Here is a 230,686-nt window from a genome sequence, read left to right as displayed (position 1 = left end):
GAGTATAACAATGAGAATCTTCGCTCAGATCTTAGACGGAGAATCGGTAATCACGCGATCGTTGCGGGAATGATGGCATTCATGGCTGCAACAGGCTGCAACTTAAGCGTGGCTAAAAACCTCGAATCAGACACCCTAAAAATTGTACCCAGCACTCAGGGCAACGTTATTCAGGCACCAAAGGTAGAGCGTTCGGAAAGCCAGTATTCCCGGAATTTGGAGCACAATTCTCCCCAATCTTCAGAAAGCACTTAGAGATAAGAGAATGGGTTCTCAATGGAAAAGAAAGTGACCTAGTGTTTCCAGTTGCTTCTTATGAATTAGAACCCACTATCGTTTGCAGCGGAAGTATACAAGTATTCAAAACCCTATTCACAAAGGCGTTACCAAAAACAACTTGGGTCCCCTCACCCTACTGGCGAAAGAACGTGGGCTACCAATATTTGAAGCTTAGCGGTGGCGACTTAGCGCTGACAGCGGAGAAGCTGAGCAACAACGAATCGACAGTAAAGAGCAACTATGGCCGACCGTCACTTGACGACTTTGCAGCAGAGATGACACTTTTTTGGAGTCCGTACACCAAGCAGCCATAGAACGAACACGATTCTCAGACAAGATCTCCGTAAAATTATTGAGGAAAAAGACCCGAGCAGTTATAGGAGTGGGGTCATGTGAGAAGGCCCCTGACTCGATACCAGAACGCGCCCCAGGTTTTACTCTTCTTTCTCCCGCCCCTACATGCCGCGATCCTGAAAACTGTCTTTTTTGTGCATACTACGCCCTGCACGCAGATGAAGAAGACATCCGTCGCTTGTTATCTCTGCACTATCTACTCAAATCATCGAAAGTCGATAACTCGCTCGAGCATTGGGAAAACAAATTTGGTCCTACACTTCACCGCATAGACGAAATTATTACTGCGATCGAAGACGCTGGAAAAGCCTCAGGCGAACTGATTGATACAATTCGACAAGAGATAAAACAAGGTGCACTTGATTCATTTTGGGCCATTCATTTTGATGCACTAGTTATAGCAGGAGTAATTTTATGAGTTTCATTTCCACTATAGACCTACGTCATCATCTGGATGAGCAAGCACGAAGCCTTCTGTCAAACAATGAGAACGAGGCCGCAGCACGCTCAGAATTCGTCATATCAAAGGCTGCAGACGGATCTGTAGTCTCTCGGTATAAAGACGACGTATGGAACATGAAAATGTACGACCCAGCAGCAGTAACCATTTTTTCGTTCTCAAATTGGCACCATGAAGACGAAAGCGAACTGAGCTTACTAATATCGGATGAAATGAAGCAAATACAACTTGCCCGCCTACATCTATTTCCTAAATTGCGCAAACCAAGATCACTCGTAATGACACCGCTTTATAGGATAGCGAAGCTCGCCTTTAAAAACGCCCTTTCGATTAAAGAGTTATTCAACGCAACCAACTGCAATCGACTATTAATACCTAGCTACTCCGCACTAAGCCAGCACCCCATGCGAGACCTCTTGTTTCTAATCAAAGAACTTTTCAGCATCAGCCTATTGCAACCAAGCTTTCAATTAACTTTAACCGAACATAACACAATCGAGCTAATGCAAAATATTTACGACAGATTCCCCAAAGCCCAAAGAGACAAACCTCAACAAACAAAATTGATTCCATCCCGACTCTACGCCGAGTTCATAATGGCATTAAGCACGGAACTAGATGAATTTAATAAATACGGCGCATTGATATGCTCATTTTTTGAAAAGAGAAATACAAATCACTTATTCGCAGTAGGCACCTATAGAGCAGCCTGCAACAAAGAAAGTATTTCTTGGCCTGACGCAGTCAAAAAGATCGGACTATCTTCATTGTTTTATAAGCATTCGATCACGGACTGGAATCGACTCATGCACTATGTAAACGAAGCACAAACTGCAGCTCAATATTGGATACACTTATTCTCAGGAATGCGCGCCAACGAGGTACGGCACCTGCCTGCTGACACATACAAAAAAATAATCAGTAGCGGTGTTGAGGTAAGCATATTAGATGGCTACACCTCCAAATACTCAGGAAATAATCATACTAGAACATTCTGGGTTACGGCACCAATTGTGGAGAAGGCCATCGCCGCAGCTCACCATGCTGGAACTGTTTGCGCCTTGCGCATAACTATTCAAATACGGATCTTAGCCAATACCCTCTTTTCCCTAATCTGATTCAGAAGAAGCCCGAGGCGGGTTATCAGGCCTTTTCGGCCGCCCCCGTCGTCTGCCCCTCTCATAAAAGTAGAATTAGCCGAATTATAGATCGATGGCCCGCTTTAAAGGTCCAGGAAGCCGATATCTGTGAGCTTGAGAGATTTGATGGTTTCAGGGACTGGCGTAACGATCCTGATGTTAAAATTAGCCAGTTCTGGCCCTTTGCAACCCATCAGTGCAGACGTTCTCTTGCAGTGTACTGTGCGCGCTCGCGCCTCGTTTCCCTTGGCACAATGGCTCTTCAATTTAAGCAGCTTACAGACGCAATGGCTTCATACTATCGGAGAGGCAGCGCTTTTGCAGTGAATTTTGTCAAAAGCGATGATGCTAACGGATGGATAGATGAGTTAGAGCATGAACGTCGAGTCGCACAATATTTTGATTACGAATCAGATGTCATTAACTCGACAAACATACTATGGGGCGGCGAAGGCAACAGAATTCAAAATGCTCGCGACAAAGGAAAACCTCTCATCATTACAACTGATCGAGCCGAGACAAGACGGAAATTTGAAAAAGGCGAGATGGTTTACAAAAACGGTCCAATCGGGGATGCACAAATTTAGAGCCCTGTGAAAAAATATCATTCACAAGCGTTACCGCTTGCGTATTCTGCGAAAAATCCATCTTAGACGACGACAAAAGCCTAAAAAAAATGGGTATACGGATTTAATGGTTGATGGGGCACCTTTACCCCACCAACCTGATACCATTATCAGATGGTTGATAGATCGACTCCGTAGTTGAGTTCCTCTGCGAAGTCCGGCAGTCCGTAACCGATGGTTTTCTTGTAGAAAGGAGAGACCTTCGCAGTCGGTGCCTTCTTCTTGTGCTTCGTGGTGTAGAGCATTCGTGCCCGCATCACCTCGAAGGAGTAACCGCGCCCTTCACGGTTCTTGTCCTTGGCCAGTCGGTTGATGGACTCCGTGTAAGCGTTGGTGACGGGCATGTCCGTCTCGAAGTAGGTCATGGTCTCTTCGCGCCAGTTTCCCACTGCCCTGACCAGATCGCTCCAGACTTCCTTTTGGCCCTTCGGGATGGTGGCTATCCACTCGTCCAGGGCGGCTTCTGCCTGGAGCCGTGTGGTGGCGTCCCAGATGCCGTAGAAGCGCTCCTTGTGCTCGTAGGCGGCCAGCAGTTGCGGGAACGCGCCTGTCCAGGTCTCCATGATGAGGCGCTCCCGGTCTGAGACTTCGTGAGCGCGTTTCAGCAGGATTTTCCGGTCTCCCTTGAGAGTCCGGCTCTGGGACGGTTTCAGCTCCTTTCTGAGGCCCTTGCGCACTCTCTCTAGGGCATCGTTGGCCATGCGCACCACATGGAACTTATCGACCACGATACGGGCCTGGGGCAGCACAGCCTTGACCGCTGCCCGGTAGGGGTTCCACATGTCCATGCTGACGATCTCGACCTTCTGCCGGTCTTTCAGCTTCATCAGGTAGTTGGTCACCACGTCCTGGCGGCGGGTGGCCAGCAGGTCGAGCAGGGTTCGCTCCTCAATGTTGGTCAGAATGCAGCGGTAGCGCTTGTTCAGGTATAGCTCGTCAATGCCCAGGATGCGGGGCGTCTCGAAGCGGTGCCAGCGCCCCAGGAACTCGGCGCGGGCGTTGAAGATGTCGCGCACCGTCTTCTCGTCCAGGCCGGTCTGTGCCGCCACAAAGGTGTAGGGGTGGTTGAAGGATTCCTTCTCCACGTACTCATGCAGCCGCAGTGTCATACGGAATCCGTCCACCATCTCCGGTAGCTGGGGCCTGAATGTTGTCTTGCAGGCCCGGCAGGTGTATCGGCGGCGGACCACCCAGAGAGTGACCCGCTTGCCGTGGATGGGCAGATCACGATAGGGAACGTCACGCTTGCCGAACCGCACGAACTCACCCTGCACGCCGCACCCCTCGCAGGCTACTGGTGTAGGTGCTTCAAGCCGAAAATGTATGTCTTCATTCTGCTCATCAGAATCCACCAACTGGTACCCAGGAAGGCTTAACGAATTAATCATCTCCCGCCTTGATCAGAAAAACAGGTAGGTGGCGTAACCGGCAATCATCGCCATAGCAAAAATGACTGCTAAAAACGCCGCTAAAAGCTTCAGCGTGAACAAAGAGCGCAACAGAATGAGCTCAGTCAGGCTGGCTCCGGCACTGCCGATGATCAACGCTAGCACCGTCCCGGCACCCACGCCTTTGGCCATCAGAGCCGCTGCCAGAGGTATGACGGCTTCAGCGCGAATATACAACGGCACGCCGATGACAGCGGCAACTGGAATGGCAAAGGGATTATCTGGGCCTGCATACTGCTCCAATAAGTCAGTGGGCATGAAACCATAGATCACGCTGCCAATCGCAATACCGATGAGCAGGTAAGGCAACACATCGATAAAGTCCGACCAAGCTTCCCGCCACACACCACTGTACTTCCCTTCTTTCTTAACCGTGACAGTGGGTTGACTGTCACAGCATTCGCTAGACGTAGAGACTGTTGTCTTCCTATCAGCCCCGCAAGAAGCCGTCTTCGGAGTGGTGTCGCAGCTGTTGGTGCCGCAACTCGATGCGGTCGATGTAGCACTGCACGGGCTTGCTGATGAACTACATCCACTGCTCTCTTGTGTCGCCGTCCGGCGCACATAACGCTCGAAGCCAAGCGTGTGAAGCAGCCATCCGGCACCTACCGCGACCACCAAAGCGGCGAGCACATAGATAGCAGTAAGTGTCCATCCAAACGTGGCAACCAGCAGGCCGACGACGATAGGATTCAGCAACGGAGATGAGAAAAGAAACACCATCATCGGCCCAAAACCGGCCCGTGCCCGAATCAACCCTTTCAACATGGGGATAGTCGAGCAACTACAGAAGGGCGTTATAGCTCCTAAACCAGCAGCAAGAAAATAGCCTCGCTTCCCACTGGAAGTCAGTAACGCTTCCACCTTGGATGGTGGGATGTGACGTTGAAGAACTCCGACCAGCAAGCTAATGCCAATGAATAAAACCGATAGCTCGATAGCGAGAAAGGCGAACATGCCTAGAGCGTCTTGGAGTTGAGATGACATTCAATATTACTCCTATATTTCTAGTATTGTCGAAATGATGTACGCAGCCTACTTGCGTTTATCCGACCTGTCAACTATAATTCTAGAAACATCGAATTATTGGGGCGTGCTATGGATCACGAAAAGGTTGCAGCCAGCTTAGCTGAGCTAGGGAATAGTCACCGACTGTCCGTGTTCCGCTTTCTGGTCAAAGCTGGCCATGATGGGGCTTCGGTCGGAGATATCCAGAAGGGGCTGGGTATTCCTGCTTCGACGCTATCACATCACCTTGCGCGCATGGCCAAGGTAGGGCTGATCCGGCAGGAGAAACATAGCCGCACGATTGTCTGTATACCCGAGTATGGGCACCTAGAGAATTTGATCGGTTTCTTACAAGAGGAATGTTGTGCAGGTGTCCGGATTGCGCATGAACCAGAACCGCTTTGACGCTTGCCCAGCTCTCGCTGTCCTCCCTAGTCAGCATCGCTATGAAGACTCAGGCGAAGGTGGAAACAGAAAATTGGCAGTAGAGTAGGCTGAAGAGGATCAATCAGATAATCCGCTGAGAAAGATTTTCTTCTTTACATCTTTGGCATTTTATCAACCAGAAATTCCGGATACCCAAAAAAATTAAACACTCCATAAACAAACTAAGGCGAGAGCAGGCACTTTTCACCTCAGACTCCCCACATAAACTTCAACTCGATATAGAGATTGATACGATCTGTAAAGAGCTTAAGAAAAGAGGATTACTTGAGAAAATGGAGAATAAGAATGAGCGCGACTGATAATTATCGATCAGCCTTACAGCGATTGATCACCAATACGCCAATCAACATACAACCCCCGTACACAATCAATAAAGACACAGTCGCTATTGAAGCGGGACGCAAGCGCGGATCCATAAAGAAAAGCCGCCAAGAATTCAAGGAACTCATAAACGACATACAGGCGGCGGCTAAAGCAAGAGCTACAGCTTTTGACTCGGTCGTTCAACCAACGCCCCACAGAGCGAACACTGCAAGACAGGTTCACCACAGAGAACTTCAAACAATAAAATCGGAACTTGAGTTGGCACTTCAGAAAGTCGTCTCACTGGTGGAGGAGAACCATAGGCTTAAACTAGAGGTTGAAAATCTTACAAAAGAGAAATCTATAGTGAATTCATTTCCACTTAATCTTACTTCGAGCACGAAGGGAAATGGTCTCAAGGACTGATGTAGACATAATCAACAGAAAGTCCGTATTTTACTTCGTCCATATGGACATGCAGGAAATCTATGAAACCCAGCACGCGCTTGGCTTCCGTCATGTCCACACGACGGTCACTCAAGATTATGATGGCCACGATGTCACCGATGACTGGAACCTCTCGGCCCAATGGGAGGAAACCGCCTACGGCCACCCCTTCTCCCGCCGGATCATCGGCAATGCCCTGCTCGCCTACCTGCTGTGCCAGGGCTGGGGCAACAACCCGGATGCCTTTGCCGACCTGCTGGACGAGTGCCGTGGGCTGTTCGCCAGCGCCGGAGCTGATGGTCACCTGGACAGCCCGGCGCAGGACGAACTGATCAACGATCTGCTGCGCTTCAGCGCATGGCATTTCGTGCTGCCGACCAGCCCGACCCTGCTGGTGCTGGACACCCGCACCCGGCGCTGGCGCAGCGAAAGCAACCTGCAGAAGCCCTCGGGCCTGCTCGACTGGGAAGCGCTGAGCGAACTGCAACAGGCCCTGCTCGACCATCCCTCGGCGATCATCGTCTCGCCGGCGCCGATCTTCGGAGTGAAGCTGATCGAGACGGTGCAGAAGGTATTCAGCTGGTGCGGCTACCCGCTGCTGGTGGACGCGGAAAACTGGATGGCACACCGCGGTGCGGCGCAGGTCATCCTGAATATCTTCCGTCACTCACGGACACCGGGACATTACGTGATCCTGTCAGGGGACGTGCATTACTCGTTCGTCTACGAGGTGCTGATTCGCCATCGCCAGCGCAGTCCGCACCTGTGGCAGATCACCAGCAGCGGCATCAAGAACCGCTTTCCGGCGCGCTTGCTGGAAGTGTTCGACCGCTTGAATCGCTGGCTGTATTCACCGCGCTCGCCGCTGAACTGGTTTACCCGGCGGCGCTCGATGGAGGTGGTGCCGCGGGTGCCGAGCCATAGCGAGGCCGGGGAGCGGCTGTGGAACAGCGCGGGGCTGGGGCAGGTGTTCTTCAATGAGGCGGGGCAGCCGGAGCGGATCTATCAGTTGAATGCGGATGGCGCGGAGGCTACCGAGTTTTTGCGGCGAGACTGAGGGCCTCATCGCTGGCAAGCCAGCTCCCACAGGTCCAGCGGTGTATGCGGTCACCGTGGGAGCTGGCTTGCCAGCGATGAGGCCCTGGAGAGCTAGCTGCGCTCCAGCGCACTCACCAGGTCATGGAAGGCCTCCCGGTTGGAGTCATTCAATCCCATGAGGATCTTGTGCGCCTCCAGCACCTTGGAGCGCACCACTTCTTCGTCCTGGTCTTGGGACGGCAGGTCGGTCAGGCATTCCGGGCAGGGAATCGGGCGATCGACGATGTTGAACACCTGATCGAAGCCCATCGATTGCAATAGGCGGGTGATGTCGGCATGGGTGGTGACCACGGTCGGCAGCAGGCCGACCTTCTGCCGCGACAGGATCGACAGCTTGGCCAGCAGGCCGAGCGTGGTGCTGTCGATGCTCTGGGTTTCCGTCAGATCGATGACGATCGCCGAGAAATTCAGCGCGGTGAAGATCTTCTCAATAGTTGCATCCAGCGCCGAACACAGGGTCAGGCGCACTTCACCGACAAATTTCAGAACAAAGGTGCCGTTCTGTTCGGCGAACTGGATTCTACCGGTACTCATTGAAGGTTCCTGCTCAACACCAATAGGGCGATATCATCCGGCATCTCCCCAAGCGTAGCCAATTCGAATCGTCGGCGCAGGCCATCCAGGCTGCCGCCCGCGTCCCTGATGATCTCAGGCAGGGCCGCTTCTTTATCTTTGAGTGTCTCGCCGGGCAAAAGGTCAAGAATGCCGTCGGAAAGCAAGGTCAGGCTGAACTTCTCCGGCAGCTCCAGCACATGGTCCTGGTAGCTCGCCTCGTCGAACAGACCGACCGGCAGGCCACGCCCTTCGAGATAGCGGCCCTGCCCCGGCGTGAACAGCACCGGCAGCGGCAGATGGCCACCGATGGCGTATGTCAACAGGCCGGAGTCTTCGTCGATGACACCGCCGACCATGGTCACGTGCTTGCCCAGCTTGCAGTTGATCAGGCCGCGGTTGATGTGGCTGAGCACTTCCGACGGCTTGAAGTCACGCAGCGAACCGGCACGCTTGAATTCGAACAGCAGCCGGGTGGTCATGAACTTCAGCAATACGGTAACGAACGCCGAAGACGCACCATGTCCGGAAACGTCCGCCAGGTAGAAGGCGATACGCCGCTCGTCGACGCGGAAGTAGTCAGTGAAATCGCCGGACAGGTACAACGACGGAATGATCTGGTGCTCGAAGGAGAACCCGCCACACTGCCACGGGTTTTCCGGGAGCATGTTCATCTGCACCTGGCGTCCGGCGGTCTGGTCCTCCTGCAGCAGGTGCAGGCTGGCTTCCAGTTCGCGATTGGCAGCTTCGAGCTTGTCCCGGTAGCGCTGGTTTTCCAGCACCAGGCGCGCGCGGTCGAGGGCACGGCGCACCGAGTGCTCCAGCACGGCGAGGTCTTCCAGGGGCTTGATCAGGTAGTCGGCAGCACCGAGACGCAGGGCTTCGACGGCATCGTTCATCACCCCGGCACCGGAAACCACGATCACCGGCAGGTCGGGCGCGCGCTCGGTGACCTGGCGGATCAGCTCGAGACCGCCCATTTGCGGCATGCGCAAATCGCAGATCACAAGGTCGGGCCGATCCTGTTCGAACACTTCGAGACCCTGCTGGCCATTGCTCGCCTGCAGGACACTGAAACCGCTGTCTTCCAGATAGGCGGCGAGACTCTCGCGCACCACGTCGTCGTCATCGATTATCAGCAGCGTTGCACTGGTTTTCTGCATGTGGGCAAACGGCGCCAGAAATAGGTTGGCGTAGGTGGCTCGACAGGCTGGAGCTCACGTACTGGATTCTCTTCTAGCCTCTCTGCCTTTACGGGTTGCGGTCGGAACGCCTGACCGGCAACAGGCAGAGGTGCCCTGTAAGGCGCAGACGGTACTCCCATCCGTCAGGCGTTTCAAGCGTACAGCAGTGCGCTTGCGACGGGGCATGGCGGGCAAATCACCGGTAGTTATAAAAAACCGTTTTGTGGCAACCCAATGGAAGGATGACGGCATGCAATTGGCTCATCCGAACGATTCGGGGCCGCTTGGCGGCCCCGAATTACTGGCTGGAACGCATCAACCCGCAGCCCGCGTTTTTTTGCATTTCGCAACAAATCAGAAATCGTCTTCGACCTGACCATCCTTGACCTTGAACTCGCGGTTCTGCAGGTAGGCGTTGCGAATGAAGATGTATTTGTCGCCCTGGATCATCTTCTCGGCCTGCAGCAGGCTGGCCCGGGTATCCACCACATCCACCGCGCGGATGGTGTTGCGGGTCGGGACGTGGTCGATGTACTGGTAGGGCTCGGTGTAGGTGTCCGGGTACTTGGCCAGGGCATCGCGCACCGTGCTCGGGCCGAGCAGCGGCAGCATCACGTAGGGTCCGCTACCGATGCCCCAGTAGCCGAGGGTCTGGCCGAAGTCTTCGTCGTTGCGCTGCAGGCCCATCTTGGTGCCGACATCGAAGAAGCCACCGAGACCGAAGGTGGTGTTGACGATCAGCCGCGCGGTATCCACGCCCGCCGCATGGGGCTTGAGCTGGAGGATGTTGTTGGCCAGGTTGGTCACGTCGCCCAGGTTCAGGAAGATGTTGTGGATGCCATCCTCGAGGAATTGCGGGGTGATGTAGCGGTAGCCCTGGGCAAGAGGTTTCAGCGCATAGGTATCGACCGTGTCGTTGAAGCGGAAGATGGGCCGGTTGACGCTTTCCCAAGGGTCCTCCTCGGTAGCCGCCTGGGCCGCCAGTGGCGCCAGCAGCGCGGTCGCGCAGACACTGGCCCGGAACAAACGATCGAGCACTCCCGTACCGATCCCACGCATAGCAATTCTCCTGGATGAAGGTCGAACGGAGCCCCCAGGACTCCGCGCCAAAGTAGACAAGTATAAAGCCTGGCGAAGGCCGCGTCGCAAATAGTTGACGCCACCGGCTTGACCGACCCGTCACCAAATCGTCATCCGCAGTCGGTAAGGTCCCGGCTATTTCAGGGATGTTGCCATGCCTCATGCTCCCGCCTTCACTGCGCTACTGTTCGGACTACGTGGCTGCCTGGTCGATTTCGGCGGGACCGGCCTGGACGCGGCCGGGACGGTTGCGGCCCGGCCCACGCCCGGCGCGCTCGACGTACTTGCCTGGCTGCATCGTCACCAGGTGCCCTGCGCCTGGCTCGATGATGTCGCCGCCGAGCACGGCAAGCACCTCAGCCATGCCCTGCCCGGCTGGTTGCACGCGGTCCACCATGGCGATGCCAGGCCATGGCCGGCGCCGGATGCGTGCTGGAAAGCGCTGATGCAGATCGACGTCGCCCGGCTCGACGGCTGCGTGCTGGTCAGTGGTGATCCGCGCCTGCTCCAGGCCGGCCTCAATGCCGGCCTGTGGACCATCGGCCTGGCCGCCTGCGGGCCGCTGTGCGGCCTGTCGCAGGAACAATGGCAGGCGCTGGACGACAAGCAGCGCGAGCGCAAGCGCGGCCAGGCCACCCTGCAATTGTTCGGGCTTGGCGTCCACTCGGTGATCGACCATCTGCAGGAACTGGCGGACTGCCTGGCGGATATCGGCCAGCGCCGGATCAAGGGCGAGAAGCCCTGATCCGGATCATGCAAAGCGGGGCGGCGTGGATTAATCTGTCAAACGTCGCATGGACCTTTCGCCAGCGCCGAAGGTCCATGGCTGTGCCTATTGATAGAAGGGAAATCGCCATGTCCAACAGCGATCTGCAACACCAGCTCGACACCCTGCGCCAGCAACTGGAGCAGGATCCGCCGCTCTCGGAAGAAGAGCGCCTCCACCTGCATGAACTGATGCAGCAGATCGATGCCCAGATCAAGCTCGAGGCCGCGACCCAGGACAACAACCTGGTGGACGGTGTGAACCTGGCGGTGGAGCGCTTCGAGGTGGATCACCCGGGGCTGACGGCGACCCTGCGCAATATCGTGCAAAGCTTGCAGAGCATGGGAATCTAATCCAAAGAGCCCCGCGGCCCCTGTGGGAGCTGGCTTGCCAGCGATTGCAATGGTGAGCCCACCACCGCTATCGCTGGCAAGCCAGCTCCCACAGGGGCCGCGGGGCTCTTCAGATAATGGTTACTGCCGCACCAACCGCCGGTTATCCACCTCGACCGGCCCCATGCTCCGGTACGGATTGATATCCAGCCCGCCGCGCCGCACATAGCGCGCATACACAGTCAGGTGCTCGGGATCGAGCAGGCGCTTGAGGTCCAGCCAGATCCGCTCCACGCATTGCTCATGGAAATCCGCATGCTGGCGGAAGCTGACCAGATAGCCCAGCAGACTCGCCGCATCCAGCTCCGGCCCACGATAGTCCACCACCACGCTGCCCCAGTCCGGCTGGCCGGTGACCGGGCAGTTGGATTTCAGCAGGTGGCTGTGCAGAACCTGTTCGACCGGCTTGTCCCGGTTGCAACGCAGCAGTTCCGGCTGCGGCTGCTCATAGTTGCTGATGCTGACATCGAGGTCGTCGATGCACTGCCCGGCAGGCTCGTTACACCCTCCCCAAAAACTTCACCCAGGCTGCGGATGCGCACGCCCACAGGCTTGCCGGCGGCGGCACTGAGGTCTTTCACCAGGCACGCCTGCAACGCCTCGGTGGAGTCGAATGGCGTCTGGTTCAACGAATTGAGATACAACTTGAACGACTTGGACTCGATGATGTTCGGCGAGTCGGCAGGAATGGCGAACTCGCCGATGGCCACCACCGGCTTGCCCGAAGGCAGCAGCCAGGACAGCTCGAAGCAGTTCCAGAAGTCGACGCCCTGCCACGGCAGGTTGTCGCCGCTGACGCCCAGCTCCGCCCACTTCGCCAGGCGCGGGATGGGAAACAGCAGGGACGGGGTGTAGGTGGAGACGTATTCGCTGGATTTACCCAGCGGGGAGTGTTCTGCAGCGGGGTGCATGGCTCAAACCTGAAGGACGAAATTGCCGTAGTTTATCGGGTTTGAGCCATGGATGGCTCACCGGGCGATATTCAGCGTGCCGACCATCCCCGCCTGATAGTGGCCAGGCACGTTGCAAGCGAACTCGATGGGCGCGGAATTGCTGAACGTCCAGGTCAGTTCCCCACGTTGTCCGGGCTGGACCAGAACCGTGTTGGGGTCGTCGTGCTGCACGCCGTGGTTCATATCGCCGTGGCCCATTTTCGAGTGATCCATCTGCGCCATGGCGAGCATTTCCTTCTGGTGCGCCGCATGCATCGCCGTATCGCCGAGGTTGAACTCATGAGCCACCTGCCCTTTGTTGATCACTATGAAACGCACGGTTTCGCCGGCCTTGACCTCCAGGGTACGCGGCTCGAAGTACATGTCTCCCAGGGTTACCTCGACGGTCCGGGTCGCCTTGGCCGCCGGGGCTGGCTGGCCGAAGGCGAACCCCTGGCCCGGTGCAGCCAGGGCCGGCAGGCTGAGCAAGGTAAACAGGACGGTGGTCAGTACGCGTTTCATCGGGGTACCTCGTTGCAATCGGTTCAGGGTGCCATGGTGCAAAAACCGCGCTGGCATCGACCTGACGAAAAGATTACAACTTTGTCAGCTTCACCCTGCTCCTTTGCCGGACAGGTATAACGTCACCGTCACCCCGAGCCGAGCCCCCCAATGAAACTGCTGATCGTCGAAGACCAGGCCAAGACCGGCCAGTACCTGCGCCAGGGCCTCAGCGAGGCCGGGTTCAGCACGGAACTGGCCAGCGACGGTGAAACCGGGCAGTTCATGGCGCTGACCGGCGACTACGATCTGCTGATTCTCGACGTAATGCTGCCTGGCCGCGACGGCTGGCAGATTCTCCAGGCGGTGCGCGACGCCGGCCACAGCGTGCCGGTGCTGTTCCTCACCGCCCGGGATGCCGTCGAGGACCGCGTCCACGGCCTGGAACTGGGTGCCGACGATTACCTGGTCAAGCCGTTTGCCTTTTCCGAGCTGCTGGCCCGGGTCCGCACCCTGCTGCGCCGCGGCAGCAATCCGGCGCAGGAAACCACCCTCGGCCTGGCCGACCTGCGCCTGGACCTGATCCGCCGCCGTGTTGAACGCGCCGGCCAGCGCCTGGACCTGACCGCCAAGGAATTCGCTTTGCTTGAACTGCTCCTGCGCCGCCAGGGCGAAGTGCTGCCCAAGTCGCTGATCGCCTCCCAGGTCTGGGACATGAATTTCGACAGCGACACCAACGTCATCGAAGTGGCGATCCGTCGTCTGCGCCTGAAAATCGACGACGCCCACGAGAACAAGCTGATCCATACGGTGCGCGGCATGGGTTATGTGCTGGAAGAGCGTCGAGCCTGATGCCCCGCCTGTCCCTCGGCGTACGCCTGGCCCTGCTGTTCGCTGCCTGCACGGCGGTGGTTTCGTTGTTGGCGGGCATACTGTTCAGCCGCGCCAGCGAGGCGCATTTCGTCGAGCTGGACCAGCAATTGCTGAACAGCCGCCTGCCAGTGCTGCAACGTATCCTTGAAGGTGTCGACAGCCCTGCCGCCCTCGAATCCCGGCTTGCCGGGCTGAAGGAAGAACTGGCTCACCAGGCGGATCTCGCCTTGCGCCTGCAAGGCCAGGACGGCAGCCTGTGGTTCGCCAGCCGCAGCAACCTGCCCGACAGCCCGGGCACGCCAGGCCTCGCTACCCTGCACGCCGACCACAGCGATTACCGCAGCCTCGACGTGCAATTGCCCCACGCCCGCCTGACCTTGTACCTCGATATCACCCACCACCAGCATTTCCTGCAGCGCATGCAGCACCTGATCTGGCTGACCGTCGGCCTCAGCGCCCTGGCCACTGCGCTGCTCGGCGCCTGGGCCGCGCGCAGCGGCCTGCGCCCCTTGCGCCGGATGGGCGAAGTGGCCGCCAGCGTGTCCGCACGCTCGCTGACCACGCGCCTGCCGGTCGAGCAAATGCCCGTGGAACTGGCGGAGCTGGCCAGCACCATGAACGCCATGCTCGAACGCCTGGACGACGCTTTCCAGCGCCTTTCAGCCTTCTCCGCGGATATCGCCCATGAGCTGCGCACGCCGCTGTCCAACCTGCTGACCCACACCCAGGTCACCCTGACCCGCCCGCGCAGCCTGGACGAATACCGGGAAGCCCTGCACGGCAACCTGGAAGAGCTGCAACGGATGGCGCAGATGGTCAACGACATGCTGTACCTGGCCAAGGCCGACCACGGCCTGCTGATGCCCAATCGCGAGCCGCTGGCGCTGCACGGGGAAGCGGATGCGTTGCTGGAGTATTACGGCGCGCTGGCCGAGGACACCGGGGTTGGCTTGAGCCGCACGGGAGAAGCGATCCTGGCCGGCGACCGGCATATGCTGCGGCGCGCCCTGTCCAACCTGCTGGACAACGCCCTGCGCTTCACCCCCGGCGATGGGGAAATCAGGGTCAGTATCGAAGAACGCGACGGCGGGATTCACCTGGAAGTCGCCAATCGCGGCGAGCCGATCGACGCGGCGCTGTTGCCGCGCCTGTTCGACCGATTCTACCGCGCCGATCCGGCACGCCGGGCCGGCAGCAGCGAGCATGCCGGACTGGGCCTGGCCATCACCCAATCCATCGTCCGCGCCCATGGCGGCAGCATTCGCGCCGAATCGGCGCAGGGCTGGACCCGATTCATCATCGAGCTGCCCGCCGCCTGATCCGGCTTATTCGTAGCGCAGCGCCATCGCCGGCTCGACCTGCGAGGCACGCCAGGCCGGATAAATGGTGGCGAGGAAGCTCATCACCAGGCCGGCACTGCAGATCAGCACCACATCGCCCCATTGCAGTTCCGACGGCAGCGAACTGATGAAGTACACGTCGGAGGTGAAGATGTGCTGGCCGCTGACGCGCTCGATCCAGCCCACCACGTCGCTGACGTTCAGTGCCAGGGCCACGCCCAGCACGCCGCCGATCAGGGTGCCGACCACACCGATCAGGCTGCCCTGGACCATGAAGGTGCCCATGATCTGCCCCGGTGTGGCACCGATGGTGCGCAGGATCGCAATGTCGGCCCCCTTGTCGTTCACCACCATGATCAGGGTGGCGATGATGTTGAAGGCCGCCACCGCGATGATCATCAGCAGCAACAGGCCGATCATGGTCTTTTCCATCTTCATCGCGCTGAACAGGCTGCCCTGGGTGTGGGTCCAGTCGTCGGCACGATAGCCGTCGCCGAGGCTGCCGGCGATGGCGCCGGAGACCGCCGGCGCGGCATACAGGTCCTTGATCTTCAGGCGCACGCTTTGCACCTGGTTCGGCTCCCAGCGCTGCATCTGCGCGGCATCGGCCATATGGATCATGGCCATGGACCCGTCCAGTTCGGCACCGACCTTGAAGATGCCGACCACGTTCAAGCGCTGCATGCGCGGCGTGATACCACCCGGCTCGCTGCTCGCTTCCGGAACGATCAGGGTCAGCTTGTCACCGACATTGAGACGGAAGCGCCGCGCAGTGATTTCGCCGACGACCACGCCAAATTCGCCTGGTTTCAGGTCTTCAAGGCTGCCCTGGACGATGTGTTGGGTGACGATCGAGACCTTGCCTTCCTGGGCCGGGTCGATGCCACTGACCTGGATCGGCTGCATCGAACCCTTGTAGGAGAGCATGCCTTCCATTTCGGTGAAGGGTACCGCGGCGACTACCTCGGGATTCTTCAGGGCGGCCGCAGCCACCGGCTGCCAGTCATCCAGCGGCTTGGCGCCGATGATCATGGCGTGGGGCACCATGCCGAGAATGCGCGCGCTCATTTCGCGCTGGAAGCCGTTCATCACCGAGAGCACGGTGATCATCGCCAGCACGCCCAGGGACAGGCCGATCATCGAGGTCATGGAAATGAACGAGATGAAGTGGTTGCGGCGCTTGGCGCGGGTGTAGCGAGCGCCGATGAATATGGACAAGGGTCTGAACATGAAGTGATGCACCCAAGCAAGGAAAACGACCAGGGCGCCCGGCTATGCCACGGGCGCCCGCCACGAGTCAGATCGACGCTTCAGATCGGAACCAGGTGGCCCTCTTCCAGGCGCAGCACGCGGTCCATCTGCCGGGCCAGGTTCAGGTCATGGGTCACCACCAGGAAGGCGGTCTGCGACGAGGTGCTCAATTCGCGCATCAGGTCCTGGATACCCTGGGCGGTGTGCTGGTCGAGGTTGCCGGTCGGCTCGTCGAGCATCACCAGGCCGGGACGGTTGACCAGCGCCCGGGCGATCGCCACGCGCTGGCGCTCGCCACCGGACAGCTCGGCCGGCTTGTGCCCCAGGCGATGACCGAGGCCGACGCGCTTGAGCAACGCCTCGGCACGCTCGCGGGCTTCGGGAATCGCGGTACGACCGATCAACAGCGGCATGCACACGTTCTCCAGCGCGGTGAACTCGGGCAGCAAGTGGTGGAACTGGTAGACGAAGCCCAGCGCGCGGTTGCGCAGCAGGCCGCGGGCACGTTCGCCAAGGGCGGACAGTTCCTCGCCGGCCAGCCACACGCTGCCCTGGCTCGGGGTATCGAGGCCACCCAGCAGGTTGAGCAAGGTGCTCTTGCCCGATCCGGAACTGCCGACGATGGCCACGCGCTCGCCGGGGAACAGTTCCAATTGCAGGTTCGACAGCACCTGCACCGACTCCGGGCCCTCGTCATAGGACTTGCCCAGGTTGCGGCAACTCAGTACGGCTTTATCACTCATGCCCAACTCACTCATAACGAAGCGCCTCCGCAGGCTGGGTGCGTGCCGCACGCCAGGCCGGATACAAGGTGGCGAGGAAACTCAGGACCAGCGCCGCGCCGCAGACCATCCATACGTCCTCGGCCATGATCCGGGACGGCAGGTAGTCGATGAAGTAGACGTCGGCGTTGAGGAATTTATGGCCGATCAGGGTTTCCAGACCGGCGATGGCGGCGCTGACATTCAGCGCCGCGAGGATGCCGACGACGGCACCGATGGCGGTACCGAGCACGCCGATGATGGTGCCCTGGACCATGAAGATCGCCATGATCTGCCGCGGCGTGGAGCCCAGGGTACGCAGGATGGCGATATCGCCGCGCTTGTCGTTCACCACCATGACCAGGGTGGAAATGATGTTGAACGCCGCCACCGCGACGATCAGCAACAGGAGCAGGCCGATCATCGCCTTCTCCATGCGGATCGCCTGGTACAGGTTGCCGTAGCTGCGGGTCCAGTCGCGGGCGTAGAACTCCTGGTCGCCCAGTTGATGGGCAATGTTGTAGGCAATGCGCGGGGCCTGGAACAGGTCGTCGAACTTCAGGCGCAGGCCCTGGACCTGGTCCGGTTTCCAGCGATGCAGGCGCGACAGGTCGGCGATGTTGGTCAGCCCCAGGAAGCCATCGATCTCGCCTGCGCCGACATGGAAGGTGCCGACCACGGTGAAGCGCTTCATGCGCGGGAACATGCCGGCCGGGGTCACGGTGACCTCGGGGGCGACGAAGGTCACCTTGTCGCCGATGCCGACACCCAGCCTGCTCGCGGCCTTGTCGCCGATCATGATGCCGAAGTCGCCGGGCGCCAGGTCTTCCAGCCGCCCCTGCCGGATAAAGTCGCCGATAATCGAAACCTTGCGCTCCTGCGCCGGGTCAACCCCATTGAGCAGGACCTTCTGTACCTTGCCGGCGTGGGTCAGCAACCCCTGCATCTGGGTGAAGGGCGCGACATCGAGCACCGATGGATTCTGCTTTACTTGATCGGCAAGGGCTGGCCAGTCGGTCAGCGGTTGCCCGGTCTCGAGGGTCGCATGAGGGACCATGCCCAGGACCCGGGTACGCATCTCATGGTCGAAACCGTTCATGACCGAGAGCACCACGATCATCACCACCACGCCAAGGGCGAGGCCGATCATCGAGGTCAGGGAAATGAACGAGACGAAGTGGTTGCGACGCTTGGCACGGGTGTAGCGCGTGCCGATGTAGACGAAAAGAGGTCTGAACATGTCGGGGCTTGTTCGGATGAAAGAGGAACGTCCTTGTGGCGGGGGCAGGACAGCGGATTTACACTCAGACCACCGCCGTAACCATGGGTTCGCCATGTCGACATTAGATGAAGAAGATCGCCGCGAATACTACCGTATCGACGACAGGATCGCACTGGAAATTAGCCCGCTGAGCGCAGCGGAGGCCCTTGGCACGGACTTATTGCAAGATGATTCCCCGCTGTTCAATCTGCTGAGCGAACTGCACCTGAGCGAGTTCGAATCCCAGCACCTGCTGCGCCAGCTGAGCGAGAAGGACCGCACCCTCGCCGCCTTCCTCAAGGCCCAGAACAAACGCATCGACCTGCTCAGCGCGGTACTCGCGCAGACCTTGATCGGCGAGATCGGCGCACCGCAACCGGTAAAACTCTCCGAAGGCGGGATCGAGTTCAACAGCCCCGAGCCCTTCGAGCCCGGCAGCCGCGTCGCCCTCAAGATGGTGCTGATGCCCGGGCTTCCGGCCTGCTCCTGCGCGGCAAGGTCACCCATTGCGCCAGGCGGACCGACGGCAGCTACGAGCTGGGCTGCGAATTCATCGACATGAGCGATGCCCAGCGCCAGTTGCTCGCCCGCTATATCCTGCAACGCCAGCAACAGCAACGCCGCCAGGCACTGGAACAGAACGCCCCACCGACTTCCTGATTTTCAGCTTTCGGTCTTTTTCATTGAAGGAACAAACGTGACGCAGATCTACGGCCATCGCGGCGCCAAGGGCGAAGCCCCGGAAAACACCCTGACCAGCTTCCAGCAGTGCCTCGGGCACGGCGTGCGGAGCTGCGAACTCGACCTGCACCTTTCGGCCGACAACGAGCTGATGGTGATCCATGACCTGACCCTGAAACGCACCACCGGCCGCCGCGGCAAGGTGGTCGAGCATCCCGCCGCCGACCTGGTGACCTACGACGCGCGCAAGGGTGGTCCGGGCTGGGTGCAGCCCTGCCCTATCCCGCGCCTTGAGGAGCTGTTCGAGAAATGCCCGTTCGAGCACTGGCAACTGGAGGTCAAGAGCGCCTCGCGCACCCGTGCGGCAACCACCGTCCTGGCCATTCGCGAAATGGCCCAGCGCTTCGACCTGCTGGACAAGGTGACCATCACCTCCAGCTCCCGCGAAGTACTGGGTGCCGCCCAGGAACTGGTCCCGGACATTTCCCGCGGGCTGGTGGCGGAATATGCCTGGCTCGACCCGCTGAAGGTCGCGCAGAACTACGGTTGCGAGCTGCTGGCATTGAACTGGACGCTGTGCAGCCCGAGCGGCTGGTCAAGGCCCAGCGCCAGGGATTGCACGTGTCGGTGTGGACAGTCAACGAGCCGGCGCTGATGCGCCGACTCGCCGACTTCGGCGTGGACAGCCTGATTACAGACTTTCCCGGTTTGGCCACTGCCACCCTCGGGAATCGCTGAAATCGATCTCCCCGGCCGGCTCAGGCCACCGGCCGGAGCCGCTCAAAAAAGCCGGTTGAGGCCATCGTAGGCCGCTACCCGATAGGCTTCGGCCATGGTCGGGTAGTTGAAGGTGGTGTTGACGAAGTACTTCAGGGTATTGCGCTCACCCGGCTGATCCATGATGGCCTGGCCGATATGGACGATCTCCGACGCCTGGTAGCCGAAGCAGTGCACACCGAGGATCTGCAGGGTTTCACGGTGGAACAGGATCTTCAGCATCCCTTGCGGCTCGCCGGCGATCTGCGCCCGGGCCATGCTCTTGAAGAAGGCCTTGCCCACTTCGTAAGGCACCTTGGCCTGGGTCAGTTCCTGCTCGTTCTTGCCGATCGAGCTGATCTCGGGAATGGTGTAGATCCCGGTCGGCACGTCGTTGACGAAGCGCCAGCTGCCATTGTCGACGATGCTGCCTGCAGCGGAACGGCCCTGGTCGTGGGCGGCACTGGCCAGGCTCGGCCAGCCGATCACGTCACCGGCGCCGTAGATATTCGGCACCTGGGTACGGTAGGCCTCGTCCACTTCGATCTGGCCACGGCTGTTGACCTTGATGCCGATGTTTTCCAGCCCGAGCTTGTCGGTGTTGCCGGTGCGGCCGTTGCACCACAGCAAAGCGTCGGCCTTGATCTTCTTGCCCGACTTCAGGTGCAGGATCACCCCGTTGTCCAGACCTTCGACGCGCTCGTACTCTTCGTTGTGGCGTACGGTGATGTTGTTGTTGCTGAAGTGATAGCTCAGGGCCTGGGAGATTTCCGAATCGAGGAAGCTCAGCAACTGGCCACGGTTGTCCACCAGCTCCACCAGGACACCCAGGCCGCTGAAGATCGACGCATATTCGCAACCGATCACACCGGCGCCGTAGACGATCAGCTTGCGCGGGGTGTGGCCGAGGCTGAGGATGGTGTCGCTATCGTAGATGCGCGGGTGGTGGAAATCGATATCGGCAGGGCGATAAGGGCGCGAGCCGGTGGCGATGATGATGTGCTTGGCCACCAGTTTCTCGACCACACCATTGGCGCAGACCACTTCCACGGTCTGCTCGTCGGCGAAGCTGCCGGTGCCGACGAAGACGTCGACGCGGTTGCGCGCGTAGTAGCCGGTGCGCGAGGCAACCTGCTTGGAAATCACCTTCTCGGCGCTCTTGAGCACGTCGGGGAAGGAGAACCAGCGCGGTTCGCCAATGGCCCGGAACATCGGGTTGGTGTTGAACTGCATGATCTGGCGCACCGAGTGACGCAGGGCCTTGGACGGGATGGTGCCCAGATGGGTGCAGTTGCCGCCGACCTGGCGACGGCTATCGACCATCGCCACCTTGCGTCCTGCCTTGGCGGCATTCATTGCCGCCCCTTCTCCTGCGGGGCCGGAACCCAGCACCACTACGTCGTAGTTGTAGACAGCCATGCGTACTCCTTCAGAACAGGCCCGGCCGCCACACCGGCGACCGGGGCATCATGGCGCACGGTTGGACGCCATGAAAAAATTCGGGTGCAGTCTAATCAAGCTTGAACGGCGCGCACATTAACCCTTGGTCGCGTCGTAGGCTATTTTTCTCTGCACTACATGCAAGACATTCATTCTTCGTTTTTCGGGTATCCGGAATTTCTGGTTGATAAAATGCCAAAGATGTAAAGAAGAAAATCTTTCTCAGCGGATTATCTGATTGATCCTCTTCAGCCTACTCTACTGCCAATTTTCTGTTTCCACCTTCGCCTGAGTCTTCATAGCGATGCTGACTAGGGAGGACAGCGAGAGCTGGGCAAGCGTCAAAGCGGTTCTGGTTCATGCGCAATCCGGACACCTGCACAACATTCCTCTTGTAAGAAACCGATCAAATTCTCTAGGTGCCCATACTCGGGTATACAGACAATCGTGCGGCTATGTTTCTCCTGCCGGATCAGCCCTACCTTGGCCATGCGCGCAAGGTGATGTGATAGCGTCGAAGCAGGAATACCCAGCCCCTTCTGGATATCTCCGACCGAAGCCCCATCATGGCCAGCTTTGACCAGAAAGCGGAACACGGACAGTCGGTGACTATTCCCTAGCTCAGCTAAGCTGGCTGCAACCTTTTCGTGATCCATAGCACGCCCCAATAATTCGATGTTTCTAGAATTATAGTTGACAGGTCGGATAAACGCAAGTAGGCTGCGTACATCATTTCGACAATACTAGAAATATAGGAGTAATATTGAATGTCATCTCAACTCCAAGACGCTCTAGGCATGTTCGCCTTTCTCGCTATCGAGCTATCGGTTTTATTCATTGGCATTAGCTTGCTGGTCGGAGTTCTTCAACGTCACATCCCACCATCCAAGGTGGAAGCGTTACTGACTTCCAGTGGGAAGCGAGGCTATTTTCTTGCTGCTGGTTTAGGAGCTATAACGCCCTTCTGTAGTTGCTCGACTATCCCCATGTTGAAAGGGTTGATTCGGGCACGGGCCGGTTTTGGGCCGATGATGGTGTTTCTTTTCTCATCTCCGTTGCTGAATCCTATCGTCGTCGGCCTGCTGGTTGCCACGTTTGGATGGACACTTACTGCTATCTATGTGCTCGCCGCTTTGGTGGTCGCGGTAGGTGCCGGATGGCTGCTTCACACGCTTGGCTTCGAGCGTTATGTGCGCCGGACGGCGACACAAGAGAGCAGTGGATGTAGTTCATCAGCAAGCCCGTGCAGTGCTACATCGACCGCATCGAGTTGCGGCACCAACAGCTGCGACACCACTCCGAAGACGGCTTCTTGCGGGGCTGATAGGAAGACAACAGTCTCTACGTCTAGCGAATGCTGTGACAGTCAACCCACTGTCACGGTTAAGAAAGAAGGGAAGTACAGTGGTGTGTGGCGGGAAGCTTGGTCGGACTTTATCGATGTGTTGCCTTACCTGCTCATCGGTATTGCGATTGGCAGCGTGATCTATGGTTTCATGCCCACTGACTTATTGGAGCAGTATGCAGGCCCAGATAATCCCTTTGCCATTCCAGTTGCCGCTGTCATCGGCGTGCCGTTGTATATTCGCGCTGAAGCCGTCATACCTCTGGCAGCGGCTCTGATGGCCAAAGGCGTGGGTGCCGGGACGGTGCTAGCGTTGATCATCGGCAGTGCCGGAGCCAGCCTGACTGAGCTCATTCTGTTGCGCTCTTTGTTCACGCTGAAGCTTTTAGCGGCGTTTTTAGCAGTCATTTTTGCTATGGCGATGATTGCCGGTTACGCCACCTACCTGTTTTTCTGATCAAGGCGGGAGATGATTAATTCGTTAAGCCTTCCTGGGTACCAGTTGGTGGATTCTGATGAGCAGAATGAAGACATACATTTTCGGCTTGAAGCACCTACACCAGTAGCCTGCGAGGGGTGCGGCGTGCAGGGTGAGTTCGTGCGGTTCGGCAAGCGTGACGTTCCCTATCGTGATCTGCCCATCCACGGCAAGCGGGTCACTCTCTGGGTGGTCCGCCGCCGATACACCTGCCGGGCCTGCAAGACAACATTCAGGCCCCAGCTACCGGAGATGGTGGACGGATTCCGTATGACACTGCGGCTGCATGAGTACGTGGAGAAGGAATCCTTCAACCACCCCTACACCTTTGTGGCGGCACAGACCGGCCTGGACGAGAAGACGGTGCGCGACATCTTCAACGCCCGCGCCGAGTTCCTGGGGCGCTGGCACCGCTTCGAGACGCCCCGCATCCTGGGCATTGACGAGCTATACCTGAACAAGCGCTACCGCTGCATTCTGACCAACATTGAGGAGCGAACCCTGCTCGACCTGCTGGCCACCCGCCGCCAGGACGTGGTGACCAACTACCTGATGAAGCTGAAAGACCGGCAGAAGGTCGAGATCGTCAGCATGGACATGTGGAACCCCTACCGGGCAGCGGTCAAGGCTGTGCTGCCCCAGGCCCGTATCGTGGTCGATAAGTTCCATGTGGTGCGCATGGCCAACGATGCCCTAGAGAGAGTGCGCAAGGGCCTCAGAAAGGAGCTGAAACCGTCCCAGAGCCGGACTCTCAAGGGAGACCGGAAAATCCTGCTGAAACGCGCTCACGAAGTCTCAGACCGGGAGCGCCTCATCATGGAGACCTGGACAGGCGCGTTCCCGCAACTGCTGGCCGCCTACGAGCACAAGGAGCGCTTCTACGGCATCTGGGACGCCACCACACGGCTCCAGGCAGAAGCCGCCCTGGACGAGTGGATAGCCACCATCCCGAAGGGCCAAAAGGAAGTCTGGAGCGATCTGGTCAGGGCAGTGGGAAACTGGCGCGAAGAGACCATGACCTACTTCGAGACGGACATGCCCGTCACCAACGCTTACACGGAGTCCATCAACCGACTGGCCAAGGACAAGAACCGTGAAGGGCGCGGTTACTCCTTCGAGGTGATGCGGGCACGAATGCTCTACACCACGAAGCACAAGAAGAAGGCACCGACTGCGAAGGTCTCTCCTTTCTACAAGAAAACCATCGGTTACGGACTGCCGGACTTCGCAGAGGAACTCAACTACGGAGTCGATCTATCAACCATCTGATAATGGTATCAGGTTGGTGGGGTAAAGGTGCCCCATCAACCATTAAATCCGTATACCCCGTTTTTCCCTGCGTTCCTACCGACGATCCGCTCGAAGGCCGGGGTCACACGGGCGATAAAACCGCTATCGGCACGCATGACGAAAACCGCAGGCAGATTCTGTGCCACGGCGAATTCCCAACCCTGCTCCGGCCCGAGGATCAGCAACAGGGTCGAATAACCGTCGGCTACCAGCGCCGACGCCTCGAACACCGTGACCGCCGCCAGTGCATGGGCGATCGGCCTGCCGAGCCGGGCATCGAAGGTATGGGAAAAGCGCTGGCCATTTTCCTCGAAATAGTTGCGGTAGTCACCCGAGGTGGACACTCCAAGCCCATCGATGCCGAGGATCTGCTCGGCGATCTGGCGGTCTTCCCGCGGCCACTCCAGGGCCACGCGCCAGGCGCTGCCATCGGGCTTGCGGCCGACCGCCTTGAGTTCGCCGGTGACTTCCACCAGCAGGTCGTCGATGCCCAGCGCGTGCAGGCGTTCGACGATGCGATCGACACTGTAGCCGGCGGCGATACTGTTGAAGTCCAGCTCCAGGGCGATGTCCTTGCATAACTGCTGGCCGTCGATGCGCAGATGGCCCTGCCCCACGCGCTGGCGGACTTCGGCCAGGCGCTCGGCAGCGGGGACTTTTTCTTCACGCGACTGCGGACCGAAGCCCCAGAGGTCCATCAGGGGTTCGACGCTGAGGTCGTAGGCGCCACCGCTTTCGCGCCAGAGGGTTTCGCCCAGGCGCACCAGCTTGAGCACATCGGCGGGCATCGGCTGGCAACTGTTGGCGGGCAGGCGGTTGAAGCGGGCGACTTCGGAATCGCTGCGGTAGGTGGAGAAATGCTGGTCGATCTCGGCGAGGATGCTTTCGATCTCCTTCTTGACCTGGCCGGCGTCCGGGCCCGAGGCTGGCGGGACGTATTGCACGGTCCAGGTGCTGCCCATGGTAGGGCCGGTGAGGCGCTCGACCGGGTCAGGTTTGCTGCAAGCTGTAAGGGCAAGGGCACAGAGGATGCTCAGGGCTGTTTTCAAATGCTCCTCCTGTAGCGGTCTTCAGGGCCTCATCGCTGGCAAGCCAGCTCCCACAGGTATCGTGTGCACCGCTAAATTTGTAGGAGTCATCAACCACAACACAGGCCTGCATGCCTGCCTCCACTGGAGCTGTACACACCGAACCCTGTGGGAGCTGGCTTGCCAGCGATGAGGCCCTGAAGCATAAAACAAAACGCCAAAAAAAACGGGAACCCGCAGGCTCCCGTTCCTTTTCAACGCACCAGCAAGCTTAGCGCGGGAACGCAGGCGGGTTCACACCGGCCATGTCTTCCATCACGCGCACGACCTGGCAGCTGTAACCGAATTCGTTGTCGTACCAGACGTACAGGACAACACGGTTTTCGTTGCAGATGGTGGCTTCGGCGTCGACCACACCGGCGTGACGCGAACCGACGAAGTCGGTCGATACCACTTCCTGGCTGCTCACGTAGTCGATCTGCTTGTGCAGCTCGGAGTGCATGGCGGTCTGGCGCAGGTACTCGTTCAGTTCTTCGCGAGTCGTGGCCTTTTCCAGGTTCAGGTTGAGGATCGCCATGGAGACGTTCGGCGTCGGAACGCGGATGGCGTTGCCGGTCAGCTTGCCCTTGAGCACTGGCAGTGCCTTGGCGGCAGCAGTGGCGGCGCCGGTCTCGGTGATGACCATGTTCAGCGGCGCGGCACGACCGCGACGGCTGCCCTTGTGGAAGTTGTCGATCAGGTTCTGGTCGTTGGTGAACGAGTGAACGGTTTCGACGTGGCCGTTGACGATGCCGTACTGGTCATTCAGCGCCTTCAGCACCGGCACGATGGCGTTGGTGGTGCAGGAAGCGGCGGAGATGATCTTGTCGTCGGCAGTGATGTCGCCGTGGTTGATGCCGTGCACGATGTTCTTCAGCGCGCCCTTGCCAGGTGCGGTGAGGATCACGCGGGCAGCGCCCGGGCAGGCCAGGTGCTGGCCCAGGCCCTCGGCGTCGCGCCATACACCGGTGTTGTCGACGATCAGGGCGTTGTCGATACCGTACTGGGTGTAGTCGACTTCGCTCGGCGCCTTGGCATAGATCACCTGGATCAGGTTGCCGTTGGCGGTGATGGTGTTGTTCTCTTCGTCGACCGTGATGGTGCCGTCGAACGGGCCGTGAACCGAGTCACGACGCAGCAGGCTGGCACGCTTGATCAGGTCGTTGGTCGCGCCCTTGCGCACGACGATGGCGCGCAGGCGCAGGCCGTCGCCACCACCGGTCTTCTCGATCAGGATGCGCGCCAGCAGGCGGCCGATGCGGCCGAAACCATACAGGACGACGTCGGTGCCCTTGCGTGCGGAAGCGTTCTGCTGACCGACCACTTCGGCCAGTTCTTCACGAACGAACTGCTCGACGCTGCGGCCGTTGCCTTCAAGCTTGAACTTGTTGGCCAGCTTGCCCAGGTCGACCGAGGCGGCGCCCAGTTTCAGCTCGCTCATGGCCTTGAGCAGGGGGAATGTCTCGTGGACGGACAGTTCGGTTTCGTCGCTCTGGCGATGGCGGGCAAAGCGATGCGCTTTGAGGATCGAGATCACCGAGCGGTTGATCAGGCTGCGGCCATAGATCGAGCTCACCACGTTGTTATTGCGGTAGAGCTGACCGATAAGCGGGATCATCGCTTCTGCAAGTGCTTCACGATCGATCCACTCACCAAGACACTGGTCGGGCTTCTGAGTCACGGGAACCTTCCACATGTAGGGACAGAAAAAAGGGGCTACATTATGACGCCGAGCTCTCGTTCGAGCAATGAGCGCCTGTCGCCCCCGTCACGTTGCGCCAATTTGACCACTGCAAGCCTTACCCCATGGGCTTCGGACCGGTACAATCGATCTCTTTGTCGCAACGCTTGGAGTTCGACCTCCCGTGCCAGTTCTGCGTCTACCGCACCTTCCGGCCACCGCCGGCAAACAAACCTGGGGCAACCTGCCCGGCGCCGCCCTGAGCCTGGCCATCGCCGAGGCTGCCAGCGCCGCCAAGCGCTTCACCCTGCTACTGACCGCCGATAGCCAGAGCGCCGACCGGCTGGAACAGGAACTGCGCTTCTTCGCGCCGGAGCTGGCGGTGTTGCCCTTCCCCGATTGGGAAACCCTGCCCTACGATCTGTTCTCACCGCACCAGGACATCATCTCGCAGCGGATCGCCAGCCTGTACCGCCTGCCGGAGCTGGACCACGGCATCCTGGTGGTGCCGATCACCACTGCCCTGCACCGCCTGGCGCCAACCCGCTTCCTGCTCGGCAGCAGCCTGGTCCTGGATATCGGCCAGAAGCTCGATGTGGAACAGATGCGCAGCCGCCTGGAGGCCAGCGGCTACCGCTGCGTCGATACCGTCTACGAACATGGCGAGTTCGCCGTGCGCGGCGCCCTGATCGACCTGTTCCCCATGGGCAGCAAGCTGCCCTACCGCATCGATCTGTTCGACGACGAGATCGAGACCCTGCGCACCTTCGACCCGGAGACCCAGCGCTCCATCGACAAGGTCGGCTCGGTACGCCTGCTGCCGGCGCGGGAATTCCCCCTGCAGAAGGACGCGGTGACCCGCTTCAAGGCGCGCTTCCGCGAGCGCTTCGACGTGGACTTCCGCCGCAGCCCGATCTTCCAGGACCTCACCAGCGGGATCATCCCCGCCGGCATCGAGTACTACCTGCCGCTGTTCTTCGATGAAACCTCGACCCTGTTCGACTACCTGCCCCAGGATACCCAGGTGTTCTCCCTGCCGGGCGTGGAACAGGCCGCCGAGCATTTCTGGAACGACGTGCGCGGCCGCTACGAAGAGCGCCGCATCGATCCGAACCGGCCACTGCTGCCGCCCGCCGAGCTGTTCCTGCCGGTGGAAGACTGCTTTGCCAGGCTCAAGGGCTGGCCGCGCATCGTGGTCAGCGCCGATGACGTGGATGCCGGCGTCGGCCGCGAGCGTTTCCCGGCGCAGAAACTGCCGAACCTGGCCATCGAGGCCAAGGCCAACCAGCCGCTGGCCGCGCTTTCGGAGTTCCTCGACCAGTTCCCCGGCCGCGTACTGTTCACCGCCGAATCCGCAGGCCGGCGCGAAGTGCTCCTGGAACTGCTCGAACGCCTGAAACTGCGCCCGCAGACCGTGGACAGCTGGCTCGACTTCGTCACCGGCAAGGAGCGCCTGGCAATCACCATCGCCCCGCTGGACGACGGCCTGGTGCTGGAAGACCCGGCCCTGGCGCTGGTCGCCGAAAGCCCGTTGTTCGGCCAGCGCGTGATGCAGCGCCGGCGTCGCGAAAAACGCAGCGACGCCAGCAACGACGCGGTGATCAAGAACCTTACCGAACTGCGCGAAGGCGCCCCGGTGGTGCATATCGACCACGGTGTCGGCCGCTACCTGGGCCTGGCGACTTTGGAGATCGACAACCAGGCCGCCGAATTCCTCACCCTGGAATACGCCGAAGGCGCCAAGCTCTACGTGCCGGTAGCCAACCTGCACCTGATCGCCCGCTACACCGGCAGCGACGACGCTCTGGCCCCGCTGCACCGGCTCGGCTCCGAGACGTGGCAGAAGGCCAAGCGCAAGGCGGCCGAGCAGGTTCGCGATGTCGCCGCCGAGCTGCTCGACATCTATGCCCGCCGCGCCGCGCGCAAGGGTTACGCCTTCGCCGACCCGGCCGCCGATTACGCCGCATTCAGCGCCGGCTTCCCCTTCGAGGAAACCCCGGACCAGCAGAACGCCATCGAAGCGGTGCGCGAGGACATGCTTGCCGCCAAGCCGATGGACCGCCTGGTCTGCGGCGACGTTGGCTTCGGCAAGACCGAGGTGGCCATGCGCGCCGCCTTCATCGCTGTGCACAGCGGTCGCCAGGTGGCCATTCTGGTGCCCACCACCCTGCTCGCCCAGCAGCACTACAACAGCTTCCGCGACCGCTTCGCCGACTGGCCGGTAAGCGTTGAAGTGATGAGCCGCTTCAAGTCGGCCAAGGAAGTCAGCACCGCCATGGGCGAGCTGGCCGAGGGCAAGATCGATATCGTCATCGGCACCCACAAGCTGTTGCAGGACGACGTCAAGTTCAAGGACCTGGGCCTGGTCATCATCGACGAGGAGCACCGTTTCGGCGTGCGCCAGAAGGAACAGCTCAAGGCCCTGCGCAGCGAAGTCGACATCCTCACCCTGACTGCCACGCCGATCCCGCGCACGCTGAACATGGCGGTGTCGGGCATGCGCGATCTGTCGATCATCGCCACCCCGCCGGCCCGCCGCCTGTCGGTGCGCACCTTCGTCATGGAGCAGAACAAGAGCACGATCAAGGAAGCATTGCTGCGCGAGCTGCTGCGCGGCGGCCAGGTCTACTACCTGCACAACGATGTGAAGAGCATCGAGAAATGCGCCGCCGACCTCGCCGAGCTGGTGCCCGAGGCGCGCATCGGCATCGGCCACGGGCAGATGCGCGAGCGCGAACTCGAACAAGTGATGAGCGACTTCTATCACAAGCGCTTCAACGTGCTGATCGCCTCGACCATCATCGAGACCGGCATCGACGTGCCGAGTGCCAACACCATCATCATCGAGCGCGCCGACAAGTTCGGCCTGGCCCAGCTGCACCAGTTGCGCGGCCGGGTCGGACGCAGCCACCACCAGGCCTACGCCTACCTGCTGACGCCGCCGCGCCAGCAGATCACCGCCGATGCGGAGAAGCGCCTGGAAGCCATCGCCAACACCCAGGATCTCGGTGCCGGCTTCGTGCTGGCGACCAACGACCTGGAAATCCGCGGTGCTGGCGAACTGCTCGGCGAAGGCCAGAGCGGGCAGATCCAGGCGGTGGGTTTCACCCTCTACATGGAAATGCTCGAACGTGCGGTCAAGGCGATCCGCAAGGGCACCCAGCCGAACCTCGACCAGCCGCTGGGCGGCGGCCCCGAGATCAACCTGCGCCTGCCGGCGCTGATTCCCGAGGACTACCTGCCCGACGTGCATGCGCGGCTGATCCTGTACAAGCGCATCGCGTCGGCGGTTGACGAGGATGGCCTCAACGACCTGCAAGTGGAGATGATCGACCGCTTCGGCCTGCTTCCCGAACCGACCAAGAACCTGATCCGCCTGACCCTGCTCAAGCTGCAGGCGGAGAAGCTCGGAATCAAGAAGGTCGATGCCGGCCCGCAAGGCGGCAAGATCGAATTCGAAAGCGAGACCCCGGTCGATCCGCTGGTACTGATCAAGCTGATCCAGGGCCAGCCCAAGCGCTACAAATTCGAAGGCGCCACCCAGTTCAGGTTCATGGTGCCCATGGAGCGCGCCGATGAACGATTCTCGACACTCGAAGCGCTGTTCGAGCGCCTCACCCCGCAAACCGCGTAAGGAAGATCCATGCGTGCCATTCGCAACCTCACCCTGCTGCTGGCGCTGGTCGCGCCGGCGGCTTTCGCCGACACCCAGTACCTGGTGGAAATGATCCTGGTGCGACAGAACGCGGTGCCGGCCATCACCAGCCAGTTCGCTCCGGAAAACTGGAGCGACGGCGCAGCTCCGATCGCGCAATACGATGTGCGCCAACCGATTCTCGACAAGGAAGTGGCCGCGCTCGCCGCCAACAACCAGTACACCGTGCTGGCGCACAAGGCCTGGCAGCAGAGCGTTGGCAGTGGCGTGTCGAAGGTCGCCATCAGTGACGGCCAGGAGCAGTTCGGCCACTTCCCCATCGAAGGCAACCTCAGCCTGGGCGAAGCGCGTTTCATCAGTGTCGAGGCAAACTTCTGGGTCAACCAGTTCGACACCAACGGCGCAGTGATACAGAGCGAGGCGTTCAAGCAGGGCAACAAGAACGTGAAGAGCGCGGAGCTGACGTTCCTCGATGGCGGACACCTGGCGCTGCTGGTGAAGATTCGCAAAGTGGGCGCGCCGGCGAGCCCGGCGCCTGATCCCGAGATGATGGAGCAGTAACGCATGCCTCATATGCTCGACCGGCTGCTCGGAAGTAGCGCCTGGCAGGACGAATTCAGTGCCAGGGTGCTGGAACGCGGGCTCGGTTACGCGAGACAGCAACGAGTCCGCATCGTAAAGGTCGAGAACGACACGATCCACGCCACCTGCGAAGGCTCGGGCGATCACCGCTACAGGCAGGTGATCGGCATAAAACCGCGTGGAGACAATGGATACTGGGTTGATTGCGATTGCACCTGCCCGGTGGGCGTCGACTGCAAGCACTGCGCTGCCGTGCTCTACTACGCCCAGGATCATCTCGAACCCTCGGGCGAGAGGCTGACCGCGGATCTGGAGTCCTGGCTGGACAAACTGGAAAAGCCCGCGCCGGGCAGCGTCGAGCAGCGGCCAGACAGCCAGGGCCGTGCCCTCTACTACTTTATCCATTTCGATGAAGACATCTTCTGCCTGAAGATCAGGAAAGGCACACGGCAACCCAATGGGAGCATCCAGTTCGCCAACCTGCGCTCGATCCCCGAACTGCTGTTCCAGCCACCCAGGTACGTCACCCCGCAAGACCGGCAGATTCTCCTGCACCTTAATCGCAAGGAGCGATTCTGGGGCATGACCTTCCCCCTCGATGAAAAACATGACAGCGAGGTGTTCCAGCAAGCGCTGGACAGCGGCCGCCTGATGTTCGACGAGGGCATGCGCCCGGTGACCCAGGGCCCGGTCCTGGACGCCGAGTTCCGTTGGGTACGCCAGAAGAACGGTCACTACTGGGGAATGTGGCATCACGGCGATGAGCCCGTGCGCCGGGTCCTGCCGCTGCAACCGTTGTATTGGTTCGATATCACCATCATGCAGGCCGGCCTGCTCCGGCATAACCTGGATCCTTACGTTGCCCAGCAACTGACCCTGGCACCGGACGTACCGGAACCCCTGGTAGCCCAGCTCAGCCATCGCCTCGCGGCCCTGGACAAGCAACTGCCGACACCCACCAGGCTGCGCGAAGAAACCATCGACGGCATCCAGCCCGTCGCCCACCTGATACTCGGAAGCCACGAATTCAGCGCCTACGCCCCGAAGAGCGGGCGCATGCAGCGCCAGTTGCAACACCGCGCCGCACTGTCGTTCAACTACGACGGCCTGCGTGCCAGCGGCAACAAGCCACTGACCCGCTTCGTCGACAATGCCACCCAGCATATCCAGCGCGACGCCCAGGCCGAACAAGCCTTGCGCAAGGTCCTGCATGGCTGGGGCTTCAAGGTCGCCACCCGACAAAGCAAGGCCCTGCCGGAAAGCGCCGGCGAACTGCTGCTGCTCGACACCGACCAGCAATGGCTGGACTTCGCCCGTGAAGGCCTGCCCGCGCTGCGTGAAGCTGGCTGGGAAATCGAGATACATGCCGACTTCGCCTTCAACCTGCAGGAAGTGGACGAGTGGTACGCCGATATCGAGGAAGGCGGCGGGCACCAGTGGTTCGACCTGGAGCTAGGCATCGTGGTCAACGGCGAACGCCACAGCCTGCTGCCGATCCTCCTGCACCTGCTGCGCAGCAATCCGGAACTGCTGCGCAGCAGCGAACTGGCCAGGCGCGGCGACGACGAACACCTGCTGATCGACCTCAATCGCCATCGCCACGGCGCAACGGCCGCACGGGTCGCCCTGCCCTATGGGCGGATCAAGCCGCTGATGGCGACCCTCGGCGAGCTGTACCTGACGGAAAACGATGGCCGCAGCCTGCGCCTGTCCGCCCCGGATGCGGCGCGTCTGAGCAACCTCGACGACATCTCCCTGACCTGGCAAGGCGGCGAACGCCTGCGTGACTTCGCCTCGCGCCTGAAGAATGCGCAGTACACCGAGGTGCAGGCTCCGCAAGGCCTGAATGCAACACTGCGGCCTTACCAGCTGGAAGGCCTGAGTTGGCTGCAAACCCTGCGCGACCTGGAGGTAGGCGGCCTGCTCGGCGACGACATGGGCCTGGGCAAGACCCTGCAGACCCTCAGCCATGTGCTCGCGGAAAAGAACGCCGGTCGCCTTAAAAGCCCGGCACTGGCGATCATGCCTACGAGCCTGATCCCCAACTGGCTTGACGAGGCCGAGCGCTTCACTCCGCAGCTCAAGGTCGTCGCCCTGCATGGCGCCGGGCGTAACCGGCATTTCGCCGACCTGCGCGACTACGACCTGGTCCTCAGCACCTACGCCCTGCTCCCTCGCGATCTCGAGCACTTCACCCCGATCGACTGGCACCTGCTGATACTCGACGAAGCGCAGAACATCAAGAATGCCACCAGCAAGGCCGCCCAGGCCGCCCGCGAGCTGAAAGCCGACCAGCGCCTGTGCCTGACCGGCACGCCCATGGAAAACAACCTGGGCGAACTCTGGTCGATCTTCCACTTCCTCATGCCGGGCTGGCTGGGCGACAGCAAGACCTTCGCCCGCGACTACCGCACGCCCATCGAGAAGTACGGCGATAGCGAGCGCATGAGCCACCTGGCCGCGCGGATCCGCCCGTTCCTGCTGCGCCGGACCAAGGAGCAGGTGGCGACCGAGTTGCCGGCCAAAAGCGAGATCATCCACTGGGTCGATCTCAGCGACGCCCAGCGCGACACCTACGAAACCGTGCGGGTAGCGATGGACAGCAAGGTCCGCGCCGAAATCACCCGCAATGGCGCGGCGCGCAGCCAGATCGTGATTCTCGAAGCCTTGCTCAAGCTGCGCCAGGTCTGCTGCGACCTGCGCCTGGTGGCCAATGCCACAGTGAAAGGGTCGCAGTCCGACAAGGGCAAGCTGGGCAGCCTGATGGACATGCTCGACGACCTGCTCAGCGAAGGGCGCAAGATCCTCCTGTTCTCCCAGTTCACGTCGATGCTGGCGCTCATCGAGCAAGAACTGGAGAAACGCAAGATCCGCTACAGCCTGCTGACCGGCGACACCAAGGACCGGCGCACACCGGTGCGGGAGTTCCAGAATGGCGATACACCGCTGTTCCTGATCAGCCTCAAGGCCGGCGGCACCGGGCTCAACCTCACCGCCGCCGACACCGTGATCCACTACGACCCCTGGTGGAACCCGGCCACGGAAAACCAGGCCACCGACCGCGCATATCGCATCGGCCAGGACAAGCCGGTATTCGTCTACAAACTGATCACCCGCGGCACCGTGGAAGAGAAGATCCAGCAACTGCAGAAGGAAAAGGCGGCGCTGGCAGCGGGGTTGCTGGAGGGGAACGCTGCGGGTCAGTGGAAGCTGGCGGCGGATGATATCGAGGCGTTGTTCTCGCCGCTGCCGGAGCAGCAGAAGGGGCGTTGATTTCGAAGGCCTCATCGCTGGCAAGCCAGCTCCCACAAGGTTCGGCGGCGCCGCGGACACTGTGGGAGCTGGCTTGCCAGCGATGAGGCCCTGGAATTCGCTACATCAATCGACCAATTGCGCCTGCTTCAAAGCCCCCAGCGCCTCCAGCCAGCGCGGTTGCTCACGATAATCGGTGCGAGCGAAGCCCTGCCCGCGCATCCGCGCAATCCGCGGCGACGGCGTTACGTTCATCCGCTGCGCCGCACTCAACGCCAGCTCGGCCGCAGCACGATCGTTGCACACCAGCCCCATATCACAGCCGGCACTCAGCGCCGCTTCGATCCGGCCCGCCGCATCGCCTACCACGTGGGCGCCGGCCATGGACAGGTCATCGCTGAAGATCACGCCATCGAAGCCCAGCTCGCCGCGCAGGATTTCCTGCAGCCAACGGCGGGAGAAACCAGCGGGCTGGTTGTCGATCTGCGGGTAGATGACATGGGCCGGCATCACAGCTGCCAACTGGCCGCTGAGCCGGGTGAACGGCACCAGGTCGGCAGCTCGGATCTGCTCCAGGCTGCGCTCGTCGGTAGGGATCGCGACATGGGAGTCGGCCTCGGCCCAGCCGTGACCGGGGAAGTGCTTGCCACAAGCCGCCATGCCGGCGGCGTTCATGCCACGGATAAAGGCGCCGGCCAGGGCCGTCGCACGTAGTGGATCCCCCTCGAACGCGCGGCTGCCGACTACGGCACTGCGCTGGTGATCGAGGTCCAGCACCGGCGCGAAGCTCAGGTCCAGCCCCACTGCCAGCACTTCGGTCGCCATCAGCCAGCCGCACTGCTCGGCGAGGTACTCGGCATTGTCGTTATCGGCGATGGCGCGCATTGCCGGCAGGCGCACGAAGCCCTGGCGCAGGCGCTGGACACGGCCGCCTTCCTGGTCCACGGCGAGGATCAGGTCCGGGCGAATGGCGCGGATCGACGCGGTCAGCTCGCGCACCTGGCGCGGGCTGTCGATGTTGCGGGCGAAGATGATCAGGCCGGCCACTTCGGGCTGGCGCAGGAGATGGCGGTCTTCGGCGGTCAGCCAGGTACCGGCGATATCCACCATCAGGGAGCCTTGCAGGCTGGCAGTCATGAATGATCCTTCAGTTAAGGGGCGCGCCTGCCCACTGCGGGCAGGCGACTTCTTCGATTCGTACCGGGCAGTGCGCCGGAACCTGGTCGAACAGCTTCAACAGGTCGACATTGCGCAGGCGGATGCAGCCATGGGACAACGGCACGCCCATGGGCTCGGAGTCCGGCGTGCCGTGCAGATAGATGTAGCGGCGGAAGGTATCGACCGCCCCAGGCGATTGCGGCCGGGCTCGCAGCCGCTCAGCCAGAGAATGCGGGTCAGGATCCAGTCGCGGCCGGGAAACTGCTCGTGCAGCTCGGGGCTCCAGGTTTCACCGGTCCAGCGTCGGCCGCGCAGCACCGCACCTTGTGGCAGGCCGGCACCGATCTTCGCCCGCACTTGGTGCAGGCCACGCGGCGTACAGCCAGAACCGTTGCGTTCACCCGGGCCGTTGAGCGCCGTGGACACCGGCAGGCGCACGACCAGGCGCCCTTGGGCGAAGCCATACAGGGCCTGGTCGGCGAGGGAAATATGCAGCAGATCGAGAGTAGACATGGGGCGCTAGCTTAGCCGAAGCCAGGCGTCGCGCCCAGTCGCAATCAGGCCTTGGCCGGAGCCGGCGTACCGGTCGACTTGCTGCGCGGGCGCAGTTGCGCTGCGGCCATGGCATCGTCGGTGACGCCGCTGTCGGCACGCATGCCGGCGGCGAGGAACGGCACCATCAGGCGCATCACCTGTTCGATGGAGGTGTTGACGCCGAAATCGGTCTCGGCGATCGCCCGCAACGCCTTGATCCCGGACATGCTGAACGCCGCGGCGCCGAGCATGAAGTGCACGCGCCAGAACAGTTCGATCGGGGGAATACGCGGGGCTGCCTCGTTGACCAGCAGCATGTAGCGGCGGAAGACCTTGCCGTACATGTCCTCCAGATAACGCCGAAGGTGCCCCTGGCTCTCGCTGAAGGCCAGGCCCAGCAAGCGCATGAAGATGGACAGGTCGTTGCCGCTGCGCGGCTGTACCACCAGTGCCTGCTCCACCAGCATTTCAAGGAGCTCTTCGAGGCTTGGCTTGTGCTCGGGGCGCGCCTGGCGCCGGTCCAGTTCGCGTTCGAGGCTTTGGCAGAACGGCCCCAGGAAACGCGAGAAAACCGCCTGGATCAAGGCTTTCTTCGAGCCGAAGTGATAATTGACCGCCGCCAGGTTGACCCCGGCCTTGCTGGTGATCAGGCGCAGCGAGGTTTCGGCGAAGCCTTTTTCCGCGAACAGCTGCTCTGCAGCATCAAGAATGCGTTCGACGGTTTCCGATTGGGCCATGAAATGATCTACCTGACAAACAGTTGTTTGAAACATACGTTTCATCCACGTGACTGTCAAGTCAGAGGGCGCTATTAGAGCACAGCCGCCCCGCTTTTTCTTACCGCCTGTAGCCTGAGGCTTGCAGCAGCCAATCTACTGTATATAATCCCAGTCACTGTATAAAAAGACAGAGCCATCGACATGCTAAAACTGACGCCACGCCAAGCTGAGATTCTGGCTTTTATCAAGCGCTGCCTGGAAGACAACGGCTTCCCTCCCACCCGCGCCGAGATTGCCCAGGAGCTAGGCTTCAAGTCTCCCAATGCTGCCGAAGAGCATCTCAAGGCACTAGCACGCAAGGGTGCGATCGAGATGACGCCGGGCGCATCCCGTGGCATCCGCATCCCCGGTTTCGAAGCCCGTCCGCAGCAGGACGACAGCTCGCTGCCGATCATCGGCCGGGTCGCCGCCGGCGCTCCCATCCTCGCGGAGCAGCACATTGAGGAGTCCTGCGCCATCAACCCTTCCTTCTTCCATCCTCGCGCCGACTACCTGTTGCGGGTACACGGCATGAGCATGAAGGACGTCGGCATCTTCGATGGCGACCTTCTCGCCGTGCACACCGCCCGCGAAGCGCGCAATGGGCAGATCGTCGTAGCCCGCCTGGGTGACGAAGTCACGGTCAAGCGCTTCAAACGTGAAGGCAGCAAGGTTTGGCTGATCGCGGAAAATCCCGAATTCGCCCCCATCGAGGTCAACCTGAAGGAACAGGACCTGGTGATCGAGGGGTTGAGCGTCGGCGTCATTCGCCGGTAACCAGGAGGCGTCATGCAGTTTACCCACACACCACAGCAAGCACAGTTACCCCTGTTCGAGGCATTCCTGGCCCAGCCTGCGCTGCCTGGACTCAAAGCGGAAAAGCCTGCGCGTTCCAGCAATGAACCGCAGGTCTTCAGCGAGTTGTCTTTCCGTGGTGCGCTGGAGCACTGCCAGAACCTGCTGGCACCGGTCCTGCGAGAGTTGAGCGAGGAAGAAGATGCGCGCTGGCTGACGCTGATCGCACCACCTGCCAGCCTCACCCAGGCCTGGCTGCGTGATGCCGGGCTGAACCGCGAACGCATCCTGATCCTGCAACCCCGTGGCAACCAGAGCGCCCTGCAACTGGCCTGCGACGCCCTGCGCCTGGGCCGCAGCCACACCGTGGTGAGCTGGCTGACCCCACTTGGCAGCGCAGCACGGCAACAACTGACCCGTGCCGCCAACGTCGGAAGCGCGCAGAGCCTGAACATTCGCCTAGGTTAACCGCTACGACGCCGAACATCCGGCTTCCTCATTGCGAGGAAGCCCGGCCAGTCTCAGTGAAGGACGCGCGGTCCTTCGTCTTCCCGCTCGATCTCACCTTCCACCAAACGCCCCGCCATCTGCACGCCAACGCTGAGCATGGCCTTCGCCACCTCGACATGCTGGCCCTGCAGGAACGCCTTGGCGTCTTCGGAAAAACTCAGGGTAACCAGGGAACCCTCGTCCTCGGCACGGCGCAGTTCGATGCGACCGTCTGGCAATTCGACAATTTCTAGAAAGGACGTGGGCATATCAGCAGAGGTCTCCAGGAAAGGGCGATATTGTAACAGTGCCGGTCACAATCAGCACTCACTCAAACCCTCGCGGAAACGCACGGTCAGCTTCTTCAGGTTTTGCCGCCATTCCTCCAGTTCCTCACGGGAAAGCGGCGCGACAGCAGGCTCGTCAAGGTTGACGGCCTGAATCAGCGGCTGGGTGACGTCGCCTTTGGGCGCTTTATTGGCGACCGGCGGTTTGAACAAATCGGAATAAGCTTTCAACAAACGCGCCAACCAGGTTTCCGGCTGTTGGGCCAGTTCTACCAGCTCGGCCATTTCCGGGATTGCGATGCTTTCCAGAACCTGCGGGGTCAACAGTTGCTCGGCGCGGGACGCATTGGCCTCTGGCAGGCGATAAAACCCGGCGATCTCATGGCACAGCCCCAGCAATGCACCGTACAGGTGGAACAGCGCCGACTCCCTCTCGGCCTGGACCAGCGCCTGGGCATTCATGGCCCGGCTTTCCTGCGCCTTGCCCAGGCCTTCCAGGGCCAGGCCGGCGAAGAAGATTTTCTGATTGGTGCGGGTGTAGAGTTCCTGGGCCATTGAGGCGCTCTCCGGTAGGGCTGCGAGGCGGGGTCTGTCAGTTTCGGGGAAGCTTCGGCCCTGTGCAAGGATCTGTAAGCTATTTCGTACTTTCGGGCCCTATCGCTGGCAAGCCAGCTCCCACAGGGTTCGCGGCGCACACAAAACCTGTGGGAGCTGGCTTGCCAGCGATGAGGCCCGGAAGAACAAACAAAAAGGCCGCGCCTGACATCGTCAGCCGCGGCCTCCACATTACCCGTCGAAGCGCTTAGCGCTTGTCCTCGACCTTCCACGCCTTGCCGTCATAGAACGCGCGCCAGCCGGTCGGCTTGCCGTCCACTTCGGTCTGCACGTACTGCTCCTTGGTCTTGCGGCTGTAGCGAATCACCGCCGGGCGACCCTCAGGGTCCTTCTGCGGTGCGTCGCAGAGGAAGTGGTACTTCGGATCGATCTCATGCTTGTGCGGGATGATCTCCAGCACCAGTGGCGCCCGGGTCTCGCGGTTCTTCGGGAACTGGCTGGCCGCCAGGAACAGGCCCGAGGCGCCGTCGCGCAACACATAGGTGTCGTTGACCTTCTCGCACTTGAGCTCCGGCATATCCACCTTGTCCATCTTCGGTGGTGCCGCCTCGCCGTTCTTGAGCAACTTGCGGGTGTTCTTGCACTCGGGATTGGTGCAACCGAAGAACTTGCCGAATCGGCCGGTCTTGAGCTGCATCTCGCTACCGCATTTGTCGCATTCCAGGCTCGGGCCTTCGTAGCCCTTGATCCGGTAGTTGCCCTCCTCGATCTCGTAGCCAGGGCAGTCCGGATTGTTGCCGCAGATATGCAGCTTGTGTTTTTCGTCCAGCAGGTAAGCGTCCATCGCCGTCGAACAGATCGGGCAACGATGCTTGCCGCGCAACACACGAGACTCCGATTCACCCTCGTCATCCGCAGCGATCTCGTCGCCCGGCACCAGGTTGACCGTGGCCTTGCAGCGCTCCTTCGGTGGCAGGCTATAGCCCGAGCAGCCGAGGAACACGCCGGTGGAGGCGGTACGGATCATCATGTGGCGGCCGCATTCCTTGCATGGAATGTCGGTGGGGGTCGGCTGGTTGGCACGCATGCCGTTTTCGCTGGATTCGGCAGCCTGCAACTTCTTGCTGAAGTCCCCGTAGAACTCGTCCAGCACGTTCTTCCAGTCGCGTTCGCCCTGGGCAACGTCGTCGAGGTTCTCCTCCATGTCGGCGGTGAAGCCGTAGTCCATCAGATTGGAGAAGCTCTCGGACAGGCGCTCGGTAACGATGTCGCCCATCTTTTCGGAATAGAAGCGGCGGTTGTGCAGCGTCACGTAGCCGCGGTCCTGGATGGTGGAAATGATCGCGGCATAGGTCGATGGACGGCCGATGCCGCGTTTTTCCATTTCCTTGACCAGGCTGGCCTCGGAGTAGCGCGCCGGCGGCTTGGTGAAATGCTGGCTCGGATCCAGCTGGATCAGCTTGAGCACTTCACCCTGGTTCATTTCCGGCAGGACATCGTCTTCGCCCGGCTTGCTCTGTTGCGGCAGCACGCGGGTATAACCATCGAACTTGAGGATGCGCCCTTTGGCTCGCAGCTCGAAATCACCAGCAGCGACGCTGACGGTGGTCGACAGGTATTGCGCAGGCGGCATCTGGCAGGCGAGGAACTGGCGCCAGATCAGCTCGTACAGGCGCTCGGCATCACGCTCCATACCGCTGAGCTTGCTCGGATGGATGTTGACGTCGGAAGGACGAATCGCTTCGTGCGCCTCCTGGGCGCCTTCCTTGCTGCCATAGACGATCGGCGCATCGGGCAGGTATTTCTTGCCGAACTCGCTCTCGATGTAGCTGCGCGCCATTTCCACGGCGTCGGTCGACAGGTTCGTCGAGTCGGTACGCATATAGGTGATGTAGCCGGCTTCATACAGCCGCTGCGCCATCATCATGGTCTTCTTCACCCCGAAGCCGAGACGGTTGCTCGCCGCCTGCTGCAAGGTCGAGGTAATGAACGGTGCCGAAGGCTTGGAGCTGGTCGGCCGGTCTTCACGCTTGGCCACGCTGTAGGAAGAGGCCTTGAGCTTGTCCAGCGCCGCCATGGCCTGGGCTTCGTTCAGCGGCTTGAACGCCTCACCCTTCTCGCGGGCGACTTCGAAGCGCACCTTGGCGTTCTTCGCGGTACCGAGGTCGGCGTGGACCTCCCAGTACTCCTCGGGAATGAAGGCGCGGATCTCGCGCTCACGCTCGACCACCAGCTTCACCGCCACCGATTGCACCCGGCCAGCGGACAGGCCACGGGCGATCTTGGCCCAGAGCAGTGGCGAGACCATGTAGCCAACTACGCGGTCGAGGAAGCGCCGCGCCTGCTGGGCATTGACCCGGTCGATATCGAGGTCGCCCGGTTGCGAGAAGGCTTCCTGGATGGCCTTCTTGGTGATTTCGTTGAACACCACGCGCTTGTAGCGGCTGTCGTCACCACCGATGGCTTCGCGCAGGTGCCAGGCGATGGCCTCCCCTTCGCGGTCCAAGTCGGTTGCGAGATAGATGGTGTCGGCATCCTTGGCCAACCGACGCAGTTCGTCGATGACCTTCTCCTTGCCCGGGAGAATCTCGTACTTGGCCTTCCAGCCGTGATCCGGATCCACGCCCATGCGCGCAACCAGCTGCTTGCGCGCCTTTTCCTTGGGCGACAGCGCCGGCGCTTCACCGGCAGCCTTGCCGCGCTTGGCGGCCGGTTCCTTGGTGGCACTGGCCGAACCGCTGGTGGGCAGGTCGCGGATATGGCCGATACTCGACTTCACCACGTACTGGTTGCCCAGGTACTTGTTGATGGTCTTGGCCTTAGCCGGGGATTCCACAATGACCAGCGATTTGCCCATGGATCGGAAAATTCCTGAATATCGAAATAAAAAACACGCCAGGCACCTGACGCGGCACCGCTATATATAGTGGCTATAGAATGAGGTCAAGCACGGGAGTTCAGCCGCCTGCGCCATCCGGTCGCGAAAACAGCGTCGCTTCGGCCTCGACCAAAGCAAAGCGTGGGACTTGCTCCCCGTCAACTTCCACCGACTCGAGAAACATCGACAACGGCCGTACCCACAGGCCGAATTCGCCGTACAACGCCTGGTAGAAGACTACCCATTCCTCGCTTTCGGAATGCCGCGCAGTGCCGAAGACACGGTACTCAGGCCCTTTGTAATGCCGGTATACGCCTGGTTGTATCTGCATGCCGCTGGCCCTCCTGAAAAAATCCGAAAAAACAAAAACCGGGGCACCAGGCCCGGTTTGGTCAACCACGCGATCAGACGCGCTCGAAGACCGTGGTGATGCCTTGGCCGAGGCCGACGCACATGGTCGAAACGCCAAGGGTACCGCCGTTCTGCTTCATGACGTTGAGCAGCGTACCGGAAATACGCGCGCCCGAGCAGCCGAACGGGTGACCCAGGGCGATCGCGCCGCCGTGCAGGTTAACCTTCTCATCCATCTTGTCGAGCACTTTCAGATCCTTCAGCACTGGCAGGGCCTGGGCGGCGAAGGCTTCGTTGAGCTCGATGAAGTCGATGTCGGCAATGCTCAGACCTGCGCGCTTGAGCGCTTTCTGGGTCGCCGGGACCGGGCCGTAGCCCATGATCGCCGGGTCCACGCCAGCCACCGCCATGGAGCGGATCACCGCCAGCGGCTGGATGCCCAGGTCCTTGGCGCGCTGGGCCGACATGACGATCATGCACGAAGCGCCGTCGGTGATCTGCGACGAGGTACCGGCAGTCACGGTGCCGCCTTTCGGGTTGAAGGCAGGCTTCAGCGCCGCGAGGCTTTCCAGGGTGGTGTCCGGGCGAATGGTTTCATCGTAGTCGAAGACCTTGAGGAAACCGTTCTCGTCGTAGCCCTGCATCGGGATGATCTCGTCCTTGAACTTGCCTTCCACGGTCGCCTTGTGGGCGAGCTGGTGCGAGCGCAGGCCGAACAGGTCCTGTTGCTCACGGCTGATGCCGTGCATCTTGCCGAGCATCTCGGCAGTCAGGCCCATCATGCCCGAGGCCTTGGCGGCGTACAGGGACATGTGCGGGTTCGGGTCGACCCCGTGCATCATGCTGACGTGGCCCATGTGCTCGACACCACCGACGACGAAGACATCACCGTTGCCGGTCATGATCGCCTGGGCGGCGGTATGCAGGGCGCTCATCGACGAGCCGCACAGGCGGCTGACGGTCTGGCCGGCGGCGGTGTGCGGGATCTGGGTCATCAGCGACGCCATGCGCGCGATGTTCCAGCCCTGTTCCAGGGTCTGGTTGACGCAGCCCCAGATCACGTCCTCGACTTCGGCCGGGTCGATCTTGGCGTTGCGTTCCAGCACCTTGCTGATCAGGTGCGCGGACATGTCTTCGGCGCGGGTATTGCGGTGCATGCCACCCTTGGAGCGGCCCATCGGCGTGCGACCGAAGTCGACAATCACCACGTCTCTTGGATTCAGGCTCATATATTTACTCTCGCTCTATACCGTTGGGCGCTTAACCGAAGAAGCGCTGGCCGTTCTTGGCCATCTCACGCAGCTTCGCGGTGGGGTGGTACAGCGGGCCCAGATCGGCGTACTTGTCTGCCAGGGCCACGAACTCGGCTACACCGATGGAATCGATGTAGCGCAGCGCGCCGCCACGGAAGGGAGGGAAACCGATGCCGTAGACCAGGCCCATGTCGGCCTCGGCTGCGGTTTCGACGATGCCGTCTTCGAGGCAGCGCACGGTTTCCAGGCAAAGCGGGACCATCATCCAGTTGATGATGTCTTCGTCGCTGACCTCGCGCTGCTCGTAGACCACCGGCTTGAGCACTTCCAGCACCGAGGCATCGGCGACTTTCTTCGGCTTGCCGCGCTTGTCGGTTTCGTAGGCGTAGAAGCCCTTGCCGTTCTTCTGGCCGAGGCGATTGGCCTCGTACAGGGCGTCGACGGCGGAGCGACGATCGTCCTTCATGCGGTCCGGGAAGCCTTCAGCCATCACGTCGCGACCATGGTGACCGGTGTCGATGCCGACCACGTCCATCAGGTACGCCGGGCCCATCGGCCAGCCGAACTTTTCCATGACCTTGTCGATGCGTACGAAGTCAACGCCGGCGCTGACCAGCTTGGCAAAGCCGCCGAAGTACGGGAACAGCACGCGGTTGACCAGGAAGCCCGGGCAGTCGTTGACCACGATCGGGTTCTTGCCCATCTTCTTGGCGTAGGCAACGGTGGTAGCCACCGCCACTTCGCTGGACTTCTCGCCACGGATCACTTCCACCAGCGGCATCATGTGCACCGGGTTGAAGAAGTGCATGCCAACGAAGTTTTCCGGGCGCTTGAGTGCCTTGGCCAGCAGGTTGATGGAGATGGTCGAGGTGTTCGAGGCAAGGATCGCATCGTCCTTGACCTGGGCTTCCACCTCGGCCAGCACCGCTTGCTTGACCTTCGGGTTCTCGACCACGGCTTCGACGACGATGTCGACATTGGCGAAGTCGCCGTAGGACAGGGTCGGACGAATCGCGTTCAGGGCCTCGGCCATTTTTGCAGGCGTCAGGCGGCCTTTCTCGACACGCTTGCCGAGCAGCTTGGACGCTTCGTTCAGGCCGAGCTGGATGGCTTCCTCGCGGATGTCCTTCATCAGGATCGGCGTGCCCTTGACCGCGGACTGGTAGGCGATGCCGCCGCCCATGATGCCGGCGCCGAGCACGGCTGCCTGCTTCACGTCGTGGGCGATCTCGTCATGGGCCTTGGCCTTGCGCTTGAGTTCCTGGTCATTGAGGAACAGACCGATCAGGCTTTCGGCTACCGAGGTCTTGGCCAGCTTGGCAAAGCCGGCGGCTTCCACTTCGATGGCCTTGTCGCGACCGAAGTTGGCGGCCTTCTGGATGGTCTTGATCGCTTCGACCGGCGCCGGGTAGTTCGGGCCGGCCTGGCCAGCGACGAAGCCCTTGGCGGTTTCGAAGGCCATCATCTGTTCGATGGCGTTGAGCTTGAGCTTTTCCAGCTTCGGCTGGCGCTTGGCCTTGTGATCGAACTCGCCGCTGATGGCACGTTTGATCAGGTCCAGGGCCGCTTCGCCGAGTTTCTCAGGAGCAACCACGGCATCGACCGCGCCCACTTTCAGGGCGTCTTCGGCGCGGTTTTCCTTGCCGGAGGCGATCCACTCGACCGCGTTGTCGGCACCGATCAGGCGCGGCAGGCGCACGGTACCGCCGAAGCCCGGGTAGATACCCAGCTTGACTTCAGGCAGGCCGATCTTGGCAGTGGTGGACATCACGCGGAAGTCGGCCGCCAGGCACATCTCCAGGCCGCCACCCAGGGCGATGCCGTTGATGGCGACGACGGTCGGCACCTCGAGGTCTTCGAAGTCGCTGAAGATGCGGTTGGCTTCCAGGTTGCCGGCGATCAGCTCGGCCTCGGGCAGCTTGAAGTTGTCGACGAATTCGGTGATGTCGGCACCGACGATGAACACGTCCTTGCCACTGCTGACAATCACGCCCTTGATCGAAGCGTCGGCCTTGATGGTATCCACCGCCTGACGCAGTTCGTTCAGGGTAAGACGGTTGAATTTGTTGACGGACTCACCCTTGAGGTCGAACTTCAGTTCGACGATGCCGCTTTCAAGAGCCTTAACCGTGATGGCTTTACCTTCGTAAATCATCAACTGATCTCCACGATATGGAAGCTGAACTGTACACGCTGACCGCTTTTGTTCTGTTTCAGACCTGACCGGCAGCGTGATAGTCGGGATTCTGTACGAGCTTTCTTACAATACAAACGCTCAATTCATACGCCCGTTTGATTGGGGTGTGCACACATTCAACGAAAAGATGATCTTTGTCAAACCCCCAAAAGCACTGGCGAAAAGCGACCTTGCAGTCAGTTCTGTACGGCTTTTGAGCAACAGCGCATGACGGTGATCGGCGATCATTCACGTAAGCGATAGACGCCCCTGGCGGGAAATCGATCCAGCGGGGTAAACAGGGTGGGAGGAGAAAAAAGAAGGGAATTTGCCGCGCGCGAAGATGAATTGCCCACTACACTGCGAACTACTGAACTACCTCCCGGCCTGCCTGGCCTTTTTTTCAGCAGCGTAACGCAGCCCGCCCGGATGCCCGGGCGGGCTTTTTTCATGCCAGGTTTTGCAGCACCTGAGCAACATCCTGCAATACAGCAGCGTCCTCGCGTTCGCCCCAGCACAGGGCGATCATCTGCGTGCCGGCTTCGGCTTTGTAGACGCTGGCCGGCAAGCGCTTGAGCTGCTCCAGCACGCGCTCGTCAACGCAGGGCTCACGCCACTGGTCGAGCCAGACACCCGGCTCGGTCTGCCAGTAGCTCCAGGTATCCGCACTGCCCTTGCGCCGCGCCCGGTGGTACTGCGCGCAGGTCGCCGGCGGCTCGTGCGGCAGCCAGTGCGGCCAGGTCTGTGGCGCCAGTTGCATGTTCATGCCCATGCGCCGCGCCTCCAAGCGCAACGCCATGCGCCCGCTCATGCGCCGGGACGGCAGCAGCCAGGCCAGGGGGCTGAGAATCAGCGCAAGGATTGACACAACTACCCAGACCGTCATATCTGTTATTCCTATCAACACGTTACCGATGAGCGGGTTAGCCGCAGCTGGATGCGATCAGCCTGAAACGGGCCATACTTTCTTTATTACGATTGTCAGGAGAACCTCTCATGCCCTACGAACACATTCTGGTTGCCGTCGACCTGACCGAAGAATGCGATCCGGTCATCAAGCGCGCCCGCGAGCTGGCCGGCCCGAGCAATGCCAAGGTGTCGCTGGTGCATATCGTCGAGCCGATGGCCATGGCCTTTGGCGGCGACGTGCCGATGGACCTGTCGCAACTGCAACAGCAGCAGTTCGACCAGGCCAAGGAGCGCATGGATCGCCTGTTCAACAAGTATCCGGAGATCAATCGCGGCGACTCGCACCTGACCTATGGCCAACCTCGCCAGGAAATCCACCAACTGGCCAAGGACCAGCGTTGCGACCTGATCGTGGTCGGCAGCCATGGCCGCCACGGCCTGGCCCTGCTGCTCGGCTCGACTGCCAACGATGTGCTGCATGGTGCGCCGTGCGATGTACTGGCGGTTCGCTTGCAGAAGAAAGCCGACTGACAGGTTTGGGGCCGCTTTGCGGCCCCATTCCTTTATTAGCTATCCAGCTCTGCCCAACGCTCCACCAACACATCCAGCTCCGCCTGCATGCTCTCCAGGCTGGCCAGCACCTTGACGGTGTGGTCGATGGGCTTCTGGTAGAAGCCCGGGTCGGAGATTTCCTGCTGCACCGCAGCGATCTTCTCTTCCAGTTCGTCGATCTGCCCGGGCAGGGCCTCCAGCTCGCGTTGCAGCTTGTAGCTGAGTTTCTTCTTCGCTTCCGGCGCCGCAGCGGCAGCGACCGGCGCAGCCTCGGCCACCGGCGCCGCAACCACTGCGCTGTTCAGCTCGGATTTGCCCGACTTGCTTTCGCTCACCCCCAGCAGACGTGGCGAGCCGCCCTGACGGATCCAGTCCTGGTAACCACCGACGTACTCGCGCACCCGCCCCTCGCCTTCGAAGACCAGCGTGCTGGTCACCACGTTGTCGAGGAAGGCCCGGTCGTGGCTGACCATCAGCACGGTGCCCTTGTAGCCGGACAGCACTTCTTCCAGCAGTTCGAGGGTTTCCACGTCGAGGTCGTTGGTCGGTTCGTCGAGGACCAGCAGGTTGGCCGGCTTGCTGAACAGCTTGGCCAGCAGCAACCGCGCGCGCTCGCCCCCGGACAGTGCCTTGACCGGGGTGCGCGCACGCTGCGGGCTGAACAGGAAGTCGCCCAGGTAGCTGAGCACATGGCGGCTCTGGCCATCGATCTCGATGAAGTCCCGGCCTTCGGCCAGGTTGTCGATCACGGTCTTTTCCAGTTCCAGCTGGTTGCGCAACTGGTCGAAGTACGCGACCTCGATACGGGTGCCCGCCTCGACCTTGCCGCTGGTCGGCTGCAGATCGCCCAGCATCAGCTTGAGCAGGGTGGTCTTGCCGGTACCGTTGGCACCGAGCAGGCCGATACGGTCCTCGCGCTGCAGGACCATGGAGAAATCCTTGACCAGGGTCGGGCCGCCCGGATGGGCGAAGCTGACGTTCTCCAGCACCATCACCTGCTTGCCGGACTTTTCCGCGGATTCGATCTGGATGTTCGCCTTGCCCTGGCGCTCGCGACGCTCGCTGCGCTCCACGCGCAGGGCCTTCAGTGCGCGCACGCGGCCTTCGTTACGGGTACGCCGGGCCTTGATGCCCTGGCGAATCCACACCTCTTCCTGGGCCAGGCGCTTGTCGAACAGCGCGTTGGCGGTTTCCTCGGCGGCCAGCGCCGCTTCCTTGTGCACCAGGAAGCTGGCGTAGTCGCCGTTCCAGTCGATCAGGCCGCCGCGGTCCAGTTCGAGGATACGGGTGGCCAGGTTCTGCAGGAAGGAACGGTCGTGGGTAATGAACAGCACAGCGCCGGGGAAGCTGCTCAAGGCGTCTTCCAGCCAGGCGATGGCGCCGATATCCAGGTGGTTGGTCGGTTCGTCGAGCAGCAGCAGGTCCGGCTCCGATACCAGGGCCTGCGCCAGCAGCACACGACGGCGCCAGCCACCGGAGAGCTCGGCGAGGGTCTTGTCGGCCGGCAGTTGCAGGCGGCTCAGGGTGCTGTCCACCAGCTGTTGCAGGCGCCAGCCATCACGGGCCTCGAGGTCCTGCTGGACATGCATGAGCTTTTCCAGGTCGGCATCGCTGTGGATGTTCTGGCTCAGATGATGGTATTCGGCAAGCAGTGCGCCGACACCTTGCAGGCCCTCGGCGACCACGTCGAAGACGGTGCGGTCGTCGGCCACTGGCAATTCCTGGGGCAACTCGCCGATCTTCAGGCCGGGGGCGCGCCAGATTTCACCGTCGTCGGGCTTCTGCTCGTCCTTGACCAGGCGCAGCATGCTCGACTTGCCGGTGCCGTTGCGGCCGATGATGCAGACCCGCTCACCACGGGCGATCTGCCAGGACACCTTGTCCAGCAAGGGCATGGTGCCAAAAGCGAGGGACACATCGCTGAATTTGAGCAGGGTCATGTTCTTCTCCATAAAGCGGGCGCGCATTCTACCCGACTTGACCGTCCGACACAGCCTGCACCGGTATCCGCCGGGCGGCGCGCCATTACGTCCGGATGCAAGCACAATGCTTTCATCGACTGCTGGCAAACGGCTAAGCTAAGGCCTGTGAACCCACAGTGCTGGCGACGCCGCCACTCGTTTTGGTCAACTGCCTGGAAGTCTCATGCGCCGCCTGCTCAACCTCGTTTCCTGCCTGCTTCTTTCCGCCTCGGTGGCCGGCATCGCGCAAGCCGCCGATCTTGCCCAACAACGCCAGATGTACGACGAGGCCAAGCGCGCCCTGGCCAAGGGCGACAAGGGTCCGTACCAGCGCTACGCCGCTGCGTTGCAGGACTACCCGCTGGAACCCTACCTCGCCTATGACGAGCTGACCGCCCGCCTGAAAACCGCAAGCAACGCCGAGATCGAAGCGTTCCTGGCGAAAAACGGCGACCTGCCCCAGGCCAACTGGATGAAATTGCGCTGGTTGCGCTGGCTGGCCGAGCGCGGCGACTGGCAGACATTCGTCAAGTACTACGACCCAAAACTGAATTTCACCGAACTGGACTGCCTCAATGGCCAGTACCAACTGGCCCACGGCCTGCGTGCCGAAGGCTATGCCACCGCCGACAAACTCTGGGCCGTGGGCAAGTCGCAGCCGGCCGCCTGCGACGCCTTGTTCGAACGCTGGGCCGCGGAAGGCCAGCTCACCGAGCAGAAACGCTGGCTGCGCACCAAGCTGGCCGCCCAGGCTCGCAACTACGCGCTGGCCAACAACCTGGTGAAAACCCTGCCGACCCTTGGCAACGAAGGGCGGCTGCTGATCGATGTCGCACAAAAGCCGGAACTGCTCAACCAGCCGTCGCGCTTCACCCCGGCCAACGAAGCCATGTCCGACGTGGTCAGCCTCGGCCTGCGTCGCCTGGCCCGCCAGGATCCGGACCGGGCCATGGCGCTGCTCGACGACTACGCCAACCGCATGCACTTCTCGGCAGAAGAGAAAGTTGCCATCGCCCGCGAGATCGGCCTGACTCTGGCCCGTCGTTACGACCCGCGGGCGCTGGACCTGATGACCCGCTACGACCCGCAACTGCGCGACAACACCGTCAGCGAATGGCGCATGCGCCTGCTGCTGCGCCTGGGTCGCTGGGAAGAGGCCTACGAACTGAGCAAGCGCCTGCCCCAGGACCTCGCCAGCAGCAACCGCTGGCGCTACTGGCAGGCGCGCAGCCTGGAACTGGCGCAGCCGCAGAACCCGCAGATTCCGCTGCTGTACAAGACCGTCGCGCGTGAACGTGATTTCTACGGGTTCCTCGCTGCCGACCGTGCGCAAACGCCCTATCAACTGAACAACAAACCGCTGGTGATCAGCCAGCAATTGATGAACAAGGTGCGCAGCACCCCGGGCATCCGGCGTGCCCTTGAATTCCATGCCCGCGGCGAGATCGTCAACGGCCGCCGCGAGTGGTACCACGTCAGCCGGCACTTCAATCGCGACGAAATGGTCGCCCAGGCACGTATCGCCTACGACCTGCGCTGGTACTTCCCGGCCATCCGCACCATCAGCCAGGCGCAATACTGGGATGACCTGGATATCCGCTTCCCCATGGCCCACCGCGATACCCTGGTGCGCGAGGCCAAGGTTCGCGGCCTGCATTCGAGCTGGGTATTCGCGATCACCCGCCAGGAAAGTGCCTTCATGGATGACGCCCGCTCCAGCGTCGGCGCCAGCGGGCTGATGCAATTGATGCCGGCGACGGCCAAGGAGACTGCGCGCAAGTTCAGCATTCCGCTGGCCTCGCCCAGCCAGGTGCAGGATCCGGACAAGAATATCCAGCTGGGCGCGGCCTACCTGAGCCAGGTCCATGGGCAGTTCAACGGCAACCGGGTGCTGGCTTCGGCGGCGTACAACGCCGGGCCTGGCAGGGTACGGCAATGGCTGCGCGGCGCGGATCACCTGAGTTTCGACGTATGGGTCGAATCGATTCCATTCGATGAAACCCGCCAGTACGTACAGAACGTGCTGTCTTATGCGGTGATCTACGGACAGAAGCTCAACTCACCCCAGCCGCTGGTGGATTGGCATGAGCGGTATTTCGATGATCAGTGATGTGTGATTCTTGAAGGCCTCATCGCTGGCAAGCCAGCTCCCACAGGTACTGCATACACTGGACCTGTGGGAGCTGGCATGCCAGCGATGAGGCCTTCAAGAACACAGCCTACTCCAGAACCTCCACTTCCATCCCCACCTCCAGCACACTATCCCCGTCGGCCACCAGGTTCTGCCCGAACATGGCCTCCCCTTCCTTCTGCCGATAGTTCATCAAGGTTGCGAAAGGCTCGCGGTCGGCGCTGCGCTCGCCGGTGGCGGGGTCGATGGTGGTCAGAATGCAGCGCCCGCAGGGCTTGACCACGCGCAATGTCTGCTGGCCGATACGAATCCGTTTCCAGCCGTCCTCGGCGAAAGGCTCGGCGCCTGCGATCACCAGGTTCGGCCGGAACCGCAGCATTTCCATGGGCCGCCCGATCTTGCGGTTGAGATCGTCGAGCGACGCCTGGCCAATCAGCAACAGCGGAAAACCATCGGCGAACGCCACCCGGTCAGTGTTCTCGCCATAGCCCGAGGGCAGATAACGGGTGCGCTGCTCCGGCACATGCACCAGGCGCACCGCACGCCCCATGAACGCGCTCAGCCACTCGGCGGCGGCCTCCCCGGCATCCGGCACCATCAGGGTGTCACGCCAGATGGTCACGCCGCGCAGGGCTTCATCCGGCGGGGGCACGGCAACATGCAGGGAGGCAAAACCGGGCGCATCCAGCAGCAGGCTGCCGTCGGCGGCATAAAGCGCCGACAGCTGGCTCATCTGCGGGAAGGCCCGCTGGGTCAGGAAGCGGTTGTTGCCGGCGTCCACCAGCATCCAGCGACGATCGCCCGCCAGGCCAAGCAGGCCCGAGGGCGAGCGCTGCAAGGCTTCGGGCCGCCCCGACTTGAGCGGATAACGATAAAGCGCACTCAGATGCATCGGCCATGCTCCCCTGGAAAAAAGAACAGCTTACACCGGGTGCGACATCAGGCGGTGGCTTCATCCAGTTCCAGGCGCTGGCGCACCACTTCCACCAGGCGATCAGGCTGGAATTTGGAGAGGAAATTGTCGCAACCCACTTTCTTCACCATCGATTCGTTGAAACTGCCCGACAGCGAAGTGTGCAGCACCACGTACAACCCGCGCAGGCGCGCATCGCTGCGGATCTCGGTGGTCAGGCGGTAGCCGTCCATTTCCGGCATTTCCGCGTCGGTGAAGACCATCAGCAACTTCTCGCAGACGTCTTCGCCGGCATCCGCCCAGCCCTTGAGCATCTTCAATGCCTTCAGGCCATCGCTGGCCACATGCAGCCTGGCCCCTAGCTGCGACAGGGTTTCCCGTAGTTGCGCCAGGGCCACGGTAGAGTCGTCCACCAGGAGGATTTCCCGTCCCCGGGCGCGCTGCAGCAGTGGATCCTCCAGCTTGTCCCGGGACACCTTTGCGTTGTACGGAACGATTTCCGCCAGGACCTTCTCTACATCGATGATCTCGACCAGTTGCTCATCGACCTTGCTGATGGCGGTCAGGTAATGCTGGCGACCGGCGCTGGTCGGCGGCGGCATGATGGCTTCCCAGTTCATGTTGACGATGCGGTCGACGCCACCGACCAGGAACGCCTGCACGGAGCGGTTGTACTCGGTGACGATGATGGTACTGTTCGGCCCCGGCTCGAGCGGGCGCATGCCGATCGCCTGGGACAGGTCGATCACCGGCAGGGTCTGGCCGCGCAGGTTGACCACACCGCACACGTAGCTATGGCGCTGTGGCATCAGGGTAAGCTTCGGCAGTTGCAGGACTTCCTGCACCTTGAAGACATTGATCGCGAACAATTGCCGGCCCGCGAGGCGGAACATCAGGATTTCCAGGCGGTTCTCGCCTACCAGCTGTGTGCGTTGGTCTACCGTGTCGAGAATGCCAGCCATTGAATCCCCCCAGGCTTGTCGCAAAAGTAAAAAGCATCGGCTTTGTATCGGCCGTATGCGGCTTGGCTTGACCCCTTGCAGAAAAAGCACTCGGGGCATTGATGTCACTTTAGCATCATGCTTTACTTTGCCCACAGCCTTTCATGCGCTGTCCCGCAACCGGGCCAACCCCGGAAAACCTCATCAGGGAAACCCTTATCAACAATCGGGTTGGACCTGATATTCGTGATATCCGTTAGCCATTAATGTGACGCCATTCTCAATGCATGAATGGAGTCAGGCCTGTGTTCGCTAACAAACTGCTGTGGCCAGCCTCCCTTCCTGACCGTTCGTCCGTCTGCCTTGGGGCCTTGCGTTCGTATTCGGGGGGAGCGGACCGATGCTGAACGACACGCCGGATATGAGCGCCGTCCAGGATTTCCTGGGTGAGGCCCATCTGCTGCTAAGCCGTGGCCAGGAATGCCTGCAGCATTTTCACCAGATCGGCGAGGATGCCGATGCCAGCCATTGCCTGATCCATACCCTGGCTTCCCTTAGGGACAGGGCGCGCAGCGTCGGGCTGTTGGAGATTGCCGACTTTTGCGCGGCACTGGTTGCATTGCTCGAACCCGCCGAATACCGCAACCGTCTGCATGGGCCAGCATTGGGCATCCTTGAAGCCTGCCTGTGCCTGCTGGCCTGGCAAGTCGAACTGATCGACCCGTACAGCGGCACGCTTAACCTGGATGCCGAGGAACAACGGGAACTGCTGGACAGCCTGGAAAACATCCTGCGCGCACCCGTGCAGACCGCCTGAACAGCCCCGCACCGTGCCAACCCCTCTGGCACGGCCCCGGTAGAATCAGCCCCTACAATCAAAGTTCAACTAAGCCGTGTCGAAAACATATCCGACATGCATATCGCTGTGATTCGGCATTGCACTAAGCAGCAACTAAGCCGCCTCTTTCCATTAAATTCCATCACTACGGAAACAGCAGACGCACGCTTTCGGGGAAGTTTGGGTTCGCCAACAGTAGTGGCAAAGTGCTAGAATCGCGACCTCGACGGAACGACCGTACCAGCCCGTAAAACCTGACTCATCGGCCCATTAACAGACCCGACGACCAATTGCGTCCAAGGTGTTAACATGCGCCGCCCGAGCCGGTAGCCGACTGTTGGCCATGCTGGAACATGGCGCTTTCAACGCACTGGAAAAGTGCCAGGCCGCCTTGTTGCAACATGATGATAAAAGTTGTTGAAGGTCTTGCTTAAAAGCCTTTCAATCACCCCGGACTGGCTTTGAAAAGTGATCTTTCAATGGCTTCATTTCCCGTGTACTCAAGCCTCAAGACGTTCACCCGCTGTCCGCGCGGCGCGGTCCTGCTGCACCGGGCCGCAGTGCTGGCGAGCCTGGCCTCGCTGGCGGCCGGACTGGCCTGCCACCTGAACGCCGCACCCCTGCCGGTGTTCGTGGTCCTGCTGCAGGCCCTTTGCCTTGTGGCGGTCCTGTGGGCAGGCCATTGGCGCAAGCACAGCCTGATGATGTCTCCCCAGGAACTGGCCGACCGCCTGCTCAAGGTCCAGGAAAGCGAGCGCCAGCGCCTGAGCCGCGAACTGCACGACGACATCGGCCAATCGCTCACCGCGGCCAAGCTCCAGGCCGAGTGGCTGCAACGACGCATTCCACAACCGCTCGAGCAGCACTGCAGCACGCTGCGCAGCACCCTGGACGACACACTGGCAAATGTGCGCAACCTTGCCACCAGCCTTGCGCCACGCCAGCTCAACAGCCTGGGGCTGGAAGCCAGCCTGCGCGCACACTTGACGCGCACCCTGGAAAATACCGACCTGCGCTGGAGCCTGGAATGCAGGAGCCGCCTGGATGGCATTCCGGAGGACATGGCCATGGCCGCCTTCCGTATCACCCAGGAAGCGGTGACCAACGTGTTGCGCCACGCCCGGGCGGATAACCTGATCGTACGGTTCCAGCGCCAGCCCGAAGGCCTGTCGCTGTCGATCAGTGATGATGGCCAGGGTTTCCGGCCCTCGTCCGACCCCGGGAGCGAGGGCCAGTGCGGCATGGCCGGCATGGCCGAACGTGCGCAACTGCTCAACGGCAGCCTCACGGTACATAGCGATCCAGGCAAGGGCACGCGCATAGACGCGCTGTTCCCCTGGCCTCCCCGCACGCGCGAGCGCGCCAACTCAAGTAAGACTTCATGACCTGTAAATTGCTGTTGGTTGACGACCACTCCCTGATCCGCGCCGGCGTGCGCGCCCTGGTCTCCGACATCCCCGGCTATACCGTAGTGGGCGAAGCCTGCGACGGCAGCCAGTTGGTGGAACTGGTGCGCGAGCTCGCGCCGGACATCGTCCTGCTCGACCTGTCGATGCGGGCCATGGGCGGACTGGATGCCTTGAGCCAATTGCATGCCGAAGGCATGCATTGCAAGGTGCTGATCCTGTCCATGCACACCGATCCGCACCTGATCATGCAGGCCCTGGAAAGCGGTGCCCACGGCTACCTGCTCAAGGACACCACGGCCACCGAGCTGGAGCAGGCCCTGGCGGCGCTGCGCAATGACGAGCGCTACCTGAGCCCGGCCATCGCCCACACCGTGATCAACCAGGCCCTGCTGCGCGGGCAGAAACCAGAGCCCATGGACAACCACAACCTCACGGCCCGCCAGCTGGAAATCCTGCGCCTGATCGTGCGCGGCAAGTCCACCCGGGAAATCGCCAATGGCCTCGGCCTGAGCGTGAAGACCGTCGAAACCCACCGCTCGCAGATCATGAAACGCCTGCATATCTACGACGTTGCGGGCCTGGTGCTGTTTGCAGTGCGTGAGCAGATCATCAGCCTCGACGACTGAGCAAGGGCGAGTTCGCCGGCAAATGCAGGCGCAGCGCCTTGGGCAAGACGCGAAAGCGCAAGTTGTCGCCTTGCAAGGGCTCGCCGTCGAGGTTGATATCCAGCCCCTGCGAGCCCTTGACCTCCACCCACGGCAGGCGCGCACGGACGAACATGCTGTCCAGCCCCAGGCCGCCGGCGAGCAGGTCGCGCAGGGTGCCGACCACTTCCTGGGGCGCCGGCAGGATGCTGATATCGAGCAAGCCATCGTCCACCACTGCCTCCGGACACAGCACATGCCCGCCACCGGCCTGGCGACCATTGCCGATGCCCAGTGCCAGCAGGTCGCCCTGCCAATGGAAATCCGGCCCTTGCAGGCTGACCGACGCCGCTCCCAGTTCGGTGAAGCGGGACAGCCCGGTAAACAGATAGGCTGCCGCGCCGAGTACCTTTTTCAAGTCTTCCGAGGTCTGCGCGGTGACCTGGCTGCCGAAGCCGCCAGTGCCCATATTGAGGAACACCTCACCATCGACTTCGCCCAGGTCAACCGGGCGCGCCTCGCTCTCCAGAAGCTCCAGCGCCGTCGCAGGCTCCAGCGGAATACCGGCGGCATGGGCAAAGTCATTGGCAGTGCCCAGCGGTAGCAAGGCCAGGCTCGCCGAGGCCCCGGCCTTGACCATGGCGTGGCTGACATCGCGCAGGGTGCCATCGCCACCGCCGGCGATCAGTTGTGGGTAGCCGGCCTCCAGCGCTTCTTTCACCAGCCGTCCGGCATCACCGCCTTCCCAGGTCAGTCGCACGTCCAGTTGCCAGCCGCGCTCGCGCATGCCCGCAACCGCCGCACGTACGTCTTCGTTCATTGCCTGCTTGCCATGCAGGACCAGCAGTGCCTTGCGCTCGCTCATGGATCGCCCTCCCCGGCGAATTCTCATCTGCTATCTGGACCATCGCGCTACAAGAAAAGTTGAGCTGTCTTACGAGCGGCATGGAAAAATCCTGCGACCGCGACCATGCTTCGACAAATAATTGGCAAAAAATCCACAACCTGAAAAAAAGCCATTTTATTGACATTCACCAGCATAGGTCGCGAGGAAGTGCCATGCGCGTACTCTGGACACTGCCCTACCTGCCTTGGCCAATCACCAGCGGCAGCAAGTCCCGGCAATTTCATCTGCTGCGCGGCATGGCGCTGCGGGGCCATCGCATCACCCTGCTGACGCAATCCCGGGTCCCGCTGTGCGACAGAACGCGAGAGGCGCTGGAGCCCTTGCTCGAGCGCCTGATCGTGCTGCCGCGGCGCCCCCTGCGAAGCCCGCTGAACGTGCTGGCAGCCCTGTCCGCCGGCTATCCGATGCGCGCCTGCATCAACGGCCTGGCCCCGCACCTGCGTCATCGGTTCGAGCAACTGCTGCAGGAGCACTGGGACGTGATCCAGATCGAACACAGCTACAGCTTCCAGCCATTCGAACGGGCGCTGCAGGCCAGCGGGTTGCCCTTCGTGGTCAGCGAACATCAGGTGGAATGGCGCAGGGGCGCCGCCTGCCAGGACCTTTTGCCCCTGTGGCTGCGCCCCTTCAACAGCTTCGACGGCTGGCGCTATCGGCGCTGGGAAACACGAGTGCTGGCACAGGCCAGCAAGGTGATCGCAGTAAGCCCGTGCGACGCCGACGCACTCAGCCGCCTGGGCGGCAAGCCGGTGGAGGTCGTGGTCAATGGCGTGGATTGCGCGCATTACCAGCACATCGATTTCGCGCCGCATAGCCAGCGCCTGTTGTTCGTCGGCAATTTCGAACACTGTGCCAACCGCCAGGCCATCGAATGGGCACTGGAAGAAATCATGCCGCAGGTCTGGCAAGGCAATCCGGCGGTGCGCCTGGCGATAGTCGGCCATGCGCTGCCGGAACAGTGGCGGCTGCACTGGAATGATCCGCGCATCGAATGGGTCGGGTACCTGCCCGATCTACGCGAACTGCAGCGCCTTTCGGCGGTGTTCTTCGCGCCATTGCGCCAGGGTGGCGGATGCAAGGTGAAGCTGCTGGAAGCCATGGCGGCGGGATTGCCGGTGGTGACGACACCGTCGGGCGTTTCGGGGCTTGAGGTCACATGCGGCGAGCATTACCTCGGCGCCGAAGACGCGGGCGACCTGGCGCTGACCCTGACCCGGCTGTTGAACCAGCCACAGCGAATGCGCCAGCTCTCGCAGGCCGGGCGAGCCTTCGTGCGCGAGCGGCATGACTGGAGCGTGGCGGTGATGCAGCTGGAGGGCGTGCATCAGCGCCTGCTGAGTCGGCCGGTCAGGGCCGGCGATCTTCCTGATGCCCTGCCAAGCGCGAGCGCTGGGCCTGCCTAGGACCGGCAGATGCCCTTCAACCGAGTAATTCACTCAAGGGAATGAACTGGACGATATCGCCCTGCCGGGGGGTGCTGCCCTCCAGCACCTCCACCAGCCCTTCGGCCCAGGCCGCGCTGCGTAGCACCCCGGAACTCTGGTTGCGGTAGATCCTTGCCTGGCCCTGCTCCAGCCGGGCACGCAGGTACTCGCGGCGATTGCCCGCCTTCGGCCAGTCGAACCCGGCCGGCACGGCGAAGTGCAAGGGCTCGACATCCTGCACCCCCTGCCGGCGCAGCAGATAGGGACGGGTCAGCAGGCCGAAGGTGACCAGGGTCGAGGCGGGGTTTCCGGGCAGGCCGATCACCGGCACGCCGTTGTACTGACCCACGGTCAGCGGCTTGCCCGGCTTGATCGCCAGTTTCCACAACGCCAGTTCGCCGGCCTCGCGCAGGGCGATGCCGAGATAATCCGCCTCGCCCACCGATACACCGCCGGTGGAAAGAATCAGGTCCACGGCCCTCAGCTCGCCGAGACGCAGGCGGGTCTGCTCGAGGTTATCGGGCAGGATCCCGGCATCCACCACCTCACAACCCAGGCGTTGCAGCCAGCTGCACAGCAGGCGTCGGTTGCTGTTGTAGATCTGCCCCGGCCCCAGCGGCAGCCCCGGCTCGACCAGCTCGTCACCGGTGGACAGCACCGCCACCCTGACCCGGCGCACCACGCTGAGCGAGGCATGACCGAGGGTCGCCGCCAGGCCCAGTTCGATCGGCCCCAGGCGCGTGCCTGTTGCCAGCACCAGCTCCCCGGCACGGGTTTCCTGGCCTTGCGGGCGGATATTCTGACCGAGGCTCAACTCCTCGGTGAAACGTACGCGCTGGTCAGCCAGGACTTCGGCGTTTTCCTGCATTTCAACGCAGTCGGCACCTTCCGGCACCGGCGCGCCGGTGAAGATCCGCGCGCAGGTGCCGGGCTGCAACGGCTGCGGTGCATGCCCGGCGAAAATCCGCTGGCTGACCGGCAGCGGCTCGCCGGCCCAGTCGGCGATACGCAGGGCGTACCCGTCCATTGCACTGTTCGGCCATGGCGGCAGGTCGATGGACGCGTGCAGGTCCGCTGCCAGCACCCGACCTTCGGCATCGGCCAGGGTGACCTCTTCGACATCACGGATCGGCGCCGCCGCGGCCAGGTCCAGCAAGCGCTGGAGAGCCGCTTCCACCGGCATCAGCGGCCGTGCCGCCGGCGCCTCAGCCACGGCTTTCGCAGGGCGCGGCCTGCTTCAGGTGCGGTACGAAATTGCACGGCCGGTGGCGATTGTCCAGTTGCTCGGCGAGGATACCGTCCCAGCCGGTGCGCACCGCATTGGTCGAGCCCGGCAAGCAGCAGACCAGGGTGCCGTTGGCCAGGCCGGCCAAGGCGCGGGACTGAATGGTAGAGGTGCCGATATCGGCCACGGAAATCTGCCGGAACAGTTCGCCGAAACCGTCGACCTGCTTGTCCAGCAGGCAGCTCACGGCTTCCGGGGTACTGTCGCGCCCGGTGAAGCCGGTGCCGCCGGTGATCAGCACCACCTGCACGCTGTCGTCGGCAATCCAGGCTGCGACCCGGGCGCGAATCTTGTACAGGTCGTCCTTGAGCAGCACCCGTTCGGCAAGGTGGTGCCCGGCCTCGGTGAGGCGGTCGACGAAGACCTGGCCGGAGGTATCGGTTTCGAAGGTGCGGGTGTCGCTGACGGTCAGCACGGCGATGTTGAGCGGCACGAAGGGCGCGTCGGCCTTGGCTTTCATGGCATAAGTCCGTAGATCCAGGGAATGGCCGGTGTTATATCACAGGGCAGGGTTGCCCCGCGCGAGCAACCCGGCATGGCATTGCTGCCGGTCAATACGGCGATCAGGCACTGGCCGCAACTTCGTACTGAACTTGCTGTAACTGTTTGCGTCTTAACGAACTATACGGCCCCACTTAACTGGAGATTTACCCATGATCAAACGGACCCTTCCCGCCTTCCTGCTCGCTCTTGGCATTGGCGCCCTGGCCGGTTGCTCGAGCCCTACCGTGATCACCCTCAACGACGGTCGTGAGATCCAGGCCGTCGATACCCCGAAATACGATGACGATTCGGGCTTCTACGAAATCGAGCAACTTGATGGCAAGCGTACCCGGGTCAACAAGGACCAGATTCGCACCGTGAAAGAGCTGTAAGCGCCTTCGTAAAAAAGCCCCCGTTCCATACGAAACGGGGGCTTGTCGAAGCGAAATTTTTGAGTAGAATTTTCTTCATCGGAGTGTAGCGCAGCCAGGTAGCGCGTCTCGTTCGGGACGAGAAGGCCGCAGGTTCGAATCCTGTCTCTCCGACCAATCGCTCACGAAAAAGCCCGCCTAGTGCGGGCTTTTTCGTGCTTGTCCCTTCCACTTTGCCTGGAGTGGGTCAGTCAGTCTTGGGTTGACTGGTCCGGCCTCATCGCTGGCAAGCCAGCTCCCACAGGTACTGCTCAGGTCTTGAGATTTGTGCTGACCCTGTGGGAGCTGGCTTGCCAGCGATGAGGCCATAAGGGGCAAAGAAGATCCTTGCCCCTTGAACAGTCTTATTGAACAGCCACCGGCTGCTCTTCCGGCAATACCGGAACGAAGGTCAGGCCCAGGCGCGAGCTGGTCCACTCGCGGGTCTTGTTGGTCAGCTCGAGATTGTTGTTCAGCTTCTGACCATAGGTCGGCACGATTTCCTTCAGCTTGGCCTGCCACTCGGGGCTCTTGATGCGGTCCTTGAAGGTTTTTTCCAGCACGGTCAGCATGATCGGCGCAGCGGTCGAGGCACCTGGCGAGGCGCCCAGCAGCGCAGCGATCGAGCCATCCTCGGAGGCTACCACCTCGGTACCGAACTGCAGGATGCCGCCATGCACCGCATCCTTCTTGATGATCTGCACGCGCTGGCCGGCCTGCAGCAGTTTCCAGTCTTCGTTCTTCGCGTTCGGGAAGTATTCACGCAGCGCAGCCATGCGGTCGTCGAAGCTGAGCATCAACTGACCCATCAGGTAGGTGCTCAGGTCGATGTTGTCGATGCCGGCGTGGGTCATCGGCATGATGTTATGGGTGTTCAGCGCAGCGAACATGTCCAGCAGCGAACCGTTTTTCAGGAACTTGGTGGAGAAGGTCGCGAACGGGCCGAACAGCAGCACTTCCTTGCCATCGATGATGCGCGTGTCGAGGTGCGGCACCGACATCGGCGGCGCGCCGACCGACGCCTTGCCGTACAGCTTGGCCTTGTGCCGGGAAACGATGTCCTGGTTGTCGGTCATCAGGAACTGGCCGCCCACCGGGAACCCGGCGTAGCCGTCAGCTTCCGGAATGCCGGACTTCTGCAGCAATTTCAGGGCGCCACCACCGGCACCGATGAACACGAACTTCGCCTTGACGCTGGTTTCCACGCCCTTGTTGCCGAGGTCGGCGACCACGACGGTCCAGGTGTTGTCGGCGTTGCGCTTGATATCGCGGACTTCGTGACGCAGGTTCAGGCTGACCTTGTCGCTCTTGGTCAGCGAACCCACCAGTTGGCGGGTGATCTCGCCGAAGTTGACGTCGGTACCGATGCTCATGCGGGTCGCGGCGACTTTCTGGTCGGCAGCACGGCCTTCCATGACGATCGGCACCCACTTGGCGATCTGTGCATGGTCCTCGGAGTACTCCATGCCGCGGAACAGCGAGCTGTGCTGCAGGGCGGCGTGGCGCTTGCGCAGGAACTCGACGTTCTTGTCGCCCCAGACGAAGCTCATGTGCGGCACGTTGTTGATGAACGAGCCCGGGTTGTTCAGGACCTTCTGCTCGACCTGGTAGGACCAGAACTGCTTGGAGATCTCGAACTGTTCGTTGATGCCCACGGCCTTGCTGATATCCATGGTGCCGTCGGCGGCTTCGCTGGTGTAGTTCAGCTCGCAGAAGGCGGAGTGGCCGGTACCGGCGTTGTTCCAGGCGTTGGAGCTTTCTTCGGCAACCTGGTCCATGCGCTCGTAGATATTGATCGACCAGTCAGGTTGCAGCTCGTGCAGGTAGGTGCCGAGGCTGGCACTCATGATGCCGCCACCGATCAGCAGCACGTCGACGGTCTTTTCCGGTTCACTGGGCTTGGAGCAACCAATGACGCCCAGGCACAGGAGCGCCAAAAGGACTTTTTTCATAATTCATCCAATTGAAGTGAAGGTGTTGGCTGGACCGCCGCGCCCGGGTGCACGCCCTGGTTTTATCGTTGTGCTCACTCGGTGGTGGCTGGGGTATCTGGAAGCGGGGTGCGGTCTGATGCCGTGGCTGCACTGGCAGCCCATGGTCTTGTAAAGCGGGGACTTGGCCCGCGCCGGCGCCTCACAAAGCACGAAGCGGGCCAACTTTCCCGCGACCAACGGCCAATAGGCGAGGCGCATGGTCGCACCCCATATTGGGCGGTTTGTCTGGCGGTTTTCCGCCATGATTCGTCGCTGTATAACCCCAGAGTGGCGGATTTCCCCCTGCATCTGGCGTAAGCCCCTTCTACTGCGGACCGAACTGCAACGCTGCCAGCCGGGCATAGAGCGGGTTTTCCGCGATCAATTGCCGATGGCTGCCAATCGCTACCAATTTTCCCCCATCGATCACCGCGATGCGATCGGCGTGCTGCACCGTCGCCAGGCGGTGAGTGATGACCAGCGTGGTACGCCCTGCCATCAGGTTTGGCAGCGCTTGCTGGACCAGGTGTTCGCTCTGAGCATCGAGGGCGCTGGTGGCTTCGTCGAGCAGCAGGATGGGCGCGTCCACCAGCAAGGCCCGGGCAATTGCCAGGCGCTGGCGCTGACCGCCGGAGAGGCCGAGGCCGGCGTCGCCCAGGTGCGTCTGGTAGCCGTCGGGCAATTGCAGGATGAACTCATGGGCATGGGCACTGCGGGCGGCGGCCTCGACCTGGGCGAAGCTGGCATCGGCACGGCCGTAGCGGATGTTGTCCTCGACCGTGCCGAAGAACAGCGCAGGGTTCTGCGCCACCAGGGCGAAGTGCCGGCGCAGATCCAAGGGATCAAGCGTGGTCAGGGGCTGGCCGTCGAGGAGAATGCGGCCCTCCTGCGGGTCGTGGAAGCGCAGCAGCAGGTCGAACAGGGTCGACTTGCCCGCACCCGATGGCCCGACCAGGGCGAGTGTCTGTCCGGGCTCGATGCGCAGATCCAGTCCGTCGATGGCCGGACGATCGGGGCGCGTCGGATAGGCGAAGCGCACGCCTTGCAACTGCAGTTCGCCGCGAACCCGCTCGGGCAGCCTCACCCCACCGTCGACCGGCGCAAGGATCTCGCTGCGAGCCGCGAGCAGTTCGGCAATCCTCTCGGCCGCACCGGCAGCACGTTGCAGCTCGCCGATCACTTCGCTGACGGTGCCGAAGGCACTGCCAACGATCAGGCTATAGAAAACGAAGGCCGCCAGGTCGCCACCGGAGATGCGCCCGGCGATCACGTCCATGCCACCGACCCACAGCATCACGCCCACCGCCCCGAGCACCAGTACGATCACCAGGGTAATCAACCAGGCGCGCTGGACAATGCGCTTGCGCGCCGTGGCGAAGGCCGCCTCGACGGTTTCGCCGAAGCGCTGGCGGTCCTGTGCCTGGTGGTTATAGGCCTGTACCGTCTTGATCTGGCCGAGGGTCTCGGCGACGTAGCTGCCGACATCGGCAATGCGGTCCTGGCTTTGCCGCGACAGGCTGCGTACGCGCCGGCCGAACACCAGGATCGGCGCCAGCACCAGCGGCAGGGCCAGGACCACGATACTGGTTAGCTTCGGATTGGTGACGAACAGCAGGATGATGCCGCCCACCACCATCAGCACATTGCGCAGGAACAGCGACAGCGACGAACCGATCACCGATTGCAGCAGCGTGGTGTCGGCAGTCAGCCGCGACTGGATCTCCGAGCTACGGTTGTGCTCGAAAAAGCCGGGATGCAGGCCAAGCAGATGATCGAACACCTGCCGACGGATATCGGCCACCACCCGCTCACCGATCCAGGAGACCAGGTAGAAACGGCTAAAGGTGCCCACCGCCAGGGCCAGCACCAGGGCCATGAACAAGGCGATGGACTGGCCCAGCAAGTCGGGCGAGCGGGTCACGAAGCCCTGGTTTACCAACAGGCGGATGCCCTGCCCCATCGACAAGGTAATGCCGGCGGTGACCACCAGGGCCAGCAGGGCCAGCAGCGCCTGCCTGCGGTACGGACGCACGAAACGCCAGGCCAGGTGCAGGGCCCGGCGCTGGCGGGAAGAAAGCGGATCGAACATGTGGACGGCTGCCGTAGGTAATTACAACGAGTCGGGAAGGACCTTAGACCGCATCGGTCTAAAGTAGCGCTGGTTCTTGAAGGAACTTTCTGTTGGACTGTCGGTTCGCATGATGAGACAGCGAAAAGGAGTTGTCACAGCCTGGTCATCACGCGTGATTAATCTGGGCTTAGCCACCCTGAGGAGGAGACAGGAAATGAGCTTGCAGCAAAGCAGCAACACCCAACAACGCCCGGCCCAGCCTGTGCCGGCATTCGGTTCGGTCATCGACGCGCAAGGCCGCGAGATCCCGATCACCGAACAGATGATCCAGCAGGCCTGCCGCGAGCTGGATAACAGCCGGGTCAACCCGGTGAAGAAGGGCTGAGACCCTCGCCTATTCGAAACCCGGCCCTGGTGCCGGGTTTTTTATTGCCCGCAGGTCCCCGCGAACCCTGTAGGAGCGGGTTTACCCGCGATGAGGCCCTGAGGGCCGGCAAAGCGATCAGCCCTCGACCACACACCCCAGCGCCGCCGCCACCTTCCGAACCTCCTGCCCTTCAGCCCGAACCTTCAATCCCTCGATCTCGCGCCGCACCGGATAGCCCTTGCGCAACAGATCGAACGCCAGCTTCTGCGCCACCGGGTCATTGCCCAGGCTGCGGCGAAAGTCCGCGTCGTCCCGGCGCGGGTCATACACCGCACGGCACAGCGTCGCCAGGGCCCAGGCCGGGTCGGTATCGGCCTGCAGCTCGACCCGGGCCAGCCAGGGAGCGGGCAGCAGGTCGGCGAGCTGCACCTGCTCCGGCTCGCCGCGCCAGGCGCAATACGCCTGGTAGATCTGCGCGGTACCACGCTGCTTGCCGTCGAGACTGTAGCCGGCGATATGCGGGGTGGCGATCACGCACAGGTCGGCCAGCTCCACATCCACCAGCGGTTCCTCCTCCCAGACATCCAGTACCGCCAGCACGTCTTCGCGCTCCAGCAGCAGCTCGCGCAGGGCGGTGTTGTCGATCACCGGGCCACGGGCGGCGTTGATCAGCCAGGCGCCCGGGCGCAGCCGGGCCAGGCGCTGGCGATCGAACAGATGCCAGGTCGGCTGCTCGCCGGCGCGGGTCAGAGGGGTGTGCAGGCTGATCACATCGCACTCGGCCAGGATCCGCTCCAGCGCCACATAATCCCCGCCCTCCGCCGCCTGCCGTGGCGGATCGCAGACCAGCACCTTCCAGCCCAGGCCGCGCAGCACCTGGACCAGGCGACCACCGACCTCGCCCGCGCCGACCACGCCATAGGTCCGCTGCGAAAGGTCGGCGCCGTCCAGCTCGGCCAGGGTCAGCAGGCTGCTTAGCACGTAGTCCACCACCCCGCGGGCGTTGCAGCCCGGCGCACTGGACCAGTGGATGCCGGCCTCGGCGAAATAGCCGAGGTCCAGGTGATCGGTGCCAATGGTGCAGGTGCCGACGAAGCGCACCTGGCTGCCTTCCAGCAAGGCGCGGTCGACCCGGGTTACCGAACGGACCAGCAGCACATCGGCATCGCGCACGCAGTCACGGTCGATGGCCCGCCCCGGATAACGCCGGATCTCGCCGAAACCGGCAAAGAAGGCATCGAGCAGGGGGATGTTTTCGTCGGCAACGATCAGCATGGGCGGGACTCCTGTGAGGGGCTGCAGTGTAGGGGCTGCACAGGACAATGACCAAGCGCTGTCTGCACCGTCCCCTCAAAGGAGCATGCTTATCCCAGGTTGAAGCGCGCCGTGTTGTCGTTGAGCGCGCGGCTGCCCTGGCTGAGGGTGTCCGCGGCCTGGTTCACCGCCCGCGCACCGTCCAGCAAACGTCCGGCGGCCTGGTCGACCTGCTGGATGCTGCCACTGACTTCATCGGCGGTGCCGGTCTGCTCCTCGACCGCCGTGAGGATCTGCGCCAGGGTATCGGTGACGCCCTGCACCGCCCCGGCGATCTGCCCCAGGCGCTCGCCCAGCCCGGTCACCGACTGCGCGTCCTGTACGGCCTGGCCACAGGCCAGCTCCATCAGGCTGACCGCCTGGGTCACGGTGGCGCGCAAACTGTCCACCGTGCCGGCGATCTGCGCCGTGGAGGCCTGGGTGCGCTGGGACAGGCTGCGCACTTCATCGGCCACCACTGCGAACCCGCGCCCCTGCTCCCCGGCCCGCGCTGCCTCTATGGCAGCGTTGAGCGCCAGCAGGTTGGTCTGCTCGGCAATGCCGCGAATGGCATCCACCACCGACTGGATCTGCTGCCCCTGCTCGCTGACCCGCCCCAACGCCTCGGCGGTATCGGTCAGGCGGCGATTGAGCTGCTGGATGCTGTCGGTGGTGCGCTGGCTGTCCCGGCTGCTGTCTTCGGCGATGCGCCGGGTCTGCCGGGCGCTGTCGGAGGCATGCTCGCAGCTTCTGGCGACTTCCTGGGAAGTGGCCGCCAGTTGCGTGGCAGCCGCAGCGATCTGGCTGATCTGCTGTTGCTGGCGCTCGACATCCTGCAAGGTGCCGTTGGCCTGGACGTTCAGGGTCTGTACCGCCGAGCCCAGTTGCCGGGTTTCGTGGTTGACCCCGAGCAGGCTGGCACGCAATTGCACCACGGCGACGTTCAGCGCCTGGCTGATCGCCGCCAGCTCGTCGCGCCCCTGCACCGAGACTTCGACGCACAGGTTGCCGTCGCGCAAGGACTCGGCCAGGGTGGTGATACCGCTGGCGCTACGGCGGATCGAAGCCTGCAGGCAGGCGAACAGGTACAACGCCAGCAGCAGCAACAGGCCGATGGTCGCGCCCACCGGAATGAACTCGCGATTGGACTTGGCGTGGTAGTAGTCCAGCCGCTCATGCAGCGACTGCAATGACTGCCCGCGCAGGCCGGACATGTCGTCCAGCAAGCGGCCGATGCTGGCTTCGAAGTCGGCCGGCTTGAGTTTGATAGCGCCACCGAACACGCCGTCATCCAGCACCGCCAGTTCGGCATCGAGCGCCTTGATGCCCTCCCCGTAGCGCGTGCTCCAGCCCTGCAGCTCGGGCGGCAGCCGGGTTTGCAGGGCAGCGGCGGTCTTGACCATCTGCTCGCGGGCATCGCCGATACGGCTGCGCAAATCGCGCATCTGCAGGCGGCTTTGCAGGCTGAACTGGCCGGAAACCACCGAGGTCTGGCCGATGCTCGCCATGCGTCCGATGCGCTCGATCAGTTCGGGCGCCTGCTGGGTCGAGAGCTGCATCAACAGGTAGGTTTCCAGCCAGGGGTCGAGAATCAGCCCGCTGTCCATGGCGATCTGTTCGCGCAAGGCTTGCAGATGGCCGATGCTCGCGGTGAAGCGCTCGTAGCCGTCCGGCCACCAGCCGATCCCGCGCAGGGACTGGCTGTCCAGGCCGGACACCGAGCCTTGCAGGGTGTCGTAGCGGGCCAGGGCGTCGGCGCCGGCCTTCTCATCGACCAGAGCGACCTTGAGGTTCTTCAGCGATTGATCGATACGCGGCAGCGCCGCGTCGATCTCGCCCATCAACTGGCGCGCCTCGGCAGTCGGCTCGCGCAGGATATCCACGGCTTTCCAGCGCGCGGCCCGATAGCGCTGGGCCGACAGCTCGCGTTCCAGCTCGTCGAGCACCCGCAACTGGCGCACCCCGGACTGCTCGCCGGCGATCACCGCCAGCCGGGCCCGGTAATCCATGCCGATCAGCCCCAGGCTGAACAGCAGCGGCAACATGAACAGCAGAAACAGCAACTGGAACTTGCGCGCGAAGCCGAAACGCCCCAACAGACGCGCACCCGGTGACAACAGACGATTCATGACTCACTCCTGCGCATAGGGGTACCCTTGAGCGCAAACGTTTCTGCAGGCGCCCAGGGTGATAGCGTTTCGCTAGCAACCTGTATGCCGGATACAGAGAACCCAGGAGAGAGACCGCCCGGTAAAGGATGCAGCCAAAAGGCTTGCACCCAATCCATGCACGCTGGCGGTGCGGGCGTCACCGGAGGAAACAGAGGTGTAACAGCTGTAGCTCAGTCGAGCTTCTTGCGAATCCAGTAAAGGTAGGTGCCGCCCTCTTCTTCCTGCTGCACCAGCTCGTGCCCGAGGAACACGCAGAACTTGGGAATGTCGCGGCGGGTGGAGGGATCGGTGGCGATGACCTTGAGCAGGCCGCCGGCGCCCAGGTCGCGCACGTATTGATGCAGCATCATCACCGGCTCGGGACAGTTCAGGCCGGTGGCGTCGAGCACGGCGTCAGGGGTGAAATCGGTCATGTGGAGCACTCCGTAAGCGAAAAGTCAGCGAGGCTTGATGTCGAGGCGGCGCAGGTGGCAGGTCACTTCCTCGCGGTCGTGATAAAGCTGCTTGCAACCGATGGAGACCTTGACCTTGCGTGCCTTGAAGCCCTCCTCGATGCGCTCCAGCAGGCGCCGCACCTCGGCATAACGTTGCTTCATCGGCAGCTTGAGGTTGACCACCGCCTCGCGGCAATGCCCGTCGCCCAGCCATTCTTCGATCATCGACGCGGTACGTGCCGGCTTCTCGACGATATCGCACACCATCCAGTCGACCATCTGCTTCGGCTTCCAGGTAAAGCCATCGACCATCAGGTGCTGCACCAGGCCGGTATCCATCAGGCTTTCAGCCATGGGGCCGTTATCGATGGCGGTCACCAGCATGCCGCGCCTGACCAGCTGGTAGGTCCAGCCGCCCGGAGCGGCGCCCAGGTCAACGCCGGTCATGTCATCGCCAAGGCGCTGCTCCCACTGCTCGCGAGGAATGAAATGGTGCCACGCCTCTTCCAGCTTCAGGGTCGAACGGCTCGGCGCCTCGCGGGGGAACTTAAGGCGCGGGATACCCATGGGCCACATGGCCGAGTTGTCCGCATCGGCCAGGCCAAGGAACACCCGCCGGCCACTGATGAAGGTCAGCAGCAGGCGCGGACCCGGGCCGTTTTCCACCAGGCGCCCGGCCTTGACCAGGGCCTTGCGCAGCGGCACCTCGAACTTGCGGCAGAAGGTGGACAGTTCCTTGCCGTCATTGCTGTCCATGACCTCCAGCCACAGGCTGCCGGCCACCGGATAGTCGGCCAGGTACTCCAGCAGCACGCTGATGCGATCGCTTTCCGGCAATTCGACGAAGCTGCCCCGGGCCCACTGGCGCGGGAAGATCAACTGCTTGAAACGCAGCGCGCCCATGATCTGCGCAGCGCCTTCGGCGTCGTTGCAGATGAACTCGGCGCAGGCGGTCTGCGGCTTGGCCTTGGCATAACCGGCAACGCCGAGCAACGCGGCGTGCTCGCTGATTTCGGAACAGACCTCGCTCTCGAAACCGGGCCGGCAATGCAGGAACAGGGTATTCATCACTCACTCCGGACGGGGACGGCTGCGCCCCGGTGGAAAATCGGCGAATGATAAAGGACTTTCGGAACTGGCGACACGCCCCGCCGGTCCAGTACTTGGTCAGGCGCGCCAAACAGGGCTACCCTGACCGCTTAGCCAGGTCCGTGCCGTGCGGACCCAGAAAGAGGCGGTGCAGCGGCAACAGCAAGGAAGGCAGCCGCTCACCGGCACAGAAGGAGTTGGTCAATGTCCTCGCTCGACAGCCTGAAAACCCTCAAGACCCTGGCCGTAAGCGGCCGCGAATACCACTACTACAGCCTGCCCGAGGCGGCGAAGGCCCTCGGCGACCTGGGCCGGCTGCCGATGTCGCTCAAGGTGCTGCTGGAAAACCTGCTGCGCTGGGAAGACGGCGAAACCGTCACCGGCGCCGACCTCAAGGCCCTGGCCGACTGGCTCAAGGAGCGCAGCTCCGACCGCGAGATCCAGTACCGTCCGGCCCGGGTCCTGATGCAGGACTTCACCGGCGTACCGGCGGTGGTCGACCTGGCCGCCATGCGCGCCGCCATGGCCCGGGCCGGCGGCGATCCACAGCGGATCAACCCGCTGTCGCCGGTGGACCTGGTGATCGACCATTCGGTGATGGTCGACCGCTACGCCAGCCCCGCCGCCTTCGGCGAAAACGTCGATATCGAAATGCAGCGCAACGGCGAACGCTATGCCTTCCTGCGCTGGGGGCAGAATGCCTTCGACAACTTCCGCGTGGTGCCGCCGGGCACCGGCATCTGCCACCAGGTCAACCTGGAATACCTCGGTCGTACCGTCTGGACCCGCGAGGAAGACGGGCGCACCTACGCCTTCCCTGACACCCTGGTCGGTACCGACTCGCATACCACCATGATCAACGGCCTCGGCGTACTCGGCTGGGGCGTCGGCGGCATCGAGGCCGAGGCCGCCATGCTCGGCCAGCCGGTATCGATGCTGATCCCCGAGGTGATCGGCTTCAAGCTCACCGGCAAGCTGCGCGAAGGCATCACCGCCACCGACCTGGTGCTGACGGTGACGCAGATGCTGCGCAAGAAGGGCGTGGTCGGCAAGTTCGTCGAATTCTACGGCGATGGCCTGGCCACCCTGCCCCTGGCCGACCGCGCCACCCTGGCCAACATGGCCCCGGAATACGGCGCCACCTGCGGCTTCTTCCCGGTGGACGACGTCACCCTTGATTACCTGCGCCTCTCGGGCCGACCGACGGAAACCGTCGAACTGGTCGAAGCCTATTGCAAGGCCCAGGGCCTGTGGCGCGAGCCGGGCCAGGAGCCGCTGTTCAGCGACAGCCTGGCGCTGGACATGGGTGAGGTCCAGGCCAGCCTCGCCGGGCCGAAACGCCCGCAGGACCGCGTCGCCCTGCCCGGCGTGGGCAAGGCCTTCGATGACTTCCTCGGGCTCAACGTGCGCAAGGCCAACGCCGAGGGCAGCGGCGAGATCCGCCTCGGCCTGGACGGCGAGGAACACACATTGAAGGACGGCGCCGTGGTGATCGCCGCCATTACCTCCTGCACCAACACCTCCAACCCTAGCGTGATGATGGCCGCCGGCCTGCTGGCGAAGAAGGCCGTGGAAAAAGGCCTGCAGCGCAAACCCTGGGTGAAAAGCTCCCTCGCACCGGGCTCGAAGGTGGTTACCGACTATTACCAGGCAGCGGGCCTGACGCCCTATCTGGACCAATTGGGTTTCGACCTGGTCGGCTACGGCTGCACCACCTGCATCGGCAACTCCGGTCCGCTGGCCGATCCGATCGAGGCCGCCATCGCCAGGGCCGACCTGGTGGTGGCCTCGGTGCTGTCCGGCAATCGCAACTTCGAGGGACGGGTGCACCCGCTGGTCAAGACCAACTGGCTGGCGTCGCCGCCGCTGGTGGTGGCCTACGCCCTGGCCGGCACGGTGCGCATTGACCTGAGCAACGACCCGTTGGGCCGGGACGCCAATGGCCAGCCGGTGTACCTGCGGGATATCTGGCCGAGCCAGCAGGAAATCGCGGCGGCGGTGGCCCAGGTGGACACGCGGATGTTCCACAAGGAATACGCCGAGGTATTCGCCGGGGATGAACAGTGGCAAGCCATCGAGGTGCCGCAAGCGGCGACCTACGTCTGGCAGGACGACTCCACCTACATCCAGCATCCGCCGTTCTTCGACGGCATTTCCGGCCCGCCGCCGAAGATCGCGGACGTGCACGGCGCGCGGATCCTCGCCCTGCTCGGTGATTCGGTGACCACCGACCATATCTCCCCCGCCGGCAACATCAAGGCCGACAGTCCGGCCGGGCGCTACCTGCGCGACAAGGGCGTGGAACCGAAGGACTTCAACTCCTACGGTTCGCGGCGTGGCAACCACGAAGTGATGATGCGCGGCACCTTCGCCAACATCCGCATCCGCAACGAAATGCTCGGTGGCGAAGAAGGTGGCAATACCCTGCACGTGCCCACTGGCGAGAAGCTGGCGATCTACGATGCGGCCATGCGTTATCGCGACGAAGGCACGCCGCTGGTGGTGATCGCCGGGCAGGAATACGGCACCGGATCGAGTCGCGACTGGGCGGCCAAGGGCACCAACCTGCTGGGCATCAAGGCGGTGCTGGCGGAAAGCTTCGAGCGCATCCACCGCTCGAACCTGGTGGGCATGGGCGTGCTGCCCCTGCAGTTCAGCGCCGGGCAGGATCGCAAGCAACTAGGGCTGACCGGGCGGGAGAAGATCGACATCCTCGGGCTGGATGGGGTGAAGATCGAGCCGCACATGAGCCTGAACCTGCGGATCACCCGGGAGGACGGCAGCGTCGAGGAAATCGCCGTGCTGTGCCGGATCGATACCTTGAATGAGGTGGAGTACTTCAAGGCCGGCGGGATTCTGCATTATGTGTTGCGGCAGATGATCGGGCGGTGATCGCACAAAAGCCATCGCTGGCAAGCCAGCTCCCACAGATCCCTGTGGGAGCTGGCTTGCCAGCGATGAGGCCATCAGCCACAACACAAAACCAGATGACCAGAACGCCATCACCGCAGCCGAAGCTGAATGCTCTGACTTATGTTGCGAAAATGTGAAAGAATGCGCGCAAATTTCATGAACGTGAAGACTTCGCTTAACCCAGGCGCACCTGGTTTTCATTGAGCGAGATCAACGTAAGTCAAATATTCATTCAATAATTTCGTAGGGCCGCCGATAACCCACGAAAGCCTTGCGGATTGAACAGCTTATGCGCAACAACCAACCGATTACCCAGAGAGAACGGACTTTCCCTGCCCAACAGCGGTTGATTTCGACTACCGATGCCAAGGGTGTCATTACCTATTGCAACGATGCGTTCATCGAGATCAGCGGTTTTTCCCGCGAGGAACTGATGCGCGCACCGCATAACCTGGTGCGCCACCCGGATGTGCCGTCGGCGGTGTTCGCCCACATGTGGGCAACCCTGAAGCAGGGCCTGCCGTGGATGGGTATCGTCAAGAACCGCTGCAAGTCCGGTGATCACTACTGGGTCAACGCCTACGTCACGCCGATCTTCGAGAACAACCAGGTGGTGGGCTACGAGTCGGTGCGGGTCAAGCCGACCGCCGAGCAGGTTCGCCGCGCCGAAGCCCTGTACAAACGCATCAATGACGGCAAGTCGGCCATCCCGCGGCGCGACAAGTGGCTGCCGGTGCTGCAGGACTGGCTGCCGTTCATCATGATCAGCCAGATTGGCTTCCTGATCGGTATCTGGCTCGGCCACTCCTGGGGCTTCGCCCTCGCCGCCGCGCTCTCCGTACCCCTGGGCCTGCTCGGCCTGGGCTGGCAGCAGCGCGGCCTCAAGCGCCTGCTGCGCCTGGCCGAACAGACCACCTCCGACCCGCTGATCGCGCAGATGTACACCGACAGCCGCGGCGTCCAGGCGCGCCTGGAAATGGCCATGCTCAGCCAGGATGCACGCCTGAAGACCTGCCTGACCCGCCTGCAGGACACCGCCGAGCACCTCAACGAGCAGGCTCGTCAGTCCGACGCACTGGCCCACAACAGTTCCTCGGGCCTGGAACGCCAGCGCGTGGAAACCGAGCAGGTCGCCGCTGCCGTCAACCAGATGGCCGCCACCACCCAGGAAGTGGCCAACCATGTGCAACGTGCCGCCGATGCGACCCAGGCCGCCAACCGCCTGACCGATCGCGGGCGCAACATCGCCGGGGAAACCCGCGACGCGATCCAGCGCCTGTCCACTGCCGTCGGCGAAACCGGGCAGACCGTCACCCAGCTCGCTCGCGACAGCGATGAGATCGGTGGCGTGGTCGATGTGATCAAGGGCATTGCCGACCAGACCAACCTGCTGGCCCTCAACGCCGCCATCGAAGCGGCCCGGGCCGGAGAAATGGGCCGTGGCTTCGCCGTGGTGGCTGACGAGGTCCGTCAGTTGGCCCAGCGCACCAGCGAATCCACCGGGCAGATCCATAGCCTGATCGCCAAGCTGCAGCAAACCGCCTCGAATGCGGTGCAGACCATGGAAGCCGGGCATCGCCAGGCCGAAGAAGGCGTGCAACGGGTGATGGAAGCCGACGAGGCACTGGTGGGCATCAGCGAAGCGGTGGCCAACATCACCGACATGGCAACCCAGATTGCCGCAGCGACCGAGCAGCAGACCTCGGTGGCCGAGGAAATCAGCCGCAACATCAGTACCATCGCGGCGCTGGCCGACCAGACCTCGGAGCAGGCTCAGCACTCGGCGCAGCTCAGTGAGGAACTGACCCATACGGCGACCACGCAGTACTCGCTGGTGGAGCGGTTCAACCGCTGATCGTTGCTGGAAATGCGAAAGGCCCGGAAGTGCTTAGCTTCCGGGCCGTTTTGTTGGGCTTTCGGGCCTCATCGCTGGCAAGCCAGCTCCCACAGGTCCTGCGGTGCATGCAATCCCTGTGGGAGCTGGCTTGCCAGCGATGAGGCCCTCAAGGCCACCTCACCAATCAAGCCTCAAGCGACTCTCGAAATAGCGTTCCTGTCCCGTCAACGGATCCTCGAACCTCAGGCTTCGCGCCAGCAGCTTCAACGGTTTCGAATAATCATCCTCGCCCTGCACTACCTCGGGATAGAACGGATCGTTGCAGATCGGCGCCCCCAGCGCCGCCATATGCACGCGCAGCTGGTGGGTCTTGCCGGTCACCGGCGACAGACCGTAGCGCCACAGGCCACCCTGCTTCTCCAGTACCTCGGCATGGGTCTCGCTGTTGCTCGCCCCCGGCACTTCCTGCATGCGGAAAAATGGTTCGCCGTTGGCCATGCGACTCTTGTGCACCAATGGAAAATCCAAGCCGGGCAAGGCCGGTGCAATGGCCTGGTACTGTTTGTCGATGCGTCGGGTCGGGAACAGCTGCTGATACGCCGAGCGGCTTTGCGGATTGGCGGAAAACAGCACCAGCCCGGCGGTATGCCGGTCGATACGGTGCAGCGGCACCAGGTGAGGGTTGTCGAGACGGCGGATCAGGCGGCGCAGCAAGGTCTGCTCGACATACTCGCCGGTCGGGGTTACTGGCAGGAAGTGCGGCTTGTCGGCGACCACCAGATGCTCATCCACGTGCAGGATAGCCTCCAGCACCGGAATGGGTTTTTCGTTGGGCACTTCGCGAAAGTAATGGATACGCAGCCCCACGCGATAAGGATGATCGACCGCGATCGGCTGGCCTTGGGCATCCAGCACCCGGCCGCGTGCGAAACGATCAAGCCAGACCTCGCGCCCGATCGCCTTGAAGTGCTCGCAAAGACAGTCCAGCACAGTGGACCAATTGCCCGGCGGCAGGCAGACCGTACTGGCCTGCTGGCTGGCCGGATCGAAAACAACGCTCATGGGAAGCCTCGCAAGCTGGGGGCCGGGCATTATCCGGCATGCCTGCAGCTTCAGCCAGCCTAGACCGACGCCGTGTCGCAGGCCGCCTTCAACCAGCGCAACACATCGACTGCCTCCCAGCGGCCGGCGTCGTACAAGGCATAGGCCTGGCCGTCGAAGCCCACCACATCCAGCGGCCGGTGAAAACCGGCGCGCTGGAACAGGGCTTCGATCTCGGCGAAGCAGGTGTTGAAGTGAACCTTGCCGAATGGCGTACGGTCGTCGGTGACCAGGCCTTCCAGACGCAGTTCCGCCACGGCCCCGCGCACCTGGTCGACGGACATGGCATTGACGCTGGCTTTGAGTTGTTCGACGTTGACCATCATGTTTCTCCGGGCATGAAGCTGCCCGCCCCGCATACTGTATTTATGTACAGCATAGGAGGCGAGCGGGTTGAACGTCAATTGACGTAACGAATCATTGCAAGCCCGGCAGGTAGCCGGTGCCCTTGCGAATGGTCAGCACCTGGCGGCGGAGCTTGTGTTCGGCCAGGCCCAGATGGACCCAGCCGTCGAATTCCAGGATCAACTGGTCGAAGTCCAGGTTGCTGTCCATGATCCGCAGGGCCAGCTCGCGGGGCGAAAGGCTGACGGCCATGATGTCGGCTGCCAGCCCACGAATATGGGCGCTGGCCCCCGAACCGCCGATCTGCCGGTTCAAGGCTTCGCTGCGATAGCCGCTGGTGATCAGGACCGGCTGGCCGATCAGGCTGCGTACCGACTCGAGGGTCTGGCACAACCGGACCAGGTTGGCGATCACCTGGCTGTCGGGATTGTTGTCGAGCCCCGCCCGGTTGGCGACCTGCGAGGCCGTCATTTCGGCGAGGGTGAAATGGGGGGTGAGGAACATGCATGCCACTCCTTGGCTGAAAAATCCGCAGCGGCCACCACGGCCGGTGCCAGCGGATTCTCCAACCGCCACGATGACGATTGCATGCGTCCTTGTGCATCAAAATGTGAAACGTTGACCTACCCGAGGAAAGCCACCACCTGGTCGACGTCGAACGGCCAGTCCAGTTCCGCACCGGTGTCGCAGCGCCGCAACACCGGGATGCGCAAACCGTAACGTTCGAACAGCAGCTGATCGTCGGCGATATCCACCAGCTCCACCAGCAGGCCATGCTCCACCAGCGGCATGAGCAGCGCTTCGGCCACTTCGCACAGGTGGCAACCCAGGGTGCCGAACAATTGGCATTCAGGAAGCATTGAAAATTACCGATACAAAATGAACGGGAGGTTCATTCTAGGGGCACCCCCGGGTCCGTCGAGGCAGGCATGCGCGCAACGCGACGACCTGACCAGGATCAAGGGGCCTGGCTCGGGTTTGCCGTACGCTAGACGTTTTTTGCCGTTTTTACAGGGAGTATGTGGTGTGTTCGCAAATCTGCTGATCATCCTGGCGTCGTCGCTGGTCGTCATCGCGGTGTTCAGGCGCCTGCAGTTGCCACCGGTTCTCGGCTATCTGTGCGTCGGACTGTTCGTCGGCCCTACGGCGCTGGACTGGGTCAACGAAAGCGAGGAACTGCCTGACCTGGCGGAAATGGGCGTGGTCTTCCTGCTGTTTTCCCTCGGCCTGGAATTTTCCCTCTCGAAGATGCTGGCCTTGCGCAAGGTGGTGTTCGGCCTGGGCAGCCTGCAGGTGGTGTTCTGCGGCCTGGCACTGGCCGGCGCCCTGTCGTTGCTGGGCATGCCGAGCACGGCAGCGTTGCTGCTCGGTGGCGGCCTGGCCTTGTCGTCCACGGCCATCGTGTCCAAGGAGTTGACCAGCCTGGGCGAGATCTTCAGCAGTCACGGGCAGAACGCCATTGGCGTGCTGCTGTTCCAGGATGTGGTGGCGGTATTGCTGCTGACCCTGGTCCCGGTGTTCGCCGGTGAATCCAGCCAGGCCTGGTACTGGGCCCTGCCGCTGACCCTGGGCAAGACCGTGATCCTGTTCGTCGGCCTGCTGCTGGCCAGCCGCTGGCTGCTGCCGAGGCTGTTCCATGAAGTCGCCAGTTCCCATTCGGCCGAACTGTTCGTCCTGCTGGCCCTGGTGATCGTATTGCTCACCGCCTGGCTGACCCACCTGCTCGGCCTGTCGCCGGCCCTGGGCGCCTTCCTCGCCGGCATGCTGCTGGGCGAAAGCAATTACCGCCATCAGATCGAGGCGGACATCCGCCCGTTCCGCGACATCCTGCTGGGCCTGTTCTTCGTCAGCATCGGCATGCTTATCGACCTGCACCTGTTCGCCAGCAATGGCCTGGAAATCCTTGCCCTGACCCTCGGCCTGCTTTTGCTCAAGGGCCTGGTGGTCGCTGCGCTGGTGCGAGTGCGCGGCAGCGATGCGGAAACCGCCTGGCGCAGCGGCCTGGCATTGGCCCAGGGCGGCGAGTTCTGCTTTGCCCTGATGGCGCAGATGCAGCAAAGCAACCTGCTCCCCGCCGAACTGGGCCAATTGCTGCTGGCGGCGACCTTCTGCTCGATGCTGGTCACGCCCCTGCTCCTGCGCGCTGCACCGGCCGTGGCCCTGCGCCTGCACCGCAAGCCCAACGAAGAAGTCCACCTGGAAGAAATCGAAGCGCAGAGTGCCGATATCAAGGGGCACGTGATCATCTGTGGCTATGGTCGGGTCGGCCAGTCGATCGGCCGCTTCCTGCGCCGCGAACAGTTGCCCTTCATCGCCCTGGACGATGATCCGGTGCGGGTGCAGGAGGCGGCGGCCGGCGAGAGCTGCGTGCACTACGGCGATTCGCGACGCGGCGAGTTGCTCGAAGCCATCGGCCTGGAGCGTTCACGGCTGCTGGTGGTGGCCGTGGACAATACCGACGTGGCCATGCAGGTACTCAAGGCCGCACGCCAGCGCAACGCGCAGATTCCTATCCTGGTGCGTACCCGCGACGACAGCCTGCGCGATGAACTGCGCGCCGCCGGGGCCAGCGCCGTGGTACCCGAGGTGCTGGAGTCCAGCGTGATGCTGGCGTCCCATGCCCTGGTGATGCTCGGCGTTCCCGAGGACCGGGTGCGCAAGACCGTCGAGGAAGTGCGCCAGAGCCGCTACCGCCTGTTGCAAGGTTTCTACCAGGGCGCGCAGACCGACTTGGTGGACAGCGAAGGCCAGCCCAAGGTGCTGATGCATGCGGTGCAATTGCCATCCAGTGCCTATGCCTGCGGGCGGCGCCTGGATGACCTGGCGCTGGAGCAACTGGGCGTGGAGGTGCAGGCGGTGCAGCGTAACGGCACCGAACTGGCCCTGAACACCGGGACGTTCCTGCATGCCGGGGATTCGATACTGGTCTGTGGGCCGCTGAGTGCGATCAAGACCAGCGAGGCGCGCCTGCTGGCCGGCCGCTAAAAGAAAGAGCAACACTGACCCCTGTGGGAGCTGGCTTGCCAGCGATGGCGGTAGTGAGCTCACCGACGTCATCGCTGGCAAGCCAGCTCCCACAGGTTCAGTGTTGCCCCCTCAGAAAGCTTCTCAGTCCTGGCTGGTAGCGCCGATCTTGTGGATCGACAGGTCGGCGCCGTAGTACTCCTGCTCCTGGCTCAGGCGCAGGCCATGCACGCATTTGATCAGGCCATACACTGCGAACCCGCCAGCCAGGGCCACTACCACGCCAGCGGCACTACCAATCAACTGGCTGACGAAGCTCACCCCACCCAGCCCGCCGAACACCTGCTGCCCGAAGATCCCGCAGGCAATCCCGCCCCATACCCCGCACAGGCCATGCAATGGCCAGACACCCAGCACGTCGTCGATCTTCCAGCGGTTCTGGGTCGCGGTGAAGCACCAGACGAACAAGGCACCCGCCACCGCCCCGGTGACCAGCGCGCCCACCGGATGCATCAGGTCGGAACCGGCGCAGATCGCCACCAGGCCGGCCAGCGGTCCGTTATGCAGGAAGCCAGGGTCATTGCGCCCCACCAGCAGCGCGGCGACGGTGCCACCGACCATGGCCATCAACGAGTTGACCGCCACCAGGCCGCTGACCGCCGTCAGGGTCTGGGCGCTCATCACGTTGAAGCCGAACCAGCCGACGATCAGGATCCACGAACCCAACGCGAGGAACGGAATGTTCGACGGCGCGAAGGCGACCAGGCGCCCTTCGCGGTAGCGGCCGTTGCGCGGGCCCAGCAGCAGCACCGCCGCCAGTGCCAGCCAGCCACCCATGGCGTGCACCACCACGGAGCCGGCGAAGTCATGGAACGGCGCGCCAAAGGCCGCAGTCAACCAGGCCTGCACCCCAAGGTTGCCATTCCAGACGATGCCTTCGAAGAACGGATAGACGAACGCTACGATCAGCAAGGTTGCGCACAATTGCGGGGCAAAGCGTGCCCGCTCGGCGATACCTCCGGAGATGATCGCCGGGATGGCCGCCGCGAAGGTGAGCAGGAAGAAGAACTTCACCAGGCCATAGCCATGCTCGGCACCGAGGGTCGCTGCCGGATGCAGGAAATGCGTGCCATAGGACAGCCAGTAGCCGATGAAGAAGTACGCCAGGGTCGAGACGGCGAAGTCGCTGAGAATCTTCGACAGTGCGTTGACCTGGTTCTTGTGGCGTACGGTGCCGACTTCAAGAAAGGCGAAACCGGCATGCATGGCCAGCACCATGACTGCGCCGAGAAGGATGAACAGGGTATTGGAGCCCTGGACCAGGGAGTCCACTGCGCTTTGCAAATTTTCCATGAAGACGGCAGGCCTGCAAAAAGAAAAAAGCACCAAAGCAGTTCGAGAGACATCCATGACGCACCAGACTGGATCAGTCGGACGCCCATCCGTGGGTGAAAAAACCCGAGCGAGGTGATTTTTCCGGGGTTGGCTTGAATTGGGTTATGGTTGAACAGCAGGCCAGACGGCTCGACGCCCGGAAAAGGCGCAAGCCGCAGGCCAAACGCACCACTGCGTAGCAATTGCTGTACCAGCGACGTCTGACTGAACCTTCAGCAACGCCCTGCACTCGAAATTCCGATTGCCAACCTTTCATGGAGAACCGTATGGCCAGCAAACAGGCACAAACCGCCCAGGAAATCCTCATGTCGGATTTCCAGACCCTGGTGCGCGACACCGAGAAACTCCTTGAACATACCGCCACCCTCGCCGGTGACCAGGCCGACGAGCTGCGCGCGCAGATCCACGACAGCCTGCTGCGTGCCCGGGAAACCCTGCAGCAGACCAACCAGGATCTGCGCGAGCGCGGCCAGGCGGCGCTGACCAGCACCGAGGACTACGTGCAGAACAATCCATGGCAATCCATCGGCATCGCTGCCGGAGTGGGCTTCCTGATCGGTCTGCTGGCCAGTCGGCGCTGAGGGCCTGGCCATGGAAAACCAATCCCCCGGCTCGTCGTCGCGGCGCCTCGGCGCGGCGATCCTCGGGCTGCTGCACGGTCATGTCGAGCTGTTCGGCATCGAACTGCAGGAACAGAAGGCCCGCACCCTCAATCTTCTGCTCTTCGCAGGCCTGGCCCTGGTGTTCGCCCTGCTCCTGCTGACCGCGCTGTCGGCGCTGCTGCTGGTGCTGCTGTGGGACAGCTATCGCCTGGCCGGGATCATCGGCCTGTGCGTGTTCTACGGCATCGCTGCGCTGTTCTGCGCCGTACGCCTGAAAACCGCGGTGCATGACGAGCTGTCGCCGTTCCGCGGCACCCTCGAAGAACTTGCCAAGGACCGGGAGCGCCTGTTGCCATGAGCCTGCCTGAACTGCCCAAGACCTCCGATCGCCGGGAGCTGCGCAAGGCCATGGTGCGCCTGCGCATGGAGATGCATCGCCAGGAAATCCGCAACGAAGCCGGTAATGCCCTGCAACCCCTGACCCGTCTGCGCAGCATGGGTGACAGCCTGCACAGCGGCCTGCAGGGCGGCCTGGGCATCAAGCATGCGCCGCTCTGGGGCATTGGTGCCGTGGTGTTGCTGGGGTTCATCACCGGCAAGGGCGCACGTAGCGGCAACCTGTCGCGCATGACTAGGCTGGCCAGTGGCCTGCTGCCCTTGATTCGCCTGTTCATGCAGCAGCCGCCGAATCGTCGTTAACGGAACTGGCGGCATTCTTGCAGAACGTTGACCGGGCGGTCCGCCGCCCTTTCGCGTCCAAGAACAACAAGGAGTCGCCGTGTCCGACGAGCAACCGCTCGCCTGTTTCCAGCCGTTCATCGACACCGCCACAGGGCGTATCGCTGGCGTCGAAGCCCTGGGGCGCCTGCGCCGCAGCGACGGCCAGTTGCGCTCGGTGGGGCCGCTGTTCAACGATCCGCACATGCCCTCCGCCGACTTGTTGAAACTCGACCGGACCCTGCGGGAACAGGCGTTCAGACAATTCCACCAGGCCCCGGGAGACTGGTTTCTCAGCCTCAATATCTCGCCGCGCTGGGTCAGCGAACTGCAACCCGGCGAGCCGCTGCCAAGCCTCGTCCAGTTGCAGCAGCAAGGCATCGATCCGCGCCGGGTCGTGTTCGAGATCACCGAGACCGGCGGTGACCGCGAACGTCTGGCGATGGTCGTGCAGCGCTACCGGGAGGCCGGTGCGCGGGTCGCCATCGACGATTTCGGAGCCGGCTACTCGCAACTGGACCGCGTGCTCTCGCTGCAACCGGATATCCTCAAGCTCGACATGCGCCTGTTCCAGGCGGCGGCCCGGGGCGGCCCCAGCAGCGAAGTGGTCAAGGCCCTGGCGCAGATGGCCGAGAAAACCGGTTGCGTGATCATCGCCGAAGGGGTCGAGACCGAGGCCGAGCTGAACTTCGCCCTGGAATGCGGTGCGCGCTACCTGCAAGGCTTTCTCTTCGCTGGCGCCGAACCTGGCTTCTTCCCCGCGCAAACCTTCGCCGGGCGCTTCGCCCAACTACGCGAGCAGTACGTGCATGGCAAGCTGGCAGAGCGGGCGAGGCTGATGCAGCGGCGCCAGCAACTGGTGGAACTGATGCCGCAATTGCAGCAGTGGGTCCTGGCCAATGCCGCCCTGGAAAAGCTGCCCGACCTCAAGGCCTACCCCTGGCTGCTGCGCTTCTTCCTTTGCGATCGCCACGGCACCCAGTTGACGCCGAACCTGGAATGGCGCCAGGACAGCTGGCACATCGACTCCAGCTACCTGGGGCACAACTGGTCGTGGCGGCCGTATTTCTACCACCTGCTGGCAGAGGGCTGGGACGAGCGCCGGCTGATCCTGTCCAATACTTATCGCGATGCCACGACCAACCAGTACTGCCTGACCGCCGGGCAGTTCTTCGACAGCGGACGCCGCCTGTTACTGATCGACGTGGACGCCGCCGGACTTTGAGCTTGCGGCGCGGCCCTGGAACACGGGAAGCTAGGCCCCTGCCCCCTGTTATGGAGACCCGGCCTTGGACTGGCACACCCTGCTTACCCGCGAACGCCTCGGCAAAACCCTGCACAGCTCCGAGGAACTGGGCCGCAGCCCGTTCCACAAGGATCACGACCGCATCATCTTCTCGGGTGCCTTCCGCCGCCTGGGGCGCAAGACCCAGGTTCACCCGGTCACCAGCAACGACCATATCCACACCCGCCTGACCCACTCGCTGGAAGTCAGTTGCGTGGGCCGCTCGCTGGGCATGCGCGTTGGCGAAACCTTGCGCGAGGTCCTGCCCGACTGGTGCGAGCCCAGCGACCTGGGCATGGTGGTGCAATCGGCCTGCCTGGCGCATGACATCGGCAACCCGCCCTTCGGCCACTCGGGTGAGGACGCCATCCGCCACTGGTTCCAGCAGGCTGCCGGGCGCGGCTGGCTCGATGCGATGAGCCCTACCGAACGCGCCGACTTCCTTAACTTCGAAGGCAATGCCCAGGGTTTCCGGGTGCTGACCCAACTGGAATATCACCAGTTCGACGGCGGCACCCGGCTGACCTACGCCACCCTTGGCACCTACCTGAAATATCCCTGGACCGCACGTCACGCCGACGCCCTTGGCTACAAGAAGCACAAGTTCGGCTGCTACCAAAGCGAGCTGCCGCTGCTCGAACAAATCGCCCGCAAGCTCGGCCTGCCACAACTGGAAGACCAGCGCTGGGCCCGCCATCCACTTGTGTACCTGATGGAAGCGGCGGATGACATCTGCTACGCCCTGATCGATCTGGAAGACGGCCTGGAGATGGAGCTGCTGGATTACCAGGAAGTGGAAGCACTGCTGCTTGGCCTGGTCGGCGACGACCTTCCGCAAACCTACCGTCAGCTCGGCCCGCAGGACTCACGGCGGCGCAAGCTGGCGATCCTTCGCGGCAAGGCCATCGAACACCTGACCAATGCCGCCGCGCGGGCCTTCGTCGAACAGCAGGACGCCTTGCTGGCCGGCACCCTGCAAGGCGACCTGGTGGAACACATGGATGGCCCGGCCAAGCGCTGCGTGCTTCAGGCCAAGGACATCGCGCGCAAGAAAATCTTCCAGGACAAACGCAAGACGCTCCATGAAATCGGCGCCTACACCACCCTGGAAATTCTCCTCAACGCCTTCTGTGGCGCGGCCCTGGAGCAGCACGGCGGGCGTACTCCGTCGTTCAAGCACCGGCGTATCCTTGATTTGCTCGGTAACAACGCGCCGGACCCGAACGGCTCCTTGCATGCAGCGTTCCTGCGCATGATCGACTTCATCGCCGGAATGACCGACAGCTACGCCACCGAGATGGCACGGGAAATGACCGGGCGTTCAAGTCCGATCTGACAGGCAGCGGGGTCCCCTGGGGACCCCGCTAGACAATAGCAACATGGCTCTTTGCCTCTATCTTCCGACATAAAAGTGGAAACTTCCCAAACAACTTTGTAGCCATTAAGAAAATACAAAGTAGGAAAATTCCTATATTAAAGCCAACCCCCACTCATTTTATGTGCGGGCTTCTCATCTGGGCTATGGTGCCGCTTCTACAAGCATTCCTTTGGAAGATTGAGCATGCACTCTGTTTTTATTGTCGATGACCATCCTGTCATTCGCCTGGCCCTGCGAATGCTGCTGGAGAACGAAGGCTACCGGATCGCCGGTGAGTCCGATAACGGGGTCGACGCCATGCAGATGGTCCGGGAAAGCCCGCCCGACCTGGTCATCCTCGATATCGGCATTCCCCGCCTGGACGGCCTGGAAGTGCTGTCACGCTTCAATACCATGTCGCTATCGCTGAAGATCCTGGTGCTCACCGCACAATCGCCGGCGCTGTTCGCCATCCGCTGCATGCTCTCCGGCGCCTGCGGCTATGTATGCAAACAGGAAGACCTGAGCGAACTGCTAAGTGCCATCCGCGCGGTACTTTCCGGATATAACTATTTTCCCAGCCAAGCCATCAGCCCATTGCGCCAGCAGATTGAAACCCCCGAGGAAATAGAACGCTTCAAATCGGTCAATGACCGCGAATTGATGGTCCTGCAACTTTTCGCCCAGGGCCGGAGCAACAAGGAAATCGCCGAAGGCATGTTCCTGAGCAACAAGACGGTAAGTACCTACAAGAAACGCCTGATGCAAAAACTCAAGGCGCGCTCGCTGGTGGAGCTAATCGAAATGGCCAAACGCAACGAACTGGTATGAATGCACGCATGCTTGGCAAGGCGCTCCTGCTCGGCCTGCTGCTCGGGCTCTGTCTCGAACGCGCGCAGGCGAATACGTCGCTGGACGACACGCTCAAACTCTTCAGCCGCAGCGCCCAGGTGCCCTTGCGGATCGCCCTGACGCCTGCCCAGCAGGCCTGGCTGCATAACCGGCACGAACTGGTTCTGGGCATCTCGGCGCCGGACTACCCGCCGTTCGACATGACCGCCAGCGGCCGCGACTACGAAGGGGTCACCGCCGACTACGCCGGCCTGCTCGGCGCAACCCTCGGGCTGCCCGTGAGGATCAAGCGCTTCGCCAGCCGCGACCTGGCACTACAGGCACTGGTCGCAGGTCGGATCGATCTGCTCGGCAGCGCCAACAGCTACGATCTCGCCGTGCCAGGCGTCGCCCTTTCCCAGCCCTACGCCGAAGACCAGCCGGTCCTGGTGACACGGGAAAACGAGAACCGGCCCTTGGATACCGGCCTGAAGGACCTGCGCCTGAGCATGATCGAGCATTATCTGCCGCTGGCCGATGTGCGCGCCACCTACCCATACGCCAGCATCCGCACCTACAGCTCCTACCATAACGCGCTCAACGCAGTCGCCTTCGACCAGGCCGACGTCTTCCTCGGCGACACCCTGTCGACCCACTACCTGTTGAACCAGAGTCACCTGCGCAACCTCAAGATGGCCAATTTCGCCAAGCACGAAGCCACCGGCTTCGGCTTTGCCGTGCAACAGGGCAACCAGGTGCTGCTGACCCTGATCAACAAGACCCTCGAAGCCGTGACCAGCACCACCCGCGCCAGTATTTTCCAGCGCTGGAGCGCGGGCAGCAGCATCCTGCTCACCGATCGCAAGCTGCAATTGTCACCCAGCGAAGAACAGTGGCTGGCGAAGAATCCGGTGGTGCGGGTCACGGTGGACGAGCATGCCGCCCCCCTGACCTTCTTCGACCGCGCGGGCAATCTGCGGGGTATCGCCGCCGACCTGCTGGAACTCATCCGCCTGCGCACCGGCCTGCATTTCGAAATCAAGCGCAGCAACGGCATCAGCGACATGATCGAGCAGGTGCAACATGGCCACGCCGAACTGATCGCGGCCATTTCCAGCAGCCCCGAACGGGAAGCGGCGCTGCATATCAGCCGCCCATACCTGGAAAACTCCTATGTCCTGGTCACCCGCGACGGCAAGGATGCGCCCCAGTCCCTGGAAGCGTTGCAAGGCCGGCGCCTGGCCGTCAGCCGCGGCAACCTGCTGAACGAAGGCATCCGCCAACGTTACCCGGACATCCAGCTGGTCTCCACCGAAGACACCGCCGCCGCCGCCAGCATGCTGCACTCTCGACAGGTGGACGGCATGGTCATGGCCCTGATCAATGCCAACTTCAACCTCACTACCCAGCGCCACCTGATGATACGTGCCACTGTCAGCGATATACCGGCGACCTTCTCCCTGGCTACCTCACGCAACGACCCGGAACTGGCATCGATCCTCGACAAGGCCCTGACCAGCATCGTCCCCGAGGAAATGGGCATCATCAACAGCCGTTGGCGAGGCTATAACGGCGGCTCGTATTCGTACTGGCAAAGCCATCAGCAGAGCATTCTGAAGATCATTCTCGGGACCATGGTCCTATTGCTCCTGTCCCTGGCCTGGAATGCCTGGATGCGCCGCCAGATCAAGCAGCGCGAGGCCGTCGAGCGGGCGCTCAACGACCAGCTCGAATTCATGCGGGCCATGGTCAACGGCACCCCCATCCCATCTATGTACGCGATCGCCACGGCCTGCTGCAGACCTGTAACGACAGCTATCTGCAGGCCCTCGGCGTGGAACTGGAGGCCGTGCTTGGCAAGTCGATCCACGACGCGCCCCTGGGCGTTACCGAGGATGCGCGCAAGATCCAGGCCGACTACCTGCGGGTGATGAACGAGGGCCGGCCGCTGATCGTCGATCGCCCGCTGATGCTCAAGGACACCGAGCAGACCATCTACCACTGGGTCCTGCCCTACCGTGACTCGCTGGGCGAGGTGAAGGGCATCATCGGTGGCTGGCTGGACATCAGCGAACGCCGCCAACTGATCCACGACCTGCGCCTGGCCAAGGAGCAGGCCGATGCGGCCAACCGCGCGAAAAGCGTGTTCCTGGCAACCATGAGCCATGAAATCCGCACGCCCATGAACGCACTCATCGGCATGCTGGAGCTGGCCCTCAAGCGCACCGGCGACCCGCAAAGGGAGCATGCCGCTATCGAGGTGGCCTACCGCTCCGCCCGCGACCTGCTGGCGCTCATAGGCGATATCCTCGATATCGCGCGCATCGAGTCGGGTCATCTTAACCTCAGCCCGGAGCGGGCCAACCCGGCGCACCTGGTGCAGTCGGTGGGCGAAGTATTCGACGGCATGGCCCGGGAAAAGGGCCTGGAACTGAAGCTGACCATCTCGCGCAGCGCCAACCGCGACGTACTGCTCGACCCGCTGCGGGTCAGGCAGATCCTCTCCAACCTGGTCAGCAACGCCATCAAGTTCACCACCTGGGGCCAGGTCAGGATCGACCTCGCCCTGTCCAGCCTGCCCGAGGGCGGCGACAACGGGCGGCACGACCTGCAACTGGAACTGTCGGTGTGCGATACCGGCGTCGGTATCTCGGCGGAAGACCAGCAGCGCCTGTTCCAGCCGTTCGTCCAGGTCGAACCGGACAGCGCCCAGGCGCGCAGCGGTACCGGCCTGGGCCTGGTGATCAGCCGCAGCCTGTGCGAAATGATGGGCGGCAGGCTGAGCCTGTTCAGCAAGCCCGGCGAGGGCACGGAAATCCGCGTCACCCTGCCCCTGCGCAGCCTGCCGGAAAGCAGCGAAGCGCAACCCGGCGAAGCAGCACCGCCCATGCCCAGCACCAACCTCAGGGTCATGGTAGTGGACGACCATCCCGCCAACCTGCAACTGGTGGCCCAGCAACTGGAATTCCTCGGCGTGCATTACCACTGCCTGGACAACGGCGAAGAGGCCCTGGCGCTCTGGCGCGAAGCTCGCTTCGATGTGTTGATCGTCGATTGCAACATGCCCGGCATGAACGGCTATGAGTTCACCCGGGCCGTACGCGAGGAAGAAAAACGTCGGCAACGCCCCGCCTGCATCATCCTCGGCTACACCGCCAACGCCCAGCCGGAAGTCCGCGAACAATGCCAGCAGGCCGGCATGGACGATTGCCTGCTCAAGCCCATCGGCTTGCACACCCTGGGTCAGCGCCTGGCCGGTGTAACCTTGCACAAGGCGCCGGCCTTGATCGACCTGAGCGGCCTGCAACCGATCATCGGCGATTGTCCGCAGGAACTGCGGCGCCTGCTGGAAACCCTGCTGCGCAGCAGCCCCGATGACCAGCAACGGCTCATCGCCACCGACACCCACGGCGACCCGCAACAACTGAAAAGCGTCGCGCACCAGATTCTCGGGGTGGCACGCATCGTCCAGGCCGAGGAATTGATCCTGGCCTGTGAAAAACTAGAGGAAGTCTGTGCGCGCTATGCGCCCGAGCCGGTGCTCAGGCGCCGCAAGCGGCAGGTGCTGCGGCAGATGCGCAGGGTCGACCAGACCCTGCGCCAGACCCTTGGGAATCTGCCGGGGCCAGCGAACGCTGGCGGGGAAGACAAGAGCTGAAAAGCAGCGCGGCAGCCCATGGGCTGCCGCGCTACGTTCATCAGGCCTTGTTGATCGGCTTTTCCGGGTACCAGGCGTCGACCAGCGGACCGACCTCGATGCTGGTCAGTTCGCTGCGGCCCTTCAGCCAGGCTTCGACGGCAGCGCGCTGCTCTTCGCTGACCGAACCACGCTTGGCCAGGCAAACCAGGCCGAAGTCGTCGCCGCCAACATAGTCCAGGCCGTTGGCATCCATGGCTTCGGCCAGGAATGCGTCGAGGAAGGCGTCGATGGCTTCATCGCTCAGGTCTTCCTTGAAGCCCAGGTTCAGCTCGAAACCCAGTTCCTGGAATTCGTCTACACAGAGCTTTTTGCGCAGACGGCGGGAACGGTTGGTAGCCATGAAACAATCCTCTTGAGTAATAACGCCGCGCACTTTACCAGTTTCGCCCTCCTTATGCCCGGGAAAACCCGACAAAACCGCAGCACGCATGCGTATGGCAACGCACACCGGCGCAGGCTTGGGGCATAATGCGCGCTATCATTTTTGCCAGTCGGGGCCATCATCTTGTAAAGCCCCGTTTCAATTCACCCTTCTGCGTGCAGGGTTCCAGTGCTTATGACCCCATCCCTTCGTTCGCTGTTGTTCGCCGGCCTGCTTCTGCCCTTCGCCTTGCCGGCATCCGCCGCACCCGCCAATTCCAGCCTGCCGCCCAAGGTGCAGCAGGCGCTCAAGGCCAACAAGCTCGACGATTCCGCCCTGTCCCTGGTGATGATCCCGCTCAACGGCCCGGGCACCCCGACCATTTTCAATGCCGACGTCTCGGTCAACCCGGCCTCGACCATGAAGCTGGTCACTACCTACGCCGCCCTGGAAATGCTCGGCCCTACCTACCAATGGAAAACCGAGTTCTATGCCGACGGGCCGCTGAGCAACGGCGTGCTCAACGGCAACCTGTACCTCAAGGGCGGCGGCGACCCCAAGCTGAACATGGAAAAACTCTGGTTGCTGATGCGCGACCTGCGGGCCAACGGCGTGCAGACCATCACCGGCGACCTGGTCCTCGACCGCAGCCATTTCATTCAGCCGCAACTGCCGCAGTTCAACGATGATGGTGGCGACGAGAACAAGCCGTTCCTGGTCAAGCCCGATTCGTTGCTGGTCAACCTCAAGGCACTGCGCTTCGTTGCCCGTAATGACGGTGGCCGGGTCCTGGTTTCGGTGGAGCCGCCGATCGCCAGCATCCGCATCGACAACCAGGTCAAGGCCGTGGCCGGCAAGCAATGCACGGGTGATGTGCGCTACAACCCTGTGCAACAGGCCGACGGCGTCAGCGTGACCGTAACCGGCCAGCTCGCCGAAGGTTGCAACTCGCAGACCTACCTGTCGCTGCTCGACCACCCGACCTACGCCGCCGGCGCGGTGCGGGCGATCTGGAGCGAGCTGGGCGGAACCATCCAGGGCCGCAACCGGGTCGAGGAAGTGCCGAAGAACGCGCGCCTGCTGGCCCGCGCCTTCTCGCCGGACCTGGTGGAGATCATCCGCGATATCAACAAGTACAGTAACAACACCATGGCCCAGCAACTGTTCCTCAGCCTTGGCGCGCGCTACCGCACCGATGCCGACGGTGACGACGCCCGCGCTGCGCAGCGGGTGGTGCGGCAATGGATGGCGAAGAAAGGCATCATCGCCTCGCACCTGGTGATGGAAAACGGCTCCGGGCTGTCCCGTGCCGAGCGGGTCAGCGCACGGGAAATGGCGACCATGCTGCAGGCCGCCTGGAAGAGCCCGTACGCCGCCGAGTTCATCAGCTCGCTGCCGTTGACCGGCATGGACGGCACCATGCGCAAGCGTCTGAAGCGCACGGCGATGGCCGGGGAAGCGCATATCAAGACCGGTACCCTGAACACCGTGCGGGCGATCGCCGGGTTCAGCCGTGACAGCAACGGCACCACCTGGGCGGTCACGGCGATCCTCAACGACCCGCGCCCCTGGGGGGCTTCGGCGGTGCTGGACCAGGTATTGCTGGAGCTGTACAAGCAGCCGAAGGCGGCACTGGCCAGCCAGCCCTGAGATTCGCGCCGTTGCTGATGGCCTCATCGCTGGCAAGCCAGCTCCCACAGGGATCGCATAACCTGTGGGAGCTGGCTTGCCAGCGATGAGGCCCGCATGAGCGACAAAGATCAGGCTGTTCCGCCTCGACCCGGTCCCGCCCCAGCAGCAAGACATCAGTGTCCGCGTCGCCGCCGAACCTGTGGGAGCTGGCTTGCCAGCGATGAGGCCCGTATGAGCGACAAAGATCAGAGCTGCTCGGCCTCGACCCGATCCCGCCCACCTTGCTTGGCGGCATAGACACCGGAGTCTGCCCTTAACAGCAAGGCATCAGCCCCTTCCCCCGGTCGCCAGCCGGCCACACCGAAGCTCGCCGTCACCCGCCCTACTCCCTCCACCGGCACGCTGCGCACGCCCTGCCATAGCTCCAGCGCCAGCGAGTGCGCCTGGCTGGCATTGCTGCCCGGGCAGAGCACCATGAACTCCTCCCCGCCCAACCGACAGAACACATCGGTACGCCGCAGCCGGTTGCTGATGCGCTGGCACAGGCTCTGCAATACCAGGTCGCCCACCGCATGGCCGAAGTGGTCGTTGATCTGCTTGAAGTGGTCGATATCCAGCATGATCACCGCCAGATCCTGGCCACCGCGCTGTGCACGCTCCAGTTCGGCCTTGAGCCGTTCCTGGAAATAGCGGCGGTTATGGATGCCGGTCAGCGAATCGGTGACCGACAGCGCGCGCAGTTCCTCTTCGACCCGTTTCAGATCGGAGATATCAGTGAGATAGCCGTGCCACAGGGTGCCGCCATTGGCCAGCCGCTCCGGCGTCGCTTCGCCGCGCACCCAGCGCACGCCGGCCTTGGGCAGGTTGACCCGGTATTCCTCGCGCCAGGGTGTGAGTTGCGCGGCGGAGTCGCGGATCGAGCTGCGCACCCGCACCAGGTCATCGGGATGGATCCGCTCGAACACCGTGGTCGCGTCCTGCCTGAGCAACTCCGGCTCGACCTCGTAGATGTCCCGCAGTCCCTCGCTGGAATAGCTGAAGCAGGAACGGCCATCGGGATCGAGACGGAACTGATAAATACCCCCTGGCACCTGGGCCGTGAGTTTCTCCAGCAGGCGATCACGCGCTTCCAGCGCCTCGTGCACGCGCTTGCGCTCGGTGATGTCGATGCAGATGGCCAGGTGCCCGACCCATAGGCCATATTCATCCAGCACCGCGGTCACCAGCATGTTCGCTGGCAGCAGGCTGCCGTCCTTGCGCCGCAGAGTCCATTCGCCGGGTTCCTGGTCCGCCGCGGACAGGTCGTCGCCCAGCAGGGCCTGGCTGCCGCTGATCTCCCGGCCGAACCGCAGGCTGATGGAGCGCGCACGTTGCTGGACTTCCTCGGGCAGCAGCAGGCTTTCCAGGGTCAGCTTGCCCACCGCCTCGGCAGCGCTGTAGCCCAGCATGCGCTCGGCACCGGCATTGAAGGTGCTGATCACCCCGTGCAGGTCGGTGGCGATGATCGCGACCTGGGTCGCAGCGTCGAGGACGCTGCGCAGCTGGTTGTGGGTATCGCGCAGGCTTTGTTCGCTGATGCGCAGCTCGGCGGTGCGCTGTTCCACCAGGGTCAGCGCGCGCTGCCGCTGGCTGAACAGGCTGAACAGCAAGGCGCTGAGCAACAGGCTCAGCAGGCCGCCGACGAAGGCCACGCCCATGGCCGAGGAGCGATTGTCCTGGAGAAATTCCTGGCTGGGAGACATATCCAGTTGATAGGTACGGTCGGCCAGATGCAGGACCTTGCGCACCTGCAACGAGGATTCGGCAGCCTGGTTGCCCGATTCGAACAGCGATTCCGGCCCGGACGGCAACGACAGGTCAAGAATCCGTACCACCAGGTTGTCCTCGGCGGCACTGGGCAGGCCGTCGGCCATCAACTGGCGCATGCTCAGCACCGCCATTACATAGCCCTTGGGTTCCCCGCCGCTGGCACCGGCGGCAAACACCGGCGCAACCATCAGCATGCCGCGGGTATAGGCCGGCGCCACGCCGATCAGGTCGAGTGGCGCGGAGGCGGCCATGGAACCGGGGGTGCTGGCGCGTTGCACGGTGTCGCGACGCAGCGGCTGGGACAGCAGGTCGAAGCCCAGCGGCGGAGGCAACTGGCTGAGGGTCTGGCTGAACAGCACCGGATAGTACAGGGGCCGCGCCGGCGACGGTTGCAGCACCCCGCCCTCACCGACTTCACGGATGCTGAAGTCCTGGCCGAACAGCCTGCGCCCCTGGCGCTCGAAACCCGCGCGTTGCTCCGCGCTGACCCGTGGCGCCCAGGAGTACGCCTGGGAGCGGTGCAGCAAAGGGCCGACATAGCCATCGAATTCGTCGCGGGTGATTTCCTGGGCGTAGACGAAGAACCGGCGCAGGCTGTCCAGGCGTTGCACCTGGTCCTCCATGCGCTCTTCGATGCGGCTATAGCGCTCGTTGGCGAGCAGCTCGAAACGCTGCGCCAGTTGCTGCTGGGATAGCTTGCTGGCGGCGAGCGCGAGCAAGGCGGTCAGCAGGCCGCCAACCACCAGGGCGACGAAGGCCACCAGCCAGGCGGACACTTCTTCGCTGATAAAACCGAGCATTTTCGGCTTCGACATGGGCAAGCACTCAGGACGCCAGCCGGTAACGGCTCTCAGGGCTCTCTTCAATAATAGCCAGTCGCCACACTCGCGAGAGCCCCTCGGTCGTCATTCGGATCACCGGGCCTGGATGCGCCAGGCCCGATGGATCATGCTGTTGCGTGCAAAATCCGGGTCCAGGGTGGTGGCGCTGATTTCCTCGACGGCGTAACGCGCCTGCAGGTGCTCGTCGAGCTGGAACTTGCGGAAGTTGTTGGAGAAGTACAGCACGCCGCCCGGCGCCAGGCGGGCCATGGCCAGGTCGAGCAGTTGCACGTGGTCGCGCTGCACGTCGAACACCCCTTCCATGCGCTTGGAGTTGGAGAAGGTCGGCGGGTCGATGAAGATCAGGTCGTACTGCTCGCGGTTGCCCTGCAGCCAGGCCATCACGTCGCCCTGCTCCAGGCGGTTCTTGTCGGAGTAGCCATTGAGCGACAGGTTGCGCCGCGCCCAGTCCAGGTAGGTTTTCGACAGGTCGACGCTGGTGGTGCTGCGCGCGCCGCCCTTGGCTGCGTGCACGCTGGCCGTGGCGGTGTAGCAGAACAGGTTGAGGAAGCGCTTGCCGGCAGCCTCGCGCTGGATGCGCATGCGCATCGGGCGGTGGTCGAGGAACAGGCCGGTGTCCAGGTAATCGGTCAGGTTGACCAGCAGCTTGACCCCGCCTTCGCTGACTTCGAGGAATTGTCCCTGGCTGTTCTGCCGCTCGTACTGGCGGGTGCCGCTTTGCCGCTCGCGGCGCTTGACCACCACCTTGCTCTGATCGACGCCCAGCGCCTGCGGGATGGCCGCCAGCGCATCGAACAACCGGGCCTGGGCCTTTTCCGGATCGACCGAACGCGGTGCGGCGTATTCCTGTACATGCACCCAACCCTGGTAGAGATCGACAGCCAGGGCGTACTCGGGCATGTCGGCGTCATACAGGCGGTAGCAGGTGATGTGCTCGCGCTTGGCCCACTTGCCCAGTTGCTTGAGGTTCTTTTGCAGGCGGTTGGCGAACATCTGCCCGCCTTCGCTCAGGCGCGCCGGCTCGGCGGCAGCGGCCTGGGCCGGGCGCTCCTGGTCCTGGTTGCGCTCGGTGCTGCGGCGTTCGCCGGTGACGAACTGGTCCGGCTGCACCTTGATCAGCAGCAGCTTGCACGGCAAGGCGCCGTTCCAGAACGCATATTGCTTATGGCTGCGAATGCCCATGCGCTTGCCCAGGTCCGGGGCACCGGTGAACACCGCCGCTTCCCAGCCGAGACAGGCCTGGCGCAGGCGCTCGCCAAGGTTCTGGTAGAGGTAGAGCAGGCTGGCTTCGTCGCCAAGGCGCTCGCCGTAGGGCGGGTTGCTGATCACCAGGCCTTTCTGGTTCTGGTCCGGGCGCGGTTCGAAGGTGCCGACTTCGCCCTGGTAGATCTTGACCCAATCGCTCAGCCCGGCGCGCTCGACGTTATTACGCCCGGGTTGGATCAAGCGCGGATCGGCTTCGTAACCGCGGATCCACAGCGGCGGACGGGCCAGGCCGGCTTCGGCACGGGCGCGGGCTTCGTCATGGACCTTGCGCCACAGCGCCGGCACGTGGCCGAGCCAGGAGGTGAAGCCCCAGCGCTCGCGCTTGAGGTTGGGCGCGATATCGGCGGCGATCATCGCCGCTTCGACGAGGAAGGTCCCGACACCGCACATCGGGTCGGCCAGGGCTCCGCCTTCGGCGGCGATGCGTGGCCAGCCGGCGCGGATCAGCACGGCGGCGGCGAGGTTTTCCTTGAGCGGCGCGGCGCCCTGCTGCAGGCGGTAGCCGCGCTGGTGCAGGCTGTGGCCGGACAGGTCGAGGGACAGGATGGCCTCGCCACGCTCCAGGCGCAGGTGCACGCGCAGATCCGGGTTGAGCTTGTCGATCGACGGCCGCTCGCCCTGGGCGTTGCGCAGCTTGTCGACGATGGCGTCCTTGACCTTCAGGGCACCGAAGTGGGTGTTGTCGATACCCGAGCCGTGGCCGCTGAACTCCACGGCCAGGGTGCCGGCGGCGTCCAGGTGCTCCTGCCAGTCAACGTCATGGACGCCGTCGTACAGGTCGTCGGCGTTCTTCATGTTGAAGCGCTTGAGCACCAGCAGCACGCGGTTGGCCAGGCGCGACCAGAGGCACAGCCGGTAGGCGGTTTCCATATCGGCCGAGCCGCGCAGGGCAGAAGTGTGCTCGCGCACATCCTCCAGGCCGAGGCCGCGGGCCTCATCGGCGAGCAGGCCTTCCAGGCCTTTGGGACAGGTGAGGTAAAGTTCGAAACGGTCCGACATGGGTCAAGTCCAGCCTTGTAGTGAAGAAGCGAACGCATCGCTCTCCAGAGTTTGATCGGGTGCCTTCCGCAAGCACCCGAGTGGCACTGGCTTTGTACGATAAGTACAAACCCGATATGCCGGGCCACCCGCGATGCCTTTTCGCGGACAGCAAAAAGGCTTTGATCGCCAGGCAGAACGAAAAATTCTGTTGCTGAAGGATGCGAATGCGACCCTTCGTCGTTTAGTCGGTCAGCGCCGGAAAACCTTCGCGGCGATGGCCTTTTGCTTCAAAGGCCGGGTAACTCCTGATGATAGTTGGCTTTACCCGGGATCTGCCTCTGACGCAATTTTTTACTTATCCCCTCACCCATGGAAAGGTTACGTGCTTATGACAATTCGTTCGTTCACACGCTTCGCCCCATTGGTTAGAACTCAACTCAGGTCGTGACCGCAACGGTACGACACTTCTGCTCGCCACGCCGGCAGCGAGCGCACACCGGCAGAAAGAATCTGCCCGACCTCAACGAGGTCGACGGGACATTACAGTCAACAAATGAGGGCAGTACCCTATGAGAAGACTTAAGCGTGATCCGTTGGAAAGAGCATTTTCACGTGGCTACCAATACGGAGTCACCGGCAAATCCCGGGAGCTTTGCCCCTTCACCCTACCGTCGGTGCGCCAGGCATGGATCAATGGCTGGCGCGAGGGACGGGGCGACAATTGGGATGGAATGACCGGCACCGCAGGTATCCATAGACTCAACGAAGTTCACGCCGTTGGCTGATCGAGGAGCGTAACCGTTTCAACCGTTTTACATGCGCGCCCTATCCGGGCGGCGGGCTAAGGCCCAGGGGCCCCTTTCGGGGCCCTTTTTATTGGTTCCGAAGTGCCTGCGCGAGGATCATGCTGCGCAGACCCTTCTCTTACGAATTATCTTCCGGGCATCGCAGCGATAGCATCAACCGACTCACGGATCAACGCCGGGCCTTTATAGATGAAGCCGGAGTAGATCTGCACCAGGCTCGCACCGGCTGCGATCTTCTCGGCCGCATGGCGACCTTCGGTGATACCGCCCGCCGCAATGATCGGCATGCGCCCGGCCAGCTCGCCCGCCAGGACCTTCACCGTGTGGGTGCTCTTCTCACGCACCGGGGCACCGGACAGGCCGCCCGCTTCGTTGCCATGCTCCAGCCCTTCGACACCTTCGCGGCCGAGGGTGGTGTTGGTGGCAATCACCGCATCCATTCCCGACTCCAGCAGGGCCGAGGCGACCAGCGCGGTTTCCTCGTCGGTCATGTCCGGCGCGATCTTGATCGCCACCGGGACCCGCTTGCCGTGGCTCAGGGCCAGTTCTTCACGGCGCACGGCCAGGGCGTCCAGCAGTTGCTTGAGCGAGTCGCCGAACTGCAGGCTGCGCAGGCCCGGGGTGTTGGGCGAGCTGACGTTGACGGTGATGTAGCTGGCATGGTTGTAGACCTTGTCCAGGCAGATCAGGTAGTCGTCCACGGCGCGCTCGACCGGGGTGTCGAAATTCTTGCCGATATTGATGCCCAGCACGCCCTGGTAGCGAGCGGCGCGCACGCGCTCGATCAGGTTGTCCACGCCGAGGTTGTTGAAGCCCATGCGGTTGATGATCGCCTCGGCCTGCGGCAGGCGGAAGATCCGCGGTTTCGGGTTGCCCGGCTGCGCACGCGGGGTCACGGTGCCGATCTCGACGAAGCCGAAACCGAGCTGGGCGAAACCGTCGATGGCCGCGCCGTTCTTGTCCAGGCCAGCGGCCAGGCCCACCGGATTGGGAAGTCCAGGCCCATGACCTTCACCGGCAGGCGCGCCGGCGCCTTGGTCAACAGTCCGTTGAGGCCCAGGCGGCCGCCGGCACCGATCAGGTCAAGCGACAGGTCGTGGGAAGTTTCCGGGGACAGTTTGAACAACAGCTGGCGGGCCAGGGTATACATGGGCGGGCTTGGCTCAGGATTTGGAGAGGTGGCGATTATAGCCATGGCGGCGGTTGCATGACAGCGCCTTGGCATATGGGTTGCTTGAGCGCCTGCATGGGGCCGGCGCCGTGCGCGCACCGGCCAAGCGCTTTACCTGCCGGGCGACTGCACTGCGATGACCGATTTTTCTCCCTCCCCCCTGGCATGGCTGCATGGCAGCGATGCACCGGAAAAAACCAGCCTGAACATCGGCTTCATGGCCCTGAGCGACTGCGCGCCGCTGGTGGTGGCCGCCACCCAGGGCTTTGCCCAGCCCCACGGCCTGACGCTCAACCTCAAGCGCCAGACCTCCTGGGCCGGGCTGCGCGATGGGCTGCTCAGCGGCGAACTGGATGCCGCCCATTGCCTGTATGGCCTGACCTACGCGGTACACCTGGGCATCGGCGGCGTTGCGCCGACGCCCATGGCGGTGCTGATGGGCCTGAACCACAACGGACAGGCGATCAACCTGTCGCCGGACTTGCAGGCGATTGGCGTGACCAGCCCTGAGGCACTGGAACGTCACGTGCACCAAAGTCGGACAAAACTGACGTTCGCGCAGACTTTTCCCACAGGCACTCACGCCATGTGGCTGTACTACTGGCTCGCCAGCCAGGGCATTCACCCCTTGCAAGACGTCAATAGCGTGGTGGTGCCACCGGCGCAGATGGTTGCGCACCTGCGTGCCGGACGCATCGACGGCTTCTGCGTAGGCGAGCCCTGGTCGGCCAATGCGGTGAACCAGCGCATGGGCTTTACCCTGGCCACCAGCCAGTCGATCTGGCCGGACCACCCGGAAAAGGTCCTGGCGAGCACCGCCGGCTTCGCCCGGCAATACCCCAACAGCGCCCGGGCGCTGGTCGCCTCGGTACTCGCCGCCAGCCGCTTTATCGAACAGAGCCCGGAAAACCTGCGGGCCACCGCACGCCTGCTCAGCGCCGAAAACTATCTTGATGCGCCGCTGGCGGACATCGAACCGCGCATGCTGGGCGACTACAGCGACGGCCTCGGCAATCACTGGCACGATGCCCACGGCCTGCGCCTGCACGACGATGGCCGGGCCAACCTGCCGTGGCTTTCGGACGGCATGTGGTTCATGACCCAGTTCCGTCGCTGGGGCCTGCTGCGCGACGACCCCGACTACCTCGCGGTCGCCCGCGAGGTGCAGCAACTGGGCCTGTACCGCGATGCGGCGACCAGCCTGGGCATCGACTGTCCCGTAGCGTCCATGCGCAGCAGCCAGTTGATCGATGGCAGCGTCTGGGATGGCAGCGACCCGCACGGCTACGCCCATGGCTTCCGCCTGCATGCCCTGTCCGGCCAGTAACGGGAGTTGCCCTGATGCTGCGAATCCTGTTGATCGACGACACCGAAAAAAAGGTCGGCCGCCTGCGCACGGCGCTGGTCGAGGCCGGCTTCGAAGTGATCGAGGCGTCCGGCCTGACCATCGACCTGCCGGCGCGCGTCGAAGCGGTGCGTCCGGACGTGATCCTGATCGATACCGAGTCACCGGGCCGCGACGTGATGGACCAGGTGGTGCTGGTCAGCCGCGACCTGCCGCGGCCGATCGTGATGTTCACCGACGAGCACGATCCGGCGGTGATGCGCCAGGCGATCCAGGCCGGGGTCAGCGCTTATATCGTCGAAGGCATCCATGCCCGGCGCCTGCAACCGATCCTCGACGTGGCCATGGCCCGCTTCGAAAGCGACCAGGCGCTCAAGGCCCAGCTCCAGGCGCGCGACCAGCAACTGGCGGAGCGCAAGCGCATCGAACTGGCCAAGGGCCTGCTGATGAAGATGAAGGACTGCGACGAAGAACAGGCCTACACCCTGATGCGCCGGCAGGCCATGAGCAAGCAGCAGAAGCTGGTGCAGGTGGCGGAGCAGATCATCGCGATGCATGACTTGTTGGGTTGAGGTGTTCTTCAGGGCCTCATCGCTGGCAAGCCAGCTCCCACAGGGGCTATATGTCGAACACACACCCCATAGCTGGCTCAGAACCTTGTGGGAGCTGGCTTGCCAGCGATTGGGCACGACCTGACACCATCATTGCTCAAGCCGGCCCCATTGCTGGCAAGCCAGCTCCCACAGGGGCTATGTGTCGAACACACATCCCATAGCTGGCCCAAAACCTTGTGGGAGCTGGCTTGCCAGCGATTGCGCCTGGCCTGACACCATCATTGCTCAAGCCGGCCCCATTGCTGGCAAGCCAGCTCCCACAGGGCTATGTGTCGGACACAAATCCCATGACAGGCATCTGGCCCAGCTCTTGCTAGGAATATTCCGGTAGCCAACGGCGGTTGCCCCAACCCCCAATACCGACAAAGACGTCGCTCTCCCCCTCGCCACCCATGCGAGCCGGGAAGCGGCGTTTTTTTGTTTCAGCCCCGTGAGGTGTCCCATGAATACGAGCTTCTGGAAATCCGGGCATGTCCCGACCCTGTTTGCCGCTTTCCTGTATTTCGACCTGAGCTTCATGGTCTGGTACCTGCTCGGCCCGCTCGCCGTGCAGATCGCCACCGATCTGCAACTCACCGCGCAACAACGCGGGCTGATGGTGGCGACGCCGATTCTTGCCGGCGCGGTGCTGCGCTTCGTCATGGGCATCCTCGTAGACCGCCTCTCCCCCAAGACCGCCGGCCTGATCGGCCAGGTGATCGTTATCGTCGCCCTGTTCAGCGCCTGGAAGCTGGGGGTCAACAGCTACGAGCAGGCCCTTCTGCTCGGGGTGTTCCTCGGTGTGGCCGGGGCTTCGTTCGCGGTGTCCCTGCCGCTGGCCTCGCAGTGGTATCCACCGCAGCATCAGGGCAAGGCCATGGGTATCGCCGGCGCGGGGAACTCCGGCACCGTGTTCGCCGCCCTGCTGGCGCCGGTGCTGGCCGCCGCCTACGGCTGGAACAACGTGTTCGGCTTTGCTGTACTGCCGCTGGCGCTGACGGTCGTGCTCTTCGCCCTGCTGGCGCGCAACGCCCCGCAGCGGCCGAAACCCAAGGCCGTGGCCGATTACCTCAAGGCCCTGGGCGACCGTGACAGCTGGTGGTTCATGTTCTTCTACAGCGTGACCTTCGGCGGCTTCATCGGCCTGGCCAGCGCCCTGCCCGGCTACTTCAACGACCAGTACGGCCTCGACCCGGTCAAGGCCGGCTACTACACCGCCGCCTGCGTCTTCGCCGGTAGCCTAATGCGTCCGCTGGGCGGCGCCTTGGCCGACCGCTTCGGCGGTATTCGCACCCTGCTGGCGATGTACAGCGTGGCGGCGGTGTGCATTGCCGCAGTCGGCTTCAACCTGCCCAGTTCGATAGCGGCGCTGGCCCTGTTCGTCAGCGCCATGCTCGGCCTTGGTGCGGGCAACGGTGCGGTGTTCCAGTTGGTGCCACAGCGCTTCCGCCAGGAAATCGGGGTCATGACCGGGCTGATCGGCATGGCCGGCGGTATCGGTGGCTTCCTCCTGGCCGCCGGCCTGGGCGCGATCAAGCAGCACAGCGGTGATTACCAGCTGGGCTTGTGGCTGTTCGCCAGCCTCGGCGTGCTGGCCTGGTTCGGCCTGCATGGGGTCAAGCGCCGCTGGCGCACCACCTGGGGCTCCGCCGCCGTTACGGCAGCGCGGGTCTGACGCCGGTGAGCCTGCGACTGAGCATCGCCCAAGCCAGCGCCAGCGGCCCGCGGGAAGAAAACCAGGACGCCACGCGCCTGGTTACCCCAGGGCCCGAGCTGGCGGCGAGCAAGGGCTACCTGGTCGCCCTCGCCGACGGTGTCAGCCAGTGCGCCGACGGCGGCCTGGCGGCGCGGGCCAGCCTGCAGGCGTTGGCCATGGACTACTACGCCACGCCGCCCACCTGGGGCGTGGCCCAGGCCCTGGACCGTCTGCTGTCGGCGCAGAATCGCTGGCTGCGGGCGAACGGCGGCGGCCAGCCGCTGCTGACCACCCTGACCGCACTGGTGCTGCGTGGCCGGCGCTTTACCCTGGCCCATGTCGGCGATTGCCGGGCCTATCGCTGGCATACCGGGCAGTTGCGGCGCATCAGCCAGGACCATGTCTGGGACCAGCCCGGCATGCAGCATGTGCTCAAGCGCGCCCTCGGCCTGGATGAGCATCTGCTGGTGGATTACCAGGAAGGCGAGCTGCAGCAGGGCGAACGCTTCGTCCTGCTCAGCGATGGTGTCTGGTGCATGCTCAACGACAGGCAGATCGCCAGCGTCCTGCGCGATACCCCGGACCTTCAGCAAGCAGCAGACACCCTGGTGCGCATGGCCCACCTGGCCGGCAGCCAGGACAATGCCAGTGCGGTGCTGGCCGGGGTCGAGGAACTCGGTGCCAGCAGCCTTGGCGACACCCTGGCGCAATTGCATCACTGGCCACTGCCGCCGAACCTGCGTCCGGGGCAATCCTTCGAGGGCTGGCAGGTCGAAAGTATCGTCGGCAAGAGCCGTCAATCCCTGCTCTACCGCGTGCTCGATCGCCAGGGGCAAGCCTGGCTGCTGAAAACCCTGCCGGCCAGCCGCGAGCAGGACGCAGGCGCCCAGCAAGCGCTGTTGATGGAAGAATGGTTCCTGCGCCGGGTAGCCGGGCGCTGCTTTCCCGAAGTACACCCGGGCAACCAGCGCCAGCACCTGTACTACCTGATGCGCGAGTACCCGGGCCAGACCCTGGCCGGGCACTTCCAGCAACATGGCCCGCTGCCCCTGGCGCAATGGCTGGATATCGCCCGCCAGACCCTGCGCGCAGCAGGCATGCTGCACCGGCGCAACATCCTGCACCGCGATATCAAGCCGGAAAACCTGCACCTGGGCGATGACGGCCAGGTACGCCTGCTGGACTTCGGCCTGGCCTTCTGCCCGGGCCTGTCGGAGGAACCTTCGCAGGATCTGCCCGGCACGCCCTCGTTCATCGCGCCGGAAGCCTACGACGGGCAACCGCCGTCGGTGCAACAAGACCTTTACGCCGTGGGCGTCAGCCTTTTCTGGCTGCTCACCGGGCATTATCCCTACGGCGAGATCGAAGCCTTCCAGCATCCGCGGTTCACCACGTCCACCAGCGCTGCACGCCTGCGCCCGGACCTACCGGAATGGCTGGAGCACAACCTGGCCCAGGCGCTGGCCAGCGACCCGCGTCAGCGCTTCGAAACCGCCGAGCAATGGCTGTTGCTGCTCGACCAGGGCGAACACCAGCCCCTCGCCCTGCGCGCGAAACCCTTGTTGGAGCGCGAACCTCTGAAAGTCTGGCGTGGCCTGGCGCTGTTGTCGCTGCTGTTGAACCTGGTGCTGCTGATCGGCCTGCTGAAAGGCTGACGAACCGCAGAAAAAGAAAAACCCGGCCGAGGCCGGGTTTTTCTAGTAGCGCTTAGACCAATTACTTGGCTTGGGCTTCTACTTGAGCTTCTACGCGACGGTTAACGGCGCGGCCAGCTTCAGTGGCGTTGTCGGCAACCGGACGGGTCTCACCGTAGCCAACCGACTGAACGCGGCTCGACTCAACACCGTACTGCTGGGTCAGAACCTGCTTAACGGCGTTTGCACGACGCTCGGACAGTTTCTGGTTGTAAGCGTCAGGACCGACGGAGTCAGTGTGACCTTCAACGGTGGTGGTGGTTTGTGGGTACTGCTTCATGAAGTCAGCCAGGTTCTTGATGTCGCCGTAGCTGTTTGGCTTCACGACCGACTTGTCGAAGTCGAACTTGACGTCCAGCTCAACGCGAACGACTTCGGCAACAGCCGGGCAGCCATCGGCGTCAACGGTAACGTTGGCCGGGGTGTCAGGGCACTTGTCGACGTTGTCGCAAACGCCGTCGTTGTCGCTGTCGGAGCAGACTTCAGCAACCGGAGCCGGTGCTGGAGCTGGTTGCTTGCCGCCGCTGCCGCCGAAGTTCAGACCAACACCAACGCTCGGGCCCCACTCGGTGTAGCCGCCGTCGATGTTGTAGTTGGCTTCAACGCCGGCACGGGCGAAGAAGTTGTCGGTGATGTACCACTTGGCACCAGCGCCCAGGTTGGCGAAGGTGGAGTGATCACGGCCGTTGCGGGTAGCTTGACCCAGGCTTTCGTGGGCGAAACCGGCCGAAACGTACGGGCGCAGCGCGTCACCAACGGTACCGAAGTGGTAGGTAGCGTCCAGCTTGGCTTTGGAACCCTTGATGTCCTTGTTGAAGACTTCGCCACGAGCGTTGTGAGTCTCGTTGTAGCCCAGGTCCAGGGACAGGTCGTCGGTCAGGAAGTAGCCCAGACGCACGCCAGGGTTGGTGCCGTCATTCTTGAAGTTACGCTCACTGTCGTAGTACTGCTTGGTGACGTTGCCTTCAATTTCGACTGCGCCTTGGCCTTGAGCCAGTACGCCGAAGGAAGTGGCGGCGACCAGCGAACCAATGGCCAAGCCCAAGGTGTTTTTCAATTTCATCCGTTAAATCCCCATTTGGTGATTGTTAAGTCGTCCCCACCAATAACCGGGGGACAACTCGTCGGCAAGTTTAGCAGAACTCACCGAACCGTTAGAGAATTTTCCGACAGACTAAGTTTCCATCTGCCCGGAAAATTTCTCGCGAAGCTTGTCCAGCGCGCGCTTGTAACGCATTTTCGTTGCGCTCAAGCCCATGTGCATGATGTCGGCTATTTCCTGGAACTCCAGCTCTGCGACAAATCGCAGCACCAGGATTTCTCGGTCGATGGGGTTCACATGAACCAGCCACCTGTCCAGCCCGCCCTTCTCTTCCGGCTTCGGCGACTTCTCTTCAGAGGCCTCCTCGACCGGGTCCAGGCTCAGGGCATCCATCAACCGGCGCTTGCGTCGCTCCTTGCGGTACTGGGTAATGCACTCGTTGTAAGTGATGCTGTAGAGCCAGGTCTTGAACTTGGACTTGCCCTCGAAGTTCTTCAACCCATAGAGCACCTTCAGCATCACCTCCTGACAGACATCGTCCGCATCGCGATCGTTCCCGAGATAACGTGCGCATACGTTAAAAAGGGTGCGCTGATAGCGCCGCATGAGTTCTTCATAGGCGCGGGTGACATGAAAAAGCTCCTCATGCGAACGCGCCACCAACTCCTCATCGGTGAGTTCGCGGGGGTCGTAACGCATGGGCAGCGGTGAGGTTCTATTCAAAACAAATCAGGCCGACAGTCAGGTATTCATCGCCGCCTGCCCGGAGGGGGCAGTTTTGCGGCGGCATACATTAGCAGAGATTTGCCCGGTCAGCGGCTACTGACACGCTGTTCCAGCAGGGTCCGGTTGGACAGCGAGACCAGGTCGCCTTCGTCGGTCAGCACTACCGTCTTCACCGTGCCGATCTCTTCGATCTGGCCTTCGACGTCGCCAATTCGCACTTCCTGCCCTACCTGGTACAGCTCGCGCACATAGATGCCGGCGATGATCTGCCCGGCGATCTCGCGGCTGCCCAGGCCCATGGCCAGCGCAACGGCCAGACCAACGGTAATCAGGCCGATGACGATCACGTGGTTGAGCAGGTCGGTCTTGACTTCGAGCTGGCTGATGGCGACCGAGATACTGATGATGATCACCAGGCCCTGGGCGATGCGCCCCAGGCCGGCGGCGTATTCCAGGCCGATGCCTTCGGCGGCGCCCCGCACCAGGCCGTTGGCCACCTGGGCCAGCAGCAGGCCGGCGAGCAGCACCAGGGCACCGCCGAACACTTTCGGCAGGTACAGGGCGAGCATGTCGAGGGTCGCCGACACCCGTTCCAGGCCCAGGGACTCGGCGGCGGAAACCAGGAATACCAGGAGCACGAACCAGTAGACGATCTTGCCGATCAGGGTCGAGATCGGCACCTGGATGCCGACCCGGCCGAGCATCTTGGTCAGGCCGGTACCGCTCATCAGGCGGTCCAGGCCCAGCTTGGCCAGAAGTTTGGACAGCAGGGTATCGAGCAGCTTGGCGACCACGAAGCCAAGCAGCACGACGACCAGGGCGCCAAACAGGTTGGGGATGAAGTTCGCGACTTTGGTCCACAACGCGGTCATTGCGGTGACCAGGCTCTGGGTCCAGAGATCAAGTTCCATATTCAATCGGCCTTATCAGCTTTTTTGGAAGCGGTGCGGCGAACCGGCGCGACATGCGCCGAGCCATTGTTGATGGCGATCATCAGCGCCTGGCCCCAACGGCCAAGCAGGCTGAACATATCGCCGGCGCCGACCTGGCGGTTGGCGGTTTTCAGCACACGCCCAAGGCAAGCGTCGTCATCGCGCTCCAGGGCGGAGGGCGAAGCCTTGAGCATGTCGCGCAGGGATTGTTCAAACGGATCGTGCATGGGCACCTCGCGTAATGTCTGTCAGAGACGAGGTCGCCTTGTTGTGGGTCACATGAACAATTTGGCCTGAAACAGGTTTTGCCGTCGCCTCGGACCCTGTGGGAGCGGGTTTACCCGCGATTGCGGTGGTGAGGCCACTGTTGCTATCGCTGGCAAGCCAGCTCCCACAGGTTTCTCGGCCAACCGCGGGTTTTGTGTGCGCCACGGTCATTGTGGGAGCTGGCTTGCCAGCGATTGCGGTGGTGCGGCCACTATCGTAATCGCGGGTGAACCCGCTCCCACAGGTTTCTCGGCCAACCGCGGGTTTTGTGTGCGACACGGTCATTGTGGGAGCTGGCTTGCCAGCGATTGCGGTGGTGAGGCCACTATCGTAATCGCGGGTGAACCCGCTCCCACAGGTTTCTCGGCCAACCGCGGGTTTTGTGTTCGACACGGTCACTGTGGGAGCGGGTTTACCCGCGATTACGGTGGTGGGGCCACTGTTGCTATCGCTGGCAAGCCAGCTCCCACAGGGTTCGCGGTGTGCTTTGATCAGCATGGCGTCAAACCCACCGCAACCGGCGGAACAGCCACCATTGCCCCAGGGCCAGGCCCACCACCAGCAGGCTGGCATAGAGGAAGCCATAGGGACTTGCCGACCCGGGAATCCCGCCAACATTGATGCCCAGCAGCCCGGTGACAAAACTCATCGGCAGGAAAATGCAGGTAATGATGCCGAACCGGTACATGGTCCGGTTCATCCGCTCATTCAGCCGCCGGTCCTCGCTTTCCAGCACCAGCGCCACCCGTTCGCGGGTCAGTTCCAGCTCTTCGAGGTAGCGGATCAGGCTGTTGTTCAGCTCGTTCCAGTAGTCGGCATCATCCTCGACGAACCACGGGCATTTGTTGCGCGCCAGTTGCGCGTAGATTTCCCGCTGCGGCGCGAGAAAACGGCGCAGGCCCGCGGCGCGGCGGCGCATCTGCTGCAGGGCGCCGTGCTCCGGGGTGTAGCGTTCGTCGGCTTCGAGCTTTTCTTCCTGGTCATCGACCAGTTCCGACAGGTCGGAAACCACCGCCTGGATCTTGTCGGTGAGCAACTGGGCCAGGCTCAGCAGCAATTCCGACGCGGTACGCGGCCCGCGTCCTTCATCCAGTTGCTGCAGCAACTCGTCGGTAGCCCGTAACGGCCGCAGGCGCAGCGAGATCACCCGCTGCGCTTCGGCGAAGATACGCACCGAGACCATGTCTTCAGGCTCGGCACCGGGATTGAGGTTGATCCCGCGCAGGAACAGGAGCATCTGCGCATCTGGCAGCGGCAGCATGCGCGGGCGGGTGTTTTCTTCCAGCAACAGGTCGCAGGAGAATTCGTTCAGGCCGCTGTCCTGGCGCAGCCAGGTCTGGGTTTGCGGGTGGCCGCGGTCCCAGTGCAGCCAGAGGCTTTCCTCCGGCTGCAGCACCAGGCCGTCGAGCTGCGTCCGAGCGATGGAACGCGCACCGCCCCTGCCATCGAGCACCAGGGCATGAACCAGCCCCCATTGCGCGTTTTCTTCCTCGAACATCCTTACCCCATCGTCCTGTTTGCGTGATTACTCGGGCATCTTCAGCGGGCTGGGCGAGATGATCACGCCGTTGTTGTCCGCATAGACGTATTGCCCCGGGTGGAAGGTGACACCGGCGAAGGTCACCGCGACATTCAGGTCGCCGATACCACGCTTGTCGGTCTTCATCGGGTGGCTGGCCAGGGCCTGCACGCCGACGTCGGTCTGCGCCAGGACGTCCACATCGCGCACGCACCCGTAGATCACCAGGCCTTCCCAGCCATTCTTCGCCGCCTTCTCGGCGAGCATGTCGCCCAGCAGCGCACGGCGCAGCGAACCGCCGCCATCGACCACCAGGACCTTGCCCTTGCCATCCAGCTCGACCTGCTCCTTGACCAGCGAGTTGTCTTCGAAGCACTTGATGGTGACGATTTCGCCGCCGAACGAATCGCGACCGCCGAAGTTGCTGAACATCGGCTCCAGCACCTGCACCAGTTCAGGGTAGGCGTCGCACAAATCGGGCGTTACGTAATGCATGGGAAAACTCCTGTCAGTACCAAGATGAATGGATGTCGGAATTCACGATCACTGAAACGGACGAAACCTGGCAATACGGCTTTAGACCAGATCCAGCCTACAGGTCAATGCCGATACGGTCACCTTCATAGGCCAGGCTGATCAGGTTCAGCGCTGCGCAGCCCGGCTGCAAGGCGCGCCCCGAGGCCAGGCTGAAGCTCAGCCCATGCCGCGGACACCTCAGCACATCGCCCTCCAGGGTCGCCGCGGCCAGCGGCGCGCCCTGGTGCGGGCAACGGTCTTCGAGCAGCACCGGGCGGTTATCCACCACCAGCAGCAACAAGGCCTGGCCGTTGACGCGGAAGGTCTTGCGATATCCGTCGTGCAGATTGATCAGACGCTCGAGGGCAACGAACATGAAAAGAACCCAGAAAATGACCATTTATCCGAAAAGCGTCACATCTTAGCCGCTAACCACTTCCTGCGAAACTTCCGCCGGCGCCGGACGCTCGACCATCGACAACGGATCACGCACCCAGCGCTCCACCAACGGCCAGACCTGCGCCTGCGCCGCCTTGCTCACCAGCATATCCACATGTCCGAAGTTGTCGAATCCGTGGGCCACGCCGAGGGTGACGAAGCGCTTGTCCTCGCTGCCGATCTGCTCGAACAGCTTGCGGCAGGCCCAGACCGGATCCTGGAAGTCCCCTGCCCCGCCCACGGCCAATACCGGCACACGAACCTCGGCCAGGCCGGCCCACCAGTCGCGGTCTTTCTCACCGAAACGCCCGAACAGCCCGAACCAGCGCATGCTCTCGATGGCCAGGCCGATCGGCTCGTCTTCCGGCCCGCGCTTGAGCCGCGAGCCGGAAATATGCGGGAAGCGCTTGAGCAGCAGGCGACTGCCCCACTCCACCGGCGGGATCTTCAGCGGCCAATAGGTACGGCTGACCTGGGTGCCGAAGAAGGCGGCGCTGGCGATCAGCGACTCGTCCAGATAACGCCCGCCCAAGGCCGCCGCCAGGGTGGTGCCGCCGAGGGAATGGCCGAGCCAGTGCGCCGGCTGCCCGGTTTGCTCGTGGACGAAGGCGGCGATGGCCGGCAGATCGTAGCCCGCGTAGTCGGCCACGCGATTGCGCGCATAGTCGCGATTGCGCGGCGACAGGCCGTGGCCGCGCATTTCCGGAATCCACACATCGAAACCGGCCCGCGCCAGCATCGCGCCCAGGCCGATGCCCTTCGGCGAAAACCAGAAGCGCCGGTTGGAAAAACTGCCGTGCAGAAGGATCACCGGCACGCCCCGGGCCCGCTCCTGGTCGGCCAGGCCAAGGCGGGTCAGCGCCAGCTCGACACTCGGGTCAGGGCTGTTGCCGGCCTTCAGGCGGTACACGTCCTCGCTCAGGTCGCCGCAACGTTCGGCCCTGAGCAGGGCCACGGGAAATAGGGAGCTGCTGCTTTGCATAGGGTTCTTGTACGAAAAAGGGCGCGGCTGTGCTTGTCTTGGGATTTTCAGCGCTCTCAAGATCGAGCGCCGCCCGCGCGGCGCATCGCTGGCAAGCCAGCTCCCACATTTGTTGCATCGTGCCATGGCCTGCCAGATGTCCGTTGTCAGCCTTTGGATGTTCGGCGATATATCGCGCCGTAAAAACAAAGCGGCCAACTATGGCCTGACAGGCATAGGTACGTTGCAGCAAGTGTGGGAGCTGGCTTGCCAGCGATGCGCCGCGCGGGCGGCGCTCGATCCTGAGAACGCCGAAAAACCCTCGGCATGCGCCAGCCTTCACTGAACACACCCTGAATAAAAAGCAAAGCGCCGGCATCCCCAAGAGAATGCCGGCGCCGATCCAACTAGCGCATCAAGCCTGAGCCTGACCCTCGGCCAGGAAGAACCAGGTTTCCAGCACGGAGTCAGGGTTCAGGGACACGCTTTCGATGCCCTGTTCCATCAGCCACTTGGCCAGGTCTGGGTGGTCCGAAGGGCCCTGGCCGCAGATGCCGATGTACTTGCCGGCCTTGTTGCACGCCTGGATGGCGTTGGCCAGCAGCTTCTTGACCGCCGGGTTACGTTCATCGAACAGGTGGGCGATGATCCCGGAGTCGCGGTCCAGGCCCAAGGTCAGCTGGGTCAGGTCGTTGGAACCGATGGAGAAGCCGTCGAAGTATTCGAGGAACTCGTCCGCCAGGATGGCGTTGGACGGCAGTTCGCACATCATGATCACGCGCAGGCCGTTGACGCCGCGGCCCAGGCCGTTCTCGGCGAGCAGGTCGACCACCTGGCTGGCTTCGCCCAGGGTACGCACGAACGGCACCATGATCTCGACGTTGGTCAGGCCCATCTCGTTGCGCACACGCTTCAGCGCACGGCATTCCAGCTCGAAGCAGTCACGGAACGACTCGCTGATGTAGCGCGACGCACCGCGGAAGCCCAGCATCGGGTTTTCTTCTTCCGGCTCGTACAGCTTGCCGCCGATCAGGTTGGCGTATTCGTTGGACTTGAAGTCCGACAGACGCACAATCACCTTCTTCGGCCAGAACGCCGCGGCCAGGGTGCTGATGCCCTCGACCAGCTTCTCGACGTAGAAACCCACCGGATCGTTGTAGCCGGCGATGCGCTTGTCGACGCTATCCTTCAGCTCTTGCGGCAGGCCCGCGTAGTTCAGCAGTGCTTTCGGGTGCACGCCGATCATGCGGTTGATGATGAATTCCAGACGGGCCAGGCCCACACCTGCGTTCGGCAGCTGGGCGAAGTCGAAGGCGCGGTCCGGGTTGCCGACGTTCATCATGATCTTGAACGGCAGCTCGGGCATGGCGTCCACCGAGTTCTGACGCACATCGAAGCCCAGCTCGCCTTCGAAGATGAAACCGGTATCGCCTTCGGCGCAGGAAACGGTCACGCCCTGGCCGTCTTTCAGCACCTGGGTGGCGTTGCCGCAACCGACCACCGCCGGAATACCCAGCTCACGGGCAATGATCGCCGCGTGGCAGGTACGGCCGCCGCGGTTGGTCACGATGGCGCTGGCGCGCTTCATCACCGGTTCCCAGTCCGGGTCGGTCATGTCGGAAACCAGCACGTCGCCCGGCTGGACCTTGTCCATTTCCGATACGTCGTGGATCACACGGACTTTACCAGCGCCGATACGCTGACCGATGGCACGGCCTTCGACCAGCACGGTGCCCTTCTCTTTCAGCAGGTAGCGCTCCATCACATTGGCGCTGGCGCGGCTCTTCACGGTTTCAGGACGGGCCTGCACGATGTACAGCTTGCCGTCGTCGCCGTCCTTCGCCCATTCGATGTCCATCGGACGCTGGTAGTGCTTCTCGATGATCATCGCCTGCTTGGCCAGCTCGGCCACTTCGGCGTCGGTCAGGCAGAAACGCGCGCGGTCGGCGCGGTCCACATCCACCACCTTGACCGAACGACCAGCCTTGGCTTCGTCGCCGTAGACCATCTTGATCGCCTTGCTGCCCAGGTTGCGGCGCAGGATGGCCGGGCGGCCGGCTTCGAGGGTGTTCTTGTGGACGTAGAACTCGTCCGGGTTGACCGCGCCTTGCACCACGGTCTCACCCAGGCCGTAGGCACCGGTAATGAAGACCACGTCGCGGAAGCCCGATTCGGTATCCAGGGTGAACATCACCCCGGCCGTTCCGGTTTCCGAACGCACCATGCGCTGCACACCGGCAGACAGGGCCACCAGCTTATGGTCGAAGCCCTGGTGCACGCGGTAGGAAATGGCGCGGTCGTTGAAGAGGGAGGCGAACACTTCCTTGGCCGCGCGGATCACGTTGTCCACGCCACGGATATTAAGGAAGGTTTCCTGCTGGCCGGCGAAGGACGCGTCGGGCAGGTCTTCGGCGGTGGCGGAAGAGCGCACGGCCACGGCCATGTTCTCGTTGCCGTTGGCCATGGCGGCGAAGGCGGTACGGATTTCCGCGTCCAGGCGCGCCGGGAACTCGGCTTCCATCACCCACTGGCGGATCTGCGCGCCGGTCTTGGCCAGGGCGTTCACGTCGTCCACATCCAGCGCATCGAGTGCGGCATGGATCTTGTCGTTCAGGCCGCTCTGCTCGAGGAAGTCACGGTACGCCTGAGCCGTAGTGGCAAAGCCGCCCGGTACCGAAACACCGGCACCTGCGAGGTTACTGATCATCTCGCCCAGGGATGCGTTCTTGCCCCCCACATGCTCCACATCATGGACGCCGAGCTTATCGAGGGAAACTACGTACTCTACCAAGGTGATCTCTCCACTAACTGTATTGGAAAAGCTCAGGACGCCGGCGAATCCCCGCTGGGGCTGGCCGGGCGCTTGTGGCCTGGACCTGGAAAATAAGTGAGAATGCCGACGATGTCGTTACGATGGCGTTCGGCAAACCGAACCTATCATATCCAAGAATCGTCACCAGCTTAAGGCCCATGGCGCAAATGAAACGATCCGCCTTCTTCATTTCCGACGGCACCGGCATCACCGCGGAGACCCTCGGGCAAAGTCTTCTAGCCCAATTCGAGAACATTCCGTTCAACAAGTTCACCCGCCCGTACATCGACAGCGTCGACAAGGCCCGGGTGATGGTGCAGCAGATCAACGCCGCGGCCGAGCGTGACGGCGTACGCCCGATCATCTTCGACACCATCGTCAACCAGGACATCCGCGAGGTGCTCGCCACCTCCAACGGCTTCATGATCGACATCTTCTCCACCTTCCTCGCCCCGCTGGAGCAGGAGCTCACGGCCCACTCGTCGTATTCCGTGGGGAAATCGCACTCGATCGGCGGCAACTCCAACTACATGGAGCGGATCGAGGCGGTGAACTTTGCGCTGGATAACGATGACGGGGCGCGGACGCATTACTACGACAAGGCGGATCTGATCCTGGTGGGGGTTTCGCGGTGTGGGAAGACGCCGACTTGTCTGTACATGGCTATGCAGTTTGGGATTCGGGCGGCGAACTATCCGCTGACCGAGGATGATATGGAGCGGCTGCAACTGCCGGCGGCGTTGAAGAATCATCAGCACAAGCTGTTTGGTCTGACTATCGATCCGGACCGGTTGACGGCTATTCGGCATGAGCGGAAGCCGAATAGTCGGTATGCGAGCTTTGCGCAGTGCGAGTTTGAGGTAAGGGAAGTGGAGAATCTGTTCCGGCGGGAGAATATTCCGCATATCAATTCCACGCATTTTTCGGTGGAGGAGATTTCGGCAAAGATTTTGGTGGAGAAGGGGGTGGAGCGGCGGTTCAAATAGTGAGCCCAGCAGCTCAGCCCGGCTGGGCTGCCCCAAAGACAACCCCGGTCCAGCACGTATCATGGCCCGCAGTGATAGTTAGCTGATCTAGATTCCATGAGAAATCACCCCAGAGTTATTTGGCAAAAACGGATTAGAGGCCCGGGAGAAAAGCGTTAGGTGGAACAGGCGATCATGTAACTCCAAAGAAAAGGTTTTAAAGCGTAGCTCAAAGCTATAGGACGCCCATCCTAGAGCGATCGATGCAATCTAACAGACAGCATACAAGTTCCGCGTCACTACCGGCACCACCAAATTGTTCTACATCTCTTATGCAGTTTTGAACCAGTGGAGACCACCGCCCTTTAGCTTCCTTGCTGAGCAAGGACAGAATGCTCTCCCCTGGCGATTCAATATTCTTGAAAGCATCAAGCTCCTCACGAAGCACTGAATACTCCTCTTCTTTTACAGGCATATCGCCAGTCAGCGCGTGCTCATCACTCTCACCAGCCACAGATTGCTTTGAAGTCACAAACTGTACCGCGCCAAGAAACTCTGAAATAGCTTGAATCGCGCCGAGACTCAGGTACCGCACCGTTCCCAAGTGGGTGTTACGGCGAGGCGAGTGAGGTAAGTAAAAATCTACCTGCTCTCCATCTCCTAAAACAAGGTCGCTCCACTCTCGCAACGTGTAGCCGTCGGAGACTCGCGGATAGTTTTTTCGCAACTGCAACCGCCATATTGCTTGATTACTGAGTGAGGTTGGATCCACAAGCACCCCGTACTTACGCAGCAAATCATGGGTAACCTTTATTCGTGGGTCGAGGAGAGTAGAATTCATTTCAAACTTGAATGGTCCATCTGCCGATGTATCAATCGCTTTCAGAAGACCCAGTAGCCGAGCAAGCAAATTTTGCTCGCCAGAGGCATCTGGGATAATCCATTCATTAGCCAAGGCTTGAGCACAACTCAACGCTTCAGCATCTGGTTTTGAGGTTGATCCCATGAGCCACTCCCTTAGTAATCGATACAGCGCTACTCGAAATACATACAAGCATCACGCTGGTATGCGTGGCTAGACCTGCGTCAACCGGATGATCCGGCTACCCGCCTAGACCAGATTTGGGTGTCCTCCGTCGGAGCTTGAAAACGGACCCTGTACTCTGAAAAAAAACGTTGGCATTATTGGCGAAATGCCATCATCGCGCAAATTCAGCAACGTCTTACACGAGAACTCAAAAGTGATAGTGCGGGTCATGATCGCCGGACGCGAGATTGATCGAATCGAGTCTACGCAGCGAGGGGTTAGCGGCGAGAATCTGGTTCGATATAGAAGAAGGATCTGGCCAGTTGATAATGGCTGCATTCACGTGGATTCCTTGCCAGCCATGCCCATGCTCTCACATGGCAGATCGCACAACCCCGCTGGTTTGAGCCTAGCCGAATCGCCACTGCCGACACGCCTCATCGACTGCACTGTCTTGCTAAGGTCTGAGTTTCCTGCCTTAGGTGACGCCGCGATACTCTCGATTGCGACTCTTGCCCAGGTGGGGTTGGAGCTGCTTGCTAGAGAAACCCTCCTAGACTTTCTCGACATTCTCGATCCCAGCAATCAGTTCGCTAATGATGACTCATCCCAAGGGCCTATCCGAGCCAAGGGGCTCGAAATAGACCTTTCAGCTTTCAGCTCCGATGCGAAGGAGTCTGATGAGTGGGATGTGGATTGGCTACCACAAAAAGCTTGGGAAGCGCCTGAGCAGGATGATAGCGAACTTAGGGATCTTGCAAATGATGCCCAAACCCAGATTGGCGCACATGCGGTCCATACATCAGACGTCGGCGCCATCGATTTTGGTGGCTTGACAGGCGACGACGACTGGCTAATTGAGACCCCAAACTCAACGTCACCAATCAGCACAACTCGCGAAGGAACGACCTCAGGCCTATCGGCAGCTTCTGCTATCAGCGCATCGGGCGCTGTACTCCCAAGCCCCAGAACCGCTTCACTCCCAGCTCAGCATCTGTCGTTCATCGTGGAACAGACCTTACTCCTAAACGAAACCTCTCTGGAGGTGCTCAGGTATTTCATGGACAATCCAGGAGACAACAGCTCTCACGCCGAATCCGTCACAGGATGTTCTCGTGGCATGATCAACGGCTTGCTCAACGGAACGCTAAGCCGTTACGTAGAAAAAACAAGGTCCGGAGGATGGTCCTGTTACGCATGGGTACCAGATGTGATGGCTGCTATTGATGATCGCCAGTAAATGAAGTCTCGAGATCACCGGACGATGTCGCGGCTTCGGAGGTCGAACAACATCCTTTCGAGCGTAGCTAAGGAGTGCTTGATTTCGCATTCCCAAATGATCAGGACTGACCACCCTGCTTCCTCCAAAGCAGCCTTGTTACGCATGTCTCGCTCGACGTTAGACCCGAATTTCTTTTCCCAAAAATCGGCGTTTGTCTTAGGCACAGTTGCATACCTGCACCCTGGATGTCGATGCCAGAAACAACCATGTATAAATATACAGGTCATAAATTTGGGCAGTACAATATCTGGGCTTCCCGGGAGATCCCTACGATGAAGCCGAAACCGATAACCGTTGGCATGCAGGAACCTCCGGACAAATACCTCAGGCTTGGTGTTCCGCCCCTTGATGCCCGCCATCATCCGAGAGCGGGTTGCCGTGTCAACGATGTCCATTCCTCACCTTTTTCAGCAGTGTGATTTTATGAGCCGTACCTATCCCATCCAGGTAGTCGATCTTTTTGCAGGACCTGGCGGCCTTGGAGAGGGTTTTTCCTCACATTGTAGTGGCGGCAGTGAATCCTTCGAAATCAAGGTGTCCGCCGAGATGGAGTCATCCGCGCACTCGACTCTCCGTCTTCGTGCGTTCTATCGACTGCTTAAACGTGAGCGCCCCGAGAACCTAGAAGACTACTACCACTTCTGTGAGACCGCGGATGTTGAAAAACCTTACACCGAACGCAGCTACTCAGCATGGCGCCATGCCGAGAGCGAAGCTCAACAGATCGAGCTAGGCACACCGGAGGGCAATACCAAGCTAGACCAACTCCTAAAGGATAGATTGGACGAATCCAAACCTTGGGTTTTGATTGGCGGCCCACCTTGCCAAGCATACTCTGTAGTAGGTAGAGCAAGAAACAAAGGTAATCTCGACTACAAACCCGAAAACGACCATCGACATTTTCTTTATCGAGAATATCTGAGAATCATTCAACAAAAGCGGCCTGCTATATTTGTGATGGAGAATGTAAAAGGCATTCTTTCATCCACGGTTGGCGGCCAAAGCATGTTCCCCCAGATACTTCGCGACTTGGCTGACCCGGATGCCGCATTCGGAAAAGCACGACCGGCCCAAAGTACCGAATCTGTTCCTTGGTAGCGGACGATATTTACGAAAGTGGCGCCTCTCCCGATAGTGTATCGCCTGCGAACTATATTATTCACGCTGAAAAATTTGGCATACCTCAAGCAAGACATCGGGTCATTTTGCTGGGTGTTTCCGAAGAGTACGCAGGCGCCGTAACCGAGCATAAACTATCTCCATCCACTGCTCCGAATGTAGATCAAGTTATCGGAAACCTACCTCCTTTACGCAGCACTCTTTCTCGTCAAATAGACTCATCGGAGTTGTGGGCCGAAACTGTAAGGCAACACTTGCGCGAGCTCGGAGAAGCCAGTGGAAAATACAGTGGCTCGAATATTGATAGCCTCAAACTGGCCAGCCGCTTGGCAATCATGAGCAAATCTTTTTCAAGTCACGGTTTGAGCAATGGCGGCCTGAGGATGATGAAGCGGCCAGAGTGGGATGGAAGAACTGAGACTCATCTAGACAGTTGGCTTTCTGATGACCGTTTGCGCTTTTGGCTTAATCATGAAGCTAGAGGACATATGACCTCTGACCTTCGCCGGTATGTTTATGCTGCCATTTTTGCCGATATCAAAAAACGCTCACCGAAAGGTCATGAAGATTTCAACCTTCCGGGACTAGAACCCGATCACAAAAACTGGAAAACCGGTAAATTTAGCGATCGCTTTAGAGTACAGCGTGCGGGCGTACCTGCGACGACTATTACCAGCCATATCGCGAAAGATGGCCATTACTTCATTCATTATGATGCAAAGCAGTGCAGAAGCCTCACTGTACGGGAAGCTGCAAGACTACAGACCTTTCCAGACAATTATTTCTTCTTAGGAAATAGAACTCAGCAATTCCACCAAGTAGGAATGCGGTACCTCCGCTACTCGCATCACAAATCGCAGAAATAGTTGTTCGCATCCTAAAAAGCGGAAAAGCTACCGAGACTTCCTCAAACACCCCGACCAAGCAATTCAGCATGTTCGAAACGGAGAGCTGAGATGGTTCCTCATCACTTCAAAAGCCGTAATGCTCCGCCCAAAGCGAGTGCGATGGTCGAAGCTTTGCGTGGCCTAGGGTACAACGTGCAGACCGCGCTTGCCGACATTATCGACAACAGTATTGCTGCTGGTGCGAGCGAGATTCGCTTGGAGTTTCACTGGGCTGAGGATAGGAGCCGAATATCCTGTCTTGATAATGGTAGTGGAATGAACGCCGCCGAGATCGATCGAGCTATGCGTCTCGGCGAACGTAGTCCTTTGGAAGAACGATCCCCCACAGATCTAGGCCGCTTCGGCATGGGCTTGAAAACTGCTTCGTTCTCACAATGCAGAAGACTGACTGTCGCCAGTCTCGGCACTGACGGGCTACAAGTATTACGCTGGGACCTAGACTATTTAGCATCCAGCCCGGACAATGGATGGCATCTTTTGGAGGGTCCTGCCCCTGGTTCAGAGGAACATCTAAACTCTTTATCCAACGTTAAGCATGGCACCTTGGTTCTGTGGGAGGTTCTCGACAGGTAATAACAGAAGGAAGTACTTCCAGAGACTTTCTTAATGTAGCGGACAACGTTGAACAGCATCTTGGAATGGTCTTTCACCGCTATTTAGATGGAAATCGCCCTCGACTTCGAATCTACCTTAACAACCAACCTGTCAAACCATGGGATCCCTTTATGAGTGGCCATCCCGCCAAGCCCTATAACCCACCTCCCTTCAGGCATCCAAACATTGCAGGTGTAACAGCCGAGTGTCACGTTTTGCCTCATAAAGACCGGCTCACAACAAATGAATTCGACGCACTTGCTGGCCCCGAAGGTTGGACTGCTCAACAAGGCTTCTATGTCTACAGGAATGAGCGGTTATTAGTGGCCGGCAGTTGGCTAGGGCTCGGTTCAGGAAGATCTTGGACCAAAGATGAGGCACATAGACTCGCTAGAATCCGTATCGACATTCCAAACTCGGCAGACGCAGATTGGAAGATTGATATAAGAAAGTCTACCGCCAGACCTCCTGTGTACCTCCGCGCATGGTTGACTACCTTGGCCGAAGAAACCAGAAGCCGAGCCAGACGAGCCTTCGCCCACCGTGGCAAACCGATGCTTCTAGGAAAAAACCAACTAATCGAGGCATGGAAAGCCGAAAGATTAGCGAATGGGGTACGATATCGCGTGGATCCAGATCACCCAGCAATTAGAGCAGTTCTAGATGATGCTGGAGCGTTGCTTCCACAGATAAAAGCAATGCTGCGTGTCATCGAGGAAACTGTCCCAGTTCAACGTATATGGATTGATACAGCCGAGAACAAAGACACTCCGGCCACTGGATTTGAGCTGACGCCTCCCGAGGAAGTTTTAGGCCATTTGAATACGCTATATCGAATATATGTTCAAAGGAAAGGGTACTCACCCTCTGCAGCTAAAGCCCAGCTACGCATCACGGAACCATTCCACTCTTTTCCAACACTCATAGACTCACTTCCCGATACTTTCTAATGGAGCTAGACCTCAATGTCTGAGGAAAAAAATGGAAAATTGTAAAAATCATCCAAGATCTTCTTTCTGAAATTGACGACAAGACGCTGATAACCCCTCAGCGGATAGTTCAAGAAATGGAAGGACTCCTTAGTTATCGACCTGCTCTAGGCGACGGCATTGATCGCAAAGCGGTAGTAGAAGAATTAATACGCAGAAATAGTATATGGATAGGTGACGACTCATCACTGGTGAATATGGAGGGACATATCCCCTGGCTGACTAGCGAGCGCAAACAGCATTGGCGGTATTGGAGACGCTACCGTGAGTGGCAGGAGCTCAAGCTTCCGTGGAAAGCGATCGAAGGTCTCGACAAAGCCACTGATAAAACTCTTTCGATGCTAGAAGATCCTACGCGGGAAGGAAACTGGGACCGGCGCGGCATGGTTGTGGGCCATGTGCAATCAGGAAAAACAGCAAATTATACTGGTTTGATATGCAAAGCGGCTGACGCAGGATACAAGATAATTATTGTACTGGCCGGCCTACATAATAATTTGCGCTCCCAGACTCAAATGCGGCTAGATGAAGGATTTCTCGGGTACGAAACTACTGCTGAGAAAAAAGATGGCCCTAAACGCTTAATAGGTGTAGGAACCATTGATAGCTCTCACGAACTACGACCTCAATATGTTACTAACAGATCGGAGACCGGCGATTTCAATCTAAACTTCGTTAGAAACCTCGGCGTCTCGCCAGAAAATAAGCCATGGTTGTTTGTAGTCAAGAAGAATAAGTCTATCCTGACCAGGCTTCGCACTTGGCTGCATAATCACGTTGCACGCTCTACCGACCCTGACACCAAGCTCCCGTTAGTAACACACCTCCCACTCCTTATAATCGACGACGAAGCAGATCACGCCTCGGTGGACACCGGAGAAAAGGTTATAGGAGACGATGGCAAACCTGATCTTGAGCACGAACCCACCGCAATTAATCGCCTGATAAGGCAAATACTACATTCGTTTTCGCGCAAAGCATATGTCGGCTATACTGCAACACCATTTGCAAATATCTATATTCATGAGCACGGAGAAACGAGAAAGGAAGGACCAGATCTGTTCCCCGCAGCATTCATTACCAACCTTTCGGCCCCATCCAATTATATAGGGCCTTCTAGAGTATTTGGTTTAGCCAGCGAGAATGGCCGCGAGGGCGCACTAGATTTGGTCCGACCGGTAACAGATCATTGCTCAAGAGATGGAAAGGAAGGATGGATGCCCGTCAAGCACAAGGGAGACTATCAACCTTCACTTCCTATGCCGGCATCCTTGTAGAAGCAATTCACAGTTTCATTTTAGCCTGTGCGATTCGAAATTTGCGAGGTCAAGGTAACCAACATTGCTCGATGCTTGTTCACGTAACACGCTTCAATGCTGTTCAGCAATGTGTGTACAATCAAATTGAGGATTATATATCACATCTGAACCAGCGACTGAAACGTCAAATTGATCATCGAGGATTTCTTAATGAGCTCCAGCACCTGTGGAATAGCGATTTCTTGCCAACCAGTCAACGTACCGCAGAGCAAATTCCAGAAGAGGAAACTTATCGTTTAACCCAAACTTTTGAGGATATCAAATCCCAGTTACCAATCATACTGGAGCAAATCGATGTCCGCATGATTAATGGGACCGCAAAGGATGCCCTAGATTATGCAGATAACACCTCAGGCTTAAAGGTCATTGCTATTGGCGGGATAAGCTGGCACGTGGACTAACGCTCGAAGGTCTTTGTGTTAGTTATTTTTTACGCGCATCCAAAATGTACGACACACTAATGCAAATGGGCCGCTGGTTTGGATATCGACCAGCTTATCTAGACCTCTGCCGCCTTTATACTACAGAAGACTTGGTGGACTGGTTCGAGCACATTGCCGATGCGGCTGAGGAGCTAAGATCCGAATTTGACTATATGACTGACAGCGGTTTGACACCACGTGATTATGGATTAAAAGTTAAATCCCACCCAGTTCTCATGGTGACGTCTCCACTTAAAATGCGAACGGGACGCACTCTATACCTCTCATTCAGCGGCGAACTTGTCGAAACTGTAGCATTCTTCAAAAACAAGGAAAAACTTCAGTCAAACCTGATCGCTTTCGAGACCTTCTTGTCTACTTTGAGTACGCCGCAGCCTATACCCGATCAAGCTCGGCCTGGGCACACAGACAAATGGAATGGGGTAATCTGGAAAAACGTTTCTGCTCAACCAGTTATTGAATTTCTCAGGGCATATAAGACCCATCCTGACTCTAGAAAAGTTCGCAGCGACCTCCTCTCTGACTTCATTGAAAAAATGAGCCTTTCAGGTGAGCTCAACAGTTGGACAGTAGCCGTTATTGGTGGGAGTGTCAAAACAACACAGAAAGTTTCTGGGTATTCAATTAAACGCATGAAGCGATCGAATAACGCGTTGGACAGCGAAGACAAGTACTCGATTGGTCGCTTACTGTCTCCGCCCGACGAGGCTATAGACCTTGATGAAGACGCTTGGACAGCTGCGCTCCTCAACACGCAAAATGCTTGGAAGCCAGATCCGGCTAGAAAGAGAGAAAGAAAATACCCAGAAGTACCGAGCGGGCCTTATATAAGAAGAATTCGTGGACAGGGTGCCGAAGGTATAGCGGCTCATCCTGAACGAGGAGTACTTCTCCTCTACATCCTGGATCTAGAAGCCTCAGGTATTAACGGCATTTCAACACCAGCAATCGGTTTTGGGATTAGTTTTCCAGCGAGCAATTCGCAAAATCTATCCCCTATGTCGTGACCAACATTCTCTGGGAACAGGAGTATGGCGGTAGTGAATAGCAGCGAAATCCAAGGAATTTGGAGAGCCTTGTCCGAAGCGACTACTACGCCCGGTTGGCGAACAATCGATCTTCTCAAAGCAGGCACCTGCCAGTTAAAAGTTGCTCGACATTCGCCAAGTAACGAAGAGGCGGTTTTGATTGGGTTCGCCACAACTAAGATACCTATCGCTTCCCGCCTACCCAAAGGGCAAGGCTTCCGAATGGCGCGCGCGAACCTCAGAGGAGCGCTGGATTCTCATCAATGGCTTGCGATAATTAGACAGCCATCCGGATCTCAAGATTTATTTGCAGCAGTTGCCTGCGATCTTGCAAGACTAATATCTCACTCTGACAATATCCCGGAAAGTCAGATATATCAACACCTGCTAGCCCGAGTACGAGGCTGGCAAGAGTTTATGCGAAGGGGCCAAGACGGGCTGTCTGGCGAAGCAGAACAGGGACTGGTAGGCGAGCTCGTTCTAATCCTCAAGTCAATTGAGCAAGGTGTTATGCCATTCTCGATAATAGATGCATGGAGGGGTCCACAAAAGGGGTTGCATGACTTTCTCTTTGCAACCGGCTCGATTGAAGTTAAATCGACGATAGCTACTGAAGGTTTTCCGGTAAGTATCACGTCACTTGATCAACTTGACGATTCTCAAAGCTCACCTCTTTATCTGTTCGGAGTTCGTCTAGAAGTAACCAATGCAGGAATGAATCTACCAAGCTTTGTAAACACCTTAAGAGCTATAATAAACACAGACGCTTCAACATCAAAAAAATTCGAGTCAAGTCTTGTCGACGCTGGCTACTTTGACATACACGAAGACTTCTATGTTCGCCATTTCTCAGTATCAGAAATCAAGATAATGCTCGTAGACTCTGATTTTCCGAGACTCACATCTGCAAATGTCCCAGCGGAAGTTAAATGGGCAAAATATCAACTTGATATTTCCGCAGCGACAATTAAGACAGAGCCATTAGCATATATACTGAGAACACTTGGAGTTTATTAATGGAGCTTTTAGATTTTTTACGCGATACGCAAAACGAAATCCGCGAAGAGCTAAAAAAGGATCAAGAACCTGGTAGGATTCCGGTTTCAGCTGAGGAGCTGTTTACAGAACAGGTGATGACGCACCTCGCAGATCAAGGTATTACATTCGATACAAACGTATGCCACTATGAGGCCAAGCTTGGTGCGTACAAAGTCAAGCTCAGCGGATATTCTGTATCTGACACCACCGACGAAGAAGGCAATCCAGATCGTCTCGACCTCTTTGTAAGTTTGTATAAGGGTTCAGATGAAATTGATTTCTTATCCGACTCGGAGGTAACTCGAGCGGCGACTCAAGGTCTGAATTTCCTTAGGTTTTGTGCCAAAAGCCAACTATCTAGAAAGCTTGACGAAACCAATAACGTGTACGCTCTCGCTATAGAAGTTGAGAGAATATTCGAAAGCTTGGACAGCATCAGAATTTTTATAATCACTGACGCGAAAGTCAAAACTCGGGATTACGCCCCACAAGACGTTGAAGGCAAGCAAGTCCGAGTGGAACTTATGGATATACAGCGACTATTCAATCACTGGCAACAGGGTCGCCCGCGAGATGAGCTAGTAGTTAACTTCAATGATCTCTGCGGAGGTGCTCTTCCGAGCGTGTGGGTCCCCGGCTCGGCCAATGAAGAATACGATTATGCTCTTACCGCGATACCTGGAAACGCCCTGCGCGCACTGTACGAAAAATACGGGCCCAGAATACTCGAGGCAAACGTACGCTCGTTTCTTGGAGTTGGTGCCAAAGGAGTAAATAAGGGTATTCGAGATACATTACGAGATACGCCCGAGCGATTTATGGCCTACAACAACGGCATTGTAATAGTGGCGGACTCTGGAAAACTCGATCGTTCTATCGATGGATCGCTGGGAATCTCATGGCTACAAGGAATGCAAATAGTTAACGGCGGTCAAACTACGGCATCCATCTATTTCGCGAAAAGAAAACAGCCCGACCTTGATCTTGAGAGGGTTAGAGTTCCTGCAAAAATAATCATACTTAAATCTGACCAAAGTGATCCGGAGGAGCTAATTTCAAAATTTCTCGCTTCGCGAATAGCCAGAACGTCGTCAAGCAGTCAGACTTATCTGCTAACAAACCCTTCCATCGCGAACTGGAAAAGCTATCTACACGCGTATATTGCCCAGATGGTGTCGGCCGGTGGTTCTACGAGCGGTCTGCCGGGAGCTACAAGGTCATGCTGGAGAAAGATACAACCACCATGGCCCAGAAGAAAAAACTTCAAGCAGAAATTCCAACTTCGCGGAAGCTCACAAAACCTGATGTAGCAAAATTCCTTTTCGCCTGGGACCAAAAACCACATGTGGTAAGTCTAGGCGCACAGAAAAACTTTCAAGCTTTTATGTCCGAAATATCAGAACTAGAAGAACAAGGTAAAGACACCATCCCCACCGCAGACACCTATAAACAGATAGTAGCCAAGGCGATTATTTTCAAATCAGCACATCGTATTATTAGGCCTTTATTCCCCGCATTCCAAGCCAATATAACCGCATATACGGTATCGATTCTAGCTGCAAAACTTGGAAAAAACTTCCAACTTGATCAAGTGTGGCAAGCACAACGTATTTCACCGCAGCTCGAGCGGCAAATTGCAGTCTGGGCTCACGAGGTCAATGAAGCGCTTCACTTCGGCGCTGGCGGAAAAATGATTTCCGAGTGGGCAAAAAAGCCAGAGTGCTGGATCAAGGTTTCAGCAAAAGAATACTCCAAAAGCAATGGCGACATACCCGAAGTACTCTAGCTCTATGTAAATCGGGCCGTTTGCGCGGCCCGCGCTCAAGAATCTTAAGCACCAATTTACATCAATGAATCCATTGAATAACAAGACGCCAAGAAAAACACTATCAAACCAACTTCAAGCCATGTCAAAACGAGTGAGCCCAACGCATCATCCGCAAAGGAGCTAAATCATGCAAGACCTTATAGAAACCTCTCTCGAGGTGTATTTTGCGCTTGTCGAGGAAGTCCGCGAAGCCATGGAGAAAGCCGATAATATTGATGCCAAGTATGCCGCACATTCACGAGTAACATTGCAGTACTATTCCGAAAGATGTCACGCACTAAATACTTTACTTCAAAATTGGCATCTATGGGACTGTGACATCTTGATGCGTGCAGCCCTCGAATGCGCCACCCGTTTTTTATATGTGAGTATTGCACCTCCCGAGGAGCGCGGGCGGCGCATTGACGAATTCACCATATTATTAAATGAAATCGAAAATCTGCAGCGTTCCGAGAGAGCTAAACCCTTTGCGGAGGGTTCGTCGGATCAAGACACACGAATGCTCGTCGGAGGCGCTATTCTTAGCAAAGAACAAGAAACTAAACTTCGTGCAAAATGGCCTAAATCCAAAAGAAACATGCTCAAACAAAAATGGTCATTCAGCGAGATGACTCGAATAATTTGCGAATTCCACGACGAGAAACTAGACCTGCGACCCTATAAATCTTTTCTACACGGCTACGGCATTAGTAGTCATTTAATACATTCAGATCAAACAGCGGTGGACCTTACTTGGGATCGCTATTCGAGACCCTCTGAAGAAAGGCTTCTCTTGGAAAACGCGCACGCTGCTCGACTTGCAACAGAACCAGTATCGATATTATTCATTTGCTGGCGCGCGATAGTCTATGTAACTGGAATTGAGTCATCCAACACCGAAATTACTCAAAGAGTCTTACAATTGCATGATCAAGCAGATCTATTCCATCGAGAGTTTGCTGATTCACAGCGACATCATTACCAAACGAAACCGCTTACGGACCGCCCAAAAGATCCGTAAGCAGCATAACAGCTCAATTATCTCGCCGCCCTTCCACGACACCACCAATGCCACCCGAACATCCAATGACTGCCCCGGCCCCCAAGCCAAGCCACCCATCGCCCGATCAACCCGCTCACAAACCTGCAAATTGGTCTCAGCAGCTGACTTCAATGTCATGGACAGATGCACAAGCGCGTCTTCAATATCGACACCATCAGCAGCCTCGACCTCTGCGGACCTATTCGCTCGGTGGATCTCACTTGTAATAGACACGCTCCCTGCGTATCGAGTAGTGTCGCAAGCGAATTTGCTCCGTACCTGGTCGAGCAAACGAGGCTGTCCATCCGCGGTGTGTACACTCATTGGCACGCGGAAAGCCTCAGCCGAGAGACGGACAGCAAAAGGACCAAGGAATATTACACGCCACGCTCACTCGGGGAGTTACATACCAGCTGGGCTTTATTTACAGTTAGCAAACAACGACATGGAGCATGAATTTGAAACTAAAAGAAAAATGGAAAAACCTAAATAAGGGCTATATAGATATCTCACGCGAGGTTTATAACAAAGGATTCTCGGCCATTGGCAATTTGATTTTTTTCCCTTTTTTTGTATTCGGATTTATTCTCTTTAAAAATATTGGCAATGACAGCATTGACATAAAAACCCCATTCGAAGTTGTTTTCAACTGGACATTGCTAGGTTATTCGACTCTTGTATCTATTGCATCAATTCTCCTATACCTACTCATTGGACAGGCGTTCTTTAAGGGCTTTCTTGCTAGATCCATAGAAATGACAATGTCACTACTATTTATATGCCTGACCGGATATAGCATGAAGGTTGTAAAATGTCCATTTTTAGGCGAGCCAAATAAATATAGCTTTATTATTTTTTCTGAAATTCTCGTTTTTTGTTATTTATGGCTGCTTATAAGATTTTTTGTAGATAACAAAATTGAGAATAAAAGCAAGACATTGAAGACCCTACAATGGGTGGTGATTGTGCTTTTCATTATGCTCCTTTTAATTCCGATATTTATTTCTTAACAATGCTCGACAATTGACAAAGCACACAAGAAAGTCAGTCCCCCGAAGTTTTGCGCTCCGTTGCGCGCCCCCAACAAAAAGGCCCGGCATCACTGCCGGGGCCTTCCTGTTTCACCTCATACCATCAAGACGGCAAAACCGCCGCCTGCCCACTCAACGCCAGATCCACCAGCTCCCGGTTAGCCACCGCATACATGGCATAGTCAGTCCCGGTCGCCGCACGGAGGTCGTCAAGCATAGCCCGCCACCGCTCCACCATCACCCGATGCTGCTCCATCCACAGCGCCACCCGTGCATCCATATCCTCCGGCGCATCCGCCATCTGCAATACAGAAATCGTAATGGCCCGCTGCTGCAGATCAATATCATCCCGGAACGCTTCCCGGGCCAGGGCCTGCCAGTTGTTTTCCACGGGCAGGTTGCTGATTTCCTGCAGGTACCAGGTGAGATCCAGCGCGCTGCCCACCGCGAAGAACGCCTTGGCCACCTGAGCCGGGTTCTGCCCGGTCACGTCGGACGCTTCGATGATCGGCAGCAGGGTGTAGAGGTGCGTGGTGCCGGCGACCATCCGGGCCAGCAGTTCCGGTACGCCGGCCTCTACGAAGCCTTGATAGCGGGTTTGCCAGCGTTCGCGGGTCGGGCCTTCGAGGAGTTCGTCGAGTTTGAGGCCCAGGGCGGCGATCTGTGGTCCGAAGTGCGCGACATCGCGCCCGGCATCCTGCTCGTTGCGACGGCTGCGCAGGAACCACCGCGTAGCCCGACGGCCCAGGCGCATGAGTTCGTCCATCAGGGTGAGCTGCACTTCCGCCGGTACCTGGTAGTCCAGCGCTTCGATCTGCCGGAACCAGTGCGGGAGGTGGAAGATGTCGCGCACGATGACGTAGGCGCCTGCGACGTTGGCCGGGCTCATGCCCGTGGACTCCTTGAGCCGCTGGACGAAGGTGATACCCATGTTGTTGACCAGGTCGTTGGCGATCTGGGTGCTGACGATTTCGCGTTTCAGCCGGTGGCGGCGCATGGCGTCGGCGAATTTGTGCACCAGCGACGGCGGGAAGGCGGTTTCCATGTCGCGGGTGAGGTAGTCGTCATCCGGTACCAGGGATTTGAGCAGCGCTTCCTTGAGGTCGATCTTGCTGTAGGAGATGAGCACCGACAGCTCGGCGCGGCTGAGGCCCTGGTTGGCGGCGATGCGTTCGGCCAGTTGCTCTTCCGAGGGCAGGAATTCGATGGCGCGATCGAGTTTGCCGCGGCTTTCGAGGTCGGCCATGAGGCGTTTGTATTCGGCAATGCGCTCCTTGGCACGCCGCGCGGCCAGGGACAGGGCCTGGGTTTGCTTGTAGTTGTTGCCGAGGACGAGGGTGGAAACCTCTTCGGTCATGCTGCCGAGCAGCTGGTTGCGCTGCTTCTCGGTCATGTCGCCGGCCTGCACCACTTCGTTGAGCAGGATCTTGATGTTGACCTCGTGGTCGGAGCAGTCCACGCCACCGGCGTTGTCGATGAAGTCGGTGTTGGTGGCGCCGCCGTTGAGGCCGAATTCGACGCGGCCGAGCTGGGTCATGCCGAGGTTGCCGCCCTCGCCCACCACCTTGCAGCGCAGTTCGTTGCCGTTGACGCGCAGGGCGTCGTTGGCCTTGTCGCCGACGTCGGCGTGGCTTTCCTCGCTGGATTTGACGTAGGTGCCGATACCGCCGTTCCAGAGCAGGTCGACCGGGGCCTTGAGCAAGGCGTTGAGCAGTTCGGTCGGGGTGAGTTTGTCGGCTTCGATGGCGAAGCGTTCTTTCATCTGCGGGGTGATGGCGATGCTTTTCGCGCTGCGCGGGAAGATGCCGCCGCCCTCGGACATGATGCTGGTGTCGTAGTCGCTCCAGGCCGAACGCGGCAGGTCGAACAGGCGCTTGCGCTCGGCGAAGCTGGTCGCCGGGTCCGGGTTGGGGTCGATGAAGATGTGCAGGTGGTTGAAGGCCGCGACCAGTTGCAGGGTCTCGGACATGAGCAGGCCGTTGCCGAAGACGTCGCCGGCCATGTCGCCGATGCCGACCACGGTGATGACGTCCTTCTGCACATTGATGCCGCGCTCGCGGAAGTGGCGCTGCACGCCGACCCAGGCGCCACGGGCGGTGATGCCCATTTTCTTGTGGTCGTAGCCGGCCGAGCCGCCGGAGGCGAAGGCGTCGCCGAGCCAGAAGCCGTAGTCTATGGCGATGCCGTTGGCGATGTCGGAGAAGGTAGCGGTGCCTTTGTCTGCGGCGACCACCAGGTACGGGTCGTCGTCGTCATGCCGGACCACGTTGGCCGGTGGCACGACGCCGCCGTCCTTGAGGTTGTCGGTGATGTCGAGCAGGCCGGAGATGAAGATGCGGTAGCAGGCGATGCCCTCGGCGGCGATATCGTCGCGGCTGCCGCCCAGTGGCAGGCGCCGCGGCAGGAAGCCGCCCTTGGCGCCGACCGGAACGATGACCGAGTTCTTCACTTGCTGGGCTTTGACCAGGCCGAGGACTTCGGTGCGGAAGTCTTCCTCGCGGTCCGACCAGCGCAGGCCGCCGCGGGCGACGTTGCCGAAGCGCAGGTGCACGCCTTCGACGCGCGGCGAGTAGACGAAGATTTCGAACTTCGGCACCGGTTTCGGCAGTTCCGGGATCAGCCTGGGGTTGAACTTGAAACTGAAGTACGACTTGTTCTGGCCGTTGGCGTCCGGCTGGTAGAAGTTGGTGCGCAGGGTGGCCTTGATCAGGTCCAGGTAGCGCCGCAGGATGCGGTCTTCGTTGAGCACCTGGACGTCGTCGAGGGCGCTGAGGATCGCCTGTTCCAGGCGCTGCTGCTTGTCTTCGAGGTCTTCGCTGGTGAGCTTGCGCGCCAGGTAGAAGCGGGTCTTGAACAGCCGGGTCAGCTCGCGGGCGATGTCGGTGTGGTTGTTCAGGGTGCTGGCGATGTAGCCGAGGTCGAAGCCCAGGCGGATCTGCTTGAGGTAGCGGGCGTAGGCGCGCAGCAGGGCGACGTCGCGCCATGGCAGGCCGGCGGTCAGCACCAGGCGGTTGAAGGCGTCGTTTTCCGCATCGCCGTTGACGATGTGGACGAAGGCGTCCTGCAGCGTGTCGTTGAGCTGCTGGATGTCGAGGTTGAGGCCTTCGCTGTAGGTGAAGGCGAAGTCGTGGATCCAGAACTCGCGGCCATTGGTGTGGCGCAGGCGGTACGGGAACTCGCCGAGCACGCGCAGGCCGAGGTTTTCCAGGATCGGCAGCACGTCGGACAGCGCCAGCGGGGTGTCGGCGTGGTACAGCTTGCAGTGCAGGATGTGCTTACCGGTCTGGGTCAGCGGCTGGTAGAAGCTCATCACCAGCGGCTTTTTCTCCGACAGGTTGAGCAGGTGCTGCATGTCGACCACCGCCGAGTGCGCGGCGAAGCGCTCGCGGTAGCCGGCCGGGAAGCCTTTCGGGAAGTCGGCGAGCACGTTGGTGCCCTGGGCTTCGCCGAAGGCTTCGACGGTGAGCGCGGCGTAGTCGTCCTGCCACGAGCGGCAGGCCTGGATCACTTCGTTTTCCAGCTGTTTCGCGTCGATATCGATGCGGTTCTTCGGATCTACCCGCAGGATCAACTGCACGCGGGCCAGTACCGATTCGGAGAAGAAGGTCCAGAACTCGCAGTCGCTGGCCTTGAGGCGCTCCATCAGCACCTGCTGGATCTTCTGCCGCACTTCGGTGGAATAGATGTCACGCGGGACATAGGCCAGGCAGTAGCAGAAGCGGCCGTAGGGGTCCTTGCGCAGGAACACGCGGATCTTGTTGCGTTCCTGGATCTGCACGATGGACATCACGGTGTTGAACAGCTCGTCCACCGGGGTCTGGAACAGGTCGTCGCGGGGCAGCACTTCAAGCACCTGGGCCAGTTCCTTGCCCAGGTGGGCCTTGGCGTCGAAGCCGGAACGGCGCTCGACTTCGGCGACCTTGTCGCGAATGTACGGGATCTGGTGGACACTTTCGCCATACACCGAGGAGGTGTAGAGGCCCATGAAGCGGCACTCCTTGATCACCTTGCCGTCGGCGTCGAGCTGGCGGATCGACACGTAGTCCGGGTAGGCCGGGCGGTGCACGCGGCTCGGGTGGGCGGCCTTGGCGAAGGACAGCAGCAGCGGCTCGTTCAGGTAGGCGACGGCGTAGTCTTCGATGCGCAGGTCTTCGGCGGTGAGGCCGGCGCGCAGCAGGCGGGTCAGGCCGAGGAAGGACTGCTCGTCATACACCAACTGGCCGCCCTGGGCGTCGGCCTTGACCACGAACTCCTCGTAGCCGAGGAAGGTGAAGTGGTTGCCCACCAGCCATTCGAGGAAGCTCTTGACCTCGGACTTCTCGCCGGCCACCGCTGGATACGGGGTCTGCTCGACCAGTTCCAGCAGTTGCCGGACCTTGGCCTTCATCGGCTCGAAGTCGGCCACGGCGACGCGCACTTCGGCCAGCACCTGGGTCAGTTCGTGGGCCAGTACGGAGAGCTCGGCGTTGTTGGCGCAGCGGTCGATTTCCAGGTACATCAGCGATTCCTGCAGCACACCCTCGCCCTGGGTGCCCTTGGGCAGGATTTCCAGCAGTTCGCCGTCCTTGCCGCGGCGCACGCTGAGGACGGTGGTCTGCAGGGTGTGGATGCTGTAGCCACGACGGTTCAGTTCGGTGCGCACGGAGTCCACGAGGAACGGCAGGTCGTGGTGCAGGACTTCCACGGCGGTGTGGGTCGACTGCCAGCCATGACGCTCGTAATCGGGGTTGTAGACGTTGACCTTGGGCTGGGCATGGTCGAAGCGCTCGATGATGCGCCAGGCAGAGAGGGTGCAGCCGACCAGGTCGGACAGGCGCCGCTGGGTGAGTTCGTCCAGAGAGATGATGCCGAAGAATTGCTCGGCGAACAGCGCCACTTGTGGCAGTGCCTGCTCGCTGATGTGCTGCGCCAGGGCGGCTTTCAGTTGGTGCTGGAAGTCGGCTTTGCTGGCTGCGGTGAAAAACGCCATCTGTGGTACTCCGCTTGGGCTTTGTTTTTGAATGAAGCGTCGCGCGTGTCCGCCATATCCCGCATCAACCATAGCCAATGGCGGGCGCGGCGGAGGGAGAAATGAGAAAGAGCGGTGCTGCTGGAACCTGGGTCGTCCGGGACCGTACGGTCATCCTTTGACAACGCAGCTTAACGACAGCCCGCCCGCCGCCGCTTCCGATGCTGCGACATATTCGGACAGGCAGGTGCAGCCGGAGATTCATCCCGGGGGCAAACGCTGGCACACTTGCGTTTCATTTCCTTGATCGAGCTGCACCATGCAACTGACTTCCGCGCTGATCTTCGGCAACGCCTGCGATGACGAAGAAGACAACCTCGCTACCCTCGGCAGCAACAACACCGATGGGCGCCTGCTCATCCTTAGCCGCTACCCCGATGAAGACGAGGTCGGCCTGATGATCGAGGATGAAAGCGAAGCATTGCGGGATATCAAGGTGACCCTCAGCGCCACCCGCCTGCTGATCGAGACGGCGCCGGGGGCGACCGAGCTGTTCGGTGGGGATGATGTGCTGGAGATCGATATCGCGAGCGCGCTGGGGGATGACCTGGAGGAGATCGAGGCGGTGTTGAAGGTGCTTCTCAAGGGGGTCGGGACCCTGGTCGTCGAGCACTCAGCCTCATAGCCAGGTCTCACTGCGTTTCCTGTAGTGGACCCGCACGCCTGCGGCGATAGGGAAGTCGCGCCATTCATCTGCCCCTTGCCGGGAGTCGCTAGGCGCCTGCTGAGCAGCTTGAGTCGAGTGACCATCGCCATTGCCTGAGCGAACGAGTCGACCGGCATCCGGCATGGCGTTGGCGACATGGACAGTAATGTACATCCGCGGCTTGAAGATGCCTGGCTGGAAATCCACCGTGACTGCGGCAGGCTCCAGCTTCATGGCCTGCATCAAGTGCCGGGTAGTCTTGCCATTGAGGGTTTCGTCGAAAAACACCCGTTTCAGTTTTCCGGACCCGCTTTCCAGGCCGGCAAGCGCATCCCTTGCCTCGAGGTTGACGACGTTGCTACGCACGATGGTCGAGGGCCGGGGCACCCTGTCCAGGCTGCCGTACACGAGTTCGAGTTGATGAAGCGCCACATCGCTGGCATAGAACGAGCGGGTGTCGGTTTTCTTGTAGTTGTGCTCCATCAGCCATTGGTCGGGCTCGTAGGTGTTGGTGAACCGGCTCTCGACATAATTTTGATCGACGTAGGTGGAACGCACCGTGTGGCCCTCGACTTCGTGGGTGAAATGCTGACTCACGAATTGCCGGCGCGCCGGCTCTGCAACCACGGCCTGCTTGTCGGCCCCGACCAGTCCATGCCGGTCTTCCCGCGTCACCGGGTTGTTCCGCACCATCGCATAGCGGTTCAGCCCATCCATATCCCCTGCCGGATCCGGATTGATCCAGCGCGCCAGCCATGGCGCGTAGTAGCGCAGCCCATAGTAGTAAAGCCCGCTGCTGTCCCGTTCCCGCCCTGAATAGCGGCGTGTCTTGTAGCCCGCCTCCAGCGCCGAACGCCCCGCCCACCAGGCCGTGCCGCCGAAGGGGTAATAGCCTTCGTGGGTGATGATGCGGGCTTCGCCGTCCAGCTCCAGTGCGCTGCTGTCGTACAGGTCGTTAACGCCGTAGCGCCATTGCGGGCCGGCAATGCCCTCGGGCTGGCCTTCGCTCCAGACCAGGCAACGGCAGGATTCGACCTGCAGCACCGCGAAGGCTTCCCCTTGCCGGGTATGCAGTTCCAGGCCGGGCAGATAACGGGTTTCGCCGTGCTGCATGCGCCCGGCCACAAGCCGCGCCGCAACCTTGCGTACGCGCAGGCCGTTGCCGCCGTAGCGATACTGTTCCTCATCGTCCTGGGCGTTCGCACGCGTCACCTGGCGCAGAGCAAGCAGTCGGTCGCGCGCGCTCCATTGCAGCGGCTGGCCCGGCGCCAGTTCGAGCAGGTTGCCGTTCGGATCGAACCCGGTCGCAGGGTCTGCGGGCGCGGGTAACGCACGGTTGCTGTGCGCCGCCACCTCGAAGGTGCGGGTCCATTGCTGCTGGCCGACATGCCTCAGGGAAACCAGGTTGCCACTCGCGTCGTAGTCGTAGAACTCGCGGTAATTCAGCAACTGGCTGGTATCCGGCGCCAGTTCCGGCAAGTCCGGCCCGGAAACGACGCCCGCCGCCTCGCGTCCGCTGGCCTCGACCAGTTGGCAAAGCGAGTCGTAGAGAAAGGCACAGACCGGGTCGACCCGCTGGTTAGCAAAATGCCGTACGGGCTGGCTGTGATCCTCGATCCGCAGCACATTGCCCCGCGGATCATACTCGTAGACCAGGTCCTGGAGCATCGAGCGCCCCGGGCGGCTGGCACTGAAGCGCACAAGACGCCCATTGGCCGGATCGTAGTGCGACTGGCTGACCACGCCATTCCCGGCCGTGCGGGATTCGATCTGCAATTGGGCGTTGTAACGAATATCGGCTTGCACCCGATGCTCCGCGCCGCTGGCAAGAGTCACCGTCAGAGCTGACAGCTGGCCATTCAACCCGTAGCGGAACACTTGGCGATTGCCGCGGGCATCGATCTGCTCGAGCTTCTCCGAGGCGAGCGGGCCATGTACATGGCGGGTGGTTTCACCCTCGCCCGGCTCCAGGGACGGCGCCTGCGACCAGTCCGGCAGTTCGAGCGATTCAAGAAAACAGCGGGTTTCCCCGGATTCTTCAGCGCCCAGGCTGTAACCGATGACCATCCGGCTGCCCGCCTCATCGTCATGCCGGAGCAGCCGGCCCCGGCGATTCACATCCTCTTCCGCTCCGTAGATAAAGCGCTCGGCCAGCCGGCCAGCCTCGCGAATCGACAGCGGCCGCAGGCGCTCGTCATAGCCGGTCTGCCAGTGTCCGCCCCGGGTATCCCAGCGCTCCAGCACCTGCCCGGCGTCGCCCGGCAACAGCAATTGCCAGCCGGCATCGCCGCTTTGGTCCAGCAATGCCCTGCCGGACAGGCTGGTAAACTGCAGCTGGCTCGCCGCGCCCTGCCCCTCGAACAGCCGCGCATCCCACTGCTCGCGCTGCCGGGCAGCGGCATCGAAGCGGCTCGCCTGCACCCGCCGCTCAGCCGCTTGCCCCGCCTGCGCCCGGTGATAATCCACCCGGCGCACCTCCAGCCCGCGACCGTCGATCACGTTCAGTACCGGGGTGTGGGCATGCACCGAAGGATTCACCGGACGGCTCCAGCAATTCGTTGTAGCGGTTGTACTCCTGCTATCCGCTGGGGCCAACTGGCAGAAATAACAGGTCTGGCCAGTCTATGGCCCTATCGCTGCGGTGCGGCGGTCCGACAAGCCAGCTCCCACAGGGTGGTGAGCTGCGCCCCGGATGTTGGACACTTTTGTCTAAAGCTATGCGGCTTGTGCTCTGTACGCTACAGGGCTCAGGCCGCCGAGCTTCATCTTGATACGTTCGTGGTTGTAGTAGCGGATGTAATCATCAATCCCAGCGCGTAATTGCTCGATGCTCTCAAATTTCTCGCGGTAGAAATACTCCGACTTCAGCGTGCCGAAAAAGCTTTCCATCGCCGCATTGTCCAGGCAGTTGCCCTTGCGCGACATGCTCTGTTCCAAGCCCGCTTCTTTCAAGCGCTGGCGGTAATCCGGATAGCGATAATGCCATCCCTGATCTGAGTGCAGCATCGGCTTACTGTCAGCCGGCAGCTTCTCCAGCGCTCGTTCAAGCATCGTTCCCACCAGGGTGTAACGCGGCCGAGTATCCGTTTGATAGGCCACGATCTCCCCGTTGTACAAGTCCAGAACTGGCGACAGATAAAGCTTTTCTCCAGCCACCTTGAACTCGGTAACGTCTGTCACCCATTTCTGATTCGGCTGATCAGCAGCGAACTCCCGGTTCATGGTGTTCGGCGATGCTTCGTCCATCAGCCCTCTGTACGACTTGTATTTCTTCGGTCGTACCGTGCACTTGAGGTCCAACTCGCCCATGAGGCGGCGCACTTTCTTGCCGTTGATCACGTGCCCTTTCTGGCGCAGCGCAGCGGTCATGCGACGATAACCATACCGGCCCCTGTGGTGCTCCTGAATGCCCCGCATCGCCTGTTTCAGTGGAGCGTACTTATCCTCGGCGCCCTCGTCCCCGAAGTAGGTGTAGTAAGTGCTACGAGGCAAACCAGCAGCGATCAGCAGGTATTTCAGCCTGAACTGTCGGCGCAGCGCGGTAATCAGCTGGGCTTTTTCCTTGCTGCCCGGATCTGCCTGAGCTTCGCCTCCTCTAACTCCTCGAGCTTTTTTAGGTAGGCGTTCTCCGCTTCAAGCATGCGAACTTTCTCTAGTAACTCTTTGGGCGAGAGGTCCTCGTTACGCACGGCTGCAGGCTTGGAGGACTTGGCGGAAGGCTTAGGCATGGTGCGGGTTGAACTCTTTTCTACAGAAAGCTGGTTTGCGAGCCCGTCACTGTAATACTGGCGCAGCCATCTGCCCAGCTGACTAGAGTTACCTAGGTTGAACAACGCTGCGGCGGCGCGCTGAGAAAGACGGTCATTTAGCATGCGGTGAAGCACCGTAATCTTGAATTCGGCGCTGTGGCGCTGATGGCGACGCTCAAGGCTGGACCTGCCGTGTTGCTGATAGGCCACGACCCAACGGCGAAGCAAGGTGGGATCTATCTGGAACTGGTTCGCCACATGACGGAAACCTCGGCCTCGCTTGAGGAAGGCTTCGATGGCGGACAACTTGAACTGCTTTGAATACTTGGTCATGCAAAACACCCCGGTGTTGGATTTTTTGTCCAACATCCGGGGCGCAGCTCATGGACTGCATGCACCGAACCTGTGGGAGCTGGCTTGCCAGCGATGAGGCCGTTAGCAGCAACACACCCCTATCGCCCTGCACAGAAGGTAGAAATTTCAGGGCCCGATGAAGAAATCCCCCGCCACCGTTAGTCGCCACCCCCCTGGATGGATTAAAGTATCAGCCCCTGTCCGGGCGCTGCATGCCGCCCCGGCGTCACTCCAGGAACCGTCACGATGGAACACCGTGAAGCGCTGATCGCGCTGCGCACCTTTCTTTGGGTATACGGATTTAATGGTTGATGGGGCACCTTTACCCCACCAACCTGATACCATTATCAGATGGTTGATAGATCGACTCCGTAGTTGAGTTCCTCTGCGAAGTCCGGCAGTCCGTAACCGATGGTTTTCTTGTAGAAAGGAGAGACCTTCGCAGTCGGTGCCTTCTTCTTGTGCTTCGTGGTGTAGAGCATTCGTGCCCGCATCACCTCGAAGGAGTAACCGCGCCCTTCACGGTTCTTGTCCTTGGCCAGTCGGTTGATGGACTCCGTGTAAGCGTTGGTGACGGGCATGTCCGTCTCGAAGTAGGTCATGGTCTCTTCGCGCCAGTTTCCCACTGCCCTGACCAGATCGCTCCAGACTTCCTTTTGGCCCTTCGGGATGGTGGCTATCCACTCGTCCAGGGCGGCTTCTGCCTGGAGCCGTGTGGTGGCGTCCCAGATGCCGTAGAAGCGCTCCTTGTGCTCGTAGGCGGCCAGCAGTTGCGGGAACGCGCCTGTCCAGGTCTCCATGATGAGGCGCTCCCGGTCTGAGACTTCGTGAGCGCGTTTCAGCAGGATTTTCCGGTCTCCCTTGAGAGTCCGGCTCTGGGACGGTTTCAGCTCCTTTCTGAGGCCCTTGCGCACTCTCTCTAGGGCATCGTTGGCCATGCGCACCACATGGAACTTATCGACCACGATACGGGCCTGGGGCAGCACAGCCTTGACCGCTGCCCGGTAGGGGTTCCACATGTCCATGCTGACGATCTCGACCTTCTGCCGGTCTTTCAGCTTCATCAGGTAGTTGGTCACCACGTCCTGGCGGCGGGTGGCCAGCAGGTCGAGCAGGGTTCGCTCCTCAATGTTGGTCAGAATGCAGCGGTAGCGCTTGTTCAGGTATAGCTCGTCAATGCCCAGGATGCGGGGCGTCTCGAAGCGGTGCCAGCGCCCCAGGAACTCGGCGCGGGCGTTGAAGATGTCGCGCACCGTCTTCTCGTCCAGGCCGGTCTGTGCCGCCACAAAGGTGTAGGGGTGGTTGAAGGATTCCTTCTCCACGTACTCATGCAGCCGCAGTGTCATACGGAATCCGTCCACCATCTCCGGTAGCTGGGGCCTGAATGTTGTCTTGCAGGCCCGGCAGGTGTATCGGCGGCGGACCACCCAGAGAGTGACCCGCTTGCCGTGGATGGGCAGATCACGATAGGGAACGTCACGCTTGCCGAACCGCACGAACTCACCCTGCACGCCGCACCCCTCGCAGGCTACTGGTGTAGGTGCTTCAAGCCGAAAATGTATGTCTTCATTCTGCTCATCAGAATCCACCAACTGGTACCCAGGAAGGCTTAACGAATTAATCATCTCCCGCCTTGATCAGAAAAACAGGTAGGTGGCGTAACCGGCAATCATCGCCATAGCAAAAATGACTGCTAAAAACGCCGCTAAAAGCTTCAGCGTGAACAAAGAGCGCAACAGAATGAGCTCAGTCAGGCTGGCTCCGGCACTGCCGATGATCAACGCTAGCACCGTCCCGGCACCCACGCCTTTGGCCATCAGAGCCGCTGCCAGAGGTATGACGGCTTCAGCGCGAATATACAACGGCACGCCGATGACAGCGGCAACTGGAATGGCAAAGGGATTATCTGGGCCTGCATACTGCTCCAATAAGTCAGTGGGCATGAAACCATAGATCACGCTGCCAATCGCAATACCGATGAGCAGGTAAGGCAACACATCGATAAAGTCCGACCAAGCTTCCCGCCACACACCACTGTACTTCCCTTCTTTCTTAACCGTGACAGTGGGTTGACTGTCACAGCATTCGCTAGACGTAGAGACTGTTGTCTTCCTATCAGCCCCGCAAGAAGCCGTCTTCGGAGTGGTGTCGCAGCTGTTGGTGCCGCAACTCGATGCGGTCGATGTAGCACTGCACGGGCTTGCTGATGAACTACATCCACTGCTCTCTTGTGTCGCCGTCCGGCGCACATAACGCTCGAAGCCAAGCGTGTGAAGCAGCCATCCGGCACCTACCGCGACCACCAAAGCGGCGAGCACATAGATAGCAGTAAGTGTCCATCCAAACGTGGCAACCAGCAGGCCGACGACGATAGGATTCAGCAACGGAGATGAGAAAAGAAACACCATCATCGGCCCAAAACCGGCCCGTGCCCGAATCAACCCTTTCAACATGGGGATAGTCGAGCAACTACAGAAGGGCGTTATAGCTCCTAAACCAGCAGCAAGAAAATAGCCTCGCTTCCCACTGGAAGTCAGTAACGCTTCCACCTTGGATGGTGGGATGTGACGTTGAAGAACTCCGACCAGCAAGCTAATGCCAATGAATAAAACCGATAGCTCGATAGCGAGAAAGGCGAACATGCCTAGAGCGTCTTGGAGTTGAGATGACATTCAATATTACTCCTATATTTCTAGTATTGTCGAAATGATGTACGCAGCCTACTTGCGTTTATCCGACCTGTCAACTATAATTCTAGAAACATCGAATTATTGGGGCGTGCTATGGATCACGAAAAGGTTGCAGCCAGCTTAGCTGAGCTAGGGAATAGTCACCGACTGTCCGTGTTCCGCTTTCTGGTCAAAGCTGGCCATGATGGGGCTTCGGTCGGAGATATCCAGAAGGGGCTGGGTATTCCTGCTTCGACGCTATCACATCACCTTGCGCGCATGGCCAAGGTAGGGCTGATCCGGCAGGAGAAACATAGCCGCACGATTGTCTGTATACCCGAGTATGGGCACCTAGAGAATTTGATCGGTTTCTTACAAGAGGAATGTTGTGCAGGTGTCCGGATTGCGCATGAACCAGAACCGCTTTGACGCTTGCCCAGCTCTCGCTGTCCTCCCTAGTCAGCATCGCTATGAAGACTCAGGCGAAGGTGGAAACAGAAAATTGGCAGTAGAGTAGGCTGAAGAGGATCAATCAGATAATCCGCTGAGAAAGATTTTCTTCTTTACATCTTTGGCATTTTATCAACCAGAAATTCCGGATACCCCTTTCTTTCCACCCAGATCCTCGGCCAGGAAAAACTCGTCGAGCGTCTGCTGATCGTGCTCCTGGCCGACGGCCATATGCTGGTCGAAGGCGCCCCCGGGCTGGCCAAGACCAAGGCCATCAAGGAACTGGCCGACGGTATCGAGGCGCAGTTCCATCGCATCCAGTTCACCCCCGACCTGCTGCCGGCCGATATCACCGGCACCGAGATCTATCGCCCGGAAACCGGCAGCTTCGTGTTCCAGCAAGGGCCGATCTTCCATAACCTGGTGCTGGCCGACGAGATCAACCGCGCCCCGGCCAAGGTCCAGTCGGCCCTGCTCGAAGCCATGGCCGAGCGCCAGGTCAGCGTGGGCCGCAGCACCTACGAGCTGTCGCCGCTGTTCCTGGTGATGGCCACGCAGAACCCGATCGAGCAGGAAGGCACCTATCCCCTGCCGGAAGCCCAGCTCGACCGTTTCCTGATGCACGTGAAGATCGGCTTCCCCGATGCAGCGGTGGAGCGACGCATCCTGTCGCAGGCCCGCGGCGAAGCGCTGAACGGCGAGACCAAGCCCGAGCGCCGGGTCAGCCAGCAGGCGATCTTCGCCGCGCGCAAGGAGATCCTTGGCCTGTACATGGCCGATGCAGTGGAGGAATACCTGGTGCAACTGGTCATGGCCACGCGCAACGGCGCCAAGTACGACGCCGAGCTGGGCGACTGGATCGCCTACGGCGCCAGCCCGCGCGGGTCCATCGCCCTGGACCGCTGCGCGCGCGCCCATGCCTGGCTGGCCGGGCGCGATTTCGTCAGCCCCGAGGATATCCAGGCGGTGCTGTTCGACGTGCTGCGCCACCGCATCATCCTGTCGTTCGAGGCCGAGGCCGCCGGGATCGACCAGGACCGGGTGATCCAGCGCATCCTCGACGTCGTCGCCGTTGCCTGAGCCCATGCCCAGTCAACTGTTGGCCGCCCCCGGCATCCGCATCGGCCTCAGCGAGCTGATCGAGATGCGCCATCGGGTGCGCGAGGTCCGCCTGTTTTCCGCCCCCGGCCAGCGCAGCCCGCTGGTCGGCCTGCACCATTCGCGGCTGCGCGGGCGTGGCGTGGATTTCGACCAGGTGCGGGTGTACCAGGCCGGCGACGACGTGCGCAATATCGACTGGCGGGTGACCGCGCGCACCCAGGAGCCGCACACCAAGCTGTTCCACGAGGAGCGCGAGCGGCCGATCTTCATCATGGTCGAGCAGAGCCGGCGGCTGTTCTTCGGCTCCGGGCTGATGTTCAAGTCGGTGCTCGCCGCACAGGCCGCAGCCCTGTTCGGCTGGGCTGCCCTGGGCCATAACGACCGTATCGGCGGGCTGGTGTTCGGCGACAACGAGCACCACGAAATCAAGCCCCGGCGCAGCAAGCAGAGCCTGCTGCAACTGCTCAACCGCCTGGCCCGGGTCAACCAGTCGCTGCACACCGAGGCGGTGCCCCAGGGCGACAACCTCGGTACCGCACTGCGTCGCGCCCGCGAGGTGCTGCGCCCGGGCAGCCTGGCGATCATCCTGTGCGACGAGCGCGCCCTGAATCCGGGCGTCGAACAGCAACTCAGCCTGCTGTCGCGGCATTGCGACCTGCTCCTGCTGCCGTTGTCCGACCCTCTCGACCACGCCCTGCCCGCCGCCGGCCTGCTGCGCTTCGCCCAGCGCGGCGCGCAACTGGAACTCGATACCCTCGACAGCAACCTGCGCCAGAGCTATCGCCAGCAGAGCGAGGCGCGTATCGAGCGCTGGGAAATGCTCGCGCAAAAGCTGCGGGTGGTATTGATGCCCTTGAGCACCCAGAGCGAAATGATCGAGCAACTGCGCGAATACCTGGACCCACAACGGGCAGGCAAACCGCGATGAACCCACTGGCGCAACTGCAACCGCTGATCGCCCCGCCCCCTGTCAGCGCCTGGCCGCCAGCGCCGGGCTGGTGGGCCTTGCTGCTGCTCGTGCCGTTGCTCGGCTGGGGCCTGTGGCGCCTGCGTCACTGGCGGCCGCGCAAGGCCAGGGTACCGCGTGCCGAACAGCCGCTGGACCCGATCCGCATCGCCGCCCTGGCCGAACTGGCGCAATTGCCCAAGCCCTACGACGGCGCCCATGCCGGCGCCTGGCTGCAGCAGATCAACGCCCTGCTCAAGCGCCTGTGCCGCAACCACTACCCGGATAGCCACAGCCATACCCTCAACGGTCGCCAATGGCTGGCCTTCCTCGACAACCGCTGCCCGGCTGCCGGGCTGACCCGCTGGATGGTGCTGGTGGAAGGCACCTACAAGCCCGAATGCCGCCTCGACGACAAGGCCATCGCCGGCCTCAACCAGGCGGTCGAAACCTGGATCCGCAAGCATGTTTGAACTGGCCTGGCCGTGGGTCTTCGCCCTGTTGCCGCTGCCCTGGCTGGCGCGCCTGCTGCTGCCGGCGGCCGACAGCGGCGAGCCGGTGCTCAAGGTCAGCTTCCTCGATGAACTGGAAGGCCTGGCCGGCCGCCGCGCGCGCCTGAACCTGCCGACCCTGCGCCAGCAGGCGCCCTTCGTGCTGGTCTGGCTTCTGCTGCTGTGCGCCGCGGCCCGCCCGCAGTGGCTGGGCGAACCCTTGCCGGTGGCCGCCAGCGGCCGCGACCTGCTGGTGGCGGTGGACGTCTCCGGCTCCATGGATTACCCGGACATGAGCTGGGACGGCGAAGAGGTCAGCCGCCTATCGTTGGTCAAGGACCTGCTCGGTGATTTCCTCCAGCAGCGCGAAGGCGACCGCGTCGGCCTGATCCTGTTCGGCAGCCAGGCCTACCTGCAGGCGCCGCTGACCTTCGACCGGCGCACCGTGCGCAATTTCCTCGACGACGCCCAGGTCGGCATTGCCGGCAAGAACACCGCCATCGGCGACGCCATCGGCCTGGCGGTCAAGCGCCTGCGCGCGCGCCCGACCGACAGCCGGGTGCTGATCCTGGTGACCGACGGCGCCAACAACGGCGGGCAGATCCACCCGCTCACCGCTGCGCGCCTGGCCGCCCAGGAAAGCATCCGCATCTACACCATCGGCATCGGCGCCAGTGCCGAGGAAAGCGGCACGGCCGGGCAGATCGGCCTGAACCCGAGCCTGGACCTCGACGAAGCCTCGCTGCGCGAGATCGCCCAGATCACCCATGGCGAGTATTTCCGCGCCCGCGACGGTGCCGAGCTGAAAAGCATCGGCGACACCCTCGACCTGCTCGAACCGGTCGAGCAGCAACCCACCCAGGCGCGTACCGCCGAAGCCCTGTATGCCTGGCCGCTGGCCGGGGCGATGCTGTTGAGCCTGGCCCTGGTGATCCGCGAACGCTGGCCCGACCACCTGCTGCAACGGCTGCTCCAGCGCCTGCTGCGCCGCCCGGACTTCCTCCAGCCGCACCCGGAATGGCGCCAGCGGCTCAAGCGCCTGCGTCTGCGGAGGCGTCGATGAGCGAACTCTGGCCGCACTTCATGCGCCCGTTGTGGCTGCTGGCCCTGCCGCTGCTCGGCTGGCTGCTGTGGAAACTCTGGCACCGGCAGAAGCGCGCCGGGCGCTGGCAGATGATCCTGCCGCCGGCGTTCCATGGCGTGCTGCTCGGTGGTGGCAGCGGCCACGACAGCAAGCTGCCGTGGATCGCCCTCGGCCTGGCCTGGATGCTCGGCGTGCTGGCCTTGCTCGGGCCAAGCTGGGAGCGCCTGGAAGAAACCCGCCAGCGCCCCGCCGACCCGCTGGTGATCCTGCTCGAACTGACCCCGGAAATGCTCGCCGAGGACACCCCGCCCACCCGCCTGGAACAGGCCCGGCGCAAGATCCTCGACCTGCTCGAACACCGCCGCGACAGCCAGACCGCGATCGTCGTCTACGCCGGCAGTGCGCATACCCTGGTGCCGCTGTCGGACGACCTCGGCACCAGCCGCAACCTGCTCGAAGCCCTGGAGCCGGGGATCATGCCGCTGGCCGGGCAGCGCGCCGACCTGGCCATGGGCAAGGCCCTGGCGCTGCTCTCCCAGGCGGGCCTGGGCCAGGGCCGTCTGTTACTGATTGCCTCGTCGCTGACCGACGCGGAACGCCAGGGCATCGTCCAGGCCCTGGGGCGCAACGGGCCGCCGCTGCTGATGCTCGGCATCGGCAGCGCCGAAGGGGCGCCGGTGCGGCAGGCCAGCGGCGAATTCCTCAAGGATGCCGACGGCGCGATCCTGGTGCCGCGGCTGGACAGCGGCAGCCTCAAGCCCTTCGTCAGCCAGCTCGGCGGCCGCTACCGGCATGCCCGCATCGACGACCTCGACCTGCGCGGCCTGGGCCTGTTCGACCAGCCCCGGGCGCTGAGCAGCGATGGCCAGACCGTGCAACTGGATACCTGGGCCGACCAGGGCTACTGGCTGCTCCTGCCGCTGTTGCTGCTGGCCGCCTGTGCCGGGCGACGCGGCTGGTTGTTCTGCCTGCCGCTGCTGCTGTGCCTGCCGCAACCCTCCTATGCCTTCGAATTCAACGAGCTGTGGCGCCGCCCCGACCAACAGGGCCAGCATCTGCTGGAACGGCAGCGCCCGGCGGAAGCGGCCAGGCACTTCCAGGACCCGCAATGGAAAGGCTGGGCCCTGTACCAGGCCGGCGACTACGCCGCGGCCGCACGCCAGTTCGCCCTCGACGACAGCGCCGCCGGCCATTACAACCGCGGCAATGCCCTGGCCCTCGGCGGCGAGCTGGAAGCGGCGGTGGATGCCTACGAGCAGGCACTGGAGCGCCAGCCCGACCTGCAACCGGCGTTGACCAACAAGGCCCTGGTCGAGCAACTGCTGGAACAGCGCGAGCAGGAACAGACCCCGCCCGCCGAAGAGCCGCAAGCACCGCAGGAGCAGCCGAACGCCCAGCCGCTGCCCGGCGAAAGCAGCGACAACCCACAGCAGAGCAGCAGCGAGCAGGAAACCGCACAACCCGGCGAAGAACCCCAGGAGCAGCAGGATCCGGGGCCGTACAGGCGCCGCAGAACCCCGCCGGCGATGACGACGAGTCCACCACCCGGCCGCCCCAGCGCCCTACCGGCAATACGCTTGACGCCGAGCAGCGCCAGGCCCTGGAGCAATGGCTGCGGCAGATTCCGGACAATCCATCGCAACTGCTGCGACGCAAATTCTGGTACGAACAGCAACAACTTCAGGAAACCCATCGATGAGCCGCGTCTGCGCCTTCGTCTTCTGTCTTTTCTTCGCCCTGCAGGCCCAGGCCCAGGAGCTGGCCGCCAGTGTCGACCGCAGCCAGTTGAGCACCGCCGAAACCCTGGAGCTGACCCTGGAAATCCGCGATGTCACCCAGTTCGGCAAGCCGGACCTGACGCCGCTGCAAGCGGATTTCGAGGTGCGCGGCACCCGCCAGCTCAACAGCCTCAATACCCTCGACGGGCAGAACGAAGCCACCACGCGCTGGGTGGTGACCCTGATGCCGCGCCGTGCCGGCACCCTGGAAATCCCCGCGCTGAGCCTGGGCGAACTGCACAGCGCGCCGATCCAGTTGCAGGTGCAGGCGGCCGAAGACACCCCGGCGACCCTCCTCGCCCCGGTCTTCATCGAAGCCAGCCTCGACCAGGCCAGCGTCTACGTGCAGGCCCAGGCCGTGCTGACCCTGCGCATTTACCACTCGGTATCGCTGTACGACGACAGCAGCCTCAGCCCGTTGCAAATGGAAGGGGTGAAGATCGAGCCGCTGGGCGAATCGCGCACCTATGAAAAGCTGATCAACGGCATCCGCCACGGCGTGATCGAGATGCGCTACGCCCTGTACCCACAGCAGAGCGGTGCCGTGACCGTCCCCTCGCTGACCTTCAGCGCCACCAGCGCCGGGGCTGACAGCGACAGCCCGAATGCCGCCGGCAATACCCAGGTGCGGGTGGCCTCGCGGGAGCTGCCGTTGCAGGTCCGGCCGATTCCGCCCAGCTACCCGGCCGGCACGCCCTGGCTGCCGGCACGCAGCCTGACCCTGGAAGAACACTGGAGCCCGGACCCGGCGCAGAGTCCGATCCAGATCGGTGACTCCCTGACCCGCAGCGTTTTGCTCAAGGCCGAGGGGCTGTCCAGTACCCAGCTCACGCCCTTGCCGGTCAGCGAAATCGCCGGCCTGCGCCGTTACCCGGACCAGCCGCAACTGCGCAACCAGATCGACGAGCGCGGCCTGATCGGCAGCCGCGAAGAGCGCGAGGCGCTGGTTCCGACCCACAGCGGCAACCTGGAGCTGCCGGCCCTGGAAGTGACGTGGTGGAACACCCGCGAAGACCATCTGGAACACAGCAGCCTGCCGGCGCGCAGCCTCAAGGTGCAGGACAACCCGGCGCTGACCGAAACCCCGGGCCTGACGGCGGACCAGGGCAGCCGCCTGCTCTGGCCATGGCAACTGAGCACACTGATCCTCGCCCTGACCACCCTGGCCGGCTTCGCCCTGTGGTGGCGGGCGCGCTCGCAGCCGGCAGTGGCCCGGGTGATCCAGGCCGGTCCCAGCCCGCGGACCCTGCTCGACGACCTCAAGCGCGCCTGCCTGGCCAACGACCCCCAGGCCACCCGCCAGGCCCTCGATGCCTGGGCACGCCAGCAACCGCAGACCCTGGCCGACATGGCCGCGCGCTTCGTGCCCTTGTCCGATGCCCTGGACGGGCTGAACAGCGCGCTGTACAGCGAGGCCGGGCAGTATTGGCAAGGCGAGGACCTGTGGAAGGCGATCAGTACCATTCCTGCCGCCGAACAGCCCCAGCCGCCCCAGGGCGAGAACGGCAGCTTGCCGCCGCTTTATCCCAAATAGTTTTCTGTTGTTCTTCAGGGCCTCATCGCTGGCAAGCCAGCTCCCACAGGGTCGGCGCCGGCGGTCCCGGAATGAGGGCCTGCAGATGATTTATTCCAATAGTTTTATGTTGTTCTTGAGGGCCTCATCGCTGGCAAGCCAGCTCCCACAGGGATCGCATGCACCGCGGACCCTGTGGGAGCTGGCTTGCCAGCGATGAGGCCCGCAAGCACACCACATATTTCAGGTACCATTACCGGTTTTCCATCCTGCCCCCGTCACAGGACTATCCATGCGTCTGTTTCACACCTCCGACTGGCATCTGGGGCAAACCCTGCACGGCCAGGAGCGCGATTTCGAACATGCCTGCTTCCTCGACTGGCTGCTCGGCCAGCTGAAGCTGCGCAGCCCCGATGCCCTGCTGATCGCAGGCGACATCTTCGATACCGTGAACCCGCCGGTGAAGGCCCAGGAACAGTTGTACAACTTCATCGTCAAGGCCCACGAGCAACAACCAGCCCTGACCATCGTGATGATCGCCGGCAACCACGATTCCGGTTCGCGCATCGAACTGCCCGGCCCGCTGATGCGCAGCCTGCGCACCCATGCCCTGGGCCGCGTGCAGTGGCTCGACGAAGGCCAGCTCGACAGCGAGCGCCTGCTGGTGCCGCTGACCAACGCCAAGGGCAAGGTCGAGGCCTGGTGCCTGGCCCTGCCCTTCCTGCGCCCGGCCGAAGTCACCGGCCCGCACCTGGGCGAGGATTACTTGCGTGGCATTGGCCAGGTCCACGAGAAACTGATCGCCGCGGCCTTGGAGCGGCGCCAGCCGAAGCAGGCGCTGATCGCTATCAGCCACGCCCATATGGCCGGCGGCTCGGTGTCCGAGGACTCCGAGCGCAGCCTGATCATCGGCAACGCCGAGGCCCTGCCCGCCAGCCTGTTCGGGGCGGACATCGCCTATGTCGCCCTCGGCCACCTGCACAAGCCGCAGAAGGTCAATGGCGAGGAGCGCATACGCTACAGCGGCTCGCCGTTGCCGCTGTCGTTCTCGGAAATCAAATACCCGCACCAGATCCTCGAAGTGGAGCTCAAGGGCAACAAGCTGGTCAGCGTCGAAAGCCGCAGCGTGCCGCGCGCCGTGGCGCTGCAGCGGATCGGGCCGGCGCCGCTGGCGGAGATTCTCGAACAGCTCGCCGAGTTGCCGGTGGTCGATCTGCTCGACGACCCGCACCGCCAGCCCTGGCTGGAAGTTCGGGTGCAACTGGATGAACCGCAACCCGACCTGCGCCAGCAGCTGGAAACCGCCCTGCAAGGCAAGGCCGTGCGCCTGGTGCGGATCAGCGCCGAATACGCCGGGCGCATCGGCGCCGATGGCAAGGAAGAAGAGCGCCTGGTGGAACTGGGCCAGTTGCGCCCCCAGGACCTGTTCGCCCGCGCCTGGGAACAGGCCTACGGCAGCGCCGCCGATGACAGCACCCTGGCCGATTTCGCCCTGCTGTTGCAGGAAGTCCAGCAGCAGGAGGAACAGCCATGAAGATCCTCGCCATCCGCCTGAAGAACCTGGCCTCCCTGGCCGGGCCTTTCGAAATCAATTTCACCGCCGAACCCCTGGCCAGTGCCGGCCTGTTCGCCATCACCGGGCCGACCGGCGCCGGCAAGAGTACCCTGCTCGATGCGCTGTGCCTGGCCCTGTTCGGCTCGGTGCCGCGCCTGGAAAACATCGGCCGCGAAACCAAGGTGCCCGATGCCGACGGCGAAATCCTCACCAACGACCCGCGCACCCTGCTGCGTCGCGGTACCGGCAGTTGCTTCGCCGAGGTGGATTTCGTCGGCATCGACGGCCGCCGCTACCGCGCCCGCTGGGAAGCCAACCGCGCCCGCGACAAGGCCACCGGCAAACTGCAGGGCAGCCGCCAGAGCCTGCATGACCTGGACAGCCAGCAACTGCTGAGCAACCAGAGCAAGCGCGAATACGAACAACTGATCGAGTCGCGCCTGGGCCTCAACTTCGCCCAGTTCACCCGTGCGGTGATGCTGGCGCAGAGCGAGTTCAGCGCCTTCCTCAAGGCCGACGACAAGGAACGCAGCGAGCTGCTGGAAAAGCTCACCAACACGGCGATCTATACCCAGCTCGGCCAGCGTGCCTTCATCAAGGCCCGGGACGCTGCCGAGGTCTACAGGTCGCTGGAGCATGAAGCCAGCGGCGTGCTGCCAATGAGCGAAGAAGAACGCGCGGCGCTCGACCAGCGCCTGGCCGAGGCCCAGCAAGCCCTCAAGGCCGGACAGGGCCAGTTGCGCCAGCTCGAACAGCAACGTGCCTGGCTCAACGAGCTGCTGGCCCTGCAGGACCAGCAGCAAGCCGCCGCCCAGGCCCTTGCCAGCGCCCGCCAGGAGTGGGACGCCCTGGCCGCCGAACGCCTGGACCTGAAGCGCCTGGAACAACTGGCGCCGCAGCGTCACCAGTTCGCCCGTCGCCAGGAGGTACTCAACCAGCTCGCCCCGTTGGCCGCCGCGCTGGATCAGCAACGCCGGCAACAGGCGGAACTGGGCGAGCGCCAACTGCGCCTGGAGCAGGAACTCGGCGGCGCCAAGGAGGCGCTGGCGCAGGCCCTTGCCGTGCAGAGCGAGAGCGCCCCGAACCTGCGCCAGGCCTTCGAGATCCAGCACAACCTGACCCGCCTGGAGCAGGACCTGGCCCGTGAACGCGAGCAGGGCCAACAGGCGCAACACGCCTTCAGTGAAGGCCGCAACCAGCTCGACACCCTGGTCGAGCACCAGCAGCGCCACGAGCAGAGTCTCGCCAGCATCGCCGCCCGGCTTGAGCAGACTGCCGGCCTTGCCGACCTTGGCAGCGCCTGGAATGCCTATCGCGGGCAATTGCAGCAGGTAATGCTCACCGCCAACCGCCTGGGCAAGGGTCGCGACGAGCTGCCGGCCCTGCGCCAGGCCGCCGAGGCCCGGGCACAGGAATGCGCGCAGCTGCGCCAGTCGCTGGATCTGTTGTTCCAGGAAAGTGCCGCCGAGCCGCAAGCCCTCGCCGAACAGATCGCCCTGCTCGGCACCCTGTTGCAGGACAACCGCAAGCTGCAACGCGGCTTCGAAGAACTCGCCCGGCTGTGGAGCCGCCAGCAGGAAATCGAACAGCGCCTGAATGCCCTGCGTGAGCGCCAGACCACGGCCCAGCAGCAGCGCCAGCAACTGATCGCCACCGGCCTGCAGGGCAAGCAGGAACTGGAGCAAGCGCAAAAGGCCCTGACCCTGACCCGCCAGTTGCTGGAACGCCAGCGCCTGGCGCGCAATGCCAGCGTCGAGGAACTGCGCACGCAGTTGCAGGACGACCAGCCCTGCCCGGTCTGCGGCAGCCTGGAGCACCCCTATCACCAGCCGGAAGCCCTGTTGGAAAACCTCGCCCGCCATGACGAAAGCGAGGAAGCCGCCGCGCAGAAGGTGGTCGACGACCTGTCCCGCAAGCTCGAAGACCTGCGCGTCGAAGTGGGCGGCATCAACCTCCAGCTCAAGGACTCCGTGGTTCAGCAGGAAGAGCTGAACAACCAGCTCCAGGCCCTGGACGCGGACCTGCAGGCCCAGGCCCTGTGGCCGCAACTGTCCGAGCACGACAGCACCGCCCGCAGCCCCTGGCTGGACCTGCAACTGCGACGCCTCAACGACGATATCGAGCGCGACCAGCAGCGCCAGCAGACCCTGCTGACCCTGCAACAGGACGCCGCCCGTCTTCAGCAGCAGCTGCAAGACGCCAACGAAGCCCACCGCCAGGCCACCCTGCAACTGAACCAGCAGCAGGACGGCCTGAATGCCGACCAGCAGCGCCTGGATCAGGACCTGGCGCAGTTCGAGACCCTGCTGCCCGCAGACGTCTTCGCGGCCCTGCGGGAAACCCCGTCGGAAACCTTCCTCCGCCTCGACCAGCAACTCAGCGACCGCCTGCAACTGCTTGACCAGCAAAAGGACGAGCAGCAGGAACTGGCCGAACGCCTCAAGCAGCGGGAAAGCCTCGAGGCCAAGCAGCACGAACGCCAGCAGGCGCTGGAGCAGCGCAGCCAGCAACTGTCCGCGCTGGAAACCCAGCAGCAACAGGCACGCCAGGCCCTGACCGCGCTGATCGGCGAGCATGCCGACGCCGATCACTGGCAGCGCGCCTTGGAACAGGCGGTGGAACAGGCCCGCGCCAGCGAGGCGGGCCTGGCCCAGCAGATGCAGGATGCCCGCACCCAGGCCGCCGCCCTGGCCAGCGAACTCAAGGCCCGCGAAGAGCAGCACCAGGCGCTGGACCAGGAACGCCAGCAACTGGACGCCGCCATCGACCAGTGGCGCCAGGCCCATCCCGAACTGGACGAACAGGGCCTCGACGCCCTGCTCGGCATGGACGACGAACAGGTCGCGCTTTTGCGCCAGCGCCTGCAGTCGGACGAGAAAGCCGTCGAGCAATGCAGCGTGCGTCTCCAGGAACGTGACGAGCGCCTGCAACAGCACCAGAAGCAGCAGCTCACCGAACAAAGCGTCGAAGAGCTGGACCAGACCCTGCTTGCCAGCCAGCAGCAACTCGACCAGCAAGAGCACCAGTGCGCCGAGCTACGCGCACAGCAAGCCGAGGACCAACGCCGCCAGCAGGCCAGCCAGAGCCTGGCCGAGCGCATCGCCCGGGCCCGCGAGGAATGGCAGCGCTGGGCGCGACTGAGCGACCTGATCGGTTCGTCCAGCGGCGACACCTTCCGCAAGATCGCCCAGAGCTACAACCTCGACCTGCTGGTGCACCATGCCAACCAGCAACTGCGCCAGCTGGTGAAGCGCTACCGCCTCAAGCGCGGCGGCAGCCAGCTCGGCCTGCTGGTACTGGACACCGAGATGGGCGACGAACTGCGCTCGGTGCATTCGCTGTCCGGTGGCGAAACCTTCCTGGTTTCCTTGGCGTTGGCGCTGGGCCTGGCGTCGATGGCGTCCAGCACCCTGCGTATCGAATCGCTGTTCATCGACGAAGGCTTCGGCAGCCTCGATCCCGAATCCCTGCAACTGGCCATGGACGCCCTCGACGGCCTGCAGGCCCAGGGGCGCAAGGTCGGTGTGATTTCCCACGTGCAGGAGATGCATGAACGGATCGGCGTGCAGATCCAGGTACGCCGCCAGGGCAATGGCCTGAGCCATCTTGAGGTGGCGGGATGATCCTCTATTCGTTCCGCCGCTGCCCCTACGCCATGCGCGCACGCCTGGCGCTGCGCTACGCCGGGGTGCCGGTGCAGATCGAGGAAGTCAGCCTGAAGGCCAAGCCGGCGCAGATGCTGGCGCTGTCGCCCAAGGGCACGGTGCCGGTGCTCAGCGTCGAGGGACGGGTGCTGGAGGAAAGCCTGGATATCATGCGCTGGGCGCTGGCGCAGCATGATCCGCAGGATTGGCGACTCGATGGCGATCCGCGGATCGATGCGCTGATCGCGCGCAATGACAACGCGTTCAAGCTTCACCTGAACCACTACAAATATGCCGAGCGCTACCCGGAGCACTCCCGGGAGCATTATCGGCAGCAGGCGGAAGTGATCCTGGCGGACCTGGAAGGGCTGCTCGGCGAGCAGCCTTACCTGCTCGCCGACCACCCGAGCCTGGCCGATGCCGCCTTGCTGCCGTTTATCCGCCAGTTCGCCGGGGTCGAACCACAATGGTTCGCCGAGGCGCCCTACCCGAGGCTCAGGGCCTGGTTGCAGGGCTGGCTGGAATCGGAGCTGTTCAAGGCGATCATGGCCAGGTGATCCTCAGGGCCTCATCGCTGGCAAGCCAGCTCCCACAGGGTCGGCGGTACCCACAATACCAGGTGATCTTGAGGGCCTCATCGCTGGCAAGCCAGCTCCCACAGGGTCCGGCGGTGCCCACAATACCAGGTGATCTTGAGGGCCTCATCGCTGGCAAGCCAGCTCCCACAGGTATTGTGGGCACAGCCGGACCTTGTGGGAGCTGGCTTGCCAGCGATGAGGCCCTGAAGAGCAACACAAAATTCAGTGCGAAGCCTTGTGATCCAGCGCCGCATAGAAGTTGGCACTCTGGCGCAGGTACTCGCTGGTATAGCTGGGCGTCGCGGCCTTGCGCTGGCTGATCTCGACATGGGCATTGGCAGCCTGCACAACGGACGCGGAAATGGCGGATGCGGCGATTACGGGAAAGAGATTGAAGTTCATCGGTCTGGCCTCGGAGTCGTTGAGTTGAGAAGCCGTCTGGCTTGGTTCAAAACTACGCCCCGGGGCCTTCCGGGAAAAATTCATTGCGGCACTAACGATTATCGAGGCCGTCGATAGTCAGTCGAGGAACTTCACGTCCGACGGCGCCGGCTGGGCAAACCTCTGCACCACGTCGCCCAGCAGCCCGGTTGCCGGATCGCGGCGGATCACCACGATTTCATTGCTCTTCTGGTTGGTGACCAAAACGAAACCCTGCTGCGGATCGAGGGCGAATTCCCGCGGGTGATCCCCTTCCACCGAACGCCGCTGCACCAGGCTCAGCCCACCATCGAGCGGATCGATGGCGAACACCACCAGTTCGTTGGCCGTGCCGCGATTGCTGACGTAGAGAAAGCGCCCGTCCGCCGAAGCATGCAGGGCGCCGCCGGCCCTGACCGCGGGATCAGTATTGTCGGTAAGGGGGTGGGTGCCGCGCAGGGTCAGGTGCCCGTCCTGGTGATCGAATAACGCTACCGCCGCGCCCATCTCCAGGGTCAGCCAGGCATGCCGGCCATCGGCGCTGAACAGCAGGTGCCGCGGGCCGCTGCCGGGCGGCAAGGCTACCGCGCCCAGGGCCTGGAGCGGTTCTGCCTGCTCTGGTTCGTAGCGGTAGGCGAAGACCTTGTCCGCGCCCAGATCACTGGCGAAGACGAAACGCCCGTCCGGCGACGACACCACCGAATGCACATGGGGCGTGGCCTGGCGCTCGGGATCGACCTTGCTGGCGGCATGCCGCAGGTGCTGCAACGGCTGGTCGAGCCTGCCGTCGGCGTGTACCGGCAGCACGCTGAGGCTGCCGCCTTCGGCATTGGAACCGCCATAGTTGGCGACGAACAGGAAACGCCCGTCCCGGCTCAGGCTGCTATGGGTCGGCTCGGCACCGTCGCTGCCGACCTGGTTCAGGGCTGTCAGCACATGCCCGGCATCCAGGCTGAACGCCGACACCTGCCCCGCCGCCGCCTCGTTGACCGCGAACAGTCGGCGCCCGTCGGCAGAGAGGGTCAGCCACGACGGATTGCCTGTTGCCATGACCTGCAGCGGCGCGGCCTCGATGCGGCCATCGCTGAAACGGTAGCGGTAAATGCCCTGGCTGGCGCCGTCGGTGTAACTGCCGACCAGCAATTCATGAGCGTGCGCCGTCATTCCCAGGCCACTAGCGAGCAGCAGGCTCATGACTGTCTTCTTCATCGTCTTCATCATCCTCCGGGGCCCGCAGGGCACCCATGCACACCAGGCGGTGTTCGCCGCTGTCGCTGTCGATCAGCCAGTCGCCGCCCTCGGCGCGAGCCGCCGCGACCTGCGCCGGGGTGAACACCCAGCGCTTGAGCGCACGGCCATCCATGCACTCGGCACGCAGGCCGCTGTCGTCGTGGACGAAGTCGAAACAATGCAGGCCGTCGATCAGCAGCATGTCGCAGGATTGCAGGGCATTGGCAAGGGTGGTCATCGGATGGCAGCCATGGTCTGGGGAAAAGGCGCAAATGATAGCCCAAATGCACCGGGGGCCAGACGTTGTGACGTCTGGCCCCCGGTGAGGTTCCTTCCAGTGATCGGTCAGTGGGCGAAGATCGAGCTGCCCTTCTGCCCGGCAAGTTTCTCCGGCTTGATCAGGAAACGCGCCAGGGCCGGCAGCAGCCACAGGGCACCGAACATGTTCCACAGGAGCATGAAGGTCAGCATCAGGCCCATGTCGGCCTGGAACTTGATGGCCGAGAAGATCCAGGTGCACACGCCGATGGCCAGGCACAGGCCGGTGAACAGCACGGCCTTACCGGTGGAGCGCAAGGTCTGGTAATAGGCTTCCTGCAGCGGCAGGCCGGCACGCAGGAAGCTTTCCAGGCGGCTGTAGATGTAGATCCCGTAGTCCACGCCGATGCCCACGCCCAGCGCCACCACCGGCAAGGTGGCGACCTTGACGCCGATGCCCATGAAGGCCATCAGTGCGTTGCCCAGCACCGAGGTCAGCACCAGCGGCAGGACGATGCACAGGGTCGCGGCGAAGGAACGGAAGGTGATCATGCACATCACGGCCACGCAGATGTACACCAGTACCAGGATGGTCAGCTCGGCCGACTTGATGACGTCGTTGGTAGCCGCCTCGATCCCGGCATTGCCCGCCGCCAGGAGGAATTCCAGGCCCTCGCGGTTGTGCTCGTCGGCAAAGGCCTTGACCGCCTTGACCACGCCATCCAGGGTTTCCGCCTTGTGGTCGTTGAGGAACACCAGCACAGGCGCCAGCGAGCAGTCACCGTTGTACAGGCCGTCGGCACGGGACACCGAGGAGTTCAGCACTTCAGGGTTGCGCGAAAGGCTTTCCCATTTCAGGTTGCCCTCGTTCATGCCCTTGATCATCTGCTTGGACACGGTCACCAGGGAAATCGCCGACTGCACGCCGGGGGTGTTCTCCATGGTCCACATCAGCTCGTCGATCGGCGCCATGGTGCCGTACACCGAGCAGCCTTCGGTCGGGGTCTTGACCATCACCACCAGCACGTCGGAACTGGTCGAGTAGTTGTCGATGATGAAGGCGTTGTCGTTGTTGTAGCGCGAATCCGGACGCAACTCCGGGGCGCCCTGGTCGAGGTCGCCGATCTTCAGGTTCTGGCTGTACCAGAGGCCGCCGCCGAAGGCCAGCAGGGCCAGGACGATGGACACCGGCGCTACCCTGGCGCTGGCGAAAGACGACAGCAGGCGCCAGAACGGGTGCTCGCGGGTCGCGTCCTTCTTGCTGCGCTCGATGGCCTTCTTGCTGATGCCGACATAGGAAATCGCTACCGGCAGCAGGATCAGGTTGGTGAAGACGATCACCGCCACACCGATGGATGCCCCGATGGCCAGCTCGCGGATCACCCCGATATCGATGATCAGCAGGGTGATGAAGCCCACGGCGTCGGCCAGGATGGCGATCATCCCCGGCAGGAATAGCTGGCGGAAGGTCCGTCGCGCGGCAGTCAGGGCGTTATCGGCATCGCTGGATTGCAGGGCGATGCCGTTGATCTTCTGCACCCCGTGGGAAATGCCGATGGCGAAGATCAGGAACGGCACCAGCATCGAGTACGGATCGATACCGAAGCCCACCACATGCATCAGGCCGAGCTGCCAGACCACCGCCACCAGCGTGGTGATCAGCACCGCGATGGTGCTGCGGATGCACCAGGTGAACCAGTACAGCAGGACCCAGGTGATAACGAAGGCGATGCCGAAGAAGCCCACCACCATCATCAGCCCGTCGATCAGGTCGCCGACCTTCTTGGCGAAGCCGACGATATGGATCTTAACGTTGGGGTTCTGCGCCTGGTACTTGTCGCGGATCTTCTCTTCCAACTGGTGGGAGAACTGCTGGTAGTCGAGCTTGATCTGCTTGCCCGGGTCCTGCGGGTCCGGGTAGGACTCCTGCAGCGGCACATCGACGATGCTGGACTTGAAGTTGTTCGCCACCAGGCGGCCGATCTGCCCGGACTTGAGCACGTTGTCACGCAGGGTATCGAGGCTCTGCGGCGAGCCGTCGTAGGTGTTGGGGATCACCTCGCCGCCGGAGAAGCCTTCCTCGGTCACTTCGGTCCAGCGCACCGCCGGGCTCCACAGCGACTTGAGCCCGGAGCGATCGACGCCGGGAATGTAGAAGACCTCGTCATGGATCTGCCGCAGCGTTTCCATGTAGTCCTTGTCGAAGATATCGCCGTTGACCGCTTCGACCGAGATGCGCACGGTGTTGCCGAGGTTTGCCAGGTCATTGCGGTGCTCGAGCATGTTCTGGATGAACGGGTGCTCCAGCGGGATCATCTTTTCGAAACTGGTGGACGGGCGGATCAGCGTGGCCTGCCAGAACAGGAACACGCTTACCAGCAGGCAGATGGCGATCACTGCCGGGCGGTTGTTGAAAATCAGGCGCTCGAGGGTGGTCGGCTTGTCCTGATGGTGCTGATTCATGCTGAACGACTCCCGAACGGTCATGGTTGCGCCCTCTCGGCACCGGTGGCGGTGGCATAGTGCGCGCCACCCTGCCCCACCAGGATCAGATTGCCGTCGGACAGGCCGCTGGCTCCAGCCAGGGCCAGGCGGTCGGGACGGTTGAAGACGCTGAAGGTCTGGCCATCGTCGCTGCTGCGCAGGACGGTGCCGCCATTGCCCACCAATACCAGACTGCCATCATCGAGAAGCGTAGCGCTTGCCAGGCCGAATTGAAGCGGACCGCGGGCAGCCTGCAAGCTGATCGGCTGCCAGGTACTGCCGAAATCGGTGGAACGGTACAGGTTGGCGCGCAGGCCATAGGCCAGCAGGGTATTGGCCTGGGCGGTGCCGATCACGCCGAAGAACGAGCCTTCATAGGGGCTTTCGAGCTTTTCCCAGGTCTGGCCGTCATCGCTGGAACGGTACAGGCTGCCCTGTTCGCCGACGATGACCAGGCCGGCGTCCTTGACCCGGGCGATGCCGTTCAGGTGCAGGCCGTCGGGGTTGTCCAGGCGGTCGCCGACGTCTTGCCAGTTCTGGCCGCCATCGGTGGTTTCGAGCATGGCGCCATAGGCACCGATGGCCAGGCCGTGCTGCGGGTTCTCGAACCATACGTCGAGCAGCGGCGCCTCGCGGGAAAGGTCTTCGTATTGCTTGCTCCAGGTCGCGCCGCCGTCGCTGCTGGCGAGGATCTGCGCGTCATGGCCGACGGCCCAGCCATGCTTGTCATCGACGAAGGTGACGGCGGTGAGCAACTGGCGGGTCGGCACCTTGGCCTGGGTCCAGGTTTTGCCCTGGTCGTCGGAGAAAAGGATATGACCGCGTTCGCCGACCATCACCAGTCGCGCGCCGGCGCGGGTCACGTCCAGCAAAAGGCCTTTGTCGGACTTGGCGGAAAGCGTGGACCAGACTTCCGCCTCCGGCGAGGCTGCGGCCTCGACCCTGTCTGCCTGGAAGCCCATGGCCAGCAGCACGGCCATGCCGGCTGCCAATGCCCATGGTCGAGCTCGCACCGTTGCGTGCTGCTGCGCTAGAAGAGGCTCGGTCATCGATCTGTCCCCGGTTCTTGTTATGTGGGTGAATCCAGATGCAGGTACTGCGAAAAGCGTGTTCCAGAGCCCTGCAATAGCTGATGGCCATCCTAAGGGGGATTGCGAAGGGCTGACAACGAACGAGACGTTATCTTTTGTTATCGCCGGGAGACAGGCGGGAAATTTGATGGTGTGGCTGATGGCCCTATCGCTGGCAAGCCAGCTCCCACAGGATCGCATGCACCGCGGACCCTGTGGGAGCTGGCTTGCCAGCGATAGGGCCCGGTCTGACGACCGGGCTTTTGGATCAGGCGAGGCTCTTGCTCACCACTTCGAACACATCACTGGACAACTGCCCCGAATCGCGGATCCGTTGCAGCTCGCCCTTCATCAGGGCCTGGCGCGCGGCGTCGTACTTGCGCCAGCGGGTCAGCGGCGCCAGTTGCCGCGAGGCAATCTGCGGGTTGAGGGCGTTGAGCTCGATGACGATATCCGCCAGGAAGCGATAACCCGAGCCGTCCGCCGCGTGGAAGTTGACCAGGTTCTGCCCGGCGAAGGCACCGATCAGGGCACGCACCTTGTTCGGGTTCTTCATCGTGAACGCCGGATGCTCCATAAGCTTGCGGACCCGCGCCAGCCCGCCCGGCAGGGTGCTGGCGGCCTGGACACTGAACCATTGGTCCATGACCAGCGGGTTGTCCTTGAAGTGCTCGGCGAAGGCTTCCAGCGCCTTGGCCCGCTCGGCCTCGAATGGCGAGTTGACCAGCACCGCCAGGGCGGTCAGGCGTTCGGTCATGTTGTCGCAGGCGTCGAACTGTTCCAGCGTCGCCGCCAGCACTTCGGGCTTGCCGCTGAGCATCAGGTAGGACAGCACGATGTTCTGCAGGCTGCGCCGGGCGAAGTGCTCGGCCTCGGCCACGTAGGCGGTGTTGCGCGAAATCTCGCGGTTGGCCTGGTAGCGCGCCAGCAGCTTGTCGAACAGTTGCTCCGCCAGTTGCCTGCGGGCGAACTCGCGGGCGGCGTGGATGGCATCGACATCCGCCACTTCGCTGATCTCGGTGAGGTAGGCCTCGCTCGGCAGCGAGAGCATCTCGGCGACCATGGCCTGGTCCAGGCTGTCGTTGCCCAGCACGCTGTCCAGGGCGCTGACCAATCGCTGGTCCAGCACCAGGGTCTGGCCCTTCTGCTGCTGGCCGATCAGTTCCTGCAGCACCTGCACCGAGAGTTGCTGGCCGGCTTCCCAACGGTTGAAGCCATCGGTGTCGTGCTGCATGAGGAACATCAGCTGGTCGCGGTCGTAGGGGAACGACAGCTTGACCGGTGCACTGAAACCGCGCAGCAGCGACGGCAGCGGTTTGGCCGCGATATCGACGAAGATGAAGGTCTGCTCGGCCTCGATCACCGAGAGCACGCGGCTGGTGCCAACGGCAGCGTCTTCGCCTTGCAGGCGCAGCGGCAGGTCGTTGCCCTGGGCGTCGAGCAGGCCCAGTTCGACCGGGATCACGAACGGCAGCTTCTCGACCTTGTCCGGGGTTTGCGGGCAGCTCTGGCGGAAGGTCAGGCTGTAGGTACCGGCAGCGCCATCCCACGACTCGCTGACCGCCAGGCGCGGCGTGCCGGCCTGGCTGTACCAGCGCTTGAACTGGGTCAGGTCGACGCCGTTGGCGTCTTCCATGGCCTTGATGAAGTCGTCGCAGGTTACCGCCTGGCCGTCATGCCGTTCGAAGTACAGGTCGCTGCCCTTGCGGAAGCCCTCGGCGCCGAGCAGGGTACGGACCATGCGCACCACTTCCGAGCCCTTCTCGTAGACGGTCAGGGTGTAGAAGTTGGAGATCTCGATGAAGCTGTCCGGCCGCACCGCGTGGGCCATCGGCCCGGCATCCTCGGCGAACTGGTGGGTACGCAGGTAGGCGACGTCCTCGATGCGCTTGACCGTACGCGAGTTCACGTCGGCGCTGAATTCGGCATCGCGGAACACGGTGAAGCCTTCCTTGAGCGACAACTGGAACCAGTCGCGGCAGGTCACGCGGTTGCCCGACCAGTTGTGGAAGTATTCGTGGGCCACCACCGCCTCGACCCGCTGGTGCGCGGCGTCGGTGGCGGTTTCGGCGCGGGCCAGCACGCAGCTGGAGTTGAAGATGTTCAGGCCCTTGTTTTCCATGGCGCCCATGTTGAAGTCGTTGACCGCGACGATCATGAAGATGTCCAGGTCGTACTCGCGGCCGTAGACCTCTTCGTCCCAGCGCATGGACTTCTTCAGGCTGGTCATGGCGTGCTGGCACTTGTCGATGTTTTCCGGCTCGACATAGATGCGCAGGGTCACGTCGCGACCGGACTGGCGGGTGAACTTGTCTTCCACGCACCACAGGTCGCCGGCCACCAGGGCGAACAGGTAGGCAGGCTTCTTGAACGGATCTTCCCAGGTCGCCCAGTGCCGGCCATCTTCCTGCGGGCCGCTGCCCACCGGGTTGCCGTTGGACAGCAAGACCGGGTAGCGGTGCTGTTCGGCGATCACCGTGGTGGTGAACGCGCTCATCACGTCCGGGCGGTCGAGGTAGTAGGTGATCTTGCGGAAGCCCTCGGCCTCGCACTGGGTGCAGAACATGCCGCCGGACTTGTACAGGCCTTCCAGCGCGGTGTTGCTTTCCGGATGGATGCGCACGCTGGTGTCGAGGGTGAAGCGCTCGCTTTTCGGTTGCAGGGTCAGGTGGCTGTCGTCGAGCTGGTAGTCGCCCGCCGCCAGGACCTGGTCGTCGAGGGCGATGCTCAGCAGTTCGAGCTGCTGGCCGTCCAGCACCAGCGGCGGCAGGCCGGCGCCACGCGCCGGGTTGCGGCGCATGACCAGCTGCGCGTGGACCAGGCTGTGGTCCTCGAACAGCTCGAAGGTCAGGTGGGTTTCGTCGATCAGGTACTCGGGCGCCTGATAGTCCTTGAGGTAGATCACTTGCGGCTGTTCGGTGCGCATGTGGCGGTCCTTTTTACTGATTCACGGCTTACTGATGCACGGCCAACTGGTAGGCCGTGTACTTGCGAATGTTGATCACGCCGGTGTCGAAGATCAGGTACTGGCCCTTGATCCCCAGCAGCGTGCCTTCGGCCACCGGGTTCTTGTCCAGGTTGAAGCTGACGATCTTGCCCGGATAGGCCTCGACCGGGTAGCGAATCTCCAGGACCTCGGCATCGACCAGCGGCTGGATCGCCTGCAGGCCGAAGCGCTCCTGCAAACCGCGGATGCCATCGGCGCAGCTGTCGAACAACTGGTCGCGCACGGCCACCAGGTCCAGCGCCTCGGCGTCGCCCTTGAGCAGCGTGCGCCAGTTGGTGCGGTCGGGCACCTGGCTGCGCAGCAGGTCTTCCACCAGGCCGGACTGCTGGCGGGTGGCGACCCGCAGGATCGGCAGGGCCTGGCTGGCGCCCTGGTCGAGCCAGCGGGTCGGCAACTGGCTGGCGCGGGTGATGCCGACCTTGATCCCCGAGGAGTTGGCCAGGTAGACCACGTGGTCGGTCATGCAGAACTGCTCGCCCCAGGACGGCTCGCGGCAGGTGCCGGCGTCGTAATGGCAGCGCTCGGGGCTCATGATGCACAGGTCGCACTGGGCGAGTTTGGTCATGCAGGGGTAGCAGTAGCCCTGGCTGAAGCTGGTCTTGGTGCGCTTGCCGCAGTGGCTGCAATGGATGGCGCCCAGGTATTCGAGGCGCACGGTCTGGCCGATCAGCGGGTTGACCGGTACTTCCAGTTCATCCAGGCGGAAGGCGTATTGCACGACCGGCGTCTCGAGACGCACGGCCATCTTGCGAATGGAACCACGGCCGAGTTCGATCAATGGATCGCATCCGACTTGAACAGGATGTTCGGCACGCTGATGGACTTCGAAGCGCACTCCTGCGGGCCCATGTAGCCGGTGCGCTGGTCTTCCGGAAGGTTCTGCATCTCCCAGGCGATCACCGCCTGCAGCGACAGCTCGCGCTGCTCGGCGGTGAGCTTGCGGCCATCGGCCCATTTGCCGATTTCCACGGCGAGCTTGAGGCTCTGGTAGATTTCCGGGGTGATGTTTTCGATCATTTGCGCAAAAGTGGACATAGCGTCTCCAAAGTCAAGCCGTCAGTTTACGCCGGGCCAGCGCCCCGCCCAAGAGCCCGCTAAGGCATCCGACCAACAGACCGCCGACATGGGCGCCGTTGGCGATAGCGCCGAAACCGATCACGGACATCACGCCGGTCAGGCACAGCACCAGCCAGGCCAGCATCATCACCAGCACGCCACGGGGCATGCGGTACAGCGGATGGGGGGCCAGGCGCTGGTAGATCCACAGGTGCCCGAGCAAGCCGTAGAGCACGCCGGACAGGCCACCGAACAGGGTCGGGCCGCTGAACAGGTATTGCACGACGTTGGACACCAGGGCGAACACCAGGGTCAGGCCGAGCAGGCTGAACGGGCCTTGGCGCCATTCGATGCGCCGCCCCAGCTCCCAGTACCACACGCCGTTCATGGCCAGGTGCAGCACGCTGAAGTGCAGGAGCATCGGGGTGAACAGGCGCCACCATTGGTGGGCCTGGAGGCTGGTGTCCAGCGGGGTGAAGTAGAGGTAGTCGCCCGCCACGCGGAAATCGAGGAAGGTCAGCCAGCGCATGGTCGCGAGGTTTTCGCCGAGGCTGGTGAGGCCGGCGACGATCAGGCAGGCCAGCAGTACGAAGGCGGTGACCTTGCTGGTGCGCAACTGCTCGCCGAGGCCCGGACGGACCATGGCATCGGGCTGCGCGGTCAGGGGCAGGTCCTGGGTGTCGGCGTCGCCTTCCGGGTGCGCCTCGTACAGGCGACGGACTTCCTCGGCCCGCGCCTGATCGACCCAGAGCACCTGCTCGCCGTGCTCCTCGGTCACCCGGTGCGCTACCTGCAGGCGCCGGAGCATCTGGACGAAGCCGCTGAGGTCGACATTCAACGGCAGTTGCAGGATTGGAACCCCATTCATTGACTGGCCTCCGGCCGTTCCACATCGACCCAGACGAACTTGTGCGGATCGATCCGGGTTTCATCGTCGAGCCGGTAGGCCACCAGCTTGCCGTAAAGCACTGCACTGTAGTCCAGGCAGGCCAGGTTGGCGCGGATCGGCGCCGGCCTGCCGCTGCGCCAGTAATGCCCGACGAACAGCAGCGGCTCGTCCTCGCCGTAGCGCAGCAGGGCGTTCTTCTGGCTATGGGACAAGGGCGCGCGAGCCACCGATTCGGGCAAGGCATCGGGCTGGAACACGATATCACCGTAGGTCTGCGGGTCTTCCTCCCAGAACTTGGTGCGGAAGAAGGCCCGGGTCAGGCCGTCGCCGCCGGTCAGGGTCAGGCCGTCCGGCAGGCGCATGTCGGTGCCGCGCAGCAGGCGGTTGCAGGCCAGGTGGGCGAAGCTGTCGGGTTCGGCCGAGGCCTGGACGAATGCCTGGTCGATGCAGCCGTCGGGGTACTGCTGGCGCAGCGAATCGATCACCCGCCCGTCCCAGCAGGCATGCACCAGGCGGAAGCGCCCGGCATCGGCGAACAGCGGCAACTGATAGAACCAGCCGAGGAAATCGTGCCAGTCGCCGGGATGCTGGGCGAACTGGGTCAGGGTTTCGTCGATCAGCCGGGCATGCCGTGGCGTATGCTCGCGCACGAAGGTCTTGCCGCTGCCGGGTGGCGCCGGGGTGGTCCAGCCGAGGGCGTTGTACTCGTGGTTGCCCATGATGCAATGGGCCTGGCCGGCCTCGACCATGTCATGGACGATATGCAGGGCCTCGCGGATGCGCGGGCCACGGTCGATGATGTCGCCCAGGAACAGGGCTTGGCGCTGGGCGTGCCGCCACACCCCGCCGTGGCGCTTGTAGCCGAGGGCATCGAGCAGGCGTTCGAGGGTGTGGGCACAGCCATGAACATCGCCGATCAGGTCGAAACTGCGCGCGGGATCGAGCATCAGTCGCCTCCACCACCCAGGCGGCTGCCCCAGCCGAGCTTGGTCCGGCAGACCTCGTAATAGTTGTGGTCCAGCGGGTGAATGAGGCGCAGTTTCTGCGGTTTCTTGTTCACCGTGATGGTATCGCCGGGCGCGCAGGTGAAGTGGTTCTGGCCGTCGCAGGAGACTTGCGGGTAGATGGTCATGTCCTGGGACACGACGATCTTCAGTTCGCTGTTGCCGTCGACCACGATCGGTCGGCCGGACAGGGTATGCGGGTACATCGGCACGATGACGATAGCGTCCAGCTTGGGATGCATGATCGGCCCGCCGGCGGACAAGGCATAGGCGGTGGAGCCGGTCGGGGTGGCGACGATCAGGCCGTCGGCCTTCTGGCTGCAGACGAACTGGCCGTCGATGTAGATTTCGAACTCGATCATCCGCGTGGATTTGCCCGGGTGCAGGACCACGTCGTTGAGGGCGTCGCCCTGGCCGATGGCCTCGCCGTGACGACGCACTTCGGCCTGCAGCAGGAAGCGGTTTTCCACCAGGTAATGGCCGTCCAGCACGTCGGCGACCTTCACTTCCAGTTCGTCCGGGCGGATGTCGGTGAGGAAGCCGAGGCTGCCGCGGTTGATCCCCAGCACCGGGATGTTGTGCCGGGCCAGGGCGCGGGCGGCGCCGAGCAGGCTGCCGTCGCCGCCGACCACGATCACCAGGTCGCAGACTTCGCCGAGCAGCTTGCGCGAGGAGGTCTGCAGGCCGTGGCCGGGCAGGACCTCGGCGATGGTGTCCTCGAGGATGACGTGCAGATGCCGTTCCAGCAGGAATTTTTTCAGGCGGCGGATGGTATCGAGCACCTGGGAGCTGCCGAGGCGGCCGATGATACCGATATTGCGAAATTGCTCCATGGGGTTCCTGCTTGGCTAACGACGGTCAAAAAGTACGCACGGTCAAAGGCCCGATTATGGGCCAGTGCCCTGCCCTGCGGCAAACGACGCCGGGCAAACGCGGCTATGCTCGCAGGATGAATCCGTTCGCTGCCCTCAACGCCCTGCCCCGTCACCTGCGCCAGCCTGCGGTCCGCGACCTGGCCTGGGCGCTGTCGTCCGCCCCGTTGCTGCACCGCGCGCCATGGCCGCAACGCCATCCGTTGAGTGGCAGTGGCTGGGTGGATGACCCCGACAAGCTGCGCCACTGGCTGCTGGGCCTGGAGCGCGATCCGGCGCTGCTGCTGGACTGGCTGGCGCGTTCGGCGAGCCGGCGCCTGGGCCTGTATTACGAACGGCTCTGGCAGTTCGCCCTGCACCAGGCACCAGGCGTTGAACTGCTGGCCGCCAACCTGCCGATCCGCCAGGGCGGGCACACCCTTGGCGAGCTGGATATCGTCCTGCGCGACCGCGAAGGCGTGCATCACCTGGAACTGGCGATCAAGTTCTATCTCGGGCCGGAACACGGTGACGGTGCCGACCCGGCGCACTGGCTGGGGCCCGGTTGCCATGACCGGCTGGATCGCAAGCTGGCGCACCTGGCCGAGCACCAGTTGCCCATCTCCGCGCGCCCGGAAAGCCGCGAGGCCCTGCAAGGCCTGGGGCTTGACCAGGTCCGGGCGCGGCTGTGGCTCGGCGGTTACCTGTTCTACCCCTGGCATGCCCGGGCCGGCTCGCCGCTGGGCGCAGATCCGCAGCATCTGCGCGGCCACTGGCTGCATCAGCGTGACTGGCGCGACTTTCATAGCGCCCACGGGCAAGGCCGCTGGCAACCGCTGCCACGCCAGGCCTGGCTCGGCCCGGCGCGGGTTGCGGCGGCGCAGGTGTGGAGCACGGGGCAATTGCGCGACTGGCTGGCCGCCCTCGACCCGCGCGCCCAGGCCCAACTGATGGTGCGCCTGGAGCCAGGGGAAGACGGCGACTGGCAGGAAGCCGAACGGGCCTTTCTGGTTGCCGAACAGTGGCCACACTTGACCCAGACGGCTTGACCCGGGCTTTTTTTCCTCGTTGTATCTGCCGTAGTAGCCCGAAGCTATCTACCCTGTAGGACAGCGCCACCAAGAGCGCCCATTCCGTGACCTGACGAGGAAGTGTTCTGTATGAGTCTGACCAATACCCGGGAGCGCTACGGCAGCCTGTCCGTGGCCTTGCACTGGTTGATGCTGGTATTGCTGGCGGCGGTGTACGCCTGCATCGAGTTTCGCGGGATCTTTCCCAAGGACAGCCCGGAACGGGAACTGATGAAAACCCTGCACTTCATGCTCGGCCTGACCGTGTTCCTGCTGGTCTGGCTGCGCCTGTTCCTCAAGGTGACGCGGCCGACGCCACGCATCGTCCCTGCACCGGCCGCCTGGCAGACCGGCCTGGCGCACCTGGTGCACTGGGCGCTGTATGCCCTGATGATCGGCCTGCCGCTGGCCGGCTGGGTGATCCTCAGCGCCGCCGACAAGCCGATTCCCTTCTACGGTTTCGACCTGCCGGCACTGGTGCAGCCGGACAAGGACCTGGCGCGCACAGTCAAGGGCTGGCACGAATGGTTCGCCACCCTCGGCTACTGGCTGATCGGCCTGCATGCCGTGGCCGGGCTGTATCACCACTATGTGCGCAAGGACAACACCCTGGTGCGGATGCTGCCCGGCAAGGACTAAGCGAAACCACGGCGGCCCTGGAGGCCGCCGGTGTGGACGAAGATCAGCCGGGTGCCTGGTTCGAAGCACCCGGCTTTTTCTTTAAGGGCCAGGAGGGCCTTGCCGGTGTAGACCGGCTCCAGCGGGATGCCGGATTCCCGCTCGCAGGCGTCGATGAAGGCCAGCAGCTCGGGATCGACCTTGGCAAAGCCGCCGCGGCTGGCGTCGTGAAGGTGATAGCCGGTCAGGGCCGACAGGTTCTGTTCCACGCCATACCCCCTGGGTACCGCCAGTGCGCCATGCACAGGATGGGCAGCCGCTTCCGCCTGCACCAGCCCGGCCAAGGTAGTGCCGGTTCCTGCGGCCAGCCACCAGGCGTCGTAATCGTCCCAACCGATGTTCGCCAACTGCGCCCGCGCCTGTTCGACGATCAGCGCGCAGCCCTTCTCGCCCAGCTCACCGCCACCGCCTTCCGAGATGCAGTGCCAGCCGGGGTACCGTGCTTGCCAGGGCGCCCAGAACCCGGGCTCGTTGCGCGCGCGATAGCCGCCGTAGCCGAGCCAGTGCAGGTGCATGCCGAAGGCCTGGAGATCGCGGATGGTCGGGGTGTCCTGGGGATTGCCGCGCAGCAGGCCGGCAGTCTTGAAGCCGAAACGCTGGCCGGCAGCGGCCAGGGCGTGGAGGTGGTTGGAATGGTTGCCGCCCAGGCTGATCAAGCCCGGGGCCTGGTGTTGCCGGGCGAGGCGCAGGTGTTCGAGGAGCTTGAACCACTTGTTGCCGCTGACCAGGGGATCGATCTGGTCGAGGCGGAGGATAGCGGCGTCGATGCCGGACTCGTGGAGCCAGGATAGGGACAGGCGTTGCAGGGGTGCTTGGGGGAGATTGAGCATGCCGCCGATTCTACAGGTGCCCTGTTGGCCTGTGGTGGACCCGACAACGACCTCGAGGGTCAACTCACGCTGAAAGTTGAGGGATTTCAGTCAATTGGTTAGGAATTTTCCTATATCTCAGGCCGCTGTTCGCCATGCAGGATTTTCCGGAATCATTTCCAGGGAAGCCCCCGGGGTCAGCGGCCAGCCAACAGATGGCCCTGCACCTTGGTGAGCCTTTATCCAAATGCGCTCCGACGCTGAGTCTGGTAGTCGGAACACCGTTGCAGGGACTCTCGCATGAATTTCGACACCAACTGCAAGCCCGCACTCACGCTGGATGCCTGCATCGAGCAAGCCAACCCGGTCCCCGTCGAACGCTGCCAGACCTGCCAGCGCTGGGGTCTGCCCATCCTGCCGCTGCGCGCCGCCTACGCGCCCGAACCCTGGGAAGCCCACGCACGGCCGGTGGCCCACGGCTCCGAGGTCAAGGCCGTGCGCATGGTCCTCGGTCAGCCACGCATCCTGCGCCGGGGCTTTCTCTATGTGCTGCTCGACCACAAGTACTGGCAGGCGTACCAGATCACTCCCGAAGGCGTATTGCGCCAGTTCCCGGCGTTTGAGGTCCCGCGCGAGGACCCGGTGCCGTTGAGCAGGATCTGCTTCCAGCAGGACCACGACATTCCCGCCTCCTTCATCAACATCAATTTCCACAGGTACTCCACCGCCTGGCTGGCCATCGCCAACGACCCCTGGCCCGAGGAAGTGCTGTACGCCTACCAGCGCGGTGGCGTGGTCGACGGCATGAACCTCGACGAGCGCTTCCACAAGCTCGACCTCAAGACCGCCCGCGAAGCCCCGGCCAGCGTCGGCATCGCCATGACCGAAACCGACCTGCAGATGCACCAGGTCCTTGAATATGCCCAGTCCATGACCGACGACTTCCACAGTGTGCACGGCTACTATCCGCGCAATCACCGGCTGCGCGCATTGGCAGCACATGTGCGCACCGTGAGCAAGGAATACCAGTTGTCCAAGGGGGTGCTGGCCCTGGTCCTGCCCGATCCCATCGGTGTGGTCCAGGAACTGAATGCCCAGCGTGTGTTGCGCTATCAGGCCATGCAGGAATGGAGTGCCGAACCGCAACGGTGTTTCGAACACTTCACCTCCCAGACGTTGCTAGGTATTCGTCAGTTCCAGGTCAACAAGGCGCATGCCCGTGCGATCGAGGAGGCCGAGGCAGCCGTCAAGCATCGGGAGGACTACAACGCTATAGCCGAGAAGTCCCAGGGGTACCCTGCCTACATGACACCCATGCCGGTCCTCGATCTGGAGCAGGAGAAGGAGCGCCTGAGCACCGAGGCAATCGCCGATGCCCGTGAACGGCTCGACGACCGCTACGACGAAAAAGCCCGCAAGGCGTTCCAGGACCACTACGACAAGACCCTGGCGGCCTGGCAGAAGATCGTCGACGACGTTGCCGAACTCTATGTCAGCCATCACGACGGCCCGGCGTTCCGCTTGGCCGCGCTCAACGACTACATCTCCGGGATCAAGGAATCGCATGATGGCTGTATCCGCATGTTGGCGATGTGCTATGCCGGCGGAGTGACCGAGCCCATCGCCGCTAACCAGTTCGGTGCAACACGAAGCCTCTGGCTGGAGCAACTGGAAGATCAGGACAGCCTGTTCCACAAGGCGATGCGAGCCCTCGACAGAACGGGGCTTGAACAATTTGCCGACGACCTGGCCGGAGACGAGCAGACACGGGTCTTCCACGGTGCCAAGACCTTTGCCGGCGGCGTGAAAGCCGACGAGTTCGTGGGCGAGGGGGTGCAAACAGCTGTCGGCCAGTTGCTCGGCGCTGCCGCCACTGCCAGCAATGCACTCGGGGAGCAGCTGTCGGAAAAGAGCAGAGCACTGCTGTTGGAACTGCACCGGAAGATCTGGCTGCGCTATTACGGCGTCGAGGCCACCCGGATCACCGTATCCCTCAAGGTGGGCGAGTACCTCACGCTGCTCAACGAAGTGCTCTACGAGGGTGTCGAGCGATTTGCCAGCAAAGTCGATCAGCAATTCCGCAAGCCGGCCGAGCGCAAGGTGCGGGCCATGCTGCTGAGCAACTACATTGCCCCGGCGCTGGGCAGCAACCACGCCAGGCTGATCGATATCGTCGTCTGGACGACGGAAAGCGCCGAAAGCCTCAAGGCCCGCCTGGAAACGCTGAGCGCCGGTCTAGGCGACGGCCTCGACGATGCCCTGCGCAACGTCAGCGTCAGCGTCAGCATCGGCAGCGCTGCCCTCAAGACCGGCATGAAGGACCTGGCCCATCACCTCAGCCTCACTGCCGAGGACGCCCGCCTGCTGGCCGGCGAATCGATGCGCAGGATGCGCAATGCCGTGAGTTTCAACGGGACTGGTGCGGCCAACCTGGGGATGTCCGTGGGCAGCCTGTACTTCCAGCAGGACGCACTGCGCAGAAGCTACGAAAACATGCTCAAGACGATTGGCGACGAGCACGACGAGGCGGTGGCGGCGGTGCTGTCGGCGTCGGTTGGGGTGATGGGCGCGGGGGTCGAGATTGTTGGTGGGACGATCCAGATGTTGCGGCCGGATTTGAAGGTGTCGATTCGTTCTGCTGGGCAGGTGGTGCCGGTTGAGTTGGGAAGCCGGATTCTGCAGGTCGGCGGGGCGATTGTGTCGGTGGCTAGTGCGGTGGAGGGAGTGCAGTATGCGCTTGCGGCTGGGCGTTCGGGAAAGGGAGGTGATGAGGCGGCAAGCAAGGCTTACAACGTCGCGGCCATCATGTCAGCTGGTTCTGCGCTGTCAGGAGTAATAGGTTCAGTGGGAGCGACCGGTTTCCTCCTCGGCCCGCTCGCAGCCGCTGTCGTTTTTGGCTTTATAGCTTACGGACTTGCGGTATGGGCAAAAGGACAAGAATCGCAGCCGCTTGAACTTTGGGCTCGACATTCGCTTTGGGGGCTACCGGAAGAACACAGGCGCTGGAAAGACTCGCACGAGATGGATACGGCTATCGGAGCTTTGAACGCGGCGCTGCTGGGTTTGATTGCACAGCTCGAGGTAGTCCATCAAATTCAAACGCAAGGTAAGGAGGTTTTAGGCACAGGCGGTTTCATAGACTACAAAATCGTCCTGCCAGGCTATGACGCTGAAGCTTCACACTATGAATGGGCATTGTGGGCGTACAGGCCAGGGGAGGTGCCGGGCCAAATCATCGCTGGTGGACGAAGCGATGGCACGAATGATCCATTGCCTGCTCCCGCAGTGTGGAAACACCCTGCTTACGTCCCTGCCACGACCGCTCCAGTTATTCAGCACGATGCCGAGTCAAAAACGCTCGAAATCAGAGGCTCCATTAGCTTCTCTGGGAAACTTGATTTTCACGCGTTGGAACTTGAGGTGTCCTTCTGGCCCGATAAGAGCGATGAGTCCGGGGTAGCCAGGCTGATCGTCAAAGAAGACAAAATTCGTGATCCTCAAAGGTGGGGATTCTCATGAGCAACCCCAAGCTTGTTCCCCCCTGTTCTGGTTGGCAGGAGGATTTACCTCGTCCTGACGAGTTGCCGGCCGTGATTCCTGCCTTGGGGCTTGATACACCAAACCTTCAAAATGAAATCTGTTTGGAGCTTCCACGTACATCAGCACTTTTAAGAGGATGGCTGATCTGGTTCGTGCCGTTTCAGGGGGGCTGACGGTCGATTTGTTATGGAGCTATGTAACAACTGAGCGTGTTCTGAGAACTGCAGATTGGACCATATTCCTCTTAGGTATTCTCGTTGGAGTTTGGTCACTTCTTCTCTGCATGAAATTTGAACTGGCACCTCCCAGGGATCAACCCCTCCGTTTCAACCGCGCCCGCCAACGCCTCTACGCCTACAACTTCAACTACCGCTGGTGGAACCCCTTCGAACGCTGGCGGGTGGAGCCGGTGGCATATGACTGGTCCCAAGTCCGGGCCGAGCGTTGGTTGAAGCGCGGCGCAACGGGAAATGGAATGGTCATCAAGGGTGGCGTGGTGCTCTCCATCGTCAAGCCCGGCACCAACGAAGTCATCGACCGTTTCCCCCTGACCACCATGGGCGCCGACGCCCATGCCTGGGCCTATATCTGCACCTACATGCAGCAAGGCCCCGATGCGCTACCACCTCCTGGCCCGGCGAAGGATCACAACGATGTGGGCATGAACATCGCCCTGCTCTTGGCGCCAAAGGTGCAATGGCCTGCGGATATGGATCTCGAATCGAGGACTGCGCCATAAGCGGCGTTCTTCATCTCAGTGCAGGAGTCGCCAGCTGAGCGAGAAGGAAAAGCCAAACATGGCACAGCTCCCAAAGACCTGGATGTGGGAGCTGCCTTGTCGGACCGTCGAACCGCAGCGATAGCTATGGTGAATTCACTACAGCTATCGCTCGCAAGCCAGCTCCCACAGGGGGACGCAGTGCTATTTAGAGTTCAGCAGCCAGCCGCGAACCCTGATTGATCGCCCGCTTGGCATCCAGCTCCGCCGCCACATCCGCACCACCGATCAGATGCACCGACTGCCCCGCGGCCACCAGCGCATCCTGCAACTCGCGCAGCGGATCCTGGCCCGCGCAGATCACCACGTTGTCCACCGCTAGCACCTGCGCCTCGCCCTCACCGATGCGGATATGCAGCCCGGCATCGTCGATCCCCAGGTATTCGACGCTGTTGAGCATCTGCACGCGCTTGTTCTTCAGCCCGGTGCGGTGAATCCAGCCGGTGGTCTTGCCCAGGCCATCGCCGACCTTGGTTTTCTTGCGCTGCAACAGGTACACCTCGCGCGCCGGGGCATGAGGCTCGGCCTTGATGCCAGCGACGCCACCGCGGGCCTCGAGCGCCGCGTCGATGCCCCATTCCTTCCAGAACGCCGCACGGTCCTGGCTGGTGGCGACCCCTTCGTGCACGAGGAACTCGGACACGTCGAAGCCGATCCCGCCCGCGCCCACTACCGCCACCTTGCGGCCCACCGGCTTGCGCTCCAGCAGTACGTCCAGGTAGGTCAGCACCTTGGCGTGGTCGATGCCCGGGATCGCCGGCAGACGCGGCACGATACCGGTCGCCAGGATGATCTCGTCATAGCCGCCGGCCGCCAGTTGCGCGGCATCGACGCGGCTGTTCAGGCATACCTCGACGCCGGTGGTTTCCAGCTTGCGACCGAAGTAGCGCAGGGTCTCGTAGAACTCTTCCTTGCCCGGTACGCGCTTGGCCACATTGAACTGCCCGCCGATCTGCCCGGCGGCATCGAACAGCACCACCTGGTGCCCGCGCTCGGCCGCCACGGTTGCCGCCGCCAGGCCGGCAGGGCCGGCGCCGACCACGGCGATGCGCTTGACCTTGGTCACCGGGATGTAGTTGAGCTCGGTTTCATGACAGGCGCGCGGATTGACCAGGCAACTGGTCAGCTTGCCGCCGAAGGTGTGGTCCAGGCAGGCCTGGTTGCAGCCGATGCAGGTGTTGATTTCGTCGGCACGGCCCTCGGCCGCCTTGTTGACGAACTCCGGGTCGGCAAGGAACGGCCGGGCCATCGAGACCATGTCGGCATCGCCCTCGGCCAGCACCTGCTCGGCGACTTCCGGGGTGTTGATGCGGTTGGTGGTGATCAGCGGGATCTTCACCGCGCCGCGCAGCTTGGCCGTGACCTTGCTGAACGCCGCCCGCGGCACCTTGGTGGCGATGGTCGGGATGCGCGCCTCGTGCCAGCCGATCCCGGTGTTGATCAGGGTCGCCCCGGCCTTTTCGATGGCCTGGGCCAGTTGCACGATTTCTTCCCAATTGCTGCCGCCTTCCACCAGGTCGAGCATCGACAGGCGGAAGATGATGATGAAGTTCGGCCCGACCGCCTCACGCACACGGCGGACGATCTCTACCGCCAGGCGCATGCGGTTCTCGTAGCTGCCACCCCAGCGGTCGGTGCGCTGGTTGGTGTGGGCGGCGAGGAACTGGTTGATGAAGTAGCCTTCCGAACCCATGATCTCGACACCGTCGTAGCCGGCACTTTGCGCGAGTTGCGCGCAGGTGACGAAATCGGCGATCTGCTTCTCGATGCCCTCCTCGTCCAGTTCCTTGGGCTTGAACGGGTTGATCGGCGCCTGGATGGCGCTTGGCGCCACCTGCTTCGGGCTGTAGGCATAGCGCCCGGCGTGGAGGATCTGCAGGCAGATCTTGCCGCCGGCCTCGTGCACGGCGCGGGTGACGATCCGGTGTTTTTCCGCCTCTTCAGGCGTGGTCAGCTTGGCCGCGCCGGAGTACACCCCGCCTTCCACGTTCGGGCCGATGCCGCCGGTCACCATCAGGCCCACGCCGCCCCGGGCACGCTCGGCGAAATAGGCGGCCATGCGCTCGAAGCCGTCGGGGCGTTCTTCCAGGCCGGTGTGCATCGAGCCCATCAGGGTACGGTTGCGCAGGGTGGTAAAGCCAAGGTCCAGGGGGGCGAGCAGGTGCGGGTACTGGGCGGCGGTCATGATGATCTCCACAGCGAATCACGGAATGCGGGAACCTCGCAAGCGGGCCCCGTCGATTGGTCTGGAGTCGACATTAAAGCGCCCCCCGCCGTCGCTCAATGACCGAAAATGACAAGTTATTGATCCAAACGCACCAGGGCGATTACCCTTGGTGGCGAATTCCTTGCCGGCCTTGTCCGCTTCATGCGCAAACTTCTTTCAGGCGCCCTGGCGCTTGTTCTCCTGGCCGCCTTCGGTGGCTACATGCTCTGGGCCGAGCAGCGCCCGGAGGGTCATTACCTGTCCGACCTGCGCGTCGAACTGGCGCTGGACCAGGGCATCCCCAGCGGCCAGGGCAACCTGCTCGGCATCGAGCCGACCCTCTACCCCGGCGACTACCAGAACCTCACCCGCCTGCACCGCAAGCTCGCCGCATACCTCGAGCAGGCGCGGGTCAAGGGCCTGGTCAACGAACGTACCGTGGTCATCCTGCCGGAACATATCGGCACCTGGCTCTGGGCCCGTGGCGAAAAGCGCGAGATGTATCAGGTCACCCGCCTGCGCGAAGCGTACCAGTGGCTGGAACTGAGCAACCCGCTGCGCTACGGCCTGGCGATGTACAGCGCCACCGGTGACGACCGCCGCAGCGACGCGCACCTGCGCATGAAGGCCGGGCAGATGGCGGCGGATTACCAGAAGCTGTTCGGCGACCTGGCCCGGGAGTTCGGCGTGACCCTGGTGGCGGGGTCCATCGTCCTGCCCGAGCCCTGGCTCGATCACGGCGTGCTGCGCACCGGCTCCGGCGCCCTGTACAACGCCAGCCTGGTGTTTTCCGGCACGGGTGCGGTGCTCGGCCAGGTCCATCGCCAGCAATATCCCGACAGCAACGTACGGCGCTTCATCGAACCGGGCACAGGCCAGGCGCCGCAGGTGGTGGATACCCCGGCGGGACGCCTTGGCGTGCTGATCGGCAGCGATGCCTGGTACCCGTCGAACTATCAACGCCTGGCCGTGCAGAACGCGCAGATCATCGCCAACCCGGCCTTCGTCGGCAGCTGGGAAGGGCCGTGGCGCGGTAACCGGCACCAGGAGCGGGCCTCGGAACTGGACCTGCAACCCGGCGAAACCAGCGAGGAACAGGCCTGGTATCACCTCAGCGAAACCGCGGTACCGGCCGGTATCGCCAGCATGAGCGTGTTCCTGCGCGGGCAGTTCTGGGAGGTTCGTGGCGAAGGCCTGGGCTTCGCCAACCTCAATGCCCTCTACCACGCCAGCGCCAGCCACGGCGCACGCCTGCTCAACCTGTGGCTGTAGGCCGATGAACCGGCCACGGGTGCGGCTCGGGGATCTGTCGGTGGGTTTCATCCAGAGCCTGGAACGGGCGCTGGACGAGCTCGGCCATGACCCGCGCCCCCTGCTCGAGCGTTATGGCCTCACCCCGGCGCGGCTGGCCGAGGCCGGCGGGCGCTTGTCGATCCCGCGCTTCATGCACCTGGGCCATGCCGCCATCGAGCAAAGCCGGGAACCGGCCCTGGGCCTGTGCATGGGGCGCCATAGCCGCCTGGGCCAGCTCGGGCTGGCCGGGATTACCGCAGGCCAGGCGCCGACCCTGGGCGAAGCGGCGCGCACGCTGCTGCGCTTCGAGCCCTTGTACGCCGCCAATTACCGCGGCCAGTCCAGCTTCGAGGAAGACTGCCAAGGCGCCTGGCTGCGTTTCTATTCCATCAGCCCGTACAACGCCTACAACCGCTTCGTGGTCGACTCGGTGCTGTCCGGCTGGCTGGCGCAACTGTCGGACCTGGCGGGCCAGGCAGTGCAGGCCGAGCGCATGGAAATCGAATTCGACAGCCCGCCCTACGCCGAGCGCTACCAGGCGCTGAGCCTGGCCCCGGTGCAGTTCGGCGCGCAGAACAACCAGTTGCGCCTTGCCCGAGCGACGCTCGGGCTGCACAACCCGGCGCATTGCCCCAGCACCTGGCAGCACCTGTTGCAGCTGTGCGAACAGGAACTGCTGGAGCGCACCCGTATTCGCAGCCTGGGCGAACGCATCGCCCATCTGCTCGGCCCATTGCTCAATGGCGGCCGCGAGCCGGACCTGGAGGAAGTCGCGCGACGCCTGCAACTGCCGACCTGGACCCTGCGCCGCAAGCTGGCCGAGGAAGGCACGCAGTTTCGCGCCATCCTCAACGACACACGGCGGGACCTGGCGATGAGTTACATCCGAGATACCGAGCTGGCGTTCGGCGAGATTGCGTATTTGCTGGGGTTCGCTTCGGCGGAGGCGTTCCAGCGGGCGTTCAAGCGCTGGAGCGGGGTGACACCGGGGGAGTTCAGGCGTAGCCAACGAAGAGGTGAATAACGCGGTCCCTGTGGGAGCTGGCTTGCCAGCGATCGCTATGGTGAATTCACTAAAGCTATCGCTGGCAAGCCAGCTCCCACAGGGACCGCGTCGTCCTTACTAAAAAGGCCGGTTTCAAAACCGGCCCTTTTCATTTCATTCACAGCTCTGTCGCATCATCCGCCGGCTCCGGCACGTCCAGCTCCGAAGCGTGAAATTCGAGTAGTTCTTCCTGATAGTCGTCCATATTCCTGCTCCGTGTCTTCGTCTGTTTGTGTCCTGATTCACCCTAAAGTGCACCGGTGAAGGAAAAATGACAACAGCGTGTCCGAAAATAAACGTAGCAGGTGTTACAGGATTTATCCCGCGGGCTAGAGCGGTGCGGAAGGATCACCGTTGGTCGCCGGAGGCGCGGATTCGTTCACCGCTGGCGTGGTCGGCTCCGCAGTCACCGGAGCAACCTGTTCGGCGGTGATGGGCGCAGCCTCGGCAGGCGGCGCCACCGGCTGCGAGCCCTGGCTGTCGTCCAGCACCGGCGCAGCCTGGGTTTCGGCGGCCGGCGCTGCGACCGGAGCCGTTTCGACCGGCGCCGCAGCCGGCACCTCGGCCTGGGGCGCAGCCAGCGCCGCCGGTTCCGGCACGCCCAGCTCGGCAGCCGGCTTGGCCGGCACCGGCGCTTCAGGCGCAGCGGCCTGCTTCTTCGGTGCCGGCGGCAGGAAGCTTTCCACCAGGGCGAAATAACGCTCGTAGAACTGTGCCGAGGTCACCGTCTCGCTCGCCACCTTGACCATCGAGTCGTCGGTGGAACCGATCGGCATCGACACCGAACCCAGCACCCCCACGCCAAGGCTTGCCGAGGTGTTGGACTTTTTCAGGGCATAGCGGTCCTGAAGGGCGTTGGCGAACACGGTGGAGCGCCCGCCGCCGCCCATGTCGTCGGCGCAGACGACATTGAAGCTGATCTGCATATGGCTTTCGCCGGTCTGCTGGAAGCTCTTGTTGCCGTTGACCTGGCCCTTGTCGGCCGTGGTGATGATGTAGCCCTGGCTGAGCAGCGCACGCCGCGCGGCTTCGCAGGAGCCGGCCTCGCTGACCGGGAAGCTGCGCGAATAGGTGCCCGAATCGTCGAAGTTCTCGTGTTCGTACACGGCGGCCTTCTTCGAGCTACAACCGGCGACACCCGCCAGCACAAGGGCCAGCCCGAGCGCAGCGCAGATGGTTGACTTGGACATTGCACATCCTGGAGAGGAAAACGAACGGCGCCTATTGTGCTACAGCTGGCCGGGCACTGAAACCGCCAGGGCACGAATCGGCGACAGAATTCATCTCGCCGACACGCGGTCGCAGCGCCTCGCCGCGCTAAATTTCCGGCGCCCGGGCTCGTCCTCTCCCTGACGGCGCAGAGCCCGTTTGCCCGCATTCCGAGAGAACCGCATGACCCTCAAGACCGAAAGCCTGGCCCGGGAAACCCTGAGAATCCTCAAGCCCTACTGGTGGCTGGTGGTTCTGTCCACGGTGCTGGGAATCGTCAGCGGTCTGAGCGTCACCGGCCTGCTCGCCACCATCAACCGCGCCATGACCCAGGACGGCGGGCCCGGCCTCGATGTCGCGCTGCTGTTCGCCGGCCTCTGCGTGCTGACCCTGGCCTGCTCCAACGGTTCCAGCCTGCTGAGCAACCGGGTCGGCCAGCGCGTGGTGGCCAACCTGCGCCGCGAACTGGCGGCGAAGATCCTCGTCGCGCCCATCGAACAACTGGAGCGCTACCGCTCGCACCGGCTGATCCCGGTGCTGCTCAACGACGTCACCACCCTGAGCAACTTCGCCCTGTCGGTGGCGCCCATGGTCATCGCCTTCACCGTGACCCTCGGCTGCCTCAGCTACCTGGCATTGCTCTCCTGGCAGATCCTGGCCCTGACCCTGCTCACCGTGATCACCGGCACCGGCGCCCAGTACCTGGCGCACCAGGCCGGGATGCGCAGCATCCTCCGCGCCCGGGACGGCGAGGACGAACTGCAGAAGCATTACCAGGCGATCTCCGCCGGGGCGAAGGAGCTGCGCATCCACCGCCGCCGGCGCCAGCACCTGCTGGACGAGCGCATCCACGGCACCACCGAGCGCATCTGCACCTCGAACATCCGCGCGGCGAACATCTTCGTCAGCGCCGAGACCTTCGGCTCCATGCTGTTCTTCGCCGTGATCGGCATCGCCATCGCCTTCCAGGCGCTATGGCCGGCCACCGACAAAAGCGTGCTGGGCGGCTTCGTGCTGGTGATGCTGTATATGAAGGGCCCGCTGGAGCGCCTGATCACCGCCCTGCCGATCATCTCCCGGGCGAAGATCGCCCTGCGCCGGATCGCCGAGCTGTCGTGGAAGTTTTCCTCGCCGGAGCCGCACCTGCTGGTCAACGACCGACCGTCGAGCCTGGGCGCCATGCAGACCCTGGAACTGCGCCAGCTTCGCTACGATTACCCGCCGGTGGACGGCGTCGACTCCTTCCACCTGGGCCCGGTCAACCTGAGCATCAAGCAGGGCGAGATCGTGTTCATCGTCGGCGAAAACGGCGGCGGCAAGACCACCCTGATCAAGCTGCTGCTGGGCCTGTACCCCGCGCAACAGGGCGAGATCCTGTTCAACGGCCAGGCGCTGGCCGCCGAGCAGCTGGACGACTATCGCCAACTGTTCACCACCATCTTCGCCGACTACTACCTGTTCGATGACCCGCTGCCAGGCGATGCGCCGGTGAGCGCCGATGCGCTGAAATACCTGGAACGCCTGGACATCGCGCACAAGGTCGGCATCCGCGACGGCGCCTTCACCACCACCGACCTCTCCACCGGCCAGCGCAAGCGCCTGGCGCTGATCAGTGCCTGGCTCGACGAGCGCCAGTTGCTGGTGTTCGACGAATGGGCCGCCGACCAGGACCCGGCCTTCCGCCGGGTGTTCTACACCGAGCTGCTGCCGGAACTGAAGCAACAGGGCAAGACCATCATCGTGATCTCCCACGATGACCGGTACTTCCCGGTGGCTGACCAGCTGGTGCGCATGCAGGGTGGGCGAATCACCGTGGAGCAGGTTGAGGACAGCGCCATTCCTGCCTGACACGAGACCGCCCGCCCCGACGGGCGAAAGTCTTTGCGCGGGACAATATGAAAATGTTTAGAAATGGATATCATTAACGTCGCGTGATAAGCCATCACCCTGACATCAACTGATTTCCAGATCCCGCCCAATGCACAGACTGCAACGACGCTGTTCGCTTCGCCTCGCGTGGCTGATGAAGCAGTGGCTACGCCGCTGGCCCGCGCCCCTGGCGAGCACCGCGCTGCTGGCATTCGGCAGCCAGGTGCAGGCCCAGGACGTCAGCTTCGACATCCCGGCGCAGCCGCTCTGGAGTGCTCTTCAGGAATGGGGCCGGCAAAGCGACCTGCAGGTTCTGGTCAATCCCGAGGCCATCCAGGGCAAGACCAGCACCCAGGTGCGCGGCCGCTACCCGCCGGAGCAGGCGGCGCGGATCCTTCTGCGCAACAGCGGACTCGACTTCAGCCTGGCAGGTGACACCCTGACCCTGACGATGCGCCAGGCCGCGGCAACCCTGGACATCAACCCGACCTCGATCAGCGCCGAGCCCGTCGAGCCGACCACCGAAGGCACCGGCTCCTACACCACGCCATCGTTGACCATCGGCAAGGCCGCCGAGTCGCTGCGCCGTACGCCGCAGTCGGTCACGGTGATTACCCGCCAGGTGATGGACGACCGCAACCTCACCAGCCTCGACCAGGTGCTGGCGCAGACCCCGGGCATGACCTTCGGCCAGCGCAACTACGGCTCGCACCTTTACCAGTCGCGCGGCTTCGTGGTGAACGACGAAAGCTACATGATGGATGGCATTCCCGGGCAGGCCTACAACCCCACCGCCTGGCTGCCCACCGACATGGCCATCTACGACCGCGTCGAAGTGCTGCGCGGCGCTGCCGGGCTGCTGATCGGCGCGGGCAGCCCGGGCGGCGCGGTCAACCTGGTGCGCAAGCACGCCACTGCCGAACCGCGCCTGACCCTGACCGCCCGCGCCGGCTCCTGGGACAGCTACCGTCTCGACCTCGACGCCGGTGGCAAGCTCAACGACCAGGGCACCGTGCGCGGACGCTTCATCACCGCCTATGAGGACGACGGCTCCTACCTCGACCAGAAACACACCAGCGCGCCGCTGCTGTACGGCATCGTCGATATCGACCTCGACGACGACACGGTACTGACCAGCAGCCTGCGCCATCAGTCGAGCACGGTCCGCGGCTATTCGATCTTCGGCCTGCCGCGCCATACCGATGGCAGCGCCCTGGACGTACCGCGCTCCACCGCCCTGGTGCAGGACTGGAATCGGCACCAGCCACGGATCACCGAGGTGTTCAACGAAATCACCCACCGCTTCAACGAAGACTGGACCGGCAAGCTGTCGCTGATCCATTCCGAGGGTGGCTTCCACCAGTCGATCGCCTACGCACGCGGCGCCGTGGATCCGGCAAGCGGGACCGGCGCGCAGTTTCGCGGCGTCGAGTTCCGCCACACCGACATCGACGGGACCGGGGTGGACAGCGTGCTCGACGGGCATTTCGAGCTGTTCGGCCAGGCGCACCAGATCACCAGCGGGATCAACTGGTCGCGCCAGGCGATACTGGAAAAGCGCGCGCCGGTGGCGCTGAGGGTCCCCATCGACCTGGATGACGTCGATCATCACGCCTTTCCCAAACCACCGCGGCCGGCCTGGTCGTCGATCAACAAGGTGATCGACGAGCGCTACGGGATGTTCGCCAAGGCCAACCTGCACCTGTCCGATCCCCTGGCGCTGATCCTCGGTGCGCGGCTCAGCTGGTACACCTACGACTTCGACTACCGCATCGGCGGCGGCGACTTCACCGACCACCAGCAGGGCCGTGTCACCCCGTTCGCCGGGCTGATCTACGACCTTGACGATGACTGGTCTTGGTACGCCAGCTACACCGACATCTTCCAGCCGCAAAGCATCTACCGCTCGGTGGATGGCTCGACCCTCGACCCGGCCATCGGGGCCAGCTACGAAACCGGGCTCAAGAGCGAACTGCTGGACAAGCGCCTGAACGTCTCGGCGGCGCTGTTCTACATCCGCCAGAAGGGGGTCTACGCCATCGACCCCGCCAGCGAGGGCAAGTGCCTGACCAACGATATCGCCGGCACCTGTTACATCAACGGCACGGTCCAGCGCAGCCGCGGCGTCGAGCTGCAGGCCAGTGGCGAAGCCCTGCCCGGCTTGCAGTTGCTGGCCGGCTACACCTTCAACCTGACCCGCAGCAGCGCCGGCGGACCGGTTTCGCCGGAAACTCCCAGGCACCTGCTGCGCGCCAGTGCCAGCTACACCCCGCCCGGCGCCTGGCACCGCCTGAGCCTGGGTGCAGGCGTCTCGGCCCAGTCCGGCTACCGCAGCGATGGCGGCCAGGGCATTGACTACGGCGCGCCCGGCCATGCGGTGTGGGATGCGCGCATCGCCTGGAAACTCGATGACCACTGGACCCTCGGCCTCAACGCCGACAACCTCTTCGACCGCACCTACTACACCGCCGCAGCCGCCCTGGACCGCGGCACCCTCTACGGCGACCCGCGCAGCTACGTGCTGAGCCTGCGCGGCGATTTCTGATTTTCAGACGCCCCCTGTCGCCACGAATCGACGGTATCAAGGCGCCATAAATCCGACGATCTGCACCCCAAAACCGCCATTGCGCAGCAAACAACGGAAAGTGAAATTTCCGTTAAATCCTCGCACCTGCAACTCGTTCTCTATAACGACAAAACGCGCTCCGCCAGGAAAGACCCGGCCTTGCCACGACGCCGGCGCAGAAGCGAGCCGTTGACTCAGCGACGCCAACACTCACGACACAACCCTTAGAACGAGTCTTCTGCACATGCACACACCGTCCCGCCTTACGCCCTTGAGCAAGGCCTTGCTGCTGCGCCAGGCCGCCTTCGGCCTGGCCTTGACCCTGCCCTTCGCTGCCCAGGCCTATGCCCAGGAAGCGGAGGCCGAGACCGAGGCCCAGGCCGCCAACGGCGCCCCGGCGACGCTGAACCTGGCACCGACCAACATCAACTCGCAGGTGCTGGGCACTACCACCGAGAACACCGGTTCCTATACCACCGGGGCGGTGACCATCGGCAAGGCGGCGCAGTCGTTGCGTGAAACCCCGCAGTCGGTGACGGTGATGACGCGGCAATTGATGGACGACAAGAACCTCACCAGCCTTGACCAGGTGCTGTCCAAGACCCCGGGCCTGTCCTTCAGCCAGCGCAACTTCGGCTCCCACGTCTACCAGTCGCGCGGCTTCGTGCTGAGCGAAGACAGCTACATGATCGACGGCATCCCCGGCCAGGCCTACAACATGAGCGGCTGGATGGCTCCGGACATGGCCATCTACGACCGCGTCGAAGTCCTGCGTGGCGCCTCCGGCCTGCTGGTCGGCGCCGGCAACCCGGGCGGAGCGGTGAACCTGGTACGCAAGCGCGCCACCTCGGAGCCGCAGTTCTCCATCACTACCCGCGCCGGCTCCTATGACAACTACCGCGTCGACCTGGATGGCAGCGGCCGCCTGAATGACCAAGGCACCCTGCGCGGGCGCTTCGTCACCGCCTATGAGGACAAGGGGTCCTGGCTGGACGAATACAGCGCCAAAACGCCGCTGCTGTACGGCGTCCTCGAAGCTGACCTGGCCGATGACACCACCCTGACCATGAGCCTGCGCCGCCAGGAAAAACGCATCGACGGCTATTCGATCTGGGCGCTGCCGCGCTACTCCAATGGCCAGTCCCTGGATATCTCCCGCTCCACCGCCCTGGTGCAGGACTGGAACCACCTGAACACCAACATGACCGAGGCGTTCCTGGAGCTGAACCACCGCTTCAACGACAACTGGAGCAACAAGACCTCGTTCACCTGGTCCAAGGCCGACCTGGACATGGTCGCCGCCTACGGTAACGGTGCGATCAACCCGGTCACCCAACGCGGTTCGGTGTTCCAGAACGTCGAGTTCCGCCATACCAACGTCGAAAGCGTGGGTATCGATAGCTTCATGGACGGTCATTTCGAGGCCTTCGGCCAGTCCCACCAGGTTACCCTGGGCGCGAACTGGTCGCGCCAGGACGTGACCGAGCGCCGCGCGCCCTATCGGCGTGCAACGCCGATCCCGATCAATATCTTCGACGTCGATCACCACGCCTTCGCCAAGCCGCAGCGTCCGGCCTGGTCGCTGGTATCCGAGTATGTCGACGAACGCTCCGGCATCTATGCCAACACCCGCCTGCACCTGACCGAGCCGCTGAGCCTGGTCCTGGGTACCCGGGTCAGTTGGTACAAGTACGACTACGACCAGAAACTCGGTGCCGGCAACGACTACCTGACCCAGCAGAACCGCGAGGTCACCCCATTCGCCGGGCTGATCTACGACTTCAGCGAACACTGGTCGTGGTACGCCAGCTACGCCGACATCTTCAAGCCGCAGAACGACCGGACCTGGGACGGCTCGCCGCTCGACCCGGCCATCGGCACCAACTATGAAACCGGGATCAAGGGCGAGTTGTTCGACAAGCGCCTGAACCTGTCGGCGGCGGTCTTCTACATCAAGCAGGAAGACCTCGCCATCAACGATCCTGACGAAACCCACCTGTGCCCGAGCAACCCGAGCATGACCTGCCAGATCAACGGCCTGGTCCAGCGCAGCAAGGGCATCGATCTGGAAGCCAGCGGCGAGGTGCTGCCGGGCCTAGAAGTCCTCGCCGGTTATACCTACAACCGCATCGTCAGCCCGCAAAGCAACGCGCTGACCACCGACACGCCGAAGCACCTGGCACGCATCAGCACCAGCTACACCCCGCAGGACGGCGAATGGAACCGCCTGACCGTGGGCGCCGGCGTCTCCGCGCAATCGCGCTACGAGAACAAGCTCGCCGGTGGCTATGACTACGGCTCCCCAGGCCGCGCCATCTGGGATGCCCGTATCGGCTGGAAGATCGACGAGCACTGGAAGGTCAACCTGACCGGGGAAAACCTCTTCGACCGCAAGTACTGGTCCACCGCCTCGGGCCTCAACCGCGGCAACGTCTGGGGTGACCCACGCACCTTCATGCTGAGCCTGCGCGGCGACTTCTGATCGTTCGACAGCGCTAAAACAAAAGGCCAGCCGGGTTAACCCGGCTGGCCTTTTTCCTGGCATCTGCGCGAACCCTGTGGGAGCTGGCTTGCCAGCTCCCACAGGGTTCGCGTGGTCCTTAAGGTCTACCATATCTTCCAGTTCGAGCTGAATACCATTTTCATGCTGAACCTGCGCAGAGACTTCTGATCGTTCGACAATACTAAAAACAAAAGGCCAGCTCGGTTAACTCGACTGGCCTTTTTCCTGGCATCTGCGCGGACCCTGTGGGAGCTGGCTTGCCAGCGATTGCTGCGGTGAATTCAACATTGCAATCGCTGGCAAGCCAGCTCCCACAGGGGCCGCGTCGTCCTTACGGCCTACTCCATGTCTTCCAGTTCGAGCTGGATGCTATTGAGCAACTCTGGCGCCAGCACCACATCATCATGCTTCACCCCCGCCAGTGTTTCCGACCACAGCTCCTCCAGCCCGCAACCCGCCTTCAACAGCGCTTCGGCAGCGGCGACCTGCTCATCGCTTCGGCTGCCACCCGCCCACCAGCAATGCGGCCTGACCTTCAGCGGCTTGAGCACGAACGCCTGCCCCAGCGCCATGTTCGCGCTGAGCAACTCGTACCCGCTGGCAATTTCCGCCTGTACGCCGATGTCGCGGTGAATCGCCCGCAGGGCCTCGATGTCCGTGCCGCTGATTGCAGCAACCTCGACCATTACCCAGTCCGCCGCCTGCTTCGGATCCTCGAACCGGGCAGTCCCTTCCTCGATCAGGTCCAGCACCACCGCCTCGCCGATCCCCGGCGCGAACGCCAGCAGGCTTTTCACCAGGCCGTCCCATGGCCCGGCCTCGGGTTCCTCGCCGTTATCATTGGCCAGGGCCTGCTCGCCCTGGGGCAGATGGGTATCCACCAGCCCGAGGAACGCCACGGTCTCGCCTGCCGATTCCAGCGCATGCGCCACCTCGATGGCCAGCGCCCCGCCCAGGGACCAGCCCAGCAGGTTGTAGGGCCCGTGCGGGCGCACTGTGCGGATCTGCTCGACGTAGTAGCCGACCATGGCGTCCCACGAGGTTTCCTTCCAGCCCGGCACCACATAGCTTTTGTTGACCACCCCGAGCACGCTGCGCTGCGGGCCCAGGTGCCCGGCCAATGGATAGTAGGCGTAGGTACCGCCGCCTCCGGGCGGCAGGCAGAACAGCGGGGCTTTGTCGCTGGCGCTGATGTTCATGCTGATCACCGGGTTGTTCACCCGGCGCTCGCCTGCGGCGATGAAGTCGGCCAGGTCCTCGAAGGTTTCCAGCAACAGGAAGTCATGCAGGCTGAGACTGGTGTCGAAGGCTTCACGCAAGCGGCTGACCAGGGTGATCACCAGCAACGAATGACCGCCGAGGGCAAAGAAGTTGTCCTTGAGCCCTACCCGCTCGACCTTGAGCACGTCCGTCCAGATCCGTGCCAGTTGCCGCTCGCGCTCGTTGCGCGGCGGCTGGTATTCGCCCAACGCCAGGCTGGCATCGGGCTTGGGCAGCGCCTTGCGGTCGAGCTTGCCGTTGGGGGTCTGGGGCATCCTGTCCAGCCAGGTGAAGTGGCTGGGCACCATGTAGTCCGGCAGGCCGGCTTTCAGGTGCGCCTTGAGGGCGCTGCGCAGTTCCGGGGTGTCCTGCTCCGCGACCAGGTACGCCGCCAGTTGGTTATCGATATCGATCACCACGGCTTCACGCACCGCCGGGTGTTCCAGCAGCCGGGCCTCGATCTCGCCCAGTTCGATGCGGAAACCACGGATCTTCACCTGATGATCCAGGCGCCCCACGTATTCGATCACCCCGTCGGCCCGGTAGCAGGCCACGTCGCCGGTGCGGTACAGGCGCCCGCCGGTGCTGGAGAACGGATCCGGCACGAAGCGCTCGGCGGTCAGTGCCGGACGCTGGTGGTAACCACGGGCCAGGCCGTCGCCACCGATCAGCAATTCACCGCGAGCGCCGACCGGCAGTACGTCGAGGTCGTCGCTGACGATATGCAGCGTAGTGTTCGCCAGCGGTTTGCCCAGCCAGATATCGTCGGCGCGGGTCAGGTAGTGACGAGCCGACCAGATGGTGGTTTCGGTCGGACCGTAGACGTTCCATACATGCCCGGCCTGGTCGATCAGGCGCTGGGCCAGCTCGGCGTTCAGGGCTTCGCCGCCACAGAGGATGGTCTTGCCACTCAAGGCACCGGCTGGCGCCGCATCGAGCATCATCCGCCAGCTCGACGGCGTGGCCTGGATCACGCTGGCTTGCTGCTCGGCGATCACCTGCAACAGGGCCTGTGGATCCTTGTTCTGGTGCGGCTTGAGCAAGACCACCGCAGCACCGCGAATCAGCGGCAGGTACAGTTCCAGGCCGGCGATATCGAAGGACAGCGAGGTCAGCGACAGCACCCGGTCAGCCGCCGTCAGCCCCGGCTTGTCCGCCATGCTGAAAAGGAAGTTGACCAGGGCCTGATGGTGGATGGTCACGCCCTTCGGCAGGCCGGTGGAGCCGGAGGTGTAGATCACGTAGGCGAGGTTTTCCGGACCGGCGCTGGCTGGCAAGTCATGCGTGGCGTAGCCGTCCAGCCAGTTGCCGTGCTGGTCCACGCACAGGGTCTGCACGTCGGCCGGAATGCTCAGTTGTCCAACCAGCGAAGACTGGCTCAGCAGCAGCTTCAAGCCGCTGTCCTGCATCATGTAGCTCAGCCGATCCGCCGGGAAATCCGGGTCCAGCGGCACATAGGCGCCACCGGCCTTGAGGATCGCCAGCAGGCTGACGACCATCTCTGGACCACGCTCCAGCGCCACGCCCACCAGCACATCCGGACCAACGCCCAGTTCACGCAGCTTGTGCGCCAGCTGATTGGAGCGGGTATTCAGTTGCGCGTAGCTCAGCGACACGTGAGCAGACACCAGTGCGACCGCCTCCGGGGTCGCCCGTACCTGCGCTTCGATCAACGCCGGCAGGCATTGCCCGCGTGGGTAGTCGAGCTGGCTCTGGTTCCAGCCCTCGAGAATCTGCTGGCGCTCCTGCGCGTCCAGCAGCGGCAATTCGGCCACCCGCTGCCCGACATCCTGGCAGATACCTTCCAGCAGGTTGCGCCAATGCCGGGCAAAACGCTCGGCGCTCGCCGAATCGAACAACGCCGTGGCATAGGTCAGTGCCGCGCCCACGCCGCTGTCGCGCTCCAGGGTTTCCAGGGTCAGGTCGAACTGCGCGGTGTGCTGGCCCGATTGCAGCTTTTCCACGCTCAATCCCGGCAATTGCCGGGCCTGCGTTGCCGATTGGGTCTGGTGGTTGAACATCACCTGGAACAGCGGGCTGCGCCCCAGGTCGCGCTCCGGTTGCAGGGCCTGCACCAGTTGCTCGAACGGCAGGTCCTGATGGGCCTGGGCCTGCACGGCGGTGTGCTTGATCTGTTGCAGCAACTGCCCGAAGGTGGTGTCCGCCGCGAATTCGGCCTTGAGCACCTGGGTATTGACGAAGAAGCCGATCAGCCCCTCGGTCTCGGCCCGATTGCGGTTGGCGGTGGGCACGCCGACGCGGATATCGGCTTGCCCCGAATAGCGATGCAGCAAGGTCTGGAACGACGCCAGCAGGAGCATGAACAGGGTCACGCCCTGCTGCCGCGCCAGCGCCTTGAGCTTTTGCGCCAGTGCTGGCGGCAGGTCGATATCCAGGCGTGCGCCGGCGTGGCTCTGCACCAAGGGCCGCGGCCGGTCGGTGGGCAGTTCCAGCACCGGCTGCTCACCACCCAGTTGCGCAGTCCAGTAGGCCAGTTGGCGTTCCTGCTCGCCGGCCTCCATCCAGTTGCGCTGCCAGATGGCATAGTCGGCGTACTGGATCGGCAGGGCCGGCAGGTGCACCGATTGTCCACGACGGTGGCCGTCGTAGAGGCGCACCAGCTCGTCGATCATGATCGGCATCGACCAGCCATCGGAAACGATATGGTGCTGGACCACGGTCAGCACATGCTCCTCGGCGCCCACCCGCAGCAGGCGGACGCGCAACAGCGGCCCTGCCTGCAGGTCGAACGGCGCGCTCAGTTCCGCGGCGACCCGGGCGTGCAGATCCGCCGCGTCGACATCGTCCACCGGCAGATGGAACGGCACCAGCTCATGCACCACCTGCACCGCCTGCTCGCCGTCCTGGCGGAAGGTGGTGCGCAGGGTTTCGTGGCGGGCGACCAGGCCCTCGAACGCGGCCTCCAGGGCAGCGACATCGAGCATCCCGGTCAGGCGCAGGGCCACCGGAATGTTGTAGGCACTGCTGCCAGGCTCCAGTTGCCAGAGGAACCACTGGCGCTGCTGGGCGTAGGACAGCAGCGCGCAGGCCTCGGGTTCGCGCCTGAAGATCGGCGTGACGCCGTACAGATTCACCCCCTGGCGCTTGAGCAAGGCGGCCAGCGCCTTGCGTTCACGGGCAGACAGGGATTTCACGGAGTCAAGCAGCTCTTGCACGTTGGGATCTCCAGTCAGGCGAGCAGGTTGTCGATTTCCTCTGCACTAAGACGTTTGAGGGCCTCCAGCGATTTAGTCAGTTCGTCCTGGGCATGATCGACCTGCCCCTGTTTCGCCGCGACCACGGCGCACAGGTCCTGCAGGGTGCTCTTCTCGAACAGCTCGCGCAGGGCGATATCGCAGCGCAACTGCTCGCGGATGCGCACCAGCATCTGCACCGCCAGCAACGAGTGCCCGCCCATCTCGAAGAAGTTGTCGGCCAGACCGACCCGCTCCACTTGCAGGACATCCGCCCAGATAGTTGCCAACTGCTGCTCCAGCTCGCTGACCGGGGCCACATACGCACCTTGCAGGTTGGCCGCATCCGGCTTGGGCAGGGCCTTGCGGTCCAGCTTGCCGTTGGCGGTCAGCGGGAAGCTCTCCAGCAGGACCAGATGGGTCGGGACCATGTAGTCCGGCAGGTTGGCTTTCAGGTGGGTTTTCAGGGTCTCGCGCAGCTCGGCCTGGTCCGGGTTGGCGGGGATCAGATAGGCCGCCAGTTGCTGGCCCGCCGGGCCATCCACCGCCAGCACCACCACCTCGCGCACGCCTTCATGCTCTTGCAGCCGCGCCTCAATCTCGCCCAGTTCGATACGGAAACCGCGGATCTTCACCTGATGGTCGATACGGCCGGCGTACTCGATCACGCCCTCCTCGCGGAAGCGGGCAAGGTCGCCGGTGCGGTACAGGCGGCTGCCGTCTTTCGCGAACGGATTGGGCACGAAGCGTTCGGCGGTCAGGGCGGCACGGTTGTGGTAGCCGCGAGCGAGGCCGGCATGGCCGACATGCAATTCGCCGCAGACGCCGGTTGCCACCGGGTTGAAGTCGGTGTCCAGCACGTACATCGACAGGTCCGGGATCGCTTCACCGATCGGACTGACTTCGGCCTGTACCAGGTCCGCCCTGGTGATTGGACGGTAGGTCACGTGCACCGTGGTTTCGGTGATGCCGTACATGTTGATCAGGCGTGGCTGCTGGTCACCGAAGCGGTCGAACCACGGTTGCAGGCTGGCCACGTCCAGTGCTTCGCCGCCGAATACCACATAGCGCAAGCTCAGCGGCTCGGTTGAAACGCGGACCAGTTGCTTGAACGCCGATGGAGTCTGGTTCAGCACCGTGACCTTTTCATCCACCAGCAGTTGGTTGAAGTCTTCCGGCGAACGGGTCACCTCACGCGGCACGACTACCAGACGCCCGCCATGCATCAGCGCACCGAAGATCTCCCACACGGAGAAGTCGAAGGCGTAGGAATGGAACAGGGTCCACACGTCTTTCTCGTCAAAGCCGAACCACTCATCCGTGGCCTCGAACAGGCGCAGGACATTCTGGTGCGGCAGCAACGCCCCCTTCGGCTTGCCGGTCGAACCGGAGGTGTAGATCACATAAGCCAGGTTGTCCGGCGAGGTCAGGTTGACCGGATTCTGGTCGCTGTAGCCCTCGAACGAACCCAGCAGATCCGCCTGGGTCAGCAGCAGCTTGATGCCACTGTCTGCCTTCATGTAGTCGAGACGGTCCCGTGGATAATCCGGGTCCAGCGGTACATAGGCGCCACCAGCCTTGAGAATGCCGAGGATACCGACCAGCATTTCCAGGCTGCGCTCGACTGAAAGACCGACCAGCACATCCGGCCCAACGCCCTGCTCGCGCAGCTTGTGCGCCAACTGGTTCGCCCGACCGTTCAGCTGTGCATAAGTCAGCGCTTGAGCACCAAAACTCACGGCCACCGCTTCCGGCACCCGCGCCGCCTGGGCCTCGATGCGCTGGTGAATGCACTGCTCGCTCGGGAAGATCGCCACTTCCTGGCCCACCACCGAAGGCAGAGCCAGTTCACCCAACGCCGCCTGCGAATCCACTACCAGCGCACGCAGCAGATGGTCGAAATGCTCCACCAGCCGCGCCATGACGTCATCACTGAAACGCTGGCGATCGAAGTTGAAGCGCACACCCAGCGCATCGCCGGCCGAGACGATCAGGGTCAGCGGATAGTGGGTCTGCTCCAGGTTGATCACGCTGCCGAACTTCAGGTCATCCGGCGCCGCCTGTTGCAGCGCCTCGGACACCGGATAGTTCTCGAACACGAGGATATTGTCGAACAGCGCCTCGCCGCCCTGCCCGGCCCAGCGCTGGATGTCATAGAGCGGCGTGTGCTCGTGCTCGCGCAAGGCCAGGTTGAGGGTCTGCACCTGCTGCACGAAGTCCGCCACGCGCTGCTCCGGGCGCGGGCTGCCGACCACCGGCAAGGTGTTGATGAACAGGCCGAGTTGTTCCTCGATCCCCGCCAGTTCCGCCGGGCGCCCGGATACCGTGGCGCCGAAGGTCACGCTGGACTGCCCGGTATAGCGTTGCAGCAGCAACAGCCACGCCGCCTGGACCAGGGTGTTGAGGGTAACCCGCTGTTCGCGGGCGAACTCGTTGAGCTTGCGGGTTTCGGCCTGGTCCAGCGCGTAGTGCCGGTCGGTATAACCCTGGGCCGTGGTGGTCGACCTGAGCACCTGGACCAACCGGGTCGGCTCGTCCAGCACCGCCAGTTGTCCGCTCCAGAAACGCTGGCTGAGCGCCGCATCCTGGCGTTGCAGCCACTCGATGTAGTCGCGATAGCGCGCGCCGCTCTGCGCCGGCACTTCACCGTGGTAACGCTGCAACACCTCGCCGAGCAGGCGCGAGTTGCTCCAGCCGTCCATCAGGATGTGGTGGCTGGTGTAGACCAGGTGATGGCTGTCTTCGCCGGTGCGCAGCAGGGTCAGGCGCAGCAGGGCTTCCTGCTCCAGGTCGAAGCCGCGCTGGCGGTCGCCATCGGCCCAGGCCTTGATCGCCGCCTCGGAATGGTCACGCCCGCGCCAGTCCTGTTCGGCAAAGGTCGCGACGACCTGGCGGCGGATCACTTGCAACGGCTGCTGCATATCGCTGATGAAGCTGGCGCGCAGCACTTCGTGCTGGTCGATCAGCGCCTGCCAGGCCGCCTTGAAGCGCGGCACATCGAGGCCACGGACATCGACGCGCAGCTGGTTGATGTAGTTGCCCGCCTCCTTTTCATAGAGGCTGTGGAACAGCATGCCCTGCTGCATCGGCGACAGCGGATAGACATCGGCGATCTCGGCGATGGCGATCGGCAGGCGGTCGATCTGCGCCTGCTCCAGCCGCGCCAGCGGGAAGTCCGACGGCATGGCCCCGGCCACTCCGGCGCCCAGGCAATGGGCGGTCAGTTGGCGCAGTTCCTCGCCATAACGCTTGGCCAGGTCCTGCATCAGCGCCGGCTCGAAGGCTTCGGTGCTGAAACGCCAGTTCAGCTCCAGCTCGCCGCCATAGACCTGGCCGCTGATGCTGAGCAGGCTGTCCAGCGGCGCCTCGGCGCTGTGCATGTCGCCACGGCTTTCGCTGGCGGGGACGAACAGAGCGTCCTCGGCAGCAAAGCTGCCGTCGAACTGGCCCAGGTAGTTGAACACGATATTGCCCTTGGCCAGGGCCGCCAGGCTGCGGCGGGCCTCGTCGCTGCCGAGGTAGCGCAGCACGCCGTAGCCGATGCCCTTGTTGGGGATCGCGCGCAGTTGTTCCTTGATGGTCTTCAGCGAGCCGGCCAGATCCGCCTGGGGGCTGAGCTTCACCGGGTAGATGCTGGTGAACCAGCCGAGGGTCCGGGTGATGTCCAGTTCGTCGAACAGGTCCTCGCGGCCATGGCCCTCCAGCTTGATCAGCGCCGAGTCCTGCCCGGTCCACTGGCAGATGACCCGGGCCAGGGCGGTCAGCAGCAGGTCGTTGATCTGCGTGCGGTAGGCCGCCGGGGCGTCCTGCAGCAACTGGCGGGTGGTGTCGCGGTCGAGACGGGTGGACACGCTGGTGATCTGGCGGCTGGTCAGCGGGCCGCAGGCATGATGCGGCAGGGCATCGCTGACGCCCTCCAGTTGCGCCTGCCAGTAACCCAGCTCCTGCTCCAGTGCCGGACTGCGGGCGTAGTCGCGCAGGCGCTCGCCCCAGTGCTTGAAGGCACTGGTCTTGCGCGGCAGGGTCACGGGCTTGCCGTCCAGCAGCGCGCTATAGGCGTTTTGCAGGTCTTCCAGGAGGATGCGCCAGGACACGCCGTCCACCACCAGGTGGTGGATCACCAGCAGCAGGCGCTGCGAGCCGTCCGGCAGGTCGGCCAGCAAGGCGCGCAGCAGATGGCCCTGTTGCAGGTCGAGGCTGCGCTGGGCCTGTTGCACCAGCGGCTCCAGCTCATCGGCGCGGTTCAGCCGGCGCTGCCAGAGCAGCGCGGCATCGTGACGGGCACCGTGGCGGGCCTGCCAGACGCCGTTGTCTTCAACGAAAGCCAGGCGCAGCGCATCGTGCTGCACCAGCAGCGCACGCAGGGCGTGTTCCAGTGCGTTGGCATCAAGCGCGCGGGACGGCTGCAACAGCACCGCCTGATTGAAGTGATGGCGCTGCGGCATGTCGCCGTCGAAGAACCAGTGCTGCACCGGCGTCAGCGGGGCGATGCCCTCGACCGCGCCCTGCTCGATGCTGGTGGCTTCGGCCAGCCGCGCCACCGCCGCCAGGCTCTGCACGGTCTGGCGCTGGAACAGGTCCTTCGGAGTGAAGAAGATCCCGGCATGACGGGCGCGGCTGACCACCTGGATGGAGATGATCGAATCGCCGCCCAGCTCGAAGAAGTTGTCGCTCAGGCCGACCTTTTCCACCTTGAGCACATCGGCCCAGATCGCCGCCAGTTGCTGTTCCAGGGCACTCTGCGGCGCCACGTAGGCGGCTTGCAGGTTGGCCGCATCGGGTTTCGGCAGGGCCTTGCGGTCCAGCTTACCGTTGGCGGTCAGCTGGAAGGATTCCAGCTGGATCAGGTGGGTCGGAACCATGTAGTCCGGCAGGTTCGCCCGCAGATGAGATTTCAGGCTGTCACGCAGGTCGCCCTGATCCGGGTTGGCCGGAATCAGGTAGGCCGCCAGTTGCTGGCCCGCCGGGCCATCGACCGCCAGCACTACCACCTCGCGTACGCCTTCATGCTCCTGCAGCCGCGCCTCGATCTCCCCCAGTTCGATACGGAAGCCACGGATCTTCACCTGGTGGTCGATACGGCCTGCATACTCGATCACACCGGCTTCACGGAAGCGGGCAAGGTCACCGGTGCGGTACAGGCGACTGCCGTCTTTCGCGAACGGGTTGGGCACGAAGCGTTCGGCGGTCAGGGCGGCACGGTTGTGGTAACCACGCGCCAGGCCGGCATGGCCGACATGCAGCTCGCCGCAAACGCCGGTTGCCACCGGGTTGAAGTCGGTGCCCAGCACGTACATCGACAGGTCGGGGATGGCCTCGCCGATCGGGCTGACCTCGGCCTGCACCAGATCCGCCTTGGTGATCGGACGGTAGGTGACGTGCACCGTGGTTTCGGTAATGCCATACATGTTGATCAGGCGTGGCTGCTGGTCACCGAAGCGCTCGAACCATGGTTGCAGGCTGCCCACATCCAAGGCTTCGCCGCCGAACACTACGTAGCGCAGGCTCAGTGGCTCGGTTGCAACGCGAGTCAGTTGCTTGAACGCCGATGGCGTCTGGTTGAGCACCGTGACCTTTTCATCCACCAGCAACTGGTTGAAGTCCTCCGGCGAACGGGTCACTTCACGTGGCACCACCACCAGACGGCCACCATGCATCAGCGCACCGAAGATCTCCCACACGGAGAAGTCGAACGCGTACGAGTGGAACAGCGTCCACACGTCTTTCTCGTCGAAGCCGAACCAGTCCTCGGTCGCCTCGAACAGACGCAGGACGTTGTGATGCGGCAGCAACGCCCCCTTCGGCTTGCCGGTCGAACCGGAGGTGTAGATCACATAAGCCAGGTTGTCCGGCGAGGTCAGGTTGACCGGGTTCTCGTTGCTGTAGCCCTCGAACGAGCCCAGCAGATCAGCCTGGGTCAGCAGCAGCTTGATACCGCTGTCTGCCGTCATGTAGTCGAGACGGTCTTGTGGATACTCCGGATCCAGCGGCACATAGGCGCCACCAGCCTTGAGAATGCCGAGGATACCGACCAGCATTTCCAGGCTGCGCTCGACCGAAAGACCGACCAGCACATCTGGCCCGACGCCCTGCTCGCGCAGCTTGTGCGCCAACTGGTTCGCCCGACCGTTCAGCTGTGCATAAGTCAGCGCTTGAGCACCAAAACTCACGGCCACCGCTTCCGGCACCCGCGCCGCCTGGGCCTCGATGCGCTGATGAATGCACTGCTCGTTCGGGAAGACCGCCACTTCCTGTCCCGCCACCGAAGGCAGAGCCAGTTCGCCCAGCGCCGCCTGCGGATTGGCCACCAGCGCGCGAAGCAGATGGTCCAGATGCGCGGCCAGTTGCACCACCGCCGTATCGGCGAAGAAACGCCGGTCATGGCTCAGGCGCATGGACAGCGTGGTGCCGGCGTTGATTACCAGGGTCAACGGATAGTGGGACTGCTCGCGGTTGACCAGCGCACCGAATTCCAGCCCTTGCGGCGCGGTCTGTTGCAGCGCCTCGGACACCGGGTAGTTCTCGAACACCAGGATAGTGTCGAACAGCGCTTCGCCGCCCTGCCCGGCCCAGCGCTGGATCTCGTTGAGCGGCGTGTGTTCGTGCTCGCGCAGGGCCAGGTTGAGGTTCTGCACCTGCTGCACGAAGTCCGCCACGCTCTGCTCCGGGCGCGGGCTGCCGACCACCGGCAGGGTGTTGATGAACAGGCCGAGCTGTTCCTCGATGCCCGGCAGGTCCGCCGGACGCCCGGCCACGGTGGCGCCGAAGGTCACGCTGGACTGCCCGGTATAGCGTTGCAGCAGCAACAGCCACGCGGCCTGGACCAGGGTGTTGAGGGTAACCCGCTGCTCGCGGGCGAACTCGCCGAGGCGCTGGGTCAGGGCCGCATCCAGCAACTGGGACTGCTCGCCGTAGCCCGTGCCGGCAACACCGGACCTGAACGCCTGGACCAGCCGGGTCGGTTCGTCCAGGTGTTGCAGGTGCTGCTTCCAGAACTGCTGGCTGGCGCTGCCGTCCTGGCGTTGCAGCCACTCGATGTAGTCGCGATAGCGCGCGCCTTGGCCGGCGATGTCCCTGCCGCTGTAGCGCTGCAGCACCTCGCCGAGCATGCGCGAGCTGCTCCAGCCATCCATCAGGATGTGATGGCAGGTGTAGACCAGTTGATAACGCTGCTCACCGATACGCGCCAGCGCCAGGCGCAGCAGCGGCCCGCGGCTCAGTTCGAAGCCAGCTTCGCGCTCGCCGGCCGCCCAGGCATCGAGCCAGGCTTGCTGGTCGGCCTGGCCACGGGCATCGACTTCGCTGAAGGGTACTTCGACCTGACGCAGCACCACCTGCAACGGCTGCTGCAGTTCGCTGACGAACACGCTGCGCAGCACATCGTGCTGGTCCACCACCGCCTGCCACGCCGCCCGGAAACGGGCGACATCGAGGCCATTGACCTCGACCCGCAGCTGGTTGATGTAGTTGCCGGCCTCCTGCTCGTAGAGGGTGTGGAACAGCATGCCCTGCTGCATCGGCGCCAGCGGGTAGATGTCCTGGATAGTGCCGGCTGGCACCGGCAGGCCATCCAGTTCGGCCTGGGCCAGGCTCACCAGCGGGAAGTCCGACGGCGTGATGCCGGCCACTGCCGGCGTGGTGCAGTGCTCCACCAGCAGGCGCAGTTCGGCCGCATAGTCATCCGCCAGGCGCTGCACGGTCTCGCGCTCGAACACCGCGCTGCTGAAGCTCCATCCCAGGTCCAGCTCGCCGCCGTACACCTGGCCGTTGATACTCAGCAGCGCCGCCAGTGGCGCGGCGAAGTCCTGGCCGTCGCCGGCGCTTTCGCCGGACGGCGCGAACAGCGCGTCCTCGGCGGTGAAGCTGCCGTCGAACTGGCCCAGGTAGTTGAAGACGATAGTGCCCTGGGCCAGAGCGCCCAGGGTCTCGCGGGCGGCGTCGTTGCCCAGGTGACGGAGCACGCCGTAGCCGATGCCTTTGTTGGGGATGGCACGCAGTTGTTCCTTGATCGCCTTGAGCGAAGCCTCCAGCGACGCCGCCGGGGTCAGGCGCACCGGGAACAGGGTGCTGAACCAGCCGACGGTGCGGCTCAGGTCGATATCCTCGAACAGATCCTCGCGACCATGGCCTTCCAGGCGGATCAGCGCATGGGCCTGCCCGCTCCAGCGGCAGATGACCCGGGCCAGGGCGGTCAGCAGTAGGTCGTTGATCTGCGTGCGGTAGGCCGCCGGGGCGTCTTGCAGCAGGCGCCGGGTCAGCTCGACATCCAGATGGGTGCTGACCGACACGGCATGGCGGCGCTCCTGGCTGCCGTCGGGATGGTCGCACGGCAGCTCGTCACTGACCCGCGCAACTGCGCCTGCCAGTAATCCAGTTCCTGCTCCAGCGCCGGGCTTACCGCATAGTCGTGCAACTGGCCGGCCCAGGCTTTCAGCGAGCTGGTCTTGGCTGGCAACTCGACAGCCTTGCCCGCCATCAGGGCAGCGCAGGCCTGTTGCAGGTCTTCCAGCAGCACGCGCCAGGACACGCCATCCACCACCAGGTGGTGGATCACCAGCAGCAGACGCTGTTCACCGTCGGCAAGGTTGATGAGCACGGCGCGCAGCAGCGGGCCGTCGGTCAGGTTCAGGCTGCGCTGGGCCTCGTTGGCCAGTTCGCGCAGATCGGCGCCCTCGGCCAGCTCACGGACCCACAGCACGCCAGCGCTGCTGGCCGGGGCGAAGCTGGCCTGCCAGCCGGCGGACTGCTGTCGGAAACTCAGGCGCAGGGCATCGTGCTGCTCGATCAGCGCGTGCAGGGCCGGCTGCAAATGGGCGGCATCGAGACGCACGCTCGGTTTGAGCATCACCGCCTGGTTCCAGTGCTGGCGCTCGGGGATGGCGGTGTCGAAGAAGCGCGCCTGGATCGGCAGCAGCGGCAGGCGCCCGCTGATCTGTGCCGGGGCCGGGGCGGCAGCCTTCTTCTCGATCAGTTTGGCGACGGTGGCCAACTGGCCGATGGTCTGTTTCTCGAACAGCTGCTTGGGGCTCAGCTTGATGCCCTGGCGCTTGGCCCGGGCGATGATCTGCAGGCTGAGGATCGAGTCGCCACCCAGTTCGAAGAAGTTGTCGGTGCTGCCCACCTGCTCCAGCTTGAGCACATCACACCAGATGGCCGCGAGCTTTTCCTCGATCTCGCCGCTGGGTGCCACGTAACGCTGCTTGACCGCGCCCGGCCTGGGCAGGGCACGCTTGTCCAGCTTGCCGTTGGCGGTCAGCGGCAGGCGCTCCAGCACAAGGATCTGTGCCGGCACCAGGTATTCCGGCAGGCTTGCCGCAAGTTGCTGGCGCAGGGCTTCGGCTTGCAGGGTGACGCCGCTGGCCGGGACGCAGTAGCCCACCAGTTGCAGACGCGTTTCATCGCTGTCCTGCGGCAAGGCCAGGACCACCGCCTCGGCCACGCCGTCGAGGCCTTGCAGCAAATGGCCGACTTCGCCCGGTTCGACCCGGTAACCGCGGATCTTCACCTGGTCGTCGGCGCGGCCCAGGTATTCCAGCACGCCGTTCACCAGACGCGCACGGTCGCCGGCGCGATAACGGCGCTGGCCGTTTGCAGCGGGGACGAAGCGCTCGGCCGTCAGCGCCGGCTGCCCCAGATACCCCTGGGCCAGGCCCGCGCCACCGAGATACAGCTCGCCGGCAACGCCTTCGGCCACCGGGTTGAGCCAGGCGTCCAGCACCTGCGCGCTGCCGTTCGCCAGCGGCTGACCAACCGGCACGCTGCGACAGCCGGCGAGCTCGCCCACTTCGTGGGTGAGGATGCCCACGGTGGTTTCGGTCGGACCATAGTGGTTGAGCACACGGCAGGCCTTCAGGCTGCGGATCTGTTCCAGCAGGCTCCAGCTGCTGGCTTCGCCACCGAGCACCAGCAGCTCGCGTGGCAGCACATCCGCCGCCTTCGCCGCCTGCAACAAGCCTTGCAGGTGGCTCGGCACGATCTTCAGCACATCGATGCGGTGTTCGGCCATATAGGCGGCGAAACGGTCCGGATCGAAGGCGTGCTCATGGGACAGCAGGTGCAGCGCACGGCCAGACGCCAGGGCACCGAACAGCATGGTGTGGCCGAGGTCGGCGGCGATGGTCGAGACCATGGCCAGGCTGGCGTCGGCGCTCAGGTCCAGGCGTTCCAGCACGGCCTGTACATAGTTGCTCAGCGCGCCATGGCTGATCACCACACCCTTCGGCTGACCGGTGGAGCCGGAGGTGTAGATGATGTAGGCCGGTTGTTCGCCATGGATGCGCACGGCGGGCGCGCGGGTATCGCGTTCGGCCCACAACGACGGATTCCAGTTCAGCGCCGGGCAGCCCAGGTCCATTTCGGCACCCTGGATCAGCAACACCGCGCCGCTGTCACGCACCAGCTGGCGCAGGCGCTCCTGCGGCTGGCGGCTGTCCAGCGGCAGGTACACCGCCCCCAGCTTGAGCACCGCCAGCAGGCTTACCACCCACTCGATGCCGCGCTCCTGGCACAGCGCCACGACCTGCCCGGCCTCGACGCCTTGCTCTTGCAGGTAGTGGGCAAGCTGGTTGGACTGCGCCTCCAGTTGCCCGTAGTCGAGGGTCTGCTCGCCAGCGCGCAGGGCCAGCTTGCCGCTCCCGGCTTGCAGGCCTTGCTGCCACAGGGAAACGAAGTCGCCACCGATCAGCGCCGGGGCCTGCGGTGCCGCCAGCTGCGGCGCCTGCTCGGGGAAGGCCAGCAGCGGCTCGGCAACATGGGCCACGAAGTGTTCCAGCACGCGGCGCAGCGACCCGGCGATACGCTCGATGGTCGCCGCCTCGAACAGGTCGGTGGCATAGGTGAAGTAGCCACGCACGCCGTCCGGGCCATCGACGAAGTCATAGGCCAGGTCGAACCGCGCATCGCTGGAGCCGGAAGCGTACTTCTCCACGCTCAGGCCATCGACACCGCGCTCGGCCTCGCTGCCGTCCTCGGCCACGAATACCTGCTGGTTGATCTTGAACTGGAACAGCGGGTTGTGGCCGAGGTTGCGCTCCGGCGCCAGGGCGTCCACCAGATGCTCGAACGGCAGTTCCTGATGGGACTGGGCGCCACTGACCACCTGCTTGACCTGCTCCAGCAGGGCGGCGAAGGTCTGCCGCTCGTCCACCTGCACACGCAGGACCTGGGTGTTGATGAAGAAGCCGATCAAGCCTTCCAGCTCGGCGCGGGTACGCCCGGCATTCGGTGCGCCGATACGGATGTCCGCCTGGCCGCTGTAGCGCGACAGCACCACCGACATGGCCGCCAGGGTCAGCATGAACAGGGTCACGCCGTTGTTGCGCGCCACCTGCTTGAGCTGCTCCGACAACTGCGCCGGCAGATCGGCGCGCAGCACGGCACCGCGGTAGCTCGGTTGCAGCGGGCGCTCGTGATCCAGCGGCAGGCTCAGCACAGGCTGTTCGTCGCCCAGCTGTTCCTTCCAGTACGCCAGCTGGCGCTCGCCCTCGCCGGCTTCCAGCCAGGCGCGCTGCCAGATCGCATAGTCGGCGTACTGGATCGCCAGTTCCGGCAAGGGCGCCGGTTGCCCGCTCGACTGCGCCTGGTAGAGCTGGACGAACTCGCGCACCAGCAACTGCCCGGACCAGCCATCCGACACCACATGGTGCATGCACAGGGTCAGCACATGCTCGCTGGCACCGAGACGGAATAGCCTGACCCGCAGCAGCCGGTCACCCAGCAGATCGAACGGCGCCTGCAATTCGGCCTCGACCAGGGCGGCCAGGCGGCTCTCGTCGGTAACTTCGAGCACTTCCAGCGCCACCGGCACCCGGTCGAGGATTTCCTGATGGAACTCGCCTTCCACGGAGACGAAACGGGTGCGCAGGGTTTCATGGCGCTGTACCAGTTGCTCCAGCGCACGGCCCAGCGCCGCCTGGTCCAGCGGGCCGTTCAGACGCACCGCCATGGGCACGTTGTAGGCGCTGTTGTCCGGCTCCATCTGCCACAGGAACAGCATGCGCTGCTGGGCGTAGGACAGCGGGATACGCGGGGTATCGGTGCGGGTCACGGCAATCGGCAGGAGACGGAAGCTCTGCCCGGTCTCGCGCATCTTGTCGAGGATCTGCCGGCGCTGCTCCAGGGGCAGGCCGACGAAACGTTTGGCAATGCGCTGTGCGGTCGTCTTGTCCATCTCAGGCTCCTGCCATTTCGTTCATCAGTTTTTCGATATCGGACAGGCCGTCCTCGGTCAGCGACAGGCCGCTGTTGGCGATTGCCTGGATAAAGTCGTTCAATTGCGGTTTCTCGAAGATAAGGCGCAGCGGTACGTCGATACCGAGGCCGGAATGAATACGGGAAACGAGCTGGGCGGCGAGCAGCGAATGCCCGCCTAGTTCGAAGAAGTCGTCGGTCAGGCCCACGCGCTCGACCTTGAGCACCTCGGCCCAGATCGCCGCGACCTGCTGCTCCTGCTCGCTGACCGGCGCCACAAAGGCGCGCTGCGCCAGGCTGGCATCGGGCTTGGGCAGGGCCTTGCGGTCGAGCTTGCCGTTGGGGGTCTGGGGCATTCTGTCCAGCCAGGTGAAGTGGCTGGGCACCATGTAGTCCGGCAGCCCGGCTTTCAGGTGCGCCTTGAGGGCACTGCGCAGTTCCGGGGTGTCCTGCTCCGCGACCAGGTACGCCGCCAGCTGGTTATCGATATCGATCACCACGGCTTCACGCACCGCCGGGTGCTCCAGCAAACGCGCTTCGATTTCGCCCAGTTCGATGCGGAAGCCGCGGATCTTCACCTGATGATCCAGGCGACCCACGTATTCGATTACCCCGTCGGCACGGTAGCGGGCCACGTCACCGGTGCGGTACAGACGCCCGCCGGTGCTGGAGAACGGATCCGGCACGAAGCGCTCGGCGGTCAGTGCCGGACGCTGGTGGTAACCACGGGCCAGGCCATCGCCACCGATCAGCAATTCACCGCGGGCGCCGACCGGCAGTACGTCGAGGTCGTCGCTGACGATATGCAGCGTGGTATTGGCCAGTGGCTTGCCCAGCCAGACATCGTCGGCGCGGGTCAGGTAATGCCGGGCCGACCAGATGGTGGTTTCGGTCGGACCGTAGACGTTCCATACATGCCCGGCCTGGTCGATCAGGCGCTGGGCCAGCTCGGCGTTCAGGGCTTCGCCGCCGCAGAGGAGGGTCTTGCCACTCAAGGCGCCAGCCGGTGCCGCATCGAGGATCATCCGCCAACTGGACGGCGTGGCCTGGATCACGCTGGCCTGCTGTTCGACGATCACCTGCAACAGGGCCTGAGGGTCCTTGTTCTGGTGCGGCTTGAGCAAGACCACCGAGGCACCGCGAATCAGCGGCAGGTACAGTTCCAGGCCGGCGATATCGAAGGACAGCGAGGTCAGCGACAGCACCCGGTCAGTCGCCGTCAGCCCCGGCTTGTCCGCCATGCTGAAGAGGAAGTTGACCAGGGCCTGATGGTGGATGGTCACGCCCTTCGGCAGGCCGGTGGAGCCCGAGGTGTAGATCACGTAGGCGAGGTTGTCCGGGCCGGCAGTCGCGGGCAGGTCGTCGGTTTTGTAGCCATCCAGCCAGTTGCCGTGCTGGTCCACGCACAGCGTCTGCACGCCTTCAGGAATGCTCAGTTGCCCAACCAGCGAAGCCTGGCTCAACAGCAGGCGCAGGCCGCTGTCCTGCATCATGTAGCTCAGCCGGTCCGCCGGGAAATCCGGGTCCAGCGGCACATAGGCGCCACCGGCCTTGAGGATCGCCAGCAGGCTGACGACCATCTCCGGGCCGCGCTCCAGCGCCACGCCCACCAGCACATCCGGGCCGACGCCCAGCTCGCGCAGCTTGTGCGCCAGCTGATTGGAGCGGGTATTCAACTGCGCGTAGCTCAGCGACACGTCAGCAGACACCAGCGCGACCGCCTCCGGGTAGCCCGGACCTGCGCTTCGATCAACGCTGGCAGGCATTGCCCGCGTGGGTAGTCGAGCTGGCTCTGGTTCCACTCCACCAGGATCTGCCGACGTTCCTCGGCGTCCAGCAACGGCAGCTCGGCGATACGCTGGTCGGCGTCGATGCAGATGCCTTGCAGCAGCGTGCACCAATGCTTGGCCAGGCGCTCGATGGTCGAGGCATCGAACAGCGCCGTGGCATAGCTCAGTTCCGCTTCCAGGCCGGCGGCATGCTCGACGGTATTCAGGGTCAGGTCGAACTGCGCCGACTGGCTGTCGGCAGCCAGCACTTCGACGCTCAGGCCCGGCAGTTGACGCGCCGCGCCCCGGGCTTCGGCCTGGTGGTTGAACATCACCTGGAACAGCGGGCTGTGGCTCAGGCTGCGCTGCGGTTGCAGGGCTTCCACCAGTTGCTCGAAGGGCAGTTCCTGATGGGCCTGGGCTTGCAGCGCGGTGTGCCTGACCTGTTGCAGCAACTGGCTGAAGGTGGTGTCGGCAGCGAACTCGGCCTTGAGCACCTGGGTGTTGACGAAGAAGCCGATCAGCCTTTCGGTTTCCGCGCGGGTGCGGTTGGCGACGGGCACGCCGACACGGATATCGTGCTGCCCGCTGTGGCGCTGCAACAGGGTCTGGAACGAGGCCAGCAGGAGCATGAACAGGGTCACGCCCTGCTCCCGGGCCACGGCCTTGAGCCTGTCCACCAAGGCTGAATCCAGGGCGACAGGGCAACGGGCACCGGCCAGTTGCTGGATCGCCGGGCGCGGACGGTCGGTCGGCAGTTCCAGCACCGGCTGTTCACCGCCCAGTTGGGCAGTCCAGTAGGCGAGCTGGCGTTGCTGCTCGCCGGCTTCCATCCACTGGCGCTGCCACAGGGCATAGTCGGCGTACTGGAACGGCAAGGGATCAAGGGCGATATCGCGGCCCTGGCTGAAGCCTGCGTAGAAGCGCACCAGCTCGTCGACCATGATCGGCATCGACCAGCCATCGGAAACGCTGTGGTGCTGGGTCAGCACCAGCACATGCCGGTTCTCGTCCAGGTGCAGCAGCTTGACCCGCAGCAACGGCCCCTGTTGCAGATCGAACGGCCGGCGCACCTCGGCGGCGATGCTGGCTTCCAGGGTTTCGCCCGGGGCCAGCGTTTCCACTGCCAGCACGAACGGCGTCGCCGGATGGATCACCTGCACCCCGCGCTCGCCGTCCTGGCGGAAGGTGGTGCGCAGGGTTTCATGGCGGGCGACCAGGGCGGCGAAGCTGGACTCCAGCGCGTCGATATCCAGTTCGCCGTCCAGGCGCAGGGCCACCGGGATGTTGTAGGCGGCACTCCCGGGCTCCAGTTGCCAGAGGAACCACTGCCGCTGCTGGGCGTAGGACAGCGCCAGCGGCTGGCTGCGGTCGGCGCGGACGAAGGCCGGGCACGGCTGGCCTCGCCCTGCCCGGCCAGCGCGGCGAAGGCGGACAGGTCGGCGGCTTCGAAGAGGTTGCGCAGGGTCGGTTCCAGGTTCAGTTGCTGGCGCACGCGGGAGATGACCTGGGTCGCCAGCAGCGAATGGCCGCCCAGTTCGAAGAAGTTGTCGCTCAGGCCGACCCTTTCGACTTGCAGCACATCCGCCCAGATGGATGCAAGCTGCTGCTCCAGTTCGCTGACCGGGGCCACATACGCGCCTTGCAGGTTGGCCGCATCGGGCTTGGGCAGGGCCTTGCGGTCCAGCTTGCCGTTGGCGGTCAGCGGGAAGGATTCCAGCTGGATCAGGTGGGTCGGGACCATGTAGTCCGGCAGGTTGGCCCGCAGATGAGATTTCAGGCTGTCGCGCAGGTCGCCCTGATCCGGGTTGGTCGGGATCAGGTAGGCCGCCAGTTGCTGGCCTGCCGGGCCATCGACCGCCAGCACTACCACCTCGCGCACGCCTTCATGCTCCTGCAGCCGCGCCTCGATCTCGCCCAGTTCGATACGGAAACCGCGGATCTTCACCTGATGGTCGATACGGCCGGCGTACTCGATCACACCGGCTTCGCGGAAGCGGGCAAGGTCACCGGTGCGGTACAGGCGGCTGCCGTCTTTCGCGAACGGGTTGGGCACGAAGCGTTCGGCGGTCAGGGCGGCGCGATTGTGGTAACCGCGCGCCAGACCGGCGTGGCCGACATGCAGTTCGCCGCAGACGCCGGTTGCCACCGGGTTGAAGTCGGTGTCCAGCACATACATCGACAGGTCGGGGATCGCTTCACCGATCGGGCTGACCTCGGCCTGCACCAGGTCTGCCCTGGTGATTGGACGGTAGGTCACGTGCACCGTGGTTTCGGTGATGCCATACATGTTGATCAAACGCGGCTGCTGGTCACCAAAGCGGTCGAACCAAGGTTGCAGGCTGCCTACGTCCAGCGCTTCGCCGCCGAACACTACGTAGCGCAGGCTCAATGGCTCGGTTGCAACGCGGACCAGTTGCTTGAAGGCCGACGGGGTCTGGTTGAGCACCGTGACCTTTTCATCCACCAGCAACCGGTTGAAGTCCTCCGGCGAACGGGTCACCTCACGCGGCACGACTACCAGACGCCCGCCATGCATCAGCGCACCGAAGATCTCCCACACGGAGAAGTCGAAGGCGTAGGAATGGAACAGGGTCCACACGTCTTTCTCGTCAAAGCCGAACCACTCATCCGTGGCCTCGAACAGGCGCAGGACATTCTGGTGCGGCAGCAACGCGCCCTTCGGCTTGCCGGTGGAACCGGAGGTGTAGATCACGTAGGCCAGGTTATCCGGCGAGGTCAGGTTGACCGGGTTCTCATAGCTATAGCCCTCGAAAGAGCCCAGCAGATCGGCCTGGGTCAGCAACAGCTTTATACCGCTGTCTGCCTTCATGTAGTCGAGACGGTCCTGTGGATACTCCGGGTCCAGCGGCACATAGGCGCCACCAGCCTTGAGAATGCCCAGCACGCCAACCAGCATTTCCAGACTGCGCTCGACCGACAGCCCAACCAGAACATCCGGCCCGACGCCCTGCTCGCGCAGCTTGTGCGCCAGTTGGTTGGCCCGGCGGTTCAGCTGTGTATAAGTCAGCTGCTCACCGCCAAAGCTCACGGCCACCGCTTCCGGCACTCTCGCCGCCTGGGCTTCGATGCGCTGGTGAATGCACTGCTCGCTCGGGAAGGCCGCCAGCTCCAGGCTCACAGTCACTGGCAATACCAGCTCACCCAGCGCCCGCGCCGGGTCCTCGATCAGCGCCGCCAGCAGATGATTGAAATGCGCCGCCAGTTGCTCGACCGCCCGCACGCCAAAGGCGCTGCGATCATGGCTGATGCGCAGCGACAGGCGCTCGCCGGTATTCACCACCAGGGTCAGCGGGTAATGGGTCTGCTCCTGGCTGCGCACCTCACCGAAGCGCAGCCCGTCCGGTGCCGCCTGTTGCAGCGCCTCGGACACCGGGTAGTTCTCGAACACCAGGATCGAGTCGAACAGCGCCTCGCCGCTCCAGCCGGCCCAGCGTTGCACCTCGTACAGTGGCGTGTGTTCGAACTCGCGCAGGGCGACGTTCAGCCCTTGCACGTGCTGCACGAACGCCGCCACGGACTGTTCGCAACGCGGGCTCGCCAGCACCGGCAGGGTGTTGATGAACAGGCCGAGCTGCTCCTCGATCCCGGCCAGTTCGGTGGGCCGTCCGGCCACGGTGGCGCCGAAGGTGACGCTGGACTGCCCGGTATAGCGTTGCAGCAGCAACAGCCACGCGGCCTGCACCAGGGTGTTCAGGGTGACCCGCTGCTCGCGGGCGAACTCGCCCAGGCGCCGGCTCAGCCCGGCGTCCAGATCCTCCCGGTATTCGCCATAGCCTTCGCCGTCCGCCGCGCCCTTGAGGGCCTGGGCCAGACGGGTCGGCTCGTCGAACGCGGCCAGTTGCTCCAGCCAGAAACGCTGGGCAGCCCCGGCATCCTGGCCTTGCAGCCAGTGGATGTAGTCGCGGTACTGGCCGACCTGGCGCGCCGGCACCTGCCCGGCATAGCGCTGCAGCACTTCGCCGAGCATGCGCGAGCTGCTCCAGCCGTCCATCAGGATATGGTGGCTGGTGTAGATCAGCTCGTGACGGTCATCCTCGGTACGGATCAGCGCCACACGCAGCAGCGGGCCGCGGGCCAGCTCGAACCCCTTGTCGCGCTCCAGGCGCGCCCAGTCGTCGAGCCAGCCGTCCAGGTCGGCGCGCCCGCGGGCATCGATCTCCACGAAAGGCAGCTCGACCCGGCGCTGCACCACCTGCACCGGGTGGTCGGCATCACTGACGAAGCCGCTGCGCAGCACCGGATGCTGGTCCAGCAGCGCCTGCCAGGCCTGGTGCAGGCGGGCCGCCTCGAGCCCGCTGACACTGACCCGCAACTGGTTGATGTAATTGCCGGCCTCCTTGGCGAACAGGCTGTGGAACAGCATGCCTTGTTGCATCGGCGCCAGCGGGTAGATGTCCTCGATGGTCACGGCGGCTTGCGGCAGGCGGTCCAGTTGCGCCTGGTCCAGCCCGGCCAGCGGGAAGTCCGACGGGGTCACGCCGTGGTTGCCTGCCTGGCAATGGCGGATCAGCTCGGCCAGTGCCTGTTCATAGGCACGGGCCAGCGCCTCGATGGTGTCCGCGCGATACATCTCGCGGCTGTAGGTCCAGTCCAGGCGCAGCTGGCCATCGAAGACCTGGCCGTTGACGCTCAGCCAGTTGCCCAGCTGGCCTTGCGGGCACAAGGGCTGGCCGCTGCTTTCGCCGGCCGGGACGAAGGCGCCCTGCTCCCGGTCGAAACTGCCGTCGAACTGGCCCAGGTAGTTGAACGTCACCCGCGGCTGCGGCAGCGCCGCCAGCCGGTGGGCGAAATCGCCGTCGCCAAGGTAGCGCAGCACGCCGAAGCCGATGCCCTTGCCCGGTACGCTGCGTAGTTGTTCCTTGATCGCGCAGATCGAGGCACCGACCTGCGCCGCCGGGGCCAGGCGCACCGGGAACAGGCTGCTGAACCAGCCGACGGTGCGGCTGAGGTCGATATCCTCGAACAGGTCTTCGCGACCATGGCCTTCCAACTGGACCAGCACCGACGGCTGCCCGCTCCACCGGCACAGCACCTGGGCCAGGGCGGTCAGCAGCAGGTCGTTGACCTGGGTGCGATAGGCCGCCGGGGCAACCTTGAGCAGTTGTGTGGTCAGTTCCTCGTCGAGGGTCGAGGCGGCATGGGCAGCGGTTTCGATGCGCAGGCTGCCGTGGGGATTGTCCTGCGGCAGTGCGCCATCGGCGCCGTCGAGCAGGCCATGCCAGTAGTCGCGCTCGGTTTCCAGCGCCGGGCTGTTGGCCCAGGCGTGCAGTTTTTCCGCCCAGGCCTTGTATGAACTGGTCTTGGCCGGCAGGGCCGCGCCGGCCAGGGCCTGTTGCAGGTCTTCCAGCAGCACGCGCCAGGAAACACCATCCACCACCAGATGATGGATCACCAGCAACAGGCGCTGCTCGCCTTCGGGCAGGTCTACCAGTACGGCGCGCAGCAGCGGGCCGTTCTTCAGATCAAGGCTGCGCTGGGCCTGCTCGGCCAGCTCATGGAGGGCTTCAAGGTTCGCCAGTTCGCGGGTCCACAGCACCTCGGCGCTGTTCAGCGGCGCGAACACCGCCTGCCAGCCCGCGTACTGCCGGGCGAAGTTCAGGCGCAGGGCATCGTGCTGCTCCAGCAAGGTATGCAAGGCCTTGTGCAGCGTGGCGCTGTCCAGCTTGTGGGTCGGCTTGAGCAGCACCGACTGGTTCCAGTGCTGGCGCTCGGGAATATCGGTTTCGAAGAAGCGTGCCTGGATCGGCAGCAACGGCAGGTTGCCGGTGATCTGCTCGACCACCGGGGCCGCAGCCTTCTTCTCGATCAGTTTGGCGACCGTGGCCAGTTGGCCAATGGTCTGCTTCTCGAACAGTTGCTTGGGATTGAGCTTGATCCCTTGGCGCTTGGCCCGGGCAATGATCTGCAGGCTGAGGATCGAGTCGCCGCCCAGCTCGAAGAAGTTGTCGGAGCTGCCGACCTGCTCCAGCTTGAGTACGTCGCGCCAGATGGCCGCAAGCTTTTCCTCGATCTCGCCCTGCGGGGCGACATAACGCTGCTGCACCGCGCCCGGCCTGGGCAGGGCACGCTTGTCCAGCTTGCCGTTGGCAGTCAGCGGCAACTGCTCCAGCAGCACGATCTGCGCCGGCACCATGTATTCGGGCAACACGTGAGCCAGTTGCTGGCGCAAGGTTTCGCCGGTGACGCCCTCTGCCACCACCCATGCCAGCAATTGCAGGCGGCTGGCGTCGTCATCCTGCGGCACCGCCAGGACCACCGCCTGCTGCACCATACCTTGCAGGACCCGGGCGACTTCCGCCGGCTCCACGCGATAACCGCGGATCTTCACCTGGTCGTCGGCACGGCCGATGAACTCCAGTTGGCCCTGGCGGTTGCGGCGCACCCGGTCGCCACTGCGGTACAGGCGCGCGCCTGCCGGCCCATGGGGATCCGGCACGAAGCGTTCGGCGGTCAGCGCCGGCTGGCCGAGATAGCCCTCGGCAAGGCTGGCGCCGCCGATATACAGCTCGCCGGGCACGCGCTCGGCCACGGTGTTGAAGACATCGTCCAGCACCCGCACCACGGCACCTGGTAGCGCCTCGCCCACCGGCACCACCTGCGGCACATCGCCGAGGATTTCATGGGTCAGCACGCCGACCGTGGTTTCGCTCGGACCGTAGTGGTTGACCACGCGGCACTGCGGACGCAGCGCGCGCACTCGCTCTACCAGCCCGGCCGGGCAGGCTTCGCCACCGACGATCAGCAGGTGCCGCGGCAGCACATCGGCCGGCCGCGCCGCCTGGAGCAGCGCGGCGAGATGGCCGGGAACGATCTTCAGCACGCCCACCTGGTGGGTCGTCATATAGTCTGCGAAGGCATCCGGATCGAAGCCCAGGGCCTCGGGCAGTACATGCAGCGTGCGACCGGCACACAGCGCGCCGAACAGCACGGTATGGCCAAGGTCGGCGGCGATGGTCGAGGCCAGCGCCATGCTCGCGCCCGGCGCCGGTTGCAGGCGCTCCAGCAGGCCGCGCACATAGCTGGCCAGCGCCGCGTGGCTGACCAGCACGCCCTTGGGCTGGCCGGTGGAGCCGGAGGTATGGATCACGTAGGCCGGGGACTGCCCGTGCAAGGTGATGGCCGGCGCGGTCGCCGGTTGCTGCTGCCACAGCGCCGGTTGCCAGGCGATATCGACGGGCACGTCCAGGCGCCGGTCGCCTTCGGCACGCAGCACGGCCCTGGCACCGGCACGCGCCAGCATCTGTTGCAGGCGTTCGTCCGGCGCCTTCACATCCAGGGGCATGTACACCGCGCCGGCCTTGAAAATCGCCAGCAATGCGGTCAGCCACGGCAGCGAACGCTCCATCAGCACCGCCACCGGCTGGCCCTGGCCCACGCCCTGCTGCAGCAGATGGTGGGCCAGGCGGTTGGCGGCCTGGTCCAGTTCGCGGAAGGTCAGGCTGTCGCCCAGGCAGCGGGCGGCGATAGCCTCGGGTTGCCGGGCAACATTGGCTTGCCACTGGTCAAGAACCGAAGGCGCAGTGTCCAGTGCGGGGCTGGCGCGGCGTGCGGCAGCGCGGCAAGGCGATACAGCGGGGCCTGCGGGGCTGCCAGCAGGGCTTCGAACAGGCCTAGCAGTTGCGGGATAAAGGCCTCGACGGTAGCGCGTTGGTAGAGGTCGCTGGCGTAGGCAATATCGCCATGGATCAGCTGGCCGTCATCGGTGATATCCAGGGCCAGGTCGAAATGCGCGCCCTCGCGGTGCATCGGGTATTCGCTGACGTCCAGCCCCGGCAGCTTCAGCGACAGCTCCTGCTTGAGCACCACGTTCTGGTTGAACTTGGCCTGGAACAGCGGGTTATGGCCGAGGCTGCGCTCCGGCGCCAGCTGGTCCACCAGTTGCTCGAAGGGTACGTCCTGGTGGGCCTGGGCCTCGAACGAGGTCTCGCGGATCTGCGCCAGCAGGTCGAGATAGCTCAGGCGCTCGTCCACCTGGCAGCGCAGCACCTGGGTGTTGATGAAGAAGCCGATCAGCCCTTCGGTCTCGCTGCGGCCACGGTTGGCATTGGGCACGCCGATACGGATATCGCGTTGCCCGAACTGACGCGACAGGAACAGCGAGAAGCCGGCCAGCACCAGCATGAACAGGCTCAGGCCCTGGCTGCGGGCGAAGGCGTTGAGGCGTTGCGAGAGCTCGCCGCCGAAATCGAATTTCAGGTGCTCGCCACGGAAACTCTGCACCGGCGGGCGGGGAAATCCTGGGCTGCTTCCAGCAGCGGTTGCTCGTCGCCCAACTGACGGCGCCAGTACTCCAGTTGCCGCTCGCCCTCCCCGGCCTCCAGCCACTGGCGCTGCCAGATGGCGTAGTCGGCATATTGCAGGGCCAGTGCCGGCAGCTCCGGCTCGCGGCCTTGGGCAAAGGCCTGATAGCTCTGGGCGAACTCCTTGACCATCACCTCCATCGACCAGCCATCGGAAACGATATGGTGCATGCACACCACCAGTACCTGCTCGTCCTCGCTCAAACGGAACAGGCTGGCACGCAGCAGCGGGCCCTTGAGCAGGTCGAAGGGCCGCGCGATGAACTCGCCGGCCAGGCGAGACAGTTCGGCATCGTCCTTGACCTCGACGCGTTGCAGGTCGAGCGCCAGCGCCGGGAGGATCACCTGGCGCGGCTGCTCGCCGTCGGTGCTGAACACCGTGCGCAGCACTTCATGGCGCTGCAGCAGGTGGTCGAAGGAGCGCTGCAGGGCCTGCTCGTCCAGTCGCCCGCGCAAGCGCAGGGCGGTGCTCATCTTGTAGGCGTCGCTGGTCGGATCGAGCTGCCAGAGAAACAGCAGGCGTTGCTGGGCATAGGACAGCGGGATCGCGGCGACGTCGTGGCGGCTTTCGACGATGGGCAGCAGGCTGAAATCCTTGCCGTCGGCGCGCAGTTTGGCGAGGAACTGACGGCGCTGATCGAGCGACAGACCGACAAAGCGTTTGGCAATACGTGCAGTGGTGGTCCCGCTCATGCTTCGGTTTCCTCCAGTGAATCCATGAACTGGTCCATGTCGTCCCAGTCGTCTTCATTCGTCGTGGTGCCCAGCGCCGCAACGGCGGCCAGCTCGCCCAGCAGCGGCTTCTCGAACAGGGTGCGCAGCGGCAGGCTGACGCCCAGGTGCTTCTTGATCCGCGCGACCATCTGCGCGGCCAGCAGGGAATGCCCGCCCAGTTCGAAGAAGCTGTCGTTAAGGCCAACCCGTTCGATCTTCAGCACCTCGGCCCAGATCGCGGCGAGCTGCTGCTCCACCTCGCTGACCGGCGCCACATAGCGCGCCAGCGCCTGGCTGGCGTCCGGCTGCGGCAGGGCCTTGCGGTCGAGCTTGCCGTTGGGGGTCAGGGGCATGGCGTCGAGGGGGATGAAGAAGGTCGGGACCATGTAGTCCGGCAGATGGGCCTTGAGCGCGGCCTTGAGCTGGTCGGCATCGACCGCTTCGCGGCTGACCAGGTAGGCGGCGAGCTGCTTGCCCTGTGGGCCGTCGATATCGAGCACCACGGTTTCGCGGATCGCCGGGTGTTCCAGCAGCCGTGCCTCGATCTCGCCCAGTTCGATGCGGTAGCCGCGGATCTTCACCTGGTGGTCGGCACGGCCGACGTATTTCAGCACGCCATCGGCACGGCGCCGGGCCAGGTCGCCGGTACGGTACAGGCGCTCGCCCGGGGCGCCGAACGGGTTGGGAACGAAGACAGGAACGGTTCGGCGGGTGTCGCCGACATAGCCGCGGCCGACGCCGGTACCGGCGACGCACAGCTCGCCTACGGCTCCGACAGGGACCAGTTCAAGTGCATCGTCCAGCAGGTAGATCAGGTTGTTGTCGGTCGGGGTACCGATGGGCAGGTAGGTGCTTTCGGTGGACGCCAGATCGACCCGGAAGAAGGCCACGTCGTCCGAGCATTCGGCCGGACCATAGGCATTCACCAGACCGATCTGTGGATAACGCAGCAGCCACTGGCGCGCCAGTTCCGGCGGCATGGCTTCGCCGGTCGGCAGCATCCAGCGCAGGCCGTCCAGGCTGACGCGCTCCTCGGCCAGCAGGCCCTGAATCAGCGACGGAACGCTTTCCAGCACGCTGATGCCTTGCTGCTGAACGTGCGCCAGCAGCGCTTGTGGATCACGGGCGATATCGTTCGGCACGATATCCACCCGGGCACCGAACAGCGGTGCGGCGAGGAACTGCCAGACCGAAATGTCGAAGCTCTGCGAGGCGGTCTGGGCGATCACGTCCTGGTCGCTCAGGTCGAGGTACGGGACCTTGCTCAGCTGGTTGTTGAGCATGCCGCGCTGCTCGACCATCACGCCTTTCGGCAGGCCGGTGGAGCCGGAGGTGAAGATCACGTAGGCCAGGTTGTCCGGGCTGCTGTAGCGACCGGGATTGGTGGTTTCGGCGCTTTGCTGGACCTGTTCCCAGACCAGCAGCTGCACCGCTTCATTGCCAATCAGCAGCTCACGGGCCTGGGCTTCGCAGGCGGCGCTGCACACCAGCACCGGCGCCCTGCTCTGCCCGATAACGCCGCTCAGACGTTGGTTCGGCAGTGCCGGGTCCAGCGGCAGGTAAGCTGCGCCAGCCTTGAAGCTGCCGATGATCATGCCCAGCAGGTCCGGGCCGCGCTCGGCCAGCAGGGCGATCGGCTGGTCGAAGCCGGCGCCCGCCGTGATCAGGGCATGGCCCAGGCGGTTGGCGGCCTCGTTGAGTGCTTGGTAACTGATCCGGTCGGCCAGATGGCTGACGGCAATCCGCTCGGGATGGGCCACAACCCGTTCCTCGAACTGCGCCACATAGCTGCGCTCCAGCGGATACTCGCGGGCGCTCTGGTTGACGCCACGGGTCAGGAACTCGCGCTCATCGTCACCCAGCAGCGGCAGCGCATCGACCCGCGCCTGCGGGTTGGCGCAGATCCCGCGCAGCAGCGTGCGCCAGTGCCCGGCCATGCGTTGCACGGTGGCTTCGTCGAACAGATCGGTAGCGTAGGTGAAGGAGGCTTTCAGCTGTTCACCTTCGCCGCTGGTTTCCAGCATCAGGTCGCTGCCGGCGGCCTGCGGGCGCTGGTCCTCGCCCAGTTGCTCCGCGGTCAGCCCGGTCACGTTCAGGCCGCAGGCGAGTTGGCGGCTCTCGATGGCATTGACCAGCGGACGGTGGTTGAACATCACCTGGAACAGCGGATTGCGGTTCTGGCTGCGCGGGATCTGCAGGCCATCGACGATGGCATCGAAGGACAGCTCCTGATGCGCCTGGGCACCCAGGGCGGTCTGGCGCACGGCCTGCAGCAACTGGTCGAAACGGGTGTCGCCGGTCACTTCGGTACGCAGCACCTGGGTATTGACGAAGAAGCCGATCAGGCCTTCGGTTTCGCTGCGGGTACGGTTGGCGATCAGCCCGCCGACACGGATATCGCGCTGGCCGCTGTAGCGGTGCAGCAGGGCCTTGAACGACGCCAGCAGGACCACGAACAGGGTCACGCCCTGCTGCTGGGCCAGGCCCTGGAGGTTTTTCAGCAGCCCGCTGTCGAGTTCGATTGGCAGGCACTTGCCCTGCTGGGTGGGCAACAGCGGATGGGGACGGTCGGTGGGCAGTTCCAGCAGCGGATGCTCGTCACCCAGGTGCGCGCGCCAGTACTCCAGCTGCCGCGCCTGCTCGCCCGCTTCCAGCCAGGCGCGCTGCCACAGAGCATAGTCGCGGTACTGGACCGGCAGCGGCGCCAGCTCCAGCGGCTGGCCGGTGACCAGCGCGTCATAGCAGGCCAGGCACTCGTCGATCAGCACGCCCATGGACCAACCGTCGGTGATGATGTGGTGCAGGGTCAGCAGCAGAACGTGTTGCTCGGCGGCCAGGCGCAGCACACGGACGCGCAGCAGCGGGCCCTGTTGCAGATCGAAGGGGGTCAGGGCCTCGGTGGCCATCGCTGCGCGGGCTGCGGGCCACTGCTGCGCCTCGGGGAGATCACTCAAGTCGCGCAAAGCGATATCCACGCTGCCGCTTGCGGCGACCTGCTGGATCGCCTGTTCGCCCTCCTGGGCAAAGGTGGTGCGCAGGCTTTCATGGCGCTCGATCAAGCGGTTGAACGCGCGCTCCAGGGCGCCAAGGTCGAAGGGACCGTTCAAGCACACCGAGACCGGCAGGTTATAGGCCGCGCCCTGCGGATCGAACTGCCAGAGGAACCACATGCGTTGCTGGGCATGGGACAGGCCATCGCGCTCGGCGAGCCCGGCGCAGGACGGAATCGGAAACTGGGCGAAGTCCACCTCTTCCCGACGCAGCGCGTCAAGGAACAGGCTGCGCCTGGCGGCAGGCAACTCGACGAAACGGCGGGCGAGTGTCCGGGCTTGTTCGGCATTCATGCGGTGGGTCCTTGCTGATCGGCGTGACCGTGGTTTGGTCGTATCAACAAGAACGAACTGGGAGGGAAATATTTAGCAAGGATTGGGGATTGGGGGATGGGTGGGGATGTATCGGGAAACTGGATGCGACGCCTGTAAACGTACGGATGTTTCACCGCCCCACTCAGGACTTTTCCTATATACCCGTAGCTGGCCGGTCTTCAGCATCTCTGCGGAATTGATTCCCTTGGAAATCGCAGGAAGCATTGAACTCATGAATGACGACACCAACTGCAATTTGGCCCTGGCCCTGGATGCCTGCATCGAGCAAGCCGACCCGGTCCCTAACGAACGCTGCAAGACCTGCCAGCGCTGGGGCCTGCCCATCCTGCCGCTGCGCGCCGCCTACGCCCCCGAGCCCTGGCAAACCCAGGCGCGGCCGGTTTCCCACGGCTCCGACGTCAAGGCCGTGCGCATGGTCCTCGGTCAGCCACGCATCCTGCGCCGGGGCTTTCTCTATGTGCTGCTCGACCGCAAGTACTGGCAGGCGTACCAGATCACTCCCGAAGGTGTATTGCGCCAATTCCCGGCGTTTCAGGTCCCGCGCCAGGAGCCGGTGCCGTTGAGCAGGATCTGCTTCCAGCAGGACCACGACATTCCCGCCTCCTCATCAACATCAATTTCCACAGGTACTCCACCGCCTGGCTGGCCATCGCCAACGACCCCTGGCCTGCGGAGGTGTTGTACGCCTACCAGCGCGGTGGCGTGGTCGACGGCATGAACCTCGACGAGCGCTTCCACAAGCTCGACCTCAAGACCGCCCGCGAAGACCCGGCCAGCGTCGGCATCGCCATGACCGAAACCGACCTGCAGATGCACCAGGTCCTTGAATATGCCCAGTCCATGACCGACGACTTCCACAGCGTGCACGGCTACTATCCGCGCAATCACCGGCTGCGCGCATTGGCAGCACATGTGCGCACCGTGAGCAAGGAATACCAGCTAGCCAATGGCGTACTGGCCCTGGTACTGCCCGATCCCATCGGCATGGTCCAGGAGCTGAATGCCCAGCGTGTGTTGCGCTATCAGGCCATGCAGGAATGGAGTGCCGAACCGCAACGGTGTTTCGAACACTTCACCTCCCAGACCTTGCTCGGTATTGGTCAGTTCCAGGTCAACAAGGCGCATGAGCGTGCGACCAAGGGCGCCGAGGCAGTGGTCGAGCACCGGGAGAGCTACAACACTAGCTCCCAGTCCGAGGGGCACCCTTACTAACATGCCACACCTGCCGGTACCCGACCTGGAGGAGGAGAAGGCGCGCCGGAGCACCGAGGCAATCGCCGATGCCCGTGAACGGCTCGACGACCGCTACGACGAAAAAGCCCGCAAGGCGTTCCAGGACCACTACGACAAGACCCTGGCGGCCTGGCAGAAGATCGTCGACGACGTTGCCAAACTCTATGTCAGCCATCACGACGGCCCGGCGTTCCGCTTGGCCGCGCTCAACGACTATGTCTCCGGGATCAAGGAATCGCATGATGGCTGTATCCGCATGTTGGCGATGTGCTATGCCGGCGGGGTGACCGAGCCCATCGCCGCCAACCAGTTCGGTGCAACGCGAAGCCTCTGGCTGGAGCAACTGGAAAATCAGGACAGCCTGTTCCACAAGGCCATGCGGGCCCTCGACAGGACGGGGCTTGAACAGTTTGCCGACGACCTGGCCGGAGACGAACAGACCCGGGTCTTCCACGGTGCCAAGACCCTGATCGGCGCAATGGAGGGTGACAAGGGCATTGCCGACGCCGTCAGCCAGTTGCTCGGCGCTGCCGCCGCCGCCAGCAATGCCCTCGGGGAGCAGTTGTCGGAACAGACCAGGGCGCTGCTGCTGGAACTGCACCGGAAGATCTGGCTGCGCTATTACGGCGTCGAAACCACCCGGATCACCGTATCCCTCAAGGTGGGCGAGTACCTCACGCTGCTCAACGAAGTGCTCTACGAGGGTGTCGAGCGGTTTGCCAGCAAAGTCGACCAGCAATTCCGCAAGCCGGCCGAGCGCAAGGTGCGGGCCATGCTGCTGAGCAACTACATTGCCCCGGCACTGGGCAGCAACCACGCCAGGCTGATCGATATCGTCGTCTGGACGACGGAAAGCGCCGAAAGCCTCAAGGCCCGCCTGGACACGCTGAGAAGCGGTCTTGGTGACGGCCTCGACGATGCCCTGCGCAACGTCAGCGTCAGCATCGGCAACGCTGCCCTCAAGACCGGCATGAAGGACCTGGCCCATCACCTCAGCCTCACTGCCGAGGACGCCCGCCTGCTGGCCGGCGAATCGATGCGTAGGATGCGCAATGCCGTGGATTTCAACGCGACCGGTGTGGCCAACCTGGGGATGTCCGTGGGCAGCCTTTACTTCCAGCAGGACGCACTGCGCCGAAGCTACCAGAACATGCTCAAGACGATTGGCGACGAGCACGACGAGGCGGTGGCGGCGGTGCTGTCGGCGTCGGTCGGGGTGATGGGGCGGGGGTCGAGATCGTTGGGGAGTTATTCAGACGTTTCGGCCGGATTTGAAGGTGTCGGTTCGTTCTGCAGGGCAGGTGGTGCCGGTTGAGTTGGGGGGGCGGATTCTGCAATTCGGTGGGGCGATTGTGTCGGTGGCTAGTGTGTTTGAGGGGTTGCAGTATGCGCTTGCGGCTGGGCGTTCAAGAAAGGTTGGCGACGAAGCAGCAGCCAGGGCTTACCGGGGGGCGGCGAGGTTTGCAGGTCTTTCTGCATTGACAGGAGTAATCGGTTCAGTGGGAGCGACCGGTTTCCTCCTCGGCCCGCTCGCAGCCGCTGTCGTTTTTGGCTTTGTAGCTTACGGACTTGCGGTATGGGCAAAAGGACAAGAATCGCAGCCGCTTGAACTTTGGGCTCGACATTCGCTTTGGGGACTACCGGAAGAACACAGGCGCTGGAAAGACTCGCACGAGATGGATACGGCTATCGGAGCTTTGAACGCGGCGCTGCTGGGTTTGATTGCACAGCTCGAGGTAGTCCATCAAATCCAAACGCAAGGTAAGGAGGTGTTAGGCACAGGCGGTTTCATAGACTACAAAATCGTCCTGCCAGGCTATGACGCTGAAGCTTCACACTATGAATGGGCATTGTGGGCGTACAGGCCAGGGGAGGTACCGGGCCAAATCATCGCTGGTGGACGAAGCGATGGCACGAATGATCCATTGCCTGCTCCCGCATTGTGGAAACACCCTGCTTACGTCCCTGCCACGACCGCTCCAGTTATTCAGCACGATGCCGAGTCAAAAACGCTCGAAATCAGAGGCCCCATTAGCTTCTCTGGGAAACTTGATTTTCACGCGTTGAAACTTGAGGTGTCCTTCTGGCCCGATAAGAGCGATGAGTCCGGGGTAGCCCGGCTGATCGTCAAAGAAGACAAAATTCGTGATCCGCAAAGGTGGGGATTCTCATGAGCAACCCCAAGCTTGTTCCCCCCTGTTCTGGCTGGAGAGAAGATTTGCCCCATCCAGAGGAGTCGCCGGTCGTAGTTCCTGCCTTGGGATCTGAAACGCCTAACTATCGAGACAATATCTTTCTGGAATTATCGCGAAAGTCTTCGTTGATCAGAGGATTGGTGATCTGGTTCATGCCGGTTATGGTGTTCGCTCTGGCCGAGGATTTGTGGTTTTTATTCACCATTGAGCAATCCATGAGTATTGATGGATGGGTGATCTTCATTTGCACATCTTTAATGGTGATGTGGGCAATCCCCATATGCTGGAGGTTTGAGGTGTCACCTCCTCGGGATCAACCACTTCGTTTTAATCGCGCCCGCCAACGTCTCTATGCTTACAACTTTAACTACAGTTGGTGGAACCCTTTCGCTCGCTGGGGGGTGGAGGTGGTGGCCTACGACTGGTCACAAGTCCGGGCCGAGCGTTGGTTGAAGCGTGGTGCAACGGGAAATGGAGTGATCATCAAGGGCGGCGTAGTGCTTTCCATCGTCAGGCCCGGCACCAACGAAGTCATCGACCGTTTCCCTCTGACCACCATGGGCGCCGACGCACATGCCTGGGCCTACATCTGCACCTACATGCAACAAGGCCCCGATGCACTACCACCTCCTGGCCCGGCGAAGGATCACAACGATGTGGGCATGAACATCGCCTTGCTCCTGGCGCCCAAGGTGAAGTGGCCTGCGGACATGGATCGGGAATCGAGGACTGCGCCATGAGTGGGGGCTTATGAGCGGCCCCAAACTCGTTTCGCCCTGTTGTCCCTCAAGGTGGCCGAGTACCTCACGCTGCTCAACGAAGTGCTCTATGAGGGTGTCGAGCGGGTTGCCAGCAAAGTCGACCAGCAGTTCCGCAAGCCGGCCGAACGCAAGGTGCGGGCCATGCTGCTGAGCAACTACATTGCCCCGGCACTGGGCAGCAACCACGCCAGGCTGATCGATATCGTCGTCTGGACGACGGAAAGCGCCGAAAGCCTCAAGGCCCGCCTGGAAACGCTGAGCGGTGGTCTAGGCGACGGCCTAGACGATGCCCTGCGCAACGTCAGCGTCAGCGTCAGCATCGGCAGCGCTGCCCTCAAGACCGGCATGAAGGACCTGGCCCATCACCTCAGCCTCACTGCCGAGGACGCCCGCCTGCTGGCCGGCGAATCGATGCGCAGGATGCGCAATGCCGTGAGTTTCAACGGGACTGGTGTGGCCAACCTGGGGATGTCCGTGGGCAGCCTGTACTTCCAGCAGGACGCACTGCGCCGAAGCTACCAGAACATGCTCAAGACGATTGGCGACGAGCACGACGAGGCGGTGGCGGCGGTGCTGTCGGCGTCGGTTGGGGTGATGGGGGCGGGGGTCGAGATCGTTGGGGGAGTTATTCAGACGTTTCGGCCGGATTTGAAGGTGTCGGTTCGTTCTGCAGGGCAGGTGGTGCCGGTTGAGTTGGGGGGCGGATTCTGCAATTCGGTGGGGCGATTGTGTCGGTGGCTAGTGTGTTTGAGGGGTTGCAGTATGCGTTGGCTGCGGGGCGGGCGCACAGAGCTGGCGATGAAAAGGCAGGGTTAGCCTATGGGGGCGCAACTGCTTTAGGAACCTTCTCAGCAATAACGGGAGTTTGGGGGTCGGTGGGTGGGGGGGCTATGCTGCTTGGCCCGCTCGCGGCTTCAGTAGTACTCGGCCTTATCATGTTTGGGGTTGCGGTTTGGGCGAAAAGATTGGAATCGCAACCCCTGGAGTTGTGGACGAGACATTCGCTCTGGGGGCTGCCTGTCGAGCACCGACGCTGGGTGGAATCGCACGAAATGGACACAGCCATCGGCGCGTTGAATGCGGCACTGCTGGGTTTGATTGCACAGCTCGAGGTAGTCCATCAAATCCAAACGCAAGGTAAGGAGGTGTTAGGCACAGGCGGTTTCATAGACTACAAAATCGTCCTGCCAGGCTACGACGCTAAAGCTTCGCGCTATGAATGGGCATTGTGGGCGTACCGGCAGCGGGAGGTTCCAGGACAGATAATCGCTAGTGGGCAAATCGATGGTACGAATGCTCCACAACCTGTTCCCGCATCATGGAAGAGTCCGGGTTATGTCCCTGCCACTACAGTTCCAGTAATTCAGCACGATGCAGAATCAAAAACGCTTGAGATTAGGGGCTCCATTGAGTTTTTAAGGCCACTTGATTTTCACGCCTTGGAACTTGAGGTGTCTTACTGGCCTGACAAGAGTGATGAGTCCGGTGTAGCTCGACTGGTCGTCAAGGAAGACAAAATTAGTGGTCAGCAAGGGTGGGGAATCTTATGAGCAACCCCAAACTTGTTCCCCCTGTTCTGGATGGCAAGAGGATCTCCCCCATCCTGATGACCCACCGGTCATAATCTCGGCGCTCGGATTCGATACACCTAATCATCAAGATTGTGTTTATCTGGAACTACCTCGCTCGTCCGCACTTGTCAGAGGCTTGATGATCTGGTTTACCCCGTTGGTTAGTACAGTTCTGATTGATTTCTCATGGGCTTTTTTTTCAATTGAGCAAAGTTTGAGTTTTGAGTTTTGGTTGCTATTGATTTTTTGCATGTCCGTGGGAGTTTGGTCTTTGTGGTTCTGTATCAAGGTTGATACCGCCCCGCCCCGGGATCAGCCCCTCCGCTTCAACCGCGCACGTAAGCGCATCTACGCCTACAACTTCAACTACCGCTGGTGGAACCCCTTCGAACGCTGGCGGGTGGAGCCAGTCGCCTACGACTGGTCACAAGTTCGAGCCGAACGCTGGCTGAAGCGCGGCGCAACGGGAAATGGAGTGGTCATCAAGGGCGGCGTTGTGCTCTCCATCGTCAAACCGGGCACCAACGAAGTCATCGACCGCTTCCCCCTGACCACCATGGGTGCCGATGCCCATGCCTGGGCCTACATCTGCACCTACATGCAGCAAGGCCCCGATGCACTGCCACCTCCTGGCCCGGCGAAGGATCACAACGATGTGGGCATGAACATCGCCCTGCTCCTGGCGCCAAAGGTGGAATGGCCTGCGGATATGGATCTGGAATCGAGGACTGCGCCATGACGACTCCGCGTGAGTGTCCCTTCGCAGCGGATAACAGAATACATATTGTGAAGAAAACAGATGAATCTGGAGCGACGCGGACCCTGTGGGGTTCATCTGCGATTGCGATAGTGGCTGCACCACCGCTATCGCTGGCAAGCCAGCTCCCACAGTGACCGTGTCGAATACGAAACCCGCGGTTGGCCGAGAAACCTGTGGGAGCTGGCTTGCCAGCGATAGCCATAGTGGCCACACCACCGCAATCGCGGGTAACCCCCACAAGGCCGGCGTTCGCTTCTGGTTCAGCGCTCCGAATGCCCCTGCGCCATCGCCACCACCACCTTCCGCTTCCCGGTAAACGGCGACCGCGCGTGGGCCGCGAGCATGTTGTCGAGCATCATCACGTCGTTTTCCAGCCACGGGAACTTGATGGTGCAGTCGTCCAGCACACCGCGCACTTCATCCAGCAGGTCCACCTCGATCGGCGAGCCGTCGCCGTAGTAGACGTTGCGCGGCAGGTCTTCCTCGTCCACCACGTCCAGCAGGCTTTCGCGCACTTCCGGCGGCAGGTTGGAGACGTGGAACAGGTGCGCCTGGTTGAACCAGACCCGGTCCTGGGTGACCGGGTGGGTGGCCACCGATTGGCAGATCTGCCGGGTGCGCAGTTCGCCGTCGTCCTTCCATTCGCACTGGATCGCGTGCGCCCGGCAGTAGGCCTCGACCACGCTTTCGTCGTCGGTGTTGAACACCTGGCTCCATTCCACATCCAGGCCATTGCCGTAGTTGCGCACGTACATCAGTTTCTTTTCGACGAAACGCTCGCGGATTCGCGCCGGGATGCGTCGGTAGATTTCGCGGCTGTCGGCAATCGGCGTTTCCCCGCCCGTCTCGGCGGCGATCATGCTGTAGAACCAGATGCGCATCGGCCAGTCGAGGGTGTAGGCCTGTTCGTTGTGCAGGGGGATGCTCTGGTGCGCCGGGTACTCGGTGGAGGTGTAGACGCCCTTGGTCACGTTGCTGCGCGGGGTCGAGCCGAATTCGTAGCTGAGCAACGGGTCGCCGAAGCCGGCGGCGAATTCGCGGAAGCGTTCGGCGCCACCCACCTCGAAGCCGCGGAAGAGAATGCCGCCAGCGCTGTACAGGTGCTGCGCCACCAGTGGCTTGAATTCGCCCAGCGCTTCCATCAGGTCCAGGCCCGGCTCCGGTGCCTCGATCAGCATGGGCAAGGTGCCTGACCCGGCCAGCAAGGGGCGGATATCCAAACTCAACGCATGACTCATGAAGGTTCTCCCTGAAGGCTGTGGCCACCCAAGCCCCAACGGCAGGGCACGCCTCGTCTGCTGATGGAACGTTTGGCCGGAGCGGAAAATTAGCCCGGCCGGCGCCCGCCCCCATACGCAGAAACATTTGCTTGCATCTTCGCTGCGGGTTTTGCCTAAAAACGTCCCGTGCCTGTTCGTAAAGAAATGGATGCCCTTCACGAATTTGCAGCGAGAGCGTTACCCATGTCGAAGAAGTCCCGCTCGAAACTCTGGTTTCTGGTGCACAGCTGGCTGGCCCTGCCGATCTGGTTCTTCGTCCTGATCGTCTGCGTCACCGGGACCCTGGCGGTGGTGAGCAAGGAAATCATGTGGCTGGCCTACCCGGAGATGCGCGCCACCGCGCCGTCGGAGGATGCCCGGCGCCTGAGCTTCGAGGAGATCAAGGATCACCTGGCGCAGAAGCATCCCGAGGCGATCATCGCGGCGCTGTACCAGCCGGACGGCGACTATTTCGCCCTGAACGCCACCATCAGCCTGCCCGGCGGACGCACCAGCATGGCCTACGTCAACCCGTACAGCGGCGAGATCCAGGGCTTTGCCCCATCGTTCGATTTCCGCCGCTTCACCCGTGCCCTGCACGGCTGGTGGCTGATCCCGGCAACCAACGGGCATTCCTGGGGCTGGTACCTGGTGTCCTTCCTCGGCCTGCCGCTGCTTGGCTCGCTGGTTACCGGGCTGGTGGTCTACAAGCGCTTCTGGAAGGGCTTCTTCAACCCGGTGCTGCGCCTGCGCCACGGCGCGCGGATCTTCTGGGGCGACCTGCACCGGCTTAGTGGCATCTGGTCGATCTGGTTTATCGCGACCATCTCCATCACCGGCACCTGGTTCCTGGTCCAGGCGCTGCTGGAGGACAATCAGGTGAGCATTTCCAGCTATTCCCCGGCGACCCTGGTGATGGCCCACAACAGCGTGCCGCTCACCGCTGACGGCGAGCCGCCGCCGATGATCAGCCTGGACCGCGCTGTAGCCATCGCCCGGGAGAAGATCCCCAGCCTGGACACCAGCAATATCATCATGCCCAGCAACACCTACGGCACCCTGCAGGTGGGTGGGCGCAGCTGGTATCCGCTGATTCCGCAACTGGTGGACATCCATCCCTACACCGGCGAGATCGCCGCGTCGCGGCTGCTCTCGGACCGCACCGGCGTGGAACTGCTCACCGAGTCGATGCGGCCGCTGCATACCGGGGACTTCGGCGGCTTCTGGATCAAGGCGATCTGGGCGTTCTTCGGCCTGGTATTGAGCCTGATGGTGCTCAGCGGGTTGCTGATCTGGACCAAGCGCACCGCCCTGGCCACCGCCGCCGCGCTCAAGCGTGAAGCCCGGGAGGAGCGCAAGTCGCGCCCCGTCAACACCGTGGAGAACATCCTGTGAGCAAGGACCTCGCTGCCCGGCCGGAATCGGCATTGGGGCGTTTCTGGCGCAAGTGGCGCTTTCATCTGAATATCCTGCTGATCCTGATTCCGCTGGGCTTCATGCCGCGGTATTTCGCCGAGACCGCGTTGTTTCGTGGGGATCGCGGGCTGGGGCAGCGGGTGGTCGGCGATATCCAGGTCGGGCCCTGGAGCCTGAAGCTGGCCGAACTGAAGGAACGCGGGCCGGAGCTGGATGGTGCATCCGGCTATATGAAGAGCTTCAATGCCGAGCTGTGCAAAGCCTGCGCCAGGCGGGTCAAGGCGACCTACCTGAGGATCGGCAAGCCGCGCAGCCTGCGGGCGGCGGGGGTGATCTTCTTTGGCTCGGCGCATCGGCTGGGGGCGGGGTTGCCGGTGCCGAAAAACACGCCAGTGGATGCGCAGCTGTGGATCACCATGGAAGGCTGGGACGGGGCGGTGCATCAGGCGGCGATTCCGTTGGCGGAGGCTTCGCCGCGGACGGTGGAGTGGCTGCAAGCGCAGGCTGGCAGATGATCATCCGGTGACCTTCAGGGCCCTATCGCTGGCAAGTCGGACCGCCGCACCGCAGCTCCCACAGGGTCACAGGGTCCAGCAGCGCGAGACACACGAAAAAGCCCCGGCGTTCACCGGGGCTTTTTCGTTATTGCGCCGCCTGCGCGTCCATCTTCTGCCGCAGGCTCAGCGGGCGCATGTCGGTCCAGACCTCTTCGATGTAGGCCAGGCAGTCCTTCTTCAGCCCGCTCTTGCCCACGGTGCGCCAGCCCGCCGGAACTTCCTTGTAGTCCGGCCAGATGGAGTATTGCTCCTCGTGGTTGACCACCACCTGGAACTGGATGTCGTCGCGGTCGAAAACTGAAGTCATTGCTGTTCTCCGAAAGTTGATATGTACCTAGACGTGCGGGGACGCCGAAAAATTAAAGGCTGGACACCGCCGCCGCCAACGCCCGGGCAAAGATCGCCGCCACTTCGTCGACCTGTTCGGCGGTGATCACCAGCGGCGGCAGGAAGCGCACCACGCTGCCGTGACGCCCACCCAGTTCGAGAATCAGCCCGCGCTTGAGGCATTCGCGCTGCACCAGCGGCGCCAGGCGCGGGAAGTACGGGGCATGGCCCAGGGCATCGACTTCGCCATCCGGGTCCACCAGTTCGACGCCAAGCATCAGCCCGCGTCCGCGGATATCGCCCAGGTGCAGGTAGTCCTGCTGCAGCTCGCGCAGATGCCCGGCCAGGCGCTCGCCCATGGCGGCGGCGTGGACGCAGATATCGTGCTCCTTGAGGTAGCGGATCACCGCCGACCCCGCCGCCATGGCCATCTGGTTGCCACGGAAGGTTCCGGCATGGGCGCCCGGCGCCCAGCTGTCCAGCCACTGCCGATAGACCACCACCGCCAGCGGCAGGCTGCCACCGATGGCCTTGGACATGACCACCACGTCGGGAATGATCCCGGCGTGCTCGAAGGCGAACATCCTGCCGGTGCGGGCGAAACCGCTCTGGATTTCATCGACGATCAGCGCCACGCCGGCCTTTTCGGTGATGGCGCGTACCCCGCGCAGCCACTCCAGGTCCGCCGGGATCACCCCGCCCTCGCCCTGCACCACCTCGACGATCACCGCCGCCGGCAGTTGCACGCCGGCTTCGGGATCGCTCAGCAGGTTGTGCAGATAGGCCAGGTTGGCCTTGACCCCGGCCTCGCCACCGAGGCCGAACGGGCAGCGGTAGGCGTAGGGATAGGGCATGAACTGCACGCCATTGCTCAGCAGCGCACCCAGCGGGCGCTTGGGGCCCAGGCTGCCCATCAGGCTCAGGGCACCCTGGCTCATGCCGTGGTAGCCGCCCTGGAACGACAGGACGGTGCTGCGCCCGGTGGCGGTGCGCACCAGTTTCAGCGCGGCTTCCACCGCGTCGGTACCGGTCGGGCCGCAGAACTGGATCTTCGCTTCGGCCGCCAGTGCCGGCGGCAGGATGCTGAACAGGTCCTGGACGAACTGGTCCTTGACCGGGGTGGTGAGGTCCAGGGTGTGCAGCGGCAGTTCGTCCGCCAGCACCTGTTGGATGGCCTCGATCACCACCGGGTGGTTATGGCCCAGGGCGAGGGTTCCGGCACCGGCCAGGCAATCGATGAAACGCCGGCCTTCAACGTCCTCGACATGGATGCCTTTGGCCCGTTTCAGCGCCAGCGGAATCCGCCGCGGGTAGCTGCGTGCGTTGGATTCCTGGCGGCTTTGCCGGGCCAGCAGTGGCGACTCGTCGAACTGGTAGAGCGTTTCGCCGGCCTCCTGGCCTTCGGCAAACCTGATAGCGACTGACATCTGTGCAACCCTCAAGAAAGTTGGATGAGGTGGGTTTCCTTGCTGGAGAAACGCACCAGCGCGGTGGGGATTTACCGGGTGGAACAGGTTTTTTTCCAGTTTGCGGGGACCTTGTGGGAGCGGGTTCACCCGCGATTGCGCCGGTGAATCCACCATCGTCATCGCGGGTGAACCCGCTCCCACAGGGTCCGTTTTTACAGGGCCTCCAGCTCGGCCATCAGGTCCGACAGGCGATCCACCTTGGCCTCGTCGATGCGCTTGTCCTGCTGGCCTTCGATGTAGGCCGCCAGGGCCTGCAAGGTGTTCAGCTCGAACATGGCGCGCAGCGGCACGTGGTGACCCAGTTCCTTCTGCACGCGGCTGACGATCTGCGTCGCCAGCAACGAGTGCCCGCCCAGTTCGAAGAAGTCGTCGCTCATGCCCACCCTGTCCACCTTGAGCACCTCGGCCCAGATCGCCGCGAGCTGCTCTTCCAGCTCGCCCTGCGGCGCCACGTAGGCGGCGTGGGCGTGGCCGATGTCCGGCTGCGGCAGGGCCCGGCGATCGAGCTTGCCGTTCGGCGTGAGCGGCAACCGTTCCAGGAACAGCCACTGCGTCGGCACCATGAAGCCCGGCAGGTCATGGGCCAGAAGTCCCTTCAGTTCGTGGACAAGCTCGTCGCCCGTCACCACACCCTGCTCCGCCACTATCCAGGCCACCAATTGCGTGCCGTTGGCGCTTTCCCGCGGCAGCACCACCGCCTCGCGCACCGTTGGCAAACGCAGCAGCAGCGCCTCGATCTCGCCCAGTTCGATACGCAGGCCGCGGATCTTCACCTGATGGTCGATCCGCCCCAGGTAGTCGATAACGCCATCGGCGCGGTAGCGCACCAGGTCGCCGGTGCGATACAGGCGTGCGCCCGGGGTGAACGGATCCGGCACGAAGCGCTCGGCGCTCAGGTCCGGACGCTGGTGGTAACCCCGCGCCAGGGAGCCGCCGCCGACATACAACTCGCCGGCACTGCCCACCGGACACGGCTGCAGGTTGCTATCGAGGACATAGGTGCGCACGTTGCTGATCGGCCTGCCGATGGCGGCGATCGCGGTGTCCAGCGGGCCGTCGATCAGCAGGCTGCTGGTATCGATGGTCGCCTCGGTCGGGCCATACAGGTTGTAGACCTGGCCGCCCCACTGTTCGCGCAACTGCCCGACCAACGCCGCACTCAGGGCCTCGCCACCGAAGGCCAGGGTCCGCAGCGAATCCAGCTGACCTGCACGCACTTCCGGCAGCAGCGCCTGAAGAACCGACGGCGCCAGTTGCAGGATGCTGATAGCCTGGCCGGCCACTTCGCGCCACAGCAGGGTCAGGTCATCGTTCAGCGCCGGGCTGGCCAGGACCAGTTGCGCACCGTTGAGCAGCGGCAGCCAGAATTCCCACACCGAGGCGTCGAAGCTGAAGGCGGTCTTCTGCAGGACGCGGTCGCTCGGTAGCAGTTGCAGCTCGTCCTGCATCCACAGCATGTGGTTGGTCAGGGCGCCATGGCGGATTTCCACGCCTTTCGGCCGGCCGGTGGAGCCGGAGGTGTAGATCACGTAGGCGAGGTTGTCGGCATTCACCGGCACCGACGGCGGCGCGGCCTCGGCGAGGTCCTGCCAGTCGATCAGTTCGTCGAGGCTCAGGCTGGTCAGGCCGTCGTTGATCGGCAGGTCGGCGAGCAACGACGACTGGGTCAGCAGCAGGCGGATCCCACTGTCGCGAACCATGTAGTCCAGACGCTCGCGCGGGTAGGCCGGGTCCAGCGGCACATAGGCACCGCCGGCCTTGAGGATCGCCAGCAGGCCGACCACCATTTCCAGGCTGCGCTCCAGGGAAATCCCCACCAGCACATCCGGGCCGACACCCAGGTCACGCAGGCGATGGGCCAGACGGTTGGCCTGGCGATCCAGTTCGGCATAGCTCAGTTGCAGCTCGCCGAGGATCAGCGCGGCAGCGTCCGGCGTGGCCTGGACCTGCTGTTCGATCAGCTCGTGGATGCAGGCTTCGCTGTAGTCGGTGGCCGTGGCGTTCCAGTCATGCAGCAGGTGCTGGCGCTCGCTCTCGTCGAGCAGCGACAGTTCGCCGAGCAGCGCCTGGCTGTCGGCAGCCAGGGTCAGCAGCAGGTGCTCGAAGTGCCGCAGCAGTTGTTCGATGGCGGCCCGATCGAAGTGCGCCAGGTCATAGCCTACCGCCAGCGACAAGTGCTCGCCCGCCTCCACCGCCAGGGTCAGCGGATAGTGGGTCTGCTCCTGGTTGACCACCTTGGCGAAGCTTGGCGAACGCGGCGAAGCCTGTTGCAGGGCCTCGGCGATCGGGTAGTTCTCGAACACCATGATCGAGTCGAACAGCGCCTCGCCCCCCAGCCGGCCCAGCGCTGCACCTCGTAGAGCGGGGTGTGCTCGTGCTCGCGCAGTACCAGGTTGAGCGCCTGGACTTCCTGCACCCAGTCCTCGACGCGCTGCTCGGCACGCGGGCTGCCGACCACCGGCAGGGTGTTGATGAACAGGCCGAGCTGTTCCTCGACGCCCGGCAGGTCCGCCGGACGCCCCGCCACCGTGGCGCCGAAGGTGACCGTGGCCTGCCCGGTATAGCGTTGCAGCAGGAGCATCCAGGTCGCCTGCAACAGGGTGTTGAGGGTGACGCGCTGGTCCCGGGCGAACTCGCCCAGTTGCGCGCTCACCTCGACGGCAAAGTCGTGGCGCAGCTCGCCATGACCCTGCCCCGCTGCGCGGAAGCACGGTGCCAGGCGAGTCGGTGCTTCCAGCTCGGCCAGTTGGCCGCGCCAGAAGTGCTCGGCCAGCGCCACGTCCTGGCGTTGCAGCCAGTGGATATAGTCCTGGTAGCGACCGCTGGCCGCCGGCACCACCTCGCCGTGATAACGCTGGAGCACCTCGCCGAACATCCGCGAGCTGCTCCAGCCATCCAGCAGGATGTGGTGACAGGTGAAGACCAGTTGATGCACGCCCTCGTCGGTGTGCAGCAGGCTCAGGCGCAACAGGGCGTCGTGTTGCAGATCGAAACCGCGCTGGCGATCGGCTTCGGCGAACTCGACCAGTGCGGCTTCGACGTCCTTGCGCCCGCGCCAGTCCTGCAGTTCGAACGGCACCGCCAGTCGCTTGCGGATCAACTGCAACGGCTGACCGAAACTGCTGACGAAGCTGGCCCGCAGCACCTCGTGGTTATCCACCACGGCCTGCCAGGCGGCGATGAACCGCTCGACCTCGATACCGCGCACTTCGGCGCGCATCTGGTTGACGTAGCTGGCCTTGTCCTGCTCGTACAGGCTGTGGAACAGCATGCCCTGCTGCATCGGCGACAACGGGTAGATATCGGCGATCTGCGCCGCCGGCAGCGGCAGGCTGTCGAGCTGGCGCTGGTCGAGGCCGGCCAGGGGGAAGTCCGACGGCGTCGCCCCACCGGCATTGGCCGACAGGCAGTGCTCGATCAGCAGGCGCAGTTCGCTGGCGTAGGCGTCGGCCAGCCCTTGCACCGTGCTGCGTTCGAACAGTTCGCCGCTGAAGCTCCAGAGCATTTCCAACTGGCCGTCGAGTACCTGCCCGTTGATCGCCAGCAGGCTCTCCAGCGGTGCTTCGTCGCCCTGGCCCTGGCCACTGCCTTCGCCGGATGGCGCCAGCAACGCGTCGTCGGCGGCGAAACTGCCGTCCAGCTGGCCAAGGTAGTTGAACACGATCTCGCCCTGGGGCAGCGCCGC

At 62.6% G+C, this 230,686-nt stretch carries 155 protein-coding genes, 1 tRNA gene and 14 pseudogenes (1 of these 170 running past the window's edge); 86 read left to right on the top strand and 84 right to left on the bottom strand.

Features of this window, described 5'->3' with window-relative positions:
- Positions 1-631 precede the first annotated feature (631 nt).
- From CSV86_RS05090 to CSV86_RS05080, 3 genes are read left to right on the top strand one after another with little or no spacing between them, the layout of a single operon-like run.
- The gene (locus tag CSV86_RS05090; RefSeq protein WP_205346227.1) at positions 632-1,051 is read left to right on the top strand and encodes a hypothetical protein; all 420 of its coding nucleotides are present in this window, start codon (positions 632-634) and stop codon (positions 1,049-1,051) included.
- A complete protein-coding gene (locus CSV86_RS05085) occupies positions 1,048-2,211 on the top strand; it encodes a hypothetical protein (RefSeq protein ID WP_170394417.1) in 1,164 nt (387 codons plus the stop codon). The genes CSV86_RS05090 and CSV86_RS05085 overlap by 4 nt, the downstream gene beginning before the upstream one ends.
- Positions 2,148-2,819, top strand: coding sequence for a hypothetical protein (locus tag CSV86_RS05080; protein WP_170394414.1), 672 nt, complete (start codon positions 2,148-2,150; stop codon positions 2,817-2,819). The genes CSV86_RS05085 and CSV86_RS05080 overlap by 64 nt, the downstream gene beginning before the upstream one ends.
- A 149-nt stretch (positions 2,820-2,968) precedes the next feature.
- Here the strand turns inward: CSV86_RS05080 and CSV86_RS05075 are convergent, their stop codons facing one another.
- Positions 2,969-4,246, bottom strand: coding sequence for an ISL3 family transposase (locus tag CSV86_RS05075; RefSeq protein ID WP_000610830.1), 1,278 nt, complete (start codon positions 4,244-4,246; stop codon positions 2,969-2,971).
- Positions 4,247-4,258: 12 nt separating this feature from the next.
- Positions 4,259-5,263: a permease gene (locus CSV86_RS05070; protein WP_040363373.1), complete on the bottom strand. Its 1,005-nt coding sequence runs from the start codon at positions 5,261-5,263 to the stop codon at positions 4,259-4,261.
- Between the two features lie 141 nt (positions 5,264-5,404).
- On the opposite strand from CSV86_RS05070, the gene CSV86_RS05065 reads away from it, so the two are divergent.
- The 3 genes and pseudogenes from CSV86_RS05065 to CSV86_RS05055 all read left to right on the top strand — a co-directional run.
- Positions 5,405-5,719: an ArsR/SmtB family transcription factor gene (locus tag CSV86_RS05065; RefSeq protein ID WP_000349485.1), complete on the top strand. Its 315-nt coding sequence runs from the start codon at positions 5,405-5,407 to the stop codon at positions 5,717-5,719.
- Positions 5,720-6,046: 327 nt separating this feature from the next.
- Positions 6,047-6,490, top strand: coding sequence for a hypothetical protein (locus CSV86_RS05060; RefSeq protein ID WP_156358117.1), 444 nt, complete (start codon positions 6,047-6,049; stop codon positions 6,488-6,490).
- A gap of 121 nt (positions 6,491-6,611) precedes the next feature.
- A pseudogene (locus CSV86_RS05055) lies at positions 6,612-7,568 on the top strand (metallophosphoesterase family protein); the annotation flags it as partial.
- A gap of 92 nt (positions 7,569-7,660) precedes the next feature.
- Here CSV86_RS05055 and rssC read toward each other — a convergent pair.
- The 3 genes from rssC to CSV86_RS05040 form a co-directional block, all read right to left on the bottom strand.
- The gene (gene rssC / locus CSV86_RS05050; protein WP_009394781.1) at positions 7,661-8,143 is read right to left on the bottom strand and encodes an anti-sigma factor antagonist RssC; all 483 of its coding nucleotides are present in this window, start codon (positions 8,141-8,143) and stop codon (positions 7,661-7,663) included.
- Positions 8,140-9,324 carry a two-component system response regulator RssB gene (gene rssB / locus CSV86_RS05045; RefSeq protein ID WP_009394779.1) on the bottom strand — a complete coding sequence of 395 codons (1,185 nt, stop codon included), beginning with the start codon at positions 9,322-9,324 and terminating at the stop codon, positions 8,140-8,142. Before rssB ends, rssC begins: the two co-directional genes overlap by 4 nt.
- Before the next feature lie 375 nt (positions 9,325-9,699).
- Positions 9,700-10,404 (bottom strand): MlaA family lipoprotein, encoded by a 705-nt coding sequence (locus CSV86_RS05040; protein WP_009394777.1) that lies wholly within the window; start codon positions 10,402-10,404, stop codon positions 9,700-9,702.
- Positions 10,405-10,579: 175 nt separating this feature from the next.
- Between CSV86_RS05040 and pcrP the strand changes: the two genes are divergently transcribed.
- Together pcrP and CSV86_RS05030 are read left to right on the top strand one after the other, a co-directional pair.
- The gene (gene pcrP / locus CSV86_RS05035) at positions 10,580-11,170 is read left to right on the top strand and encodes an HAD superfamily inactivated hydrolase PcrP (RefSeq protein WP_009394775.1); all 591 of its coding nucleotides are present in this window, start codon (positions 10,580-10,582) and stop codon (positions 11,168-11,170) included.
- A gap of 110 nt (positions 11,171-11,280) precedes the next feature.
- Positions 11,281-11,544 carry a DUF4404 family protein gene (locus tag CSV86_RS05030; RefSeq protein WP_009394774.1) on the top strand — a complete coding sequence of 88 codons (264 nt, stop codon included), beginning with the start codon at positions 11,281-11,283 and terminating at the stop codon, positions 11,542-11,544.
- A gap of 120 nt (positions 11,545-11,664) precedes the next feature.
- Here the strand turns inward: CSV86_RS05030 and queF are convergent.
- Both queF and CSV86_RS05020 read right to left on the bottom strand, forming a co-directional pair.
- Positions 11,665-12,494: pseudogene (gene queF / locus CSV86_RS05025) on the bottom strand (NADPH-dependent 7-cyano-7-deazaguanine reductase QueF).
- A gap of 57 nt (positions 12,495-12,551) precedes the next feature.
- Positions 12,552-13,037, bottom strand: coding sequence for a cupredoxin domain-containing protein (locus tag CSV86_RS05020; protein ID WP_009394772.1), 486 nt, complete (start codon positions 13,035-13,037; stop codon positions 12,552-12,554).
- A gap of 150 nt (positions 13,038-13,187) precedes the next feature.
- On the opposite strand from CSV86_RS05020, the gene CSV86_RS05015 reads away from it, so the two are divergent.
- A complete protein-coding gene (locus CSV86_RS05015) occupies positions 13,188-13,868 on the top strand; it encodes a heavy metal response regulator transcription factor (protein WP_009394771.1) in 681 nt (226 codons plus the stop codon).
- Entirely contained in the window at positions 13,865-15,208 is a 1,344-nt protein-coding gene (locus CSV86_RS05010; protein ID WP_037058550.1) for a heavy metal sensor histidine kinase, read from the top strand. The genes CSV86_RS05015 and CSV86_RS05010 overlap by 4 nt, the downstream gene beginning before the upstream one ends.
- Positions 15,209-15,214: 6 nt before the next feature.
- Here the strand turns inward: CSV86_RS05010 and CSV86_RS05005 are convergent, their stop codons facing one another.
- The 3 genes from CSV86_RS05005 to CSV86_RS04995 all read right to left on the bottom strand — a co-directional run bounded on the left by CSV86_RS05005 (position 15,215) and on the right by CSV86_RS04995 (position 18,481).
- Positions 15,215-16,459: a lipoprotein-releasing ABC transporter permease subunit gene (locus tag CSV86_RS05005; RefSeq protein WP_009394769.1), complete on the bottom strand. Its 1,245-nt coding sequence runs from the start codon at positions 16,457-16,459 to the stop codon at positions 15,215-15,217.
- Between the two features lie 80 nt (positions 16,460-16,539).
- Positions 16,540-17,223, bottom strand: a complete 684-nt coding sequence (gene lolD, locus CSV86_RS05000) for a lipoprotein-releasing ABC transporter ATP-binding protein LolD (RefSeq protein ID WP_170394411.1) — start codon at positions 17,221-17,223, stop codon at positions 16,540-16,542.
- A gap of 7 nt (positions 17,224-17,230) precedes the next feature.
- Complete coding sequence (locus CSV86_RS04995) at positions 17,231-18,481, bottom strand: lipoprotein-releasing ABC transporter permease subunit (protein ID WP_009394767.1); 1,251 nt, start codon at positions 18,479-18,481, stop codon at positions 17,231-17,233.
- Between the two features lie 94 nt (positions 18,482-18,575).
- Here CSV86_RS04995 and CSV86_RS04990 point away from each other — a divergent pair.
- Positions 18,576-19,162 (top strand): annotated as a pseudogene (locus tag CSV86_RS04990) (PilZ domain-containing protein).
- Between the two features lie 37 nt (positions 19,163-19,199).
- Positions 19,200-19,921: pseudogene (locus tag CSV86_RS04985) on the top strand (glycerophosphodiester phosphodiesterase).
- A 42-nt stretch (positions 19,922-19,963) separates the two neighbouring features.
- Here CSV86_RS04985 and sthA read toward each other — a convergent pair.
- Both sthA and CSV86_RS04975 read right to left on the bottom strand, forming a co-directional pair.
- Positions 19,964-21,358, bottom strand: a complete 1,395-nt coding sequence (gene sthA, locus CSV86_RS04980) for a Si-specific NAD(P)(+) transhydrogenase (RefSeq protein WP_009394761.1) — start codon at positions 21,356-21,358, stop codon at positions 19,964-19,966.
- Positions 21,359-21,720: 362 nt separating this feature from the next.
- Positions 21,721-22,035 (bottom strand): ArsR/SmtB family transcription factor, encoded by a 315-nt coding sequence (locus CSV86_RS04975; protein WP_000349485.1) that lies wholly within the window; start codon positions 22,033-22,035, stop codon positions 21,721-21,723.
- A 141-nt stretch (positions 22,036-22,176) separates the two neighbouring features.
- Here CSV86_RS04975 and CSV86_RS04970 point away from each other — a divergent pair, with 141 nt between their 5' ends.
- Positions 22,177-23,181 carry a permease gene (locus tag CSV86_RS04970; protein WP_040363373.1) on the top strand — a complete coding sequence of 335 codons (1,005 nt, stop codon included), beginning with the start codon at positions 22,177-22,179 and terminating at the stop codon, positions 23,179-23,181.
- A gap of 12 nt (positions 23,182-23,193) precedes the next feature.
- Positions 23,194-24,471, top strand: a complete 1,278-nt coding sequence (locus CSV86_RS04965) for an ISL3 family transposase (protein WP_000610830.1) — start codon at positions 23,194-23,196, stop codon at positions 24,469-24,471.
- A 35-nt stretch (positions 24,472-24,506) separates the two neighbouring features.
- On the opposite strand, the gene CSV86_RS04960 is transcribed toward CSV86_RS04965, so the two are convergent.
- Both CSV86_RS04960 and CSV86_RS04955 read right to left on the bottom strand, forming a co-directional pair.
- Positions 24,507-25,523, bottom strand: a complete 1,017-nt coding sequence (locus tag CSV86_RS04960; RefSeq protein ID WP_376699747.1) for an FAD:protein FMN transferase — start codon at positions 25,521-25,523, stop codon at positions 24,507-24,509.
- A gap of 268 nt (positions 25,524-25,791) precedes the next feature.
- Positions 25,792-27,255, bottom strand: coding sequence for a glyceraldehyde-3-phosphate dehydrogenase (locus tag CSV86_RS04955; RefSeq protein ID WP_009404630.1), 1,464 nt, complete (start codon positions 27,253-27,255; stop codon positions 25,792-25,794).
- 169 nt (positions 27,256-27,424) lie between these two features.
- On the opposite strand from CSV86_RS04955, the gene mfd reads away from it, so the two are divergent.
- The 3 genes from mfd to CSV86_RS04940 are packed head-to-tail and all read left to right on the top strand — an operon-like array spanning position 27,425 to position 34,750.
- Positions 27,425-30,874 (top strand): transcription-repair coupling factor, encoded by a 3,450-nt coding sequence (gene mfd, locus CSV86_RS04950; RefSeq protein ID WP_009404629.1) that lies wholly within the window; start codon positions 27,425-27,427, stop codon positions 30,872-30,874.
- 9 nt (positions 30,875-30,883) lie between these two features.
- Positions 30,884-31,456: a CsiV family protein gene (locus CSV86_RS04945; protein ID WP_009404628.1), complete on the top strand. Its 573-nt coding sequence runs from the start codon at positions 30,884-30,886 to the stop codon at positions 31,454-31,456.
- A gap of 12 nt (positions 31,457-31,468) precedes the next feature.
- A complete protein-coding gene (locus tag CSV86_RS04940) occupies positions 31,469-34,750 on the top strand; it encodes a DEAD/DEAH box helicase (protein ID WP_009404627.1) in 3,282 nt (1,093 codons plus the stop codon).
- Between the two features lie 105 nt (positions 34,751-34,855).
- Here CSV86_RS04940 and nagZ read toward each other — a convergent pair whose 3' ends face one another.
- From nagZ to CSV86_RS04925, 3 genes and pseudogenes are all read right to left on the bottom strand, one after another.
- Complete coding sequence (gene nagZ / locus CSV86_RS04935) at positions 34,856-35,854, bottom strand: beta-N-acetylhexosaminidase (protein ID WP_170394692.1); 999 nt, start codon at positions 35,852-35,854, stop codon at positions 34,856-34,858.
- A 22-nt stretch (positions 35,855-35,876) separates the two neighbouring features.
- A pseudogene (locus tag CSV86_RS04930) lies at positions 35,877-36,400 on the bottom strand (L,D-transpeptidase family protein).
- 44 nt (positions 36,401-36,444) lie between these two features.
- Positions 36,445-37,158 (bottom strand): TetR/AcrR family transcriptional regulator, encoded by a 714-nt coding sequence (locus CSV86_RS04925; protein WP_009404624.1) that lies wholly within the window; start codon positions 37,156-37,158, stop codon positions 36,445-36,447.
- Between the two features lie 183 nt (positions 37,159-37,341).
- Here CSV86_RS04925 and lexA point away from each other — a divergent pair, with 183 nt between their 5' ends.
- Together lexA and sulA are read left to right on the top strand one after the other, a co-directional pair.
- Positions 37,342-37,956 carry a transcriptional repressor LexA gene (gene lexA, locus CSV86_RS04920; RefSeq protein ID WP_009404623.1) on the top strand — a complete coding sequence of 205 codons (615 nt, stop codon included), beginning with the start codon at positions 37,342-37,344 and terminating at the stop codon, positions 37,954-37,956.
- A gap of 12 nt (positions 37,957-37,968) precedes the next feature.
- Complete coding sequence (sulA, locus tag CSV86_RS04915; RefSeq protein WP_009404622.1) at positions 37,969-38,442, top strand: SOS-induced cell division inhibitor SulA; 474 nt, start codon at positions 37,969-37,971, stop codon at positions 38,440-38,442.
- 53 nt (positions 38,443-38,495) lie between these two features.
- On the opposite strand, the gene CSV86_RS04910 is transcribed toward sulA, so the two are convergent.
- The 7 genes from CSV86_RS04910 to CSV86_RS04880 form a co-directional block, all read right to left on the bottom strand.
- The gene (locus CSV86_RS04910; protein WP_009404620.1) at positions 38,496-38,732 is read right to left on the bottom strand and encodes a hypothetical protein; all 237 of its coding nucleotides are present in this window, start codon (positions 38,730-38,732) and stop codon (positions 38,496-38,498) included.
- Between the two features lie 51 nt (positions 38,733-38,783).
- Positions 38,784-39,305, bottom strand: a complete 522-nt coding sequence (locus CSV86_RS04905; protein WP_009404618.1) for a DUF6586 family protein — start codon at positions 39,303-39,305, stop codon at positions 38,784-38,786.
- 247 nt (positions 39,306-39,552) lie between these two features.
- Positions 39,553-42,162 (bottom strand): type I DNA topoisomerase, encoded by a 2,610-nt coding sequence (gene topA, locus CSV86_RS04900; RefSeq protein WP_009404616.1) that lies wholly within the window; start codon positions 42,160-42,162, stop codon positions 39,553-39,555.
- Positions 42,163-42,262: 100 nt separating this feature from the next.
- Positions 42,263-42,514, bottom strand: coding sequence for a DUF1653 domain-containing protein (locus CSV86_RS04895; RefSeq protein WP_009404614.1), 252 nt, complete (start codon positions 42,512-42,514; stop codon positions 42,263-42,265).
- 73 nt (positions 42,515-42,587) lie between these two features.
- Entirely contained in the window at positions 42,588-43,763 is a 1,176-nt protein-coding gene (gene fadA, locus CSV86_RS04890) for an acetyl-CoA C-acyltransferase FadA (RefSeq protein ID WP_009404612.1), read from the bottom strand.
- A gap of 31 nt (positions 43,764-43,794) precedes the next feature.
- Entirely contained in the window at positions 43,795-45,942 is a 2,148-nt protein-coding gene (gene fadB, locus CSV86_RS04885) for a fatty acid oxidation complex subunit alpha FadB (protein ID WP_009404610.1), read from the bottom strand.
- 469 nt (positions 45,943-46,411) lie between these two features.
- Positions 46,412-46,849 (bottom strand): hypothetical protein, encoded by a 438-nt coding sequence (locus CSV86_RS04880; protein ID WP_009404608.1) that lies wholly within the window; start codon positions 46,847-46,849, stop codon positions 46,412-46,414.
- Between the two features lie 110 nt (positions 46,850-46,959).
- Here CSV86_RS04880 and CSV86_RS04875 point away from each other — a divergent pair, with 110 nt between their 5' ends.
- Positions 46,960-47,403 (top strand): universal stress protein, encoded by a 444-nt coding sequence (locus CSV86_RS04875; protein ID WP_009404606.1) that lies wholly within the window; start codon positions 46,960-46,962, stop codon positions 47,401-47,403.
- A 35-nt stretch (positions 47,404-47,438) separates the two neighbouring features.
- On the opposite strand, the gene CSV86_RS04870 is transcribed toward CSV86_RS04875, so the two are convergent.
- A complete protein-coding gene (locus CSV86_RS04870; RefSeq protein ID WP_009404604.1) occupies positions 47,439-49,364 on the bottom strand; it encodes an ATP-binding cassette domain-containing protein in 1,926 nt (641 codons plus the stop codon).
- A 205-nt stretch (positions 49,365-49,569) separates the two neighbouring features.
- Between CSV86_RS04870 and CSV86_RS04865 the strand changes: the two genes are divergently transcribed.
- The gene (locus tag CSV86_RS04865) at positions 49,570-51,495 is read left to right on the top strand and encodes a transglycosylase SLT domain-containing protein (RefSeq protein WP_009404602.1); all 1,926 of its coding nucleotides are present in this window, start codon (positions 49,570-49,572) and stop codon (positions 51,493-51,495) included.
- 109 nt (positions 51,496-51,604) lie between these two features.
- On the opposite strand, the gene CSV86_RS04860 is transcribed toward CSV86_RS04865, so the two are convergent.
- Together CSV86_RS04860 and CSV86_RS04855 are read right to left on the bottom strand one after the other, a co-directional pair.
- Entirely contained in the window at positions 51,605-52,408 is an 804-nt protein-coding gene (locus CSV86_RS04860; RefSeq protein WP_009404600.1) for an MOSC domain-containing protein, read from the bottom strand.
- A 47-nt stretch (positions 52,409-52,455) separates the two neighbouring features.
- The gene (locus tag CSV86_RS04855; RefSeq protein ID WP_009404598.1) at positions 52,456-53,391 is read right to left on the bottom strand and encodes a chemotaxis protein; all 936 of its coding nucleotides are present in this window, start codon (positions 53,389-53,391) and stop codon (positions 52,456-52,458) included.
- A 379-nt stretch (positions 53,392-53,770) separates the two neighbouring features.
- Between CSV86_RS04855 and CSV86_RS04850 the strand changes: the two genes are divergently transcribed.
- The 3 genes from CSV86_RS04850 to CSV86_RS04840 all read left to right on the top strand — a co-directional run bounded on the left by CSV86_RS04850 (position 53,771) and on the right by CSV86_RS04840 (position 56,243).
- Positions 53,771-54,187: a hypothetical protein gene (locus CSV86_RS04850; protein ID WP_009404596.1), complete on the top strand. Its 417-nt coding sequence runs from the start codon at positions 53,771-53,773 to the stop codon at positions 54,185-54,187.
- Positions 54,188-54,702: 515 nt separating this feature from the next.
- Entirely contained in the window at positions 54,703-55,593 is an 891-nt protein-coding gene (locus tag CSV86_RS04845) for a sensor histidine kinase (RefSeq protein WP_009404595.1), read from the top strand.
- The gene (locus CSV86_RS04840; RefSeq protein ID WP_009404594.1) at positions 55,590-56,243 is read left to right on the top strand and encodes a response regulator; all 654 of its coding nucleotides are present in this window, start codon (positions 55,590-55,592) and stop codon (positions 56,241-56,243) included. Before CSV86_RS04845 ends, CSV86_RS04840 begins: the two co-directional genes overlap by 4 nt.
- Here CSV86_RS04840 and yegS read toward each other — a convergent pair.
- Positions 56,227-57,126, bottom strand: coding sequence for a lipid kinase YegS (gene yegS / locus CSV86_RS04835; RefSeq protein ID WP_009404592.1), 900 nt, complete (start codon positions 57,124-57,126; stop codon positions 56,227-56,229). The two genes, CSV86_RS04840 and yegS, sit on opposite strands and share 17 nt — an antisense overlap.
- Before the next feature lie 194 nt (positions 57,127-57,320).
- On the opposite strand from yegS, the gene CSV86_RS04830 reads away from it, so the two are divergent.
- A complete protein-coding gene (locus CSV86_RS04830) occupies positions 57,321-58,571 on the top strand; it encodes a glycosyltransferase family 4 protein (protein ID WP_009404590.1) in 1,251 nt (416 codons plus the stop codon).
- 16 nt (positions 58,572-58,587) lie between these two features.
- Here CSV86_RS04830 and CSV86_RS04825 read toward each other — a convergent pair whose 3' ends face one another.
- Together CSV86_RS04825 and moaB are read right to left on the bottom strand one after the other, a co-directional pair.
- Complete coding sequence (locus CSV86_RS04825; protein WP_051032730.1) at positions 58,588-59,775, bottom strand: molybdopterin molybdotransferase MoeA; 1,188 nt, start codon at positions 59,773-59,775, stop codon at positions 58,588-58,590.
- A gap of 22 nt (positions 59,776-59,797) precedes the next feature.
- The gene (moaB, locus tag CSV86_RS04820; protein ID WP_009404586.1) at positions 59,798-60,337 is read right to left on the bottom strand and encodes a molybdenum cofactor biosynthesis protein B; all 540 of its coding nucleotides are present in this window, start codon (positions 60,335-60,337) and stop codon (positions 59,798-59,800) included.
- Positions 60,338-60,530: 193 nt separating this feature from the next.
- Here moaB and CSV86_RS04815 point away from each other — a divergent pair, with 193 nt between their 5' ends.
- Complete coding sequence (locus tag CSV86_RS04815) at positions 60,531-60,752, top strand: YgdI/YgdR family lipoprotein (protein WP_009404584.1); 222 nt, start codon at positions 60,531-60,533, stop codon at positions 60,750-60,752.
- Positions 60,753-60,831: 79 nt separating this feature from the next.
- Positions 60,832-60,908, top strand: a tRNA-Pro gene (locus tag CSV86_RS04810).
- A 227-nt stretch (positions 60,909-61,135) separates the two neighbouring features.
- Here the strand turns inward: CSV86_RS04810 and mqo are convergent.
- Together mqo and CSV86_RS04800 are read right to left on the bottom strand one after the other, a co-directional pair.
- Positions 61,136-62,722: a malate dehydrogenase (quinone) gene (mqo, locus tag CSV86_RS04805; RefSeq protein ID WP_009404582.1), complete on the bottom strand. Its 1,587-nt coding sequence runs from the start codon at positions 62,720-62,722 to the stop codon at positions 61,136-61,138.
- A gap of 346 nt (positions 62,723-63,068) precedes the next feature.
- The gene (locus CSV86_RS04800) at positions 63,069-64,832 is read right to left on the bottom strand and encodes an ABC transporter transmembrane domain-containing protein (protein WP_009404580.1); all 1,764 of its coding nucleotides are present in this window, start codon (positions 64,830-64,832) and stop codon (positions 63,069-63,071) included.
- Between the two features lie 196 nt (positions 64,833-65,028).
- On the opposite strand from CSV86_RS04800, the gene CSV86_RS04795 reads away from it, so the two are divergent.
- Positions 65,029-65,199: a PA1571 family protein gene (locus CSV86_RS04795; RefSeq protein ID WP_009404578.1), complete on the top strand. Its 171-nt coding sequence runs from the start codon at positions 65,029-65,031 to the stop codon at positions 65,197-65,199.
- Between the two features lie 117 nt (positions 65,200-65,316).
- Here the strand turns inward: CSV86_RS04795 and pdxB are convergent, their stop codons facing one another.
- The 4 genes from pdxB to rlmM form a co-directional block, all read right to left on the bottom strand.
- The gene (gene pdxB / locus CSV86_RS04790) at positions 65,317-66,456 is read right to left on the bottom strand and encodes a 4-phosphoerythronate dehydrogenase PdxB (protein ID WP_009404576.1); all 1,140 of its coding nucleotides are present in this window, start codon (positions 66,454-66,456) and stop codon (positions 65,317-65,319) included.
- An 89-nt stretch (positions 66,457-66,545) separates the two neighbouring features.
- Positions 66,546-67,688: a methyl-accepting chemotaxis protein gene (locus CSV86_RS33265; RefSeq protein WP_376699746.1), complete on the bottom strand. Its 1,143-nt coding sequence runs from the start codon at positions 67,686-67,688 to the stop codon at positions 66,546-66,548.
- Between the two features lie 1,127 nt (positions 67,689-68,815).
- Entirely contained in the window at positions 68,816-69,058 is a 243-nt protein-coding gene (tusA, locus tag CSV86_RS04780; protein ID WP_009404574.1) for a sulfurtransferase TusA, read from the bottom strand.
- A 24-nt stretch (positions 69,059-69,082) separates the two neighbouring features.
- The gene (gene rlmM / locus CSV86_RS04775; protein ID WP_009404573.1) at positions 69,083-70,147 is read right to left on the bottom strand and encodes a 23S rRNA (cytidine(2498)-2'-O)-methyltransferase RlmM; all 1,065 of its coding nucleotides are present in this window, start codon (positions 70,145-70,147) and stop codon (positions 69,083-69,085) included.
- A 225-nt stretch (positions 70,148-70,372) separates the two neighbouring features.
- On the opposite strand from rlmM, the gene acnA reads away from it, so the two are divergent.
- Together acnA and CSV86_RS04765 are read left to right on the top strand one after the other, a co-directional pair.
- On the top strand, positions 70,373-73,060 hold the full coding sequence (gene acnA, locus CSV86_RS04770) for an aconitate hydratase AcnA (RefSeq protein ID WP_009404572.1): 2,688 nt from the start codon (positions 70,373-70,375) through the stop codon (positions 73,058-73,060).
- Positions 73,061-73,370: 310 nt separating this feature from the next.
- Complete coding sequence (locus CSV86_RS04765) at positions 73,371-74,936, top strand: methyl-accepting chemotaxis protein Aer (RefSeq protein ID WP_009404571.1); 1,566 nt, start codon at positions 73,371-73,373, stop codon at positions 74,934-74,936.
- 159 nt (positions 74,937-75,095) lie between these two features.
- On the opposite strand, the gene CSV86_RS04760 is transcribed toward CSV86_RS04765, so the two are convergent.
- The 4 genes from CSV86_RS04760 to CSV86_RS04745 form a co-directional block, all read right to left on the bottom strand.
- On the bottom strand, positions 75,096-75,980 hold the full coding sequence (locus tag CSV86_RS04760; protein ID WP_009404570.1) for a pseudouridine synthase: 885 nt from the start codon (positions 75,978-75,980) through the stop codon (positions 75,096-75,098).
- A gap of 59 nt (positions 75,981-76,039) precedes the next feature.
- Positions 76,040-76,342 carry a hypothetical protein gene (locus CSV86_RS04755; RefSeq protein WP_009404569.1) on the bottom strand — a complete coding sequence of 101 codons (303 nt, stop codon included), beginning with the start codon at positions 76,340-76,342 and terminating at the stop codon, positions 76,040-76,042.
- A gap of 94 nt (positions 76,343-76,436) precedes the next feature.
- On the bottom strand, positions 76,437-76,868 hold the full coding sequence (locus CSV86_RS04750; protein WP_009404568.1) for a D-Ala-D-Ala carboxypeptidase family metallohydrolase: 432 nt from the start codon (positions 76,866-76,868) through the stop codon (positions 76,437-76,439).
- Between the two features lie 119 nt (positions 76,869-76,987).
- A complete protein-coding gene (locus tag CSV86_RS04745; RefSeq protein ID WP_009404566.1) occupies positions 76,988-77,224 on the bottom strand; it encodes a glutaredoxin family protein in 237 nt (78 codons plus the stop codon).
- Between the two features lie 166 nt (positions 77,225-77,390).
- Between CSV86_RS04745 and CSV86_RS04740 the strand changes: the two genes are divergently transcribed.
- A complete protein-coding gene (locus CSV86_RS04740) occupies positions 77,391-79,349 on the top strand; it encodes a monovalent cation:proton antiporter family protein (protein WP_009404560.1) in 1,959 nt (652 codons plus the stop codon).
- Between the two features lie 123 nt (positions 79,350-79,472).
- On the opposite strand, the gene CSV86_RS04735 is transcribed toward CSV86_RS04740, so the two are convergent.
- Complete coding sequence (locus tag CSV86_RS04735; protein WP_009404558.1) at positions 79,473-80,681, bottom strand: ammonium transporter; 1,209 nt, start codon at positions 80,679-80,681, stop codon at positions 79,473-79,475.
- A 308-nt stretch (positions 80,682-80,989) separates the two neighbouring features.
- On the opposite strand from CSV86_RS04735, the gene CSV86_RS04730 reads away from it, so the two are divergent.
- The 7 genes and pseudogenes from CSV86_RS04730 (at position 80,990) to CSV86_RS33260 (ending at position 89,173) form a co-directional block, all read left to right on the top strand.
- The gene (locus CSV86_RS04730) at positions 80,990-81,304 is read left to right on the top strand and encodes an ElaB/YgaM/YqjD family protein (RefSeq protein ID WP_009404556.1); all 315 of its coding nucleotides are present in this window, start codon (positions 80,990-80,992) and stop codon (positions 81,302-81,304) included.
- Positions 81,305-81,314: 10 nt separating this feature from the next.
- Complete coding sequence (locus CSV86_RS04725; protein WP_009404554.1) at positions 81,315-81,683, top strand: phage holin family protein; 369 nt, start codon at positions 81,315-81,317, stop codon at positions 81,681-81,683.
- Positions 81,680-82,024 carry a hypothetical protein gene (locus tag CSV86_RS04720; RefSeq protein WP_009404552.1) on the top strand — a complete coding sequence of 115 codons (345 nt, stop codon included), beginning with the start codon at positions 81,680-81,682 and terminating at the stop codon, positions 82,022-82,024. Before CSV86_RS04725 ends, CSV86_RS04720 begins: the two co-directional genes overlap by 4 nt.
- A gap of 79 nt (positions 82,025-82,103) precedes the next feature.
- Positions 82,104-83,267 (top strand): EAL domain-containing protein, encoded by a 1,164-nt coding sequence (locus CSV86_RS04715; protein ID WP_009404550.1) that lies wholly within the window; start codon positions 82,104-82,106, stop codon positions 83,265-83,267.
- A gap of 64 nt (positions 83,268-83,331) precedes the next feature.
- Positions 83,332-84,663 carry a deoxyguanosinetriphosphate triphosphohydrolase gene (locus tag CSV86_RS04710; protein WP_009404548.1) on the top strand — a complete coding sequence of 444 codons (1,332 nt, stop codon included), beginning with the start codon at positions 83,332-83,334 and terminating at the stop codon, positions 84,661-84,663.
- A gap of 225 nt (positions 84,664-84,888) precedes the next feature.
- The gene (locus tag CSV86_RS04705; RefSeq protein ID WP_009404540.1) at positions 84,889-85,515 is read left to right on the top strand and encodes a response regulator transcription factor; all 627 of its coding nucleotides are present in this window, start codon (positions 84,889-84,891) and stop codon (positions 85,513-85,515) included.
- Positions 85,512-89,173 (top strand): annotated as a pseudogene (locus tag CSV86_RS33260) (transporter substrate-binding domain-containing protein). The gene CSV86_RS04705 and the pseudogene CSV86_RS33260 overlap by 4 nt, the downstream one beginning before the upstream one ends.
- Before the next feature lie 40 nt (positions 89,174-89,213).
- On the opposite strand, the gene CSV86_RS04695 reads toward CSV86_RS33260, so the two are convergent.
- Entirely contained in the window at positions 89,214-89,555 is a 342-nt protein-coding gene (locus tag CSV86_RS04695) for a YggL family protein (protein WP_009404533.1), read from the bottom strand.
- 216 nt (positions 89,556-89,771) lie between these two features.
- On the opposite strand from CSV86_RS04695, the gene dacB reads away from it, so the two are divergent.
- Positions 89,772-91,226: a D-alanyl-D-alanine carboxypeptidase/D-alanyl-D-alanine endopeptidase gene (gene dacB / locus CSV86_RS04690; RefSeq protein ID WP_009404531.1), complete on the top strand. Its 1,455-nt coding sequence runs from the start codon at positions 89,772-89,774 to the stop codon at positions 91,224-91,226.
- 227 nt (positions 91,227-91,453) lie between these two features.
- Here the strand turns inward: dacB and CSV86_RS04685 are convergent, their stop codons facing one another.
- Positions 91,454-93,832, bottom strand: coding sequence for a sensor domain-containing diguanylate cyclase (locus CSV86_RS04685; RefSeq protein ID WP_009404529.1), 2,379 nt, complete (start codon positions 93,830-93,832; stop codon positions 91,454-91,456).
- A gap of 99 nt (positions 93,833-93,931) precedes the next feature.
- A complete protein-coding gene (gene rlmKL / locus CSV86_RS04680; protein WP_009404527.1) occupies positions 93,932-96,124 on the bottom strand; it encodes a bifunctional 23S rRNA (guanine(2069)-N(7))-methyltransferase RlmK/23S rRNA (guanine(2445)-N(2))-methyltransferase RlmL in 2,193 nt (730 codons plus the stop codon).
- Between the two features lie 551 nt (positions 96,125-96,675).
- Between rlmKL and CSV86_RS04675 the strand changes: the two genes are divergently transcribed.
- Positions 96,676-96,891, top strand: a complete 216-nt coding sequence (locus tag CSV86_RS04675) for a BatR family protein (RefSeq protein ID WP_009404525.1) — start codon at positions 96,676-96,678, stop codon at positions 96,889-96,891.
- A 146-nt stretch (positions 96,892-97,037) separates the two neighbouring features.
- Here CSV86_RS04675 and CSV86_RS04670 read toward each other — a convergent pair.
- A pseudogene (locus tag CSV86_RS04670) lies at positions 97,038-98,062 on the bottom strand (quinone-dependent dihydroorotate dehydrogenase).
- A gap of 157 nt (positions 98,063-98,219) precedes the next feature.
- Between CSV86_RS04670 and CSV86_RS04665 the strand changes: the two are divergent.
- The 4 genes from CSV86_RS04665 to CSV86_RS04650 all read left to right on the top strand — a co-directional run bounded on the left by CSV86_RS04665 (position 98,220) and on the right by CSV86_RS04650 (position 103,372).
- On the top strand, positions 98,220-99,410 hold the full coding sequence (locus CSV86_RS04665) for a CmpA/NrtA family ABC transporter substrate-binding protein (protein WP_009404521.1): 1,191 nt from the start codon (positions 98,220-98,222) through the stop codon (positions 99,408-99,410).
- 14 nt (positions 99,411-99,424) lie between these two features.
- The gene (locus CSV86_RS04660) at positions 99,425-100,000 is read left to right on the top strand and encodes an ANTAR domain-containing response regulator (protein ID WP_009404519.1); all 576 of its coding nucleotides are present in this window, start codon (positions 99,425-99,427) and stop codon (positions 99,998-100,000) included.
- Positions 100,001-100,484: 484 nt separating this feature from the next.
- Positions 100,485-101,696 (top strand): nitrate/nitrite transporter, encoded by a 1,212-nt coding sequence (locus CSV86_RS04655; protein WP_009404517.1) that lies wholly within the window; start codon positions 100,485-100,487, stop codon positions 101,694-101,696.
- A 5-nt stretch (positions 101,697-101,701) separates the two neighbouring features.
- Entirely contained in the window at positions 101,702-103,372 is a 1,671-nt protein-coding gene (locus CSV86_RS04650; RefSeq protein WP_009404515.1) for a bifunctional protein-serine/threonine kinase/phosphatase, read from the top strand.
- 61 nt (positions 103,373-103,433) lie between these two features.
- On the opposite strand, the gene CSV86_RS04645 is transcribed toward CSV86_RS04650, so the two are convergent.
- From CSV86_RS04645 to CSV86_RS04610, 8 genes are all read right to left on the bottom strand, one after another.
- On the bottom strand, positions 103,434-104,474 hold the full coding sequence (locus CSV86_RS04645; RefSeq protein WP_009404513.1) for an OmpA family protein: 1,041 nt from the start codon (positions 104,472-104,474) through the stop codon (positions 103,434-103,436).
- A gap of 111 nt (positions 104,475-104,585) precedes the next feature.
- Positions 104,586-105,152 carry an RNA polymerase sigma factor SigX gene (gene sigX, locus CSV86_RS04640; protein ID WP_009404511.1) on the bottom strand — a complete coding sequence of 189 codons (567 nt, stop codon included), beginning with the start codon at positions 105,150-105,152 and terminating at the stop codon, positions 104,586-104,588.
- A 113-nt stretch (positions 105,153-105,265) separates the two neighbouring features.
- Complete coding sequence (locus CSV86_RS04635; protein WP_009404509.1) at positions 105,266-106,090, bottom strand: mechanosensitive ion channel family protein; 825 nt, start codon at positions 106,088-106,090, stop codon at positions 105,266-105,268.
- A 2-nt stretch (positions 106,091-106,092) separates the two neighbouring features.
- The gene (locus CSV86_RS04630; protein ID WP_009404506.1) at positions 106,093-106,338 is read right to left on the bottom strand and encodes a hypothetical protein; all 246 of its coding nucleotides are present in this window, start codon (positions 106,336-106,338) and stop codon (positions 106,093-106,095) included.
- Positions 106,339-106,880: 542 nt separating this feature from the next.
- The gene (gene cmaX / locus CSV86_RS04625) at positions 106,881-107,876 is read right to left on the bottom strand and encodes a divalent cation transporter CmaX (RefSeq protein WP_009404505.1); all 996 of its coding nucleotides are present in this window, start codon (positions 107,874-107,876) and stop codon (positions 106,881-106,883) included.
- Between the two features lie 27 nt (positions 107,877-107,903).
- Positions 107,904-108,392: a ribonuclease E activity regulator RraA gene (gene rraA, locus CSV86_RS04620; RefSeq protein WP_009404503.1), complete on the bottom strand. Its 489-nt coding sequence runs from the start codon at positions 108,390-108,392 to the stop codon at positions 107,904-107,906.
- A gap of 97 nt (positions 108,393-108,489) precedes the next feature.
- Entirely contained in the window at positions 108,490-108,789 is a 300-nt protein-coding gene (locus CSV86_RS04615; protein WP_037061725.1) for a Rieske (2Fe-2S) protein, read from the bottom strand.
- 45 nt (positions 108,790-108,834) lie between these two features.
- On the bottom strand, positions 108,835-109,833 hold the full coding sequence (locus tag CSV86_RS04610) for an alpha/beta fold hydrolase (RefSeq protein WP_009404499.1): 999 nt from the start codon (positions 109,831-109,833) through the stop codon (positions 108,835-108,837).
- A gap of 136 nt (positions 109,834-109,969) precedes the next feature.
- On the opposite strand from CSV86_RS04610, the gene CSV86_RS04605 reads away from it, so the two are divergent.
- A complete protein-coding gene (locus CSV86_RS04605) occupies positions 109,970-110,158 on the top strand; it encodes a hypothetical protein (RefSeq protein ID WP_170394405.1) in 189 nt (62 codons plus the stop codon).
- Positions 110,159-110,227: 69 nt separating this feature from the next.
- Here the strand turns inward: CSV86_RS04605 and ppsA are convergent, their stop codons facing one another.
- A complete protein-coding gene (ppsA, locus tag CSV86_RS04600) occupies positions 110,228-112,603 on the bottom strand; it encodes a phosphoenolpyruvate synthase (protein WP_009395493.1) in 2,376 nt (791 codons plus the stop codon).
- A gap of 188 nt (positions 112,604-112,791) precedes the next feature.
- Here ppsA and ppsR point away from each other — a divergent pair, with 188 nt between their 5' ends.
- Positions 112,792-113,610, top strand: coding sequence for a posphoenolpyruvate synthetase regulatory kinase/phosphorylase PpsR (gene ppsR, locus CSV86_RS04595; RefSeq protein WP_009395495.1), 819 nt, complete (start codon positions 112,792-112,794; stop codon positions 113,608-113,610).
- Positions 113,611-113,824: 214 nt separating this feature from the next.
- On the opposite strand, the gene CSV86_RS04590 is transcribed toward ppsR, so the two are convergent.
- Positions 113,825-114,595: a hypothetical protein gene (locus tag CSV86_RS04590; protein ID WP_158487695.1), complete on the bottom strand. Its 771-nt coding sequence runs from the start codon at positions 114,593-114,595 to the stop codon at positions 113,825-113,827.
- A gap of 250 nt (positions 114,596-114,845) precedes the next feature.
- On the opposite strand from CSV86_RS04590, the gene CSV86_RS04585 reads away from it, so the two are divergent.
- A complete protein-coding gene (locus CSV86_RS04585) occupies positions 114,846-115,856 on the top strand; it encodes a hypothetical protein (RefSeq protein ID WP_170394402.1) in 1,011 nt (336 codons plus the stop codon).
- A 14-nt stretch (positions 115,857-115,870) separates the two neighbouring features.
- Here CSV86_RS04585 and CSV86_RS04580 read toward each other — a convergent pair whose 3' ends face one another.
- The gene (locus CSV86_RS04580) at positions 115,871-116,293 is read right to left on the bottom strand and encodes a very short patch repair endonuclease (protein ID WP_009395498.1); all 423 of its coding nucleotides are present in this window, start codon (positions 116,291-116,293) and stop codon (positions 115,871-115,873) included.
- A gap of 28 nt (positions 116,294-116,321) precedes the next feature.
- Between CSV86_RS04580 and CSV86_RS33255 the strand changes: the two are divergent.
- From CSV86_RS33255 to CSV86_RS04545, 8 genes and pseudogenes are all read left to right on the top strand, one after another.
- A pseudogene (locus CSV86_RS33255) lies at positions 116,322-117,972 on the top strand (DNA cytosine methyltransferase).
- A gap of 1 nt (position 117,973) precedes the next feature.
- The gene (locus CSV86_RS31650) at positions 117,974-118,498 is read left to right on the top strand and encodes an ATP-binding protein (protein ID WP_240160372.1); all 525 of its coding nucleotides are present in this window, start codon (positions 117,974-117,976) and stop codon (positions 118,496-118,498) included.
- 152 nt (positions 118,499-118,650) lie between these two features.
- Complete coding sequence (locus CSV86_RS31645; protein ID WP_240160371.1) at positions 118,651-119,469, top strand: hypothetical protein; 819 nt, start codon at positions 118,651-118,653, stop codon at positions 119,467-119,469.
- A 15-nt stretch (positions 119,470-119,484) separates the two neighbouring features.
- Positions 119,485-122,318, top strand: a pseudogene (locus CSV86_RS04565) (Z1 domain-containing protein).
- Entirely contained in the window at positions 122,302-123,315 is a 1,014-nt protein-coding gene (locus CSV86_RS04560) for a PD-(D/E)XK motif protein (RefSeq protein WP_037058887.1), read from the top strand. The pseudogene CSV86_RS04565 and the gene CSV86_RS04560 overlap by 17 nt, the downstream one beginning before the upstream one ends.
- Positions 123,315-125,122 (top strand): annotated as a pseudogene (locus CSV86_RS04555) (AIPR family protein). Before CSV86_RS04560 ends, CSV86_RS04555 begins: the two are co-directional and overlap by 1 nt.
- A 169-nt stretch (positions 125,123-125,291) precedes the next feature.
- Positions 125,292-126,164: a DUF5677 domain-containing protein gene (locus CSV86_RS04550; RefSeq protein WP_158487696.1), complete on the top strand. Its 873-nt coding sequence runs from the start codon at positions 125,292-125,294 to the stop codon at positions 126,162-126,164.
- 479 nt (positions 126,165-126,643) lie between these two features.
- Entirely contained in the window at positions 126,644-127,195 is a 552-nt protein-coding gene (locus CSV86_RS04545; protein WP_158487697.1) for a hypothetical protein, read from the top strand.
- A gap of 124 nt (positions 127,196-127,319) precedes the next feature.
- On the opposite strand, the gene CSV86_RS04540 is transcribed toward CSV86_RS04545, so the two are convergent.
- Positions 127,320-132,185 carry an NAD-glutamate dehydrogenase gene (locus CSV86_RS04540; protein ID WP_009395515.1) on the bottom strand — a complete coding sequence of 1,622 codons (4,866 nt, stop codon included), beginning with the start codon at positions 132,183-132,185 and terminating at the stop codon, positions 127,320-127,322.
- Positions 132,186-132,483: 298 nt separating this feature from the next.
- On the opposite strand from CSV86_RS04540, the gene CSV86_RS04535 reads away from it, so the two are divergent.
- Positions 132,484-132,849 carry a hypothetical protein gene (locus tag CSV86_RS04535; protein WP_009395516.1) on the top strand — a complete coding sequence of 122 codons (366 nt, stop codon included), beginning with the start codon at positions 132,484-132,486 and terminating at the stop codon, positions 132,847-132,849.
- On the opposite strand, the gene CSV86_RS32970 is transcribed toward CSV86_RS04535, so the two are convergent.
- The 4 genes from CSV86_RS32970 to CSV86_RS04515 form a co-directional block, all read right to left on the bottom strand.
- Positions 132,844-135,408, bottom strand: a complete 2,565-nt coding sequence (locus CSV86_RS32970) for an RHS repeat domain-containing protein (RefSeq protein ID WP_009395518.1) — start codon at positions 135,406-135,408, stop codon at positions 132,844-132,846. The two genes, CSV86_RS04535 and CSV86_RS32970, sit on opposite strands and share 6 nt — an antisense overlap.
- A 177-nt stretch (positions 135,409-135,585) precedes the next feature.
- Positions 135,586-136,952 (bottom strand): IS3 family transposase gene (locus CSV86_RS04525; protein ID WP_085982835.1). Its coding sequence is split into 2 segments (ribosomal slippage): positions 135,586-136,487 and positions 136,487-136,952, totalling 1,368 coding nucleotides; the frame shifts between segments, so codons are not numbered across the junction.
- A gap of 368 nt (positions 136,953-137,320) precedes the next feature.
- Positions 137,321-138,598: an ISL3 family transposase gene (locus CSV86_RS04520; RefSeq protein ID WP_000610830.1), complete on the bottom strand. Its 1,278-nt coding sequence runs from the start codon at positions 138,596-138,598 to the stop codon at positions 137,321-137,323.
- A 12-nt stretch (positions 138,599-138,610) separates the two neighbouring features.
- A complete protein-coding gene (locus CSV86_RS04515; RefSeq protein ID WP_040363373.1) occupies positions 138,611-139,615 on the bottom strand; it encodes a permease in 1,005 nt (334 codons plus the stop codon).
- Positions 139,616-139,756: 141 nt separating this feature from the next.
- Between CSV86_RS04515 and CSV86_RS04510 the strand changes: the two genes are divergently transcribed.
- From CSV86_RS04510 to CSV86_RS04465, 10 genes and pseudogenes are all read left to right on the top strand, one after another.
- A complete protein-coding gene (locus tag CSV86_RS04510) occupies positions 139,757-140,071 on the top strand; it encodes an ArsR/SmtB family transcription factor (RefSeq protein WP_000349485.1) in 315 nt (104 codons plus the stop codon).
- Between the two features lie 147 nt (positions 140,072-140,218).
- Complete coding sequence (locus CSV86_RS04505; protein WP_170394689.1) at positions 140,219-141,172, top strand: AAA family ATPase; 954 nt, start codon at positions 140,219-140,221, stop codon at positions 141,170-141,172.
- Between the two features lie 4 nt (positions 141,173-141,176).
- On the top strand, positions 141,177-142,121 hold the full coding sequence (locus tag CSV86_RS04500; RefSeq protein ID WP_009403151.1) for a DUF58 domain-containing protein: 945 nt from the start codon (positions 141,177-141,179) through the stop codon (positions 142,119-142,121).
- On the top strand, positions 142,118-142,612 hold the full coding sequence (locus CSV86_RS04495) for a DUF4381 domain-containing protein (protein ID WP_009403150.1): 495 nt from the start codon (positions 142,118-142,120) through the stop codon (positions 142,610-142,612). The genes CSV86_RS04500 and CSV86_RS04495 overlap by 4 nt, the downstream gene beginning before the upstream one ends.
- On the top strand, positions 142,605-143,693 hold the full coding sequence (locus CSV86_RS04490) for a vWA domain-containing protein (protein WP_009403149.1): 1,089 nt from the start codon (positions 142,605-142,607) through the stop codon (positions 143,691-143,693). Before CSV86_RS04495 ends, CSV86_RS04490 begins: the two co-directional genes overlap by 8 nt.
- Positions 143,690-145,413: pseudogene (locus CSV86_RS04485) on the top strand (vWA domain-containing protein). The gene CSV86_RS04490 and the pseudogene CSV86_RS04485 overlap by 4 nt, the downstream one beginning before the upstream one ends.
- Complete coding sequence (locus CSV86_RS04480; protein ID WP_009403147.1) at positions 145,410-147,026, top strand: BatD family protein; 1,617 nt, start codon at positions 145,410-145,412, stop codon at positions 147,024-147,026. The pseudogene CSV86_RS04485 and the gene CSV86_RS04480 overlap by 4 nt, the downstream one beginning before the upstream one ends.
- 271 nt (positions 147,027-147,297) lie before the next feature.
- Entirely contained in the window at positions 147,298-148,539 is a 1,242-nt protein-coding gene (locus CSV86_RS04475) for an exonuclease SbcCD subunit D C-terminal domain-containing protein (protein ID WP_009403146.1), read from the top strand.
- Positions 148,536-152,183, top strand: coding sequence for an AAA family ATPase (locus CSV86_RS04470; RefSeq protein WP_009403145.1), 3,648 nt, complete (start codon positions 148,536-148,538; stop codon positions 152,181-152,183). Before CSV86_RS04475 ends, CSV86_RS04470 begins: the two co-directional genes overlap by 4 nt.
- A complete protein-coding gene (locus tag CSV86_RS04465) occupies positions 152,180-152,761 on the top strand; it encodes a glutathione S-transferase (RefSeq protein ID WP_009403144.1) in 582 nt (193 codons plus the stop codon). The genes CSV86_RS04470 and CSV86_RS04465 overlap by 4 nt, the downstream gene beginning before the upstream one ends.
- Positions 152,762-153,004: 243 nt before the next feature.
- Here the strand turns inward: CSV86_RS04465 and CSV86_RS04460 are convergent, their stop codons facing one another.
- The 11 genes from CSV86_RS04460 to CSV86_RS04410 form a co-directional block, all read right to left on the bottom strand.
- Positions 153,005-153,184: a hypothetical protein gene (locus tag CSV86_RS04460; RefSeq protein WP_009403143.1), complete on the bottom strand. Its 180-nt coding sequence runs from the start codon at positions 153,182-153,184 to the stop codon at positions 153,005-153,007.
- Positions 153,185-153,301: 117 nt separating this feature from the next.
- Positions 153,302-154,411, bottom strand: coding sequence for a lactonase family protein (locus CSV86_RS04455; protein WP_037061390.1), 1,110 nt, complete (start codon positions 154,409-154,411; stop codon positions 153,302-153,304).
- Positions 154,377-154,670: a DUF5629 family protein gene (locus CSV86_RS04450; protein WP_009403141.1), complete on the bottom strand. Its 294-nt coding sequence runs from the start codon at positions 154,668-154,670 to the stop codon at positions 154,377-154,379. The genes CSV86_RS04455 and CSV86_RS04450 overlap by 35 nt, the downstream gene beginning before the upstream one ends.
- A gap of 107 nt (positions 154,671-154,777) precedes the next feature.
- Positions 154,778-157,153, bottom strand: coding sequence for an efflux RND transporter permease subunit (locus CSV86_RS04445; RefSeq protein WP_009403140.1), 2,376 nt, complete (start codon positions 157,151-157,153; stop codon positions 154,778-154,780).
- A 20-nt stretch (positions 157,154-157,173) separates the two neighbouring features.
- Positions 157,174-158,223, bottom strand: coding sequence for a WD40/YVTN/BNR-like repeat-containing protein (locus CSV86_RS04440; protein ID WP_080604786.1), 1,050 nt, complete (start codon positions 158,221-158,223; stop codon positions 157,174-157,176).
- Positions 158,224-158,512: 289 nt separating this feature from the next.
- Positions 158,513-161,170, bottom strand: a complete 2,658-nt coding sequence (pepN, locus tag CSV86_RS04435) for an aminopeptidase N (protein ID WP_009403138.1) — start codon at positions 161,168-161,170, stop codon at positions 158,513-158,515.
- Between the two features lie 28 nt (positions 161,171-161,198).
- On the bottom strand, positions 161,199-162,029 hold the full coding sequence (locus CSV86_RS04430; RefSeq protein WP_037061386.1) for a DUF2797 domain-containing protein: 831 nt from the start codon (positions 162,027-162,029) through the stop codon (positions 161,199-161,201).
- Entirely contained in the window at positions 162,026-162,286 is a 261-nt protein-coding gene (locus CSV86_RS04425; RefSeq protein ID WP_009403136.1) for a YeaC family protein, read from the bottom strand. The genes CSV86_RS04430 and CSV86_RS04425 overlap by 4 nt, the downstream gene beginning before the upstream one ends.
- Before the next feature lie 13 nt (positions 162,287-162,299).
- Complete coding sequence (locus CSV86_RS04420) at positions 162,300-163,175, bottom strand: rhomboid family intramembrane serine protease (protein WP_009403135.1); 876 nt, start codon at positions 163,173-163,175, stop codon at positions 162,300-162,302.
- Positions 163,172-164,146, bottom strand: a complete 975-nt coding sequence (locus CSV86_RS04415) for a metallophosphoesterase (protein WP_170394686.1) — start codon at positions 164,144-164,146, stop codon at positions 163,172-163,174. The genes CSV86_RS04420 and CSV86_RS04415 overlap by 4 nt, the downstream gene beginning before the upstream one ends.
- Positions 164,143-165,033: an NAD(+) kinase gene (locus CSV86_RS04410; protein ID WP_009403133.1), complete on the bottom strand. Its 891-nt coding sequence runs from the start codon at positions 165,031-165,033 to the stop codon at positions 164,143-164,145. The genes CSV86_RS04415 and CSV86_RS04410 overlap by 4 nt, the downstream gene beginning before the upstream one ends.
- 116 nt (positions 165,034-165,149) lie before the next feature.
- Between CSV86_RS04410 and CSV86_RS04405 the strand changes: the two genes are divergently transcribed.
- Positions 165,150-166,100 carry a DUF1853 family protein gene (locus CSV86_RS04405; protein ID WP_037061435.1) on the top strand — a complete coding sequence of 317 codons (951 nt, stop codon included), beginning with the start codon at positions 165,150-165,152 and terminating at the stop codon, positions 166,098-166,100.
- Between the two features lie 111 nt (positions 166,101-166,211).
- Entirely contained in the window at positions 166,212-166,760 is a 549-nt protein-coding gene (locus tag CSV86_RS04400) for a cytochrome b (protein ID WP_009403131.1), read from the top strand.
- Here the strand turns inward: CSV86_RS04400 and CSV86_RS04395 are convergent.
- Positions 166,757-167,629, bottom strand: coding sequence for a 1-aminocyclopropane-1-carboxylate deaminase/D-cysteine desulfhydrase (locus CSV86_RS04395; protein ID WP_009403130.1), 873 nt, complete (start codon positions 167,627-167,629; stop codon positions 166,757-166,759). The two genes, CSV86_RS04400 and CSV86_RS04395, sit on opposite strands and share 4 nt — an antisense overlap.
- Positions 167,630-167,908: 279 nt before the next feature.
- Here CSV86_RS04395 and CSV86_RS04390 point away from each other — a divergent pair, with 279 nt between their 5' ends.
- From CSV86_RS04390 to CSV86_RS04380, 3 genes are all read left to right on the top strand, one after another.
- Entirely contained in the window at positions 167,909-171,127 is a 3,219-nt protein-coding gene (locus tag CSV86_RS04390) for a T6SS effector BTH_I2691 family protein (RefSeq protein WP_009403129.1), read from the top strand.
- Entirely contained in the window at positions 171,124-171,321 is a 198-nt protein-coding gene (locus CSV86_RS04385) for a hypothetical protein (protein WP_170394396.1), read from the top strand. Before CSV86_RS04390 ends, CSV86_RS04385 begins: the two co-directional genes overlap by 4 nt.
- 110 nt (positions 171,322-171,431) lie before the next feature.
- Positions 171,432-171,887, top strand: coding sequence for a DUF6708 domain-containing protein (locus tag CSV86_RS04380; protein WP_009403128.1), 456 nt, complete (start codon positions 171,432-171,434; stop codon positions 171,885-171,887).
- Between the two features lie 187 nt (positions 171,888-172,074).
- On the opposite strand, the gene CSV86_RS04375 is transcribed toward CSV86_RS04380, so the two are convergent.
- Positions 172,075-174,111, bottom strand: a complete 2,037-nt coding sequence (locus CSV86_RS04375) for an NADPH-dependent 2,4-dienoyl-CoA reductase (RefSeq protein ID WP_009403127.1) — start codon at positions 174,109-174,111, stop codon at positions 172,075-172,077.
- A 183-nt stretch (positions 174,112-174,294) separates the two neighbouring features.
- Between CSV86_RS04375 and CSV86_RS04370 the strand changes: the two genes are divergently transcribed.
- Positions 174,295-175,404, top strand: a complete 1,110-nt coding sequence (locus CSV86_RS04370) for a carbon-nitrogen hydrolase family protein (protein WP_009403126.1) — start codon at positions 174,295-174,297, stop codon at positions 175,402-175,404.
- A 4-nt stretch (positions 175,405-175,408) separates the two neighbouring features.
- Complete coding sequence (locus tag CSV86_RS04365) at positions 175,409-176,449, top strand: AraC family transcriptional regulator (RefSeq protein WP_009403125.1); 1,041 nt, start codon at positions 175,409-175,411, stop codon at positions 176,447-176,449.
- A 350-nt stretch (positions 176,450-176,799) separates the two neighbouring features.
- Here the strand turns inward: CSV86_RS04365 and CSV86_RS04360 are convergent, their stop codons facing one another.
- Positions 176,800-177,660, bottom strand: coding sequence for a DUF2242 domain-containing protein (locus CSV86_RS04360; protein WP_009403124.1), 861 nt, complete (start codon positions 177,658-177,660; stop codon positions 176,800-176,802).
- A 202-nt stretch (positions 177,661-177,862) separates the two neighbouring features.
- Between CSV86_RS04360 and CSV86_RS04355 the strand changes: the two genes are divergently transcribed.
- From CSV86_RS04355 to CSV86_RS04345, 3 genes are all read left to right on the top strand, one after another.
- The gene (locus CSV86_RS04355; protein WP_009403123.1) at positions 177,863-179,527 is read left to right on the top strand and encodes a cyclic peptide export ABC transporter; all 1,665 of its coding nucleotides are present in this window, start codon (positions 177,863-177,865) and stop codon (positions 179,525-179,527) included.
- Between the two features lie 175 nt (positions 179,528-179,702).
- A complete protein-coding gene (locus CSV86_RS04350; RefSeq protein ID WP_009403122.1) occupies positions 179,703-182,093 on the top strand; it encodes a TonB-dependent siderophore receptor in 2,391 nt (796 codons plus the stop codon).
- A gap of 265 nt (positions 182,094-182,358) precedes the next feature.
- Complete coding sequence (locus tag CSV86_RS04345; protein WP_009403121.1) at positions 182,359-184,596, top strand: TonB-dependent siderophore receptor; 2,238 nt, start codon at positions 182,359-182,361, stop codon at positions 184,594-184,596.
- A 359-nt stretch (positions 184,597-184,955) separates the two neighbouring features.
- Here CSV86_RS04345 and CSV86_RS04340 read toward each other — a convergent pair.
- The 4 genes and pseudogenes from CSV86_RS04340 to CSV86_RS04310 form a co-directional block, all read right to left on the bottom strand.
- Positions 184,956-188,915: pseudogene (locus CSV86_RS04340) on the bottom strand (amino acid adenylation domain-containing protein); the annotation flags it as partial.
- Between the two features lie 152 nt (positions 188,916-189,067).
- Positions 189,068-201,240: pseudogene (locus CSV86_RS04335) on the bottom strand (non-ribosomal peptide synthetase).
- 91 nt (positions 201,241-201,331) lie between these two features.
- A pseudogene (locus CSV86_RS31635) lies at positions 201,332-212,046 on the bottom strand (amino acid adenylation domain-containing protein); the annotation flags it as partial.
- A complete protein-coding gene (locus CSV86_RS04310) occupies positions 212,043-215,411 on the bottom strand; it encodes a non-ribosomal peptide synthetase (RefSeq protein ID WP_009403117.1) in 3,369 nt (1,122 codons plus the stop codon). The gene CSV86_RS04310 and the pseudogene CSV86_RS31635, both read right to left, overlap by 4 nt.
- 253 nt (positions 215,412-215,664) lie before the next feature.
- On the opposite strand from CSV86_RS04310, the gene CSV86_RS31630 reads away from it, so the two are divergent.
- The 8 genes from CSV86_RS31630 (at position 215,665) to CSV86_RS04285 (ending at position 221,952) form a co-directional block, all read left to right on the top strand.
- Entirely contained in the window at positions 215,665-216,171 is a 507-nt protein-coding gene (locus CSV86_RS31630; RefSeq protein ID WP_240160370.1) for a toxin VasX, read from the top strand.
- Entirely contained in the window at positions 216,129-216,665 is a 537-nt protein-coding gene (locus tag CSV86_RS31625) for a hypothetical protein (RefSeq protein WP_240160369.1), read from the top strand. The genes CSV86_RS31630 and CSV86_RS31625 overlap by 43 nt, the downstream gene beginning before the upstream one ends.
- A 1-nt stretch (position 216,666) precedes the next feature.
- The gene (locus CSV86_RS31620; protein ID WP_240160368.1) at positions 216,667-218,001 is read left to right on the top strand and encodes a T6SS effector BTH_I2691 family protein; all 1,335 of its coding nucleotides are present in this window, start codon (positions 216,667-216,669) and stop codon (positions 217,999-218,001) included.
- Entirely contained in the window at positions 217,964-218,860 is an 897-nt protein-coding gene (locus CSV86_RS31615; protein ID WP_240160367.1) for a hypothetical protein, read from the top strand. The genes CSV86_RS31620 and CSV86_RS31615 overlap by 38 nt, the downstream gene beginning before the upstream one ends.
- Positions 218,857-219,621: a DUF6708 domain-containing protein gene (locus CSV86_RS31610; protein ID WP_240160366.1), complete on the top strand. Its 765-nt coding sequence runs from the start codon at positions 218,857-218,859 to the stop codon at positions 219,619-219,621. The genes CSV86_RS31615 and CSV86_RS31610 overlap by 4 nt, the downstream gene beginning before the upstream one ends.
- A gap of 39 nt (positions 219,622-219,660) precedes the next feature.
- A complete protein-coding gene (locus CSV86_RS04295; protein WP_170394387.1) occupies positions 219,661-220,458 on the top strand; it encodes a hypothetical protein in 798 nt (265 codons plus the stop codon).
- Positions 220,459-220,694: 236 nt separating this feature from the next.
- Complete coding sequence (locus tag CSV86_RS04290) at positions 220,695-221,192, top strand: hypothetical protein (protein WP_170394383.1); 498 nt, start codon at positions 220,695-220,697, stop codon at positions 221,190-221,192.
- Between the two features lie 160 nt (positions 221,193-221,352).
- The gene (locus CSV86_RS04285) at positions 221,353-221,952 is read left to right on the top strand and encodes a DUF6708 domain-containing protein (protein WP_205346225.1); all 600 of its coding nucleotides are present in this window, start codon (positions 221,353-221,355) and stop codon (positions 221,950-221,952) included.
- 281 nt (positions 221,953-222,233) lie between these two features.
- Here the strand turns inward: CSV86_RS04285 and CSV86_RS04280 are convergent, their stop codons facing one another.
- Positions 222,234-223,211, bottom strand: a complete 978-nt coding sequence (locus tag CSV86_RS04280) for a TauD/TfdA family dioxygenase (RefSeq protein ID WP_009403112.1) — start codon at positions 223,209-223,211, stop codon at positions 222,234-222,236.
- A 225-nt stretch (positions 223,212-223,436) separates the two neighbouring features.
- Here CSV86_RS04280 and CSV86_RS04275 point away from each other — a divergent pair, with 225 nt between their 5' ends.
- Entirely contained in the window at positions 223,437-224,627 is a 1,191-nt protein-coding gene (locus CSV86_RS04275) for a PepSY-associated TM helix domain-containing protein (RefSeq protein WP_009403111.1), read from the top strand.
- Complete coding sequence (locus CSV86_RS04270) at positions 224,624-225,163, top strand: PA2404 family protein (protein WP_009403110.1); 540 nt, start codon at positions 224,624-224,626, stop codon at positions 225,161-225,163. Before CSV86_RS04275 ends, CSV86_RS04270 begins: the two co-directional genes overlap by 4 nt.
- Positions 225,164-225,290: 127 nt before the next feature.
- Here the strand turns inward: CSV86_RS04270 and CSV86_RS04265 are convergent, their stop codons facing one another.
- From CSV86_RS04265 to CSV86_RS04250, 4 genes are all read right to left on the bottom strand, one after another.
- Positions 225,291-225,512 carry an MbtH family protein gene (locus tag CSV86_RS04265; RefSeq protein WP_009403109.1) on the bottom strand — a complete coding sequence of 74 codons (222 nt, stop codon included), beginning with the start codon at positions 225,510-225,512 and terminating at the stop codon, positions 225,291-225,293.
- A 52-nt stretch (positions 225,513-225,564) separates the two neighbouring features.
- The gene (locus CSV86_RS04260) at positions 225,565-226,959 is read right to left on the bottom strand and encodes an aspartate aminotransferase family protein (protein ID WP_009403108.1); all 1,395 of its coding nucleotides are present in this window, start codon (positions 226,957-226,959) and stop codon (positions 225,565-225,567) included.
- A 194-nt stretch (positions 226,960-227,153) separates the two neighbouring features.
- Positions 227,154-229,307, bottom strand: coding sequence for a non-ribosomal peptide synthetase (locus CSV86_RS32670; RefSeq protein ID WP_170394380.1), 2,154 nt, complete (start codon positions 229,305-229,307; stop codon positions 227,154-227,156).
- Positions 229,202-230,686, bottom strand: partial view of a non-ribosomal peptide synthase/polyketide synthase gene (locus tag CSV86_RS04250; RefSeq protein ID WP_170394377.1) — the 3' portion only. The gene runs 17,040 nt beyond the window's last position; 1,485 of the gene's 18,525 nt are visible here — the last part of the coding sequence; its start codon lies off the right edge, out of view — the gene reads right to left on this strand; it ends in the stop codon at positions 229,202-229,204. The genes CSV86_RS32670 and CSV86_RS04250 overlap by 106 nt, the downstream gene beginning before the upstream one ends.

It is taken from the genome of Pseudomonas bharatica CSV86 (assembly GCF_000319305.2).
In the GTDB taxonomy this organism is placed as follows: domain Bacteria; phylum Pseudomonadota; class Gammaproteobacteria; order Pseudomonadales; family Pseudomonadaceae; genus Aquipseudomonas; species Aquipseudomonas bharatica.
The sequence above is the reverse complement of the archived record's forward strand: the minus strand, read 5'-3'. Positions and strand labels throughout refer to the sequence as shown.

What these genes read in the sequence shown, in the direction of transcription:
- CSV86_RS05085 (WP_170394417.1), top strand. Translation starts at nt 1,048, where the DNA reads ATGAGTTTCATTTCCACTATAGACCTACGTCATCATCTGGATGAGCAA.
- CSV86_RS05075 (WP_000610830.1), bottom strand. Translation starts at nt 4,246, where the DNA reads ATGATTAATTCGTTAAGCCTTCCTGGGTACCAGTTGGTGGATTCTGAT.
- CSV86_RS05070 (WP_040363373.1), bottom strand. Translation starts at nt 5,263, where the DNA reads ATGTTCGCCTTTCTCGCTATCGAGCTATCGGTTTTATTCATTGGCATT.
- CSV86_RS05065 (WP_000349485.1), top strand. Translation starts at nt 5,405, where the DNA reads ATGGATCACGAAAAGGTTGCAGCCAGCTTAGCTGAGCTAGGGAATAGT.
- CSV86_RS05060 (WP_156358117.1), top strand. Translation starts at nt 6,047, where the DNA reads ATGAGCGCGACTGATAATTATCGATCAGCCTTACAGCGATTGATCACC.
- rssC (WP_009394781.1), bottom strand. Translation starts at nt 8,143, where the DNA reads ATGAGTACCGGTAGAATCCAGTTCGCCGAACAGAACGGCACCTTTGTT.
- rssB (WP_009394779.1), bottom strand. Translation starts at nt 9,324, where the DNA reads ATGCAGAAAACCAGTGCAACGCTGCTGATAATCGATGACGACGACGTG.
- CSV86_RS05040 (WP_009394777.1), bottom strand. Translation starts at nt 10,404, where the DNA reads ATGCGTGGGATCGGTACGGGAGTGCTCGATCGTTTGTTCCGGGCCAGT.
- pcrP (WP_009394775.1), top strand. Translation starts at nt 10,580, where the DNA reads ATGCCTCATGCTCCCGCCTTCACTGCGCTACTGTTCGGACTACGTGGC.
- CSV86_RS05030 (WP_009394774.1), top strand. Translation starts at nt 11,281, where the DNA reads ATGTCCAACAGCGATCTGCAACACCAGCTCGACACCCTGCGCCAGCAA.
- CSV86_RS05020 (WP_009394772.1), bottom strand. Translation starts at nt 13,037, where the DNA reads ATGAAACGCGTACTGACCACCGTCCTGTTTACCTTGCTCAGCCTGCCG.
- CSV86_RS05015 (WP_009394771.1), top strand. Translation starts at nt 13,188, where the DNA reads ATGAAACTGCTGATCGTCGAAGACCAGGCCAAGACCGGCCAGTACCTG.
- CSV86_RS05005 (WP_009394769.1), bottom strand. Translation starts at nt 16,459, where the DNA reads ATGTTCAGACCCTTGTCCATATTCATCGGCGCTCGCTACACCCGCGCC.
- lolD (WP_170394411.1), bottom strand. Translation starts at nt 17,223, where the DNA reads ATGAGTGATAAAGCCGTACTGAGTTGCCGCAACCTGGGCAAGTCCTAT.
- CSV86_RS04995 (WP_009394767.1), bottom strand. Translation starts at nt 18,481, where the DNA reads ATGTTCAGACCTCTTTTCGTCTACATCGGCACGCGCTACACCCGTGCC.
- sthA (WP_009394761.1), bottom strand. Translation starts at nt 21,358, where the DNA reads ATGGCTGTCTACAACTACGACGTAGTGGTGCTGGGTTCCGGCCCCGCA.
- CSV86_RS04975 (WP_000349485.1), bottom strand. Translation starts at nt 22,035, where the DNA reads ATGGATCACGAAAAGGTTGCAGCCAGCTTAGCTGAGCTAGGGAATAGT.
- CSV86_RS04970 (WP_040363373.1), top strand. Translation starts at nt 22,177, where the DNA reads ATGTTCGCCTTTCTCGCTATCGAGCTATCGGTTTTATTCATTGGCATT.
- CSV86_RS04965 (WP_000610830.1), top strand. Translation starts at nt 23,194, where the DNA reads ATGATTAATTCGTTAAGCCTTCCTGGGTACCAGTTGGTGGATTCTGAT.
- CSV86_RS04955 (WP_009404630.1), bottom strand. Translation starts at nt 27,255, where the DNA reads ATGTGGAAGGTTCCCGTGACTCAGAAGCCCGACCAGTGTCTTGGTGAG.
- CSV86_RS04945 (WP_009404628.1), top strand. Translation starts at nt 30,884, where the DNA reads ATGCGTGCCATTCGCAACCTCACCCTGCTGCTGGCGCTGGTCGCGCCG.
- CSV86_RS04940 (WP_009404627.1), top strand. Translation starts at nt 31,469, where the DNA reads ATGCTCGACCGGCTGCTCGGAAGTAGCGCCTGGCAGGACGAATTCAGT.
- CSV86_RS04925 (WP_009404624.1), bottom strand. Translation starts at nt 37,158, where the DNA reads ATGGCCCAATCGGAAACCGTCGAACGCATTCTTGATGCTGCAGAGCAG.
- lexA (WP_009404623.1), top strand. Translation starts at nt 37,342, where the DNA reads ATGCTAAAACTGACGCCACGCCAAGCTGAGATTCTGGCTTTTATCAAG.
- sulA (WP_009404622.1), top strand. Translation starts at nt 37,969, where the DNA reads ATGCAGTTTACCCACACACCACAGCAAGCACAGTTACCCCTGTTCGAG.
- CSV86_RS04910 (WP_009404620.1), bottom strand. Translation starts at nt 38,732, where the DNA reads ATGCCCACGTCCTTTCTAGAAATTGTCGAATTGCCAGACGGTCGCATC.
- CSV86_RS04905 (WP_009404618.1), bottom strand. Translation starts at nt 39,305, where the DNA reads ATGGCCCAGGAACTCTACACCCGCACCAATCAGAAAATCTTCTTCGCC.
- topA (WP_009404616.1), bottom strand. Translation starts at nt 42,162, where the DNA reads ATGGGCAAATCGCTGGTCATTGTGGAATCCCCGGCTAAGGCCAAGACC.
- CSV86_RS04895 (WP_009404614.1), bottom strand. Translation starts at nt 42,514, where the DNA reads ATGCAGATACAACCAGGCGTATACCGGCATTACAAAGGGCCTGAGTAC.
- fadA (WP_009404612.1), bottom strand. Translation starts at nt 43,763, where the DNA reads ATGAGCCTGAATCCAAGAGACGTGGTGATTGTCGACTTCGGTCGCACG.
- fadB (WP_009404610.1), bottom strand. Translation starts at nt 45,942, where the DNA reads ATGATTTACGAAGGTAAAGCCATCACGGTTAAGGCTCTTGAAAGCGGC.
- CSV86_RS04880 (WP_009404608.1), bottom strand. Translation starts at nt 46,849, where the DNA reads ATGACGGTCTGGGTAGTTGTGTCAATCCTTGCGCTGATTCTCAGCCCC.
- CSV86_RS04875 (WP_009404606.1), top strand. Translation starts at nt 46,960, where the DNA reads ATGCCCTACGAACACATTCTGGTTGCCGTCGACCTGACCGAAGAATGC.
- CSV86_RS04870 (WP_009404604.1), bottom strand. Translation starts at nt 49,364, where the DNA reads ATGACCCTGCTCAAATTCAGCGATGTGTCCCTCGCTTTTGGCACCATG.
- CSV86_RS04865 (WP_009404602.1), top strand. Translation starts at nt 49,570, where the DNA reads ATGCGCCGCCTGCTCAACCTCGTTTCCTGCCTGCTTCTTTCCGCCTCG.
- CSV86_RS04860 (WP_009404600.1), bottom strand. Translation starts at nt 52,408, where the DNA reads ATGCATCTGAGTGCGCTTTATCGTTATCCGCTCAAGTCGGGGCGGCCC.
- CSV86_RS04855 (WP_009404598.1), bottom strand. Translation starts at nt 53,391, where the DNA reads ATGGCTGGCATTCTCGACACGGTAGACCAACGCACACAGCTGGTAGGC.
- CSV86_RS04850 (WP_009404596.1), top strand. Translation starts at nt 53,771, where the DNA reads ATGCTGAACGACACGCCGGATATGAGCGCCGTCCAGGATTTCCTGGGT.
- CSV86_RS04840 (WP_009404594.1), top strand. Translation starts at nt 55,590, where the DNA reads ATGACCTGTAAATTGCTGTTGGTTGACGACCACTCCCTGATCCGCGCC.
- yegS (WP_009404592.1), bottom strand. Translation starts at nt 57,126, where the DNA reads ATGAGCGAGCGCAAGGCACTGCTGGTCCTGCATGGCAAGCAGGCAATG.
- CSV86_RS04830 (WP_009404590.1), top strand. Translation starts at nt 57,321, where the DNA reads ATGCGCGTACTCTGGACACTGCCCTACCTGCCTTGGCCAATCACCAGC.
- CSV86_RS04825 (WP_051032730.1), bottom strand. Translation starts at nt 59,775, where the DNA reads ATGCCGGTGGAAGCGGCTCTCCAGCGCTTGCTGGACCTGGCCGCGGCG.
- moaB (WP_009404586.1), bottom strand. Translation starts at nt 60,337, where the DNA reads ATGAAAGCCAAGGCCGACGCGCCCTTCGTGCCGCTCAACATCGCCGTG.
- CSV86_RS04815 (WP_009404584.1), top strand. Translation starts at nt 60,531, where the DNA reads ATGATCAAACGGACCCTTCCCGCCTTCCTGCTCGCTCTTGGCATTGGC.
- mqo (WP_009404582.1), bottom strand. Translation starts at nt 62,722, where the DNA reads ATGAAAAAAGTCCTTTTGGCGCTCCTGTGCCTGGGCGTCATTGGTTGC.
- CSV86_RS04800 (WP_009404580.1), bottom strand. Translation starts at nt 64,832, where the DNA reads ATGTTCGATCCGCTTTCTTCCCGCCAGCGCCGGGCCCTGCACCTGGCC.
- CSV86_RS04795 (WP_009404578.1), top strand. Translation starts at nt 65,029, where the DNA reads ATGAGCTTGCAGCAAAGCAGCAACACCCAACAACGCCCGGCCCAGCCT.
- pdxB (WP_009404576.1), bottom strand. Translation starts at nt 66,456, where the DNA reads ATGCTGATCGTTGCCGACGAAAACATCCCCCTGCTCGATGCCTTCTTT.
- CSV86_RS33265 (WP_376699746.1), bottom strand. Translation starts at nt 67,688, where the DNA reads ATGTCCGGCCTGCGCGGGCAGTCATTGCAGTCGCTGCATGAGCGGCTG.
- tusA (WP_009404574.1), bottom strand. Translation starts at nt 69,058, where the DNA reads ATGACCGATTTCACCCCTGACGCCGTGCTCGACGCCACCGGCCTGAAC.
- rlmM (WP_009404573.1), bottom strand. Translation starts at nt 70,147, where the DNA reads ATGAATACCCTGTTCCTGCATTGCCGGCCCGGTTTCGAGAGCGAGGTC.
- acnA (WP_009404572.1), top strand. Translation starts at nt 70,373, where the DNA reads ATGTCCTCGCTCGACAGCCTGAAAACCCTCAAGACCCTGGCCGTAAGC.
- CSV86_RS04765 (WP_009404571.1), top strand. Translation starts at nt 73,371, where the DNA reads ATGCGCAACAACCAACCGATTACCCAGAGAGAACGGACTTTCCCTGCC.
- CSV86_RS04760 (WP_009404570.1), bottom strand. Translation starts at nt 75,980, where the DNA reads ATGAGCGTTGTTTTCGATCCGGCCAGCCAGCAGGCCAGTACGGTCTGC.
- CSV86_RS04755 (WP_009404569.1), bottom strand. Translation starts at nt 76,342, where the DNA reads ATGGTCAACGTCGAACAACTCAAAGCCAGCGTCAATGCCATGTCCGTC.
- CSV86_RS04750 (WP_009404568.1), bottom strand. Translation starts at nt 76,868, where the DNA reads ATGTTCCTCACCCCCCATTTCACCCTCGCCGAAATGACGGCCTCGCAG.
- CSV86_RS04745 (WP_009404566.1), bottom strand. Translation starts at nt 77,224, where the DNA reads ATGCTTCCTGAATGCCAATTGTTCGGCACCCTGGGTTGCCACCTGTGC.
- CSV86_RS04735 (WP_009404558.1), bottom strand. Translation starts at nt 80,681, where the DNA reads ATGGAAAATTTGCAAAGCGCAGTGGACTCCCTGGTCCAGGGCTCCAAT.
- CSV86_RS04730 (WP_009404556.1), top strand. Translation starts at nt 80,990, where the DNA reads ATGGCCAGCAAACAGGCACAAACCGCCCAGGAAATCCTCATGTCGGAT.
- CSV86_RS04725 (WP_009404554.1), top strand. Translation starts at nt 81,315, where the DNA reads ATGGAAAACCAATCCCCCGGCTCGTCGTCGCGGCGCCTCGGCGCGGCG.
- CSV86_RS04720 (WP_009404552.1), top strand. Translation starts at nt 81,680, where the DNA reads ATGAGCCTGCCTGAACTGCCCAAGACCTCCGATCGCCGGGAGCTGCGC.
- CSV86_RS04705 (WP_009404540.1), top strand. Translation starts at nt 84,889, where the DNA reads ATGCACTCTGTTTTTATTGTCGATGACCATCCTGTCATTCGCCTGGCC.
- CSV86_RS04695 (WP_009404533.1), bottom strand. Translation starts at nt 89,555, where the DNA reads ATGGCTACCAACCGTTCCCGCCGTCTGCGCAAAAAGCTCTGTGTAGAC.
- dacB (WP_009404531.1), top strand. Translation starts at nt 89,772, where the DNA reads ATGACCCCATCCCTTCGTTCGCTGTTGTTCGCCGGCCTGCTTCTGCCC.
- CSV86_RS04685 (WP_009404529.1), bottom strand. Translation starts at nt 93,832, where the DNA reads ATGTCGAAGCCGAAAATGCTCGGTTTTATCAGCGAAGAAGTGTCCGCC.
- rlmKL (WP_009404527.1), bottom strand. Translation starts at nt 96,124, where the DNA reads ATGTCGGACCGTTTCGAACTTTACCTCACCTGTCCCAAAGGCCTGGAA.
- CSV86_RS04675 (WP_009404525.1), top strand. Translation starts at nt 96,676, where the DNA reads ATGAGAAGACTTAAGCGTGATCCGTTGGAAAGAGCATTTTCACGTGGC.
- CSV86_RS04665 (WP_009404521.1), top strand. Translation starts at nt 98,220, where the DNA reads ATGACCGATTTTTCTCCCTCCCCCCTGGCATGGCTGCATGGCAGCGAT.
- CSV86_RS04660 (WP_009404519.1), top strand. Translation starts at nt 99,425, where the DNA reads ATGCTGCGAATCCTGTTGATCGACGACACCGAAAAAAAGGTCGGCCGC.
- CSV86_RS04655 (WP_009404517.1), top strand. Translation starts at nt 100,485, where the DNA reads ATGAATACGAGCTTCTGGAAATCCGGGCATGTCCCGACCCTGTTTGCC.
- CSV86_RS04645 (WP_009404513.1), bottom strand. Translation starts at nt 104,474, where the DNA reads ATGAAATTGAAAAACACCTTGGGCTTGGCCATTGGTTCGCTGGTCGCC.
- sigX (WP_009404511.1), bottom strand. Translation starts at nt 105,152, where the DNA reads ATGCGTTACGACCCCCGCGAACTCACCGATGAGGAGTTGGTGGCGCGT.
- CSV86_RS04635 (WP_009404509.1), bottom strand. Translation starts at nt 106,090, where the DNA reads ATGGAACTTGATCTCTGGACCCAGAGCCTGGTCACCGCAATGACCGCG.
- CSV86_RS04630 (WP_009404506.1), bottom strand. Translation starts at nt 106,338, where the DNA reads ATGCACGATCCGTTTGAACAATCCCTGCGCGACATGCTCAAGGCTTCG.
- cmaX (WP_009404505.1), bottom strand. Translation starts at nt 107,876, where the DNA reads ATGTTCGAGGAAGAAAACGCGCAATGGGGGCTGGTTCATGCCCTGGTG.
- rraA (WP_009404503.1), bottom strand. Translation starts at nt 108,392, where the DNA reads ATGCATTACGTAACGCCCGATTTGTGCGACGCCTACCCTGAACTGGTG.
- CSV86_RS04615 (WP_037061725.1), bottom strand. Translation starts at nt 108,789, where the DNA reads ATGTTCGTTGCCCTCGAGCGTCTGATCAATCTGCACGACGGATATCGC.
- CSV86_RS04610 (WP_009404499.1), bottom strand. Translation starts at nt 109,833, where the DNA reads ATGCAAAGCAGCAGCTCCCTATTTCCCGTGGCCCTGCTCAGGGCCGAA.
- CSV86_RS04605 (WP_170394405.1), top strand. Translation starts at nt 109,970, where the DNA reads ATGTCCGTTGTCAGCCTTTGGATGTTCGGCGATATATCGCGCCGTAAA.
- ppsR (WP_009395495.1), top strand. Translation starts at nt 112,792, where the DNA reads ATGAAACGATCCGCCTTCTTCATTTCCGACGGCACCGGCATCACCGCG.
- CSV86_RS04590 (WP_158487695.1), bottom strand. Translation starts at nt 114,595, where the DNA reads ATGGGATCAACCTCAAAACCAGATGCTGAAGCGTTGAGTTGTGCTCAA.
- CSV86_RS04585 (WP_170394402.1), top strand. Translation starts at nt 114,846, where the DNA reads ATGATCGCCGGACGCGAGATTGATCGAATCGAGTCTACGCAGCGAGGG.
- CSV86_RS04580 (WP_009395498.1), bottom strand. Translation starts at nt 116,293, where the DNA reads ATGGACATCGTTGACACGGCAACCCGCTCTCGGATGATGGCGGGCATC.
- CSV86_RS31650 (WP_240160372.1), top strand. Translation starts at nt 117,974, where the DNA reads ATGGTTCCTCATCACTTCAAAAGCCGTAATGCTCCGCCCAAAGCGAGT.
- CSV86_RS31645 (WP_240160371.1), top strand. Translation starts at nt 118,651, where the DNA reads ATGAGTGGCCATCCCGCCAAGCCCTATAACCCACCTCCCTTCAGGCAT.
- CSV86_RS04560 (WP_037058887.1), top strand. Translation starts at nt 122,302, where the DNA reads ATGGCGGTAGTGAATAGCAGCGAAATCCAAGGAATTTGGAGAGCCTTG.
- CSV86_RS04550 (WP_158487696.1), top strand. Translation starts at nt 125,292, where the DNA reads ATGCAAGACCTTATAGAAACCTCTCTCGAGGTGTATTTTGCGCTTGTC.
- CSV86_RS04540 (WP_009395515.1), bottom strand. Translation starts at nt 132,185, where the DNA reads ATGGCGTTTTTCACCGCAGCCAGCAAAGCCGACTTCCAGCACCAACTG.
- CSV86_RS04535 (WP_009395516.1), top strand. Translation starts at nt 132,484, where the DNA reads ATGCAACTGACTTCCGCGCTGATCTTCGGCAACGCCTGCGATGACGAA.
- CSV86_RS04520 (WP_000610830.1), bottom strand. Translation starts at nt 138,598, where the DNA reads ATGATTAATTCGTTAAGCCTTCCTGGGTACCAGTTGGTGGATTCTGAT.
- CSV86_RS04515 (WP_040363373.1), bottom strand. Translation starts at nt 139,615, where the DNA reads ATGTTCGCCTTTCTCGCTATCGAGCTATCGGTTTTATTCATTGGCATT.
- CSV86_RS04510 (WP_000349485.1), top strand. Translation starts at nt 139,757, where the DNA reads ATGGATCACGAAAAGGTTGCAGCCAGCTTAGCTGAGCTAGGGAATAGT.
- CSV86_RS04500 (WP_009403151.1), top strand. Translation starts at nt 141,177, where the DNA reads ATGCCCAGTCAACTGTTGGCCGCCCCCGGCATCCGCATCGGCCTCAGC.
- CSV86_RS04495 (WP_009403150.1), top strand. Translation starts at nt 142,118, where the DNA reads ATGAACCCACTGGCGCAACTGCAACCGCTGATCGCCCCGCCCCCTGTC.
- CSV86_RS04490 (WP_009403149.1), top strand. Translation starts at nt 142,605, where the DNA reads ATGTTTGAACTGGCCTGGCCGTGGGTCTTCGCCCTGTTGCCGCTGCCC.
- CSV86_RS04480 (WP_009403147.1), top strand. Translation starts at nt 145,410, where the DNA reads ATGAGCCGCGTCTGCGCCTTCGTCTTCTGTCTTTTCTTCGCCCTGCAG.
- CSV86_RS04475 (WP_009403146.1), top strand. Translation starts at nt 147,298, where the DNA reads ATGCGTCTGTTTCACACCTCCGACTGGCATCTGGGGCAAACCCTGCAC.
- CSV86_RS04470 (WP_009403145.1), top strand. Translation starts at nt 148,536, where the DNA reads ATGAAGATCCTCGCCATCCGCCTGAAGAACCTGGCCTCCCTGGCCGGG.
- CSV86_RS04465 (WP_009403144.1), top strand. Translation starts at nt 152,180, where the DNA reads ATGATCCTCTATTCGTTCCGCCGCTGCCCCTACGCCATGCGCGCACGC.
- CSV86_RS04460 (WP_009403143.1), bottom strand. Translation starts at nt 153,184, where the DNA reads ATGAACTTCAATCTCTTTCCCGTAATCGCCGCATCCGCCATTTCCGCG.
- CSV86_RS04455 (WP_037061390.1), bottom strand. Translation starts at nt 154,411, where the DNA reads ATGAAGAAGACAGTCATGAGCCTGCTGCTCGCTAGTGGCCTGGGAATG.
- CSV86_RS04450 (WP_009403141.1), bottom strand. Translation starts at nt 154,670, where the DNA reads ATGACCACCCTTGCCAATGCCCTGCAATCCTGCGACATGCTGCTGATC.
- CSV86_RS04445 (WP_009403140.1), bottom strand. Translation starts at nt 157,153, where the DNA reads ATGAATCAGCACCATCAGGACAAGCCGACCACCCTCGAGCGCCTGATT.
- CSV86_RS04440 (WP_080604786.1), bottom strand. Translation starts at nt 158,223, where the DNA reads ATGACCGAGCCTCTTCTAGCGCAGCAGCACGCAACGGTGCGAGCTCGA.
- pepN (WP_009403138.1), bottom strand. Translation starts at nt 161,170, where the DNA reads ATGCGCACCGAACAGCCGCAAGTGATCTACCTCAAGGACTATCAGGCG.
- CSV86_RS04425 (WP_009403136.1), bottom strand. Translation starts at nt 162,286, where the DNA reads ATGTCCACTTTTGCGCAAATGATCGAAAACATCACCCCGGAAATCTAC.
- CSV86_RS04420 (WP_009403135.1), bottom strand. Translation starts at nt 163,175, where the DNA reads ATGAATGGGGTTCCAATCCTGCAACTGCCGTTGAATGTCGACCTCAGC.
- CSV86_RS04410 (WP_009403133.1), bottom strand. Translation starts at nt 165,033, where the DNA reads ATGGAGCAATTTCGCAATATCGGTATCATCGGCCGCCTCGGCAGCTCC.
- CSV86_RS04405 (WP_037061435.1), top strand. Translation starts at nt 165,150, where the DNA reads ATGAATCCGTTCGCTGCCCTCAACGCCCTGCCCCGTCACCTGCGCCAG.
- CSV86_RS04400 (WP_009403131.1), top strand. Translation starts at nt 166,212, where the DNA reads ATGAGTCTGACCAATACCCGGGAGCGCTACGGCAGCCTGTCCGTGGCC.
- CSV86_RS04395 (WP_009403130.1), bottom strand. Translation starts at nt 167,629, where the DNA reads ATGCTCAATCTCCCCCAAGCACCCCTGCAACGCCTGTCCCTATCCTGG.
- CSV86_RS04390 (WP_009403129.1), top strand. Translation starts at nt 167,909, where the DNA reads ATGAATTTCGACACCAACTGCAAGCCCGCACTCACGCTGGATGCCTGC.
- CSV86_RS04385 (WP_170394396.1), top strand. Translation starts at nt 171,124, where the DNA reads ATGAGCAACCCCAAGCTTGTTCCCCCCTGTTCTGGTTGGCAGGAGGAT.
- CSV86_RS04380 (WP_009403128.1), top strand. Translation starts at nt 171,432, where the DNA reads ATGAAATTTGAACTGGCACCTCCCAGGGATCAACCCCTCCGTTTCAAC.
- CSV86_RS04375 (WP_009403127.1), bottom strand. Translation starts at nt 174,111, where the DNA reads ATGACCGCCGCCCAGTACCCGCACCTGCTCGCCCCCCTGGACCTTGGC.
- CSV86_RS04370 (WP_009403126.1), top strand. Translation starts at nt 174,295, where the DNA reads ATGCGCAAACTTCTTTCAGGCGCCCTGGCGCTTGTTCTCCTGGCCGCC.
- CSV86_RS04365 (WP_009403125.1), top strand. Translation starts at nt 175,409, where the DNA reads ATGAACCGGCCACGGGTGCGGCTCGGGGATCTGTCGGTGGGTTTCATC.
- CSV86_RS04360 (WP_009403124.1), bottom strand. Translation starts at nt 177,660, where the DNA reads ATGTCCAAGTCAACCATCTGCGCTGCGCTCGGGCTGGCCCTTGTGCTG.
- CSV86_RS04355 (WP_009403123.1), top strand. Translation starts at nt 177,863, where the DNA reads ATGACCCTCAAGACCGAAAGCCTGGCCCGGGAAACCCTGAGAATCCTC.
- CSV86_RS04350 (WP_009403122.1), top strand. Translation starts at nt 179,703, where the DNA reads ATGAAGCAGTGGCTACGCCGCTGGCCCGCGCCCCTGGCGAGCACCGCG.
- CSV86_RS04345 (WP_009403121.1), top strand. Translation starts at nt 182,359, where the DNA reads ATGCACACACCGTCCCGCCTTACGCCCTTGAGCAAGGCCTTGCTGCTG.
- CSV86_RS04310 (WP_009403117.1), bottom strand. Translation starts at nt 215,411, where the DNA reads ATGAATGCCGAACAAGCCCGGACACTCGCCCGCCGTTTCGTCGAGTTG.
- CSV86_RS31630 (WP_240160370.1), top strand. Translation starts at nt 215,665, where the DNA reads ATGAATGACGACACCAACTGCAATTTGGCCCTGGCCCTGGATGCCTGC.
- CSV86_RS31620 (WP_240160368.1), top strand. Translation starts at nt 216,667, where the DNA reads ATGCCACACCTGCCGGTACCCGACCTGGAGGAGGAGAAGGCGCGCCGG.
- CSV86_RS31610 (WP_240160366.1), top strand. Translation starts at nt 218,857, where the DNA reads ATGAGCAACCCCAAGCTTGTTCCCCCCTGTTCTGGCTGGAGAGAAGAT.
- CSV86_RS04290 (WP_170394383.1), top strand. Translation starts at nt 220,695, where the DNA reads ATGGACACAGCCATCGGCGCGTTGAATGCGGCACTGCTGGGTTTGATT.
- CSV86_RS04285 (WP_205346225.1), top strand. Translation starts at nt 221,353, where the DNA reads ATGATCTGGTTTACCCCGTTGGTTAGTACAGTTCTGATTGATTTCTCA.
- CSV86_RS04280 (WP_009403112.1), bottom strand. Translation starts at nt 223,211, where the DNA reads ATGAGTCATGCGTTGAGTTTGGATATCCGCCCCTTGCTGGCCGGGTCA.
- CSV86_RS04275 (WP_009403111.1), top strand. Translation starts at nt 223,437, where the DNA reads ATGTCGAAGAAGTCCCGCTCGAAACTCTGGTTTCTGGTGCACAGCTGG.
- CSV86_RS04265 (WP_009403109.1), bottom strand. Translation starts at nt 225,512, where the DNA reads ATGACTTCAGTTTTCGACCGCGACGACATCCAGTTCCAGGTGGTGGTC.
- CSV86_RS04260 (WP_009403108.1), bottom strand. Translation starts at nt 226,959, where the DNA reads ATGTCAGTCGCTATCAGGTTTGCCGAAGGCCAGGAGGCCGGCGAAACG.
- CSV86_RS32670 (WP_170394380.1), bottom strand. Translation starts at nt 229,307, where the DNA reads ATGGTGTTCGAGAACTACCCGATCGCCGAGGCCCTGCAACAGGCTTCG.